This is a genomic window from Streptomyces sp. CA-179760, assembly GCF_050937045.1.
Classification (GTDB): domain Bacteria; phylum Actinomycetota; class Actinomycetes; order Streptomycetales; family Streptomycetaceae; genus Streptomyces.
This window is the reverse complement of record NZ_JBNJLZ010000001.1, coordinates 4,895,620-5,119,914: the sequence shown is the minus strand read 5'-3', so window position 1 is coordinate 5,119,914 and position 224,295 is coordinate 4,895,620. Positions and strand designations below refer to the sequence as shown.

191 protein-coding genes and 17 pseudogenes (2 of these 208 cut by a window edge) are annotated in these 224,295 nt (G+C 71.9%); 95 read left to right on the top strand and 113 right to left on the bottom strand.

Annotated elements, in window-relative coordinates; all coding sequences use genetic code 11:
- A protein-coding gene (locus ACQEV8_RS23135; protein ID WP_432963179.1) for a flavodoxin family protein crosses the window boundary here: on the bottom strand, positions 1 to 378 show its 5' end (the start). The gene continues 378 nt to the left of window position 1, outside the view; the window shows 378 of its 756 coding nt (coding positions 1-378); its start codon is at positions 376 to 378; the stop codon falls past the left edge of the window.
- Between the two features lie 124 nt (positions 379 to 502).
- Between ACQEV8_RS23135 and ACQEV8_RS23130 the strand changes: the two genes are divergently transcribed.
- A complete protein-coding gene (locus ACQEV8_RS23130) occupies positions 503 to 1,504 on the top strand; it encodes an NAD-dependent epimerase/dehydratase family protein (RefSeq protein ID WP_432963176.1) in 1,002 nt (333 codons plus the stop codon).
- A 49-nt stretch (positions 1,505 to 1,553) separates the two neighbouring features.
- On the opposite strand, the gene ACQEV8_RS23125 is transcribed toward ACQEV8_RS23130, so the two are convergent.
- Both ACQEV8_RS23125 and ACQEV8_RS23120 read right to left on the bottom strand, forming a co-directional pair.
- A complete protein-coding gene (locus ACQEV8_RS23125; RefSeq protein ID WP_432963173.1) occupies positions 1,554 to 2,666 on the bottom strand; it encodes a sensor histidine kinase in 1,113 nt (370 codons plus the stop codon).
- A gap of 2 nt (positions 2,667 to 2,668) precedes the next feature.
- Positions 2,669 to 3,388 carry a response regulator transcription factor gene (locus tag ACQEV8_RS23120; RefSeq protein ID WP_432963170.1) on the bottom strand — a complete coding sequence of 240 codons (720 nt, stop codon included), beginning with the start codon at positions 3,386 to 3,388 and terminating at the stop codon, positions 2,669 to 2,671.
- A 122-nt stretch (positions 3,389 to 3,510) separates the two neighbouring features.
- Here ACQEV8_RS23120 and ACQEV8_RS23115 point away from each other — a divergent pair, with 122 nt between their 5' ends.
- From ACQEV8_RS23115 to ACQEV8_RS23105, 3 genes are read left to right on the top strand one after another with little or no spacing between them, the layout of a single operon-like run.
- Entirely contained in the window at positions 3,511 to 4,215 is a 705-nt protein-coding gene (locus tag ACQEV8_RS23115; RefSeq protein ID WP_432963167.1) for a glycosyltransferase family 2 protein, read from the top strand.
- Entirely contained in the window at positions 4,212 to 4,829 is a 618-nt protein-coding gene (locus tag ACQEV8_RS23110; RefSeq protein WP_432963164.1) for a TIGR04282 family arsenosugar biosynthesis glycosyltransferase, read from the top strand. Before ACQEV8_RS23115 ends, ACQEV8_RS23110 begins: the two co-directional genes overlap by 4 nt.
- Complete coding sequence (locus tag ACQEV8_RS23105; protein WP_432963161.1) at positions 4,826 to 5,578, top strand: class I SAM-dependent methyltransferase; 753 nt, start codon at positions 4,826 to 4,828, stop codon at positions 5,576 to 5,578. Before ACQEV8_RS23110 ends, ACQEV8_RS23105 begins: the two co-directional genes overlap by 4 nt.
- Before the next feature lie 316 nt (positions 5,579 to 5,894).
- On the opposite strand, the gene ACQEV8_RS23100 is transcribed toward ACQEV8_RS23105, so the two are convergent.
- On the bottom strand, positions 5,895 to 7,118 hold the full coding sequence (locus ACQEV8_RS23100) for a molybdopterin-dependent oxidoreductase (protein WP_432963158.1): 1,224 nt from the start codon (positions 7,116 to 7,118) through the stop codon (positions 5,895 to 5,897).
- Between the two features lie 113 nt (positions 7,119 to 7,231).
- Here ACQEV8_RS23100 and ACQEV8_RS23095 point away from each other — a divergent pair, with 113 nt between their 5' ends.
- Positions 7,232 to 8,599 (top strand): hypothetical protein, encoded by a 1,368-nt coding sequence (locus ACQEV8_RS23095; RefSeq protein WP_432963155.1) that lies wholly within the window; start codon positions 7,232 to 7,234, stop codon positions 8,597 to 8,599.
- Between the two features lie 141 nt (positions 8,600 to 8,740).
- On the opposite strand, the gene ACQEV8_RS23090 is transcribed toward ACQEV8_RS23095, so the two are convergent.
- Positions 8,741 to 9,583 (bottom strand): RNA polymerase sigma factor SigF, encoded by an 843-nt coding sequence (locus ACQEV8_RS23090; RefSeq protein ID WP_432963152.1) that lies wholly within the window; start codon positions 9,581 to 9,583, stop codon positions 8,741 to 8,743.
- A gap of 344 nt (positions 9,584 to 9,927) precedes the next feature.
- On the opposite strand from ACQEV8_RS23090, the gene ACQEV8_RS23085 reads away from it, so the two are divergent.
- Positions 9,928 to 10,701, top strand: a complete 774-nt coding sequence (locus ACQEV8_RS23085) for a polysaccharide deacetylase family protein (RefSeq protein ID WP_432963149.1) — start codon at positions 9,928 to 9,930, stop codon at positions 10,699 to 10,701.
- Between the two features lie 129 nt (positions 10,702 to 10,830).
- Here the strand turns inward: ACQEV8_RS23085 and ACQEV8_RS23080 are convergent, their stop codons facing one another.
- Positions 10,831 to 11,127, bottom strand: a complete 297-nt coding sequence (locus tag ACQEV8_RS23080; protein WP_432963146.1) for a GYD domain-containing protein — start codon at positions 11,125 to 11,127, stop codon at positions 10,831 to 10,833.
- A gap of 165 nt (positions 11,128 to 11,292) precedes the next feature.
- On the opposite strand from ACQEV8_RS23080, the gene ACQEV8_RS23075 reads away from it, so the two are divergent.
- The 4 genes from ACQEV8_RS23075 to ACQEV8_RS23060 all read left to right on the top strand — a co-directional run bounded on the left by ACQEV8_RS23075 (position 11,293) and on the right by ACQEV8_RS23060 (position 14,634).
- Positions 11,293 to 12,495, top strand: coding sequence for a 4-hydroxybenzoate 3-monooxygenase (locus tag ACQEV8_RS23075; protein ID WP_432963143.1), 1,203 nt, complete (start codon positions 11,293 to 11,295; stop codon positions 12,493 to 12,495).
- A 65-nt stretch (positions 12,496 to 12,560) separates the two neighbouring features.
- Positions 12,561 to 13,520, top strand: coding sequence for a methyltransferase family protein (locus tag ACQEV8_RS23070; protein ID WP_432963140.1), 960 nt, complete (start codon positions 12,561 to 12,563; stop codon positions 13,518 to 13,520).
- Entirely contained in the window at positions 13,502 to 14,269 is a 768-nt protein-coding gene (locus ACQEV8_RS23065) for a methyltransferase (RefSeq protein ID WP_432963137.1), read from the top strand. Before ACQEV8_RS23070 ends, ACQEV8_RS23065 begins: the two co-directional genes overlap by 19 nt.
- Before the next feature lie 161 nt (positions 14,270 to 14,430).
- A complete protein-coding gene (locus tag ACQEV8_RS23060; RefSeq protein WP_432963134.1) occupies positions 14,431 to 14,634 on the top strand; it encodes a hypothetical protein in 204 nt (67 codons plus the stop codon).
- A gap of 279 nt (positions 14,635 to 14,913) precedes the next feature.
- Here the strand turns inward: ACQEV8_RS23060 and ACQEV8_RS23055 are convergent, their stop codons facing one another.
- Together ACQEV8_RS23055 and ACQEV8_RS23050 are read right to left on the bottom strand one after the other, a co-directional pair.
- The gene (locus tag ACQEV8_RS23055; protein ID WP_432963131.1) at positions 14,914 to 15,597 is read right to left on the bottom strand and encodes a DUF4232 domain-containing protein; all 684 of its coding nucleotides are present in this window, start codon (positions 15,595 to 15,597) and stop codon (positions 14,914 to 14,916) included.
- Between the two features lie 145 nt (positions 15,598 to 15,742).
- Positions 15,743 to 16,540, bottom strand: coding sequence for a YihY/virulence factor BrkB family protein (locus ACQEV8_RS23050; RefSeq protein ID WP_432963128.1), 798 nt, complete (start codon positions 16,538 to 16,540; stop codon positions 15,743 to 15,745).
- A gap of 705 nt (positions 16,541 to 17,245) precedes the next feature.
- On the opposite strand from ACQEV8_RS23050, the gene ACQEV8_RS23045 reads away from it, so the two are divergent.
- The 6 genes from ACQEV8_RS23045 (at position 17,246) to ACQEV8_RS23020 (ending at position 23,557) form a co-directional block, all read left to right on the top strand.
- Entirely contained in the window at positions 17,246 to 18,535 is a 1,290-nt protein-coding gene (locus tag ACQEV8_RS23045; RefSeq protein ID WP_432963125.1) for an NAD(P)/FAD-dependent oxidoreductase, read from the top strand.
- A complete protein-coding gene (locus tag ACQEV8_RS23040) occupies positions 18,532 to 19,323 on the top strand; it encodes a DUF1365 domain-containing protein (RefSeq protein ID WP_432963122.1) in 792 nt (263 codons plus the stop codon). Before ACQEV8_RS23045 ends, ACQEV8_RS23040 begins: the two co-directional genes overlap by 4 nt.
- 113 nt (positions 19,324 to 19,436) lie before the next feature.
- Positions 19,437 to 20,690: a class I SAM-dependent methyltransferase gene (locus ACQEV8_RS23035; RefSeq protein WP_432972918.1), complete on the top strand. Its 1,254-nt coding sequence runs from the start codon at positions 19,437 to 19,439 to the stop codon at positions 20,688 to 20,690.
- Positions 20,687 to 22,000, top strand: a complete 1,314-nt coding sequence (locus tag ACQEV8_RS23030) for a class I SAM-dependent methyltransferase (protein ID WP_432963119.1) — start codon at positions 20,687 to 20,689, stop codon at positions 21,998 to 22,000. The genes ACQEV8_RS23035 and ACQEV8_RS23030 overlap by 4 nt, the downstream gene beginning before the upstream one ends.
- A complete protein-coding gene (locus tag ACQEV8_RS23025) occupies positions 21,997 to 22,794 on the top strand; it encodes a DUF1295 domain-containing protein (RefSeq protein ID WP_432963116.1) in 798 nt (265 codons plus the stop codon). The genes ACQEV8_RS23030 and ACQEV8_RS23025 overlap by 4 nt, the downstream gene beginning before the upstream one ends.
- 103 nt (positions 22,795 to 22,897) lie before the next feature.
- Positions 22,898 to 23,557, top strand: coding sequence for an alpha/beta fold hydrolase (locus ACQEV8_RS23020; RefSeq protein ID WP_432963113.1), 660 nt, complete (start codon positions 22,898 to 22,900; stop codon positions 23,555 to 23,557).
- A 58-nt stretch (positions 23,558 to 23,615) separates the two neighbouring features.
- Here the strand turns inward: ACQEV8_RS23020 and ACQEV8_RS23015 are convergent, their stop codons facing one another.
- Together ACQEV8_RS23015 and ACQEV8_RS23010 are read right to left on the bottom strand one after the other, a co-directional pair.
- On the bottom strand, positions 23,616 to 24,896 hold the full coding sequence (locus ACQEV8_RS23015; RefSeq protein WP_432963110.1) for an MFS transporter: 1,281 nt from the start codon (positions 24,894 to 24,896) through the stop codon (positions 23,616 to 23,618).
- 135 nt (positions 24,897 to 25,031) lie between these two features.
- On the bottom strand, positions 25,032 to 26,102 hold the full coding sequence (locus ACQEV8_RS23010; protein WP_432963107.1) for a saccharopine dehydrogenase family protein: 1,071 nt from the start codon (positions 26,100 to 26,102) through the stop codon (positions 25,032 to 25,034).
- Between the two features lie 118 nt (positions 26,103 to 26,220).
- Between ACQEV8_RS23010 and ACQEV8_RS23005 the strand changes: the two genes are divergently transcribed.
- Both ACQEV8_RS23005 and ACQEV8_RS23000 read left to right on the top strand, forming a co-directional pair.
- Positions 26,221 to 27,177, top strand: coding sequence for a helix-turn-helix domain-containing protein (locus ACQEV8_RS23005; protein WP_432963104.1), 957 nt, complete (start codon positions 26,221 to 26,223; stop codon positions 27,175 to 27,177).
- A 77-nt stretch (positions 27,178 to 27,254) separates the two neighbouring features.
- Positions 27,255 to 29,222 carry a protein-arginine deiminase domain-containing protein gene (locus tag ACQEV8_RS23000; RefSeq protein ID WP_432963101.1) on the top strand — a complete coding sequence of 656 codons (1,968 nt, stop codon included), beginning with the start codon at positions 27,255 to 27,257 and terminating at the stop codon, positions 29,220 to 29,222.
- 4 nt (positions 29,223 to 29,226) lie between these two features.
- Here the strand turns inward: ACQEV8_RS23000 and ACQEV8_RS22995 are convergent, their stop codons facing one another.
- The gene (locus ACQEV8_RS22995) at positions 29,227 to 29,688 is read right to left on the bottom strand and encodes an aldo/keto reductase (protein WP_432963098.1); all 462 of its coding nucleotides are present in this window, start codon (positions 29,686 to 29,688) and stop codon (positions 29,227 to 29,229) included.
- Here ACQEV8_RS22995 and ACQEV8_RS22990 point away from each other — a divergent pair.
- Positions 29,682 to 29,984, top strand: coding sequence for a helix-turn-helix domain-containing protein (locus ACQEV8_RS22990; RefSeq protein ID WP_432963095.1), 303 nt, complete (start codon positions 29,682 to 29,684; stop codon positions 29,982 to 29,984). The genes ACQEV8_RS22995 and ACQEV8_RS22990 overlap by 7 nt on opposite strands.
- A pseudogene (locus ACQEV8_RS22985) lies at positions 29,969 to 30,541 on the top strand (hypothetical protein). Before ACQEV8_RS22990 ends, ACQEV8_RS22985 begins: the two are co-directional and overlap by 16 nt.
- Positions 30,542 to 30,565: 24 nt before the next feature.
- Here ACQEV8_RS22985 and ACQEV8_RS22980 read toward each other — a convergent pair.
- The 3 genes from ACQEV8_RS22980 to ACQEV8_RS22970 form a co-directional block, all read right to left on the bottom strand.
- Positions 30,566 to 30,784 (bottom strand): hypothetical protein, encoded by a 219-nt coding sequence (locus ACQEV8_RS22980; RefSeq protein WP_432963092.1) that lies wholly within the window; start codon positions 30,782 to 30,784, stop codon positions 30,566 to 30,568.
- Positions 30,785 to 30,789: 5 nt separating this feature from the next.
- Positions 30,790 to 31,356, bottom strand: coding sequence for a DUF5994 family protein (locus ACQEV8_RS22975; protein ID WP_432963089.1), 567 nt, complete (start codon positions 31,354 to 31,356; stop codon positions 30,790 to 30,792).
- Between the two features lie 149 nt (positions 31,357 to 31,505).
- Positions 31,506 to 31,973, bottom strand: a complete 468-nt coding sequence (locus ACQEV8_RS22970; RefSeq protein WP_432963086.1) for a DUF5994 family protein — start codon at positions 31,971 to 31,973, stop codon at positions 31,506 to 31,508.
- A 180-nt stretch (positions 31,974 to 32,153) separates the two neighbouring features.
- Between ACQEV8_RS22970 and ACQEV8_RS22965 the strand changes: the two genes are divergently transcribed.
- Positions 32,154 to 32,396, top strand: a complete 243-nt coding sequence (locus ACQEV8_RS22965) for a hypothetical protein (protein WP_432963083.1) — start codon at positions 32,154 to 32,156, stop codon at positions 32,394 to 32,396.
- Positions 32,397 to 32,436: 40 nt separating this feature from the next.
- Here the strand turns inward: ACQEV8_RS22965 and ACQEV8_RS22960 are convergent, their stop codons facing one another.
- The 5 genes from ACQEV8_RS22960 to ACQEV8_RS22940 form a co-directional block, all read right to left on the bottom strand.
- Complete coding sequence (locus ACQEV8_RS22960; protein ID WP_432963080.1) at positions 32,437 to 32,844, bottom strand: DUF5994 family protein; 408 nt, start codon at positions 32,842 to 32,844, stop codon at positions 32,437 to 32,439.
- 44 nt (positions 32,845 to 32,888) lie between these two features.
- Positions 32,889 to 33,086, bottom strand: a complete 198-nt coding sequence (locus ACQEV8_RS22955; protein ID WP_432963077.1) for a hypothetical protein — start codon at positions 33,084 to 33,086, stop codon at positions 32,889 to 32,891.
- A 713-nt stretch (positions 33,087 to 33,799) separates the two neighbouring features.
- Positions 33,800 to 34,477 (bottom strand): hypothetical protein, encoded by a 678-nt coding sequence (locus tag ACQEV8_RS22950; protein ID WP_432963074.1) that lies wholly within the window; start codon positions 34,475 to 34,477, stop codon positions 33,800 to 33,802.
- Positions 34,478 to 34,643: 166 nt separating this feature from the next.
- Entirely contained in the window at positions 34,644 to 35,159 is a 516-nt protein-coding gene (locus ACQEV8_RS22945) for an SRPBCC domain-containing protein (RefSeq protein WP_432963071.1), read from the bottom strand.
- A 46-nt stretch (positions 35,160 to 35,205) separates the two neighbouring features.
- Positions 35,206 to 35,901, bottom strand: coding sequence for a type 1 glutamine amidotransferase domain-containing protein (locus ACQEV8_RS22940; protein WP_432963068.1), 696 nt, complete (start codon positions 35,899 to 35,901; stop codon positions 35,206 to 35,208).
- A gap of 154 nt (positions 35,902 to 36,055) precedes the next feature.
- On the opposite strand from ACQEV8_RS22940, the gene ACQEV8_RS22935 reads away from it, so the two are divergent.
- Positions 36,056 to 37,003, top strand: coding sequence for a LysR family transcriptional regulator (locus ACQEV8_RS22935; protein WP_432963065.1), 948 nt, complete (start codon positions 36,056 to 36,058; stop codon positions 37,001 to 37,003).
- Between the two features lie 6 nt (positions 37,004 to 37,009).
- Here ACQEV8_RS22935 and ACQEV8_RS22930 read toward each other — a convergent pair whose 3' ends face one another.
- Positions 37,010 to 37,438 (bottom strand): hypothetical protein, encoded by a 429-nt coding sequence (locus ACQEV8_RS22930; RefSeq protein WP_432963062.1) that lies wholly within the window; start codon positions 37,436 to 37,438, stop codon positions 37,010 to 37,012.
- A 188-nt stretch (positions 37,439 to 37,626) separates the two neighbouring features.
- On the opposite strand from ACQEV8_RS22930, the gene ACQEV8_RS22925 reads away from it, so the two are divergent.
- Together ACQEV8_RS22925 and ACQEV8_RS22920 are read left to right on the top strand one after the other, a co-directional pair.
- A complete protein-coding gene (locus tag ACQEV8_RS22925; protein WP_432963059.1) occupies positions 37,627 to 37,815 on the top strand; it encodes a hypothetical protein in 189 nt (62 codons plus the stop codon).
- 113 nt (positions 37,816 to 37,928) lie between these two features.
- Positions 37,929 to 38,147, top strand: a pseudogene (locus ACQEV8_RS22920) (aldo/keto reductase); the annotation flags it as partial.
- Between the two features lie 15 nt (positions 38,148 to 38,162).
- Here ACQEV8_RS22920 and ACQEV8_RS22915 read toward each other — a convergent pair.
- From ACQEV8_RS22915 to ACQEV8_RS22900, 4 genes are all read right to left on the bottom strand, one after another.
- Positions 38,163 to 38,672, bottom strand: coding sequence for an inclusion body family protein (locus ACQEV8_RS22915; protein WP_432963056.1), 510 nt, complete (start codon positions 38,670 to 38,672; stop codon positions 38,163 to 38,165).
- Positions 38,665 to 40,509, bottom strand: coding sequence for a thiamine pyrophosphate-binding protein (locus tag ACQEV8_RS22910; RefSeq protein ID WP_432963053.1), 1,845 nt, complete (start codon positions 40,507 to 40,509; stop codon positions 38,665 to 38,667). Before ACQEV8_RS22910 ends, ACQEV8_RS22915 begins: the two co-directional genes overlap by 8 nt.
- Entirely contained in the window at positions 40,506 to 42,545 is a 2,040-nt protein-coding gene (locus tag ACQEV8_RS22905; protein WP_432963050.1) for an FAD-dependent oxidoreductase, read from the bottom strand. Before ACQEV8_RS22905 ends, ACQEV8_RS22910 begins: the two co-directional genes overlap by 4 nt.
- A 352-nt stretch (positions 42,546 to 42,897) precedes the next feature.
- A complete protein-coding gene (locus ACQEV8_RS22900; protein ID WP_432963047.1) occupies positions 42,898 to 43,248 on the bottom strand; it encodes a hypothetical protein in 351 nt (116 codons plus the stop codon).
- A 263-nt stretch (positions 43,249 to 43,511) separates the two neighbouring features.
- Here ACQEV8_RS22900 and ACQEV8_RS22895 point away from each other — a divergent pair, with 263 nt between their 5' ends.
- Positions 43,512 to 44,423 carry a hypothetical protein gene (locus ACQEV8_RS22895; protein ID WP_432963044.1) on the top strand — a complete coding sequence of 304 codons (912 nt, stop codon included), beginning with the start codon at positions 43,512 to 43,514 and terminating at the stop codon, positions 44,421 to 44,423.
- A 130-nt stretch (positions 44,424 to 44,553) separates the two neighbouring features.
- Here the strand turns inward: ACQEV8_RS22895 and ACQEV8_RS22890 are convergent, their stop codons facing one another.
- Together ACQEV8_RS22890 and ACQEV8_RS22885 are read right to left on the bottom strand one after the other, a co-directional pair.
- The gene (locus tag ACQEV8_RS22890; protein ID WP_432963041.1) at positions 44,554 to 44,970 is read right to left on the bottom strand and encodes a hypothetical protein; all 417 of its coding nucleotides are present in this window, start codon (positions 44,968 to 44,970) and stop codon (positions 44,554 to 44,556) included.
- Positions 44,971 to 45,336: 366 nt separating this feature from the next.
- Positions 45,337 to 49,137: a WD40 repeat domain-containing protein gene (locus tag ACQEV8_RS22885; RefSeq protein WP_432963038.1), complete on the bottom strand. Its 3,801-nt coding sequence runs from the start codon at positions 49,135 to 49,137 to the stop codon at positions 45,337 to 45,339.
- A gap of 477 nt (positions 49,138 to 49,614) precedes the next feature.
- On the opposite strand from ACQEV8_RS22885, the gene ACQEV8_RS22880 reads away from it, so the two are divergent.
- The gene (locus ACQEV8_RS22880; RefSeq protein WP_432963035.1) at positions 49,615 to 49,875 is read left to right on the top strand and encodes a hypothetical protein; all 261 of its coding nucleotides are present in this window, start codon (positions 49,615 to 49,617) and stop codon (positions 49,873 to 49,875) included.
- A gap of 1,433 nt (positions 49,876 to 51,308) precedes the next feature.
- On the opposite strand, the gene ACQEV8_RS22875 is transcribed toward ACQEV8_RS22880, so the two are convergent.
- Both ACQEV8_RS22875 and ACQEV8_RS22870 read right to left on the bottom strand, forming a co-directional pair.
- The gene (locus ACQEV8_RS22875; RefSeq protein ID WP_432963032.1) at positions 51,309 to 53,690 is read right to left on the bottom strand and encodes an FtsX-like permease family protein; all 2,382 of its coding nucleotides are present in this window, start codon (positions 53,688 to 53,690) and stop codon (positions 51,309 to 51,311) included.
- Entirely contained in the window at positions 53,687 to 54,460 is a 774-nt protein-coding gene (locus tag ACQEV8_RS22870) for an ABC transporter ATP-binding protein (RefSeq protein WP_432963029.1), read from the bottom strand. Before ACQEV8_RS22870 ends, ACQEV8_RS22875 begins: the two co-directional genes overlap by 4 nt.
- 155 nt (positions 54,461 to 54,615) lie before the next feature.
- Between ACQEV8_RS22870 and ACQEV8_RS22865 the strand changes: the two genes are divergently transcribed.
- The 7 genes from ACQEV8_RS22865 to ACQEV8_RS22835 all read left to right on the top strand — a co-directional run bounded on the left by ACQEV8_RS22865 (position 54,616) and on the right by ACQEV8_RS22835 (position 61,617).
- Complete coding sequence (locus ACQEV8_RS22865) at positions 54,616 to 55,743, top strand: histidine kinase (RefSeq protein WP_432963026.1); 1,128 nt, start codon at positions 54,616 to 54,618, stop codon at positions 55,741 to 55,743.
- Entirely contained in the window at positions 55,722 to 56,381 is a 660-nt protein-coding gene (locus ACQEV8_RS22860) for a response regulator (protein ID WP_432963023.1), read from the top strand. Before ACQEV8_RS22865 ends, ACQEV8_RS22860 begins: the two co-directional genes overlap by 22 nt.
- 72 nt (positions 56,382 to 56,453) lie before the next feature.
- Positions 56,454 to 56,774, top strand: coding sequence for a GYD domain-containing protein (locus ACQEV8_RS22855; RefSeq protein ID WP_432963020.1), 321 nt, complete (start codon positions 56,454 to 56,456; stop codon positions 56,772 to 56,774).
- 32 nt (positions 56,775 to 56,806) lie between these two features.
- Positions 56,807 to 57,976, top strand: coding sequence for a sensor histidine kinase (locus ACQEV8_RS22850; protein ID WP_432963017.1), 1,170 nt, complete (start codon positions 56,807 to 56,809; stop codon positions 57,974 to 57,976).
- Positions 57,973 to 58,686 carry a response regulator gene (locus ACQEV8_RS22845; protein WP_432963014.1) on the top strand — a complete coding sequence of 238 codons (714 nt, stop codon included), beginning with the start codon at positions 57,973 to 57,975 and terminating at the stop codon, positions 58,684 to 58,686. The genes ACQEV8_RS22850 and ACQEV8_RS22845 overlap by 4 nt, the downstream gene beginning before the upstream one ends.
- Before the next feature lie 95 nt (positions 58,687 to 58,781).
- Positions 58,782 to 59,966, top strand: coding sequence for a serine hydrolase domain-containing protein (locus ACQEV8_RS22840; RefSeq protein ID WP_432963011.1), 1,185 nt, complete (start codon positions 58,782 to 58,784; stop codon positions 59,964 to 59,966).
- 163 nt (positions 59,967 to 60,129) lie between these two features.
- Positions 60,130 to 61,617, top strand: coding sequence for an alpha/beta hydrolase (locus ACQEV8_RS22835; protein ID WP_432963008.1), 1,488 nt, complete (start codon positions 60,130 to 60,132; stop codon positions 61,615 to 61,617).
- A gap of 37 nt (positions 61,618 to 61,654) precedes the next feature.
- On the opposite strand, the gene ACQEV8_RS22830 is transcribed toward ACQEV8_RS22835, so the two are convergent.
- The 3 genes from ACQEV8_RS22830 to ACQEV8_RS22820 all read right to left on the bottom strand — a co-directional run bounded on the left by ACQEV8_RS22830 (position 61,655) and on the right by ACQEV8_RS22820 (position 65,885).
- Positions 61,655 to 62,335, bottom strand: a complete 681-nt coding sequence (locus ACQEV8_RS22830; protein WP_432963005.1) for a response regulator transcription factor — start codon at positions 62,333 to 62,335, stop codon at positions 61,655 to 61,657.
- Positions 62,332 to 63,567 (bottom strand): sensor histidine kinase, encoded by a 1,236-nt coding sequence (locus ACQEV8_RS22825; RefSeq protein ID WP_432963002.1) that lies wholly within the window; start codon positions 63,565 to 63,567, stop codon positions 62,332 to 62,334. Before ACQEV8_RS22825 ends, ACQEV8_RS22830 begins: the two co-directional genes overlap by 4 nt.
- Before the next feature lie 107 nt (positions 63,568 to 63,674).
- Positions 63,675 to 65,885 carry an MMPL family transporter gene (locus tag ACQEV8_RS22820; RefSeq protein ID WP_432962999.1) on the bottom strand — a complete coding sequence of 737 codons (2,211 nt, stop codon included), beginning with the start codon at positions 65,883 to 65,885 and terminating at the stop codon, positions 63,675 to 63,677.
- Positions 65,886 to 66,234: 349 nt separating this feature from the next.
- On the opposite strand from ACQEV8_RS22820, the gene ACQEV8_RS22815 reads away from it, so the two are divergent.
- Both ACQEV8_RS22815 and ACQEV8_RS22810 read left to right on the top strand, forming a co-directional pair.
- Positions 66,235 to 66,438, top strand: coding sequence for a cold-shock protein (locus ACQEV8_RS22815; RefSeq protein ID WP_003991681.1), 204 nt, complete (start codon positions 66,235 to 66,237; stop codon positions 66,436 to 66,438).
- 353 nt (positions 66,439 to 66,791) lie between these two features.
- The gene (locus ACQEV8_RS22810) at positions 66,792 to 68,228 is read left to right on the top strand and encodes a DEAD/DEAH box helicase (RefSeq protein WP_432962994.1); all 1,437 of its coding nucleotides are present in this window, start codon (positions 66,792 to 66,794) and stop codon (positions 68,226 to 68,228) included.
- An 88-nt stretch (positions 68,229 to 68,316) separates the two neighbouring features.
- Here ACQEV8_RS22810 and ACQEV8_RS22805 read toward each other — a convergent pair whose 3' ends face one another.
- From ACQEV8_RS22805 to ACQEV8_RS22795, 3 genes and pseudogenes are all read right to left on the bottom strand, one after another.
- Positions 68,317 to 69,900 carry a PQQ-binding-like beta-propeller repeat protein gene (locus ACQEV8_RS22805; RefSeq protein ID WP_432972915.1) on the bottom strand — a complete coding sequence of 528 codons (1,584 nt, stop codon included), beginning with the start codon at positions 69,898 to 69,900 and terminating at the stop codon, positions 68,317 to 68,319.
- Positions 69,901 to 69,932: 32 nt separating this feature from the next.
- A pseudogene (locus ACQEV8_RS22800) lies at positions 69,933 to 71,737 on the bottom strand (flavin-containing monooxygenase).
- 49 nt (positions 71,738 to 71,786) lie between these two features.
- Positions 71,787 to 72,557: an SDR family NAD(P)-dependent oxidoreductase gene (locus tag ACQEV8_RS22795; protein WP_432962991.1), complete on the bottom strand. Its 771-nt coding sequence runs from the start codon at positions 72,555 to 72,557 to the stop codon at positions 71,787 to 71,789.
- Positions 72,558 to 72,718: 161 nt separating this feature from the next.
- Here ACQEV8_RS22795 and ACQEV8_RS22790 point away from each other — a divergent pair, with 161 nt between their 5' ends.
- Positions 72,719 to 73,378, top strand: coding sequence for a TetR/AcrR family transcriptional regulator (locus ACQEV8_RS22790; protein ID WP_432962988.1), 660 nt, complete (start codon positions 72,719 to 72,721; stop codon positions 73,376 to 73,378).
- A 21-nt stretch (positions 73,379 to 73,399) separates the two neighbouring features.
- On the opposite strand, the gene ACQEV8_RS22785 is transcribed toward ACQEV8_RS22790, so the two are convergent.
- Together ACQEV8_RS22785 and ACQEV8_RS22780 are read right to left on the bottom strand one after the other, a co-directional pair.
- Positions 73,400 to 74,869, bottom strand: a complete 1,470-nt coding sequence (locus ACQEV8_RS22785) for a cytochrome P450 (RefSeq protein WP_432962985.1) — start codon at positions 74,867 to 74,869, stop codon at positions 73,400 to 73,402.
- Positions 74,866 to 75,825 (bottom strand): SDR family NAD(P)-dependent oxidoreductase, encoded by a 960-nt coding sequence (locus ACQEV8_RS22780; RefSeq protein WP_432962982.1) that lies wholly within the window; start codon positions 75,823 to 75,825, stop codon positions 74,866 to 74,868. Before ACQEV8_RS22780 ends, ACQEV8_RS22785 begins: the two co-directional genes overlap by 4 nt.
- A gap of 39 nt (positions 75,826 to 75,864) precedes the next feature.
- Between ACQEV8_RS22780 and ACQEV8_RS22775 the strand changes: the two genes are divergently transcribed.
- On the top strand, positions 75,865 to 76,344 hold the full coding sequence (locus ACQEV8_RS22775) for a nuclear transport factor 2 family protein (protein ID WP_432962979.1): 480 nt from the start codon (positions 75,865 to 75,867) through the stop codon (positions 76,342 to 76,344).
- A 59-nt stretch (positions 76,345 to 76,403) separates the two neighbouring features.
- Here ACQEV8_RS22775 and ACQEV8_RS22770 read toward each other — a convergent pair whose 3' ends face one another.
- From ACQEV8_RS22770 to ACQEV8_RS22710, 13 genes and pseudogenes are all read right to left on the bottom strand, one after another.
- Complete coding sequence (locus tag ACQEV8_RS22770; RefSeq protein WP_382491709.1) at positions 76,404 to 76,823, bottom strand: ester cyclase; 420 nt, start codon at positions 76,821 to 76,823, stop codon at positions 76,404 to 76,406.
- A 27-nt stretch (positions 76,824 to 76,850) separates the two neighbouring features.
- On the bottom strand, positions 76,851 to 79,295 hold the full coding sequence (locus tag ACQEV8_RS22765) for a KR domain-containing protein (protein WP_432962976.1): 2,445 nt from the start codon (positions 79,293 to 79,295) through the stop codon (positions 76,851 to 76,853).
- A 103-nt stretch (positions 79,296 to 79,398) separates the two neighbouring features.
- Entirely contained in the window at positions 79,399 to 79,644 is a 246-nt protein-coding gene (locus ACQEV8_RS22760; protein ID WP_432962973.1) for a hypothetical protein, read from the bottom strand.
- Complete coding sequence (locus tag ACQEV8_RS22755) at positions 79,587 to 80,903, bottom strand: SDR family NAD(P)-dependent oxidoreductase (protein WP_432962970.1); 1,317 nt, start codon at positions 80,901 to 80,903, stop codon at positions 79,587 to 79,589. Before ACQEV8_RS22755 ends, ACQEV8_RS22760 begins: the two co-directional genes overlap by 58 nt.
- A gap of 1,421 nt (positions 80,904 to 82,324) precedes the next feature.
- A pseudogene (locus ACQEV8_RS22750) lies at positions 82,325 to 84,568 on the bottom strand (beta-ketoacyl synthase N-terminal-like domain-containing protein); the annotation flags it as partial.
- A gap of 131 nt (positions 84,569 to 84,699) precedes the next feature.
- A pseudogene (locus ACQEV8_RS22745) lies at positions 84,700 to 85,389 on the bottom strand (SDR family oxidoreductase); the annotation flags it as partial.
- Between the two features lie 63 nt (positions 85,390 to 85,452).
- Positions 85,453 to 86,970, bottom strand: coding sequence for an acyltransferase domain-containing protein (locus ACQEV8_RS22740; protein WP_432962967.1), 1,518 nt, complete (start codon positions 86,968 to 86,970; stop codon positions 85,453 to 85,455).
- A gap of 62 nt (positions 86,971 to 87,032) precedes the next feature.
- Positions 87,033 to 88,427 carry an NAD(P)/FAD-dependent oxidoreductase gene (locus ACQEV8_RS22735; protein ID WP_432962964.1) on the bottom strand — a complete coding sequence of 465 codons (1,395 nt, stop codon included), beginning with the start codon at positions 88,425 to 88,427 and terminating at the stop codon, positions 87,033 to 87,035.
- Between the two features lie 95 nt (positions 88,428 to 88,522).
- Positions 88,523 to 89,977 (bottom strand): MFS transporter, encoded by a 1,455-nt coding sequence (locus ACQEV8_RS22730; RefSeq protein ID WP_432972911.1) that lies wholly within the window; start codon positions 89,975 to 89,977, stop codon positions 88,523 to 88,525.
- Positions 89,978 to 90,102: 125 nt separating this feature from the next.
- A complete protein-coding gene (locus tag ACQEV8_RS22725) occupies positions 90,103 to 91,395 on the bottom strand; it encodes a wax ester/triacylglycerol synthase domain-containing protein (RefSeq protein WP_432962961.1) in 1,293 nt (430 codons plus the stop codon).
- A gap of 50 nt (positions 91,396 to 91,445) precedes the next feature.
- Entirely contained in the window at positions 91,446 to 93,095 is a 1,650-nt protein-coding gene (locus tag ACQEV8_RS22720; protein ID WP_432962958.1) for an acyl-CoA carboxylase subunit beta, read from the bottom strand.
- A 319-nt stretch (positions 93,096 to 93,414) separates the two neighbouring features.
- On the bottom strand, positions 93,415 to 94,242 hold the full coding sequence (locus tag ACQEV8_RS22715; RefSeq protein WP_432962955.1) for an IclR family transcriptional regulator: 828 nt from the start codon (positions 94,240 to 94,242) through the stop codon (positions 93,415 to 93,417).
- Positions 94,243 to 94,418: 176 nt separating this feature from the next.
- Positions 94,419 to 94,784: a hypothetical protein gene (locus ACQEV8_RS22710; protein ID WP_432962953.1), complete on the bottom strand. Its 366-nt coding sequence runs from the start codon at positions 94,782 to 94,784 to the stop codon at positions 94,419 to 94,421.
- A 42-nt stretch (positions 94,785 to 94,826) separates the two neighbouring features.
- Here ACQEV8_RS22710 and ACQEV8_RS22705 point away from each other — a divergent pair.
- Positions 94,827 to 95,195 (top strand): annotated as a pseudogene (locus ACQEV8_RS22705) (response regulator transcription factor); the annotation flags it as partial.
- A gap of 18 nt (positions 95,196 to 95,213) precedes the next feature.
- Here the strand turns inward: ACQEV8_RS22705 and ACQEV8_RS22700 are convergent.
- Entirely contained in the window at positions 95,214 to 96,080 is an 867-nt protein-coding gene (locus ACQEV8_RS22700) for an LLM class flavin-dependent oxidoreductase (protein WP_432962950.1), read from the bottom strand.
- Between the two features lie 183 nt (positions 96,081 to 96,263).
- Complete coding sequence (locus tag ACQEV8_RS22695) at positions 96,264 to 98,321, bottom strand: glycoside hydrolase (protein WP_432962947.1); 2,058 nt, start codon at positions 98,319 to 98,321, stop codon at positions 96,264 to 96,266.
- A gap of 269 nt (positions 98,322 to 98,590) precedes the next feature.
- Here ACQEV8_RS22695 and ACQEV8_RS22690 point away from each other — a divergent pair, with 269 nt between their 5' ends.
- Positions 98,591 to 99,577 (top strand): LacI family DNA-binding transcriptional regulator, encoded by a 987-nt coding sequence (locus tag ACQEV8_RS22690; RefSeq protein ID WP_432972908.1) that lies wholly within the window; start codon positions 98,591 to 98,593, stop codon positions 99,575 to 99,577.
- Between the two features lie 19 nt (positions 99,578 to 99,596).
- On the opposite strand, the gene ACQEV8_RS22685 is transcribed toward ACQEV8_RS22690, so the two are convergent.
- Positions 99,597 to 99,962 (bottom strand): YybH family protein, encoded by a 366-nt coding sequence (locus ACQEV8_RS22685; protein ID WP_432962944.1) that lies wholly within the window; start codon positions 99,960 to 99,962, stop codon positions 99,597 to 99,599.
- A 103-nt stretch (positions 99,963 to 100,065) separates the two neighbouring features.
- On the opposite strand from ACQEV8_RS22685, the gene ACQEV8_RS22680 reads away from it, so the two are divergent.
- Entirely contained in the window at positions 100,066 to 100,941 is an 876-nt protein-coding gene (locus tag ACQEV8_RS22680; RefSeq protein ID WP_432962941.1) for a LysR family transcriptional regulator, read from the top strand.
- A 31-nt stretch (positions 100,942 to 100,972) separates the two neighbouring features.
- Here the strand turns inward: ACQEV8_RS22680 and ACQEV8_RS22675 are convergent, their stop codons facing one another.
- Both ACQEV8_RS22675 and ACQEV8_RS22670 read right to left on the bottom strand, forming a co-directional pair.
- Positions 100,973 to 101,776: a MerR family transcriptional regulator gene (locus ACQEV8_RS22675; RefSeq protein WP_432962938.1), complete on the bottom strand. Its 804-nt coding sequence runs from the start codon at positions 101,774 to 101,776 to the stop codon at positions 100,973 to 100,975.
- On the bottom strand, positions 101,769 to 102,305 hold the full coding sequence (locus tag ACQEV8_RS22670) for a VOC family protein (protein WP_432962935.1): 537 nt from the start codon (positions 102,303 to 102,305) through the stop codon (positions 101,769 to 101,771). The genes ACQEV8_RS22675 and ACQEV8_RS22670 overlap by 8 nt, the downstream gene beginning before the upstream one ends.
- A gap of 230 nt (positions 102,306 to 102,535) precedes the next feature.
- Here ACQEV8_RS22670 and ACQEV8_RS22665 point away from each other — a divergent pair, with 230 nt between their 5' ends.
- A complete protein-coding gene (locus ACQEV8_RS22665; protein WP_432962932.1) occupies positions 102,536 to 103,084 on the top strand; it encodes a DUF1062 domain-containing protein in 549 nt (182 codons plus the stop codon).
- A 68-nt stretch (positions 103,085 to 103,152) separates the two neighbouring features.
- Here the strand turns inward: ACQEV8_RS22665 and ACQEV8_RS22660 are convergent, their stop codons facing one another.
- Positions 103,153 to 103,659: a hypothetical protein gene (locus ACQEV8_RS22660; protein ID WP_432962929.1), complete on the bottom strand. Its 507-nt coding sequence runs from the start codon at positions 103,657 to 103,659 to the stop codon at positions 103,153 to 103,155.
- A 139-nt stretch (positions 103,660 to 103,798) separates the two neighbouring features.
- Between ACQEV8_RS22660 and ACQEV8_RS22655 the strand changes: the two genes are divergently transcribed.
- Both ACQEV8_RS22655 and ACQEV8_RS22650 read left to right on the top strand, forming a co-directional pair.
- Positions 103,799 to 104,509, top strand: a complete 711-nt coding sequence (locus ACQEV8_RS22655) for an AAA family ATPase (RefSeq protein ID WP_432962926.1) — start codon at positions 103,799 to 103,801, stop codon at positions 104,507 to 104,509.
- 64 nt (positions 104,510 to 104,573) lie between these two features.
- Positions 104,574 to 105,923: a BTAD domain-containing putative transcriptional regulator gene (locus tag ACQEV8_RS22650; RefSeq protein ID WP_432962923.1), complete on the top strand. Its 1,350-nt coding sequence runs from the start codon at positions 104,574 to 104,576 to the stop codon at positions 105,921 to 105,923.
- A gap of 12 nt (positions 105,924 to 105,935) precedes the next feature.
- Here the strand turns inward: ACQEV8_RS22650 and pip are convergent, their stop codons facing one another.
- Together pip and ACQEV8_RS22640 are read right to left on the bottom strand one after the other, a co-directional pair.
- On the bottom strand, positions 105,936 to 106,916 hold the full coding sequence (gene pip / locus ACQEV8_RS22645; RefSeq protein WP_432962920.1) for a prolyl aminopeptidase: 981 nt from the start codon (positions 106,914 to 106,916) through the stop codon (positions 105,936 to 105,938).
- A gap of 136 nt (positions 106,917 to 107,052) precedes the next feature.
- On the bottom strand, positions 107,053 to 108,399 hold the full coding sequence (locus ACQEV8_RS22640; RefSeq protein ID WP_432962917.1) for a hypothetical protein: 1,347 nt from the start codon (positions 108,397 to 108,399) through the stop codon (positions 107,053 to 107,055).
- A gap of 268 nt (positions 108,400 to 108,667) precedes the next feature.
- Between ACQEV8_RS22640 and ACQEV8_RS22635 the strand changes: the two genes are divergently transcribed.
- The 10 genes and pseudogenes from ACQEV8_RS22635 to ACQEV8_RS22590 all read left to right on the top strand — a co-directional run bounded on the left by ACQEV8_RS22635 (position 108,668) and on the right by ACQEV8_RS22590 (position 119,282).
- A complete protein-coding gene (locus ACQEV8_RS22635) occupies positions 108,668 to 109,057 on the top strand; it encodes an ATP-binding protein (protein WP_432962914.1) in 390 nt (129 codons plus the stop codon).
- 174 nt (positions 109,058 to 109,231) lie between these two features.
- Positions 109,232 to 109,492 (top strand): putative ATP-grasp-modified RiPP, encoded by a 261-nt coding sequence (tgmA, locus tag ACQEV8_RS22630; RefSeq protein ID WP_432962911.1) that lies wholly within the window; start codon positions 109,232 to 109,234, stop codon positions 109,490 to 109,492.
- A pseudogene (gene tgmB, locus ACQEV8_RS22625) lies at positions 109,492 to 110,455 on the top strand (ATP-grasp ribosomal peptide maturase). Before tgmA ends, tgmB begins: the two are co-directional and overlap by 1 nt.
- Positions 110,452 to 111,627 carry an ATP-grasp peptide maturase system methyltransferase gene (tgmC, locus tag ACQEV8_RS22620; protein WP_432962909.1) on the top strand — a complete coding sequence of 392 codons (1,176 nt, stop codon included), beginning with the start codon at positions 110,452 to 110,454 and terminating at the stop codon, positions 111,625 to 111,627. Before tgmB ends, tgmC begins: the two are co-directional and overlap by 4 nt.
- Positions 111,628 to 111,863: 236 nt before the next feature.
- Positions 111,864 to 112,760: an amidohydrolase family protein gene (locus ACQEV8_RS22615; protein WP_432962907.1), complete on the top strand. Its 897-nt coding sequence runs from the start codon at positions 111,864 to 111,866 to the stop codon at positions 112,758 to 112,760.
- Between the two features lie 22 nt (positions 112,761 to 112,782).
- Positions 112,783 to 112,950: a hypothetical protein gene (locus ACQEV8_RS22610; RefSeq protein ID WP_432962905.1), complete on the top strand. Its 168-nt coding sequence runs from the start codon at positions 112,783 to 112,785 to the stop codon at positions 112,948 to 112,950.
- A gap of 155 nt (positions 112,951 to 113,105) precedes the next feature.
- Positions 113,106 to 115,070, top strand: a complete 1,965-nt coding sequence (locus ACQEV8_RS22605) for a glycoside hydrolase family 97 catalytic domain-containing protein (protein WP_432962903.1) — start codon at positions 113,106 to 113,108, stop codon at positions 115,068 to 115,070.
- A gap of 104 nt (positions 115,071 to 115,174) precedes the next feature.
- Complete coding sequence (locus tag ACQEV8_RS22600) at positions 115,175 to 117,427, top strand: MMPL family transporter (RefSeq protein WP_432962901.1); 2,253 nt, start codon at positions 115,175 to 115,177, stop codon at positions 117,425 to 117,427.
- 5 nt (positions 117,428 to 117,432) lie between these two features.
- On the top strand, positions 117,433 to 118,647 hold the full coding sequence (locus tag ACQEV8_RS22595) for a sensor histidine kinase (protein ID WP_432962899.1): 1,215 nt from the start codon (positions 117,433 to 117,435) through the stop codon (positions 118,645 to 118,647).
- A complete protein-coding gene (locus tag ACQEV8_RS22590; protein ID WP_432962897.1) occupies positions 118,644 to 119,282 on the top strand; it encodes a response regulator in 639 nt (212 codons plus the stop codon). Before ACQEV8_RS22595 ends, ACQEV8_RS22590 begins: the two co-directional genes overlap by 4 nt.
- Positions 119,283 to 119,285: 3 nt before the next feature.
- Here the strand turns inward: ACQEV8_RS22590 and ACQEV8_RS22585 are convergent, their stop codons facing one another.
- The 4 genes and pseudogenes from ACQEV8_RS22585 to ACQEV8_RS22570 form a co-directional block, all read right to left on the bottom strand.
- Entirely contained in the window at positions 119,286 to 120,545 is a 1,260-nt protein-coding gene (locus tag ACQEV8_RS22585; protein ID WP_432962895.1) for a vWA domain-containing protein, read from the bottom strand.
- Positions 120,542 to 121,794 (bottom strand): annotated as a pseudogene (locus ACQEV8_RS22580) (AAA family ATPase). Before ACQEV8_RS22580 ends, ACQEV8_RS22585 begins: the two are co-directional and overlap by 4 nt.
- A 56-nt stretch (positions 121,795 to 121,850) precedes the next feature.
- A complete protein-coding gene (locus ACQEV8_RS22575) occupies positions 121,851 to 123,197 on the bottom strand; it encodes a hypothetical protein (RefSeq protein ID WP_432962893.1) in 1,347 nt (448 codons plus the stop codon).
- Between the two features lie 108 nt (positions 123,198 to 123,305).
- Positions 123,306 to 124,480: pseudogene (locus ACQEV8_RS22570) on the bottom strand (NAD(P)/FAD-dependent oxidoreductase).
- A gap of 192 nt (positions 124,481 to 124,672) precedes the next feature.
- On the opposite strand from ACQEV8_RS22570, the gene ACQEV8_RS22565 reads away from it, so the two are divergent.
- The 4 genes from ACQEV8_RS22565 to ACQEV8_RS22550 are packed head-to-tail and all read left to right on the top strand — an operon-like array spanning position 124,673 to position 126,711.
- Complete coding sequence (locus tag ACQEV8_RS22565; RefSeq protein WP_432962891.1) at positions 124,673 to 125,065, top strand: sortase-dependent protein; 393 nt, start codon at positions 124,673 to 124,675, stop codon at positions 125,063 to 125,065.
- Positions 125,062 to 125,694, top strand: coding sequence for a class F sortase (locus tag ACQEV8_RS22560; RefSeq protein WP_432962889.1), 633 nt, complete (start codon positions 125,062 to 125,064; stop codon positions 125,692 to 125,694). Before ACQEV8_RS22565 ends, ACQEV8_RS22560 begins: the two co-directional genes overlap by 4 nt.
- Positions 125,691 to 126,182 (top strand): RNA polymerase sigma factor, encoded by a 492-nt coding sequence (locus ACQEV8_RS22555; protein ID WP_031113208.1) that lies wholly within the window; start codon positions 125,691 to 125,693, stop codon positions 126,180 to 126,182. The genes ACQEV8_RS22560 and ACQEV8_RS22555 overlap by 4 nt, the downstream gene beginning before the upstream one ends.
- Positions 126,166 to 126,711, top strand: a complete 546-nt coding sequence (locus tag ACQEV8_RS22550) for a hypothetical protein (RefSeq protein ID WP_432962886.1) — start codon at positions 126,166 to 126,168, stop codon at positions 126,709 to 126,711. Before ACQEV8_RS22555 ends, ACQEV8_RS22550 begins: the two co-directional genes overlap by 17 nt.
- Here ACQEV8_RS22550 and ACQEV8_RS22545 read toward each other — a convergent pair.
- The 8 genes from ACQEV8_RS22545 to ACQEV8_RS22510 form a co-directional block, all read right to left on the bottom strand.
- Entirely contained in the window at positions 126,705 to 127,376 is a 672-nt protein-coding gene (locus tag ACQEV8_RS22545; RefSeq protein WP_432962884.1) for a DUF4328 domain-containing protein, read from the bottom strand. The two genes, ACQEV8_RS22550 and ACQEV8_RS22545, sit on opposite strands and share 7 nt — an antisense overlap.
- A 33-nt stretch (positions 127,377 to 127,409) precedes the next feature.
- Positions 127,410 to 127,784 carry a DUF952 domain-containing protein gene (locus tag ACQEV8_RS22540; protein WP_432962882.1) on the bottom strand — a complete coding sequence of 125 codons (375 nt, stop codon included), beginning with the start codon at positions 127,782 to 127,784 and terminating at the stop codon, positions 127,410 to 127,412.
- 7 nt (positions 127,785 to 127,791) lie between these two features.
- Positions 127,792 to 128,742 carry a class A beta-lactamase gene (gene bla, locus ACQEV8_RS22535; protein WP_432972905.1) on the bottom strand — a complete coding sequence of 317 codons (951 nt, stop codon included), beginning with the start codon at positions 128,740 to 128,742 and terminating at the stop codon, positions 127,792 to 127,794.
- Between the two features lie 29 nt (positions 128,743 to 128,771).
- Positions 128,772 to 130,319, bottom strand: a complete 1,548-nt coding sequence (locus ACQEV8_RS22530) for a penicillin-binding transpeptidase domain-containing protein (protein WP_432962880.1) — start codon at positions 130,317 to 130,319, stop codon at positions 128,772 to 128,774.
- A gap of 307 nt (positions 130,320 to 130,626) precedes the next feature.
- The gene (locus ACQEV8_RS22525; protein ID WP_432962878.1) at positions 130,627 to 131,211 is read right to left on the bottom strand and encodes a tellurite resistance TerB family protein; all 585 of its coding nucleotides are present in this window, start codon (positions 131,209 to 131,211) and stop codon (positions 130,627 to 130,629) included.
- A 107-nt stretch (positions 131,212 to 131,318) separates the two neighbouring features.
- Positions 131,319 to 132,782: an MFS transporter gene (locus ACQEV8_RS22520; RefSeq protein ID WP_432962876.1), complete on the bottom strand. Its 1,464-nt coding sequence runs from the start codon at positions 132,780 to 132,782 to the stop codon at positions 131,319 to 131,321.
- Positions 132,783 to 132,954: 172 nt separating this feature from the next.
- Positions 132,955 to 134,850 carry a hypothetical protein gene (locus tag ACQEV8_RS22515; RefSeq protein WP_432962874.1) on the bottom strand — a complete coding sequence of 632 codons (1,896 nt, stop codon included), beginning with the start codon at positions 134,848 to 134,850 and terminating at the stop codon, positions 132,955 to 132,957.
- 107 nt (positions 134,851 to 134,957) lie between these two features.
- Positions 134,958 to 136,757: an ABC transporter ATP-binding protein gene (locus ACQEV8_RS22510; protein WP_432962872.1), complete on the bottom strand. Its 1,800-nt coding sequence runs from the start codon at positions 136,755 to 136,757 to the stop codon at positions 134,958 to 134,960.
- 74 nt (positions 136,758 to 136,831) lie between these two features.
- Here ACQEV8_RS22510 and ACQEV8_RS22505 point away from each other — a divergent pair, with 74 nt between their 5' ends.
- The 3 genes from ACQEV8_RS22505 (at position 136,832) to ACQEV8_RS22495 (ending at position 139,578) form a co-directional block, all read left to right on the top strand.
- Positions 136,832 to 137,407 carry a TetR/AcrR family transcriptional regulator gene (locus ACQEV8_RS22505; RefSeq protein ID WP_432962871.1) on the top strand — a complete coding sequence of 192 codons (576 nt, stop codon included), beginning with the start codon at positions 136,832 to 136,834 and terminating at the stop codon, positions 137,405 to 137,407.
- A 196-nt stretch (positions 137,408 to 137,603) separates the two neighbouring features.
- Positions 137,604 to 139,001, top strand: coding sequence for a glycoside hydrolase family 43 protein (locus tag ACQEV8_RS22500; RefSeq protein WP_432962869.1), 1,398 nt, complete (start codon positions 137,604 to 137,606; stop codon positions 138,999 to 139,001).
- A 214-nt stretch (positions 139,002 to 139,215) separates the two neighbouring features.
- A complete protein-coding gene (locus ACQEV8_RS22495) occupies positions 139,216 to 139,578 on the top strand; it encodes a DUF1304 domain-containing protein (protein ID WP_432962867.1) in 363 nt (120 codons plus the stop codon).
- Between the two features lie 31 nt (positions 139,579 to 139,609).
- Here ACQEV8_RS22495 and ACQEV8_RS22490 read toward each other — a convergent pair whose 3' ends face one another.
- Both ACQEV8_RS22490 and ACQEV8_RS22485 read right to left on the bottom strand, forming a co-directional pair.
- Positions 139,610 to 140,020 carry a DUF5994 family protein gene (locus ACQEV8_RS22490; RefSeq protein ID WP_432962865.1) on the bottom strand — a complete coding sequence of 137 codons (411 nt, stop codon included), beginning with the start codon at positions 140,018 to 140,020 and terminating at the stop codon, positions 139,610 to 139,612.
- 138 nt (positions 140,021 to 140,158) lie between these two features.
- Complete coding sequence (locus ACQEV8_RS22485) at positions 140,159 to 141,010, bottom strand: hypothetical protein (RefSeq protein WP_432962863.1); 852 nt, start codon at positions 141,008 to 141,010, stop codon at positions 140,159 to 140,161.
- A gap of 127 nt (positions 141,011 to 141,137) precedes the next feature.
- Here ACQEV8_RS22485 and ACQEV8_RS22480 point away from each other — a divergent pair, with 127 nt between their 5' ends.
- Both ACQEV8_RS22480 and ACQEV8_RS22475 read left to right on the top strand, forming a co-directional pair.
- Entirely contained in the window at positions 141,138 to 141,512 is a 375-nt protein-coding gene (locus ACQEV8_RS22480; RefSeq protein ID WP_432962861.1) for a DUF6479 family protein, read from the top strand.
- Between the two features lie 30 nt (positions 141,513 to 141,542).
- Positions 141,543 to 142,034, top strand: coding sequence for a hypothetical protein (locus tag ACQEV8_RS22475; RefSeq protein ID WP_432962859.1), 492 nt, complete (start codon positions 141,543 to 141,545; stop codon positions 142,032 to 142,034).
- Between the two features lie 27 nt (positions 142,035 to 142,061).
- Here the strand turns inward: ACQEV8_RS22475 and ACQEV8_RS22470 are convergent, their stop codons facing one another.
- Together ACQEV8_RS22470 and ACQEV8_RS22465 are read right to left on the bottom strand one after the other, a co-directional pair.
- A complete protein-coding gene (locus ACQEV8_RS22470; protein ID WP_432962857.1) occupies positions 142,062 to 142,793 on the bottom strand; it encodes a carboxypeptidase regulatory-like domain-containing protein in 732 nt (243 codons plus the stop codon).
- A gap of 193 nt (positions 142,794 to 142,986) precedes the next feature.
- A pseudogene (locus ACQEV8_RS22465) lies at positions 142,987 to 143,247 on the bottom strand (DUF3459 domain-containing protein); the annotation flags it as partial.
- A gap of 504 nt (positions 143,248 to 143,751) precedes the next feature.
- Between ACQEV8_RS22465 and ACQEV8_RS22460 the strand changes: the two are divergent.
- Complete coding sequence (locus tag ACQEV8_RS22460) at positions 143,752 to 144,699, top strand: LAETG motif-containing sortase-dependent surface protein (RefSeq protein ID WP_432962855.1); 948 nt, start codon at positions 143,752 to 143,754, stop codon at positions 144,697 to 144,699.
- A 230-nt stretch (positions 144,700 to 144,929) separates the two neighbouring features.
- Here the strand turns inward: ACQEV8_RS22460 and ACQEV8_RS22455 are convergent, their stop codons facing one another.
- Positions 144,930 to 145,754: an AAA family ATPase gene (locus tag ACQEV8_RS22455; protein ID WP_432962853.1), complete on the bottom strand. Its 825-nt coding sequence runs from the start codon at positions 145,752 to 145,754 to the stop codon at positions 144,930 to 144,932.
- A gap of 66 nt (positions 145,755 to 145,820) precedes the next feature.
- Between ACQEV8_RS22455 and pglX the strand changes: the two genes are divergently transcribed.
- Positions 145,821 to 147,791, top strand: coding sequence for a BREX-2 system adenine-specific DNA-methyltransferase PglX (pglX, locus tag ACQEV8_RS22450; protein WP_432962851.1), 1,971 nt, complete (start codon positions 145,821 to 145,823; stop codon positions 147,789 to 147,791).
- Positions 147,792 to 148,050: 259 nt separating this feature from the next.
- On the opposite strand, the gene ACQEV8_RS22445 is transcribed toward pglX, so the two are convergent.
- Both ACQEV8_RS22445 and ACQEV8_RS22440 read right to left on the bottom strand, forming a co-directional pair.
- A complete protein-coding gene (locus tag ACQEV8_RS22445) occupies positions 148,051 to 148,467 on the bottom strand; it encodes an ester cyclase (protein ID WP_432962849.1) in 417 nt (138 codons plus the stop codon).
- A 135-nt stretch (positions 148,468 to 148,602) separates the two neighbouring features.
- Complete coding sequence (locus tag ACQEV8_RS22440; RefSeq protein WP_432962847.1) at positions 148,603 to 149,394, bottom strand: MBL fold metallo-hydrolase; 792 nt, start codon at positions 149,392 to 149,394, stop codon at positions 148,603 to 148,605.
- Positions 149,395 to 149,487: 93 nt separating this feature from the next.
- Between ACQEV8_RS22440 and ACQEV8_RS22435 the strand changes: the two genes are divergently transcribed.
- Positions 149,488 to 150,096: an ABATE domain-containing protein gene (locus ACQEV8_RS22435; RefSeq protein ID WP_432962845.1), complete on the top strand. Its 609-nt coding sequence runs from the start codon at positions 149,488 to 149,490 to the stop codon at positions 150,094 to 150,096.
- 182 nt (positions 150,097 to 150,278) lie between these two features.
- Here the strand turns inward: ACQEV8_RS22435 and ACQEV8_RS22430 are convergent.
- From ACQEV8_RS22430 to ACQEV8_RS22420, 3 genes are all read right to left on the bottom strand, one after another.
- Positions 150,279 to 151,123 (bottom strand): IS5 family transposase gene (locus tag ACQEV8_RS22430; RefSeq protein WP_432962843.1). Its coding sequence is split into 2 segments (ribosomal slippage): positions 150,279 to 150,784 and positions 150,784 to 151,123, totalling 846 coding nucleotides; the frame shifts between segments, so codons are not numbered across the junction.
- A 116-nt stretch (positions 151,124 to 151,239) separates the two neighbouring features.
- Positions 151,240 to 151,737, bottom strand: coding sequence for a DUF2975 domain-containing protein (locus tag ACQEV8_RS22425; protein ID WP_432962841.1), 498 nt, complete (start codon positions 151,735 to 151,737; stop codon positions 151,240 to 151,242).
- An 80-nt stretch (positions 151,738 to 151,817) separates the two neighbouring features.
- Positions 151,818 to 152,774, bottom strand: a complete 957-nt coding sequence (locus tag ACQEV8_RS22420) for a nucleoside hydrolase (RefSeq protein WP_432962839.1) — start codon at positions 152,772 to 152,774, stop codon at positions 151,818 to 151,820.
- Between the two features lie 178 nt (positions 152,775 to 152,952).
- On the opposite strand from ACQEV8_RS22420, the gene ACQEV8_RS22415 reads away from it, so the two are divergent.
- A complete protein-coding gene (locus ACQEV8_RS22415) occupies positions 152,953 to 153,531 on the top strand; it encodes a pyridoxamine 5'-phosphate oxidase family protein (protein ID WP_432962837.1) in 579 nt (192 codons plus the stop codon).
- A 32-nt stretch (positions 153,532 to 153,563) separates the two neighbouring features.
- Positions 153,564 to 154,055, top strand: a pseudogene (locus ACQEV8_RS22410) (nucleotidyltransferase domain-containing protein); the annotation flags it as partial.
- 7 nt (positions 154,056 to 154,062) lie between these two features.
- Here the strand turns inward: ACQEV8_RS22410 and thrS are convergent.
- Positions 154,063 to 155,406: a threonine--tRNA ligase gene (gene thrS / locus ACQEV8_RS22405; RefSeq protein ID WP_432962835.1), complete on the bottom strand. Its 1,344-nt coding sequence runs from the start codon at positions 155,404 to 155,406 to the stop codon at positions 154,063 to 154,065.
- Between the two features lie 299 nt (positions 155,407 to 155,705).
- Here thrS and ACQEV8_RS22400 point away from each other — a divergent pair, with 299 nt between their 5' ends.
- Positions 155,706 to 156,494: a hypothetical protein gene (locus tag ACQEV8_RS22400; protein ID WP_432962833.1), complete on the top strand. Its 789-nt coding sequence runs from the start codon at positions 155,706 to 155,708 to the stop codon at positions 156,492 to 156,494.
- Positions 156,495 to 156,523: 29 nt separating this feature from the next.
- Here ACQEV8_RS22400 and ACQEV8_RS22395 read toward each other — a convergent pair whose 3' ends face one another.
- The 5 genes from ACQEV8_RS22395 to ACQEV8_RS22375 form a co-directional block, all read right to left on the bottom strand.
- Complete coding sequence (locus ACQEV8_RS22395) at positions 156,524 to 157,279, bottom strand: GAF and ANTAR domain-containing protein (RefSeq protein ID WP_432962831.1); 756 nt, start codon at positions 157,277 to 157,279, stop codon at positions 156,524 to 156,526.
- A 117-nt stretch (positions 157,280 to 157,396) separates the two neighbouring features.
- Entirely contained in the window at positions 157,397 to 158,131 is a 735-nt protein-coding gene (locus ACQEV8_RS22390; protein ID WP_432972902.1) for a TIGR03943 family putative permease subunit, read from the bottom strand.
- Positions 158,128 to 159,123, bottom strand: a complete 996-nt coding sequence (locus tag ACQEV8_RS22385) for a permease (protein WP_432972899.1) — start codon at positions 159,121 to 159,123, stop codon at positions 158,128 to 158,130. Before ACQEV8_RS22385 ends, ACQEV8_RS22390 begins: the two co-directional genes overlap by 4 nt.
- Positions 159,124 to 159,489: 366 nt before the next feature.
- Complete coding sequence (locus ACQEV8_RS22380; RefSeq protein ID WP_432962829.1) at positions 159,490 to 160,140, bottom strand: hypothetical protein; 651 nt, start codon at positions 160,138 to 160,140, stop codon at positions 159,490 to 159,492.
- A gap of 155 nt (positions 160,141 to 160,295) precedes the next feature.
- Complete coding sequence (locus ACQEV8_RS22375) at positions 160,296 to 161,639, bottom strand: tetratricopeptide repeat protein (protein WP_432962827.1); 1,344 nt, start codon at positions 161,637 to 161,639, stop codon at positions 160,296 to 160,298.
- Positions 161,640 to 161,767: 128 nt separating this feature from the next.
- Here ACQEV8_RS22375 and ACQEV8_RS22370 point away from each other — a divergent pair, with 128 nt between their 5' ends.
- Positions 161,768 to 161,920, top strand: a complete 153-nt coding sequence (locus tag ACQEV8_RS22370; protein WP_432962825.1) for a hypothetical protein — start codon at positions 161,768 to 161,770, stop codon at positions 161,918 to 161,920.
- A 122-nt stretch (positions 161,921 to 162,042) separates the two neighbouring features.
- Positions 162,043 to 163,092 (top strand): YncE family protein, encoded by a 1,050-nt coding sequence (locus ACQEV8_RS22365; RefSeq protein WP_432962823.1) that lies wholly within the window; start codon positions 162,043 to 162,045, stop codon positions 163,090 to 163,092.
- Here the strand turns inward: ACQEV8_RS22365 and ACQEV8_RS22360 are convergent.
- Positions 163,050 to 163,256 carry a DUF397 domain-containing protein gene (locus ACQEV8_RS22360; RefSeq protein ID WP_432962821.1) on the bottom strand — a complete coding sequence of 69 codons (207 nt, stop codon included), beginning with the start codon at positions 163,254 to 163,256 and terminating at the stop codon, positions 163,050 to 163,052. The two genes, ACQEV8_RS22365 and ACQEV8_RS22360, sit on opposite strands and share 43 nt — an antisense overlap.
- Positions 163,216 to 164,064: a helix-turn-helix domain-containing protein gene (locus ACQEV8_RS22355; RefSeq protein WP_432962819.1), complete on the bottom strand. Its 849-nt coding sequence runs from the start codon at positions 164,062 to 164,064 to the stop codon at positions 163,216 to 163,218. Before ACQEV8_RS22355 ends, ACQEV8_RS22360 begins: the two co-directional genes overlap by 41 nt.
- 85 nt (positions 164,065 to 164,149) lie before the next feature.
- Here ACQEV8_RS22355 and ACQEV8_RS22350 point away from each other — a divergent pair, with 85 nt between their 5' ends.
- On the top strand, positions 164,150 to 164,593 hold the full coding sequence (locus ACQEV8_RS22350; RefSeq protein WP_432962817.1) for an ATP-binding protein: 444 nt from the start codon (positions 164,150 to 164,152) through the stop codon (positions 164,591 to 164,593).
- A gap of 208 nt (positions 164,594 to 164,801) precedes the next feature.
- On the opposite strand, the gene ACQEV8_RS22345 is transcribed toward ACQEV8_RS22350, so the two are convergent.
- The 4 genes from ACQEV8_RS22345 to ACQEV8_RS22330 form a co-directional block, all read right to left on the bottom strand.
- Positions 164,802 to 165,233, bottom strand: a complete 432-nt coding sequence (locus tag ACQEV8_RS22345) for a hypothetical protein (protein WP_432962815.1) — start codon at positions 165,231 to 165,233, stop codon at positions 164,802 to 164,804.
- Between the two features lie 152 nt (positions 165,234 to 165,385).
- Positions 165,386 to 166,789, bottom strand: coding sequence for an extracellular solute-binding protein (locus ACQEV8_RS22340; protein ID WP_432962813.1), 1,404 nt, complete (start codon positions 166,787 to 166,789; stop codon positions 165,386 to 165,388).
- A gap of 2,621 nt (positions 166,790 to 169,410) precedes the next feature.
- On the bottom strand, positions 169,411 to 169,764 hold the full coding sequence (locus ACQEV8_RS22335) for a hypothetical protein (RefSeq protein WP_432962811.1): 354 nt from the start codon (positions 169,762 to 169,764) through the stop codon (positions 169,411 to 169,413).
- A gap of 106 nt (positions 169,765 to 169,870) precedes the next feature.
- Entirely contained in the window at positions 169,871 to 170,932 is a 1,062-nt protein-coding gene (locus ACQEV8_RS22330; RefSeq protein WP_432962809.1) for a hypothetical protein, read from the bottom strand.
- A gap of 187 nt (positions 170,933 to 171,119) precedes the next feature.
- Here ACQEV8_RS22330 and ACQEV8_RS22325 point away from each other — a divergent pair, with 187 nt between their 5' ends.
- Positions 171,120 to 171,560, top strand: coding sequence for a hypothetical protein (locus ACQEV8_RS22325; RefSeq protein WP_432962807.1), 441 nt, complete (start codon positions 171,120 to 171,122; stop codon positions 171,558 to 171,560).
- Between the two features lie 154 nt (positions 171,561 to 171,714).
- A complete protein-coding gene (locus tag ACQEV8_RS22320) occupies positions 171,715 to 172,674 on the top strand; it encodes a hypothetical protein (RefSeq protein ID WP_432962805.1) in 960 nt (319 codons plus the stop codon).
- On the opposite strand, the gene ACQEV8_RS22315 is transcribed toward ACQEV8_RS22320, so the two are convergent.
- The gene (locus tag ACQEV8_RS22315; protein WP_432962803.1) at positions 172,580 to 173,935 is read right to left on the bottom strand and encodes a PLP-dependent aminotransferase family protein; all 1,356 of its coding nucleotides are present in this window, start codon (positions 173,933 to 173,935) and stop codon (positions 172,580 to 172,582) included. The genes ACQEV8_RS22320 and ACQEV8_RS22315 overlap by 95 nt on opposite strands.
- A 79-nt stretch (positions 173,936 to 174,014) precedes the next feature.
- Here ACQEV8_RS22315 and ACQEV8_RS22310 point away from each other — a divergent pair, with 79 nt between their 5' ends.
- Both ACQEV8_RS22310 and ACQEV8_RS22305 read left to right on the top strand, forming a co-directional pair.
- Positions 174,015 to 174,842: an alpha/beta fold hydrolase gene (locus ACQEV8_RS22310; RefSeq protein ID WP_432962801.1), complete on the top strand. Its 828-nt coding sequence runs from the start codon at positions 174,015 to 174,017 to the stop codon at positions 174,840 to 174,842.
- A 43-nt stretch (positions 174,843 to 174,885) separates the two neighbouring features.
- A complete protein-coding gene (locus ACQEV8_RS22305) occupies positions 174,886 to 175,899 on the top strand; it encodes an endonuclease/exonuclease/phosphatase family protein (protein WP_432962799.1) in 1,014 nt (337 codons plus the stop codon).
- Here the strand turns inward: ACQEV8_RS22305 and snpA are convergent.
- Positions 175,875 to 176,563 (bottom strand): annotated as a pseudogene (gene snpA, locus ACQEV8_RS22300) (snapalysin). The gene ACQEV8_RS22305 and the pseudogene snpA sit on opposite strands and share 25 nt — an antisense overlap.
- Positions 176,564 to 176,734: 171 nt before the next feature.
- Here snpA and ACQEV8_RS22295 point away from each other — a divergent pair.
- Positions 176,735 to 177,724 carry a LysR family transcriptional regulator gene (locus ACQEV8_RS22295; protein WP_432962797.1) on the top strand — a complete coding sequence of 330 codons (990 nt, stop codon included), beginning with the start codon at positions 176,735 to 176,737 and terminating at the stop codon, positions 177,722 to 177,724.
- A gap of 31 nt (positions 177,725 to 177,755) precedes the next feature.
- Here the strand turns inward: ACQEV8_RS22295 and ACQEV8_RS22290 are convergent, their stop codons facing one another.
- Positions 177,756 to 179,843, bottom strand: coding sequence for a PhoX family protein (locus ACQEV8_RS22290; RefSeq protein ID WP_432962795.1), 2,088 nt, complete (start codon positions 179,841 to 179,843; stop codon positions 177,756 to 177,758).
- A gap of 278 nt (positions 179,844 to 180,121) precedes the next feature.
- Between ACQEV8_RS22290 and ACQEV8_RS22285 the strand changes: the two genes are divergently transcribed.
- From ACQEV8_RS22285 to ACQEV8_RS22275, 3 genes are all read left to right on the top strand, one after another.
- Complete coding sequence (locus tag ACQEV8_RS22285; RefSeq protein ID WP_432962793.1) at positions 180,122 to 181,795, top strand: VWA domain-containing protein; 1,674 nt, start codon at positions 180,122 to 180,124, stop codon at positions 181,793 to 181,795.
- A gap of 99 nt (positions 181,796 to 181,894) precedes the next feature.
- A complete protein-coding gene (gene metG, locus ACQEV8_RS22280) occupies positions 181,895 to 183,511 on the top strand; it encodes a methionine--tRNA ligase (protein ID WP_432962791.1) in 1,617 nt (538 codons plus the stop codon).
- 125 nt (positions 183,512 to 183,636) lie between these two features.
- Complete coding sequence (locus tag ACQEV8_RS22275; protein WP_382491931.1) at positions 183,637 to 184,002, top strand: PH domain-containing protein; 366 nt, start codon at positions 183,637 to 183,639, stop codon at positions 184,000 to 184,002.
- Here ACQEV8_RS22275 and ACQEV8_RS22270 read toward each other — a convergent pair.
- On the bottom strand, positions 183,999 to 184,211 hold the full coding sequence (locus ACQEV8_RS22270; RefSeq protein ID WP_432962789.1) for a DUF397 domain-containing protein: 213 nt from the start codon (positions 184,209 to 184,211) through the stop codon (positions 183,999 to 184,001). The genes ACQEV8_RS22275 and ACQEV8_RS22270 overlap by 4 nt on opposite strands.
- A pseudogene (locus ACQEV8_RS22265) lies at positions 184,208 to 185,079 on the bottom strand (helix-turn-helix domain-containing protein). Before ACQEV8_RS22265 ends, ACQEV8_RS22270 begins: the two are co-directional and overlap by 4 nt.
- Positions 185,080 to 185,198: 119 nt before the next feature.
- On the opposite strand from ACQEV8_RS22265, the gene ACQEV8_RS22260 reads away from it, so the two are divergent.
- The 3 genes from ACQEV8_RS22260 to ACQEV8_RS22250 all read left to right on the top strand — a co-directional run bounded on the left by ACQEV8_RS22260 (position 185,199) and on the right by ACQEV8_RS22250 (position 187,425).
- Entirely contained in the window at positions 185,199 to 185,630 is a 432-nt protein-coding gene (locus tag ACQEV8_RS22260; protein ID WP_432962787.1) for an ATP-binding protein, read from the top strand.
- A gap of 298 nt (positions 185,631 to 185,928) precedes the next feature.
- Positions 185,929 to 186,822, top strand: coding sequence for a helix-turn-helix domain-containing protein (locus tag ACQEV8_RS22255; RefSeq protein WP_432962785.1), 894 nt, complete (start codon positions 185,929 to 185,931; stop codon positions 186,820 to 186,822).
- A gap of 240 nt (positions 186,823 to 187,062) precedes the next feature.
- Complete coding sequence (locus tag ACQEV8_RS22250; RefSeq protein ID WP_432962783.1) at positions 187,063 to 187,425, top strand: hypothetical protein; 363 nt, start codon at positions 187,063 to 187,065, stop codon at positions 187,423 to 187,425.
- Between the two features lie 87 nt (positions 187,426 to 187,512).
- Here the strand turns inward: ACQEV8_RS22250 and ACQEV8_RS22245 are convergent, their stop codons facing one another.
- The 3 genes from ACQEV8_RS22245 to aspS all read right to left on the bottom strand — a co-directional run bounded on the left by ACQEV8_RS22245 (position 187,513) and on the right by aspS (position 191,847).
- The gene (locus ACQEV8_RS22245) at positions 187,513 to 188,832 is read right to left on the bottom strand and encodes an MFS transporter (protein ID WP_432962781.1); all 1,320 of its coding nucleotides are present in this window, start codon (positions 188,830 to 188,832) and stop codon (positions 187,513 to 187,515) included.
- Positions 188,833 to 188,997: 165 nt separating this feature from the next.
- On the bottom strand, positions 188,998 to 189,966 hold the full coding sequence (locus ACQEV8_RS22240; RefSeq protein ID WP_432962779.1) for an intradiol ring-cleavage dioxygenase: 969 nt from the start codon (positions 189,964 to 189,966) through the stop codon (positions 188,998 to 189,000).
- A gap of 117 nt (positions 189,967 to 190,083) precedes the next feature.
- Positions 190,084 to 191,847, bottom strand: a complete 1,764-nt coding sequence (gene aspS, locus ACQEV8_RS22235) for an aspartate--tRNA ligase (RefSeq protein ID WP_432962777.1) — start codon at positions 191,845 to 191,847, stop codon at positions 190,084 to 190,086.
- Positions 191,848 to 192,014: 167 nt separating this feature from the next.
- Here aspS and ACQEV8_RS22230 point away from each other — a divergent pair.
- Both ACQEV8_RS22230 and ACQEV8_RS22225 read left to right on the top strand, forming a co-directional pair.
- A pseudogene (locus ACQEV8_RS22230) lies at positions 192,015 to 194,151 on the top strand (SpoIIE family protein phosphatase).
- A 166-nt stretch (positions 194,152 to 194,317) separates the two neighbouring features.
- Entirely contained in the window at positions 194,318 to 195,061 is a 744-nt protein-coding gene (locus ACQEV8_RS22225; RefSeq protein ID WP_432962775.1) for a BRO-N domain-containing protein, read from the top strand.
- Between the two features lie 212 nt (positions 195,062 to 195,273).
- On the opposite strand, the gene ACQEV8_RS22220 is transcribed toward ACQEV8_RS22225, so the two are convergent.
- Complete coding sequence (locus tag ACQEV8_RS22220; protein ID WP_432962773.1) at positions 195,274 to 196,245, bottom strand: pirin family protein; 972 nt, start codon at positions 196,243 to 196,245, stop codon at positions 195,274 to 195,276.
- Between the two features lie 172 nt (positions 196,246 to 196,417).
- Positions 196,418 to 197,932: an MFS transporter gene (locus ACQEV8_RS22215; protein ID WP_432962771.1), complete on the bottom strand. Its 1,515-nt coding sequence runs from the start codon at positions 197,930 to 197,932 to the stop codon at positions 196,418 to 196,420.
- A 143-nt stretch (positions 197,933 to 198,075) separates the two neighbouring features.
- Between ACQEV8_RS22215 and ACQEV8_RS22210 the strand changes: the two genes are divergently transcribed.
- Complete coding sequence (locus ACQEV8_RS22210; protein ID WP_432962769.1) at positions 198,076 to 198,816, top strand: TetR/AcrR family transcriptional regulator C-terminal domain-containing protein; 741 nt, start codon at positions 198,076 to 198,078, stop codon at positions 198,814 to 198,816.
- Positions 198,817 to 198,821: 5 nt separating this feature from the next.
- Here ACQEV8_RS22210 and ACQEV8_RS22205 read toward each other — a convergent pair whose 3' ends face one another.
- Positions 198,822 to 199,289 (bottom strand): SseB family protein, encoded by a 468-nt coding sequence (locus ACQEV8_RS22205; protein WP_189727101.1) that lies wholly within the window; start codon positions 199,287 to 199,289, stop codon positions 198,822 to 198,824.
- Positions 199,290 to 199,421: 132 nt separating this feature from the next.
- On the opposite strand from ACQEV8_RS22205, the gene ACQEV8_RS22200 reads away from it, so the two are divergent.
- The 4 genes from ACQEV8_RS22200 to ACQEV8_RS22185 all read left to right on the top strand — a co-directional run bounded on the left by ACQEV8_RS22200 (position 199,422) and on the right by ACQEV8_RS22185 (position 203,925).
- Positions 199,422 to 200,243 (top strand): intradiol ring-cleavage dioxygenase, encoded by an 822-nt coding sequence (locus ACQEV8_RS22200; RefSeq protein WP_432962767.1) that lies wholly within the window; start codon positions 199,422 to 199,424, stop codon positions 200,241 to 200,243.
- 134 nt (positions 200,244 to 200,377) lie between these two features.
- The gene (locus ACQEV8_RS22195) at positions 200,378 to 202,204 is read left to right on the top strand and encodes an acyl-CoA dehydrogenase (protein WP_432962765.1); all 1,827 of its coding nucleotides are present in this window, start codon (positions 200,378 to 200,380) and stop codon (positions 202,202 to 202,204) included.
- Positions 202,205 to 202,290: 86 nt separating this feature from the next.
- Positions 202,291 to 203,589: a M18 family aminopeptidase gene (locus ACQEV8_RS22190; RefSeq protein ID WP_432962763.1), complete on the top strand. Its 1,299-nt coding sequence runs from the start codon at positions 202,291 to 202,293 to the stop codon at positions 203,587 to 203,589.
- 87 nt (positions 203,590 to 203,676) lie between these two features.
- A complete protein-coding gene (locus tag ACQEV8_RS22185) occupies positions 203,677 to 203,925 on the top strand; it encodes a DUF6458 family protein (protein ID WP_399022003.1) in 249 nt (82 codons plus the stop codon).
- A 12-nt stretch (positions 203,926 to 203,937) separates the two neighbouring features.
- Here ACQEV8_RS22185 and ACQEV8_RS22180 read toward each other — a convergent pair.
- Positions 203,938 to 205,754 (bottom strand): annotated as a pseudogene (locus ACQEV8_RS22180) (NHL domain-containing thioredoxin family protein).
- A 29-nt stretch (positions 205,755 to 205,783) separates the two neighbouring features.
- On the bottom strand, positions 205,784 to 206,176 hold the full coding sequence (locus tag ACQEV8_RS22175; RefSeq protein WP_432962761.1) for a cupin domain-containing protein: 393 nt from the start codon (positions 206,174 to 206,176) through the stop codon (positions 205,784 to 205,786).
- A gap of 52 nt (positions 206,177 to 206,228) precedes the next feature.
- Between ACQEV8_RS22175 and ACQEV8_RS22170 the strand changes: the two genes are divergently transcribed.
- Positions 206,229 to 207,227, top strand: a complete 999-nt coding sequence (locus ACQEV8_RS22170; RefSeq protein WP_432962759.1) for a helix-turn-helix domain-containing protein — start codon at positions 206,229 to 206,231, stop codon at positions 207,225 to 207,227.
- Entirely contained in the window at positions 207,224 to 207,715 is a 492-nt protein-coding gene (locus ACQEV8_RS22165; RefSeq protein WP_432962757.1) for an LURP-one-related/scramblase family protein, read from the top strand. The genes ACQEV8_RS22170 and ACQEV8_RS22165 overlap by 4 nt, the downstream gene beginning before the upstream one ends.
- Before the next feature lie 26 nt (positions 207,716 to 207,741).
- Here ACQEV8_RS22165 and ACQEV8_RS22160 read toward each other — a convergent pair whose 3' ends face one another.
- The gene (locus ACQEV8_RS22160; RefSeq protein ID WP_432962755.1) at positions 207,742 to 208,539 is read right to left on the bottom strand and encodes a carbon-nitrogen family hydrolase; all 798 of its coding nucleotides are present in this window, start codon (positions 208,537 to 208,539) and stop codon (positions 207,742 to 207,744) included.
- A 192-nt stretch (positions 208,540 to 208,731) separates the two neighbouring features.
- Between ACQEV8_RS22160 and ACQEV8_RS22155 the strand changes: the two genes are divergently transcribed.
- Together ACQEV8_RS22155 and ACQEV8_RS22150 are read left to right on the top strand one after the other, a co-directional pair.
- Positions 208,732 to 209,556, top strand: a complete 825-nt coding sequence (locus ACQEV8_RS22155; protein WP_432962753.1) for a maleylpyruvate isomerase family mycothiol-dependent enzyme — start codon at positions 208,732 to 208,734, stop codon at positions 209,554 to 209,556.
- A gap of 88 nt (positions 209,557 to 209,644) precedes the next feature.
- A pseudogene (locus ACQEV8_RS22150) lies at positions 209,645 to 210,384 on the top strand (SAM-dependent methyltransferase).
- 6 nt (positions 210,385 to 210,390) lie between these two features.
- Here ACQEV8_RS22150 and ACQEV8_RS22145 read toward each other — a convergent pair.
- Positions 210,391 to 211,686 carry an MFS transporter gene (locus tag ACQEV8_RS22145; protein WP_432962751.1) on the bottom strand — a complete coding sequence of 432 codons (1,296 nt, stop codon included), beginning with the start codon at positions 211,684 to 211,686 and terminating at the stop codon, positions 210,391 to 210,393.
- A gap of 7 nt (positions 211,687 to 211,693) precedes the next feature.
- Positions 211,694 to 212,332 (bottom strand): annotated as a pseudogene (locus tag ACQEV8_RS22140) (GntR family transcriptional regulator); the annotation flags it as partial.
- 228 nt (positions 212,333 to 212,560) lie between these two features.
- Between ACQEV8_RS22140 and ACQEV8_RS22135 the strand changes: the two are divergent.
- Positions 212,561 to 213,460: a D-alanyl-D-alanine carboxypeptidase family protein gene (locus tag ACQEV8_RS22135; RefSeq protein WP_432962749.1), complete on the top strand. Its 900-nt coding sequence runs from the start codon at positions 212,561 to 212,563 to the stop codon at positions 213,458 to 213,460.
- Between the two features lie 55 nt (positions 213,461 to 213,515).
- Here the strand turns inward: ACQEV8_RS22135 and ACQEV8_RS22130 are convergent, their stop codons facing one another.
- The 6 genes from ACQEV8_RS22130 to ACQEV8_RS22105 all read right to left on the bottom strand — a co-directional run bounded on the left by ACQEV8_RS22130 (position 213,516) and on the right by ACQEV8_RS22105 (position 222,379).
- Complete coding sequence (locus ACQEV8_RS22130; RefSeq protein ID WP_432962747.1) at positions 213,516 to 214,217, bottom strand: hypothetical protein; 702 nt, start codon at positions 214,215 to 214,217, stop codon at positions 213,516 to 213,518.
- Positions 214,218 to 214,359: 142 nt separating this feature from the next.
- On the bottom strand, positions 214,360 to 216,594 hold the full coding sequence (locus ACQEV8_RS22125; protein WP_432962745.1) for a glycoside hydrolase domain-containing protein: 2,235 nt from the start codon (positions 216,592 to 216,594) through the stop codon (positions 214,360 to 214,362).
- 155 nt (positions 216,595 to 216,749) lie between these two features.
- Entirely contained in the window at positions 216,750 to 218,183 is a 1,434-nt protein-coding gene (locus ACQEV8_RS22120) for a dihydrolipoamide acetyltransferase family protein (protein ID WP_432962743.1), read from the bottom strand.
- A gap of 10 nt (positions 218,184 to 218,193) precedes the next feature.
- The gene (locus ACQEV8_RS22115; RefSeq protein ID WP_432962741.1) at positions 218,194 to 219,171 is read right to left on the bottom strand and encodes an alpha-ketoacid dehydrogenase subunit beta; all 978 of its coding nucleotides are present in this window, start codon (positions 219,169 to 219,171) and stop codon (positions 218,194 to 218,196) included.
- Position 219,172: 1 nt separating this feature from the next.
- Positions 219,173 to 220,396, bottom strand: coding sequence for a pyruvate dehydrogenase (acetyl-transferring) E1 component subunit alpha (gene pdhA / locus ACQEV8_RS22110; RefSeq protein ID WP_432962739.1), 1,224 nt, complete (start codon positions 220,394 to 220,396; stop codon positions 219,173 to 219,175).
- 396 nt (positions 220,397 to 220,792) lie between these two features.
- The gene (locus tag ACQEV8_RS22105) at positions 220,793 to 222,379 is read right to left on the bottom strand and encodes a protein kinase domain-containing protein (protein WP_432962737.1); all 1,587 of its coding nucleotides are present in this window, start codon (positions 222,377 to 222,379) and stop codon (positions 220,793 to 220,795) included.
- A 357-nt stretch (positions 222,380 to 222,736) separates the two neighbouring features.
- Between ACQEV8_RS22105 and ACQEV8_RS22100 the strand changes: the two genes are divergently transcribed.
- Positions 222,737 to 224,295, top strand: partial view of a protein kinase domain-containing protein gene (locus tag ACQEV8_RS22100; protein WP_432962735.1) — the 5' portion only. Its footprint extends 88 nt past the window's final position; only the first 1,559 of its 1,647 coding nucleotides appear in the window; it begins with the start codon at positions 222,737 to 222,739; the stop codon falls past the right edge of the window.

Here is a 224,295-nt window from a genome sequence, read left to right as displayed (position 1 = left end):
ACAGGCGTAGAGGCGCTCGATCACCTTCTTCGTCACGGAGCTGTTGTCGCCGAGCCAGATCGGCCCCGCGATGACCAGGATGTCCGCGGCCATCACCCGCTCGTACAGTGCGGGCCACTCGTCGGTGACGAAGCCGTGTTCGGTCATGTCCGGTTGGACGCCGGGTGCGATGTCGTGGTCGACGGCGCGGATCTCGGATGTGGTGACCCCGCGCGACATCATGATCGCCGCGCTCTTGTCGATCAGGCCCTGGGTGTGGCTGAGCTGCGAGGAGGGCTTGAGGGTGCAGTTGATGTAGAGGGCGGTCAGGTCGTCGAAGCGGTACGGGGCCTCGGTGCCGGCTTCGGTGGCGGCATCGGGGGACGGTGAGGCTGTCATGGGGGCAGCGTCTCGCGTGGATTCCGTTTTGTCCTGGTCCGACGCACGTCCGCACGCCTTACGGAGTCATGACGTACGGGCGCGCTCCCCTGGTGCGGCGGCGGCGCGGGCCTAGCGTGGCCGTATGCGCGTACTGGTCACCGGCGGTGCCGGGTTCATCGGGTCCCATGTGGTCGCTGCCCTGCGGGAGCGTGGGCACGAGGCGGTCGTGTTCGACGTGCGGGAGGAGCGCGGGGCCGACGTGCGGGATCCGGTGGCCGTACGACGGGCCCTGGCCGGTGTGGACGCCGTGTGTCACCAGGCCGCGATGGTCGGGCTCGGGGACGGGGTCGCCGACGCGGCGGAGTACGTCTCGCACAACGACCTGGGCACCGCCGTGCTGCTCGCCGCCATGGCGGAGACAGGCGTCAGGCGTCTCGTGCTGGCCGGGTCGATGGTGGTCTACGGGGAGGGGCGCTACGCGTGTCCGCGGCACGGGGTCGTGCGGCCCGGGCCGCGTGCCGCCGCCGACCTCGACGCGGGCCGGTTCGAGCCGCCGTGCCCGGAGTGCGGGGCGGACCTCTCCCCCGGGCTGGTCGGCGAGGACGCCCCGGCCGATCCCCGGAACGTGTACGCCACGACCAAGCTCGCCCAGGAGCATCTCGCCGCCGCGTGGGGCCGCTGCACGGGCGGGTCGGCGGTGTCCCTCCGCTACCACAACGTGTACGGGCCCGGCATGCCCCGCGACACCCCGTACGCCGGTGTCGCCTCCTTCTTCCGCTCGGCGCTGGCCAGGGGCGAGGCACCGCGCGTGTTCGAGGACGGCCGGCAGCGGCGGGACTTCGTGCACGTGCGGGACGTGGCGGCGGCGGTCGCGGTGGCTCTGGAGACGGAGTCCGAGCGGGGTGCGCTCACGACCTACAACACCGGCAGCGGCGACCCGCACACCGTCGGCGAGATGGCCCGGGCCCTGGCCGCCGCGTACGGCGGGCCCGAGCCGGTCGTCACCGGCGAGTACCGGCTCGGGGACGTACGGCACATCACCGCGGACTCGTCGAGACTGCGGGACGGGCTGGGGTGGAAGCCGGCGGTCGGCTTCGAGGAGGGCATGGCGGAGTTCGCCCGGGCCGGGATGCGGGACTCGTAGGAGCCGCCCCCGGGACCCGGCTCGCGAAAGACCGGTGGTGCTGCCCGCATCAGGAAGCGGCGGCGGGCAGCACCACCTCGAAACGGCAGCCGCCGGGGATGTTGCGAACGGTGGCCCTGCCCTGGTGCGCCTCCACGATCCCCCGGACGATGGCGAGACCCAGGCCCGCGCCGGCCGGGGGTGTCCGGGCGTGCGTGCCGCGCCAGCCGGTGTCGAAGACGCGCGGCAGGTCCTCCTCGGGGATGCCGCCGCAGGCGTCCGTCACCGACAGCACCACACCCTCGGCCGTGCGTTCGGCGGCGATCGCGACCGTGCCGTCGGCCGGGGTCCGGCGGATTGCGTTGACCAGCAGATTGCCCAGGACCCGGCTCATCTCCTTGCCGTCCACCTCCACCGGCACCTGCTCGACCCGGCCGCCCACCAGCCGCACCCCGTGTTCCCGGGCGAGCGGATCGGCTCCCGCCAGCGCGTCGCCGACCAGGTCGTAGAGGGAGAGCCGGGTGGGGGTGAGAGGGAGGGTGCCGGCATGGATGCGGGAGAGTTCGAAGAGGTCGCCGACCATGTCGTTGAGGCGTTCGACCTCGGTGCGCATCTGCTTCAGATAGCGGTCGGGGTCGGCGGCGACGCCGTCCTCCAGGGCCTCCGACATGGCACGCAGGCCGGCCAGCGGGGTGCGCAGGTCGTGCGAGATCCAGGCGACGAGCTCGCGCCGGGAGGTCTCCAGCGCGCGTTCCCGCTCCCGGGATTCCGCGAGGCGGGCGCTGGTGGCCGCCAACTCGCGGCTCAGCGACTGAAGTTCGGCGGTCGTCGGGCCGTCGGGGGCGGCGAAGCTCCCGCCGTCGCCGAACGACCGTGCCGCGACCACGAGTTCGCGGCTGCGGGCCACGACCCAGCGGCCCAGGAGGAGAGCGGTGGCCATGGAGACCACGGCCGCCATGGCGACGACGGTCGTGACGACGGTCAGGTCGTGCGAGTTCAGGAACATCGCCCATGCCACGGCCAGCGTGCCCGCGAGCATCGCGACGATCCCGACCGCCGAGACCACCGCGAGCGAGGCGGTGAGCGAGCGGCGCCGGATCAGGCGCAGTACGGCCGCCCCGGCCAGCCCGGTGGCGGCGGCACCGGCGAAGGCGTAGACGGCGATGAGAAGGGTGTCCCGCATGCTCACTCACCACCCGGTTCGAAGCGGTAGCCCACGCCCCACACGGTCTGGATCAGACGGGGCCGGGCCGGGTCGTCCTCGACCTTGCCCCGCAGGCGGCGCACGTGGACCGTGACGGTCGACAGGTCGCCGAAGTCCCACCCCCACACCTCGCGCATCAGGTCCTCGCGGCCGAAGGCCCGGCCCGGGTGGCGCAGGAAGAAGGAGAGCAGGTCGAACTCGCGGAGGGTGAGGGCGAGTTCGGTGCCGTCCTTGGTGGCCCGGCGGGCCCCCGGGTCGACGCTCAGGCCGGCCGCCCCCAGCCGGTGCCCGGGGGCGGCGGGCCTGCTGCGGCGCAGCACCGACTCCACGCGCAGGACCAGCTCGCGCGGGCTGAAGGGTTTGGTGACGTAGTCGTCGGCACCGACCTCCAGGCCGAGGATGCGGTCGTCCTCGTCGCCGCGGGCGGTGAGCATGATGACCGGGACCGGCCCCTGCCCCCGCATCCGCCGGCACACCTCCAGGCCGTCCATCCCGGGCAGCATCAGGTCGAGGACGACCAGGTCCGGCCAGTTCGCGGCGGCACGGGTGAGGGCCGCCGGGCCGTCGTCCGCGCGGTCGACGACGTAACCGGCGCGGTCCAGGTACCCGGCGACGACCTCGGCGACGGTCGGGTCGTCGTCGACGACCAGGATCCGCGGGGGCCCGTCGGGGGTCTCCTCGTGCTGATGGGGCTGCTGCATGCCTCCAGCCTGGCACCGGGCGCCCGCCGGTGCCGTGCGTCGGAGGCTCCGGGCCGCTGACGTCCGCGTTTCGTAAGGAGCAGAAGTCCGCTATGCCGGTTTCGCGTTCGTAGGGTGAGACCGTGACGACGATTCCTTCGGACGTCGACGTGGTGCTGCCCTGCCTGAACGAGGCCGAGGCCCTGCCCTGGGTCCTCGAACGGATCCCGCCGGGCTGGCGCGCACTCGTCGTCGACAACGGTTCCACTGACGGCTCGGACCGGGTCGCCCGCGCGTTCGGAGCGACGGTCGTGAGCGAGCCGCGCCGGGGCTTCGGCGCGGCCTGCCACGCCGGGCTGGCCGCCGCCACCGCCGACGTGGTGTGCTTCTGCGACTGCGACGCCTCCCTCGACCCGTCGCTCCTCGTCCCCTTCGTCCGCGAAGTGCGGGACGGCGAGGCCGACCTGGTGCTCGGGCGACGGCGTCCGCAGGGCCGGGGCGCGTGGCCGGCGCACGCCCGGGCCGGCAACCTCGCGCTCGCACGGATGCTGCGCCGCCGCACCGGGCTGCGGCTGCACGACCTCGGTCCGCTGCGCGCCGCCCGCCGCGAACCGCTGCTCGCCCTCGGCCTCACCGACCGGCGCAGCGGCTATCCGCTCCAGATGGTGGTGCGCGCGGCCGACGCCGGCTGGCGGATCGCCGAGCACGACGTGCCCTACCTGCCGCGCACCGGGGCCTCGAAGGTGACGGGCACGTGGCGCGGCACCTGGCAGGCCGTACGGGACATGAGCCGCGTCCTGGCCGAAGCGCCCGGTGAGGCCACGACCGTCGAAGGGTGCGCACGGTGACCACGCTCCTCGTCATCGCCAAGGAACCGCGCCCCGGACGGGTCAAGACCCGGCTCACGCCGCCGTTCACGCCCGGGGAGGCGGCCGAGCTGGCCGAGGCGTCCCTCGCGGACACCCTGCACGCCGTGGCGGCCACGCCCGCCTCCCGGCGCGTCCTCGTTCTCGACGGTGCTCCCGGCCCCTGGCTGCCGCCCGGCTTCGACGTCGTACGGCAGTGCGCGGGCGGGCTGGACGAGCGGCTGGCGGACGCCTTCGCGCGCTGTGACGGCCCGGCGCTGCTCATCGGCATGGACACCCCGCAGGTGACACCGGAGCTGCTCACCGTGGACTTCTCCGACTGCGACGCCCACTTCGGCCCGGCCGAGGACGGCGGCTTCTGGGCCCTCGGCCTGGCGCACCCCGACCCCGCCCTGCTGCGGGGCGTCCCCATGTCCACGTCCATGACGGGCGCGGTTCAACGGAGCCGGCTCGTCACGGCCGGGCTGCGGGTGCATGACCTGCCCCGCTTGCGGGACGTCGACACGGCCGCCGACGCCCACGCCGTCGCCGCGCTGGCCCCGCACGGGACGTTCGCGGCCAGGCTGGCCCGCTACCGGACGGCGAAGCGCCCATGACCACGGCGCCCGCGGCCTGGGCCGCCGCCGACCCCTACGCCACCGCCCTGCGCGCGGGCCGAGGCCCGCTGTTCCTGCGCCGCGCCGACGGCTGGCTGCTGCCGCTCGACGTCGAACGCTGGTGCGCGCACGCCGACCCGGTCGACCGGGACGTACTGGACCGGTGCGAGGGCAGCGTCCTGGACGTCGGCTGCGGGCCCGGCCGTCTGGTCGCGGAACTCGCCGCCCGTGGCCGGACCGTCCTCGGCATCGACGTCAGCGAGACCGCAGTCCACCACGCCGTACGGATCGGGGGCCAGGCACTGCGGCGCTCCGTCTTCGACACCCTGCCCGGCGAGGGCCGGTGGGGCACCGTCCTGCTCATGGACGGCAACATCGGCATCGGCGGCGATCCGCGCGCCCTGCTGGACCGGGCCGCCGAGCTCCTCTCTCCCGGCGGCCTGCTGATCGCCGAGACCGCGCCGGTGGACATCGACGAGTGCGCCGAGGTGCAGGTCGTCGACGTCGTCCACAGCTGTGGACCGGGCGGTGCGTTCCCCTGGGCGCGGCTCGGCACCCCGGCCCTGCTGCGGCACGCCCGCCGGGCGGGGTGGCGTGCCGCCGGTCAGTGGGCGGCCGGCGGGCGCTGCTTCGCCGCCCTGCGCAGCTCCAGCGCCAGCAGCAGCGCCGAGGCGCCGAAGAGTACGGCGGTGATCAGCAGCCAGCGGGCGAGGAAGCCGTCCGGCGAGAGTCCGGTGCCCAGGCGGTAGCGCCGGTCCACCCTCCCGCTGATCAGCGGGAACCACACGAGCAGGAGCAGGCCGGACAGGGCCGCCGGGACGCGGACGTACATCGTCCACTCCCGGCGGCGGACCGCACCGAGCCCTCGTACGACCGCCCGGTCCAGGGCCGCGTACAACGGCAGCAGCACGAGGTCGTGCACCAGTGCCGCGCCCACGAACCACAGGGCCACGCCGAACCAGTCGTCCGCGAGGAGCCGCACCCCCGCGTAGGCGGCGAGCGCGAACGAGCAGGCGAGCAGCAGAAGCTGGAAGGGGCTTCCGAGGGGGATCCGCGGCCGTCGCATCACAGCTCTCCGAACGTCATCCGGGCCACCCACTTGGTGTTGAGCACACCGGGCGCCGCGGGCACGATGATCCGCGCCGGGTATCCGTGGTCGGGGGACAGGTCCTCGCCGTTGACGTACAGGGCGAGCAGGGAGCGCGGGTCGGCCACCTGGTTGGCGCGCAGCGCGGCCTTGCGGAAGGCGCCGCGTGCCTGAAGGGACTCGACGAACACGTCCGGCGGATCGTCGTCGTACCCGACGAGCGCCGCGAGGTCGCGCAGCCGCACCCCGCGCCACCACTGGTCCGACGTCGACCAGCCCTCCACACAGGCGATGGGCAACGCCGAGCTGTGCAGGGCGAGTCCGGCGAGCTGGGCTCGGCTGAGGCGGACGGTGCCCGTCCGTCCTGTCACGACGAGCCGCCACACGTCCTCGCCCGTCCCGGCCGCGTCGATCCCGGCGTACGCGGCGGTCTTGTTGATCTGGAACCCGTTCGGGCCGCTGCCGGGATCGTCGCCGCCGTGGGGCGCGAGGAGGGCGGTGCGCCGCAGCGGACCGTCGAAGCCCTGCCCGGCCGTCGTCGCGAACAGCAGCAGCGAGCCGCCCCCGACGAACCACAGGGCACCCCGCCGGGAGACGGTCGGCTCGGCGGGACGCGGCGTCACGAGGTCGTTCCTCTCCTCCCGCAGCTGCCGCAGATTGCGCAGGGCCGTCGGCATCTTCAGCAGGGCGTGGGCGACGAACGCGGCGAAGAACACCCAGGCCCCGTAGAAATGCAGGGTGTAGAAGGAGCCCGGGAAGACGTAGTCCAGCTGGATGTTGAGGACACCCGTCACGAACTCGAACAGCGCGCCCCCGACCAGGAGCAGCAGCGAGATCCGCTCCAGCGCGTGCGCGAGCGAGCGGACCGGCGGCAGCGCGAACAGCCTCGGGATCACCGACCACAGCTTGGCCAGCAGCACGGGGATCAGCGTGATGCCGAGCGTGACGTGGACGCCCTGGTTGAGCCGGTACAGCCAGTGCGGGTCCGTCGGCCAGGAGAACAGGTAGAAGCCGAGGATCCCCTTGTCGGGGGTCTTGTCGTTCACCGGTGACAGGTTCGGGTTGTAGGCGGCGTAGGACACCAGCCCCGTCACGAACAGCACCGTGATCCCGCCGAGCAGGACGACGCCCAGCACCGAGGTGAACCAGGGGCCGCGCAGGGGGCTGCGCCAGAAACCCGGAGACGAAGGAGACCGTGTCATGGCCCGACCGTAGGCCCGGCCCACCCCCGAAAAGGCCGCGCGACCGATGACGAAACGCTGACATCCGGCCCGGACGGAGGTACTTCCCCCATCACCCGGCCTAGCGTGCGGATGTGACCCGCCCCCTCCTCCGCGATCTGTACGCCGCTCTGGCAGCCGCCCTCCTCGTGACGGTGGCCGTACTGGCCGGCCGGCACATCCAGGACTCCCACCACACCTTGTTCGTCAAGTGGCCTCCGGTGCTGGCCACTTGGTACCCCCATGTCGGCCCCGGCACCCCGGCCGCCCTGCTCGTGGCGGCGGCCGTGGTGGCGTACGGCCCCGCCCTCGCCCTCAGGCTGCCCTGGCGCGCCCTGCTCGCGACGGCATGGGCGACGGCAACGGCCTGGATCGCCTCCCTCGCCCTGGTCGACGGCTGGCAGCGGGGCATCGCGGGCCGGCTCGCCACCCGCCACGAGTACCTCCAGGTCATCGACCGCTTCGACGACATCCCGGCCGGCCTGCGGGACTTCACCCACCACATCCTTCTGGAGTCTCCCGACAACTGGCCCGCCCATGTCGCCGGCCACCCGCCCGCGGCCACGCTCACCTTCGTCCTCCTCGACCGGATCGGGCTGCGGGGCGGCGGCTGGGCCGGGGTGTGGTGCGTCGCCGTCGGTGCCACGGCATGCGTGGCCGTGCTGGTCGCGGTACGGGCACTGGCGGGTGAGAGCCTCGCGCGACGAGCGGCGCCCTTCCTGGTCCTGGCCCCGGCCGCGGTGTGGATGGGCACCTCGGCCGACGCGTACTTCGCGGCGGTCGCGTCATGGGCCGTGGCGCTGCTGGCCCTCGCGGTCAGCGGAAGGCCGGCGACGGGGGTCCCCCCGCTCGAGCGGAGCCGAGAGTGGGGAAGGGCGGCGGCGGCCGGACTCCTCTTCGGGCTCACCTGCTACCTCTCCTACGGCCTCACCCTCGTCGCGCTCATCGGCGCGGCGGTACTGCTGCTCGGCCGGCGGCGGGTCCGGGAACGGCCGGTGCTGCTCGTGGCGCTGCTCGCCGGCCTGGCCGTGGTCCCGGCGGCCTTCACCCTCGCCGGGTTCGACTGGTGGGAGGCGTACCGGCTCCTCGTCACGCGCTACCACCAGGGTGTGGGCGGTATCCGCCCCTACGGCTACTGGGTGTGGGCGAACCTCGCCTGCGCGGTCCTGATCACGGGCCTGGCGACGGCACCGGGGCTGCGGCGGACGGGTGCCGTACTGCTCCGGCGGCGCACCGAACCTCCCGGGCACGTCCGCCTCGCCCTTCTCGTGTCCGCGGCCCTCCTCGCCCTCCTGGTCGCCGATCTGTCCGGCATGAGCAAGGCCGAGACGGAACGCATCTGGCTCCCCTTCGCGGTATGGCTGCTGCCGGCCTGCGCGTTCCTCACCCGTCCCCGCGCCTGGCTCGCGACCCAGGCGGTGCTCGCGCTCCTCCTCAACCATCTGCTGCTCACCGGGTGGTGACCGGGGACGGCCCTTCCCGCACCGCGTGCAACACGGCCGTCGGCCCGGGGCGCGGATCTTCGGCATGACCGGCCGTCCGATGCGCGGCTGGGTCGTGGTGAACGGCGCCGCTGGTCCGCCGCGTCCCCTCCTCGCCGAAACTCAGGCGTTGGTGAGCATGCCTTCGCGCAGGCGGGCCAGAAGGCGGGAGACCAGGCGCGAGACGTGCATCTGGGAGCAGCCGAGGCGTTCGCCGATCTCCTTCTGGGTGAGCTCCTCGACGAAGCGCCAGTGCAGGATCCGCCGGTCGCGTTCGCCGAGTTCGGCGATCATCGGTGCCAGGGCGTGGAAGTCCTCGACCAGTTCGAGGGCGGTGTCCTCGGTGCCGATGAAGTCGGCCAGGACCGTTTCGCCGTCCTGGCCGGTGTTGATGGCCGCGTCCAGGGAGGCGGAGTTGTAGCCGTTGGACGCCAGACGGGCCTCGCGGACCTCCTCTTCCGGCAGGCACATCAGTTCGGCCAGTTCCTTGGTGGTCGGCGTGCGGCCCAGCCTGCTGCGGAGTTCCTCGGTGGCGCGGGTCAGCTGGGCACGCGCCTCCTGCAGGCGCCGGGGCACGTGCACGGCCCAGGAGGTGTCGCGGAAGAACCGCTTGATCTCTCCGACGATGTACGGCACCGCGAAGGAGGTGAACTCGACCTCGCGGGTCAGCTCGAACCGGTCGATGGCCTTGATCAGGCCGATCATGCCGACCTGGACGATGTCCTCCATCTCGCCCGGACCGCGGCTGCGGAACCGGCCGGCCGCGTAGCGGACGAGGGACATGTTCATCTCGATCAGCGTGTTGCGCGCGTACTGGTACTCGGGTGTCCCCTCCTCCAGTACGGCGAGCTGGTCGAAGAACACCTTCGACAACTCCCGTGCGTCCTTGGGCGCCACCTTCGAGGGGTCCGCTATGTCCGGCAGGCCCGTGGTGGTCTCAGCGACAGCGTGCACGGTTGTCGTCATGATCAGTTCTCCCAGTCGGCCGACCCAGCGGTTGTCGGCCCGGGCCGACGAAGCGGCGTGTACCCCGTTCTTCGCCACGCACGCCCGGGGCGGCGGACCTTGCGTTACTGGCACCCGGAGGCCGGAGGATCAGGACAGGCCGCGGAACCGCCGGCGGCCTCGCCTGTGTGCGCACCGCAGCCAGCGGCGGGACCGACGGCCCGCAGCCGTCGAGTTGTCCGCGCTCTCCCCCGAGATTGTCCGTGCTCGGTAACGGACGGATCCCGTGGCCGCCGCTTCTCGTCATGCCAGTTGGTCGCACGGTGACCGGGCATCGGCGAGGAACTGCGGGAAGCGGGGCGGACATGGCGCGGCACGGCGGCGGGCGGGGCTGGTACGGCAAGGTGGTCGGGGCGGCGCTCGGGGTGACGCTGCTCGCCACCGGTGCGTCGGTGTGGACCGCGCAGGCCGGTGCCACGGACGGCTCGTCGCCGAAGGCGAGCGCGTCGGCCACGCCCGGCGGTGACGTCAAGCCGGTCGCGGTGGGCATCGCGCACGCCTCGGACAAGGGAGCGCGCGGCGTCAACATCACCATCGACGACGGCCCCGACCCCGTGTGGACCCCTGAAGTGCTCGACGTGCTGCGGGAGTACGGAGTGAAGGCCACGTTCTGCATGGTGGGGACGCAGGCACAGGCCCACCCGGACCTCGTGAAGAAGGTGGTCGCGGCCGGGCACCGGCTGTGCGACCACTCGGTGTCGCACGACACCACCATGGACAAGAAGTCCGAGGCCTACCAGGCGCGGCAGATCCTCGATGCCGAGCGCATGATCACCAGGGCGTCCGGGGGCGTCCGGCCGATGTACTACCGGGCGCCCGGTGGGGCCTTCACCCCCTACAGCCGCAAGCTGGCCGCCTCCCGGGGGATGCGCCCGCTGGGCTGGAACGTCGATTCCAAGGACTTCGAGCGGCCGGGCACGGAGGCCATGGTCGCCACCGTCGAGCGGGAGCTGCCGAACGGGCCGACGATCCTCTTCCACGACGCGGGCGGCGAACGCTCCCAGACCGTCGAGGCCCTGCGCCGGATCCTTCCCTGGCTCAAGGAGCAGGGCTACTCCTGCGGCTTCCCGGTGCGCTGAGGAACACGGCCCGCTCTCGATGGACACAGAGGGCCTACGCGCCCGAGCGGACGGCGAGAGCACCTTCTGTCGCCATGGGGCGTCGCGGCCGTCCTCCCCGGCGCCCTCGCGTGGCCGGCCTGACACGCCTCAGCCGGCGGCCTTGGCGATGATGCGAGTCATCTCCTCCTGGCCGAAGGCCCGCAGGGTCGTCGTGCGGACGTTGCCCACTCCGCCGAGCTGCAGGAGAGCCGCGGTGGCGGTTTCGTCGTCGGGCGCTTCGACCACGGCCATGAGGTCGTACGGGCCGACGGTCCAGTAGAGGGTCAGAAGCTTTGCCCCGAGCTTCTGGACCCCCGCGGCGAAGGCATCGGCACGCTTCGCGGTGTCCTTGTAGTTCCGGATCCCTTGATCGGTCCAGTTCAGCAACGTGACATATGTCGGCATGATCTTTTCACCTTCGTGAGGAAACGCATCGCGATACCGATTCTGAACAGAAGGCGTGAAACACGCTCAATATGCGCACCCGAAGTGGGTAAGACGAGCGTGACAACCCTCGTTCAGGTGATTTTCGTCAAGTAAGCCCCTTGGCTGGACTTACTATCCCGTCTCGTGACAGACAGGCAGACCCTGAGCACGACCGACGTGGTCGTCCTCGGGGCCGGACCGGCCGGGCTCGTGCTCGGGAATCTTCTTCAGGAGCGGGGGGTCGACTGCGTCGTCCTGGAGCGGGCCGAGCGGGCGTACGTCCAGACGCGGGCGCGAGCCGGGTTCCTGGCGGCCCATACCGTGCGGATCCTGGAGCGGCACGGGCTGGCCGAGGGGCTGCTGCGGCGGGGGCGGGCGCACAGTGTGTGTGAGTTCCGCAGCGCTGACGGCCGGTTCCGGCTGGATTACGGGGCGCTCGGGCAGGGGGAGCGGCATACCGTCTATCCCCAACAGCAGCTCGTCACCGATCTGCTGACGCGGTTCCTCGCCTCCGGCGGACGCGTCGAATTCGGCACGGAGGCCGTCGCCGTCCTGGACGCCGACACCGACCGGCCCGCGGTGACCGTGCGCGGGGCGGACGGGCGGCCCGGCCGGTGGCGGGCGCGGTATGTGGCCGGGTGCGACGGGCGGCACGGCGCGGCCCGGCGGTCGCTGCCGGCCGGCTCGGTGCGCCGGTACCACTGCGACCACGGCGTGACCTGGCTCGGGCTGCTCGCCGAGGCGCCGCCCAGTCTGGACGCGGTCGGGTACGCCGTGCACGAGCGGGGGTTCGCCGGGCACATGGCGCGGACCAGTGAGATCACCCGCTACTACCTGCAGTGCGAGCGCGGTATCCCGGCCGACGCCTGGTCCGAGGAACGGATCTGGGACGAGCTGGAGCTGCGGATGCGGGGAGCGGAGTACGGTCCGCTCAACCGTGGTCGTGTCGTGCGGCGGGGCGTCGTCGACCTGGAGTCCGATGTGCTCGAACCACTGCGGCACGGCTCGCTGTTCCTCGCCGGCGACGCCGCCGGGCTCGTCAGCCCCTCCGCGGCCAAGGGCGCCAACCTCGCCGTCCTCCAGGCCGAGATCCTCGCCGGCGCCCTGGTCGACGACCTTCTGCACGGCGACTCCGCGGGGCTCGACGCCTACTCCGCGCGGTGCCTGGCGTACATCTGGCGTGCGCAGGAGTTCTCGCACTGGATGATCCGGCTGCTGCACGGCTCGTACGGCACGTCCGACGGCCGTTCCCTGTTCCACGACTCCCTGCGGCGCTCCCGCCTCGCTTCGCTGCGTACGTCGCGCAGCCTCCAGGACTGGTTCGCCGAGCACTACGTCGGCGTCTGAGGTCCGGCTTTCCGCGTTCCCCTCCCTCCCCCTCGTCATCCCAGATCTGAATGAGGATCCCCGCAATGATCACGACGTTGTCGGGCGACACGTCCCGCCTGCTCGCGACGGTCGACTTCGTCAGGGAGCAGGACACCGCCGCCCTGCTCCCGCTCCTGTTCCCCGGGCTCGACGGTCCGGAGCTGCGGTCTCTCGTGGAGCACTGCCGTTTCTCCCATGCCGCGCTGCTCGTCTTTCCGTCGGACGAGGCGGAGTTGCGCGCCATGCTGAGCGCATGCGGACTCGTCGCGGGCCCGCCGGCACGGCCGAGTGTCGTCGTACGCGAGCGACTGGCCGTACGGCATCGGCGGCCGGCGGCCGAGCTGGACGTCGGGATCCTGCGCCCCGCGGTGGCCGGCACGGACGGGGAGCACCGTACGGTCGAGGTGTTCGCGCTGACCGTGCCGCCGGGGTCGGGGCTGGAGGAGATCGCAGCGTGCGAGCGTGAGCGGCAGTACGAGGCGCACGTCGCCTTCGAGGTCGTGGCACCCGATCCGCTGGTGCTGCGCGGCCTCGCCTCGGCCTTCGCGCGCCACGGAGCCGTCCCGGACGGCGGCGGCCACAACCCGCACGAGAACGGCACGGTCTTCTACTTCGGCGTGTCCGCCGAGGCCAAGGCCGGGTACCGGCGGGTGGAGCTGTACGTCCCCGGCGACCACCGCGACGTGCTCGCCGACCACCTCGACGGGCATCGCACACGACAGCCCGCCGGAACGCTCCTGCGCCTGCTCACCGGGGCGTGGACGACCCAGGCACTGGCCACGTTCGCTCAGCTACGGGTGCCCGACGCCATGGACGGCGAGCGAGGGATCGCTGTCACGGAGCTGGCGCGGGCTGTCGGCGCGCGGCCGGGGAATCTGGCCACGCTGCTGCGCTATCTCGCGATGCTGGGCGTGGTGGAGGAAGGGCACGCGGGCTTCCGGCTCACCGGGCTGGGCGCGCTGTTGCGGGCCGGGGCCCGGGGTCGATGCGGGCGCTGGCGCTGATGTACGGCGGGCCGTTCTATCGGTCCTTCGCCGGGCTTGAGCACACCGTACGTACGGGACAGGTCGCCTTCGAGCACGTCTTCGGCGAGAACCACTTCGACCATTTCGCCCGCGATCCGCGCCTCGCGGAACTCTTCGACCAGTCCATGGCCGCGGGATCCGCCATGTTCGATCCGGTCCCCGCGCATCCGGCGCTCGCCGCCGCGGCCGAGGCGCCGGCCGGCGGCACGGTGGTCGATGTCGCGGGTGGCAACGGGGAGCTGCTCGGGCGCGTCCTCGCCGCGCACCCGCGTCTGCACGGAGTGCTGCTGGAGCGTCCGCACGCCGTCGAAGCCGCTCGCATGCGGCTGGAGGAGGCGGGTCACGGTGGGAGGTGCGACTTCCTGGCCGGGGACTTCGCGGACGTGCCCGGGGGCGGTGACGTCTACGTCCTGTCCCGCGTCCTGCACGACTGGGACGACGAGCGCTGCCGCGAGATCCTGCGCCACTGTGCCCGTGCGATGCCCGATCACGCCGATCTGCTCGTCGTCGAGCGCGTCCTGCCCTCCGACGGATCGGTCTCGCTGGCGACCGCCTGGGATCTCCACATGATGTGCAACGTCGGCGGGCGGGAACGGCAGGCCGGTCACTACGGCCGCCTTTTCGCCGACGCCGGCCTGGCCCTGGTGAACCGGACTCCGCTGCCCCTGGACGGCAACGTGCTGCACGTCAGGAAGGCCCGGCCGGCCTCGGACCCCAGCCGCCGCTGACACCGAGGTTGGGGGCTTCGACGGGCCGAGTCGCATACAACTCGCCTCCACGATCGCCCGTTCGAGGGACCGTTGACCTTGACCGGGGTGCTCAACGGACGTCCTGGCGGCGGAGACGCCACTATGAGTCCAAGCAGTAACGAGGACCAGGAGGTACCGCAATGACTGTGGCTCCAACTCGCTCTGTAGTCTCCATCGCCCGCCCGAGGAACTGGGCGGCCCTGCTCATCGTCATCGTGATCGTCTATGCGCCGGCGGCGCAGGTCCAGGACATCCTGACCGGCCTGACCGCTCTGTCAGCGGTGCTCGTCTCGGGCTCGGCGGTGCGGGCCATGGCAGAACGGCAGCGGGAGCTGACCGTCTGAGGACGGGCCGGGCTCGATTCTCGGCCAGACCGAAGGGCCGGACCACACGGTGGTCCGGCCCTTGGAGCGTGACGAACGGCGGGCGGCTACCGGCTCAGTGGCCGGCCGCGCCGGCGTCACTGAGGTAGTTCACGATCGATGTCCTCTCGGCGGCCCTCCTCCAAAGGGTGACGGAGGGCGCAGAGGAGCTTGGAAGAGGGTGTGAAGTGAGGGCGAGATCGAGTGGTGAGAAGGGGGAGCGTGATGTGGCTGCGCGCTCCTGGAAGTTGTCCCCGGTGCTCAGCCCGAGAAGGGGACCGCGTCGGCGGCGGACGTGTGCCAGCTGGTGACGACCGGCTTGTCGACGACGTACGAATCGACCTTCAGGGACTCCGGGTTCGGGTCGTCGTCGGCGACGGAGACGATGAGGCTGTCCAGCTCCTTGCCGCCGTCCTCCTTGGTGGTCTTCGGGTTGACTCCGGCGTAGGCGGTGACGCCTGCGCGCAGTGTGATCGGCTGACCCGCCGACTGCTCCGCCGGCCCGGCCTGCGTGCCGTCCGATCCGAAGGCCACGACCGGCAGCTCGGCGGGCAGGACGCAGGTGATGCCGGACTTGGCCGTGGCCTTGATCAGGAAGTAGCCGCCGGCCTGGGACTCGGAACTCACGCTCCAGGAGATGTCGTTGGTACCGCAGCTCTGCCCGTAGCCGCTCTTGTCGCCGGCCGAGTCGCCGTCGGCCGAGTCGCCACCGCCCGTACCGGACTTGTCCGACGAGCCGCTGCCGGCGGCCGCGCCGCCGGAGGACTTCGACGTGTCCGAACCGCTGCTGTCGCCGCCGCTGGACGCCGTCGGGCTCGCCTGGCCGGAGGATGCGGCCGGGGAATCCGACGCCGACGACTCGTCACCGCCCCCGCACGCAGTCATCAGCAGGCCCGAGCCGATCACGGCGGTGACGGCGAGAGCGGTGCGCAGACGACGGTTCATCGCGGAAATCCTCCAAGGAACGACAAATGCGGGACACCAAGTGATTGGTACCGCGCGTTTACGATCATCAAGACGGTCGCTCCCGGGCTCCGGTTCACGCCGTCTCATGTCCCGGACATCGCTGTCACGCGCCTGTGACACAGCCTCAGATGTGGCGGCGTGGGGACTCCGGCTCGCTCAGTTCGGCGGTGAACTGGGCGCCGGCCAGCAGCGCCAGGTTGGACAGCCACAGCCAGACGAGGAAGACCACGACTCCGGCGAGGGAACCGTAGAGCCTGCTGTAGGTGCTCAGTGCGGAGGCGTAGAGGGCGAAGCCCGCGGAGACGGTGAGCCACAGGGCGGCTGCCAGGGCTCCGCCGGGGAGGCTGTGGCCGCGGGTGCGGGCCGCCCGGGGACCGGTGTGGAAGACGATGACGACCAGCAGGGCCACCACGCACAGCAGGAGGGGCCAGCGCAGCAGGCTCCAGGTCCACGCGGCCATCGCGCCGAGGCCGAGATAGCGGCCGACGCTCTCGGCGGCGGGGCCGCTCAGCAGCAGGACGAGGGAACCGAGGACGAGCAGACCGAGCAGGGCGAGCGCGGTGAGCAGGATGCGGTGCGCCTTGCGCCAGGGCGAGCGGCTGTCGGCCACCCGGTGCATACGGTGCAGGGCCCTGCGGAAGACCGCGAGGTAGCTGGAGGCGGACCACAGCGCGCTCACGATGCCGCCGAACAGCAGGGTCCAGACGGCCGAACCGTCGTGCAGGGTGCGGGACAGCACGTCGTGCAGCGGGGCCCCCGACTGGCCGGGCGCGTAGGCGGTGACGTGCGCGATGAAGGCCTCGGCCGTGCCCGGGCTGATCAAGCCGAACGCGATGGCCGTGACGAGCAGGGCGGGCAGCACGGCCAGGATGGCGTAGTAGGTGAGGGCGGCGGCGAAGTCCGACACGTCGTCGTGCCACATCGACACCGGGGTGCGGCGCAGGGCGGCCGCCCAGGGCCGGGCGGGCCGGTCGCCGAGCCCGGGGGTGGTGCCGGTGGCCGGGGGTGGGCTGCCGGGGAGTGCGGTTCAGCGGACATGGGGGGCCTGACGTGCGGACGTGCTGAGGCGGACGGGGGTACGTACGGACACTGTAGGCGGCCGGTGCGACCGGGAGATGTCGTGGATACGCGGCCGGGCTCCGCGGGGAACCTCGGGGGCGACGGGGCAGCGGGGGGCGGGGCGGCGGCGGGGGCGGGGGCGACGGGGGCGGCAGGATCGCCCAGTCCCTGATGCCGGCGGATGCGCGATCGATCGCCGCGCCTCCGACCGCGATGACAGGGCCGGCCTGCGGACGCACACCCACCGACACGAGTCCGGCGACGGCGAGCGCCGGGCAGTCCGCCGGAACGCCGCTGAACGTACCGAGCGCGCCAGGCGCCGGCCGCAGCGGGGATGCGGGAGTGGCGGGGTTTCCTCTCGTCCTGCGTCACGTGGGGAATCCGGGGCCCTGGGAGCGGGGCGGATCCGCTCCGGATTCCCAGGCCGCTCCGGCATCCGTACGGCGTCCGCGCCCGGAAGTACCTGGTGGCGGCCCGGTCCAATCCGCTCGCGCGGCGGCTCCGGATTACGTGCGAGACCCACGTCGGAGTCCGTGTCCGTGCCCAGGTCCGACCAGGAGGAGAGGCGATGTCACAGGTGCCGGGAAACGCCGCGCGCGAGCGGCGCCGCACGGCCGTGATCGGCAGCGGGGTGGCGGGCCTGACCGCCGCGTACGTGCTCGCCCACGCGCATCACGTCACGCTCTTCGAGGCCGACGACCGGCTCGGCGGGCACGCCCACACCCACGAACTGGCCTCGCCCGGCGGCGCGACGTACCGCGTCGACTCCGGCTTCATCGTGCACAACCGCCGCACCTACCCGAACCTCCTGCGCCTCTTCGGCGAGCTCGGCGTCACCACGCAGGAGTCGGAGATGAGCATGTCGGTGCGGTGCGAGGGCTGCGGTCTGGAGTACGCCGGTGCCCGTGGCCCCGCCGGACTGTTCGCCCGGCCCCGCAACGCCCTGCGCGGGGCCTATCTGCGGCTGCTCACCGAGGTGCCCGCCTTCCACCGGGCCGCACGGCGGCACCTCGGGCGAGGGGCGGGGCAGGACCTCACCCTCGGGGAGTTCCTGGACGCCGAGGGCTTCTCGCCCTACTTCCGCACCCACTTCATGACGCCGCTCGTGTCGGCGGTGTGGTCCTGCGACGCCGGCAGCGCGCAGCGCTACCCGGCCGCCCATCTGTTCCGCTTCCTGGAGCACCACGGGCTGCTCTCGGTGAGCGGATCTCCCACGTGGCGCACCGTCACCGGCGGCTCCCGCTCGTACGTCGAGCGGGTGGCGGCCCGGCTGGACGAGGTGTGCCTCGCGGCTCCGGTCCGGGCCCTGCGGCGGCATCCCGACGGCGTCGGCCTCACCACGGCCGACGGCACCACACGGTCGTACGACTCGGTGGTCGTCGCGACGCACCCCGACCAGGCCCTGCGGCTGCTGGCCGATGCCACGCCGCAGGAGAAGGAGGTGCTCGGCACCTTCCGGTACTCCCGCAACAGCACGCTCCTGCACACCGACACCCGGCTGCTGCCGCGTGCGCGCGGGGCGCGGGCGTCGTGGAACTACCTGATGCCGTCGTGCGGGGCAGGCGCCGACCGGGTGCGGGTCAGCTACGACATGAACCGGCTGCAGCGGCTCGACGCCCCCGAGACGTTCGTCGTCACCCTGGGCGGCGAGGACCGTGTCGATCCCGACCTGGTGCGCGCCCGCATGGTCTATGAACACCCCGTCCACACCCCGGAGTCGGTGGCCGCCCAGCAGCGGCTGCCCGAACTGGCGGGGCCCGTCACGGCGTTCGCGGGCGCCTACCACGGCTGGGGTTTCCACGAGGACGGCTGCCGGTCCGGGGTGGCGGCCGCCGCGGCACTGGGGGTGCGCTGGTGACGACTCCCGCACTCATACCCGTACCGGTGCCGGCCCCCGCCCTCTACCGCTGCGCGATCGCCCACGTACGCACCACGCCCCTGCGGTACGCGCTGCGCCACCGCACCTACATGTGGCTCGTCGACCCCGACCGGCTCCCCGAACTCCCCCGCGTACTGAGCCCGTTGGCGCGCTTCGATCCGCGCGACCACTTCTCGGGGGAGCACCCCTCCATCCGCGCGGGGCTGGACGCCTTCCTGGCCGGCCACGGGGTGCGGCTGGACGGCGGCCGGGTCGTGATGCTCACCCACGCACGGGTGTTCGGGTACGTCTTCAACCCGCTCACCGTCTACTGGTGCCACGGCCCCGACGGCACCGTGCGCTGCGTGGTCGCCGAGGTCCACAACACCTACGGCGAGCGTCACTGCTATCTGCTGCGCCCCGACGCCTCGGGGACGGCGGAGGTGGGCAAGGAGTTCTACGTCTCGCCGTTCTTCCCGGTCGACGGCCGCTACCGCATGCGGCTGCCCGCCCCCGGGGCCCGACTCGACCTCACCGTGCACCTGGAGCGGGAGGGCGGCAGGCCGTTCACCGCGACCGTGCGCGGGGCCCGTCACGAAGCCCGTACGGGAACACTGCTGCGGCTGGCGCTGCGCAGGCCCTGGTCCACGCTCGCCGTGTCCGCGGCCATCCGTCTGCACGGCATCCGTCTGTATCTGCGCGGACTGCCCGTCCGGCCCCGACCCGATCGCCCGAGCGCCGACCACCAGGACAGCCCCGACGACCAGAACAGGGAGAACCCCGCATGACGACAGCCGAGCTCCGACCCGGCGACACGGGGCGGACCGAGGCCGTGCCCCCCGGTGCCGACGCCGATGCCGAGACCATGGCCGAGACCGGTGCCGAGGCCGATGCCGAGACCATGGCCGAGACCGGTGCCGAGACCATGGCCGTGGACGCGTCCCGCCGGCCCGACGTGGCCCGGCCGCCGAAGGCCTCCCGGGCCCGGACCGCGATCACGGCAGCCGTCGTACGGCGTGCCCTGCGGGACCTGCCGCTGCACGTCCGGTTCCCCGACGGCACCTCGCTCGGGAAGGGCGGTCCCGTGCTGGACCTCCACGACCCGGGGGCCTTCCACGCCCGCGTGGGCAGCCAGGGCCTGGTCGGTTTCGGCGAGTCGTACATGGCCGGCGAGTGGGACGCGCCCGACCTGGTCGCCGCCCTCACCGTGCTCGCGGCACGCATGGGCGAGCTGGTTCCCGCCCCGCTGCAGCGACTGCGCGGGCTGTGGGCGCAGCGCCGGCCGGACGTCCAGCGCAACACCCCCGGCGGCTCCCGCGCCAACATCAGCCGCCACTACGACCTGTCCAACGACCTCTTCGCCCTGTTCCTCGACGACACCCTCAGCTACTCCTCGGCCCTCTTCCGCGGCTTCCCCGCCGACTGGGACCTGCTCGCCGCCGCCCAGCACCGCAAGATCGACCGGCTGCTGGACCTGGCCGGCGTGCGGGCGGGCAGCCGGGTGCTGGAGATCGGCACCGGGTGGGGCGAGCTGGCGATCCGCGCCGCCGCGCGCGGCGCGCACGTCACCTCGCTCACCCTCTCCCGCGAACAGGCCGCCCTGGCCCGCGAGCGCGCCGCGGCGGCCGGTGTCGCCGACCGGGTCTCGGTGGAGCTGTGCGACTACCGGGAGGCACGCGGCACCTACGACGCCGTCCTGAGCGTGGAGATGGTCGAGGCCGTCGGCGCGGAGTTCTGGCCCGTCTACTTCCGCGTCCTCGACGAGCGGCTGGCCCCGGGCGGACGCGCCGCCCTCCAGGCCATCACCATGCCCCACGAGCGGATGCTCGCCGCCCGGGACACCTTCACCTGGATCTCCAAGTACGTCTTCCCCGGCGGTCTGATCCCCTCCGTCGAGGCCGTCGCCGAGACCGTGCGCGAGCACACCCGGCTGAGCGTCACCCGCCGGGACGCCTACGGCGCCCACTACGCCGAGACCCTGCGTCTGTGGCGCGAGCGCTTCGCCGGGCGCGCGGACGAGGTCGCCGCGCTCGGCTTCGACGACACGTTCCGCCGGCTGTGGACGTTCTACCTCGCCTACTCCGAGGCCGGATTCCGCTCCGGCTACCTGGACGTGCAGCAGTACCTGCTCACCAAGGAGGCCACGCCCCGATGACTCCCCCCGACACCCTCACCCGCCCCGGCGCCGCCCACCGGCTCGTCTCCGCCGCCGAGACCGCGCTCGGCGGCCCCCTCCCGGTGCGGGTCCGCGCCTGGGACGGCAGCGAGGCAGGACCGGACGGCGGCCCGGTGGTCGTCGTACGGTCCCGGCACGCACTGCGCCGCCTGCTCTGGCAGCCCGGCGAACTGGGCCTGGCCCAGGCGTACGTCACGGGAGAGCTCGACATCGAGGGCGACCTCGGCGACGGGCTGCGCGGCCTGTGGGCCGCCGCGCGGGAGCGCGGACGGCAAACATCCCGGCTGAGCGCCGGCGACCGCGCGCGGGCGGTCGGCGCAGCCCTGAGCCTCGGTGCCGTCGGCCCGCCCCCGGCCCCGCCGGCCTCCCAGGCGCGGCTGCGCGGCGGCCTGCACAGCAGGGCTCGCGACCGGGCCGCGATCAGCCACCTCTACGACCTGTCCAACGCCTTCTACCGGCTGCTCGTCGACGAGACCATGGCCTACTCGTGCGGCTACTGGGCGAGCGAGGCCCCCGGCTTCACCCCGGCCGACGCCCAGCGCGCCAAGCTGGAGCTGATCTGCCGCAAGCTCGGCCTGGTGCCCGGCGCCCGGCTGCTCGACGTCGGCTGCGGCTGGGGCTCGCTCACCCTGTACGCCGCCGAGCGGCACGAGGCGCGCGTCACCGCGGTGACCCTGGCCCGGGAGCAGGCGGCGTACGTCCGTGCGCAGGTGTACGAGCGGGGTCTTCAGGACCGGGTGGAGGTGGTGTGCCAGGACTACCGGGACATCACGGGCGGCGGCTACGACGCGGTCGCCACCGTCGAGATGGGCGAGCACGTCGGGGACGCCGAGTACCCGGCCTTCGCCGCCGCCCTGCACCGGCTGGTGCGGCCGCTGGGCCGGGTGCTGGTGCAGCAGATGTCGCGCGGGCGGACGGCGCCCGGGGGCGGTGCCTTCATCGAGGCGTACATCGCGCCCGACATGCACATGCGGCCGGTGGGCGAGACGGTCGGGCTGCTGGAGCGGGCCGGGCTCGAGGTGCGGTCCGTGGAGTCGCTGCGCGAGCACTACGTACGGACGATCAGAGCCTGGCACCGGACCCTGGAGGAACGCTGGGACGACGTCGTGGGACTCGTCGGCGAGGAGTCCGCCCGGGTGTGGCGGCTGTACCTGGCGGGCGGGGCGCAGGCCTTCGAGGAGCGGCGCATGGGAGTGGACCAGCTGCTCTGCGTACGGCCGACGGCTGAGGGGTGCGGTGGGATGCCCTCGACGCCCGAGGACTGGTACACCGGGCTGGAGGGGCCGTGAACGGCTTCGCCTGGGCCGCGTTCGCGACCGGCCTCGCGTGGTCCGCCGGGGCCGCTCTCGCCGTGATGCTGGTGACCTTCGCGGTCGCCGTGCGCAAGGGCGTGCACCGGATCGTCGACGCGGCCTGGGGGCTCGGTTTCACCGCGGTGGCCGTGGCGGCCTTCCTCGCGTCGGCGGGCACCGGTGACCCGGGGCGGCGGATCCTGGTCACCTCGCTGACGGCGGTGTGGGGGCTGCGCCTGGCCCTGCACATCGCCCGGCGCGGGCGCGGGCACGGCGAGGACCCGCGCTACGAGGAGATGCTCGCGAAGGCGCCCGGCAACCGGAACCTGTACGCGCTGCGGATGGTGTATCTGCTCCAGGGCGCCCTGGTGTGGCTGGTGTCGCTGCCGGCGCAGGCCGCGCAGTACATCACCGGACCGATGACGGCGTTCGCCGCGGCGGGCGCCTGTCTGTGGGCGGTCGGAATGTTCTTCGAGGCGGTCGGGGACGCCCAGCTCGCCCGGTTCAAGGCGGATCCGCAGAACAAGGGCCGGATCATGGACCGGGGGCTGTGGCGCTACACCCGCCATCCCAACTACTTCGGGGATTTCTGCGTGTGGTGGGGCCTGTTCCTGATCGCCTGCGACGCGCCCGCCGCGGCGGCGGCCGTCCTGGTGGCGCCGGTGGTGATGAGCCTGCTGCTGACCAAGGGCAGCGGGAAGCGGCTGCTGGAGCGGCACATGGCCGAGCGTCCGGGGTATGCCGAATACGCGGCCCGGACCAGCGGCTTCCTCCCACTGCCACCCAAGTGAGCTGGAGGGACGGAGAGCCGACCGAGTGTCAAGCGGGGAAGGCCATCGCGGCCACCGGGGCCGAGGTGGAGGGCCCCCGGAAGAGGGCGTGTGAGGAGCGCGGATGACGGTTCACGATCGGGAGGGCACCCCCGGGGCGCCCGGCGCGCCGGCCGCGCTGGTGCCGCGTCGCGTCCCCGGGGCGCCGCGTGCCGCCGTGCTGTTCCTGCACGGCGGCCGGTCCGAGGGCCTGGCCCCGTCCCGGCCCTGGCATCTGGCGGCCCTGCGGATGAGGCCCTTCGTGCGGGCCGTCGCCGCCGCGCTCCCGGACGACGGGATCTTCCTGGGCGAGGTGCGCTACCGCGTGCGCGGCTGGAACGGGGAGGACGGCGACGCCCTGCGGGACGTCCGGCGGGCGCTCGACGAGCTCGCCCGCCGCGCCGGTGACGTCCCGGTGGTCCTCGTGGGTCACTCGATGGGGGGTCGCGCGGCCCTGCGCGCCGCGGGCGCGCCGCAGGTCCGGGCGGTGCTGGCGCTGGCGCCCTGGTGCCCGGACGGCGACCCGGTGAGCCAGTTGCGGGACAAGGACGTCGTCGTGATCCACGGGGACCGGGACCGCGTCACCGACCCGAGCGCGTCGGTGGCCTTCGTGGACCGGGCCCGCGCGGCCGGGGCCCGGGCGGACGTACGCCTCGTACCGGGCGGTGACCACGCGATGCTCCGGGGCGACACGAACTGGCACCGCCTCGCGGCCTCGACCGCCGTGGGCATGCTCCCGCCCTGACCGATCGCTTCCCCCCGAAGGGTGAACGGGCGCAGCGGCGGCGACACTGCGGGCCCCCTCAGGGCCGTCGCCCCGCCTCGCCCCGCTGCTCGTGCCGTCCGAAGCCGTGGATCAGGGCCACCGCCAGCGCGCTCATCAGCAGCAGCACGCTCATGTACAGGACCACCGGCCAGGGCTCTCCCCCGGCCGCCTCCAGCAGCGCGGCCGCGATGAGGGGTGCGGTGCCGCCCGCCAGCGCCGCAGCGACCTCGCGGCTGAGGGCGACTCCGCTGAACCGGGTCCTGGTCGTGAACAGATCCGCCAGGAACCCCGCCTGGGCGCCGAGCTGGGCCCCCAGCAGCAGCCCGCTCAGGCCGAACGCGAACCACACGTAGCCGGCCTCCCCGGTGTCCAGCAGCCAGAAGAAGGGGAACGCGAACGCCGCTGCGGCGACCATGGCCCAGCCGAGCACCGTCCGGCGGCCGATCGCGTCGCCCAGCGCCCCCGCCACCGGCGTCGCCGCCGCGCTGCACGCGAAGTAGACCAGTGCGCCGACGAGGGTGACGGTGCGGGAGACGCCGAGCTGCTCGGTGAGGTAGGCGAGCGCGAACACCACGGGGATGTAGGCGGCGACGTTCGGCCCGATGCTGCTGACCACCCCGAGGACGAGGGTGCGCGGAGCCCCGCGGGCCAGCTCCACGGCAGGTGCCCGGGCGACTCCCCGCTCCCGCCTGGCCTCCTCGAACATCGGGCTCTCGGCCACGCTCACGCGGATGTAGAAGCCGGTCGCCGTGACGAGGAGGGTGACCAGGAAGGGGATGCGCCAGCCCCAGTCGAGGAAGTCGTCCGGGGGCAGGGCCGCCACGGCGGCGACGGCCCCGGCCGAGAGCAGCGCGCCGACCGCCGCACCCGCCGGGGGGATGGCGGCGTACCGTCCGCGACGTTCCGGCGTCGCGAACTCGGCCAGGGTGAGGGAGGCGCCCGCGTACTCGGCGCCCGCGCCGAACCCCTGGATCATCCGCAGCACGACGAGCAGCGCGGGAGCCCACGCCCCGGCGGTCGCGTACGTCGGCAGCGCACCCATCAGGGCGCTGGCCAGGCCGACGGTGACCAACGTGATCACCAGCATCCGCCTGCGGCCCAGCCGGTCCCCGTAGTGCCCGATGACCAGCGCGCCGAGCGGCCGGACGGCGAACCCCACCGCGAAGGTGGCGAAGGACGCCAGGGTCGCCGCGACCGGGTCACCGGGCGGGAAGAACAGCCGGTTCAGGACGAGCGCGCTCATGGTGCTGAACAGGATGAAGCCGTACCACTCCAGCGCGGTGCCGATGGTCGTCGCCAGCACCACGCGCGTCAGCATGGACGGTCCCGCACCGGCCATACGCCGCATATACCGCATACGGACACTCTCGTCGAGGGTCCCCGCGCACCCGCAGAACCTCGCCGGTGCCGGGAGCACATACCCGTCGGACGGACGCAGCCCCCGCTCCGGCCGTCAGGACCCCGTCTGCCCCGGGAGCGGGTCGAGGGTGATGTGCGGGGACAGGGCGCGCAGGAAGTCGGGGGCGTCGAAGATCCGGCCGGCGGAGGCGACGCCACGGGTGCGGGTGCGGCCGGTGAGGATGCGGTGGACGGCCTCCACCGCGAGAGGTGCGGTGACGGCGTAGATGTCCCGGCCGCGAGCCACGGCGCGCCGTTCGCTGTCGCCGCGGCGTACGACCACGTCGACCAGGAAGGTCTGGTCGGACCGGCCGTTCTCGTCGGCGGCGGTCGGCGCCGGGGTGCCGGGGGCCGAGAGGTCGCCCGCCGCCTCGGTCGCCATATGGGTGCGCACCTCCGGGACGGCGAGGTGGCTGGGGACGGTGACCACGTCGGCCATCGTGAACTCCCCGACGACTTCCCGGGTGCCCATCGGTCCGGGGAAGGGCCACTTGAGGAGGGTCGTCTCGTCGTCGTGGTACTCCAGCCGTCCGTCCGTGTAGCGGACGCGCCGGCCGGCCCGGCGCTCCCGGGAGACCGTGCCCGCGATACGGGTCCCGGGAGTGGGGTGCCACCCGCTCAGCCCGTAAGCGATGGTCACCTCGTCGGCGGCCGTCCAGTCCCCCATCGCGGCGGTGGCCAGCAGGTCGCCGAGACCGCCGTAGAACGCCATCGCGGGGACGACCACGGCTCCCGCCTCGCGGGCGCGGTCCGCGAAGTGCGTGAAGGTGTCCAGGTTGGCCTCGATCTCGGCCGCCACGTCGACGTACGGGATCCCGGCGCGCAGGGCCGCCTCGATCACGGGAGCGGCGGTCACGGCGAAGGGCCCGGCGCAGTTGATCACGGCGTCGGCGCCTTCCAGGGCACGGTCGAGCGAGGCGGGGTCGTCGACCGAGGCCGGACGGATCTCAAGGGCGCCGGGGCCGCCGGGAAGGGATGCTGCCAGCGCCCGGAGCTTGCCGGCGTCACGGCCCGAGAGGACCGGGACGAACCCGCGTTCCCGCAGTTCGGCCACCACGAAGCGCCCGGTGTGCCCGTACGCGCCGAACACCGCCACCGTCTGCCCCGGTCTCCTTGCCGACCCCATGACATCTCCCCCTGCTCGAACGATCCGCCGGATCCGCTTGACCCGGCGTGACCATCCTGGCGAGGGCGGGCGCACCGCCGTGAGTGTCCGGAACGACACGCCCCGTACAGTTTCGGACATGACCACTGTCGCGCTCGCCGTCACCGAGGGCATGCTGCACTTCGAACTGTCCCTGGCGTACGAGGTGTTCGGCCCGCCCCCGGCGGCGGTGACCGTCCCCTGGTACGACGTCGAGGTCTGCGGTCCGGACGCCGTGCGCGTCGGCCGGTTCCGGCTGGAGCCCGACCACGGGCTCGACGGGCTCCGGCACGCCGGCACCGTGATCGTGCCCGGCTGGGCGGACGTCGACGTGGACCCGCCCGCCGAACTCGTGGACGCGGTCCGCGCGGCCCATGAGGCGGGTGCGCGGGTCGCTTCCCTGTGCACGGGCGCGTTCGTCCTGGCGGCGGCCGGGCTGCTGGACGGAAGGCGCGCGACCACGCACTGGGCCCACACGGAGGCTCTGGCCGGTCTCCATCCGCTCGTCGAGGTCGATCCGGACGTGCTCTACGTGGACAACGGCAGCGTGCTCACCTCCGCCGGCAAGGCCGCCGCCATGGATCTGTGCCTGCACCTCGTCCGCCTCGACCACGGCTCGTCCGTCGCCAACGCGGTCGCCCGCCGCCTGGTCGTGCCGCCGCACCGGGCCGGTGGCCAGGCCCAGTTCGTCGCCGCCCCGGTACCCACGCGGGACGACCATCCGCTCGCCGCGCTGCTCCCCTGGGCGATCGAGCGCCTCGACCGGCCGCTCACGGTGGAGGATCTGGCGCGCCGGTCCCGGATGAGCTCGCGCAATCTGGCCCGCCACTTCAGGGCGGCGACCGGCACCACACCTCTGCGCTGGCTGCTGACCCAACGGATCCGTCGCGCCCAGGAGTTGCTGGAGACCACCGACGACACGGTCGACGCCATCGCGACGGCCACCGGCATGGGCACCGCCACGACGCTGCGCCGGCACTTCAACCGGACGGTGGGTGTTCCCCCGGACTCCTACCGCCGGACGTTCCGCGCACGGCACGCCACACTCGAGCGGTAACCACCCCCTCACAAGCAACGCACAGGCCCTCTTCCGCCTCTTGCACAGCGTCGCCCCCCAACTGAGAGGACCGCACTGTGCGTTCACGTACTCACATACGTCCACGTCTGTTTCCGGCCGGGTCGCTGGTCCTGGCTCTCGCAGCGGCCGGATCCGTACTGGCCGGGCCGGCCGGCTCCGCCTCCGCCGCCGAGACGGCCGGCCGCGCCGACCTGCGCGCGGACGTGAACCGCGACGGCCGGGTCGATGTCACCGGCGGCAGCGACAAGAGCGGCGAGGACGGCTGGTCCATCGGCGGGCGCGGAGCGGTCTACCTGCCCAACATCGACGACGACACCAAGCGGTGTCCCGTCACCGGGCCGGGCGGCAGACCCCTGTCCGACGCCAAGCTGGCCGCGTGCAACGACGGCTCCGACACGAAGGTCAACGGCAGCGCGGACGCAGCCGACCTCGCCCGGGTCCGCTCCGTGCCCATGCCCGGCCTGTCCGCGAACGCCGAGGGCAGCCTGAGAATCACCACGGGCGGCAAGCACACGCACCTCTTCCTCAAGCGCGCCGGGGCGTGGGTCCTGGTGACACCGGCGACCCGGCTGACCGCCGCCGAACTGCGTTCCGGCGTGGAGTTCGGCGTCGAGGCCACCGACATCGTCCGGGACACCGCGAAGCGGGACGGCCGTGCGGTGGTCCGGCTGACGGTGACCTCCGGGCAGAAGACCACCTCCGACGCCGTGACCCTGCGCGTGGCGCCGCTGCTGACTCACCATCAACTGCAGAACACCCAGCAGGTGATGGTGACCGAGGTCCAGGGCGAGGGCGAGTACAGCCGCCTCCAGCAGAAGTTCGTCGCCGAACTCGGCAAGGAGGTCAAGAAGGCCGGGATCACCACACCGCTGGTCAAGTTCACGAAGTACGCCGACCCCTGGGCCCAGGACTTCGTCGAACCGGCCTACGTCAACATGACCGGGCCGGGCGGCAAACCGCAGGTGATGCGCGTGATGCTGCGCTCCGCCCAGCCGGACCGGGACGCGGGCCGCGAGTTGTTCGAGAAGATCCGCGGCCGGGACATCGGCGTCGTGCAGGTGACCGACCCGGCGGAGCCCGACGACTGGTCGCTCAACTCCTTCGGGAACCTGGAGACCATCCCGCCCTACGCGCACAACGGGCGCTCCTTCCCGGCAGGGCGCATCATCATGGGCGAGCGCAAGGACAGCGGGGCACGCCCGTCGAAGGTGATGCGGACGATGCTCAAGTCGCAGGGCATGCAGGACCCGCTGCTGCTGGACACCTCCTGGCTGGGCGTCGGGCACGTCGACGAGTTCGTGCAGTTCCTGCCCGCCGACACCCCGCGCGGCTGGCGCATCGGCGTCGCCGACCCGGAGGCGGGGCTGCGGCTGCTGCGCGATGCCAAGCGCGACGGCCACGGCGGGACGAAGATGTTCTCCGTCCCGGGCCGCAGCGACAGCCCCGCGCCCAAGGAGACAATCGACCAGGCGCTCGCCTCCCGGCACCTGGTGTCCGACAACGAGATGGCGGCCCGGCGCATCGCCGCCAACCTGGAGATCCTCAAGCGCGAGACGGGTGTCACCGACGAGGAGATCGTGCGGGTGCCCGCGCTGTACACCCGTGATTCGGAGGCATTCTCCGCCGAGGGGCAGGACGTGCCCGTGCCGCGGCTGACGCGCATGGGCGCCGCGTCCGACCTCGTGGACAGCCTCCGGGACCGCGGCCAGCAGAAGTGGCTCGCCGAGAACCCGGCGGCCCCGGCGCCGGCTCCGGCGGTGCGGACCAGCGCGTACGTGCCCGGCGCGGTCAACGGCGTGCTCCTGGGCCGCGACCGCTACCTCGCCCCGCGCCAGTGGGGGCCCGTCATCGCCGGCAAGGACATCTTCACGGAGGCCGTCGACGCCGCCTACACGAAGGTCGGCATGAAGGTGTCGTACATCGACGACTGGTACACGTACCACCTCGGCATGGGCGAGGTGCACTGCGGCACCAACACCCTGCGCGACGCGTCCGCCGCGTGGTGGCGGCAGCCGGCGCGGTAGCGGGTCAGTCCTCGACGCGGACCCGTCCGAGCCTGCTGACCATCGCGGGATCGCGGTGGCCGAAGAACTGGGACGTGCCCGCGTCGAGGGCGGCGATGCCGGCCATCTCCTCCTCGGAGAGGGTGAAGCCGAAGACGTCGAGGTTCTCCGCCATGCGGTTCGGGCGGACCGACTTGGGAATGACGACGGCCTCACGCTGGATGAGCCGGCGCAGCACGACCTGGGCGACGGACCTGCCGTGGGCCTCGGCGACGGAGGTCAGGGCGGGGGGCGACCGGTGCGCCGGGGGTGGCCGAGTGCGTGCCGGCTCCTGCGAGTTCCCGCCGGGCGCTTCCGGTCGGCTACGGAGATCGAGCCTCGCGCGATTCCGGTCGCGGTGGCAGTCCGGGCCGTTTCGGGGGGAGTGACAGGGCCCCCACTTCTCCGCCGGGTCGGTCAGCGTGGTGTGACACTGGCCGTATGGCATCCGAGCAGAGCGGCGGCGCCGGTGGCGGGACGGAGCTGGGGCAGTTCCTGCGTGCCCGTCGCACCCAGACCCTCCCCGGCCAGGTCGGCCTCACCGTGGGGCCCGGACTGCGCCGTACCCCCGGACTGCGCCGCGAGGAGCCGGCGACGCTCGCCGGGATGAGCATCGACTACTACGTCCGCCTGGAACGCGGCAAGGAGACCCGCCCCAGCCCCGCCGTGCTCGACGCCCCCGGGCCGCCCGGTACGCCCCCGAGCCCCCGCCGCCGCCCAGCCGGACCGTGCGCCCGCACCTGAGGCTGATCCTGGAGACGCTCCGCCCGGGCCCGGCGTACGTGATCAGCCGGAGCATGGACCTGCTCGCCTGGAACCCCGGCGGCCTCGCCCTGTACGCGGGGATCGCCGACTGGCCCGCCGGGCAGCGCAACCTCGCCCGCTATCTGTTCCTGCACCCCACCGCCCGCGGTCTCTTCCCCGACTGGGACGAACAGGTCCGCGGCTGTGTGGCCCGGCTCCGCGGCCTGGCCGGCACCGCCCGGACGCGCCCGACCTCACCCGGCTGAAGGGGTGAACTCGCCCTCAAGAGCCCGGACTTCGCCAGGCTGTGGGAGCGCTACGACGTCATCGGGCGCAAGAAGCTCCAGAAGACCTTCCACAACCCCGAGGTCGGCGTCCTCACCCTGACCCGTCAGAGCATGCGGCTGGAGGGCACCCCCGGCCAGCGCCTCGGCGTCTACACCGCCGATCCCGGCACCCCCGACCACGACGCCATGCTCCTCCTCGACCTCACCGCCCCCGGACCGGCCGGGGCCCCGGAGACGCAGGCCGGGCGGGGACGGCGCTCGCGGTCCTGACGGCCTTCGCGACCTGATCGGCTGTCAGCCGTACCGTGCCTGCTCACGGTCGCGGCGCCTGAGACGGAGTCGCCCGCGTGCCTTGCGCCGGGCCGACGGATCCGGTCCCGCGACCGGCATCCCGGAGCGGCCGTAGTGGATGGCGGTCATGCGGTCGCCGTGCTGTGAGTTCAGCAGGCGGATGAGCAGGACCCCGACCACGATCAATCCCAGGATCACGGCCACGGTCACGAACGTCTCCACGGTCCTCACCTTCCCGTCGCTGCCCGCGGACGTGCGGCCACGTCGCGGGCCTGATGCCCGCCTTCGGAGTCCCAGACCGCCTCCACGGCCCGGTCGGCGTCGCGCAGTGTCCGCAGACGCGCCGCCTCCTCCAGCAACCGGCTCGCGGTCAGCACGCCGCGTGGGTCACTCGCGGCGGCCATCAGCCAGGCGGCCGAGTCGGGCGTGGTCTGCGGCGGTACGACCAGGAGGTTCCAGCGGCCCACGTGGCAGGAGAGCAACAGCAGTTCATGCGGGTCCTGCTCGGCCAGGAACCAGCCCACGTTCACCACATGCCCGGCGACGGGCACCTTGCGTGGAACGACCGGCCACTGGGTGGGATTCACCGTGATCCGGGTGATCCGCCCCCACAGCGGATCCAGTACGGCGGTCAGGGACGGGAGTTCCGCCCCGAGATCGCGGGACCGGGGCCACCAGGCGCCGTCCAGCAGAGCCGGGGCGGAGCCGGCGGGAGCCAGCGACAGACGCGGGGAGGCCGGGGAGAACCGGTCTTCGGCTTCGGTCGTCGGCGGGTGGGAAATGGTCGCAGTCATGACGCGAACCCTGCCCCGGGCCGGTCGGGACCGGCCCGTATATTCAATCGCCGAAAACGACACGAGCCTGGCAGCCGGTGTTCGAAATATCCTCGGTGACTCCAACGTACTCCTCGAACAGGCCCGGCGGACCGTACGGAGGGCCCGGCCTATGCGCTGCCGGTATCGAGGAGGATCCGTTCGGCCCGCGTCTCGCTGCCGGCGCGGACGGCCTCGGCCATGGCGGCGCGCGCGGCGTCGGGCGTCGCGTGCGACGGGACCACGAGGAGGGAGAAGAGATCCTGCTCGCCCCGGGTGATGAGGACGGTGTCGTCGGCGGCCGCGAAGGAATCGATGTGGACGACACGGTCGTCGATGGTCATCCGCGTCGGCAGTCCTTCCCAGGCGCCGGCGTCCAGGCCGACGCGCGTGATGGGCCCGAGGTGCTCGGTCAGTGCGCTGATCAGGCCGGGGAGCTCGGCGGCGATGTCGCGGGAACGAGGCCACCACGCCCCGTCGAGCACGCCCTGCCGGTCATGTGTCGTCTCCAGCCGTACGACAGCCGTCCCGGGCCGCACGGCCGGGTGGACTGCGTCCGGCAGGAGCCTGGTCACGCGCGGGGAGGAGGGGTCGGCCATCGCACTCGCCTGCTTCCCTGCCGAGGACGAGGAAACCGAGTGGCTTCCTCGTTTCACGGTACTCCCGGGCCGACGGCGCCCGGGGAGCCCGCCGGTCACCCGCGGGGGCCGCGGGGCGCTCCGGAGTAGAGTGAGAGATCCGGGCCGTCTCCCGCCGGGACATCGAACTTCGAGGTCGCCATGCAGTCCATGGAAACACCCTGGGACGGGCACGCCGAGGTCCGCATCGTCGCCGCCTCGCCCGACGCCGCCCGTCAGGTCGCGGAGGTTCTTCGCCATTGCTTCGCCGCCTCCGAGCAGCGCAGCTATCCCGCGGGCGCCGACGGGGGAACCCGCCTCGACCTCACCGTGGACACCAGCCGCACGGCAGAACCCGCACGGTCGTGGCTGGAGACCAGCCGGTCCACGCAGGACGCGCGCTGACGGAGGCTGTCAGCGGCGGGGAGCGGCGGGTGCCCTCTCGTCACCCTTGATCGCCCGCAGCGGCCGCAGCGGCCGCCATGAGCGGTTCCGCCGCCTTCTCGGCCGTATCCGGAGGCACGACCAGCAGGTCCCAGCGTCCCCGGCCGGGGGTGAGCAGGACGATGGTGTGCGGGGCGGACGCGGCGAGGGCCCTGTGCAGTCGTACGACCTGGTTGAAGACGAGCATCCGGCCGGGCGCCTCGGACCACACCGCCCCGTTGACGGTGACGCTGGTGATCTGGCCCCACGCGCGCGGCAACCCCGCGAGCAGCGAGGGGAGTTCCGCGAGCAGGTCGTACGAACGGGGCCACCATGCTCCGTCGATGGGCCGGGGCATGCCGCTGCGAGGTGCCAGGCGCATCCGGAGGACGGGCTGGGAGGGAAGCTGGGGCTGCAGTGCGGTGGTCATGAGAAGGCTCCTGCCAACTGCCGTACGAAATCGGATGGTTGATGTCAGGCGCGCCGGGCGGCGACCCGCTCGGTGGTCGGCCGGCGCACGTCGTGCACCCAGCTGGCCCAGCCCGGCGCGAAGGGCAGGGCGAGCGTGAGGAGGCACAGCGCGGGGAAGGCGCGGACGACGGCGCGGATGTCGCGGTCGGCGAGGAGGTCGGGGGCGTAACGCTCCGGCGGCGTCCGGTCGTTGCGGAACATCCGGCCGACGTGTGCGTGCGGCAGGCCGCGCCGACTGGCCTCGCAGATGCGTGCCGTAGCGGTACGGGGAATGCGGGTCCCCCGGCCGGTCGGTGAAGGCGTGGTGGCGGCGGTGGGTGGCGACCCAGCCGATGACGTCGCCCTGGAAACTCATCGAGCCGGCGACCGCGAGCGCGATCCGCACGGGACGGACGGCCCGGTAGCCGCCGTGGGTGAGGCCGCGGTGGAAGCCGACGGTGACGCCGAGACCGGTGACCGTGCAGAGGACGAGGGCGAGCACGATGTCGACGGGGTGGATGCGGCTCCCCCACAGCAGCCGGCCGGCGAGACCGATCGCCACGAACGGCAGGACGACGATCACCCCCGTCACCGCGACGTACAGCCGTTCACCGCCGTCGCGGGCGGGTGCCGGGCCGTCCGCCGGGAAGGGGGACGTCCCGGCGTAGATCTGGGGCGGCGGGGCCGGGCCCGACGGTGTGACCGTCGTGGGCGTGTCCGGAATGGACAGCATGCGTGACTCCTCGGCCTGGATGCGGATGGCGCGGCCGGGGTCACGGGCTGCTGCCCCAGTGAGAACGGTGACGTGCTCTGCAGGGAAGGTGCTCGGGTGGACTCGCCGGAGACGAGGCGACGGTCCGGGGCCGGTGGATTCCGGCATACGAAAGTGCTCGTGTTCTCCACCGTACTCCCGCCCGTGTAACAACCGGGACCGTTCAGGGCCCGAGGACCAGGACGCGGAACAGGCCCGGCGGCGTGGTCCTCGGAGTGTCGCCCTCGAGAGACCGCCACCCCCAGGACCGCAGCGCCTCGACGTTCCTGTCGTCGGAGCGGTTCACCAGCGTCACGCCGACCGTGGCGCCGTGGTCGGTGAGCAGCCGCCTCTGGAAGCGCCGGGCGAGGTTCCAGGCACGGTCCTGGTTCTGTCGGCACACCCAGGGCTGGACGAGGATCACGCAGACCACGAAGAGGCGCCCGGAGCCCGCGAGACGGAGCAGACTCCCCGGGAGGTATCCGTCGAAGCCCTCCCACCAGGGCCCGTCACCGCGTACCGGGAAGCCGTAGGCGCATCCGGTCAGCGCGGTAGTCTCCGCGATCAGCAGCGAGAACCCCGGTCGCCTCGCATCGGCCGCCAGCCTTCGCAGGAAGGCGCCGCGGGCCTCGTTCCACGCCCACGGGCCGCCGCCGGAGGTGTCCGCGTACAGATCGCCCAGCTCCCCCAGCCGGTCCTCGACCTGGCGTCGGGTCAGTTCGCGGACGCGGGCGCCTTCACGTGGGGAGGAGCCCCGCTCCGGCCTCGGCCGGGGCTGCCTCCGCGTGCCGCGCCGGTCCGGGACGGCCTGCCGCCCGGGAAGCGCTGTGGTCGTCGGCGCGACCGGAACGTGCACCGTCATGAGGCAAGCCCTGCTCCGGGCACGGGAGACCCGTCCCGGGGTCGTCGGTCGCCGAGGGCGGCACCGGTGTCGGGGCCGGTGCGCGAAGGGCTCTCGGTACCTTTACGGTACTCCCGGCCGCGCACCCGTCCGCCGGGACCACGGCCGGGAACCCCGGGGTGTGCGGCTACCTGGAGGCTGCGCCGACGAGGCCGTCCAGCCAGGCCTGGTGGCCGTTGAGCATCGGGTTCGGACGCTCGGCCGCCAGGGCCGCGGCGGGCCGGCCGATCTGGGTCTCCTGGGTCAGGATCCGCACCCGCCCGCCGGGCAGGTCCTCCACCAGCCAGGCGTGCAGCACGTCGAGCCGCTCCTCGGGCGTGCCGTCCTGCTTCGCCGTCCAGGACAGCCGGCCGGGGACACCCTCGGCCGGGGCCTGGAACCGGACCACACGCGCGTCCAGGGGCGGGAAGCCGAACGTGCCGAAGCCGAAGTCGAGGCCGTCCTTCAGCCCGGGGCCGTCACCGTTCGGGAAGGAGATGTCCGCGACGTTGTCGTAGTAGCCCTCCCAGGTCGAGGTGTCGGTGAGGAAGTGCCAGACCTGAGCGGCCGTCAGGCCCTCGACGATCACCTCGTTGGAGACGAAGTTGTCGCCGGTGCCGGGCAGGTACTCCCGCGGCCAGTCGATCGCGTTCTGCGTGGTCATGGTGCGGGGCGTCCTTCTGGTGAGCGCGCTGCTCGTCAGCGCGTGGTCAGGGGAGCTTCTTGAGCAGCTCGGCGGCGAGCGGGGCGGAGGAGGCCGGGTTCTGGCCGGTGACGACATTGCGGTCGACGCGGACGTGCGGCGCCCACGGCTCCCCGGTCTCGACCGTCAGACCGGCCTCGGTCAGCCGGTCCTCCAGCAGCCACTTCGCCTTGTCCGCGCTGCCGGCCAGCCGCTCCTCGGCGTTGGTGAAGGCGGTGATCCGGTAGCCGGCGTAGGCGTTGGCGCCGTCCTCCTTCACCGCGGCCAGCAGCGCGGCCGGGCCGTGGCAGACGACGCCCACCGGCAGCCCGGACTCCACCGCCCGGGCGAGGAGGCGGCCGGAGTCGGTGTCGACGGCCAGGTCCTCCATCGGACCGTGGCCCCCGGGGACGTACACCGCGTCGAAGTCGTCGAGGCGTACGTCGGTCAGCGCCAGCGGGGCGCGGAACTCCGGGGCGCCCTCCACCACCGCCTTGATCTTCGCGGCGTTCTCCTCGCCGCCGGCGGCCTGGGGAGCCAGGCTGCCCGGGTCGACCGGCGGGACGACGCCGCCCGGGGTGGCCACGGTGATCTCGTGGCCGGCGGCCTTGAACGCCTCGTAGGGGGCGACCGCCTCTTCGGCCCAGAAGCCGGTGCGGTGCTTGCTGCCGTCGGCCAGCGTCCAGTGGTCGGCGCCGGTCATCAGGAAAAGGATCTTCGCCATGGGGTGCTCCTACGGGTTGTGAGGGGGTGGTGGGTCCGCATGGTCCGGCCGCGTCGTCGCTACGACGCTAGAACCGATGTCCATCGGAGTACCAATAGGAGAGCCGATATCGGCTATCGACACTCCGATGTGTCCCGGCGGCTACGCTGACGTCATGAAGAACCGGACGCCCGAGGCCGCCGGTACCGGCAGGCAGCTACCCGCCCATGCCGACCTGAACCTGCTGCGCACCTTCCTGGCCGTCTACCGTGCCGGTACGTTCACCGCCGCCGCCCCCGCGCTCGGGCTGTCCCAGCCCACCGTGACCGCTCAGATCCGCACCCTGGAGCAGCAGACGGGCCGCGAGCTGTTCACGCGGCTGCCGCGCGGCGTGGAACCCACGCCCGTCGCCCACGAGCTGGCCGCGCGGATCGAGGGCCCGCTCGACACCCTCGCGGCCCTGGAGGGCGGTGGCCGGGAGGGCGGCCCCACCCTGCCCGTGCATCTCGCCGGACCATCGGAACTGCTCTGCGTGCGCGTCCTGCCCGCCCTCGTCCCCCTCGTCGCCGACGGCGTCCGGTTGCGCGTCACGCAGGGCCTGCCCGAACCCCTGCTGGAGGAGACGCGCTCGGGCCGCCACGACCTCGTCATCACGACCCGGCGCCCCCGCGGGCGGGCCCTGGAGTCCGTCCCGCTCGCCGACGAGGAGTACCTGCTCGTGGCCTCCCCCGACTGGGCCCGGCGCATCGCCGCGGGCCCTCGGGCCGACGGCGGCCTGTGTGCCGCCCTGCGCGAGGTCCCGATGGTCACATACGCCGAGGACCTGCCCATCGTGCGGCGCTACTGGCGGACCGTCTTCGGCCGACAGCTCACCGCCCGCGCCGCGGTGACCGTGCCCAACCTGTACGCCGTCCTGTCCGCGGTCAACGCGGGAGCGGGCGTCAGCGTGCTGCCGCGTTCGCTGTGCCAGGAGTACCTCGACTCCGGCCGTCTCGCCCTCCTCCACGACCCGGAGGAACCGCCGTTGAACACCCTGTTCCTCGTCCAGCGGCCCGGCGCCGAGGCCAACCCCGACGTGCTCCGCGTCCGCGACCGGCTCCGGGCGGCGGCCCGGGGCTGGTAGCCGCCGTCAGGATTCGTTCGGTCCGTCGCCGGGGCCGACCCTCGGGCCGAGGCGGCGGTAGGCGGCGCGGGCGTGGACCAGGCGGGCCAGGGCCGTGCCCAGCAGGGTGGCGGCGAGCAGACAGGTGAGCCAGGTGGTGTCGCGGTGTCCGGCCCAGGTGAGGGTGCCTGCGGGCGGGATGACGAAGCCGTTGAGGAACAGCCAGCACAGCAGGGCCGTGCCGGGGGCGGCCGTGAAGCGCGCGCCCAGTCCGAGCAGGGCGGCCAGCAGGGAGAGCGCGGGCAGGGCCAGTTCCGGACGGCCGGGCCCCACCACGGTGTTGAGACCCGCCACCAGCGCGGGCGCACCCGCGAAGGCCCCGGCCCAGACCAACGGGGTCGCCACCGGCCGGGGAACGGGCCTGGCTCCGGTGCCCAGAGGCATCCACTTGATCATGCTGCCGCTTCCGCTCTGCCGGCCGGTTCCGAAGTGCTCGCCAGGGTGCCATCAACACCGCTGTGGAGAAACACCGAATCCGGACAGTCGGGCAGGGGGGAGTCGCGAGCGCGGCACCCGATATCGCCTCGCCCCGCGGCCCCGGGGTGCGTACTGTCTCGTCGCAGACGACGCGAGGGCTGGGGGCCGTGGCCAGGAGACGTTACGTTGCCAGGGGTGTGCCCGGGGGCTATCGCATCTGGGACAACCGGGGACAGCGCTGGTGGGGTGACCTCTACGAACTGTGCCCCGACGATCTGCTGACCGAGCTCAACGGGCAGGCGGACCAGGCGCGGATCACCGCGCTGATGAGGCACTACAGGGCGCGGAAGCGCTAGTCGCCCGACCCGGGGGCAGGTTGCCCACGCCACGCATGAGCTCGTACGCCTCGATGCCGGAGTCGATCTCGTCCGCGTCGGCCCGGCGGCCAGCAACTCGGCGCAGACCGGTGTGGAGCCCGCTCGCCTCGGGCCGGCTGACGGGCGCCATACGCGAGGGCCGGGACATCACCACGAACCGCTCGGCGTTCATGCCCGAGCGGTTCGACACCTCCCTCCCCGCCGACCGGGGCAGGCTCGACGCGATCATCGCGCCCGGCACCGACCTGGCCCCGCACGAGAAGCACGACACTCCGCCCGCGCTGCTCGACCCGTCACTGCGGCGCCGCTGACCGGCCGGGGACGCGTCAGTCGTCCTCGATGGTGATGAAGGGGTCCCACTGGAAGTACCCCTTCACCTGGCGGTGGCGGTCCAGGATCTGGAAGTAGAAGTGATAGGTGACCTTGCCGGACTTCTTGACGGTCGCCCTCCAGTAGTGGTCCTGGTAACGCTGCGTCTCGAACTCCGGCCGGCCCTCGCTGCCCTCCTTCGGCAGGGGGTAGATGCCGTCGATCACCTCGATCTCCGGTGTGGAGATGAGCCGGTGCTGGCTGTCGCTGCTGACGTAGCGGTACAGCAGGGCCTTGTAGTCGCTGCCCAGGGAGACGGTCGTCTCGCGCCACTTGACGGTGTCGCCGAGTTCGGCGCGGAGGTTCAGCTCGGCGCCCGACGTGCCGACGATGTGGTCGTGGCGGGTCGTCATGTAGATCAGGCTCTGGTCGACCTGGGTCGGTGCGTCGGGGTTGCGGGACGCGTTGGGGTTGCGTTCGACGATCGTGGCCGCGTCGAACGCGATCAGGACGTTGAGATCAGCCATTTTCCTTCTCCTTCGGAACCTTGTAGGCCATCGCTCGCGGGTAGTCGTGGCGGTGCAGGCGGACACGGACCAGGAGGGGACCCGCGTTGAGCGGGTCGGCCGGGTCGGTGAGTCGGTCCAGGAGGTCGTCCAGCTCCGCGGTGTGCGTGACGCTGACGCCGTCGGCCGGGGTCTTCCCGCCGGCGAAGACGGCCGGGAGGCGGTCGTAGTGCCAGGGGTGGAGGACGTTGTAGAAGTCGGGGTCGGCGGCGTCCCGGTCCGCGTAGTACGACGGGTGCACCAGCATCTGCTCGATGCCGTAGAAGTGGCCGTTGTCCATCACGAACACCACCGAGCGCAGGCCGAGCCTGGTGTGGGTGGAGAGCTCCTGGCAGGTCTCCTGGAAGGCGCCGTCGCCCACGAACACCATCGGGCGGGCGTACTCGCGCTCGGGGGCGAGCGCGGCGCCGGTGGCCGCCCCGACCGACCAGCCGATGGACAGCCAGCTGACCTGGGACAGGAACCCGCCGGCGGGCAGGGACAGGTTCATCGAGCCGATGAGGGAGAACGCGGCGTCCGAGACGACCGTCCAGTCCTCCCCGGTGTCGTGGTTCAGGAAGTGGTTGATCCGGTCGAAGACGCCGTCGTAGGTGAGGCGTTGCCCCTCCGCGTGGCGGGCTCGTGAGGCGCCGGCGCGGAGTGAGGCGCGGTGGTGTTCGAGGGCCGACGGGCGGTCGCCCGGCGCGCCGTGGTGGGCGTAGGACTCGGCGTAGTAGTCGGCGGCCAGGCCCTCGGTGCCATAGGCCTTCACCAGGGCGTCCTGGAGGGCGGGCAGCAGGTGGCGGAGCTGGACGTCGGGGAAGTAGGAGGTGCCGACGCTGACGCCGCCGAGCGCGGCCATCACCCAGTCCTGGCCGACGGACTGCTCGCCGCCGAGATTCTTCGACGTGGACCAGGCGCCGAGCCCGATCCGGCAGGTGGCCCAGTCCTTGAAGACACGGTGCACGTCGGGGTGGCTGGCCGGTCCGTTGTAGACGCCGTGGAACCGCGGCAGGTCCTCGTCGACGACGGCCTTGGCGCCGACGGTGGTGCAGAACGGCACGCCCGTGGCCTCCACCAGGCCGGTGAGTTGCTCGCCCAGGCGGAACCGGTCGATCTCCTCACCGGCCCACACGATCGGGCGGGGCCTGCCGTCCGGGCCGGGGTGCTCCTCGACCAGGGTCAGGATCGCCTGCACGGCGTGGTCCAGCATCTGCTGGTTGCGTTCGCTGAACGGCCGCTCACGGGGGACGATCGGTATCTCGGGTGCGGGGCAGGGCTCGTCCCAGAGGTCCTCCATGATCTCCAGGTAGACCGGCCGGCGCTCGGAGAGGCACGCGGTGAGCGCGGCGTCGATCTGGCCGGGGGCGAGGCCCGGGTGGGAGACGACCTGGGCGTCCACGGTGACCTGCCGGTAGACGTCCAGGTTGCTCTCCGCGCGGGGGCTCATGTGTGAGGTGAGCAGGCCGACGGCACGGTAGTTCTGCCACTGCTCGTAGGGCGGCGAGGCGTTGACGGCGACCAGCGGGACCTGTTCGACGTAGGCGCCCCCGCAGGCGTTGAGCAGATTGAACGCGCCCACGCTGTAGGTGACGGCGACCGCTCCCACGCCGTGGATACGGGCGTAGGCGTCTGCGGCCTGGCCCGCGCCGCCCTCGGTGGGGGTGCCGACCCACTCGATGTCGTCCTCCGCCCGCAGGGTGGTCAGGAACGGGCCGAGGTGGTTGCCGGGGACGCCGAACAGGTGGGTGATGCCCAACTCGGCCAGCCTCAGGGCGAGATAGCGGGCGACCGTGCACCCGCGGTCGATCGCGGTCATGTCCCCTCCCCCGGGACGGTGACCGGCGGGGCCTGGTGGACGGCGAGCGCGGCCCGCACGGCGCTCTCCAGGGCGCCCTCGATCCAGGCGTGCTTGAGGGAGGTGTGCTCCCCGGCGAAGTGCACCGGGCCCTCGGGCCGGGAGACGTCCAGGTGGAAGCTGGTCATCTGGTGCGCGGTGTAGATGGCCGCCTCGCCGAAGGCGTACGGGTCGCGGGCCCAGCTCTTGGTGGCGCCCCGCCCGGTGAAGAACACCTCGATGCGGCGGCCGTGCAGGGCCTGGAGGTTGCGCAGGGCGTAGACGTAGCGCTCGGCGCTCCGCATGGAGTCCCAGCGCGCGGCGTCGTCGGACCAGCAGTAGGAGGCGAGGACGACGCCACCGGTGCTGCCCTCGACCCGGTGCGAGGGGTAGTACATGAACCGGTTGGGGTTGTCGGCGGCGGAGCCCCCGCCGAAGCAGTGGGTGGCGGGGCGGACGGCGGGGCCGCGCAGCGGCAGGGTGCTGTCGAGCTGCCGCATCTCCTCGGTGACGCCGCTGTCCTTGACGGCGGCCCCGAGCAGTCCGGCGAAGGTCAGGCCGGCCCCGGAGTCCGTGGAGACGACCGTCAGACCGGTGCCGTCCTGGCCGCCCTGCCGGTACTGCTCGTACAGCCCCGGCGATATGCGGTCCAGCTCCTCGCGCCAGTCGTCCTCGGTGAACTCCCACCAGCGGTGGCTGAACTCCAGCAGCACCTTGGTGGCCTGGTCGTAGTGGGTCTCGATGATCGCGCGGCGCTTCTTGTACGACATCGAGGGGACGATCTCCACGAAGCGCAGGGCGGAGAACGGGACGGTGACGATCGCCAGGTCCGCGGTCCACAGGCGCGGCGGGGCCTGTGGATCGTCCTCGGCGACGGTCTGCACGGCCACACCCCAGCCGTCGGGTCCCACGGCGCCGGTGCCCTCGGGGTCGGTGTCGCGGCTGGGGTCGTGATATTCGAGGCGGATCATGCGGTGGCCGAGCCGCACCTCGTCGCGCAGGCCCTGGTGGAGGGCGTGCGGCAGGCGCCAGCTGCCGCCGGGTATCTCCCAGTAGCGCACGCCCGGGTTGATGTCGCTGCGGCTCAGGAAGCTGTGGAAGAAGGAGAGATGCAGCCGCGAGGACATGTTCTCCAGGGTGCCGACGGCCTCGATGGCCTCGTCGCTGAGCCCGGCGTGGTCGCGCAGGAAGCCGCCCATCGAGTAGCCGTCGAAGTCGCGGATCACCCGGGCCCAGCCCTCGACCCACTCCTCGAACGGCTTGTTCACGCGCCGTCCGTCGACGACGTCGGAGTAGTAGTCGCGCACACATTCCAGCGCGTCGTCGACCATCTTCACTACGGGGGAGCGGACTTCGTCACCCGTGAGGTGGAAGCCCTCGTTGACGCGTTCCGGCCCGGCGGCGTAGTCGGAGCGCCGCACCTGGACGCGGTTGACGCGGATCCAGGAGTTGCCGCGCTTGTCGGGCTCACGGAAGTCGGGGCTGTCGTCGCCGTAGGACCAGGTCCGGCCGGTGAAGGAGGAGTACGACACCGGGGGCGCGGGGACGTCGGGGCCGCTGCCCGTGCCGGGGTCCACGTCCACGTTGTAGAACTGGCGGCGGCCGAGGCCGAGTTTGTCGACCAGGGCGAGGACGAGCGGATGGAAGTCGGGCAGCCGCATGGCACCGGCCTCGGCGTACTGGGCCGGGTCGTCGAAGGGCTGGTGGTGCTTGGTGGCCCGGAACGTCTTGACGCGCCCGCCGACCCGGCTGGCATTGGCCTCCAGAATGGTGACGTCGTGGCCGGCGTCCTTGAGTAATCGCCCGGCGACGAGGCCGGTGATTCCGGCGCCGATGACGAGGATCTTCTTTTGCGGGTGGTGGGTGGGGCCGAGGCGGCCCGTGTCTATCAGGGTGTGCAGATAGTCGAGTTTGAGGTCCTTGCCGTCCGGCCCGACGAGCAGAAGTTCACGGGCGAGCTGGAGACAGGTCTGCCAGCGCGCACGGGTGGCGGAGCTGTCCCGAGAAGTGTCGGTCATAGCCAGCGATCGTAGATATGCCGGAACGATTTCCCGGTTCACCCGGTGCACAACGTCCGGAAATCACCGATCGCACACAATGACAGAAATTCGACACGTCCAGCCGCCCTCTGCGAGAACAGATGATTCAGAGGAGGCGGAGGGGCAGGAAAAGCGAAGCCGGTTCGAAAACCCGTTCGCGGAATGTGGACGTCCTGAAAACCCCGGCGGTCACCCTCACGCCGGCGCGATCGACACGGAGCGCGGCCCAGAAATCGTTTCGGCCGGTTCCCGCCGTCGCGGCCCGGGCCAAGAACGCGGCAGGGGGCCCGCCCCACGGGTGAGGCGTGCCCCCTGCCGGTCGGTCACGTCACTAGGCGGTCACGATGCAGGTGGTGGGAACCCAGCCCTTGGTCCCCTTGTAGGAGATGTAGTCCCACTGGTCACTGCCCTGACCGCACCAGTCGTCGTACCACTTCGACGCCTTCTCGTTCTTGAGGCTGCAGGCGGTCTTCCCCTTCGGGAAGAGACCCAGAGCGGTCGACGAGACGCTCTTGCTCTTGCGGATCTTGACGCTTTCACGCGCCTTGACCTTTCCGTTGCCCGTGCCCGCCTCGCACGCGGCGAGCACGGAAGCCTCACCGGACGACGCGGTGGCCGTCGGAGCGGCTACCGCCGGGTTCGCGGTGAAGGCGACACCGGCCAGCGCCACGGCACCCAACACGCTCATCATTTTCCTGCGCACGAAAACCCCGTTTCCCCGAAGTGGATCAGTCAATTGACAACTTATCACTCCGGAAATGGCACGTGATCAGGATGCGCATCGAGATCGGAAAGACCTTGTGCGAACCCGGTGAAAGTGAACGCAGATCGGGGCGAACCCAGCGGATGGGTCGTTGTTCAGACCGTGGAAACGGGTCGCCGAACAATTCGCTGCCCGGTTGAACTGGGCCGGTGGGACCGGACGTAGCGGGAGAGGGGTGTCGGATGCGCGGGAGCGCGGGTGTCGGGATCGTGGTCGCCGGGCTGGTGCTGGCCGTCGGTGGCTGCGCGGTCGGTACGGACGGCAAGGGCGGCGCGGACCAGGACGGCACGTCCGGTCGGGACACGGCCCCGGCGACGCCGTCGCAGCCGCCGTCCAAGGAGTTGGTGCGGTGGGTCGGCGCGATGTGCGAGTCGACGGTCGCCCTCAAGGATCTGCGGGCGGGGAGCGCCGAGGATCTGAAGGAGATCCGGGGTGCGGGCGAGGAGGATCTCGTCGCCCGGGCCACCGCCTTGGGCTATCTCTCCAGCACACCGTCCGCGGTGGACAGTGTGCAGAGCAGCCTGGAGGACATCGGCCGGTCGGGCGTACCCGCGGCCGACCGGATGCTCGACGCCCTGCGGAAGAAGGTGAACGGGGTCGCGGCGAAGCTCGAGGGGGTGTCACCGGTGGGTCTCGAGTACGCCGAGGACGAGGCCGCGGACGTCGACAAGCTCGTCCAGTCCCTCACCCCGCCGAAGCCGGACCTGCCCGAGCTCACCGAGAAGATCCCGCGGCTCGCGGCCGCGTACCGGAAGGCCGCCCCGTGCGCCCCGGGCTGGAAGCCCGCCGAGGGGACCGGCGATCCGGCCGCGCCCGACCCCACGGGCCCGTTGCCCAAGGCGGCGAACGGCAAGAACTACGCCGCCTGCTCGGACGGCGGGTGCGAGGTCCTGGTGACCTCCACGGCGGAGATCACGGCGAACGGCACGACGGTGCATGTCACCGTGTCGGACGACAACGTCACCTTCCAGACGGACGGCACCGTGATGCAACTCGGCGGCGCGGGCGGCGAGGCCGGGTTCGGCGACGCGCTGAAGGCGAACGTCGTCGCGCACAACGAGGACGGAGCCGTGCTGAAGTTCAGCACTCCCTGAGCCCTGAGGGGCCCTTGCCCGATGAGCGCCCGATCCGGTCGGGCATCGTGCGAGGACAGACCGCAGGCCACCGCCGGCGCCTCGGCCCCCGCTGAAACCGAGGGCTGCGAACGCGGCTGGGGCCGTGAGGTCAGGACGCGGTGGTGTCCACGACGAAGCGGCGACTGAGACTGATCTCGCCCGAGAGCAGACCCGGGTCGGCCGTCACCGTCAGCTCGTGCTCCCCGTCCCGCAACGCCCCCACTTCGAGCACCCTGTGGTCTCCGACCCATGACGTGGGGACGATCTCGTCGTTCAGCCTGACCTCGACAGTGCGCAGCGCCTCGATGGCCAGCGCCTCCTCGTCGGCGCGGTCGATCACGTGCACGGTGAGCCGGGCCTCGGAGAGCGCGGCGGCGTTCAGCACGCCGCTGCTGGGGATGCCTCGTACACCCAGCTTCGGATGGTTCACCGCGTTGGACACCGCGATGAAGCCGATCACCAGGGCGGCGGCGACAGCGGCAACCAGAGTGGTGATGAGGACCTTCCGCAGGGACCGGGTTCGCACAGGGTCCGACGTCATCCTGGCCAGCCGCATAAGCACATCCTTCGAAGAGTCACCGCCTGGGCCGTGGGCTCCGCCTCTTCGTCCCGCCCGTGGCCTCGCGTCGCCCCTTGTACCGGCTTGAGGACAGAAGCGCCCGAGGGCACGGACCGAGACTCGGACTCGGGGGTGCCCGGCGCCCCTGATGCTGCCACCTCAACCGTCCGTAAGCCAGTTCGTCCCTGCCCCCGGCGACCGGGTGGGCATGCCCTCCTGGGCCCCCGGCAGGCGCGAACGTGCCCGCCAGTCACCATCGTTGACGCCTTCCTCCAGATCGCCCACTGCGTGGTCCTCGCCCGCTGGAACCCAGCATGCTGAAGGAACCCTGAATTACCCCTGATTCTCCTCGCACACCTCCCGGTACCCGAGTCGCGGCAGGCGTTCCGCCCAGTCGGCCCGGGTGAGGACGCCGGCCGTGCGGGCGCAGGCGTAGGCCGCCGCGCGGGCCGGGTCCAGGGTCCAGATCCGGGCCGTCAGGTCGTAGCCCGCGGAGGCGAGGGCGTCACCCCGGGGGCTGAAGGCGACGGTGGTGACGGTGTCGAGGTGGCCGGTGAGCTCCTGGCCGAGGGGCTCGGCGCGGGCCGGGTCGGCCACGTCCCACAGCCGGACCGCGTGGTCGCCGCCGCCGGTCGCCAGGGTCTTCCCGTCCGGGGCGAACGCCAGGGCCCGGACCTCCCCGCGGTGTCCGGTCAGCGCTTCGCCCAGCGGGCGCGCCCGGCCGCCCTGTCCGACGCCCCACAGCCGCACCGTACGGTCGTCGCCGCCCGTCGCCAGGGTCTTCCCGTCCGGGGCGAAGGCCACCGCGTTGACCTCCTCGTCGTGCCCGCCGAGGGCGGCGCCCGCGGGGCGGGCCGGTCTTCCGTCGCCCACGTGCCACAGCCGGGTCGTCGAGTCCTCGGAGGCCGTGGCCAGGAGACGGCCGCCGCGTGCGAAGGCCACGGAGGTGACGGTGTCCTGGTGGCCGCGCAGCGATGCGCCGAGCGGCCGGACGCGGTCCGCTCGGCGGACGTCCCACAGCCGCACCGTGTCGTCCTCGCCGCCGGTGGCCAGTGTGCGGCCGTCCGGCGCGAAGGCCACGGCGTCGGTACCGCCGTCGTGTGCGGGGAGAGGTGATCCGAGGGGCGTGGGCCGGTCGGGCGTGGAGACGTCCCACAGGCGTACGGTGCCGTCCGCGCAGCCGCTGACCACCGTTCGGCCGTCCGGGGCGAACGCCAGGGCCAGCACCCGGTCCTCGTGGCCGAGCGGCCGGGGCAGCCGGAGCGGGCGGTCCGGGCGGCGTACGTCCCACAGCCGGATCAGCCCGTCGTCGGTGCTCGCGGCGGCGAGCAGCCGGCGGTCGGGGCTGAAGGCGAGGGCGGTCACCGGGTTGGTGAAGTCGGTGAGGACGCTCGGCGGCCGGTGCCAGAGCAGGACGCTCCCGTCTGCGCCGGTACTGGCGAGGGTGCGGCCGTCGCGGCTGAAGGCCACCTCCCACACGGCCTCGGTGTGGCCGGTCAGCGGCTCCCCGAGCTGCTGCGGGTAGGCGGGGTTGGTCACGTTCCACAGGACGGGCGCGTCGTCCTCGCCCGCGCTCGCCAGGGTCTCGCCGTCGGGGCTGAACGCGACCGACATGACGGGCGCGGTGTGCGCGGTGAGCGGTTCGCCCAGGGGCTCGGGGCGGCCCGGTCCTGACGCGTCCCACAGACGTACGGTCTCGTCGAAGCCGGCGGTGGCCAATGTCCGGCCGTCGGGTGAGAAGGCCAGCGTCCAGACGGGGGCGGTGTGGGCGCGCAGGGGCTTGCCCAGCGGTGCGAGGCCGTCGTCCTCGCCGTAGCGCCACATCCGTACGGTGCCGTCGTAGCCGGCCGTGGCCAGCGTCCGGCCCTCCGGCGCGAAGGCGACCGCGCGGACGCTGCCGTCGTCCGACGCGTCGGCCTCGGCGGGCTTGCCGAGCGGTGTGGGGCGGGCCGGGTCGGTCAGGTTCCACAGCCGTACGGCCCCGTCGTCGCCGGCGGTGGCCAGTGTCCGGCCGTCGGGGGCCAAGGCGGTGGAGACGACGTTCTCCTCGTCGTGGCTCACCAGTTGGCGGCCGAGGGCGCGGGGCCGCTTCCGGTCGCTCACGTCCCACAGGCGGACGGCGCCGCCTTCCCCGGTGGCCGCCAGCAGGTTCCCGCCGGCCGGGGCGAAGGCGACCGAGCTGACCCGGGCCGTGCCGAGGCGCAGGGGTTCGCCCAGCGCCTTTCCGGTGGTGGCGTCCCACAGCCGGACCGTGCCGTCGTGGCCGCCGCTCGCCAGGGTGCGGCCGTCGGGCGCGTACGCCACGGAGCTGCCGACCCCGTCGTGCCCGCCGGGCAGCCGGGTGGGCAGCACCCGGCCCGCGTCGGAGGCCAGCCGGGTCCTGAGGTCCGGGGTGGAGCGCATGCGGTACGCGGCGACATCGAGCCGGGCCGCCGGCCCGGCCTGGGTCTCGCGGACCCGGTCGGCCTCGGCGGTGAGCCGGCCGAAGACCGCTTCGTCCCGTTCGGCCTGTGCGGTCTCGCGGGCCTGGAGGGCGACGACGGCGGTGCCGGTGGCGAGCAGGGCGAGCGCGGCGAGGACGGCCACGACGGTGCGGCGCAGCAGCGCGGCGCGGTGCCGGCGGCCCAGTGAGGTGGTGAGGAACCGCCGCTCCAGCGGGGTGAGTTCGTCCGTCGCGGTGTCGTGCGGGAAGGCGTCGCGGGCGGCGCTCAGCCGGGAGCCGGCGTAGAGCGCGGCGTTCTCCTGCCCGAGTCCCTGCCAGGTGCGGGCGGCCTCGGAGAGCGCGCGGTGGACGCGCAGCCGGTCGCGCTCGGCGTCGATCCAGCCGCGCAGCCGGGGCCAGGCGGTGATCAGGGCCTCGTGGGCGAGGTCGACGGTGCCGTCGTCGAAGGTGACGAGACGGGCCCGGGCCAGGCGCTCCAGGACCACCCGGGTGTCGGCCGGACTGCCGAAGTCGAGCTCCGCGCGGTCGGTGGGGCGGCGCGTGTCGGGTGTCCCGTCGCCGGGGGCGACCAGCCGGAGCAGGACGCGGCGGGCCAACTCTGCCTGCTTCGAGGTGAGTTCGCCGTACACCTGCTCCGCCGTCCGTACGACGGCGCCGCGCAGTCCGCCGGCCGCCTCGTACGCGGTCTCGGTCAGGGCACGGCCACTGCGGTGGCGCCAGGTCTCCAGCAGGGCGTGCGACATCAGGGGCAGCCCGCCCGGGGCGTCCTCGACCTCGTCCAGGAGGCGGTCCGTCAGGGCGCGTTCGACGATCAGGCCGGCCGCGGCGGCCGGGCGGACGATGGCCTCCCGCAGTTCCGCCCGGCTCATCGGCCCGGCGAGCAGCGTGGCGTCCTGCAACGCGGCGGTCAGCCCGGGATGTTCGGCGCAGCGGCCGAGGAAGTCGGCCCGCACCGCGATGACGACGCGCAGCCTGCTGTCGGTGTCGGTGGCGGCGACGAGGCGGTCGATGAAGGCGTCCCGGCCGGCCGGGTCGGCGCCGAGGGTGTACAGCTCCTCGAACTGGTCGACGATCAGCCAGGTGTCGGCGTCCGTGCCGGGGACGGGCTCCAGCCGGCCGGCGTGCGTGTGCCCCGGATCCGCGCCGGGGGTGAGGATCCGTACGGCCGCGGGCGGAACGCCGTCGTCGGAGGCCGCCCGCAGCCGGGGGATGAGACCGGCGCGCAGGAGGGAGGACTTGCCGCTGCCGGAGGGTCCGAAGACGGCGGTGAAGCGGTGCTTGCGGTTCAGCTCGGTGAGCCGCTCGACGAGCTGGTCGCGGCCGAAGAACAGCTCGGCGTCGCCCGGTTCGAACCGGGTCAGGCCCCGGTAGGGCGGCCGGGCGGTCTCGTCGGCGGCGGCCTCGGCCGCCAGCTCGTCCGACGCCTCGCGCCAGCGCCGCTCCCACTCGGCGAGGTCGCCGCCGCAGGCCTTCACATAGGCGAGCGTCACCGCCCGGGTGGGCAGCTGTCTGCCCGCCGCCGCCTGCGACAGGGTGGTCACTCCGTACCGCGCCCGCCTGGCCATCTCCCGGTACGTGGGTCTGCCCGCGGACTCCCGCAGCGCGCGCAGCCCGGCGGCGAACCGCGGCACCGGCCCGGCCGCCGGATCCAGCTCGCCCTCGGCGCGGCCCGGTCCCGTTTGTCCCGGCACGTGCCCTCCCCCTCCCCCTCGTACGCCCTTCCTCGACCTTCGGCCGGATCGGCGGGCGGGACACCGCCGTTCACCACTTCCACACGTTTCCTCCAGGCCACTCGGCGCGGCGTGCGCCCCCGGGCTTGTTCGGTGCGGGGCGAGGGCCTGCCGAACAACCCCGTACGGCGGTCGGCTTCTCGTGGGCCACGGCGCGGTCCGAGCCCTGCGAGGGGAGGGCTCGGGCCCGCCGCGCACATCCACGGGAAGGAGAGTCATGTACGGACGAAGGCATGAGGTGATCACGGTGCGGGACGCTTCGAGGGCGCGGATGCCCGGGTCGGTGGTCCTGGCCCTGGTGATGGTCGCCGGGCACGCGGTGGGCTACGTCCTCGGCGGCTGGGCGATGCTCGAGGAGAACCGGAGCAAGCAGAACCACGGCCAGGACCTGCTGCTGCCGTGGGCCCTGGCCTGGTTCGTGGCGCTGTTCCTCTGGGGGTGGCGGCGCTCCAGGTCTCCTGCGTCGTACTGGCGCGCAAACGGCGCCACTGGGTCCGGGTGGTGCTCATCGTGTGCCTGTCGTTCGTGGCCCTGTCGATGGTCATCGCCTTCCTCGGTTCGCTGGCCGGCGGGGCGCCGAGTCTCCCCGCGTTCGGGATCGCGTGCCTGGACGTGGCGGCCCTGTGGATGGTGAGCGGCGAGAAGGGCCGCGACTGGTTCTCCGCACGCGGCCCGGCCCCGGAGGTGACCACCTCATGACCGGCCCGGCGTACGAACCGCCGCGCCCGAAGGCCACCCCCGCCGACCCGCTCGCGGTGGCCCTCGGCAACGCCACGCTGCTCGGCGTCGGCTATCTGCTGCTGCGCCGACGGCGGTTGACGGCGATCGCCGTGATCGGCACGGCCGTCCTCCTCGACCTCACCGCGAAGACCGCCGAGACCTGGTGCGAGGTCCTGCTGCTCCTGTGGTGGGCGGCCGGCATCGCCCACGGCTGGTTCCTGGCCCGGCGCCTCCCGGAGCGTGGAGTACGGCGCGGGCAGCGCGCGGGCACACTCACCCTCGCGCTCGCGGTCGTCCTGACCGCCTCCCTGCTCCGTATCGACGCGTACGGCATCGAGAACCGCGTGACCGAGGCCCGCGAGGGCGGCGACTGCGAGTCGGCCGTGGCCGCGCAGGGCGAGGTCGAGTGGGGCCACCGCCTCGCGGGCGGGCCGGTGGTGGAACCCGGGGACGCGGTCGTGGAGGCGTGCCGCCGGCTCGACGGGGCGGCGGCCGCCCTGGCCCGCGCCGCACGCAGGGGCAGCACCGAGGACCTGGGGCGGGGCTTCGGCACGCTCGCCGGTGTCCTGAACGAACCCGGCAACGAACAGACGGTCGAGTCGGCCCTGGACGCCTTCCTCGGCGCCCTGCCCACCGACGACTCCTGCGACACCGCCGCCCTCACCGCCTGGCTCCGCGACCGCGGCCCCAGCCACGACGTCCTGGACCGCTCCGCGGGCGCGGCGGCCCGCACGGAGCCCACCGCCCTGGTGGGCTGCGCCGACCACCTGATGACCGAGGACGCCTGGCAGCAGGCACGCACGCACTACCAGCGGCTCCTCGACACCTACCCGGACGACGCCCGCAAAGGCGAGGCCCGCGACGGCGTGCGCGAGGCCACCCTCGCCATCCAACTGGACCAGGTGCGCGGCCTGGTCGAGGACGCGTCCGACGCTCGGTCCGGCTACTGCGCGGAGCCCGCGAAGTACGGCGGAGCCCCGCCGTTCCGCAAGGGCTCCGGCCGCGCGCTGTTCCTCGGCGACACCGAGTACACCGGCAAGCTCCCCGGCTCCTGGCGCACCGGCGATCCGGCCAAGGCCTCGCTCGTGGTCTGCGCGGGCGAGGCGGAGAACGGGGATGCCGTGCAGACCTGCCCCTACGAGAACAAGAAGTCCGCGTACCTCCCCCACCAAGTGACCTTCTACAAGGTCAAGATCCCCCTGAAGATCTACGAACTCCGCAGCGGCAAGCGCCTCGACCCCGCTCGGTCCAGATCAGCGGCGGAAGCTGCCCGAGCGTCCTGCGCTACACGTCCTACGGCACCTACGACCTGGGGCCGGGTGACCAGTTCGTCTCGACGTCCGAGCCGGGCGTACGCGCTGCCTTCCGCCCGGCCGTCGGCCGCTGACCCCGCCCTCCGGACTCCCGGCCGGTCAGGCCCGCCGCATCCGCCGCAGCGCGGCCCCGGCCGGGAGCACGGTGGCCGTCGTGGCGACCAGCAGACAGCCGGTCACCACGCCCACGAGCCAGGGCCAGGCCACCGCCAACTCGACCGGCAGGCCCAGTTCCTCGCGGAGCCCGTGGGCCGTGCCGAACAGGGCGGGGGCGGCCGCCGCCAGTCCCAGGGCGGCACCCAGGGTGACGACGCAGCAGGTCTCGGCCGCGAGCGTCAGCAGCACCTGGCGCGGTGTCGCACCGGACAGGCGCAGGACACGCACGTCCCGTGTCCGGCCGGCGGTGGCCGCCAGCAGGGTGGAGGCCACGGAGATCATGGTGTAGCCCGCCGTGATGGTGACGAGGATCAGGGTGAAGCGCCACACCAGCCGGTCCTCCTCGGCGTCGTCCGAGGCCGCGTACGCCGCCACCGACACCTCCTCGGCGCCGAGTCCGGCGGGCAGCCGGGCCGGGGTGGGACCGGTGCGGTAGGCGACGTCCGCCAGCGCCGACGGGTCGTGGGCGCGTACCAGTTCGCGCGGCAGGAAGACCTGGTACGGCATCGCGTCGTCCACCACGGCGGTCACCCGCAGGCGTCCGACACGGCCGTCCTCGAAGGTGAGTACAGCGGTACGGCCCTCCCGCCAGCCGTGCGCGGCGGCCACGGCGGCGGTGACGACGACGGTGTTCCCGCGAGGTGCCCGCACGGTGTACGCCTGCTCGAAACCAGGCGACACCCCGGCCGCCGACAGGGGCGCCCTGCCCTCGCCGCCGTAGACCGTCGTCGACAGCGGTGCCGTGCCCTCGACCTGGGCGACCGCCGCCTCCGACAGGCCCGGTGTCCCCCGGGACACGACCGCCGCCTCGGCCCGTACGGCCGCGGCCTGCCGCGTGGTGTCGGCACTCTGGGTGGTCTGCACGGCACTGGTGATCAGCACGGCGAAGGCGACGGTCGCCAGCACCGGGGCGATCGTGGCGGACGTGCGGCGCACGGCTGTGACCATGTTCTCGCGTACGAGCACGGCGGTCGCACCGGGGCGCCGGGCGAGCGGCCGGGTCAGCGCCCCGGTCAGGGGCCCGGCCAACGCCGGCAGGAGGAGGGTCGGTCCGGCCGTCAGGCCCATGGCCGCGCCCAGGGCCAGCAGCACCATGGCATCGGCCCCCGCGAAGGCCGTACCCGCCGAGCAGACCGCGCCCAGGCCCGTGGCCACCAGTCCGGTGATCCACCGGCGCCGGGTCATCGGCCGGCTGTCCACCGCCGCCTCCCGCATCGCCTCCAGCGGCTTCACCCGGGACGCCCGCCGCGAGGCCGCCCCGGCCCCGGCGAGTGCCACCGCCACGCCCAGGGCCCAGGCGGCCGCCGGCACCCACCAGCGGATGATCACCTCGAACCCCGCCGGCTGGAAACCCGCGTCGATCAGCAGCCCGGTCATCGCGGGCGCGAGCCCCGCTCCCACGACCGCGCCCGCCCCGGCGCCGACGACGCCCACCACCAAAGCCTCCCCGTACACCAGCCGCCGCACCTGCCGCGGTGTGGCGCCGATCGTGCGCAGCAGGCCGAACTCGCGGCGCCGCTGGGCGACGGCGAACGCGAACGTCGAGGACACGTTGAACACGGTGACGAACGCGGACAGCAGTGCCATGGCGGTGAGCACCTGGCCGCCGATCCAGCGCGTCATCTCGTCCTGCCGCGGCGCGAGCGCGTCCCGGGCGGCACCGGTCAGGACCGTGCCGTCGCCGCCGGTGACGCGCCGCGCGGCGTCCGCGACCCGGGTGGGGTCGGTGCCGGGTTCGAGGACCAGGCCGATGGTCCTTACTCCGCCCGCCAGTTCGGCGGCTTTCCCGTCGGTGACGTAGTAGCCGGGGCCGTTCAGCGTCCCGGACACCGAGAAGCGCCGGGGCCCGCGCGCCGTCAGCACCGTGAGCGGCTCGCCCGGGCGGTGCCCGAGGGACGCGTCCACGACGATCTCAGCCGCCGTGGCCGGCGGCCTGCCCGCGCTCAGGCCGTACGAGGCGAGCGCCGCGGTCGACCAGGGGTGGCCCTGCCGCTCCCCCGTGCGCTGCTCGCTGCCCGGTACCTGCGCGTAGAAGGACCTGTCGGCCACGGCGGCAGCCACTCCCGGCAGTCCGGCGAGCCTCCGTCGCAGCTCCTCGGCGCGCTCCGGCGCCCACGGCGGGTTCTCCGTGAACACCCCGCCGCTCCGCTCCCCCGCCGGGCTCTGCACCAGCACCGGCGCCCCCGCGAGCCGCCCCGGCACACCCGTACCGTCCGACAGCAGGACCAGCGCGCTCATGGTGACGACCGCGACGCCCAGCGCCACGGCCACGAAGGACCCCAGGAAGGAGGTCCACCTCTCCCTCGCCGTCGCCAGACCGATCACGGCCGCACCTCCAGGGCGGCCGTCCGCGCCGCGATCGCCTCGGCGCCCTCCGCGCCCGGCAGTTCGTCCGCGAGCCGGCCGTCGGCCAGCAGCAGCACCCGGTCCGCGTACGCCGCCGCGGCCGGGTCGTGCGTCACCATCACGACCGTCTGGCCACGGCTGTCCACCAGGTCGCGCAGCAGCCGCAGCACGACCCTCGAGGCACCGCTGTCCAGCGCGCCGGTCGGCTCGTCGGCGAAGAGGACGGCGGGCCGCGCGATCATCGCCCGCGCGATCGCGACGCGCTGCTGCTGGCCCCCGGACAGTTCGCTCGGCCGGTGCCCCTGACGCTCCGCGAGCCCGACCGCGTCGAGTGCCGCCCGCACCTCGTCCGCCGCCGGGCGTGACCCCGCCAGTCTCAGGGGCAGTTCGACGTTCTGCGCGGCGGTCAGTGCCGACACCAGGTTGAACGCCTGGAAGACGAACCCGACCCGCTCCCGGCGCAGCACCGTCAGCGCGTTCTCGTCCAGCCCGCCCAGTTCCGTGCCGCCGATCAGCACCTCCCCCGCGCTCGGCCGGTCGATGCCCGCCGCGCAGTGCAGCAAGGTGGACTTGCCGGAACCGGAGGGGCCCATGACGGCCGTCATCGTCCCGGCCGCGAAGTCGAGGGTCACGTCGTCGAGCGCGGTGACGGCACGCTCGCCGGAGCCGTAGCGCTTGGTCAGCGACCGGAGCCGGACGGGCGGCACGGTCGAAGTGCCGTGCCGCGTACTTGTGTTGGTCGTGGTCATGTCTTCAAGGCAACGACAGCGGCACCGTCCGGCACATTGCCGCCCGGGCGAGAGCCGATACTCCACCTGGCACTACTGCCCTGGCCGCCCCGCGCCGCTACGGTCGACCGCGTGACCACCCCCGAACCGTCCTGGAGGCCCTCAACCGCAGCCCGTTGGGGTTTCTCCGCACCGCCTGGCCGTGGCGCGCGCTGGCATACCTGCTGTCCGGCGGATCGTTCGCGACCGGCGTGTACATCGGTGTCGGCGGACTGTTCGGCGCGCCCGTCGGCACGGTCGCCAGGGTGCTCTGCGCGGGTGCCGTCCTGGTCTTCGCCGCCGCCCTCTCCGGTCCCCTGGAGCGGCGCCGACTCGCTCTCGTGGACACCGGCGAACGCCCGGGGTCGCCGGGCGGTCCACGGGCCGTCGGCTACGGCGTCGTGTCGGTCCTGGCGGTCGGCTGGATGGACCTCGGCGTCGTCCTGGTCTCGCTCGGCATCCCGGGTTTCCTCCTCCTCGCGCCCTTCCAGCCCACCGCATCGACCTGGCAGGCGGTGGCCGGTCCCGTCGCGGGCGCGCTGCTGCTGCCCGTGGCCGCGTACCCCGTCACCGCGTGGGCCGGGGTGCGCGCCGCCGTGACCCGTGCCGTGCTCTGCCCGAAGGACCGCGAACTGCGTGAGGTCGTACGGTCCCGGGCCCGCCTCGTCGACGCCTTCGAGACCGAACGCCGCCGCATCGAACGCGACCTGCACGACGGCGCCCAGCAACGCCTCGTCGCCCTCACCATGAAACTGGGCCTCGCCGGGCTCGATCTGCCGCCCGGCAGCGCGGCGGCGCGGCAGGTCGGCGAGGCCCACACGCTCGCCAAGGAGGCGCTCACCGAGCTGCGTGAACTGATCCGGGGCATCCATCCGCAGATCCTCACGGAACGCGGACTGCCCGCCGCCGCACGGGACATCGCCGGACGCTGCCCGGTCCCCGCCGACCTCGACCTCGACCTCCCCGGCCGCCTGCCGGCCACCGTCGAGCAGACGGCGTACTACGTGACCGTCGAGGCCCTCACCAACATCGCCCGGCACAGCGGCGCCGACCGCTGCCGTGTCACCGCCCGGTGCGAGGGTGGTGTGCTCCGCCTCGACATCGAGGACAACGGCTCCGGTGACGCCGACCCCGCTCGCGGTACGGGCCTGACCGGCCTCGCCGACCGCATCGCCGCGGCCGACGGCAGAATGCTCCTGTCCAGCCCGCCGGGCGGGCCCACACTCCTCAGGGCGGAGATCCCGTGCGGCAGTCCCTCCGCCTAGTCATCGCGGAGGACGCCGTCCTCCTGCGCGAAGGTCTCGTCCATCTGCTGGAGCGCTTCGGCCACCGGGTCCTCGCCGCCGTGGGCGACGGCCCCGCGCTGCTCGGCGCCGCCCGGCAGCACCGGCCCGACCTGGTGATCACCGACGTCCGGATGCCACCCGGCCAGACCGACGAAGGGCTGCGCACGGCCCGCCTGCTCCAGGCCGAGCAGCCCGGGCTCGCGGTCCTCGTCCTCAGCCAGTACGTGGAGCAGACCTTCGCCGACGAGCTCCTCGACGACCGCCGCGGCAGCGTCGGCACGGGCTACCTCCTCAAGGAACGCGTCGGCGACGTCGAGGAGTTCGCCGATGCCGTCACCCGCGTGGCCGCCGGGGCGACCGTCGTCGACCCCGAGGTCGTACGGCAGCTCCTCGCCCGCCGCCGCGACCCGCTGGACCGGCTCACGCCCAGGGAACGCGAGGTCCTCGCCCTGATGGCCGAGGGCCGCTCCAACGCGGCGATCGCCCGCCGACTCGTCGTCACGGACGCCGCCGTCGCGAAGCACATCGCGAGCATCCTCCAGAAGCTCGACCTCCCCCCGTCAGCCCCCGACGACCACCGCCGGGTGCTGGCGGTACTGGCCTATCTCCGGGCCTGAACCGTATGGCGCCAACGGGTGAATGCGGGCGTCGCGCGTAGCGGCCGGCGCGGTCCCGGGAAGGCATCCACCATGCCGAAGTTCCTGATCCAGGCCACGTACACGCCCGAAGGCACCAAGGGGCTGCTCAAGGAAGGTGCCAGCGGGCGGCGGGCTGTCGTCGATCAAGTCGTCACCGGCCTCGGGGGGCGGGTCGAGGCCATGTACTACGCCTTCGGGGCGGACGACCTCGTGATGATCGTGGACATTCCCGACACCGTCTCCATGGCCGCCGTCAGCCTCACCGTCAAGGCCAGCGGCGCCATCCGGTCGCGGGCGACCCCGCTGCTCACCGTCGACGAGATCGACGAGGCCACCCGCCGGCAGGTCGCGTTTCGCGCTCCTGGAGCGTAGGCGGCCCTCAGGGCGCATTACTTTGTGGAGGCATGGGGGGCATACGCAGGGATCCGCGAGGGTGGTGGGAGCACGGGCGGGCGCTGACGGCCGCCAACCCGCTCCTCGTCGACATCGGCGTCGCGCTGCTCGTGCAGTGCGCGATGACCATGCCGTTCGTCGTGCCGCGTGCGGCCGGGGCGCCGCCCGCGACCTGGGGCGCGTACGGGCTGAGCACGCTCACGGTGCTGCCTCTGGTCTGGCGGCGGCACGCTCCCGTCGCGGTGCTGTTCGCGGTGCTGGCCACCACCGCGCTGTACGGACTGGCCGTGGACGGGCCCGGGCAGCCGCTGCCGTACACCGGGCTCGTGATCACGTACACGGTCGCCGCGCTGTCGCCCGCGTGGAATCGGCTCGTCACCGCGGGTGTGCTGCTGGTCGCCGTTCCGGTGGGGGTGTGGCTCAACACGCGGTCCGCGCGTGAACTGACCTTCTCCCTCATCGTGTTCACGGCCGCCTATGTCTTCGGGCGGCTCACCGATGCCCGTCAGCGGGCGAACCGCGTCGAGGCCGAGCAGGCCGCCGCACGCGAACGGGCCCGGATCGCACGGGAGATGCACGACATCCTCTCCCACGCCGTGAGCCTGATGATCGTGCAGGCGGAGGCCGGACCGGTGGCGGTGCGTGCCGCGCCCGAGCGGGCGGAGGCCGCCTTCGACGCGATCTCCGCGACCGGGCGGGACGCCATGACACAGCTGCGCCGGATGCTGGGTGTGCTGCGGGAGGGGGCCGACGACGGCGCCGCCCCGCGTGAACCGCAGCCGGGGCTCGCGGAGCTGCCCGCACTCCTCGACGGGGTGCGGGCCGGGGGCCTCGACGTCACGTTCGGGACGGCGGGAGACGTCCGGCCCGTACCGGAGGCGGTGGCCGCCACCGTCTTCCGGATCGTCCAGGAGTCCCTGACCAATACCGTCCGGCACGCCGGAGCACGTACCGTCGCCGTACAACTCACCTACGGGAGCGGCGACTTGGATGTCAGGGTGACCGATGACGGGCGCGGTCCGCGACCCGGCCGCGGCGGGCACGGGCACGGGCTCGCCGGGATACGGGAGCGGGCCACGGCACACGGAGGGAGCGCGGTGACGGGGCGGGGAGCGGACGGCCGGGGGTTCGAGGTGCGCGTGACGATCCCCGTACCGGCCGCGGCGGAGGTGGGGCCGTGACGATCCGGGTCGTGGTGGCCGACGACCAGGAGCTGGTGCGCAGCGGCTTCGCGATGATCCTGGACGTCCAGCCGGACATCGAGGTCGTCGCGGAGGCGGGCGACGGGGCCGAGGCGGTCGAGGCGGTGCGGCGGCACGCGCCCGATGTGGTGCTGCTCGACATCCGGATGCCACGCGTGGACGGGATCGAGGCCTGCCGCGCGATCAGCGCCCTCGGCGACTGCCGGACCGTGATGCTCACGACCTTCGACTCCGACGAGTACGTCTACGAGGCACTGCACGCGGGCGCGAGCGGCTTCCTGCTCAAGGACGTACGCCGGGACGATCTCGTGCACGCCGTACGGGTCGTCGCCCGGGGCGACTCGCTGCTCGCGCCGTCCGTGGCCCGGCGTCTGGTCGAGCAGTACACACGGCCCGCCGCCGCCCGGCCCCGCCGTCCCGATCCTCACCTCGATGTGCTGACCGGGCGGGAGCGGGAGACGCTGCTGCTGCTCGCGCGGGGCCTGTCGAACGCCGAGATCGCCGCCGAGCTGGTGGTCAGCGACCACACGGTGAAGACGCATGTCGGCAACGTGCTGGCGAAGCTGGGGCTGCGGGACCGGATCCAGGCCGTGATCTGCGCGTACGAGACGGGGCTGATCGCGGCGGGTGATCCCCCGCCCGGGGGATCCGGCCGGGACGGTTCCTCCCCCGCGTCGGCGAGGAACTGACCCGCCGGAACCGCCCGCGGGGGCGATCCGTGAGAAGGGGCCGGTCCGGAGGATGGGGCTGTTGACAACATCGCCCCGCACCCACGGAGTTGACCATGCCACGTACCCGTTTGCTGACCGCCGCCGTGCTCGTCGTGGGAGTCGTGGCGGGGCCCTCGGCCCTCCCGGCCGCCGCCTCCGCCCCGGCCGCCCCGTCCCCCGCGGTGTCCGCCGTGTCCGCGCAGGTCCCGAACCCGGCGCTCGAAGCCGCCATCGCGAACCTCCCCAGCGCCGACGCGACAGCCGCCCTGGTACGGGTCGGCGGCAAGGGGGGTGTGTGGCGGGGCAGTTCAGGTGTGCACGACCTGCGGAGCGACCGGCCCGCCGACCCGGCCGCCCGCTTCCGCGCCGGTTCCGTGACCAAGGTCTTCACTGCGGCCGTCGCCCTGCAACTGGCCGCGGAAGACCGGCTGGACCTGGACCGCACCGCCCGCTCCTACCTCCCGGAGCTGATCCCGGCGTCGTACAAGAACGTCACCGTCCGGCAGCTCCTCAACCACACGCACGGCATCCCGGCCCCCGACTTCCCCGGCACCACCGTCGAGGAGGCGTACGAGAACCGCTTCAAGGTGTACGACCCGCGCGCCATGGTCCGCTCGGCGACGTCGAAGCCGCCGGAGTTCGCGCCGGGCGAGCGGCAGCACTACCTCAACATCGGGTACACGATCACCGGTCTGCTCATCGAGCGCGTCACCCACGACTCGTACGAGGATCAGGTCGCCCTACGGGTGCTCGAGCCACTGGGGCTGTGCGACACCTACTCGCCGGGGCCGAACCCGCGCATCGCCGGTCCGCACAACCACGGCTACCAGACGATGCGGCTCGACGACGGCACCGTCGGACTCCGCGACGTGTCCGTGTGGGGGTCGACGGACGGCTGGGCGGCCGGGGACATCATCTCGACCACCGCGGACCTCGAACGGTTCACCGAGGCCCTGTTCCAGGGCCGAATCGTGCGCGGGCCGCTCCTGGAGGAGATGTTCACCCTGCCGAAGGTGACCGACTTCAAGACCGGGGAGCCGGCCGCGTACGCCTCGGGCCTGTCGATGAAGGTGCTGGGCGGCCGCGAGGTGTGGGGCAAGACGGGAGGCCGCTGGGGCTACAACGCGGCCATCGCGGGCACCCGCGAGGGCTCCCGCTCCCGCACCCTCGTCTACAGCGTCAACTCCACCGACGCCAAGGGCCAGGACATGAACAAGGTGGCCCAGAACATCATGGTGGCGACCTACGGCAGGCCGTAGGCCGCGTGTCGAGTCGTGCTCCGACCGCCCCTGAGCAGCCCCCGACCCGACCCGGAAAAGCCCCTGAGACGGACACCGCACGGTCGGCAGCGCACCTAACGTGACGACGGGGCCCCGGCCGGTCCGCCCGCCCGACACAACCGCTCTCTCCCGAGGAGGACTCATGCCGTTACGGGGCAGATCCGCACTGCGGCGCGTCGCCGCGCGGGGCACGACCATGGCCGTGGGAGCCGTCATGGCCGTCACCACCACCGGCCTCGCCGCCGCTCCCGCGGTCCACGCGTTGTCGTCTGCCACCGGGACCCTGCGGTGGTCACCGTGTGACGACCCGGAGAAGCCCGGAGCCGAGTGCGCCACTCTTTCGGTGCCGGTCGACTGGGCCCACCCGGACGGGCCGAGACTCGACCTGGCCGTGGCCCGCCGCCAGGCCACCGACCCCGGCGCGCGCGTCGGCTCGATGGTGTTCGGCCCCGGAGGGCCGGGCGACTCGGGTGTGGAGAGGGTGGTGCGCGGCATCAGCCGGTTCAGTCCCGAGGTCCGCCGCAGGTTCGACATCGTCAGCTTCGACCCGCGCGGCGTGGGCGGCAGCAACCCGGTGACCTGCTCCGGCGACCTGCTCGCGAAGCGGCCGTCACCGGAGCTGAGGAGCCAGGCGGATTTCGACGCCACGCTGGCCTACAACAGGCGGCTCCGTGCCGACTGCGGGGACCGTACCGGCCCCGTGTTCGACCACCTCGACACCGCCCAGACGGTCCGGGACGTGGACGCCCTCCGGGCCGCCCTCGGCGAGCGGAAACTGACGTTCCACGGCAGCTCCTACGGCACGCTGCTCGGCGCTCAGTACGCCGAGACCTACCCGCGCCGCGTGCGCGCGATGGTGCTGGAGAGCGTCATGGACCACAGTGTCCCGACCACCCGTGACTTCCTGAGGTCCGAAGCGGCCACGGCACAGGATTCGTTCCGCGAGTTCGTGAAGTGGTGCGACGGCGCCCCGGGCTGCGCGCTGCACGGCCGCGGCGTCCGCGCCGTCTGGCAGGGCCTGTTGGCCCGTGCCGGGCGCGGCGAACTGGAGGACCCGGCGAAGCCGGGCACCGCACTGTCGTCCTCGGACCTGGTCAACACGGTCGCGTTCCGGAAGTTCTACCAGGCCGACTACGCCGGCCTGGCCACCGCGATCGCGGGGATGGACGCGAGCAAGCCGCTGCCCGCGTCGCCCACCTCGACAGCGCCGCTGCCTCCGGCCACCCCGGTCTTCTGCTCGGACTGGCACCTGCCCGTGCGCGACTACCGGGAGTACGCCTCGCTCGTCGCCCTGATGAACAGGACCGCGCCCGACCTGCCTCACCTGCTGCCGCTCCACGTGGCAGCGGCGTGTCTGGGCGCGCCGACCGCCAACCCGCAGCACCGCCTGGACGCACACGGCGCCCCGCCGATCCTGGTGTCCAACGCGCTGCACGACCCCGCCACCGGCTACCCGTGGGCGGTCTCGGTGGCCCGGCAGCTCGGCCGCAGCGGCGTGCTCCTCACCTACGAAGGCCACGGCCACGGCAGCGTCACCAGCGGCCCGTGCATGCGGGACGCCGTGGACGGCTACCTCACCGACCTGGCAGTCCCACCACGGGGCACCAGTTGCCCCGCCGTGCCGTCCTGACAGCTTGCCGTCACACAGGCCCTGGCCGTCACCGGCCTCACCCGGCCGACGGCGTCGCCCGTACCAGGCCCGTCTGGTAGGCGATGACGACCAGTTGCGCCCGGTCGCGGGCGTCCAGCTTCGTCATGGCCCGGTGGATGTGGGTGCGTACGGTCAGCGGGCTGAGTGTCAGGTCCTCGGCGATCTCCGTGTTGGACAGGCCCTCCGCGGCCAGGGCCATCACCTCGCGTTCGCGGACCGTGAGGTCGGCGAGGCGCTCCGGCGGTGCCAGAGGGGTGCCGGGGGCGGGGGCCAGCAGGAAGCGGGTGATGAGGGAGCGGGTCGCGGAGGGCGAGAGGAGGGAGTCACCGCAGGCCACCGTGCGCAGACCGGTGAGCAGGGTGTCGGCGGTGACGTCCTTGCCGAGGAAGCCGCTGGCACCGGCGCGCAGGGCCTCGGCGACGTAGTCCTCGGTCTCGAAGGTGGTCAGGATGAGGACGCGGGTGGCGGACAGCTCCGGGTCGGCGCAGAGCGTCGCGGTGGCGGCGAGGCCGTCGGTGCCGGGCATGCGGATGTCCATGAGGACGATGTCGGGGCGGTGGACGCGGGTCAGCTCCACCGCCTCCGCGCCGTCGGAGGCCTCGGCGACCACCTCCATGTCCGCGCAGGAGTCGATGAGGATCCGGAACGTGGCCCGCAGCAGGGCCTGGTCGTCGGCGAGCAGCACCCTGATGCTCATGGCGTGGTTCCTTCCGGGAGGCCGGGGGAGGGTTGCAGCGGCAGCGCGGTGGTGACCTCGAAACCGCCCTGGGGGCGGGGACCCGCGCACAGCTCGCCGCCGATGGAGTGGGCGCGTTCGCGCATGCCCATGACGCCGAAGCCGCGTCCCCGGTCGGGCTCCGGTTTGCTGGGGCCCTCGTTGAGGACCGTGATCAGCAGACGGGAGTGGGTGTATTCGAGGCGGACGTGGGCGGCCTCGGCGGCGGCGTGCTTGGTGACGTTGGTGAGGGCCTCCTGCACGATCCGGAACGCCGTCAGATCCACGCCCGGTGAGAGCGGCTTCGGCTCCCCTTCCGTCGCGACGGTGACCTGAAGGCCCGCCGACTCGCACGCCGCGACCAGCTCGGGCAGCCGGGCCAGGCCCGGGGACGGTTCCAGCCCGGGAGAGCCGGGGGTGTCGTCGTTGTGACGCAGCAGGCCCAGCGTGGCCTTCAGTTCCCGCAGCGCGGAGGACGTGGTGCCGGTCAGGTCGGTGAGGATCTTCTGGGTCTGCTCGGGGTTGGTGAGGGCGAGGTGCGCCGCCGTGCCGGCCTGGGCGTTGGCCAGGGCCATGTGGTGGGCGACCACGTCGTGGAGCTCCCGGGCGATGCGCATCCGCTCCTCGGTGACGCGCAGCCGGGCCTCCTCCTCCCGGGTGCGCTCGGCGTGTTCGGCACGGGCCTGCACCGACCGGAGGTAGGCGCGCCGCAGCTGGGTCGTCTTCCCGGCGGCGAGCGGCAGCATCAGCCAGAAGATCGGGCCGATCGTCCTGAGCAGCAGCGAGAGGTGGTTCATGGAGTCGGCGAACACGGCCGCGAGCGTCACCGCGACCAGGGTGGTGAGGCCGTAGGCGCGGGTGGACCTGCGGTCGGTCAGCGCGGCCAGCCAGTAGAGCGCCGCCATGACCGGTGCCAGCAGCAGGGGCGTGACCAGGTAGCCGAGCGCGACCGCCACCACCGTGCAGGTCCCGGCGACGACGACGGCGGTGCGCGGGTGCGTGCGGTGCTTGAGCAGGGCGAGGCAGGCCACCCCCATGAGGGCGGTGGCGGCCTTGTCCTGGTCCGGTGGATCGGCGCCGGGCAGGGTGAGCGAACCGCCGAGGGTCGCGCAGCCCATCAGCGCCAGGACCAGCACCAGGTCGACGAGGAACGCGTGGCGGGCAGAGAACTCCTCGAGGCGGTCCGCGTAGCGCCGCTCCAGGCTGATACTCATCGGGCTCTCCGGTCGGTGGGGCTGGGACCATCGTGGTCGACTTCGGGCCCAAACGCCCGAGGGGCCGCCCGTGTCCTTCGCCACGGGCGGCCCTGGTGGGGGCGGGGTCAGGTGCGCGCCGGCTCCAGGTCGGGCGCGGTGTCCGGGGCCGGTTCCGTCTCGGCCCGTCGGCTGAGCGCCTCTCCCTCCACGTCCACCCGGGGCAGCGCCCGGTCCAGCCACTTCGGCAGCCACCACGCCTTGTCGCCGAGCAGGGCGAGCACGGCGGGCACGATCGCCATCCGTACGACGAAGGCGTCGAAGAGGACGGCGGTGGCGAGACCGAAGCCGATCATCTTGATCATGGAGTCGCTCTCGCCGATGAACCCGGCGAAGACCGCGATCATGATGAGGGCCGCCGCAGCGACCACACGGGCGCTGTGCCGGAAGCCGGACGTGACCGCCTGCGCGGGCGACTCTCCGTGGACGTAGGCCTCCCGCATCCGGGAGACGAGGAACACCTCGTAGTCCATCGCGAGGCCGAAGACGATGCCCACCAGGAAGATCGGCATCAGGCTCATGATCGGACCGGTCTGCTCCACACCGAGGAGTTCCGCGCCGTGGCCCTGCTGGAAGACCACGACGACCGCGCCGAGCGAGGCCAGCACCGACAGCAGGAAGCCGAGGGCCGCCTTGAGCGGGACGAGCAGCGACCGGAAGACCACCAGCAGCAGCACGATCGCCAGACCGACCACGACGATCAGATACGGGATCAGCGCGGCCTGCACCTTCTCGGCGATGTCGATGTTCATCGCGGTGCTGCCGGTGACCTCGTAGCTCGCGCCGGTGCCGGACTCGATGCCGGGCCGCTCGTCCCGGATGGTCGTCACCAGGTTCTTGGTCTTCTCGTCGGTGGGCGCGGTGGACGGCACCACGGAGAAGACGGCGGTGTCACCGGCGTCGTTGAAACGCGCCGGGGAGACGGACACGACGCCCTTCGTGGCGCCGATCTCCTGGGCGATCGAGTCCGCGGCCTTCTGGGGGTCGGCGGCGCCCTTGCCGTCCACGACGACGGTCAGCGGCCCGTTGAAGCCCGGCCCGAAGCCCTCGGCGAGGGCGTCGTAGGCCCGGCGCTCGGTGGTGGAGGTGGGCTTGGCCTCGTCGCCGGGCATGCCCAGCTGGAGGTCGGCCGCGGGCAGCGCGAGGGCGCCGAGACCGACGACGCCGAGCAGCAGGACGGGTATGGGGCGGCGCAGCACGAGCCCGGCCCAGCGGGCTCCGCCGTTGGTCTCGGTGCTCTGCTCGATCCGGCCGCTCTTGCGGGCCCCCCGCGGGAGCACCGCGTTCGGCCAGAAGCCGAGGAACGCCGGGACGAGGGTCAGTGCGATCAGTACGGCGACGACGACCGCGCCCGCCGCGGCCAGGCCCATCTTGGTGAGCATCGGGATACCGACCACGGCGAGCCCGGCCAGCGCGATGACGACGGTGAGCCCGGCGAAGACCACCGCGGACCCGGCCGTGCCCACGGCCATGCCGACCGCCTCCTGCGGCGTACTGCCCTTGGCGCGTTCCTCCCGGTAGCGGGACACCACGAACAGGGCGTAGTCGATGCCGACGGCCAGGCCCAGCATCATCGCCAGGGTGCCGGTGGTGGTGGACAGGCCGAGGGCGGAGGACAGGGCGAGGATCGTGGCCATGCTGACGCCGACGCCGACGACGGCGGTCAGCAGGGGCAGCCCGGCGGCGGCCAGCGAGCCGAAGGTGACGAGCAGCACGACGGCGGCGATCGCGACACCGATCACTTCGGCCATGCCGCCCGGCCCGCCTTCGTCGGCCAGCGCGGTGCCGCCCGCCTCGACGGTCAGCCCGGCGTCCCGGGCTCCCTCGAGGGTGTGCTCCAGGTGGGTCCGGCCGGCGTCGGTGAGGTCGGTGGCCTTGACCTTGTAGGTGACGGTCGCGAAGGCGGTCGAGCCGTCCTTGCTGATCGTCTTCGCCTGGAACGGGTCGACCGCGCTCGCGACCTGCGCACCGTCGCCCAGGCCGGACACGGCCTTCTCGATGGCCTCCTTGTTCTCGGCGGCGGTCACCTTCTCGCCGCCCGGCGCGATGAAGACGACCCGGGCCGTCGCCCCGTCGGCCGTGGCGCCCGGGAAGCGCTGTTCCATGAGGTCGAACGCCTTCTGGGACTCGATGCCGGGCATCGAGAACTCCTCGTCGACGGCCCCCGGCGCCTTGAGGGCGCCGAGCCCCACGGCGGCCAGGACGGCCGCCCAGACCAGGGCGACGTACCAGCGTCGCCGGAAGGCCAGTCGGCCCACTCGATACAGGAAAGTTGCCACGGCAGCAGGTCTCCACATCCGGTGTCGATCGTCCGCCCAGCGTGTCCGTGAGGGGGCCCCCGCGTCGTCGTGCGGCTGCCGACAATCCGGACTACTGAGAACGCAGTACGACCGGGCCACCGGGTCCGCCTCGGGTACGACAATCCCGGGCCTTGCCAGGCGACCTGTGGTAGCTTGGCTGGCGTTGCAGTTTTGGTTCCCAGAGACTTCGAGTGCTCTATCGACCTTTGTCGACGAGCACTCTTTTTAGTTCTCCGAGGGTTTTCGGATCTCTCCGAGGGTGATCATTTCGGCGACTCCGAGTCCGTAAAGTGCGGATCTCGGTTACTGCCCTCAAGGGAGATTCATTATGGCTACCGGCACCGTGAAGTGGTTCAACTCGGAAAAGGGCTTCGGCTTCATCGAGCAGGAGGGTGGCGGCCCGGACGTCTTCGCCCACTACTCGAACATCGCCACCTCCGGCTTCCGTGAGCTTCAGGAAGGCCAGAAGGTCACCTTCGATGTCACGCAGGGCCAGAAGGGCCCGCAGGCCGAGAACATCGTTCCCGCCTGACGCTGACGCCTGACGCTGACGCGTTCGACGTGACCGGGGCCCGCACCCATGTGGTGCGGGCCCTTGGGCCTGTCTGACGAATCCCCGTCTGCTCCGCGACGCCTGGCACGCACGCTCGCCGCGTTGCCGAACCGCCCACGTGGCTCCGCCGCGAGGGCGCTCCGGCGCCTTGCGATCGCACGCGCCAGACGCCGCGGAGCCCGCCCTTCGGGCGGACGACGGGGATCCATCAGACAGGCCCTAGCACGTTTCATTCCCTACCCGGCTCATTCTTGCGAATCCTGGTGCGGCCCCCAGAGGCTGTCTGACCTCCCGGAATTCCCCGATACGTGCCGCATCGAGGAAGGATCCCCTTGGATCGCACCGCTCGCAAGAACAACGGCTCGTCCCACTCCCGCAGGGCGGGGGGTGGCCGGAACAGCTCCTCTCGTTCGGCCGGATCTGGACGGGGCAACCCGCGGCGCCGTCCCGCGCCCGGCGGCGAGTTCGCGCCGCCCGCCACCATCACCCCGGCACTGCCCGCCGTCGAGGCGTTCGCCGACCTCGACCTGCCCGAGCGGCTGCTGACCGCGCTGCGGGGCGAGGGCGTGGTGGAGCCGTTCCCCATCCAGGCGGCGACGCTGCCGAACTCGCTGGCCGGGCGTGACGTCCTGGGCCGCGGGCGCACGGGGTCGGGCAAGACCCTCGCCTTCGGTCTCGCCGTGCTGGCCCGTATCGACGGGCAGCGGGCCGAGCCCAAGCAGCCGGTGGCGCTCGTCCTCACGCCCACCAGGGAACTGGCCCAGCAGGTCACCGACGCGCTCACGCCCTACGCCCGCGCGCTGCGTCTGCGGCTCGCGACGGTGGTCGGCGGGATGTCGATCGGCCGCCAGGCGAGCGCGCTGCGCGGCGGTGCCGAGGTCGTCGTCGCGACGCCCGGCCGGCTCAAGGACCTCATAGACCGCGGCGACTGCCGGCTGGACCGGGTCTCGGTCACCGTCCTGGACGAGGCCGACCAGATGACCGACATGGGCTTCATGCCGCAGGTGACGGCCCTTCTCGACCAGGTGCGCCCCGATGGGCAGCGGCTGCTGTTCTCGGCCACGCTGGACCGCAACGTCGACCGTCTGGTCCGCACCTACCTCCACGACCCGGTGGTCCACTCGGTCGACCCGTCCGCGGGCGCGGTCACCACGATGGAGCATCACCTGCTGCACGTGGAGGACGACGACAAGCACGCCACCACGACGGAGATCGCCGCCCGCGACGGACGCGTGATCATGTTCCTGGACACCAAGCACGCCGCCGACCGGCTGGCCAAGAAGCTGCTCGCCGTCGGGGTGCGCGCCTCGGCCCTGCACGGCGGGAAGTCCCAGTCCCAGCGCACCCGGACCCTGGCCCGGTTCAAGGACGGCGAGGTCACGGTCCTGGTGGCCACCAACGTCGCCGCCCGCGGCATCCACGTCGACAACCTCGACCTCGTCGTCAACGTGGACCCGCCCGGCGACCACAAGGACTATCTGCACCGGGGCGGCCGTACCGCCCGGGCCGGCGAGTCGGGCACCGTCGTCACGCTGGTCCTGCCGCACCAGCGGCGCGAGACGGCCCGGCTGATGGCCGACGCCGGCATCACGCCGCGGATCACCCGGGTCCGCTCGGGCGAGGCGGAGCTGGGCCGTATCACCGGCGCCCAGGCGCCGTCGGGTGTGCCCGTCGTCCTCACCCCGCCGCCCGCCGAGAACCGCCCGGCGCGCACGGGTGCCGCCCCGCGCCCCCGGCGCAACAGGCCCTCCCGGGGCCGCCGCCGCTGAACCGCCGCACGGGGCGGCACGTAGCGCGATCCGCGCCACGTGCCGCCCCGTTCACGTCGCCACGTGCCGCTGCGTGTCGCCACGTGCCCTACGTGTCGCTCCGCGCCGGAGACAGCCGCACCACCGTGCCCTCCCCGTTCGCGGACAGCAGCAGGGAACCGTCCGGGGCCGCGGTGAGGCCCGCGAACCGGTGGGCCAGGCCGGGGACCTGGTGAGTGAAGAGCGCGGGAGCCGGGCGGGGGCCGGTGCCCGGGGGGATGCCGACCGCCAGTGATTCGGCCTCGACACGGGTGGCACCCGTCGCCGGGGAGACCGACCACAGTCGGCGGTGTTCGGTGTCCACGGTGAAGAGTTCGCCGTCGTGGAAGGCGAGTCCCTGGGGTGCGCCGAGGTCCTCCGCGACCGGCACCGCCCCGCCGTCGTCTTCGACGCGCAGGACCGCTCCGCGCCGGTCGTCGCTGACGTAGCACCGCTGCTCGGCGTCGAAGGCCACGTCCACGGGGTGGTCCAGGCCCTCGGCGAGGACGGTGACCGTGTCGGTCCCGTCGATGGCGACGACCCGGCCGGCGCCCGTCTCGGCGACGACCAGGGCGCCGTCGGCCCGGGTCGCGATGCCCAGGGGCTGGTTCAGGCCGGTCGCCCTGAGCCGGGTCGTCCCGGCGGCGGGGTCGTAGGTCTGGACGGTGCCGAACTGCGAGGTGGTGTGCAGGAGCCCGCCGTCGGCCGTGATGCCGTGGAAGAAGGGCTGGAGGATCTCCGTCGCGACGTCGCCCGAGCCGCCCTCGTCGGGTTGGTCCGGGCGGGCCAGCCGGTAGTGGTCGGCCGCGTACACCGTGCCGCCCAGGTCGATCGTCACGCCGTAAGGGCCGTCCAGGCCGCGGGGCACGACCGGGCGGGTGCGGCCGTCGGCGTGCAGTTCCGTGATGCCGCCGCTGGCGAAGCTGGAGACGAACATGCGGTTCTCCGCGTCGAACGCGGCGTTGTCCAGGCCCGTGACCCCGCTGGTGACCAGCGTGCGCGAGCCCGTGCCGTGCAGGTCGACGCGGGTGACGATGCCCTCGGGGCCGCGGGAGAGGACGTGGAGGACGCCGCCCAGGTCGAAGCGGACCGCGACCGGGTCGTGCACGTCCTCGGCGACCATCTCGGGCACCCCGCCGTCGGGCGGGATGCGCCAGACCTGCCCGCTGATCATGTGCGGGTAGTAGAGGCAGCCGTCCGGGCCCAGCTGCATCGCGTTGCCGAAGGCCAGCCCGTCGGTGAGGACGGCCGGGTCGCCGCCTTCGGGGAAGAGTTCCAGCAGCCGGCCGTTCATCTTCATCTCGTTGACGAAGAGCCGGTCGCCGACGCAGGTGATGCCGTTGGGGACCTTCACCTCCTCGGAGACGAGGGTGTACTCGCCCTCGGGGCCGCGGCGCCACACCCGGCCCGGGACCAGGTCGGCGATGTACATCGAGCCGTCCGCCCCGAAGGCCAGGTCGTCGGGCGACTCGACGGGGCTGTCCATCGGGACGACGACCTCGACGTCCCCGGTGGCCGGGTCCACGGCGCTGATCTTCCCGGCGAGGAACTGGGCGACGTACAGCCGCCCGTCCGGACCGAACGCCACGCCGTTGGAACCCCACAGCGGGTTCGGCGGGTTGAGGCGCGTGGCCCGCCGGCCGGGGCTGCGCATCTCACTCGCGTCGTACCTGCTCGAACCGCCTGTCACGACCCCAGCACCTCGTCCATCCCGCCCTCCGCGCGCCAGCGTCTGATCAGCTCGTAGAACGCGACCGGGCCGTCGCCGTAGGACTCGCTGCGGGGCCTGGGCATGCCCTCGGCGTTGTAGTAGCCGGGGGTGCACTCGGACTGGAACGCGTACAGGTCCGCCGACTTCTGACGGATCGTGTCCCCCAGGCGGCCTCCGCCTTTGCCGTCGGCTCCACACAGGGGGCCTGGCGCCGGTGCGCCTCGGCGATCACCTCGGCGACATGGGTGGCCTGTTCGTCGAGGACGTGCACGTAGTTCACGGAGCTGGCGCTCTGCACGGAGCCGAGCATGAACAGGTTGGGGAAACCCCGGCTGTAGAAGCCGTGCAGGGTCCTCGGGCCGGTCTTCCGCCAGGAGTCCAGCAGGGCGGTGCCGTCCCTGCCGTACGCGGGGAGCTGCCCGGACAGCAGCCCGGAGACGCCGACCTCGAAGCCGGTGCCGAAGACGACGCAGTCCACCTCGTACTCCACCCCGCCGACCACGACGGCGTGCTCGGTGACGCGCTCGACGCCCCCGTGGTCGGCCGTGTCCACGAGGGTGACGTTCGGCCGGTTGAAGGTCTCCAGGTACAGGTCGCTGAAGGTGGGCCGCTTGCACATGTAGCGGTACCAGGGCTTGAGCTTCCCGGCCGTCGCCGGGTCCTCGACGACGCTGTCCACCCGGGCCCGGAGCTCGTTCATCTTCTGGAAGTCGGCGATCTCCTCCAGGCGTTCGCGCTCCTCGGGCGTGAGGGCGTCGTAGTTGTTGGTCGGGATGAGCTTCTGCTGGAGGCGGGCGCTGCTGGTCCAGCCGTCGGCGACCAGGTCCTCCTCGGCCCGGCCGCCCGTGACGACCGCGAGGAAGTTGTCCCGGCGCTCCCGGGTCCAGCCGGGCTTCAGCGAGCGGGCCCAGTCGGGGTCCGTGGGGCGCTGTCCCCGTACGTCCACGGAGGACGGTGTGCGCTGGAACACGTAGAGGTGCCGCGCGTCCCGGCCTAGGTGCGGGACGACCTGGATGGCCGTGGCGCCCGTGCCGATGAGGGCCACGCGCTTGTCGGCGAGCCCCGTCAGGCCGCCGTTCGCGTCGCCGCCGGTGTAGTCGTAGTCCCAGCGGCTGGTGTGGAACATGTGCCCCTTGAAGGTCTCGATGCCTTCGATCCCGGGCAGTTTGGGCTGGCTGAGCAGGCCGGTCGCCACGACGACGTGCCGGGCGGTCATCCGGTCGCCGCGGTCGGTGCCGATCACCCACACGGACTCGGCGTCGTCCCAGCGCAGTTCGCTCACCTGCGTCCGCAGGCAGGCGTCGCGGTAGAGGTCGAAGTGCCGTGCGATCGCCTCGGCGTGCTCCCTGATCTCCTCGCCCGGCGCGTACTTCCACTTGGGGACGTAGCCGAGCTCCTCCAGCAGGGGCAGGTAGACGTACGACTCGATGTCGCAGTGGATCCCCGGGTACCGGTTCCAGTACCAGGTGCCGCCGAAGTCGGCGCCCTTCTCGATGATCCGGATGTCCCGCAGGCCCGCCTGGCGCAGCCGGGCGGCGGCGAGCAGACCGCCGAATCCGCCGCCGACGACCACCACCTCGACGTGGTCGTGCAGGGGCTCCCGGGTGAAGCCGGGCTCGGCGTGCGGGTCCTCGTCGAAGTGGCCGAACTCGCCCGCGGTACGGCGGTACTGGCGGTTGCCGTCCGGGCGGATCCGCCGGTCGCGCTCGGCGCGGTAGCGCTCGCGCAGGGCGTCCGGGTCGAAGTCCAGGTCTGACACGGGGGTGTGGGGGGTGGACATGGGGTCCTCTTCCTCTCGAGGTATGCCGTGGGTGAGGGATCGGGTGGGGTCAGACGGCTGCCCAGGCGTTGTCCACCGGCAGGATGACGCCGTTGACACCGCTCGCCGCGTCGGAGGCGAGGTAGACGATGGCGGCGGCCTGCTCCTCCGGTGCGCAGATGCGGCCCATGTTGACGAAGTGCCTGCCGACGACGGACGGGCCGTGGGCCTCCGGGTCGATGTGGACATCGGCCGTGATGTCGGTGGCCGTGCCGCCCGGGGCTATGGCGTTGGCGCGGATGCCCTGGTCCCGGTACATCACGGCGAGGGAGCGGGTGAGGCCGAGGACCCCGTGCTTGGAGACGGTGTAGGCCGTCCCGGCCGCGCTGCCCCGCAGCGACGCCTCTGACGCGGTGTTGACGATGGCGCCGCCGCCCGCGGCGATCATGTGCGGCAGGGCGGCCCTGGTCAGCAGGAACGGGGCGGTGAGATTGATCCGCAGCGTCCGCTCCCACTCGGCGTCGGTGACGTCCGCCGCGGCGGACATGCTGTCCATGACGCCGGCGTTGTTGACCAGGACGTCGATGCCGCCGAAGGTGCCGGTCGCGGCGGCCACGACCGCGTCGGCCACCGCGGCGTCGCTGAGGTCGCCCGTGACGGCGACGGCCGTTCCGCCCGCGGACTCGATGGCTTCGACGACGCTCTTGACGCCCTCCGCGTTCAGGTCGGCGGCCACGACCTTCGCTCCCTCCTCGGCGAACCGCAGGGCGGTGGCGCGGCCGATGCCGGAGGCGGCTCCGGTGACGATGACGCTCTTGCCCGACAGACCCGTGACTCCCATGTGGCTCCTCTGCTCGTCGCGTTGCCCGGTGCGGCGTGAGGCACGGTACTTGTTTTTGTCTCAGTGCGACATAAAGGCTCGGTGTGCCACTAGGTCGTTTCACGCCAGTAAGACATGGCGCGACGTAAAATAGGGTGAGCACGGCAAGTCGAGGAGGGCGCATGGCCGGACGAGCAGCTGCCGCCACCGGGCGGCCACCGCTGACGGAGCGGCGGCGCGCCGAGACACGTATGGAGATCGCCGAGGAGGCGGTCCGGCTCTTCGCCGCCCAGGGCGTGGCGGCGGTGACGGCGGAGGACATCGCCTCCGCGTCGGGGGTGTCGACGCGCACCTTGTGGCGGTACTTCCGCTCCAAGGAGGAGTGTGTACGCCCCCTGCTCACCACCGGCCTGGAGGTGCTGGCGGAGCATCTGCGGGACTGGCGCGGCGAGGGCTCACTCGCCGAGGCGATCCTGGCCCTCAAGCCCGCCGACGGCTCCGGCCCGCGCGCGCCGGAGCTGCGCGATCTCGTACGGCTGTGCCGGGACGAGCCGGGGCTGCGGGCCGTCTGGCTGGAGGCGCACTACGACGCGGAGGCCGCGTTCGCCGCGCTGATCGCCGACCGCACCGACCGGCCCGCCGACGACCTCGCCGTCCGAATGGAGGCGGGCCTTCTGAACACCGCGCTGCGCGTCGGCGTGGAGGACTGGGCCCTGCGCGCCGACCCCGCCGATGCCCGCTCCCTCGGGAGGACCATCACCGGCGTCCTGCGCATGGCCGCCCATGTCATCGAGGCGCAGCCCCCGCTGCCGGCCGGAACGGCGCGCCGCGCCGGCCGCTGAGGCGCCCGCCGCCCCGGGCGGCTAGGCACCCCCCGCGCCGTGGGGGCACGTCGGGCCCCCGGTGGGTGACGCGGTGGTGGCGTCGGATGTCACCGGGGTCACGGTGTGCGGCTTGTGCTCGCGTGAGCGCAGACGGACCATCACGTCCCGCAGGGGCCGCAGGGAGATGACGGGAGAGCCGTAGCCCAGGGCGGCGCCGGGCACGAGGTTGAGCTTGAAGCGCTGGTTGATCATCGCCACGATGATCCGCAGTTCGAGCAGCGCCATGGCGTTGCCGACGCACTGCCGCGGGCCCGCCCCGAAGGGGAAGTACGCCATGCGCGGGCGCTCCCGCACGGCCTGCGGGGTGAAGCGGTAGGGGTCGAAGGCCACCGGGTTGTCCCAGTGGCGCGGGTTGTGGTGCGAGGCGAGCGGCGAGAGCAGGATCGACGAGCCGGCCTCGATCTCGTAGCCGTCGAGGGTGTCGGCGCCGACGGCCGCCCGCGGGAAGATCCAGATCGGCGGGTACATCCGCAGGCTCTCGTCCACCACCATGCGCGTGTACGTCAGCCCGGCCGCGCTGTCCGCGTCGGGGGTGGCGCCGCCCAGTTCGCGGCCGATCTCCTCGTCCAGCTCCTCCTGCACCTGCGGGTGGTTGGCGATCGACAGCAGCGTCCAGCAGAGGGAGACGGCCGTGGTCTCGTGGCCCGCCAGATAGATGGTGAGCAGTTCGTCCCGCAGCTGCCGGTCGGTCCACGGCTCCCCGGTCGCCGGGTCCTCGGCCTGCTCCATCAGGGCGATCAGCGGACCCTCTCCGGTGCGCGCGTAGTTCTCCCGGACGTCCGCGACGACCTTGTCGAAGACCTGGTGGATGTTCGCGATCTTGCGGTTGCGTGCGGTCGGCAGCCAGGACGGCAGCATCTCGGACGGGGTGCCCCGCCGGAACATCACCTCCACCACGTCGTCGACGATCCGCTTCAGCGCGGGCGAGTCGGGCTTGATGTCGTAGGCGAACAGCGAGCGGCTGAGGGTTACCAGGGTGAGCCGCAGCATCTCGGCCATCAGGTCCACCGGTTCGTCGCGCGCGGCCCTCGCCTCCCACTCGTCGAGCATCTCGTTCGTCGCCTCGACGATGTTGGGGACGATGTCGGTGACCGCGTTCTTCAGGAACACCGGCTGCACCGCCCGGCGGTGCCCGCGCCAGAACTCGCCGTCCGTGGTCAGCAGACCCTTGCCCATGACCACGCCGAACTGCTCGTACAGCGGCCCGCGCACATAGTTGGCGTTGTTCTCCACCAGCACCCTGCGGACCGAGTCGGGGCTGGTGGCCTGGTGGACCGTCATCGGCCCGAGCCGCATGCGGACCAGCTCGCCGTGGTCGCGCTGCAGGCCCAGCAGGAACTCGGCGGTGTTGCGGCGCCAGGGGCCGAGACTGCCGAGGACGGGCGCGCCCTTCGGGCCGGGGGCGGTGCGGGTGGTGGCAGGGGTACGGGTGGCGGTGAGGGTGTTCATCGGACGTCCTTGGCTGCGGGAGCGGTTCGGGTCAGGGGCGCCGTGCGCCGGGGGCCGCCGCGCGGCACCGGGAACGCGCGCCGTACGAAGAGGTGGTCGAAGACCATGTCCGGGGCCAGGCGGCGCAGCGCGATGGTGCTCCGGGCGAGGAAGCCGACGGTGTAGCGGGCGCGGGGGCGCCGGGTGCGGGCCGCGCGGGTCACGACGCGGGCGACGTCGTCGGCCTGGACGGCGAAGGTGCCCGCCAGGGTGCGGCGGCTGCCGGTGTAGATGGCCTCGAAGTACTCGGCGGTGCGCTGCCGGAAATCGTCGTAGACCGGGCTGACGGAGGGCAGGTTGTCCACGTACGTCGCCCCGAAGCCGGTGGTGCGCACCGGCCCCGGCTCGATGACGACGACCTTGACGCCGAAGCCGGCCGTCTCCAGCCGCAGCGCGTCGCTCAGCGCCTCGACGGCGTGCTTGGACGCCTGGTAGAAGCCGCCGCCGGGGACCGCGTAACGGCCGAAGATCGAGGAGATGTTGACGACGGTGCCCCGCCCGGCGGCCCGCATCCCGGGCAGGACCAGCTGGCTGAGGCGGGCCAGTCCGAACACGTTCGTCTCGAACTGCCGCCGCATCTCGGGCAGTCCGACCTCCTCCACGACACCGGAGGCGGCGAACCCCGCGCTGTTCACGAGCGTGCCCACCGACCCGTGCTCGGCCTCGACGGCGTCGACGGCCGCGCGCATGCCGTCCTCGTCGGTGACGTCGAGCCGCAGGGTGCGGATGCCCTCGGCGGCCAGCGGGACGAGCATCTCGGGCCTGCGTGCGGTGGCGTACACGGTCATTCCCGCGCGGTGCATCCTGAGGGCGCAGGCACGGCCGATCCCGGATGAGCAGCCCGTGATCAGTACCGGGCTCGGTTCGGTGGGCGAGGTATCGGTGGGCAAGGTCTCGGTGGGCAAGGTCTCCCTCATCTTTCGTTTCGGGCGGGGCATTTCGGAAAGGAGGCGGATATGTATCACCGGATCGTGGCAGCGAAGCTGCGCAAGGCGTTTTCCGACATCAACTCCGGCAATTGGCAGTCCATGGTGGACACGCTCGCACCGGAATTCACTTATGTTTTCTACGGGGAGCACGCGCTCTCCGGTGAGCGGCATACCGTCGAATCCATGAGCCTGTGGTGGCAGCGGGTCTTCCGCCTCATTCCCGACGCGGAGTTCGAGCCTCTGGAGATCATCATTTCCGGCGGCCCCTGGCTGACGAAGGTCGCCACCCGCGTCCGGATCGGCGGCCCGCTGCCGGACGGCTCCCGCTACGACAACGTGATGACGCAGTTCATGTATCTCAAGTGGGGGCGCATCACAGAGATCCACACCTTGGAGGACACCGTCGTCCTGCAGCGGGCCCTGGACCGCATCGCCGCCTCCGGCAACGCCGAGGCCCATGCCGAGCCCATCACGGACGCGTCCGCGCGGGCGGCCCGAGCCGTGTGACGACGGCCCCGGCCGGCCCCCGGCGCCCCTCGCCCGGGGCGCCGGGGGCCGCCGCGTGGTCAGCCGAAGGCGCCCAGCTGCTTCGCGAGGTCGAACGCGTCGAGCGAGAACCAGCTTTCCACGATCACCCCGTCCCGGAACGCGTCGATGACGATTCCCGGAACGGCGAATTCACGCCCCTGCGCCGGAATCCCCTCGTACGGTTCACCGGTATGGGTTCCCCGCGCGGTGAACCGGCTGACGACCTTGTCGCCCTCCAGGATCCAGTCGTCCACCGTGACATGCAGATCGGGGAAGGATGCGCGCTGGATCCGCACCCATTCCTTCAGGTGCTCCACGCCCTCCTCGCTGTTCGGGGCGGTGCCGTGACTGATGTGGTCGGGGGCCGCGCCCTCGTAGATGACGTCGAGGTTTCCCTTGTTGAGGCACTCCTCGTAGTAGCGCTCCAGAACGGCCTTGTTCTTCAGGGTGTCGGACATTTTCTCGCGCTCCTTTTCTGCGGGAATTCAGCCGGCCGGGACCGGGCCCTCGAATCCGGTCAGCGTCATGACTCGGGCGCCGGTCGAGGCGTTCTTCACTTTCCAGGTGCCGAGGACGGGGTCCCCCTCGATGAGGGAGTCGCCGTCCTCGGGGTCGTGCGGGGTGACGCGGCCGACGGTCAGCGGGTCCACCGCGACCGAGAGCCCCGGTCCCTGCCGCGCGCACAGCCGCACCACGTTCTCCAGCGCGGACACCGCGAGGGCGGTGCGCGGGGCGGCGGGTGTCGCCCACAGGTCGCCGGGCGCGCAGGGGCGTACCCGGCCCTCCCAGCGGCCCCGCTCGCCCCGGGTCCAGCGCGCGCGGGGCACCACCGAGGACCGCCAGCGCAACCGCTCGGGCCCCGAACGCCAGGTCGTCATCGGGGTGATGCCGCTGCGCGGCGGGGCGGGCGAGCGGGTCTCCCCGGACGCGTAGCGGAGGCGGACCCTCGCCTCGGTGGCCGGGGCCTCCGGTCCGCCCGGGGCTTCCGGTCCGCCCGGGGTCTCCGGTCCGCCCGGCCGCCGGAAGCGGACCTCCACGGTCCAGGAACGCCCCTCATAGGCGCCCCGGACCTCGCGCTCCAGGACCGTCGCCGGGCCGTGGAGCTTCATCAGGTCCCAGGGGACGACGATGTCCTCCAGGCAGTCGGCCTCCAGCTCCGGGAAGTCCGGGGGCACGATCCACTCCGCGCCCCGCAGCGCGCTCTCCAGGAGCAGGCTCACCGGGACCGCCTCGGCGCCGTCCACCAGGAAGTCCGTCAGGACCGGCGTGGTGTCCCGGTCGAACCGGACCCTCGACACCAGGCGGGTGTGCGGCTCGTAGGAGGTCACCTCTCCGAGGTGGTGGATCTTCGGGTAGACCTCGGGGTGTCCCGGCAGGTCGGGCACGACCGGGTAACCGGTGGCCTGGCCGGGGTCGATCGCGTCGCCGAGCGGCCCCACGAAGGTGATCTCGCCGGTGGAGCCGGCCAGCAGCTCGTCCTGCCACTTGGCGAGTCCGTCGGCGACGCCGAGCGGGGCCATGTAGCGGCGGGTCGCCGCGAAGTTGGCGATGAGGCCGATACGGTCCCAGGTCGGCCAGGCGAGCGTCATCACCGGGAAGTCCGCCCGGCGCTCGGCCCACCGGCCGAGCCGGGCCAGGCCCTCGTTCGCCGCCGCGTACTCCAGCTGTCCGACCATGCCGCCCAGCCGCCCGGTGAGCGAGCCCACGTTGCAGAAGAACTTGAGCCCGCTGCCCTCGAGTTCGCCGAAGAGGTGGAGGAAACTGCCGATCTTCGTCCCCACCGTCCGCAGGATGTCGTCGTCGGACTTCTTGGGCAGCCGGGCCGCGTGGTCCACGCCCGCGTTGTGCACGACGCCGGTGAGCGCGTCGCCCTCCCGCCGCACCAGGTCCCGCACCTGCTCCGGGTCGGTGAAGTCGCAGCGCACGTACTCGATGCGCAGTCCGCGCTTCTGTGCGGCGGTGACGTTGCGGGCGAGTTCCCACAGGCGGCGGACGCGGGCGATGTCCCGGCGGATCTCGGGCAGCGGGCGTCCCCGGCCACTGCCCGACCACAGCCGCTTCTCGTACTCCTTCAGCTCCGCCTCGTCCACGCCGAACCAGGGTTCGCCCTCGGAGGGGAAGGGCTCCCGGCCGGTCACCAGGACCCGCGTGCCGTGCCGTTCGGCGAGCGTACGGGCCAGTTCCCAGCCGATGCCCCGGCCGCCGCCCGAGATCAGGACGCAGTCGCCCTCGCCCAGGTCCAGCGCGGGCGGGCCGACGGGCCGGGCGGCGGGCGACAGGGTCAGCCGCCGGCCCTCGCGGTGGCCGACCTCGATCTCCCCCGGCCGGCCCAGCTCGCTCGCGACGACGCCGGGCAGGTCGTCGAGGGAGGACGGCCCGACGTCGACGACCCGGGCGTTGCAGTTGGGGAACTCCCGGTGCAGCGTCTTGGCCAGGCCCGCCCAGATGCCGCCCAGCGGCTGCGCCAGGTCGTCGTCGGGGTGATGGCCCATGCCCCCGCCGAGACAGGTGACGGCCAGGTAGAACAACCGCCGGGCGGAGGTCTCCCCCGACCAGTCGTCGTACTGCCCGCGCAGCGCGCCGACGGTCCGCAACAGGGGCTCACGCCAGGCGTGGGCCAGATCGGCCACGCCGTCCTCGGGCGAGACGCCGGTCACCGTGAGATCGACGATCGCGTCGAGGGGACCGTCACCACCGAGGGCCGGCCGGGTGGTGGGGGTGTGGCGGTGTACGTGGGCGCCGTGTGTGGTCAGTTCGTGTGCGACCCGGTCGGCGGTCGGATCGTCGCAGGCGAGCAGCAGGACCCGCATGCCGGACAGGCCGGGTGCCACGCCGGTGAGGGGTGGCAGGGCGGCCGGGCGCCACACCATCCGGGTGGTCGGCTGCACCGACGGGTCCTCGGGCTCCGCCCCGGGCGGGGACGTCTGCATGGGTGGGTGTTCCTTCCTGGTCGGGCCGGTCAGGCCGCGTCGGCGGGGACGGACTCGCCCGTGCGGGCATCGACGTAGCCGATCAGGGCCGCGCGCAGGTCCTTCATCTGCAGGACCATCCGGCCGTCGGGCCGGGCCGCGACGAACCGGTTCTCGGCCCGCTCGGCGGCCAGGCCGAACCCGGGGGTGTGGCGTACAGGCCGATGCGGTCGGGGCCGCTGGACAGGGTGTGGTCGTTCGCCTCCTCGTAGAGGTCGATACGGCGGATCGACAGGGGCGCGGCGACCGGGATCAGCCGGTCGTCCACCAGGTCCAGCACCCCGACCCGGGCCAGTCCGTCCAGCAGCACGCACGGCACGGAGAACCCCTGCCAGTGCGGTTCGTCCGGGGGAGGGAGAGGTCGTAGCGGGCCCGCTTGCCCCGGGGGTGGACGGCGGTGCCGCTCGTCGAGACGAACGGTCCGCTCAGCCGGACCGGGGAGCCCGGCTGGTGGTACGGGTCGGGGACGGGGGAGTCGTCCGCGTGGTCCCAGGCGTCCCAGCGCGGGGCGTGCGGATACGCGTCCGCCAGGAGCACGCGGGCCGTGAAGTGCGGCCTGTCCTTGACGAGTACGACGCCGCTGGGCGCCACCACGTCCTCCAGGACCCGGACCTGGACGACGGTGGTCTCCCCCTCCTCCTCGACGACCTCGGCCGTGATGCGCTTCGGTGCCGTGGGGAGGTCGCGGTACACCCGCAGGAAGTGCTCGAACGTCACGTCCTCGAAGGCGACCACGTGCCGGCCCGGCACGAGGCGACGGGCCGCCTCGGCCGCCAGCTCGGTCACGAACGTGCCGGGCAGCGTGGGTTCGCCGCGCACGGTGTGGTGTTCCAGATAGCCGTCCGTGCGCAGGTCGAAGGGGCACTCGAACTCCGCCGAGCGACCGTCCGAGGACACCTCGCGTCGCAGGAAGAACCCGCCGTGCTCCCTGGGCTCCCCAGGCTCCCCGGGCCGCTCCGCCGGCGCCTGGGCGAGATAACCGGGGTAGAACTTCTCCACCGTGGCCTTCTCCGCTTCGCCGAGGTGCACGACCGAGGGGCGCCGGACGGGCGCGTGCAGTTCCTGCACGAAGTGGTGGACGCCCTCGGGCACCGGCATGCTGCTGTAGGAGCCGGCCCGTTCGTAGTACGCCTTCGTCAACTCCCCGGCGCCCATGCCGACGCCCGCCCACAGCGTCCAGCCGATGGTGACCTCCGGGTGGTCCGAGGTGGCCGCCGCGTGACCGGCCGCCGTGCCCAGGAAGTCGTTGGCGGCGGCGTAGTCCGCCTCGCCGAGCTGCCCGAACCAGCCCAGCAGCGAACCGAAGTTGCACCACAGCCGCGGCGGGGCGTCGCGCAGCGCGTACTTCAGGTTCCGGTACGACGCCACCTTCAGATCCCGGATGGCGGTGAACTCCGCGAAGTCCTTGTCCTTGATGAGCGCCGAACGCTGGAGCCCGGCGGCGTTGACGAGCAGATCGACCCGTCCGTCCGCCCGAAGGATCTCGCCGAGGGCCTTCTCGACGTCGGCGCCGTCGCGCATGTCACAGGCGCGGTAGGTGACGCGCTCGGTGCCGCTGTGCTCCGCCATCTCGCGCAGGTTCCCGCGGGCCTCGCGGGCGTTGAGCATCCGGTCGAAGTCCTTGGTGATGCTCGCGACGCTACGGCCGCCGCCCTCGCGGAGTTCGGCGGTGATGTACTTCGCCCGGCCCGCGGCGAACTCCTCGTCGGTGCCCTCGAAGACGGACGCCGGGTAGGCGTCGAGGTCGTTGCTGCCGAGGACGTGGATGCGCGGGCCGAACTCCCTGGCGAGGGCCTTGGCCACCTCCGCGGTGATGCCCCGGGTCCCCCGGCCACCACGATCACCGAGTCCCTGTCCAGCGCGGCGGGCGTCTCCTGCGCGACCTCGACCGGTTCCTCGCGCAGCCGGTGGACATGGCGTGCTCCGCCGCTCTCCACGACCACGGGGAAGTCCCGCTCGGCCCGGCTCTCCTCCTCGACGCCGCGGACCGCCGCCGTCACGTCCGTCCCGGAGGTGAGGTACGCGAGGCTGCCGGCCTCGGTCAGCTCCAGGCCCGCACTCTTCAGCAGGCCGGTGAAGAGGCCCGAGCAGGGGTGCGGGACACCGTCCCGTACGGCGCCGAGCAGCAGCATCGTCAGATCGGCACCGGACCGGGCCAGATCGTCGTAGGCCTGCTGGACGGCCAGGTACACGGCGTCGTGCAGGGCCGTCAGGGGCGATGTGGCGTCCGAGGCGAGGGCGGCGTCGGCGTACGGCGATACCGCGCGGGCGAGGTCGCTCAGCACCCGCAGACGCGTGACCGGCCCGGTGCCCGACAGTGCCTCGCGGACCGTTTCCTGAGTGACCCGGGGCAGGTGGTGCCAGCCGGGGCGGCCCTGGGCGTCGAACGGCGTGGTGGACAGCACCGTGAGCCGGGTCTCCGGACCGGCGGCCCGGGCCACCAGATCGGGGGCGTCCGTGACGACCACGGCCCCGTCCGGCAGGAACGGCACCTTCTCCCGCACCGCCTTCGCGGGCGTCTCCTCCAGCACCGGCACGAAGCGGCTCACGCTCAGCGGGTCGCCGGCCTCGGTGTGGGTGGTGGAGCGGAAGGGCGCGCGCAGGAGGGCGGGCGGAGTGCCGGGGGTGACGTCCGTGGTGCCCGGGATCGTCAGGCGGAGGCTCGCTCCCGGCCTGTCGGCGTCACCGGTGCCGGACACGGTCGCCCGGCCCGCCGGTCCGTGCAGGGCACGCAGGACGGCCAGACCGCCGGACGCGCCCAGGTAGCGGGCGTTCTCCGGGGCGTCGGGGCCGCACCGGACGGGATCGCGCGCGGGCGTCTCCTCCACGGTCTCGTCGACGTAGGCGAGCACGGTCAGTCCGGCGCTGCGGGCCCGCTCCTCCGTCGTCAGGGCGAACAGGAAGGCACCCTCGGCGAGTTCCGTCCCCTCGTCGGGGAGCAGGTCGCCGATGAGGGAGCGGTACTCGGGCAGGCTGTTGCCGTTGATGCCGCCGGCCAGGGCGAAGTCCAGCTCCCCGGTGCGCAGATAGCGGCTCGCCAGGGTGAGGGACGACAGAGCGGAGGCGAATCCCGAGTCCACGGTCATGTTGGCGCCGTTGAGGTCGAAGTAGTTCGCGACCCGGGCGGAGATGATGTTGGGCATCTGGCCGGGGAAGGAGTCCTCGTTGGACTCCGGGATCATCGACCGCACCTGTTCGCGCAGCCGCTCCAGCACGCGCGGCACCTCGGCGGACCCGGCCGGGGGCGACGCGGCGAGGGCTTCCCCGACGTCGTCCAGGTAGCAGCGGTCGGCGTAGTGCATCGCCGCCCTCGTCGGCCCCATGTGCCCGACGAACACCCCGGTCTTCGCGGCCCGTTCCGACCAGAAGTCCGGCATCAGGTCGCGCAGTTCGTGCGCGCACTCCAGGATCATCAGCTGGCACCGGTCCAGCGCGCGGATCGTCTTCGGGGGCAGCCGGACCCGGTTGAACGGCGGTACCGGATAGTCCGCCCCGAAGCTGTCGAGCGGCCCGTCGCCGCCCTCCAGCCAGCGCGTCACGTCCCCCCGTCCCTCCAGTCCGGGCAGATGCGCCGACCATCCCACGAGGGCCACCCGGCTGTCGGCCGCCGGTGCCTTGGTCGTGGGGGTCCGCGCCTGCTCGGGTTCGGCGGCGGCACGGTCCTCGGAGACGATGAGATGGGCGTTCGTACCGCCGAAGCCGAACCCGGACACCGCCGCCAGCCGGGGCCGCTCCCCGTCGGCCGTCCAGGGCCTCGGCCGCGAGGTGACCTCCAGGCCGGTGTCGTCCAGCCGGAAGTCGGCCCGGGGCGTGTCGAGACGGTACTGCCCCGGGATGGTGTCCTGCTCCAGGCCCTTCAGGTTCTCGATGAGCGAGACGACGCCCGCGGCCCAGCCGGTGTGGCCGAGCAGCGACTTGTTGGAGGTGACGGCCGTCGGCACGGAGGTGCCGAAGTGCTCCCGCAGCGTGGTGAACTCCTCCAGGTCACCGGCGGGCGTACCGGTCGCGTGCGCGTTGATCCACCGCACGTCGGCGCTGTCGACCTCGCCGCCCTCCAGGGCCCGCTGCACGGCGAGGCCCTGCCCGGCGGCGTTCGGGGCGTAGATCGCCTTGCCCTTGCCATCGGAGGACGAGCCGAAGGCCCTCAGCACCCCGAGCACCTCGTCGCCGTCCTGGCGGGCCCTGCTCAGCCGCTTGAGGACGACCAGGGCCGCGCCGTCCGCGAAGATCACGCCGTCGGCGCTCTCGTCGAGGGCGTTGACGGTGCCCCGCTTCGACAGGCCCTGGAGCTTGGAGAACAGCACGGTGCCGCGCGGCGCCAGCGCGAACGCCCCGCCGCACACGGCGATGTCCTGCTTGCCCATGAGCAGGCCCTTGGCCGCGATGTCGACGGCGTACAGGGACGAGGAGCACGCGGTGTCGACCATGTGGAGTTCGGTGGACGCCGGCAGGACGCCGTCCATGGCCACCTCGCCGACCCGGTGGGGCAGGAAGCGGGACGGGGAGTCCGCGCCGCGCCAGTACCGCTCGGTGAGGGTGCGGTCGATGCCGTCGCGCAGCTTGTCCCGCTCCTCGTCGGGCAGGCCGAGGTCGTCGACGATGCCGTGCGTCAGGCGGGTCGCGCTCTGCAGGACGCCGGCCTCTTCCAGGTGCTGGCTGCCGTCCGGGGTGTAGCCGATCACGAAGGAGCACCGGTCGTCGTCCCGGCGGCTGACGCCGTCGAGCGCCTGCACCAGGCTGTGGCGCAGCCACTGGGTGGTGTGTTCCTGCTCACCGGGTCCGCCGGGCATGCCCGCGAGGGCGCCGTCGGCGGCCTCGAAGTCGGTGATGAACACGCACTGTTCGGCGTACGCCTTGTCCTCGGCGGCCAGGTCCGCCGAATGGAAGCTGTCGTGCCGCCAGCGGTCCCGGGGGACCTTGACGAACAGCTCGTCCCCGGTCGTCCGCAGCTTCCAGAACTCCTCGGGGCTGTTGGCACCGGCGACGGCCATGCCCATGCCGACGACGGCGATGGCGTCGTCACCGGACTCGGCGAATTCCCCGGACTCGGCGAGTTCCCCGGGCTCGGCGGATTCCCCGGGCTCGGCGGATTCCCCGGACTCGGCGGATTCCCCGGACTCGGCGAGTTCCCCGGACTCGGCGGATTCCCCGGACTCGGCGGATTCCCCGGACTCGGCGAGTTCCCCGGACTCGGCGGATTCCCCGGACTCGGCGGATTCCCCGGGCTCCGCCACCGAGTGCTCCGCGGGCTGCTCCACCGGCTGCTCCGCGGGTTGCCGCGGCGGCGAGAGCAGGGCCGCCCCAGCGTGAGGCCGCCGTCCGCGAGGACGACCTGCCCCGTGATCCAGCGGGCGTCGTCGGAGGCCAGGAAGGAGACGAGCGCGGCGAACTCCTCGGGGCTGCCGAGCCGTCCCCACGGTGTGGCCCGTTCGATGACGTCCCGCATCGGTCCGGCGTCGGGGAACTTGTCCGCCACCTCGCTGCTCAGCATGGCGGCGGAGGCGATGTTGACGCGGATGCCCGACGGCGCCAGCTCCACGGCGAGATACCGGGAGGCGGCCTCCGCGGCGGCCTTCGCCGGGGCGCACGCCGAGTAGTTGGCCATCACCATCTGGGAGCCGCCGAGCGCGGAGACGGTGACGATGGAGCCGCCGCCGCCCCGCGCCATGAGCGGCGCGGCGGCCCGGGCACAGCGCAGCCCGCCCTTGTAGTTGGTCTCGATCGCCTTGTCCAGGTGCGTCTCGGTGACCTCGTCCGGCGGCAGCAGGGCGCCGTTCGCCGCGTTGTTGACGAGGATGTCGAGCCGTCCGTGCAGCTCGTCGATCTCCTGGAACATCCGGTCGACCTGTTCCTGCCGGGCCACCGAGGCCCGTACGAGGTCGACCCGGGCGCCTTCCGCTACGAGCTCGTCGCGGGTCTGCTTGGCCTGGTCGTGCGAGTGGAAGTAGTTGAGGACGATGTCGGCGCCGCGCGTGGCGAGATCCCGCGCGATGGCCTTTCCTATCCCCCTCGACCCGCCGGTTACCAGCGCCACCTTGCCGGTGAGGTCGCTCATGAAGTACGTGTCCTTCTTCCAGAGGTGCGTCGGGCGGTGATCGGGACCGTGGCCGGGTCCGGTTCAGCCGACCGGCTGGCGCTCGGCGAGCCGGTCCAGCTCCGCGATCACGAAGTCGGCGATGGTGTCGAGCGTGTTGTAGGGGTCCAGCCGGAAGTCGGCCTCGCGCGGCGGCAGTCCGTAGCGCTGCGACACCCGCGACAGCAGCTCCACCTGCTTGACGGAGTCGACGCCGAGTTCCGCCTCCAGCTGCACCCCGGCCTCGAAAACCTCCTCCGGGTACTCCAGCGCCTGTGCGTACAGGGTCCGCAGTTCGGCGAACACCTCGTCCCGGTCGAGGGCGGCGTTCGCGGGCGCGGAGGCGGCGGGGGCCGGGGCCCGCTCGGGCTCGGACTCGGGCTTCTCGGCCTGCTCCGGCTCCCGCCGCTGCTCCGGCTGCGGCTGCTCCTCCCCGCCCCCGAAGGCCCGCAGATCCGTCCGGATCCGCTCCCTGACCTCGTGCCCGTGCGCCTTCCAGTACGCGTCGAAGACGTCGGACGGGACGGACGGGGCGAGCAGTTCGGCGAGGCCCGAGCCCTCCGGCCCCGGGTCGGCCAGGCCCGCCGCGCGCAGGTCGCGGAGCGTGCTGTCCAGGGCGAGCCGATCGCCGTCGTCGAGGGCGAGGGTCGCCAGGGAGCGGACGTCCGAGCCGCGTGTCAGCCGTGCCACCAGCTTGGACAGCGCGGGGCGTCCGCCCGCCTCGACGAACGTGGTGACACCGTCGCCGTGCAGCCGGCGCACCGCCGCCCCGAACCGCACCGGCTGGACGAAGTGGTCCGCGAGGCGGCCCGCGAGCGGCTCGCCGGGCTCGTAGTGGCGCTGAAGGATCGGCGAGTACACGCGCCCGCGCAGCGGGTGCTGCTCCAGCGTGCGGACGTACGCCTCGAACTCGGGTGCGGCGGGGGCGAGGGCCGGGGTGTGGAAGGGGAAGGGCGCGTCGATCTCGATCGCGCCGATGCCGAGTTGCGCCGCGATGGCCGTCACCTGGTCCAGGACGGCGTCGGGTCCGCTGACCACGGTCTGCTCGTCGTGGTTCTCGGTGGCGACCGCCAGCAGCGGCTCGTCCAGCAGCCCCAGCAGCATCCGCACCCGGTCCGCCCCGGCGGACAGGGCTACCATGCGGCCGTCGATCCCGTCGTGGCGTTCGATGACCGCGACGCGCTGCGCGACGATCCGCACCCCGTCCTCCACCGAGAAGGCACCGGCCGCGACGAGAGCGGTGATCTCGCCGAGGCTGTGTCCCGCGAGCACGTCCGGGCGGACGCCGTGGTCGGTGAGGATCTCGTGGGCGGCGAGGCCGGCGCCGTAGATGGCGACCTGGGACATCCAGGAGTCCCGGGCGAGCAGGTCGCGCAGGTCGGACTCACCGGGGCCGAGGACGAGGTCGCTGATACGGCGGGAGAACAGCTTCTCGGTCTCGGCGTCGAGGCGTTCGAAGACTCGCCGGACCTGGGGGTGGGTGGCGTCGGCCCGCCGCAGCGCGGCGCCGTCGAAGCCGCCCTGGCCGGGCAGGAGGAAGGCGGTGGAGGTGTTTTCGGGCATGACTGACTTCCCTTTCTCGCACGTGTGTTGAAGGAGGTGGCCGGTCGACCGCTACGGGCCCGCTAGACGGGCGCGGGCTCGGCCGGCCGCTGCCGGGTGCTGTCCAGCAGGTACTGGCCCATGGAGCCGAGGTTCCCGGCGATCAGCCGGTCGCCGGCCCGGCGGGCCGGGGGGATGTGCCGTGGTGCCCCGCGCACCAGCCAGCGCACCATGCGCACCTTCCAGCTGGTGTCCGGGCCGGGGGCCACATGGTCCAGCAGGGCGTGCATGTTGGCTGCGGAGTAGAACCGCGCGGGGTCCACGATGGTGGCGAAGACACCGACCATGTCGCGGCCGTGTGTGGCGCTGCGGCTCATCGCCTCGATGAACTCGACCTCCTCGGGGCTGTGATCGGCGATCGCGGCGTGGTCGCAGGTGTACCGGTAGTGGCCCCTGACCAGGTCGTCCCGCCGCCTGCCGTAGCGGGCGAGCGCCTCGGGCAGTCCGGCGCCGCCCTGCCGCGACCACGCGGTGTCGACGGCGTCCGCCAGGAGTTCGGCGCCGCGCAGGCTGTCGCTGATGCCGGCGGCGGTGATGGGGTCGCGGGTGTAGCCGGCGTCGCCGACCAGGGCCCAGCCGGGGCCGTGGGAGCGGCGCAGGAAGTTGGGCACGGATCCGGTCATCCAGCGGCCGGTGCGCCGGGTGTCGCGCAGGGCGGCGGCCCACTCGGGGTCGACGGCCTCGAAGGCATCGATGACCGTCCGGTCGCGTTCTTCCTGGGCACCGGCCTTGAAGTCCCCGGTGGGCTGGGCGACTCCGACGATCGTCAGGCCGTCGTGGGTGGGCCAGGTGAAGGTGTGCTTGCGGGCGTGCCGGTGGGTGCGGACCCGGCCGTCGTGCGGCAGGCCCTCCCAGTACGCCCAGTGGCTCTTGTTGAGGACGGGCCGGGCGCCGTACTTCTCGGCGCCGGTCAGGCGGGCGACGGTGGAGTTGGAGCCGTCGCCGCCCACCACGAGCCGGGCGTGCTCGGTCACCGCGGTGCCGTCCTCGGTCTGTCCCCGGACGCCGGTGACGGTGCCGGCCTCGTCGGTGCACAGGTCCCGCACGGAGAAGCCCTCGCGGAACTCCGCGCCGGACGCGATCGCGGCGTCCAGCAGGATCCGGTCCAGGGCGGCCCGGTCCGGGGAGTACGCCTCGTCGACCTCGTCGGCGGCGGGCAGCGGGGCCATCAGCCGGGCCCGGCCGCTCTGCAGACCGTACTCGCGGATCGGCGGGCAGCCCGTGGCCTTCAGCTGCTCCAGCAGCCCCCAGCGCTTGAGCCGGAGGATGCCGGGCGGGTGCACCAGGTTGGTCGCGGCGGCCTTCCCGCCGGGGAAGACGGCGCGGTCGAGGAGGAGGACCTTGTGTCCGGCCCTCGACAGGAGCATGGCCGTGGCGGCTCCGCTGATGCGTGCCCCGACCACGATGACGTCGTACATCTCAGGTCCCCAGTCGCCGTGTCGTCCGAATCGCTCGGATCGCTCGGATCGCTCGGATCGGCCCAATCACTCGGATCGGCCGAATCACTCGTACGTCATCGCCGCCGCGTGGCGCTGCCGGCCCCGCTCTTCTCCCGCTCGTGCGACCCGCCGGCCTCGGAAGACCCGCCGGCCTCGCCGGACGCGTTCGCGTCGGTTCCGCGGGCGGAGGAGCCCGGGGCCGCCTCGACCGGCCGGCTCTGCTGGGAGCGGCGCGGCGCGGCGAGCATCGCCAGCACGCCCAGCGCGGCGAATCCGGCCCCGGCCCAGGTCGCGGGCACCAGCCCGTCGACGAACTGCTGCGGGGTGCCGTAGCCGCCGTAGGAGGTGAAGATCGAGGTGAGGACCGCGACGCCGAGGACACCGCCGAGTTCGCGGAAGGTGTTGTTGGCGCCGGAGGCGATGCCCTGCTCGCGCGGCTTGACGACGTTCATCGCCATCTCGGCGGTCGGCGCGAAGAACAGTCCGAGCCCGATGCCGCCCAGCACCAGGCCGGGCACCTGGTCGGTGTACTCGGTGTGCACCTCGGTCACCGAAGCGAGCCAGCCGAGCGCGACGGCCTCGGCCAGCAGCCCCAGCGCCACCACGAGCCGGTTGCCGATCCAGGCGGTCAGGAAGGACGCGAGCGGGGCGATCACCACGGGCATCGCCGTCCACGCGAGCATCCGCACACCCGCCTCCAGCGGCGAGAAGCCCTGGATGTTCTGCATGAACTGGGTGAGCAGGAAGACCAGTCCGAACATGGCCGCGAACATCAGCATGCTGGTGACGTTGACGGCGCTGAAGGCCCGGTTGGCGAACAGCCGCATCGGCAACATCGGCGTGCGGGCGCGCAGTTCCCACAGCACGAACGCCACGAGCAGCACGAGCCCGGCGATCAGGGAGCCGAGCACCTTGGCGCTGGTCCAGCCGTCGTTGGTGGTGCTCACCAGCCCGAAGACCACGCCGAGCATGCCGAGGCTGACCAGGACGGTGCCGACGATGTCGAGCCGGGCTCCGGCCTGCTTGCTCTCGGCCAGCTGCCACACGCCGAGCAGCAGCACGGCGGCGCCGATCGGCACATTGACCCAGAAGATCCACTCCCAGGAGATCTTCTCCACGACGGCCCCGCCGATCAGCGGGCCGAGCGCCACGGCCAGTCCGCTGAGCGCGCCCCACACTCCGAGGGCGATGCCGCGCCGCCGCTCGGAGACCGCCTCGGTCAGCAGCGTCAGGGTCAGCGGCATGACGATGGCCGCGCCGAAGCCCTGCACGGCCCGGGCGGCGATCAGCTCCCCGGGCGAGCCGGCCAGCGCACAGCCCGCCGACGCGGCCGTGAACACCGTGAGACCGATCAGGAACATCCGCCGGCGTCCGAAGCGGTCGCCCGCGGCGGAGCCGCCCATCAGAAAGACGGCGAAGGACAGGGTGTAGGCGTTCACCGTCCATTCCAGTTCCTGGAGATCGGTTCCCAGGGACTTCTGGATGGCGGGCAGCGCGGTGATCACCACGAGGTTGTCCAACGCGGCCATGAACACCGCGAGGGCGCTCACGATCAGCGTCGACACTGCGTTTCCACGGGAAGGGGGCCAACCGGGCACAGGAGATCCTTCGTCGGACGTACGGGACGTGTTTTCGGGTGATGGGGGCAGATCAGTCAGGCGGAGACGGACAGGGTGTCCAGCGCCTCGCGCCACAGGCCGGCCAGCCGCCACGCGTCGGGCAGGGCGCGGTCGTACAGGAAGCCGACCCGGACCCTTTGCCCGTAGGAGAGCAGCGTCACGGACAGGGCGTTGCCCGGCAGCAGGACGCCGATCGGGGTCGCGTCGACGGCGGGGGCGCCGCCGAAGGACAGCGCCGTGGGCAGGCTGAAGTTGGAGGCGTACAGCGGGGAGGCGTGCGGGCTGAGCAGGCGCCGTACCGTCCACCGGGTCACCGGCGCGGGCAGGATCCCGACCAGGACCCTGCTGGCCGGTCGCAGGCCGTGGGCGCGCATCCGCCGGGTCCGCTCGGCGAGTTGCCCGAAGGCGACGTCGAACGGCGTGCCCGGCTCGGGCAGGTTGACGACCGCGGTGGTGAGGTGGTTGCCGACGAGGGCGTCCTCGCCGGGCACGCGGGTGCTGAGCGGCATCCGGACCGGGACCGGTGCCGTGCGAAAGCGCGCCCGGATCTCCTCGTCGCCGCCGGCCGCCCAGTCGTCGACCGCCTTCCACAGGGTCATCAGGAACGCGTCGTTGAGGGTGGCGCCGAACCGGTGGCTCAGCTCCCGCAGTTCGTTCCAGGTCGCATCGGCCGAGGCCACGCCGAGGCGTTCCGCGCAGGGCCTGGGCACCCTCGGCCAGGGCTGGGCGGGCAGCAGGGCGCGGGCCAGTCCGCTGCCCACGCTCACCGTGCCCCGGGCCAGTTCGCCGGCGGAACCGCTGAGGAGCGGCCGCACACCCGACGAACGCCGCTTGCCGTCCTCCAGGCCGGGGTCGCCGAACAGCGAGGAGACGATGTGGGAGGCGCCCATGCCGTCCTCGGCGCTGTGGTGGACCCGGAAGCAGACCGCGAACTCGCCGTCGGCCCATCCGTGCACGAGGTGCATCGACCACAGCGGGGCGCTGTCCGGCAGCGGCTCCCGGGCCAGGGCGGTCAGGACCGTGTCGAGGGGCGTTCCCGGCAGGAACTCCTCCTCGCGCAGATGCGCCGCCGGATCGAAGCCCGGATCCGGCTCGCGCCGGGGGCCTCCGGGGCCCGGTGTCATGCGGTGGGTCAGCCCCGGGAGCACCGGCAACCGAAGCTTGAGAAGGTCGTACAGGTCGCTCAGGGGCGGCGGGCTGCCCTGGAACCGGAGGAACTGTCCGTGGGTCAGGCCGGCTTCCTCCGCCACGGATGCGCGGGATCCCCTGGATCCCCTGGATCCCATGGCGAGGAAGACCTCGTCGATCGGGTTGAGTCGGTGGTTCATGCGCTCGGCTCCCCTGCCGGTCGCGGCGTACATCGTCCCCGGGCGGTCGGTCAGGTGGGTGGGTTGCCGTGCTTGCGGGACGGCAGGTCGGCGTGTTTGGCCCGCAGCGCGCGCAGCGTCTCGATCAGCGTGGCCCGGGTCTCCGCCGGGTCGATGACATCGTCGACGAGGCCCCGCTCGGCGGCGTGGTAGGGATGCATCAGCTCGGCCTTGTACTCCTTGACGAGCCGCTCGCGGGTCGCCTCGGGATCGTCGGACGCGGCGATCTCCCGCCGGAACACCACACCCGCGGCGCCCTCCGCGCCCATCACCGCGATCTCGTTCGTGGGCCAGGCGTACGTGGCGTCGGCGCCGATCGACTGGGAGTCCATGACGATGTACGCGCCCCCGTACGCCTTGCGCAGCACCACCGAGACCCTCGGGACGGTGGCGTTGCAGTACGCGTACAGCAGCTTGGCGCCGTGCCGGATGATGCCGCCGTGCTCCTGGTCGACCCCCGGCAGGAAACCCGGCACGTCGACCAGGGTGACCAGGGGGATGCTGAAGGCGTCGCAGACGGAGACGAAACGGGCGGCCTTCTCGGAGGCGTGGATGTCCAGCACGCCCGCGAGGCTGGTCGGCTGACTGGCGACGACACCGACGGTCCGCCCGTCCAGCCGGGCCAGTCCGCACAGCACGCTGGTCGCCCAGCCCGCGTGCGTCTCCAGCCAGTCGCCCTCGTCGACCACCTCCTCGATGACCGCGCGCATGTCGTAGGGGCGGTTTCCGTCGGCCGGCACCAGGTCGGCGAGCGCGTCGTTGGCGCGCCCGGCGGGGTCGGCGCAGTCGTAGGACGGCGGCGTCTCGCGGTTGTTGGGCGGCAGCAGGGAGAGCAGGTGGCGGACGTCCTCCAGACACTCGGTCTCGTCGTCGTGGACGAAGCCGGCGACGCCGGACACCGCGCCGTGGACATCGGCGCCGCCCAGTCCCTCGTGGGAGATCTCCTCGCCCGTCACCGACTGCACCACATCGGGACCGGTGATGAACATCTGGGAGGTGCCGCGCACCATGAAGACGAAGTCGTTGAGAGCCGGAGAATAGGCGGCCCCGCCCGCGCACGGGCCGAGCATCACCGCGATCTGCGGTATCACCCCGGACGCTTTGGTATTGCGCTGGAATATGCCCCCGTATCCGGCGAGCGCCGATACTCCCTCCTGGATACGGGCGCCCGCGCCGTCGTTGAGGGAGACCAGGGGCGCTCCCGCCGAAAGGGCCATGTCCATGATCTTGTGGATCTTGGCGGCGTGCGCCTCGCCCAGGGACCCGCCGAAGACACGGAAGTCATGGGCGTAGGCGAAGACGGTCCGGCCGTGCACGGTGCCCCAGCCGGTGACGACGCCATCGGTGTGGGGCCTGCGGTGCTCCAGTCCGAAGCCGGTGGCCCGGTGCCGTCGCAGCCGCTCCACCTCCTGGAAGGAGCCCTCGTCGAAGAGCAGGTCGAGCCGTTCCCGCGCGGTCAGTTTGCCGCGGGCGTGCTGTTGTTCGGTGGCGCGCTCGCTCGGCCCTTGCTCCGCTTCGCGCCGGGTGGCGTGCAGGAGGGCGACACTGTCGCGCAGGGCGGAGGGGGTGCCGGTGGGAGTGTCGGTGGGGATGTCGGCATGGGTCGCTAAGCCTGACGCCGGGGCGGGGCTCTCGACCGGAGCCGCGGATCGGACCGTCATCCTCGGGTCTCTCTCCGTCTGTTGGAGGCGGGAATCCTCTCCTTTGAGGCTCTCCCTTTCCCTTCGATTATTCGAGGATCGCCGCACCGCATGTCAAGCGAAATCGGGACTCTCCCGCAGGGCGGGATATCAAGGAATCCAGGAATCCCGTCTCGCGAGAACCGGGAGATTCGGTGAACACAACTGCTCTGCACGGACACTTTCATTTAACGGGGAACTCACCGGTAACCCGCAATGACCGTGGAAATCGACTCCCGGTGCGCGCATGAAAAACCCCCGGCTGGGAACCGCCGGGGGCTCAGGAATCTCTCGGCGTCGCTCAGTACGACCCCGGGGCCTCCTCGGACCACGGGCCGTGATCGTCGTCGCCGGGCGTGAAGCAGGACGCGGCTCGCCGTACCGCCCGCACCGCGGACACCGAGCAGGCCGACATGTCGTGACCGGGCTTCAACACCGCCACGGACCCCATGATCAGCCCGTCCCAGCGCACGGGCGCCGCGCAGCCGACCCAGCCCTCCGCCCACTCCTCGACATCGAGCGCGAGCCCTTCCTTGCGCACGGATTCCAGGGAGGCGAGCAGCCGGGCGTTGTCGCGGAACGCCCCCGGCCCGGCGCCGTCGGGCACGGGCTCGGCCAGTACACCGTCCTGGATCACCTTCGGCAGGAACGCGAGGATGGCCCGCCCCGCCGCCCCCGTCCGCAGCGACCGGCACAGCTCCACCAACGCCCGGGGGGAGACGCCGATCTCGGACAGGTCCGACGCGCCGACAGCCATGTCCAGGCACTGTTTCCCGGCACCCCCGAAGGGTGCCAGGGCGAAGAGGAACGCCAGTCCGCCGTCGGTCGCCGTGTGCAGATCCTCCAGAACGGCGTGCGCGACACGGGCGTTGGGCGCGTGGGCGAGGGATTTCAGCCCCAGCCGCGCGGCCCCCGCCCCCAGCCGGTACAGACCGTGCCCCTCCCGGGCGAAGATGCCGTCGTACACACCGGACTGGAGGATCCGGTGCACCGTCGAGTCGTCCAGCCCTGTCGCCTCTGCCAGCTCGCCGGGCCCGTGCATCTGCCCTTCGACCTCGGTGAAGGCCCGCTGGACCCGGAAGACCCGGTCGGCGTGCGCACTGCCGCCGAGAGTGCTGCGCTTGCTCATTGCCTGCTCCCCGTTGCTCCCCGTTGCTCCCCGTCAGGCGGCGTCGCCCCACCCATGGTGTGACGGCCTGTCCCTTGCCCACCACGGTAGTTGCCCCGGCCACCGACCACAGGAGGGCGCCTGATCCGGCTTCAGGCCCCTCGGACCGGCGCCCCTCGCCCCTCGCCCTTGACTCCTCACCCCTCGCCCTGCGCCCTTCGCCAGGAGCCGTGAGCCGTGAGCCGGAACCACCCCACCAACACCAGCGGGTAGACGACGTACCCGAACCGCGTGGCCGGGATCAGGCACATGGCGATGCCGAGCCCCAGGGCGAGCCGGTCGGCGGCGGCGAGGGTGGTGCGGGGCGGGCGCGTGACGAGCGACGTGGCCACCGCGACCGCGCCCGACACCAGCGCCGCCACCGCGAGGACGAACCCGCCGGGTACGTGGGTCACCAGGAGATACCCGGGCAGGGGACTGGCCGCCGGCGACCCGGTGCCGCCTGAGCCCAGGGGAAAGAGCAGCACATGCTCGGTGAACGCCCCCGGGTCGGCTGATGCCACCGGCAGCACGGCGAGTATCTGGCCTGCGGGCCGGCCGGTCCCGGGGGCGGCTTCCTGGTCGAGGACGCCACCTTCCCCGAACTCCTGTACGCCGTACGGGTGGTGGCCGCGGGCGACGCCATGCTCGCCCCCGGCATCACCCGCCGCCTCATCTCCGAGTTCGCCCCGCGCCGCCCGGCCACCACCCCGGGGCCCCTCCTGGACCGCCTCACCGCCCGAGAGATCGAGGTCCTCCTCCTCATCGCCCAGGGCCACTCCAACGCGGACATCGCCGGCCGCCTCACCATCACCGACCACACGGTCAAGACCCACATCAACCGCCTCTTCACCAAGCTGGGGGTCCGAGACCGGGCGCAGGCGGTGATCGTGGCGTACGAGGCGGGGCTGGTGACGCCGGGGAACACGCCGTGATCACTCCCGGCCGGCGCGTCACACTTGCGGCGGACCCTGCTCGATACGGCGCAGCACGGGTTCGAGCCGGTCGATCGCCTCGCTGGTCTGGATCTGCCGCTCGTCCCACCAGGTGGCCCCCGCCTCGGCCAGAGGGCCGATGACGTCACGTGTCCTGGCCGGGTCGCCGCCCGGGGTGGCGCCGCCGAGGACGATCTCGAACGGAGTGTCCGGCCGGTCCTCGCGCTGCTCGCGGAGGTAGGAGACCAGGTCCCGGACCTGCTCGACAGGGGGCACATGACCGTGCCGGGCATCGTGGAACAGCGGAACCGCTCCGTCCCAGCGGGCCGCCCGGCGCATGGGCGGACGGCTCGGCCAGAAACCGGCGACCCAGACGGGTGGCCGGGGACGTTGCACCGTGGCGGGCAGCAGCGTCACGTCCCGTACCCGGTAGTGCCGCCCTTCGTGGTTCACCGGCTCACCCGACCAGTAGCGCTGCAGCAGGTCCAGGCCCTCGTCCAGCCGCTCGGCCAGCGCCTTCGGGTCCGTGACGTCACCGAAACTCGCGTACTCGTCCTCGATGGGCCCGCCCAGCCCGGCGGCGAACGTGACCCGCCCCCCACTCACCGCGTCCAGCGTCGCCACCTGCCGGGCAAGCTGCTGTGGGCGCCGCCGGGCGACCGGGGTGACCAGGGTGCCCAGCCTGATCCGGGAGGTCGCCAGCGCGGCGGCGGTCAGGAGCATCCAGGGATCCCCGAAGGGCCTGCCCGCGTGCGTGCGATGCAGCACGTGATCCCAGACGAACAGTCCGTCCCACCCCGCCTGTTCCACGGCCGCGGCGACCTTCGCCACGGTCCGGGGATCGGCGAAGTCACCGAAGTTCGGGATGTTGATTGAGCAACGCATCCCCGCATCCTGCTGCGGGGCGGCGGGGTGGGCAAGCGATCAACCGGCCATGTGACACGGCCTCGTGGCGGCCGGGGCGGGGCGGGGGCAGGTCTGTGCCCCCGTCCGGCACGACGCCCCCGACCCGGCCACCGAAACGGTGGCGGCGGGCGGGGGCGTCGGCGGCGGATGTGCGGGGCGGGGCTAGTCGGCCGTCACATCCGTCAGCTTCCACCGCTGGTTGGACCCGGAGTTCGGCTGCCACACGCCGACGGACGCGCCGTCGTTCGTGGACTGGCCGGAGACGTCCGGGAGCTGTCCCGTGGCGGCGTTGACGAGGGTCCAGGTGCCGTCGCCGGTGGTCGACATGATCCACTCGGTGGCCTTGTCACGACGGCCCTCGTCCGGCTCGGCGACCAGGGCGCCGTTCCGGATGGCCAGGCGCTTGTCGGACCCGGTCTCGGTGAAGACGTACCGCTTGCGGTTGTCGCTCCCGCGGATCTGCTCCACCTTCCACTCCTGGCCGCTCGGGTCGGACGCGTTCGCGCTCCGGATGACCAGACCCGTGCCGTTGCCGGCGATGCTGAGGTCCTTGCCGCTCTGGGCACCGGTCAGGCGGTAGGTGTGGCCCTTGCGAAGCTCCGCCGCGTCCTTGGCGGTGCCGGAGACTCCCTTGACGAGGAAGGACGTCACGGACTGGGCGGGCACGGTGAGCGTGGCCTGCTTGCCGGTGACACGGACGGCCTTCTGCTTGTCGAGCTTGCCGTCGGCGCTGGTCACCACGGGGGTGACGGTGGCGCGGGAGGAGACACGGCCGAACTTCGACAGGTCGAGGGTGACCTCACGGGCCTCCGCCGTGCTGTTGACGTGGACGACCGTCGCCGCGTCGCCCTTGCGGGAGACCGCCGCCGTGCTGGAGGTGTCGTCCGTCTTGACCAGCCGGTCGCCGGGCTTGATGTAGTGCGTGAAGTTGCGGGCCGTGTCGAACTTGGTGTTCGTGTAGACCGGGCAGGACTTCAGCGTGTCCGTCTTGGTGCAGCTGAACGGCAGCTGGATCTCGCCCCAGTTGCCGCCCTTCGCGGACTCGCCGCCCGGCTTCATGTTGTCGTAGTCCTCGACCGGCTGCCAGAACACCCAGGCCTTGGGCTCCAGTTCGCGCAGGTCGTCGACCATGCGCTGGGCGAGTCCCAGGCCGGGCCGCATGTCCGTGAAGCTCTGGCCGTCGCCCCAGTCGCCCTCGACCTCGCTCATCCACAGCGGCTTGTCGGCGGCCTTGGCCAGGTCGCGGACGGTGGTGCGCTGGCCCGTGCCGTAGGTGTGGACGTTCATCTGGTCGACGAGGTCGCGCACCTCCTGGGGGTAGGAGTTCCAGTTGGTGGCGAAGGTGCCGGGGTTGGTCTCGTCCATCGCGGATATGTCCGCGTCCGACCTGGACTTCCTCAGGACCGGGGCCAGCGCGCGGATCACCTTCTGCTGCATCTCGGGGCCGATGTGGGCGCCCTCCTGGCGCCCGCCCGTCGGCTCGCCGTCCGGGCCGAGCTTGGTGCCCCAGTAGTCGGTGTTCGGCTCGTTGAACGGGTCCAGCGTGTCGACCTTGATGCCGTGCGCCTTCTCGAGGCGCTCGGTCGCGCCCACCAGGTACTTGGCGAAGTCGTCGACCGAGCCGGGCTTGAGCTGGTCCTTGCCCGCGTCGAAGTTGCCGGAGACGTAGCCGCTCTCGGTCATGAACCAGGGCGGGGAGTTGCTGAAGGTCTCCCAGTGGGTGATGTCCTTCTTGATGCGGTCGACCCACCAGCGCTGCGTCTTGTCGGCGTTCTTGTTCCAGTCGCCGGGGTCCTCGGCGTCCCACCAGTCGACGTCCTCGCGGGTCGTGCCCGCCGGCGCCTTCCACCAGCCCTCGACGGCCCCGCCGGCCCGCAGGTAGTCCTTGACGTCCGGGGCGTTGCCGCCGCCGATGTTGTACCGGGCGATGTTCAGGTTGAGACCGTCGTCGCCGAAGAGGAGCTTGTAGAGCTTCTCGCGTACCGCGGGCGGGTAGTCGCCGGTGGCGTTGGCGAACCAGACCAGGCTGGTGCCCCAGCCCTCGAACTTGTCCCCCGAGTAGGAGGGGTCGGGCCGGACGGTGACCCCGGCCGCGGCCGTCTGCGACGTCGTCTCGGCGTGCGCGGCGGGCAGGGTGGTCGTGGCCAGGACGGTTCCGGTCGCCAGGGCGGTGACGCCGATGGCCCCGAGGAGCCTTCTCTTACGGGTGCGGTGTGCCATCTCGAGTACTCCAGCTCTGGTGCGGACTTCTGGACTGGTTCGACGCCTTCTCATACGATTTCGACTAGGCAATGTTTACGTAAACATCCACTGGCGGGATGTCTACACTGTCCGAATCTCAGGGGTCAAGGAGTCGTTCCGGACCGAAATTTGCGCCGGCTGTGCGGCAAGGAGAGTGAGGGCAGGTGGGCACCGTGGACGGGGAGAGAGAATCGACGGGCACGAGCCGTACGAGAAGGCGTGCGGGCCGCCCCCGCCAGGGCGCGTCCATGGCGGACGTCGCCCAGCTCGCCGGTGTCTCCTCCCAGACCGTCTCCCGCGTCTCCAACGGCTTCCCGGGCGTCACCGAGGACACCCGCCGGCAGGTCCTGGCCGCCATGCGGGAGCTGGGCTACCGCCCCAACAGCGCGGCCCGGGCGCTGCGCCGGGGCGAGTTCCGCACCCTCGGCGTGATCACGTTCTCCCTCTCCACCATGGGCAACATCCGCACCCTGGAGGCCATCGCCACCTCCGCGGCCCGGCACGGCTACGCCGTCACGCTGCTGCCCGTCGCCGTCCCCACCCAGGACGAGGTGAACGGCGCCTTCTCCCGCCTGGGTGAACTCGCCGTGGACGCCGTCATCGTCATCATGGAGATCCACCTCCTGGACGCGGCGACGGTCTCGCTCCCGCCCGGCGTGCAGGTAGTGGTGGCCGACTCCGACGCCGGCGACCGCTACACCGTGGTCGACACCGACCAGGCGGGCGGCGCGCGGGACGCCGTACGGCACCTCCTGGACCTCGGCCACGACACGGTCTGGCACCTCGCCGGCCCCGAGGGCTCCTTCGCCGCCCAGCGCCGCGCCAACGCCTGGCGCGACACGCTGACGGCCGCGGGCCGGACGACGCCACCCCTGGTCCGCGGCGACTGGTCCGCCGAGTCCGGCCACCGGGCCGGTCTGCGACTGGCCGACGAGCCGGACTGCACGGCGGTGTTCGCCGCCAACGACCAGATGGCCCTCGGCCTGCTGCGCGCCCTCCACGAACGCGGCCGCCGGGTCCCCGACGACATCAGCGTCATCGGCTTCGACGACATCCCCGAGTCGGCGTCCTTCCTCCCGCCCCTCACCACCATCCACCAGGACTTCGCGGAGGTGGGGCGGCTGTGTGTGGAGGGGGTCCTGGACAAGATGCGCCAGGACGGGGCGGAGCACGGCACGACGTTGGTGCCTACGCGGTTGGTGCGGCGGGAGAGTACCGGAGTCCGGCGGCGGTGAGGCGGCGCCGACCCGGGCGTCAGCCGGTGGGCGGTGTGAACTCGGGCTGGTCGAGGACGCGCAGCCAGCTGCCGTCGGGCTGGCGCCGGACCACCTGCGCGCGGGCACCCGCCCCGTCCTTCGGCGGGGTCGACGTCAGGGCGATGTCACCGCTGACCAGCGTCGGCAGGGGCGCTTCCGGCTCGAAGCGGGGGCGGTCGGCCAGCACCTTCTCCCACAGCGCGCGGATCGCTTCCCACCCCACCGTCCGCTCACCGGGCGGATAGGCCAGCACCGCGTCCTCTTCGTAGAGCGCGGCGACCCCGGCCGCGTCACCGGCGTTGGACCGCTCGACGAACAAGCGGGTGAGGTCCTCGGGGCGCAGGGCCTTCTCGTGCTCCGGCATGGCGGGTCTCCTGAACATCGGGCTTCGATGGGTGCTTCCAGCCTCATCGCCCGGAAATCAGAAGTCCAACAGATGGATCTACTGGAAACTAGAATTACCGCTCATGGAACTGAGGCAGCTCGAATACTTCGTCGCGGTCGCCGAGGAACAGAACTTCACGCGGGCGGCCGAGCGGGTGCACATCAGCCAGTCCGGTGTCAGCGCTCAGATCCGCCGGCTGGAACGGGAACTCGGTGCCGAGCTGTTCGACCGCTCGGCGCGCACCGCCACCCTCACCGCGGCGGGCAGGGCGGCGCTCGACCACGCCCGCGCGACCCTCGCGGCGGCCGGGGCGGTGGCTCAGGCGGTCGACGAGATCACCGACGTGATCCGGGGGCGGCTCGTGGTCGGGATGGTCATCGGCTGCACCCTCACACCGCTGTTCGACGCGCTCTCCGCGTTCCACCGGGCACATCCAGGGGTGGAGATCTCCCTGCTGGAGGACAACTCCGACCGCCTCGTCGAGGCGGTGCGCGCCGGCACCGTCGACCTGGCCCTCATCGGAACCGCGACGGCCGCCCCCGAGGGGCTCCAGGCTCTGACACTCATCAGCGAGCGGCTCGTCGTAGCGGTGGCGGCCGGACACCCCTTGGCGGCGCAACGGCGGGTCGTGCTGCGCGACCTGGTCGCCCACCCGATCATCTGCATGCCCCCGGGCACCGGCCTGCGCACCCTCTTCGACCGCGCCTGCGCCGCCCAGGACCTCCACCCCACGATCGCCCTGCAGGCCAGCGCCGCCGACGCCATCGCGGACCTCGCGGCCCGCGGCCTCGGCGTCGCCGTCCTCAGCGAGTCGATGGCCGCGAGCTATGGCGACCGGGTCGTCGCCCGCGTCATCGACGACGTGACAGCACCGGCCCTGCTGGCTCTGGTCTGGAAGGGGACGCACGGGCCTGCGGTGCGGGAGCTGCTGGGGCATTCCGGGCGGGCGTTTATGTGAGTCGGCTCCGGGTTCATGAAGGACCCGCGCTCTACTGCCAAGCCGCGGTGTCGGGATCGATGCCATGGGCGCGTGCGCTCGCGTCGACGATGCGGCGGAACCACGTGGCGAGGCCGGGGCGGATGCCGTCGTAGTGGGCGGCGAATCCTGGATCGGCCTCATACATGCGGCCGAGGCAGACCTGCATCTGCCTGGTGAGGGGAAAGTACGAGGCGAACACCTCGCGGTGCCGCTCGACGAGTTGATTCGCCTCCGGGCTGCCCGGTGCGAGGCCCGCGTCCATCGCGTCCCCGAGCGCCCGCTCGAAGCCGGCGACGGTGTCGGCGATGCCCTGCCATTCCTCCGGGCCGCGAGAGGCCGAGCGTTCGGCGTACTGCTGCCATTGCGTCGTGTCCCCGTAGCGCTTTCGGGCCTGGGCGGGCCCGTCCGGGTCCCACTGCGGGCCGAAGATCGCGGTCTGCTGCTCGACGGTCAGCAGCAGGCCGCGCTCGTGGGCGTCGATCATCCGGTCCAGTCCGGCGCTGAGCTGCTGGAGGCGGTCGATCCGTTCCGCGACCTGGGTGCGCTGTGCGCGCAGGGCGCCGGGCACGTCCGTGGTCGAGTCGTCGAGGACGGCCCGGATCCTGTCCAGGCCGAGACCGAGCTCACGGTAGACGACGATGCGGTGCAGACGTTCCAGGTCAGCAGCGGTGTAGAGCCGGTATCCGCCGCCCGTGCGCAGCGACGGTCGCGCCAGACCGATCTCGTCCCAGTGGTGCAGCGCTCGGACCGTCACGCCGAGCCGCGCCGAGGCCTGACCGACGGTCAGGCCATCGGCGTCAGCGGTATCAGACATGCCGCCCATTGTCGCCGCGCACGGCGTCCGGCGCGGTGATCCCGACGGCTGCGAGGTTCCGCGCCTCCTCACTGTCCGGATCAAAGGGCTTCGCCGCGGTGAAGACGATCCGTGCGTTCTCGGGGGTGATCACCTCCACATCGCGGGTGTTCCAGGGAGTGTCCCGTGGACCGTCGACCGAATCCGGGCGCAGCGCACGGCAGGCCGCGACCAGGGGATCGACCTGGTCGAGCACGCAGGCGAAACTGAAGCCGACCGCCGGTGCCCGCTCCGGAACGCCCGCCGCCGGGACGAGGAGTACGTCCTGGAACGCCCACCGGCGCAGATGCACCACCTTGCCGGGGATGCCGAACAGTTCGAAGAACCCGAGCCCGCGAGTCCAGAAGTCCACCGACGCCGCCAGGTCGCCCGTGGGGATCGTCACGAACGCGGGCATCCCGTAGATGCCACGGAACGGCTCCGGGGGAACGGCATCCGGGCCGGGGGTGGGCACAGGACTCATCTCGAACGCGTCGTAGTAGTCGCTCATGCACACCACCCTTCAGCCTCACGTCACGTGAGGGTCAAGCGACGAGGCCCCGAAATCCAGTGGAGCTGCGCCACTGTGCGCCCTTACCGTGCTGCTGACCCGAGTCGGCTGAGCAAGGACGTGCCGTTGTACACCGTGTGAGACCTCCCGAGAGCTGATCTGTCGCGCGTCGCGCATGTGCGCCGCGCTGCTTTTTGCTGTGGACTTCTCACTGAGACCGGTGAACTCCTTTGCTCGAGAACTGGGTCGTCATGCCCACCTGCCTGCCGCTCGTCCTCCGCCGTTGCCACACGTGCGCGTCCGAACGCTTCCGGGCGAACGGCAAGTTCCGTGTCAACGCCCACCACAAACTGCTCGACGCCTGGCTCCTCGTGCTCTGCACCGCCTGCGGGGAGACGGCAAAGCTCACGGTCCTGGAGCGGATGAATGTGCGCTCCGTACGGCCTGAGCTGCTGGACCGGCTGCACGACAACGATCCTGGCCTGGCAGCCGAACTGCTCCAGGATCCGCTCGTACGGCGCCGCAATCGCATCGCCCTCGACTGGGACGACGCCTGGCGTCTCGACACCGGCGGATCAGATCACCTGGAGCGCGAGGTGATCGACGTAGCGGTCCGCTTCGCGGCGCGGATCCCGGTCCGGCCGGTGCGGCTGATCGCTGAAGGGTGCGGTCTTTCCCGGGCCGAGGTCGAGAGGCTGGTCGCGGAGGGGAAGGTCGTTTCGGCAGTTCGGCTGAGCGGCAGGCTCTCCGACGACTTCACCTTCACGCTCAAGCGCTGAGCCCTCGCAGGGACCAGGGCCTTTCCGGCAAGACCCGTCGGGCAGGACCTGGTCCTCAGATCTCCGTGTCAGTCGATGCGGGCGCACAGGTCGTCCGCAGAGCCCCGGACGAGATGCACCGCCTTGTAGCCGGTGGCGCTGATCTCCATCGTGTAGACGCCGTCGACGATGTACAGGCCGCGCGGCAGGGTGCCCTGGTCCTTCCCGACGCCGACGAACACCGGGCCGTGCACGGCCCAGAGTTGTGAGCCGTCGGGTCGGTACTCGACGAGGGCCGAGCCGCTCGCGTCGGCGTCGTGGGCGGCGCCGGTCTCGGTGTTCGTGACGCGGACGACCAGGTCGCCCTTGTAGGCGACCCGGCGCGCGGAACCGTCGGGGTGGGTGCTCAGCACGCGCCGCACCACCTCGTCGACGACCGGCTCGCCGTGCACGGGGAAGTCGCAGCGCACGCCGGCGGCGACGTCCCAGGGTGTGGAGGGCGCCGGTTCCCAGCCCTCGCCTGTCGCTGCCGTCGCGGGCTGCGTGCCGAGGAGCGCGGTGGCGAGTGTGAGGGTCGCGAGGGCGGTTCGTCGCATGGTTCTCCCTGGTCAGAGGGGTGGAAGAAGGGCTTGCCGGAAGGGCGCCCGCCAGTCTGGCCCGGGCTTCTGACCAAAGCCTCACCATCCTCGGCGTGGACACGGCGACGCCTACCGCCTCCCGGGCGACACTGGTCGAGTGATTGTCGAACGCGCGTACGCCCATCTTTCCTCGTACGACGAGGACGCCTGGCCCTGGTCGGTGCCCTGCGTCCGGCAGCTGCTCGACGAGGGCCTGCGCTTCACCGCACCGGTGACCTTTCTGGTCGGTGAGAACGGCTCGGGGAAGTCGACGCTGGTCGAGGCGCTGGCGGAGGGTTTCGGACTGGACTCCTACGGCGGCTCCCACGACTGGCGCTACGCCTCTCCGCGCGGCAAGTCGGAGCTGGGCGAGCGGATCAAGTTCGACGCGGCCTCGCGCGGACGCCGCATGGTCACAAGCTGGTCGGCCCGCAAGGGCTTCTTCCTGAGGGCCGAGACCGCGCTGGACGCGCTGAACAGGGAGGGGCTCGCGCCGGACTCGGTCAGCCATGGCGAGGGCTTCCTCGCGGCGTTCAGAGGGAAGTTCCTGCACGCCGGGCTCTACGTCCTCGACGAGCCGGAGGCGGCGCTCTCCTTCTCCTCCTGCCTCGAACTGATCGGGCACCTCGACCGGTTGGCCAAGGAGGGCGGCCAGGTCATCTGCGCCACGCACTCCCCGCTGCTGACCGCCCTGCCGGGCGCGGACATCGTCGAGGTCGGCGAACACGGTCTGCGCAGAGTCGCCTGGCAGGAGCTCGGCGTCGTGGACCACTGGCGCCGCTATCTCGCCGACCCGCACGCCTATCTGCGGCACATCGTCGAATCGTAGGCGGCACCCTCGGCGGCCTTGCCCGCGCCCCCGTGCGGATCAGCCCTTAGGCTGCCCGGTAGCCATGGAGTTCCAACTGCTCGGTCCGTTCGCCGCCCGCCACGAGGGACGGCGAGTCCTGGTGGGCAGCCGTCGTCAGGAGCGGTGTCTGCTGGCGGTTCTGCTGATGCACGCGGGCCGTGTCGTCGCGACCGAACGCCTCATCGACCTGCTGTGGGACGGCGGCCCGCCCGCTTCCGCCCGCGCCACCGTCCACACCTACGTCGGCCGGTTGCGGGCCGCGCTCAAGCCGTACGAGGTGCCCGTCGAGACCCGCCACGACGGCTACGTCGTTGAGCAGGGCCGACATCGGATCGACACAGTGGAGTTCACGTCTCTTGTCGGGCAGGCGGCCGCGGCCGCCGCCGGGGACCCCGACGAGCGGATCCGCCGCTACGACGACGCCCTCGCACTCTGGCGCGGCGAGCCGCTCGCGGACGTGGCCGACGAGCGGCTGCGGACGCGGCTGGGCGGGGGGCTCGCCGAACTGCGGCTGTCCGCCGTGGAACAGCGGTCCGAGGCACAGCTCGCCATGGGGCTGTACGACCGGGTCGCGGCGGACCTGACACCCCTCCTCGACGAGCACCCGACGCGCGAACGGCTGGTCGCCGCCCGGATGACCGCCCTGTACCGGTCCGGCCGCCGGGCCGAGGCGCTCCGGCTGTACGACAGCACGCGCACCCTGCTGTCGGCCGAACTCGCCATCGAACCGAACCGCGAACTGCGCACCCTGCACGCACGCATGCTGCGCGGCGACCCCCGGCTGGACCGGCCCCCCGGGCCCGTCTACGCGGTACGGGTCGACGACCAGTGGCTGCCGTGGAGTACGAGCGGACACCCCGCGCTGGAGTTCTGCAACACCTACGCCGGGTGGGGCGGAGACCCGCTGCCCGGGTCGGACTGGCTGCGGGGCTATGCCGCGCTCGCCGTATGGGCCGGGCACCTGGACCTGATCGAGGAGCGGACGGTCACCCGGCTGCGGGAACAGGCCCTACGGGAGCCCGCCGAGGCCGCCGCCGCGCTCGGCGAGGCCCGGCGGTTCCGTACGGACCTGTACGCCTGCCTGACCGATCCGCAGGACGGCCGGGCCTTCAAGGCGGTGGCCGGGGTGGTGGAGGACGCCGCGCGGCTCTCGGTGTTCTCCCGGGGCGAGGACGGCCTGGCTCGCTGGCGGCCGTCCTCCTCCGCCGGTCTGCGCCTGCCCCTGTGCGCGGTGGCTCGCGACGCGGCCGAACTGCTCGCCGACGCCCGCCGCTTCACCGTCCGCGCCTGCCCCAGCCCGGACTGCGGCTGGCTGTTCCTCGACGGGAGCGGACGGCGGAGGTGGTGCAGCCTGGCGACGTGCGGTGCCAAGCGGACCTCGGACGTCCGTTGACCGTCGTCGGCGTCAGCGCATGCGCGCGTCCCCGGCCGGGCGGAACCGGTCCGTGGCCGCCAGCACGGCATCCGTCGTGGCATCCCCGGACAGCCCGTGCCCCTCCCCGCCGTGCAGCACGAGCTCCGCTTCCGGCCACACCTGCGCCAGCCGCCACGCGATGTCCGGGGGCCCGCTGATGTCCATCCGCCCGTGGACCATCACACCCGGGATGCCGGCCAGCTTCCCGGCGTCGCGCAGCAGGGCCCCGTCCTCCAGGAAGCCCGCGTGCCGCCAGTAGTGCGTGACGAGGCGGGCGAAGCGCATCCTGAAGTGCGGGTCGTCGTACCGGGGATCGGGCTTGTGCCCGGGGTGCGTGGACACATGCACGTCCTCCCAACGGCACCACTCCCGCGCGGCCCGCTCCCGCACGGCCGGATCGGGGTCGGCGAGCATCCGGGCGTACGCCTCCACCAGCCTGCCGTCGCGCTCCCGCTCGGGGACGGTGTCCCGGAACCGGGCCCATTCCTCGGGGAAGATCCGCCCCATGTCCCGGGTGACCCACTCCACCTCGCGGCGGGTGGTGTTGGTGACGCTGAAGAGGACCAGCTCGGACACGTGACCCGGGTGCTGCTCGGCGTAGGCCAGCGCGAGGGTCACGCCCCAGGAGCCGCCGAGAACCAGCCACTTCTCGATGCCGAGGTGCCGTCGCAACCGCTCGATGTCGGCGATCAGATGGTGGGTGGTGTTGGCCGCGAGCGAGGTCCGCGGATCGGCGGCGTCGGGCGTGCTCCGCCCGCACCCGCGCTGGTCGAGAAGCACGATGCGGTACGCCGCCGGGTCGAACAGCCGACGCCAGAACGGCCCCGCCCCGGCCCCCGGCCCGCCGTGCAGCACGAGGGCGGGCTTGCCCGCGGGATTTCCGCAGGTCTCCCAGTAGACGCGGTTGCCGTCGCCGACGTCGAGCATGCCGTGCTCGTACGGTTCGATACCCGCCGGATGGAGCCCGGTCATATGAGACGTCCTCTCCGATCTGCTTGCCTGCCGGGCCCGCGCCCGTGCTGCTCCGTCCTGGACCGCGCGGGCCCTGGCCATGTCATGTCGAGGTCTCCGGCTCGTCGAGGTGCCTCCGGTGGTCATGGTGCTGGAATCAGGCCGCTTTGAGGCGAGCGACCTCGCGCGCTCGCTCGGACAGCGCCTGTACCGCCGGGAGCGTCTTGTGCGCGGGCAGGCTCTTGCGAAGCGTCTTCAGGTGCTCGTCGCCACGCGCTGAGCTGATCGTCACGTACTCGTCGAGGAACTGGCCCCACGTGTCGCAGGCGGCTTCCACGTGCCGCATGCGGAACTGCCGCTCGGCGATCACCCCAAGGCAGTGCAAGCGGCCCTGCCGCTCCAGAGGGGAGCGCGCCGCGTTGGACCGGCGCAGGGCCTTGACGGACCCCTCACGGTCCTTCAGGTGCCACCTGACGTGGGCTTCGTGGAAGTAGTAGGCAGCCTCGTCGTAGCCGCCCACGGCGTCACGCCGGTTGTCGGCCTGCGCCAGCGCCGTCTCGGTCTCGGTGAGCCGTGTCAGGGCGGTGTGCCGGTCGCCGGTCATGGCCGCGGCCGCAGCTTGCTGGCCCCGCAGGAACGCCACCAGGCGCGGCCCCGAGTCCGGGGCGGCCCCTGCCGCCGAGTCGGCGAGTTCAAGCGAGAGCGGCCCGTAGCCCAGGTGACTCGCTTGCAGACTCATTCCGCGCAGCGTGCGGCAGTAGGTGACGTGGTCCTCAGCGGCGCCCGCGAGATCGAGCGCGCGCAGGTAGTAGCGCTGTCCAAGTCCCTGCGCGTTCTCGTACATCGCCATCCACCCGGTGAGGTACACGAAGTCCGCGGCGGCGGCCCGCATGTCGCGCTTCACACGCTCGGTGCCCGATGCCCGCAGATAGGTCCCGATGGTGTTGACCAGGAAGGCGGCAGCCATCGGGCGGGCGTGGCCTGCCCCGACCTGGTCCAGGATGTCCGCGACCTTGTCCGTCATAGTGCGCACGGTCTCGACATCGGACCGGCCGATGTGCACCGTCCGCCCGGCCGTGGCGTGTTCGATCCGCTCAGAGGTCTCGGAGACGTCCTCGTACGACGGCACAGCAAGTGTCGCCGCGTACATCCCGACCCGCAACACGCCGCGGCGGGACGGGTCCATGTCTGCTCGGCTCAGGTCCATCACCCCTGCTACCGGATCACGTACGTCGACCGGTCCGGCAGCGGGCCAGCCGATCTCAGCGCACGTCACGGGGCGGCCGAGCAGCCGTGAGAGGGCTTCGAGGACAGCAGGCCGGGCGGGTGGCTTGGGTACCGATCCGGCGAGCCAGTGAGACACGGTCGTCTTGTCGTAGTGCAGCGTGACGCCGAGTTCGCGACCGGCCGCGTTCACCCGCCGCGCCAGCTGCGCGTTCCCGATCCCTCCCGCTTGCATGAGGCCCGCAAGGGCGGTGTTCGGTGTGCGTGGTTGCCGTGGCATGTGAACCCCCGAGTCGTGTTCAACCAGTTCAACCGCTCCTCCACTGTCCTCCCTTACCCGCAGCGGCGCAGCGGGGTTGGGTGATTACGAGCCGTTCGCACCCCCAGCGGCCGGCAGTTGACGGCCTGGCGTCTTCTCCCGCCCCGGAGGGAGATGCAGGCACCGACACGGACGAAGAGGCTGCATGGCGACGATCACAGAAAGGCCCCCCGCACGACCGGCGTTCCCCCGGCTGACGCCTCGACCCACCGGCCATCCGGGGTACAGCATGACCCTGGAACGCACGGAGGAGTCCGCGTCCGTCGCCAGGCGCGCGACGCGCACAACGATGCAGTGCTGGGGCCTGCCCGAGGAGACGACCGATGCGGCCGTGGCGATCGTCTCGGAGCTGGCGACGAACGTGATCCTCCACGCGCGTACCGGCGGCATGCGGCTGATCTACGAACTCCCCGCCCGTGACCGTGTCCTCATCGCCGTAGTGGACAGAGACGTCCACCGGCTGCCGAGGATCCGCACCCCGGACCCCGAGGCGGATCAAACGGGGCGAGGGCTGGCCCTGGTCGACGCGCTGAGCGACCGGTGGGGGTACGACCGGATGGGTTCGAAACCGTGGGGGAAACGCGTCTGGGCCGAGTTACGCGCGGACTGCGAACAGTGAGCCCGTTCCTCACGGCGCTCCCTGACGCCCGCTGAGACTCTCGCCCCCGGCATCCAGACGCGCGGATACATGTCCTGGCAAGACGACCACGCGGCCGGAGGCGAGCCCCTCGCCGTCCTGACAGCCACAAGCGGCGAGTGCCACCGTAAGAGCGACCGAGAGACGAGGAGACTCATGCAGGCCACAGCGCCCACCCGCAGCGTCCGCCCGTGGGGCATCAGCCGGATGCGCCCGTATCCGAGCGCCTACCAGCCCGGCTACACCACCACCGAGCTGGACCCCGCCACACAGACCACGGTCTTCCGCGACGAACACGGCGGCGTCGTCGAAATGGGCAAGCACGGCACCAGCAAGGGAACCGAGACCAACCCCCAGTCCACCAACCAGGACAGCCGCAACGACACCGACCACGACCAGGACAGCGAGCAGGACTGATGCCCGGGCCCGGACCGGTCGCAGTCGTCACCGAAGTCGACGACGTCACCTCCGACATGGTGATCACCGCACTCAACGAGCGGGGCGTGCCCGTCATACGGTTCGACCCCTCCGACATCGGCGATCACCTGTCGTTCTCGGCCCGGTTCGGCGCCGGCACCGCCACCCTGGCGGGACACCTCCGTACCCCTTCCAGGGCCGCCGTCCTGGAAGGAATTCGGGCTGTGTACTGGCGCCGTCCGACCTGGCCCCACTTCGAGCATCTGGACGGCGCCGACGCCCGGTTTGCCACAGCCCAAGTCCGCCACGGCCTCGGCGGCACCTTGTACGCGCTACCGGACTGCCGCTATGTCAACCATCCGCTTCGCAACCACACGGCCGAACACAAGCCGCTGCAACTCGCCGCCGCCGAACGGTTCGGATTCACGGTGCCGCCCACGCTGATCTCCAACGACCTGGGCGACGTCCGCGCGTTCATCGCCGACCACGGTCAGGTGATCTACAAGGCACTGCGGTGGACCCCGTACCCGGAGGGCGGACGGCGTGGGGCTGACCACATGGACCGAGCCGGTCACCGCCGACGAGGTCGACGAGAGCGTGAGCGTGGTCCCGCACCTGTTCCAGGCCCGTGTGAGCAAGGTCGCCGATCTGCGCGTCGTGGTGGCCGGCGAGCAGGTGTTCCCGGTCCGTATCGACTCGGGCCTGCTGGACTGGCGCGCCGACTACGAAACGCTCACCTACCAGGTCACCACGCTGCCCAACGGCATGGACAAGGCGCTGATCGCCTATCTGGAACGCTTCGGACTCGCCTCTGGCAGCTTCGACCTGGCCGTAGACCGTGACGGGCGCCTCCACTGGCTTGAGCTGAACCCCAACGGCCAATGGGGGTGGCTCGAGGACAAGACCGGCCTGCCGATCACCGCCGCGTTCGCCGACCTCCTGGAGCAAGGACCCACACCGTGACCCTCCCCGACACCGCACCTCAGCGGAAGGTCCTCGCCGACCGCCTCACCGAGCAAGGACATCTGAGCAGTCCGGCATGGAAAGCAGCCGTCGAAGCCGTTCCCCGGGAACTCTTCCTCTCCTCCGGGGTATTCCTCGCCGACGACACCGGCCTGTGGCAGCCGGTCACACCCGATGATGTCGGTCCGCGTGAGTGGGTGGAGGTCGTCTACAGCGATGGTTCGTTGGTCACCCAGCTCGACGGCCACCTGGCCCCCGACAAGGCCACCGCGCCCGTACACGGCTTCCCCACCTCCTCATCCACCATGCCCGCGACCGTCGTCTGCATGCTCGAAGCCCTCGACGTCGAGGACGGCCACAACGTGGCAGAGATCGGCACCGGCACCGGTTACTCAACGGCCCTCATGTGTCACCGGCTCGGCGAGGACAACGTCACCACCGTCGAGGTAGACCCCGAAGTCGCGGCAGCGGCGGATGCCGCACTGGAGGAAGCCGGATACTCCACCTGGACCGTGACCGGAGACGGTCTCCTCGGCAACCCGCGCCGGGCTCCCTATGACCGGCTCATCGCCACCTGTGCGGTGCGCCGTATCCCGTACACGTGGGTGAGGCAGACCAAGCCCGGCGGGATCATCCTCGCCACCGTCGGCCCCGGCGCCTGGTCGTACGGAACCGGCCTGGCGAAGCTCACCGTACGGAAGGACGGCACCGCCGAGGGCCGCATCATCGGCCGCTCATCGTTCATGCCCGCCCGCGCCGAAGCCGCGGTACCCCTCTCCGGAGATCTGGCGGCCCGCGCCGCCTACGCCGACACCGAGCGGAAGACGACCCTGTCGCCTGTGGTCCTCGACCAGTGGATGCCCGCGTTCCTCGCCCAGCTCGCCGCTCCCGGCGCCCAGCTCGTGCGCGCGGTCAGCAGCGACGGCCGAGAGACGGTGTACTTGTTCGACACCGGCCGCGAATCCTTCGCAGCCCTCACGCAGGACGGCGAGGAGTGGACGGTACGCCAGGGCGGCCCCTTCGGAATCTGGGACGCCATCGAAGGTGCCGTGACGGCATGGCAGGAGGCCGGAGAGCCCGACATCAGCGCGGTTCGCCTGGAAGTCACTCCTTACGCGCATTCCTACTGGATCCGCGACAAGACGGCCCGTTGGGAACACCGGGTCGGCTGACAGGTGGCCCCGGGGAGTCCGAGACCTTCTGGCTGTGCGACGAGTGCGACACGATAGAAGGCCCCGCGGGACTGGAAGGTCCTGGAGCAGGAGCTGTTCGCGGCCGGTGTGGATCCCGCCGAGGCGGAAGCCGGCTCGTGCCGTCTGCTGATGGAGGCCCCAGGTGACGGATCCCTCACGGATCCTTCGCACAAGGCCCTGGCCCCGCCACCCCGCCCGCCCCGATCGTGGGCAGCATGAACGATCACGGCAACCAGCCCGACGAGTCCGACCAGATCCGCCGTTTCTGGGGCCGGCTCGGCCTCCCCGGCCTCGTCGACGTGCACACGCACTTCATGCCCGAGCGGGTCCTGCGCAAGGTCTGGGAGTACTTCGACGGGCTCGGGCTGCTCACCGGTGGGCTGGAGTGGCCGATCACCTACCGCGAAGAGGAGGCCGAACGGGCGCGGATACTGCGGGAGTTCGGCGTGCGGGCCTTCACCTCGATGCTGTACCCGCACAAGCCCGGCATGGCCCCCTGGCTGAACGGCTGGGCCGTGGACTTCGCGCGTCGCACGCCCGACTGTCTGCACACCGCGACCCTCTTCCCCGAGCCGGGGGTGGAGGCGTATGTCCGGGAGGCCGTGGCGGCGGGGGCGCGGGTGTTCAAGGCACATGTGCAGGTGGGGGCGTACGACCCGGCCGACGAACTGCTGCAGCCGGCGTGGGGCGTGCTGGCCGAGGCCGGGATCCCCGTGGTGATCCACTGCGGCTCCGGACCGGCGCCCGGCAAGCACACCGGGCCCGAGCCGATCGCCCGGGTGCTGGCGAACCACCCCCGGCTTCGGCTGATCGTCGCGCACCTGGGGATGCCCGAGTACGAGGAGTTCCTCGACCTCGCCGAGCGGTACGGGGAGGTGCGGCTGGACACGACGATGGCGTTCACCGACTTCAGCGAGGGCTTCATGCCGTTCCCCCGCCGGGCCCTGCCCCGGCTGGCCGCTCTCGGCGACCGCATTCTGCTCGGCTCCGACTTCCCCAACATTCCCTATCCGTACGTGCACCAGCTCCACGCACTGGAGCGGCTGGGCCTCGGGGACGACTGGCTGCGGGCGGTGTGCCACGACAACGGGGCGCGGCTGTTCGGCCTGTGAGGCCGGTGCCCGAGTAGGTGCCGTGACCAGCTACCTGTTGGACCTGAAGGTCCCGGCGCGCGGCACGACCTGCGCGGACGAGACCCAGCCGCCGTCCTCCACACCGAAGGTGGCCCCGCCCGGCACGACCCTCGGTGAACTCCGCAACGGCGTCAACGAGCGGCTCGACCGCCTCGGCGCCCTGCGCTGACCGACCCCGCACGACGGCCACCGGGGTGTTCACGCATCCCGTGCATCCCGGTGGCGCCGACCCCTTGACCCGCCTTCGCGGCGGCGCGTAGAACTGCACTCGCCACCGGCAGAAAACGGTTACTACCGCATTACCGCGAGGGAAGGTCACCCACGATGAGAGCTTCGGGAGAACGGGCCCGACGGGACGTGCTCAAGGGCGCGGCCGTCGGCGCCGGGCTGGCCGTGTCGGGCATCGTCACCACGCGCCCCGCGTACGCCGCCGAGAGCCGTAAGGAGGGTTCGGGCCGCCCCCGCCACCCGGAGAGCGTGACCGCCCGCCTGGGAGGCACCTCCATCACCCTGTCGGTCAGCACCCACGGGACCCTCCACTGGTCCACCCGGCGCGACGGCCGGACCGTGATCGGCACCTCCGCCCTCGGTATCCGGCTCGCCGACGGCACCGTGCTGGGCAGCGACGTCCGGGTGACCGGACAGCGGCACCGCACCCACCGCTCCACCTGGACCCCGGTCTACGGGCGCGACGCGACCGTCACCGACCACTACCAGGAGCACCGCTGGGACCTGAAGGACACAAGCACGGGCATCCGCTTCGGCGTGCAGGTCCGCGCGTACAGGACCGGGGTCGCCCTGCGGTACCTCCTCCTCGACCAGGGCACCGCCACCGTCACCGACGAACTGACGGCCTTCGCCTTCCCGGACGGCACCACCGTCTACAGCGCCCGCGACGAGAACGCCTACGAGCCGGTGGCCCCGGGCTCCATACCCGTCACCGGCACCGCCACCACCGACAACGGCCCGCTCACCGACCTCCCCCTGACCGCCACGCTCTCCAACGGCCTCATCGCCTGCGTCTGCGAGTCCGCGCGTGTCGACTACCCCCGCCTGATGCTCGGTTCGGTCGACGACGAGCCGAACACCCTCTCCGCCTTCCTCATGGAGCACACCGCCCGGGGCACCGGCCCCGTGGAGACGGCCTCCACCGTCACCACCCCGTTCGCCACACCGTGGCGGGCCGTCGTCATCGGCGCCACCCACGCCGAACTCGTCGACAACGCCGAGCTGGTGCTGAACCTGGCCCCGCCGAACGCCCTCCCCGACCCCTCCTGGATCAAGCCCGGCAAGGTCTTCCGCTGCGAGCTCAGCACCGCCGCCGGACTCACGGGCGTCGACTTCGCCGTGGCCCGGGGGCTGGAGTACATCGAGTACGACGCCGGCTGGTACGGCCCGGAGTTCACGACGCCCGACGCGACGGCGCCGATCGCCGCGATCGACCTGCCGTCGGTCATCTCGTACGCCACGGGCAAGGGCATCGGGGTCTTCCTCTACGTCAACCGGCTGGCGCTGACCGACGCGGACTCCCTCTTCGGCCTCTACAAGAGCTGGGGTGTGCAAGGCATCAAGCTCGGGTTCATCAACGACGGCACCCAGTCGATGACCGGCCAGATCATCGACTGGGCGAAGACAGCCGCGAAGTACGAGCTGCTGATCGACATGCACGACGACGTCCGGCCGTTCGGCTACGAGCGGACCCTCCCGAACTGGATCAGCCTGGAGGGCGTGCGCGGCAACGAGCAGTTCCCGACCGCCACGCACAATGTGACGCTGCCGTTCGCCCGCAACATCGGCGGCCCGATGGACTACACGATCTGCTACGGCCAGTCCCGCGACAAGACGACCAACGCCCATCAGATGGCCATGGCCGCCGTGTACTACCAGCCCCTCAACTTCCTCTTCTGGTACGACAAGCCGTCCAAGTACGGCAACCCGGCGAACTGGCCCGGCCTGCCCTGGTTCAACGCCGTCCCCACCACCTGGGACGAGAGCCGCACCCTGGCCGGCTCCATCGGCGAGTACGTCGCCGTGGCCCGGCGCAGCGGCTCCGACTGGTACCTCGGCGCCATGACCGACGAGTCGTCCAGGACGCTCACCCTCCCGCTGTCGTTCCTCGGGCGCGGTTCGTACACGGCGACGGTCTACGCCGACGGCACCCCGGGCGCGAGCCCGTACCAGACCCCGGTCGTGGTCGGCACCCGGACCGTGACCCGGGCCGACACCCTCGACGTGGCGATGGCACCGGCGGGCGGACAGGCGATCGTGCTGAAGCCCAGTCGAGGCTGAGGGGCGGGGGTTTTCCCCAGGATTCGGGTCCACCGACCGGTGGACGGCAGGTTCAACCGAGTGCCTCTGTCCGTCAACTGCCCTGCTCAGCAACCCTTTTGGGTATGAACTCATTAACTGTGCACGTGGCGCGCTGGAGCGCGAGACACCCCTGGCGGGCGATCGTCGGGTGGCTGGTGTTCGTGGTGCTGTGCCTGGGTGTCGGCGGTGCCGTCGGCACGAACAGTGCCAGGACGGCGGACTACCGGGTCGGTGAGGCAGGGCGGGCCGAGGCCCTCGCCGCCGAGGCCGGGCTGGAGCGCAGGGCCGCCGAGCAGGTACTGATCTCCTCCCGTTCGGGCGGTGCCCTGGATCAGGGCGCCGCCCGGGCCGCCGCGGAGGATCTCACCGAGCGGATGCGGAGGCTGCCCGAAGTGGCGGGCGTGGCCGACCCGTCGCTGTCCAAGGACCGCCGGACCCTGATGGTCGAGGTGACGCTGAAGGGCGAGGAGCGGGACGCCAAGGACAAGGTCGACGCGCTCGTGGCGCAGACCGGGGTGGTGCAGAAGAGCCACCCCGGGCTGCTGCTGGAGGAGACCGGAAGTCCGTCCGTCAGCAAGGGCGTCGACCAGCAGCGCAGTGACGATCTGGCGCTGTCCGAGGCGATCACCCTGCCCGTCACCCTGCTGACGCTGCTGGTGGTGTTCGGGTCGGTGACCATGGCCGGGGTGCCGTTGCTGCTGGCTCTGTCGTCGATCGCGGCCGCGGTCGGGCTCTCGATGGTCGTCTCGCATGTGTCGCCCGACGCGGGGGTCGGTACGAACGTCATCCTGATGATCGGCCTCGCGGTCGGCGTCGACTACACCCTCTTCTATCTCAAGCGCGAGCGGGAGGAACGGGCCCGCTCCGGCGGACGGCTGTCCTCCGAGGCGCTGGTGGAACTGGCCGCCGCGACCTCGGGCCGGGCGGTCGTGGTCTCCGGGATGGCGGTGGTCGCCTCCACGGCCACGCTGTATCTCGCCTCCGACGTGATCTTCTCCTCCCTCGCGACGGGCACGATCGTGGTCGTCCTGGTGGCGGTGGCGAGTTCGCTGACGGCCCTGCCCGCGCTGCTGGTCAAGCTCGGACAGCGGGCGGAGCGGCGGGCGCGGCGGCGGGCCGAGCGCGGCAAGCCCGTACGCCGGGCGCGCAGTGAGCGGGGCGGCGGCCGGGTGTGGAGTGCCCTGCTGCGGCCCGCCGCCCGGCATCCCCTGGCCACCCTGTGTGTCTCTGTTCTCGCCCTGCTCGCCCTCGTCGTCCCGCTGGCCGGGCTGAAGATCACCGAGATGAGCCGGGACACCCACTCCCGCGACATCCCGGCGATGCGGGTCTACGACCGGCTCAACGAGGCGTTCCCGGAGCAGCGGGTGACCCATCAGGTCGTCGTGCGGGCCGATGCCGCGCGGTCGGCGGAGGTCGTCGCCGCGCTGCGGGAGGTGGCCGGGCGGGCGGAGGACGACCGGCTGTTCACCGGAGTGTCGCGGATCCGGACCTCGGCCGACGACCGCACCAGCACCCTCGAACTGAAGGTGCCGTACCTCGGCAACTCCGACGAGGCCTACGACTCCCTCGACCGGCTCCGGGACGACTTCCTGCCCGCGACCGTGGGGCGGATCGGCGGCGCCGAGTACGGCGTGAGCGGCGACGTCGCCCGCTACGCCGACTATCCCGCCCACCAGAACGGCAAACTGCCCCTCGTCCTCGGCGCGTTGCTGCTCGTGACGTTCGCGATGACCGTGTACGCCTTCCGCTCGGTCGTGCTCGGAGTGCTCGGCGTCCTCCTGAACCTGCTGTCCGCGGCGGCGGCGCTCGGGCTGCTGGTGCTGGTCTTCCAGGGGAGGTGGGCCGAGGGCCTGCTGGACTTCGACTCCACCGGGTCGATCGGGTCGCGGGTGCCGCTGTTCCTGTTCGTGATCCTCTTCGGACTGTCGATGGACTACCAGGTGTTCGTGGTCAGCCGGATCAGGGAGGCCGCGCTCGCCGGCGTGCCCACGCGGCAGGCGGTGCTGGACGGGATCCGCTCCTCGGCGAGCGTGGTGACCAGCGCGGCGGTCGTGATGACGACGGTGTTCGCCAGCTTCGTCTTCCTCCACATCATCGAGATGAAGCAGATCGGCTTCGTCCTGGCGGCGGCCGTGCTGATCGACGCGTTCGTGGTCCGGGTGATGGTCCTGCCCGCGGCGATGCTGCTGCTGGGCGAGGCGAGCTGGTGGCCCTCGCGGGCGGTACGGCGGGCGCTCGCCGTACCGGAGAACGTCCGGGAGAACGTCCGGGAGAACGTCCGGGAGAACGTCCGGGAGAAAAGGTCCTCCTCCCGTCCGGAGGCCGACGTACGTTGATCGGCATGACCGCATCCGCCGGCTCCACGGCCGGCACCGCCGACGCCTTCTGGACCACGTCGCTGCGCCGCTGGAACGCGGTGTGCTGGCTGCTGTTCGCCGTGATGGCCGTCGGTCTCGCCGCCATCGACCGGCCCGGCGGGAGCAAGTACGTCGCCCTGGCCCTGCTGGGCGCGGTGGTGGTGTCCTACGCGGTCCTCTACCGCTTCCCGGCCAACCCCGTCATTCGTCCGCACGGGTATCTGTCGGTGCTGGTGGTCGCGCTGGGCGGGCTGGCGTATCTGCGGGGCAACTACGCGGGGCTGTTCATGGTGACGCTGCCGCACTACTGGCTGTTCGGGCGGACGCCGAGGGCGTCGGTGGTGTTCCTGGGGCTCGCCACGGCCGCGACCCTGGCCGCGAGCGTGCTGCGGCAGGACGGCTGGACGGTGGAGTTCTTCACCGAGACGCTCGTCTCCACGGTGCTCGTCGTCGGCGTGGGAGTGCTGATCGGGCTGTGGGCGCACTCGGTGGTCGGGCAGAGCGCCGAGCGGGCCCGGCTCATCACCGAACTGGAGGAGACCCAGGCCCGGTTGGCCGAGGCGCACCAGCGGCAGGGCGCGGCGGACGAGCGGGAGCGGCTGGCACGGGAGATCCACGACACCCTCGCCCAGGGCTTCGCCTCGATCATCGTGCTCGCCGAGGCGGCCCGGGCCGGGATCGACTCCGAACCGGCCCGCAGCGCCCAGCAGTTGCGGTCGATCGAGTCCACCGCCCGGGAGAACCTCGCCGAGGCGCGGGAGCTGGTCGGCTCGCCCCAGCGTCCCGGCCAGGCGGCGGCGGGATCGGTGGCCCAGACCCTGCGCCGCACCCTGGACCGCTTCGCCGAGGACACCGGCCTCACCGTGGACGCCGAACTGGAGGACCTGGAGTGCGACCAGCAGACCCGGATCGCCCTGCTGCGCTGCACCCAGGAGTCGTTGGCCAACGTACGCAAGCACGCCCGGGCCTCCACGGTCGGCGTGGTCCTGGTCCGGCAGCCGGACGGCGTGGAGCTCGAGATCACCGATGACGGGACCGGGTTCGTGGTGGCGGAGTCGTCGGGCTTCGGCCTGGACGGCATGCGCAAACGGCTCGCGGAGCTGGGCGGGAGGCTGACGGTGACGAGTTCGCTGGGGGACGGCACGCGGGTGCTGGCACTGCTCCCCCTGACGGCCGGAGTGAAAGAGGCCTCCGCATGACCGACGAACCGCTGCGGATCATCGTGGTCGACGACCACACCGTCATGCGGGCGGGGGTGGTGGCCCTGCTCGCCTCCGAGTCCGGAATCGAGATCGTCGGCGAGGCGGGCGAGGGCCGTACGGCCCTCGGACTTGTCGAGCGCCACGCCCCGGACGTCGCCCTGGTCGACCTGCGCATGCCCGTACTGGACGGAGTGGCCACGACCACCGAGATCGTCTCGCGCTTCCCCCGCACCCGCGTGCTGATCCTCACGACGTACGACACGGACGCGGAGATCGAGCGCGCGGTGGAGGCCGGGGCCATCGGCTACCTCCTCAAGGACACCACCCGTGAGCAGCTGGCCGACGCCATCCGCGCGGCGGCGCGCGGCGAGACCGTGCTGGCGCCCCGCGTCGCCGAACGCCTCGTCGCCCGTATGCGCCAGCCCGCCCAGATCCCGCTCACGGCCCGTGAGGCGGACGTCCTGAACGCGGTCGCGGACGGCCTCACCAACGCCGAGATCGGCCGCCGTCTCGTCATCGCCGAGGCCACGGTGAAGACGCACCTGTTGCGGCTGTTCGCCAAACTCGACGTCAACGACCGCACGCGGGCGGTGGTGGTGGCGATGGAACGGGGGCTGCTGCGGCGGCCCTGACCGTCACGACCCGATGTCCACGACCCGGGCCCAGTCCGGCGGCGAGTCCGGGACGTACTCGGGGTCGGACTCGTCGTCGTGGTGGTCGTCGTAGGGCTGGTCCGCCTGGCGGCGGGGGAAGAGGCCCACCACCGTGCGGCACGGAGGCCGGGTGACGGGCCAGGGCGTCTGGCCGTCGGTGAGGGCCACGATGACGTCCGGGGCCGGGCGGGAGTGCAGGGCTCGGGTGAAGCCGGCACGGAGGTCCGTGCCGCCGCCGCCCGTCAGGGGGATGCCCTCGGCGTGGCAGAGGCGGTGGGCGAGACCGGCCGAGGCGTCGCAGGGGACGACGGTGACGAGGTCACGGCGTCCGCCCACGGCCCGGGCGATCTCGGCGACCTCCAGGAGCGCGCTGCCGAGTTCGGCGTCGCTGACCGAGCCGGACGTGTCGATGACGACCGATACCCGGGGCGGGCGGCGGCGGAGGCTCGGCAGGACGATGCCGGGAATCGCGGTCGAGCGCCGGGCGGGCCGGCCGTAGGTGTAGTCCTCGCCAGCGCCGGGGCCGGACGCGGCCGAGCGGACCGCCGCGCCCAGCAGCTCCCGCCAGGGCTGGGGCGGGTGGAAAGCGTCCTCGGCCCACCGCCGCCAGCCCTGCGGGGCGTTGCCGGGGCGGCCGGTGATGCCCTGCGCCACCCGGAAGCGGACGGCGTCCCGTTCCTGTTCGCTCAGGCCGTGCGCGCCGTCCGGGCCGAACTCCCACTCCCGGCCCAGTCCGTCGGCGCCGCTGCCGCAGTCCAGCCAGGCCAGGTCCTGCATGCGTGGGCCGATGCTGAACTGCCGGAGGTACTCCTCCATCAACTCGCCCTCCGCCAGTCCCAGATCACCCGGCTCGACGACTCCCTCGGGGCGGGCCAGGCCGTCGCCGTAGACGTCGTCGTTGATCTCGAAGTCCGCGGCGATGTTCATCCGCAGCCGCTCCCCGGGGCCGCTCAGCCCCCGTTCCCGGGCGACCCGGTCGCTGCGGCCGTGGTGGTCGCGCAGCAGGTGCGACACCTCGTGCACCCATACTCCGGCCAGTTCCTCGACGGGCGTACGGTCCACGAACACCGGTGAGACGTAGCACCGCCAGTGCCGGTCGACGCCCATCGTCGGCACCCGGCGCGACTCCACGACATGCAGGGCGAACAGGGCCGTCGCGAGGTAGGGGCGGACCCGGGCGGCGTGCAGGCGGGCGGCGAAGAGCTTGCCCCGGTCGAGAGATCCCGTCTCCGTGGCCGTCATCGGCCCGCCTTCGCCACGGCCCCTGCCGCGGCCGCCGTCCGGGCCGCCGCGCGGTCCGCCCGCCCCGACAGGGACACGACCCCGGCGAGGCGCTCGATCGCCGCCGGTACGTCCCAGTCCTCCCGGCGCAGCGCGGCGAGCGTGGTCGCGGGGACGACCACGACGTCCGGGGGCCCGCTCTCCACCGCTTTGACCAGCAGGGCCCACGCCGCGTCCCAGCGGGACCGCTCCGGGCGACCGCGGACCGCGGCGACGACGGCGTCCAGCGCGGCCTGGCGCAGATCGCCCCGCTCGGGCAGGACCGCCCCGGCAGGATCGGCCAGCAGGGTCTCCGGTCCGGGAGGTCCATCCGGTCCAGGCTCGCCAGCAGTTCGAGGCCCGGACCGTCCCCGACGGTGCCCCGGACCAGCAGGGAGAGCACATCGCGGGAGGAGCCGGCCGCGGTGGCGAAGGCGATCAGGTGCAGCGTCATCTCCCAGCTGCGGGGCGACGGCCAGGCCCCGCCCCGCCGGGTCTCTCCGCTGGGCAGCCGGTGCACGAGGGCGGGGCGTGCGGTGAGCAGCTCGCACACGGCACGGCGGGCGAAGGCCACGGCGTCCGGCAGCTTCCCGGGGTCGAGCCGGGGCAGGGTCGCCCGGGGCCAGGTGCCGCCGAGGCCCCGGACGACGACGTCGGTGTCGTGCGCCCACTGGAGGTGGACGAAGCGGTTGGCGAGCGGCGGGCTCAGCTCCCAGCCGTCGGCGGCCGAGGAACGCGGGTTGGCGGCGGCCACGATCCGCACGCCGGGCGGCAGCCGCAGCGCGCCGATCCGCCGCTCCAGCACGAGCCGGAGCAGGGCGGCCTGGACGGCGGGCGGCGCGGTGGAGAGTTCGTCGAGGAACAGCAGTCCCCGGCCGGCCCGCACCAGGCGCACCGCCCAGTCCGGCGGGGCCAGGGGCACACCCTGTTCGGCGGGGTCGTCGCCGACGATCGGCAGCCCCGAGAAGTCGGACGGCTCGTGCACGCTGGCGATCACCGTGGTCAGCGGCAGGTCCAGGGCATCGGCGAGCTGGTTCAGGGCGGCCGTCTTGCCGATGCCCGGCTCTCCCCACAGCAGCACGGGCAGGTCCGCGGCCACGGCCAGGGTGAGGGCTTCCAGTTGGGTGTCGGGGCGGGGCTCGGTGGTGGTGTCGCGCAGGAGGGTCAGCAGGTCGGCGGCGATGTCGAGCCGGGCGGTGGTGCCGTCCAGGGGCGTGCTGCGTGTGGGCATGTGTGATCACCTGTGGGTCTGGGAGGAGTGGAAGCGCGGGACAGAAGGGCTCTGGGTCACATGTGGCGGGGGTGCGGGCCCCGGCCCCGGGAGCGGCGAAGGTCCCAGGGGCGCAGGCTGCCGGGCGAGGGCCCCTCCAGGCCCGCCCGGAACAGACCGTGGGCGATCCGCCGCCGCGCGGCCGTCTCCAGCGCGTCCCGCAGCGGGCCGTCGCGCAGCACCGCCTCGGGGCCCAGCAGACTCTCCACGGCGGCCAGCGCCCCGGTGACATCGCCGTGCCGGAGGCGTTCCCGCACGCCGGTGAGGCAGTCGGGGCGGCGGTGTGCCCGGTCGATCGCCTGGAGACAGGGCAGGGGTGGCCCGCCCAGGGCGGCCAGCAGTCCCTCGCGCCGGATCTCGTCCGGCTCGTGGTCCAGCGCGGCCAGGGCGCCGTCGACCAGGCCGATGGTGTGGCGGGCTCCCCGGCAGTCCACCAGCCGTGGGTCACCCGCCCGTTCCGGTGCCCGCCAGGTGCCCGTCCGCTCCACCCCCAGTGCCTGGGCGACCAGCGGATGCAGCCTCCCGGGATCGATCGCCCCGGTCCGGAGCAGCTCCAGGTCGGGCAGCACCCAGGTCGCCGCGTCGGGCAGGACGGGCAGCGCGGGGTCGGGGGCGTGCGACGTCACCACCGGGGTGCCGTCGGACACGTCCAGGACCAGACGGTCGCGCGCCCCGAGGCGGACACCGATCCTGCCGGTCGACCGGCCCTCGGCACGCAGCAGGATCTGCGCCTCGGCCGCCCACCGGTCGACGGCACAGCGATGGCCGTACGGCGGCGGCCCGGACGCCGAACGGCCGTCCGTGGCGGGAAGATCCGCCCCGGCCCGCACCCGCAGCTCCCCCACCCGGCGCGCATCCCACAGATGCCGGTGCAGGTCGAGACGGAACCGTCTGCTGGGGCGGGGATGCGGATGGCGGGGATGCGGATGGCGCCGGCCGGTCGCGTCGGAGGCGTCCCACAGGGCGAGGCTGAGCCGCTGACCGGCGTCGGCCCAGGCCGGTGGTGTCCGCGCCACGAGGTGCAGCGGTGCGGTGCCCGTGGTGTCGTACCGGGCCAGGCCGATCGTCAGCCCCGGCCGCAGCAGCCCGTCGGGGGCGATCCTCGGCAGGTGCCAGCGCAGCAGGTCGGGAGCCAGGTGACGCAGGTCGGCCCGGAGCAGGGCGGCGAGTTCGCGGCCGTGGGCCCGGGCCACGGCACGTGGCTGGAGGTCGACGTCGACGCCGGCGGCCGCACACGCACCGGCCCAGTCGCCGGCCCGGCGGCGCGCGGTCGCGGTCTCGATCATGGAGGGCGGCACGGCGAACTCGCGCACGCGCGGCCAGAAGGAAGTCGGGGTGTCCCCGTTCGCGGTGTGGGTGAGCATCAGCACTCACCTGGCGCGGACGGGACCCCCATTCTGTCAAGGGAGGAGGTCGTCATCGCGGCGATGCTAACGGCCCCCGCGCCCTCGCGCAGCCGAATATCCGGTGGCTCAGACGACATGCGACTCGGGCCGGATCCCCGACCCCGCCCGGAAGCGGTCGGCGGTGAGGGGACCTACGTCGACGCAGGGGGGCCGGTCCAGGTAGAGGTCGCGCACGATCTCCCCCACCGCCGGGGCCTGGAGGAAGCCGTGGCCGGAGAAGCCGGTGGCGTAGAGGAAGTTGACGATCTCGCGGGAGCGGCCGATGAGGGCGTTGTGGTCGGGGGTGACCTCGTAGAGCCCGGCCCAGCCGCCCGCCGTCTGCATGGCGGCGAGGTCGGGGGCGCGATGGCGTACGACGTCGCGGAAGAGCTCCAGCCACCCGGGGGTCCAGGTGGTGTCGAAGCCGTCCGGCTCGGCGGGGTCGGCCAGGCCGAGGAGGAGGCCGTCGTCGCTGTTGTGGAAGTAGGCCGAGGACGAGAAGTCGATCGTGAAGGGGATGCGCGGGGCGGGGGTGTGAGCGGGACGGTGAAGGCCAGTTGGCGGCGGACCGGCCGGACGGGGAGGGGGACGCCGGCCAGGTCGCCGATCCGGGCCGACCAGGCTCCGGCCGCGCAGACGACCGTGGCGCAGTCGATCCGGCCGCGGTCGGTGTGGACGGCCGTGACCCGGTCGCCTCGGGTGTCGAGGCCGGTGACGGTGGTGCGGGTCGCGAGGACGGCCCCGGCCCGGGCCGCCGCACGCGCGTAGCCCTGGACGACCAGGGCGGGCCGGGCGTGGCCGTCGGCGGGTGAATGGGCGGCGGCCAGCAGGCCTTCGGTGCTGACGTAGGGGCAGAGGCGGCGGGCTTCGGCCGGGCCGGTCATGCGGCTGGGGACGCCGAGGGAGTTCTGCAGCCGGACGGCGGCCTCGAAGCCGGCGGCCTGGCGCTCGGTGGTGAGCAGGAAGAGGTAGCCGACGGTGTCGAGGCGGATGTCGGCGCCGGGGCGGTCCGGGAAGTCCCGGAAGGCGCGCAGACTCCGGTCGCCCAGTTCGATGTTGAGCGGGTCGGAGAAGTGCGCCCGTACACCGCCGATCGGCTTGCCGGAGCTGCCGCTTCCCAGTTCGCCGCGTTCCACGACGACGATGTTCCGCACCCCGGCCTCGGCCAGGTGGAAGGCGATGCTCGTGCCCATCACACCGCCGCCGATGATCACGACGTCGGCGGTGCGGGGGACGGTGGGGAGGACGGGAGAGGAGGTCAACGGGCCATCCCTTCACGGTTCTGCCAGTCCACTACGAGGCACCTGCGAGGTCAACCACCAGCGCTCGCACACTCCCACCGGACTTTGCCATCTCTTTACAACCTGTCCCGGGCCTGCCTCGTCTCTCCGCACGACCCGTCACCCACCCCGCCGACCGACCATCGGGCGGGACCGACGAAGGAGAGCGATTCCATGCGCCGAACCGTCCTGAGCGCCCTGGCCCTCGCGGGCACCGCCGTACTGCTGGGCACCGGGCCCGCGTTCGCCGACGGGGGCAATTCCCCGAGCCCGGTCCCCTCGGCCACCCCGGCCACGACCCCCCAGCCGGAAGCCAGTGCCGAACCGACCCGGGCCCCGGCCGATACGGACAGCACCCCCACCGCCCCGAAGCCCGAACCGACCCGGGCACCGGCCGAGGACCAGGTCTCCGTCCGGCCGGGCGGCGCCCCCGACACCGGTGTGACGCCCGGGTCCTCGTCCTCCGGGAGCGACGGCACGGCGATCGGCGCGGGCGCCGCCGCGGCGTTCGCGCTGGGCGGCACAGCGGTCTTCGTCGTACGCCGCCGCCGGGCGACCGGGGCATGACCGCGTTCTCCAGGCGCGCGTTCACGACCGCGGCACTGGCGTCGCTGCCGACGGCCCTGCTGACGGCGTGCGGAAGCCACGGCACCACCACCGGACGACGGCCGAGGCCCCGGGCGGTGCCGGTCAAGGGGGCCCGTCCCCTTGACCGTTCGGTTCCCGTCCGGCTGCTCGTCCCGGCCATCGGCGTCGACACGCCGGTCATCCGGCTGGGCCTGGCACCGGACGGCACGGTGGAGGTACCGCCGGTCACGGCGGACGACCGGGCGGGCTGGTACCGGCACTCGCCGACGCCGGGGCAGACCGGGCCGTCGGTGATCCTCGGTCATGTCACGGTCGGGCCGTACGGCGACGGCGTCTTCCGCCGGCTCGGCCGGCTGCGCCGGGGCGAGAGGATCGTGGCGCGCCTGGAGAACGGCACGACGGCGGAGTTCGCCGTCACGGCCGTACGGACCACCCCGAAAACCGAATTCCCGGCGGACGACGTCTACGGGAACGTGGACCGCCCGGAGCTGCGGCTGATCACGTGTGGCGGAGCGCGTACCGGCGACGGATACGCGGACAACGTGATCGTCTTCGCCGCGCTGAGCGGAACCGAGTCCCCCACCTCCGGCAGCTCTGGAGAGCGTTGAAACGATCCCGTGAGAAGGCCGCGTCCGAACTGTTCGCCGCCCTCTACCCGCGCCTCGCCGGCTGGTGCCGCCGGCTCGTCGACGACGACGGTACGGCCCACGAGATCGCCTCGGAGGCGTTCACCCGGCTCTGGGCCCGCTGGACGTCCGTGGAGGAGCCCCGCGGCTTCCTCTACGTCACCGCGGCCAACCTCGTCCGGGACCACTGGCGCAAACTGGAGCGCGAGCGCCGGGCCATGCACCGCGTCACCTCGGAAGCCGCCGTACGGCCCCACCCCGAGCAGGCCGACCCCTCGGTGCGGCTGCTCGTCCAGTCGCTCCCGGAGCGACTCCGCGTGCCGATCCTCCTCCACTACTACGCTGACATGCCGATCCGGGAGGTGTCCGCACTGACCGGACGCAAGGAAGGAACCGTCAAGGCCGACCTGCACGCGGCCCGGGAACTGCTCCGCGTCCACCTGAGGAGAAGCCTTGACCACACGCCTTGACGACGTCCCGGGCGACCCGGAGCCGGGCCCCGACGACCCCCTCGCCGTGATCCTGCGCCCCTCCTCCCCCGACTACCTGGGCGCACCGCCCGGCCAGTACGAGACGATCCGCCGCAGGGCGACCCGCCGCCGCCTCCTGCGCACCGCGGCCGGCGCCGGCGTGTGCTGCGCCGTGGCGGCCCTCATCGCCCTCCCCCTGCGCTTCACGGCCCCGGACCGCCCCGCGTCCCCGACGGTCCCGATGGCCCCGCCGCCCGCGACGACGCCCGGTCCCACCCCGCCGTCGTCCCCCTCCCCCTCCGCGTCGTCCTCGGCACCGTCTCCAGCACCGACCGGCGCCCCGCCCTCCGCGCGGTCTTCCGCACCGTCTTCCGTGCCGACCTCCGCATCCGACGCCCCGGCCCCCGGCACGACCGGCGCGGGCACGGACAACTCCCGCACCGTCCAACCGACGTCCGCGTCCCGCACCCCGTCGGCCACACCGATCCCGGCGCGGGACCTGCCGTCGGACGGACAGACGGGTCAGTAGCGCGCGACCTCGTCGATGCGTTCCTGCTGTGCCGCGGTGAGGGTGCGGACCATGAGGGCGGCGGCCGCGGCCGCTGCGACGATCACCAGGTCGGCGGCGAGCAGGGGCCAGACGCCGTGGTAGGCGCGGACGATGACCTCGTCGGTGGAGTCGGCGTAGATCAGGCCGACTCCGGAGGCCAGGGCCGCCAGCCACAGGCCCCACCACCAGTTCACGACGGCGGGCAGCCGCCGTTCGGGGAAGACCGACCCGTGGACGTCCGCGACCATGCCCCGGGGTATCCACAGGTTCACCACGGGCACGATCCAGCCCAGGAAGAGCCACAGGTACTGGTACCGGGCGTCCTGGCCCGAGAGAGCGCGGGCGTTGTCCCGTACGCGGTCCAGCCAGAGCAGGAACACGATCGCGCAGACCGCTGTGACGGCGCCGCCCGCGGAGTCGACCAAGTGGTAGGAGTTCTCCAGGGCGTTCAGGGGACGGTGGAAGCCGTTGCCCTGGTCGGGTGGGCCGGACGCCGGCTCGCCCGCCATGGCGAGCCGGACGTGCCAGACCGCCCGGGCCGCCCAGGCGACTCCGGCGAGGGCGAGAGCGACGACGGCGAGGCGGGCCGCGCCCCGGATCGGGCGCGGGGCGGAGACCGGGACGGGAGATTCCATTTCGTTCATCCGGTCATCCTGTCGCACTGGATCACCCGGGCTTCATGGCCCCACTCGGTCCCGCCGGCTCAGTCCCGCCGCCCGGCCGTCCTCGTCCCACCGCACCTCGAGAAAGTGGTCGACGGCGTCCCGGTCGAGGGGGCCGAACACGTGGGGGAACAGGACGTCTTCGGCGACGCCGGGCGGCGGGGCCGGGTCCGCCGCCTCCAACTCCACCCGCGCGGTGAGGCGCGCCTCGTCCAGGGCGAGCACCAGCAGAGGCCTGTGCGCGTCCCGGTAGAAGGCGTTGACGACGGCCAGCGTGGTCGGCTCGTCCGGGGAGCAGTGCACGAAGCCCTCCTCGGCGAGGGAGTCGGGCGCGTACGTCCGCCCGGGGGCGGTGTTCCAGACGGTGAGCGGTACGACGTGATAGATCATGGCCCCGTTATAGCCCCAGGGCGCCCACGGTCCGTGCGGTGGCTTCGGCGATCAGGGCGTCCGAGGGCTCGGCCGCGTGACCGGGCCGGTCGGTCATGACGGCCAGGACGAGCGGCTCGGTGCGGGGCGGACGGACGACGGCGATGTCGTTGGCCCTGCCGTAGTTGCCCGTGCCGGTCTTGTCGGCCACCTCCCAGCCCTTGGGAAGCCCGGCCCGGATGCGCCGGGCGCCGACGGGGGTGGCGTTGCGCGAGAGCCAGTCCGTGAGCAGGGCGCGTTCGCCGGCGGGCAGGGCGGTGCCCAGGAGCAGCGCGCGGAAGTCGGTGGCGATCGCCCGGGGGGTGGTGGTGTCGCTGGGGTCGTCGGGTCGTACGTCGTGCAGTTCGGGCTCGTAGTGGTCCATGCGGCTGACCTCGTCGCCGAGTCCGCGCAGATAGGCGGTGAGCCTCGCCGGGCCGCCGAGGTCGCGCAGCAGCAGGTTCCCGGCCGTGCCGTCGCTGTACCGCACGGCGGCGTCGCAGAGTTGGCGGAGGGTCATGCCGGTCGCGACGTGCTTCCCGGTGATCGGCGACGTGGACTTGAGGTCGGCCCGGGTGTAGGTGACGCGCCGGTCCAGGCCCTTCAGGGAGCGGTGGTGCAGGACCGCCGCCGCGGCCAGTGCCTTGAAGGTCGAGCAGAAGGCGAAGCGCTCGTCGGCGCGGTGGATCACGGTGGCGCCGGTGCCGGTGGCGAGGGCGTAGACGCCGAGGCGGGCGCCGTACTCGCGCTCCAGGTCCGCCCAGCGGGGGCGGTGGACCGGCGGGGCGGAGGGGCGAGGGCCGGCCCGTCCGGCCGTGGGCGTTCCGCCTGCCCGGCCGGTGTCCCGGTCGTCGTCCGAGGCGCAGCCGGCCAGGGGGAGGAGGGCCGCGGCGGCCAGGAAGGCGCGGCGGGACGCCGGAGGGGGCCCGTCGGGGGACATACGGGGTGCGACTTTCACGGGGGTCTCCTTCACTCGGGGTCCTCGGAGGCGGCGGCCAGCAGGCTGTGGACGACGGGCCCGGCGGAGCCGCCGCCGGTGCCGCCCTCCTCCACGACGCAGGCCACGGCGACGTTGCCGCGGTGGGCGACGAGCCAGCCGTTGTTGTCCTGTGCGTCGGAGACCTCGGCGGTGCCGGTCTTGGCGCCGATCTCGCCGGGCAGATCGGCGAGGACCTTCGCGGTGCCGCCGGTGACGGTGGCCCGCAGCAGCGCGCGCAGCTCGGTGACGACGTCCCGGGGGAGCGGGGTCGTGGTCGTCCTGTCCTCGTTGCCGTCGGTGAGCGAGGGCTGGTGGAAGGTGCCGGACACGGCCGTCGCGATCACGGACGCCATGAGCAGCGGATTGGCCTGCACCCGGCCCTGCCCGATCATCGAGGCGGCCTTCTCGGTCTCGTCCTTCGGCGCCGGCACCGAGCCGTCGTACGTGGGAGCCCCGACGTGCCATTCCTGGCCCACGCCGAAGTACTTACGGGCGACATCCCCGAGTTCCCCGTCGTAGAGCCGGTCGCGCAGGCTGATGAACGCGGTGTTGCACGACTCGGTGAAGTCCTTGCGGAAGGTGGCGCCCGGGTGCCGGGAGAGTTCCACGTTCTGGAACCGCTTCCCCACCATGACGTACTGGGGGCAGTCGACCACGTCGTCCGGCTCGACGGCGTCCTTGAGCAGCAGGGCGCTGCTGGTGACGATCTTCCAGGTGGAGCCGGGCGCGTAGGTGCCGGAGAGGGCGCGGTTGAAGCCGGAGGCCGGGGAGTTCGCCACGGCCAGGATCTCGCCGTCGTCGACGCGCAGGGCGACGAGCGCGGCGCTCCTGCCCTCGGCGTGGGTGGCGAGGGCCTGCTCGGCGGCGGACTGCCAGCCGGCGTGCAGGGTCGTGCGGACGGGGCCCTTGTCCCGGACCGTCCGCGCGCCGAAGGTGACCTCCGTGCGCTCGACGTCCCCGGTGACCCGGTCGACCAGGTGGATCGCCCCGCGCGCGCCGGTCTCCGTGCCGTGGGTGCCGAGCCGGGTCATGAGGGGCGCGAGGGAGGGGAGTTCGTCGCCGGACAGGGCCGTGCCCTGACGGTCGATGACCTCGGGGGGCTCGGTCTCCTCCCGTTCGAGGCGGAATTTGTCGGTGCCGCTCAGGCGCGGGTGGACGACGGACAGCGCCCAGTCCACCTTCCAGGTGCCGTCGCTCCGCTGCCGCAGGGGCAGCTTCGACTCGTAGGTCCAGGTGCCCAGGCCGGTGACGGGCATCCGGGCGGTGAACGGGACGGTGACCGTGCCGTCCTCCGCCTCGGTCGCCGCCCTGGCCTCGAGCGCCGGCTTCGTGATCTCCAGTCCGGCGGTGAAGCTGTCCAGCACGCGTTGTGCCGCACCGGGGCTGGTCGTACGGGCGGCGGCGCTCGGCAGCCGGCCTGCGGCCCAGTCGGCGAGGAACGCGCGGGCCTGTTTCCGGGCGGCGGGGTCCGGCCCGGTGTCCCGTGCGAAGGGCCCGAGACCGGCCGCGTACGCCCCGCCCCCGGCGACGGCCAGCACCACCACTCCCGCGGCGACGGCCCGTACGGCGTTCCGGCGCGGTCCACGATCCCGATTGAATCCGGAGTATCCGGCGTATCCGGCGCGGCCGGTACGTCCGGTGTGTCCGATGCGTCTGGTCTTTTCGGAATGTTCGGTGTTTTCGGGAAAGGAGTCCATGCGCCGAGAACAGCAGCGGTATGGGCGGCCTGTCCAAGACCTCGGTCGGTCCCACGTCGATCCGTACCGGATGTGGTGACGGTTCCTGATCGGTACGGCGGCCCGGAGGCCGCCGTACCGATGAGCCGGTTCGCCCATGCCGCAGGGGTCAGAGCTGGAACTCTGCGGGAGACACCCCCAGCGCCGCGCAGGCCTCGCGCAGGACCGTCGCCTCGGCCTGGGAGAAGTGGCCGTCGGCCCCGGCGATGACCATGCCGGTCTGGATCACGGCCCTGGCCTCGGTGGGCTTCTTGGCGGCCTTGGCGATCTCCTGCATCGCCTCGGTCTTGCCGTGCTGGAAGTTCATCGTCAGCTGGTCGACATGCTTGTTGAAGCGCTGGCGCAGCTGCTCCGGCGGGAAGTTCTGCAGCACGTCATTGCTGAGGATCATCGACTCGACCTGCTGCCGCTCCGAGGGATCCACCTGCCCGTCGGCCGCCGCGACCAGGGCACACATCGCCATGCTCGCGTCCCGGTACGCACCGCTCTTCAGCTCGTTCTTCAGCGACCCGAGCTGTGTCTTGAACAGCCCGACCAGCTGGGCCTTGCTGCCTCCGCCGGACCGCGAACCCGAGCCGTGCCCGCCGGCCGCGCCGTGGCCGCCGGACGTGCCGTGCCCGCCGGACGTGCCGTGCCCGCTCTGGCCCTGCTGGAAGGCCTTGGCCTGGTCCTTGAGCTTGTCCCACACTGCCATTGAGTCACCTCGGTATTAGTCGGAGTCATCTCGCGAACCCGCTCCCGCGCGCTCACCGGGTCAACGCCCGGCCCCCGGGCAAAGGTTCCGCAAAACGCTTCCCTCTCTCACCTCCTGTTCTCTCTGTTCTCCTTGTTCTCCCGAGCGGCGCGGGTCGCGATCAGCGGTCCGGCGACGCATGCGGCGGCCACCAGGATGCCGAAGGCGACGGTGAGGGCCGTGGTGTAGCCGTGGACGGATGCCTCGGCCGGACTGGTGCGCCCGGCTCCCGCCACGTAGGACGCCGTGGCACTGGCCGCGACGGTGTTGAGCAGCGCGGTGCCGAGTGCGGCTCCCAGTTGCTGGGAGGCGTTGTAGGCGGCCGACGCGGCTCCGATGTCGCGCGGTGGTACGTCCGCGGTGGCCAGCCCGGCCGTCGGGGGCAGGACGCAGCCGAGGCCGAGCCCGGTGAGGATCAGGGCGGGGGTCAGGTACAGCGGCAGGACGTCCGTACTCCGCGCTGTCAGGCCGGTCAGGACCAGCACTCCGGCGGCCGCGGCGACCAGGCCGGGCACGATGAGCGCCGCGGGCGGGACGCGTCCGTGCAGCCGCCCGGCGATGAGGGTGGAGCCGAGCAGGGCGGCCAGGGCGTTGATGATCAGGACCAGGCCCGCCTGGACCGGTGAATAGCCGAGGACGGTCTGGGTGTAGTAGCTCATGAACAGGTAGAAGCCGAACATCGCGACGAACATCAGGGTGATCGACAGGAGCGCTCCCGCGCGGGCGCGGTGCAGCAGCACGGGCATCGGCAGCAGCGGGTGCGGGACGCGGAACTCGACCACGGCGAACGCGGCCAGCAGCAGGACTCCGGCGGCCAGCAGCGTGAGCACCTTCGCCGAACCCCAGCCGTACGGTTCGGCCTCGTTGAAGGCGTACACCACGGCGGCGAAGCCCCCGGCGCTGAGCAGCGCGCCCGCTACATCGAGCCGCCCCTCGTCCCGGACCGGGCGGTCCGCCGGCACGAGAGCCGTACCGAGCACGGCCAACAGCGCGACCGGGACGTTGATGTACAGGCACCACCGCCAGCCGGCGTACTCGGTCAGCAGCCCGCCCGCGATCAGCCCGAGCGCCGATCCGGCGGCACCGACGGCGGCGAACACGCCGAACGCCCGGCCGCGTTCGCCCGGCTCCGTGAAGGTCGTGGACAGCAGCGACAGCCCCGCGGGCGCGAGCACGGCGGCGAAGACGCCCTGTAAGGCCCGGGCCGCGAAGAGGGTCTCCGGGTTCCCGGCGGCCCCGCCGAGGGCGGAGGCGACGGCGAAGCCGGTCAGGCCGATGGCGAACGCGCGCCGGTGGCCGAGCGCGCCGCTGACTCTGCCGCCGATCAGCAGCAGCCCGCCGAAGGCGAGCGCGTACGCGGTGATCACCCACTGCCTGCTGCCGTCGGACATGCCGAGCGCGCTCTGTGCGGAGGGCAGTGCGATGTTGACGATGGTCCCGTCCAGGACCACGAGGAGCTGGGCCGCGCTCACGGCCGCCAGCGTCCACCGTCGTCGGGTCCCGGGGGCGGATTCGATGACTCGGGTATCCATGACTTCCATCGTTTCGTTGAAGGAACCCCGGAGACTTTTCCCGCTGCCCTGGCCGTCCTCCCGAGGCACAGTGCGCGGCCCGCGTCCAGCAACCCTCAACTCCGCGGTGGAAACGGCGACTGCCCGCACCCCGTGATCGGGTGCGGGCAGTCGTGACGGCCTGGTGTCAGGCTCAGTCGCGGGAGCGGAGCCTCAGACGCGGGGCGAGGCGGAAGGCCGCGAAGCCGACCGTGGCCAGGGCCGCGGCCGCCGCGAGGAGGAGGCCGACGCCGCCCGCGCCGGTGGAGGCGAGGCTGCCGCCGTCGAGGTTCGTCGAGGTGCCGCCACCCGTGGTGGTGCCGCTGCCGCCGGTCGTCCCGGTCTCGCTCGCGCTGGGCGAGGGGCTCGGGTCGGTCGTGGGGCTCGGGGAGGGCGAGCCGGATCCGTCGCCGGGGCCGGGCTCGTCCGGGCCGTCGCCGGGGACGACCTCGACCGCGAACTGGGTCATGGCGTCACCGACCGACGCGGCGACGGTGTACGTGCCCGTGCCCTGGCCTGCGGTCAGGTCCGGGGCGGCGGCCCTGCCCGCCGCGTCGGTCTTGACGCGGACGACCTGGTCCTCGCCGCCGAAGCGGGGAGCGTCCGCGCTGCCGTCCTCGACCCGGAACTCCACCTCCGTGCCGGCCGGTGCCGCCTTGCCCGACCTGACCACCATGGCGCGCAGGGCCTCGGCGAAGTCCTGCCCCTGCTCGGCCTGCTGCTCGTCGCCGCCGGCGACGCTCACGGCGTAGGGCGACTCCTTGACCCGCACGGTGAAGTCCGTCGACGCGCCCTGGGTCTTCGCCCGGACGGTGAACTCACCCTCCTTCTTGGTGCCGAGCCCGATATAGGGGGACTGCGCACGCCCCTGGGCGTCGGTCGAGACGACGGTCTGGTCGGCGTCCGGGCCGCTGGTGAGGTAGAAGAGCGGCTTCAGGCCGTCCGGGTCCTCGATCGTGAAGGTCACCGGGGCGTCGGCGACCGGCTTGCCGTCCTTGTCCCGGGCCGCCACGGCCAGCGGGTCGACGTCGTGGCCCGGCTGGGTCGTCTGGCCGGTGCCGGACACCTGCGTCAGCCGGTCGACCGTGGGGGACGCCTGCCACTGGAGGACGATGCGGCCGGGGCCGCCGGGGGCGTCGGCGCCGCCCATGGCCACGCCCGGCTCGACCGGGTTGTCGGAGGAGGCCCAGAACGGGTCGGTCTTCTCCGGCGCCGTGGTGCCCTTGCCGACGACGAGACGGGCGTCGTCCACCCGGGCCGGCTCGGCGTAGCTGGAGCCGCCGCCACCGCTGCCGGTGGTGCCGTCCTTGCCGGGGGGACCGCTCGTCTCGGCGCCCGTGCCGCCACCGCCGCCCGCGTAGCCGGCACCGCCGCCGCCACCGCCGTACTTGCCCGCGCCGCCGGCACCACCGGCGCCGCCCTTGGCCTGGTCCGCGCCCGCGACGCCGTTGCCGGTGCCCGCGCCGCCCTTCGCACCGGTGGCGCCCTTGCCGCCGCGGCCCTGCTCGGAGGCGTCCTGGCCCGACTCGCCGCCGGCGACACCCGCCTGAGCGGGGGCCGCGTCGCCGCCCCCGCCGCCCCCGCCGCCGGCGACGACCAGCGGCGAGCCGCCGCTCGTACGGATGGCGCTGCTGTTGCCGCCCCGCTCGGCGCCGCGGGAGCCCGCCTTGCCGCCGAGGGCGTCACCGGAGCCCGGCCCGGCGACGGCGAGGCTCAGTGCCTCCCCGGGCGTGACCTTCAGGGTGCCGCCGACGAAGCCGCCCGCACCGCCGCTCGCCGTGTGATTGCCGGTACCGCCCTCACCCCAGACCCGCACGTTCAGCTGTGTCACACCCGACGGCACCCTGAACTCCCGCGCGCCCTGCGTCGGGACGAACAGGCGGCAGCCGGAGAAACCCTCCGTCGGCGCGCACGTCTTCCCGGCGGGCACGGCGGCACCGGCGGCCGAAACCCCCGTCAGAGCCGTTCCGCCGGTCAACGCCAGCAGGGTCAACGCGGCCGCGCCGCGCCGTAATCCGGCGTGGCGCGGCACAGCGGGATCGCGATGCATCAAGAACACTCCCTAACTCGTCACAAGCTCCCCCCTGGGAGCCATGAAATGCTCGATCAGAATCGAACAAGACCAGTGGGACAGCTGATCAAACCTGGGACTGTCGGTCAACCGAGAATGGTCGATTCCGGACGGTCGGCGGGGGCCGCGATACGCAGGGCTTCCACCAGCTCCCGGTACAGCGTGTCCGTGGCGAGCAGCTCCCCGTGGCTGCCCCGGGCACGGACCCGGCCCGCCTCCATCACCACGATGGTGTCCGCGTCGATCACGGTCGACAGCCGGTGGGCGATCGTGACCACGGCACCCGTGGCCGCGCGGGCGCGCACGCACTCCTGGACGGCGGCCTCGGTCAGCCCGTCGAGCTGGGCCGTCGCCTCGTCCAGGAGCAGCACGTCCGGTGTGCGCAGCAGGGCCCGGGCCAGGGCGATGCGCTGCCGCTCGCCGCCCGACACGGCCGCGCCGGACAGCGGCGTGTCGAGTCCTTCGTCCAGGGCGTCGACCTTCTCGGCCAGCCGTACCTCGCGCAGGACCCGGCGCAGCTCCGCGTCCGTCGCGTCGGGGCGGGACAGCAACAGGTTGTCGCGGATCGTCCCAGGCACGACCGGGGTGTCCTGTTCGACGTACGCCAGCCGCGACCGGATCGCGTCGTGGCTGTGGTCGCGGTAGGGGCGGCCGTCCAGCAGCAGTTCGCCGCCGGTCGGCTCCAGGAAGCGCAGCACCAGGGAGAACAGGGTCGTCTTGCCCGCGCCCGAGGGCCCGACGATCGCGGTGTGCCCGTGTCGCGGGATGACCAGATCGACGCCGCGCACCGCCGGTTTCGCGTCGGGGCCGTAGGCCGCGGTGACGTCCCTCAGTTCGAGTACGGGGGTGTCCTGTACGACCGCCTCCCGTATCGGGCCCTTGTGCACGGCGTGCACCGCCCCCTCCTCCGAATCCAGGTCGTCCGTCTCCCGGATCCGCTCCGCCGCAGCGATCCCCGACTGGAGCGTGGTGATGTTCTGGCTGAGTTCGCTGATCGGGTCCATCAGCCCGAACGCGTAGAGCAGGAACGCGATGAGACTGGAGACCTCCAGGTCCCCCTCGGCGACCCGCCAGGCGCCCACGCCCAGGACCAGGATGATCGCCAGCTGGATGCCGGCCAGCGCGATCGTCCAGGCCAGGGCCTCGCGGCGGTTCGCGCGGACGCCGTGCTCGGCGGAGACGCGCGCGTCGGCCACGATGCGCTCGGCCGTGCGCTCCTCGGCCCGGCCGGCCTTCACCGTGCGGATCGCGCGCAGCGCGCCCTCGAGATTGCCGCCGAGCCGTCCGAGGTGGTCCTGGGCGCGCTGCTGCGCGGTCGCGATCCCGGGCATGAGGACGCCGAACAGGACGGCGACCACCGCCACCGCCGCCGCGACCGTGCCCAGCAGCACCAGGTCGAGGACGCCCATGAGGACCAGGGTCCCGAGGAGCATGACGACGGCGTTGATCAGGCCGACCGGGGCGCCGGTGGCGGCCTGGTGCAGCAGGACCGTGTCGGAGGTGACGCGGGTGACGAGTTCGCCGGGCGCGCGCCGGGTGACGGCGGGGACGGTGGCCCGCAGGAAACGCCGCACCATCGACTCACGGGCCCGGAGCACCACCCGCTCCCCGAGCGCGCCGAGCAGCGTCCACTGCCAGTACATGACGGCACTGCCGACCACCAGCAGGACGAGCAGGGCCACCAGCGGCCCCCGCAGCGAGTCCGAGCCGCCGAGCGCGTCGAGCACGCCCTTCGTGACCATCGGGGTGGCCAGCCCCATCCCGGACCCCACCAGCGCGAGGACGAGGGCCAGGGCCAGGGAGCGCCGGTGCGGCCGGGCGAACGACCAGAGGATCCGCAGCCGGGGAACGGACACCTTGCGAGACGTGCCTTCCGGAACAGTCATGCCGCCGAGTGGAACATCAGTGTTCCATTACGGTCAAGGGATTTTCATCCTGGAAGACGCGCTACCGTATGCGCATGGTTGAGGAGCGGAGCGGAGCGGCCGAGAGCGGAACCCGGGCACGCACGCGGCGCGCCATCATCGACGCCGCCGTCGGCCTGCTGGCCGGCGACTCGACCGCGTCGCTCGGCGACGTCGCCGCGGCGGCGGGGGTGGGGCGTACGACCGTCCACCGCTACTTCCCCGAGCGCTCCGACCTGCTCGCGGCCATCGGTGCGGACGTCCTGGAGAAGGTCGCGGTGGCGACCGGGCGGGCCCGGCTCGACGACGGCCCGGCCGCCAAGGCCCTGGAGCGGCTCTGCCAGGAGTACTTCGAACTCGGCGACGGCCTCACGCTGATGTTCGAGACGCCGCAGCTGGTGACCTGGTCCGGCTGGGACGAGGAGACCGCCGCCGACCGGCACTTCCTGCAGACGGTCCGGCGCGGGCACACGGACGGCAGCATCGACTCCGAGCTGGACGAGGAGTGGGTCCGCAACCTGGTCTGGTCCCTGCTGTACTCGGCCTGGGCGCACACCCGCACCGCCGGCGCCTCGAAGCACTCCGCCATGACGCTGTGCCTGCACACCCTGCGCAAGGCCATCGCCCCGTAACTCCGGCCCTGTCGGGGATGCCTCCGTCGCGTCCGAGTCATTGACGGCACACGGCCCCCAGCTCTACCGTCTGGCCGAATTGCCGAACTGCGTTCGTAATTTCGAACACCTGATGCGCTGACGCGCTGCCGCGCTGACGCACCCGAACGCGCCGCACCCGCTGCACTCCGTACCCCCCGACGGAAGGCCGAGCCCCATGACCACCACCCCCCGCAGTCCCTCCCGCCGCCATGTCCTCGGCATGGCCGCCACCCTGCCGCTCGCCCTGACCACCGATCTGGCCCTGGGCGCCGGTGGGGCCCGCGCGGCGACCGGACCCGCGTACGTGATGGCCTCCTTCACCGAGTCCCCGAACGGACTCGGCACCGACTACGGCCTGCATCTGGCCGTCAGTGTCGACGGCCTGGAGTGGACGCCGCTGAACCAGAACAGGCCGGTGGTAACGCCCACCCAGGGCGCCGGCGGCCTGCGCGACCCGTTCGTGCTGCGCAAGCAGGACGGCACGTTCGTCGTACTGGCCACCGACCTCAAGGGCACCGACTGGAGCCGCAACAGCCAGTACATCCACGTCTGGGACTCCGCCGACCTGCGCTCCCTGTCCGGCTACCGCCTGCTGAAGCTGCACGACATGACCACGCACAGCTGGGCCCCGGAGGCCTTCTGGGACGCCTCGCGCGGGCAGTACGGGATCGTCTACTCGTCGGTCAACGCGAGCGGCCACAACGTGCTGATGGTCAACCACACGACCGACTTCCGTACGGTGTCCGCGCCCCAGGTCTTCTTCGACCCGGGCTACGACGTGATCGACGGCAGCTTCGCCCTCGGCGTCGGCGGCACCAACTACATGTACTTCAAGGACAGTTCGAAGCAGACCCTGGTCGGCGCCCGGTCCGCGACCCTCGCCCCGGGCAGCTGGCAGGTCTTCAGCACGCCGGTGGCCCACGGCGGCACCGAGGCGCCGATCCTGACGCGGTCGCAGTCGACGGGCACCTGGTACCTCTGGGGCGACACCTACACGCCCAACGGCGTCTTCTACGTCTGGCAGACCACCGACCTGGCCTCGGGCACCTGGACGCCGGTCGACCAGCGCCGCTACACCCAGCCGCTGAACTCCAAACACGGCAGCATCGCGCCGCTCACGGGCACGCAGTACGACAACCTCCTCGCGCACTGGGGGGCTCCGGCCTGGAACCGGCTGAAGTCCTACAACCACCCGGACCGCTACGTTCGCCATGCCGGTTTCGCGGGCCGGATCGACCCCTATCCCTTCGACCCGTACACCGACTCCCAGTGGAAGCTCGTCCCCGGCCTCGCCGATGCGTCGGGGGTGTCCTTCCAGTCGGTCAACCACCCGGACCGGTATCTGCGGCACTACGACTACGCGCTGCGGCTCGACGTCAACGACGGCACCTCGGTGTTCGCCGGGGACGCCACGTTCCACAAGGTCGCCGGGCTCGCGGACGCCGGCTGGACGTCGTTCCGCTCGCACAACAACCCGACGCGCTACCTCCGCCACTCCGGCTACGCCCTGCGCGTCGACCCCGTCTCCACCGCGACGGACCGGGCGGACGCGACGTTCCGCGTCGGCTACTGACGTCCAGCCGCGCGGGAGGGCGGGAAGGCCGGCCCGGGCTCCCGAGCGGCACACGCGGGGACGCGACGGCCCGGACCGGCCTTCCACTGCCCGAAATCTGCCACCCGGCACCGCCCACCGCCTCCCGGGGAGGCCCGAACGAGGACGGCGGGGCGAGGGGCAGGGGGAGGACGGCGGGGTGAGGACTCCGGATCGCGCCTGGGATGATGCGTGCATGTCGACCCTCGCCACCCTCGCGGTGCTGGCTCTCGCCGCCCTCCACGCCTACATCCTGGTGCTGGAGATGTTCCTGTGGACCACTCCACGGGCCCGCGCCGCCTTCGGCACCACCGCCGAGTTCGCGGCGGAGACGAAGGCCCTGGCCGCCAACCAGGGCCTCTACAACGGCTTCCTCGCGGCCGGACTGCTGTGGGGCGCGCTGGCGTCCGGCACGGTGGGCTTCCAGGTCTCGGTGTTCTTCCTGGTGTGCGTGGCGGTCGCGGGGGTCTACGGCGCGGCCACCGCCAGCCGGAAGATCCTCTTCGTGCAGACCGTCCCGGCGCTGATCGCCCTCGCCCTGGTACTGCTGGCGCACTGAGCGGCGGGGCCGGGCGTCACGCGCCCCGGCCTCACGCGCCCTGCGTGGCGGCCCGCTCCATGAGCAGGTCCGCCTCCGCCCGGGCCGTCGCGGGCGGCACCACCAACAGGTCGTAGCGGCCTCGGCCGGGCGCGATCAGGCAGACCGTGTGGGGGGCGGTGGGCGAGTCGGTGTGACCGACGTGCACCGTCTGCCCGGCGATGACCATCTGCTCCGGGCAGTTGGGCCAGGTGTCCCCGTTGACCAGGACACTGCTGATGCGCCCCCAGGCGCGCGGCAGCACGCCCAGCAGCCCGGACAGCTCCTCCGCGAGGTCGTACGAGCGGGGCCACCACGCCCCGTCGATACGGCGGGCCGTACGGCCGTAGCGCGTCTGCTCGGCGAGCCGTAGCCGGACTTCCCGCGGTGCGGGGAGCGGCGGGGACGAGGAGGCGGACGTCATCGGGGCTCCTGCTGCGAACGGGGGACATGGCCGGGAGACCGGTTCGGCCACCGGTTGCGGCATACCCCCGGTCTCTCCACCGTACGCCGCAGGGCGGTGCGGGGGCCCGGGCCGCCCGCACCGCCCGCCGGGTTCCGGTCAGAGGCCGTAGCGGTTCTTCAGATGGCGCCAGAAGTCACGCGCCATCCACTTGTCGAACTCGGTGATCTGCGTGGCGCTGCCCGCCTTCATCAGGAAGCAGCACTGGCCGGTCGGCGACCAGTCGTAGAAGTCGTCGAGGCCGAAGGTGTGGCCGACCTCGTGCAGGTAGATGTGGATGTTCTCCTGGTTGAGGGCACCGGTGAAGTACTCCTGGCCCATGCGCTGGCCCCAGTCGCCGCCCGCGCCGCCGCCGAAGCCCTTGGTCAGCCACAGGGACTGGTCGTAGTGGCGGGCGGCGCCGCCCGGACACTTCGAGTAGTTGCCGTCCTGGTGGAAGAAGCGGCCGCAGTCGGGGGCGCACTGCGGGGCACCGCCGCCGTCGAGATTGCCGGTGTAGATGTCGACGGAGTTGTCGGTCCACTGGAGCGTGGAGCGGTTCTTCACGGCCCAGCCGACGATGTTGACCGGGACATTGGTGTACGGCCAGGCGTTGTGCCCCTTGCCGTTCTCGGTCATGGCCGTCATCCACTTGCCGAACTGCTTCTTCAGCGCCGCGTGGATCCGGTCGCGCAGGGCGGCGCTGACCGGGGCGTCGGACTCCCAGCGGACGCAGTAGTTGACGCTTCCCCGGTTGGCCATGACCTGGTCCCAGCCGTAGTTCCGGAAGCCGTACAGGTTCGGGTAGGTCGTCTCGACGTGGCGCCAGACCTCGTTCAGGGGCTGGACGAGGTTCGCGGGCGGGTTCCACTCGTCGGCGGCCTGCGCCTTGCCGTTCGCCATGCCGGGCGTCGCGAAGACCGCCGCCAGTACGGCGAGCACGGTGATCAGTCGCGCGAGATGTCTGCGCATGGTGATCTCCCTCGTGTGGGGGACGGGGTATCACCGTGAGGTCGTCACCGGCGCGCCAGAGGTTGCCCAGATTCCGCCGACGGACATTCCGGGCGCTTTATGGCAATCCGTCGGCGATACTCGGAGTATGAACACGGCCACGAATGAACTGCTGGCGGCGTCGCCGGATCACGCGATCGCCGTGGCCATCGCCTTCGTCTGCGGGCTGATCGTGGCCTGCGCGCTGATCTGGGGCGTACGGGTCGGGATGCGGGTCATGGACAAGGACACCCATCACCCCGGCCCGGAGGAACAGCCACACGTCCCGGACGGCGGGCCGGTCCACGAGATGCGCGAGCGGCGGGAGCCCGACGACGTGCCGATCATGACGCCCGACGGCAAGCGGATCCTGCCCCATGAGCTCCACCACGCGAGCACCAGGACGGGCAAGGACCAGAAACCGCGCCGTTGGTCGCCCGGATCCAGCGGATCATTCGGCGGCGGCGGCCTCGGACGCACGTGACGCCGTAGACGAGGCCCTTCGGGAGGCTCCATGGCTGCCCGCCACGGGACACGCTGGGCGACGGGCGGGGCGGCGCTGACGCTCGCCCTGGCCGCCGTGCTCACCGGCTGCAACGGCGGCTACGACAACCCCTCGGACACCGCGAGCAAGGCGGAGTCGGCGGTCGGGTCGATCGCCTCGGGGGCCTCCGAGGCGGTGGAGTCGGCCACGGCGGAGGCCGGACGCCGGCTCGACGACATCCAGGACGGCATCGACGTCAAGGGCGACGTGAAGGTCGGTCCGCCCACCGTCGGCTCCGACGGCCGGGCCCGGACCGAGGTCACCGTCGACAACACCGACGACGCGGCCCGGTCCTTCGCCGTCCAGGTCAACTTCACCGACGCCGAGAAACAGCTGATCGACACGGTCATCGTCACGGTGAGCAATGTGCAGGCGGGCCACTCCGCCACGGCCACCGCCCGCGGCACGCACGACGTGTCCGGCGACGTCCGGGCCGAGGTGGCCCGGGCGGTGCGCTACTGACCCGCGCCGGACTCCGCCACCCCTCTGTCACCCCTCCGTCACCGCGATGTCGATCTGCTCGCTCATGGCGCTGACCCCGTTCAGGGTGGCGACCGCCTGGAGACGGTTGGCGCCCGCCGGAAGGGCCGGGGCCGGGGTGCAGGCCCAGGTGCCGTCACGGGCGGCGGTGGTCGCGCAGGCCTCGCGGTCGTCCTTGTCACGGACGGTGACCTGGGCGCCCGGGTGTGCCTGGCCGGCGATCTCCGGCGTGGCGTGCAGCGGCACGCCGGACAGCGGGCGGGTCAGCGTCGGCCCGGCCAGGCCCACGGTGACGGCACACCGGCCGGCGGCCCGCCGTGCGCCGCGCGCGTCGGTGATCCGCAGGGCGCAGTCCCGCAGCCGCGTGCCGGGCACGGCGCCCGCGGGCACCGCCAGCACGAAGGGGAACGTACGGCCCCGCCAGGCCTGCCCCGCCGCGGCGCCCGTGACGGTGTACCTCCCGCTGCGGCCGTCGGCGGCGACCGAGCCCCGGAAGCCGGACGCGTCGAGCGGCGTGCCCGTCACCCGGGCCCCCCGAGGCGCGGTCAGCGTCAGCGTGGCCCCCGCACCCGGCGCCGACCCCAGGTACCCGGCGACCTCGACGATGCCCTCCCGCCCGGGCGCGATGACCGCCGCACCCCACAGCCCGCCCCCCTCGGCGACCGCGGACGCCCCCGGCCCCACGAGCACCCCCACGACCACAACCCCCGCCACGGCTGCTGTCCTGCTGTACCTGTTCATCGCGGGCGGCACTCCCTGTACGGACGTAGACGGCCCTCCGCCACCGATCCTCGCGAGCTTTCCCCCAGGCGGCACACACTGCTCCCCCACACGGGTGGCCCCACACCCCAAAGGGGCGCGGGGAACTGCGCAACCAGCCACGACGCGGCCGCAGACGAACCACGACCCACACCCGCTCCACCCAGCGGAGCGCTCAGCGTCCAAGCCACACCGTCGTGTCCGGCCCGACCCGCCCGTCCTCCAGCGGCGCACTGCTCAACAACACCTCACCGGCCGGCAGCGCCACCGCCGCACCGGACAGGTTCGTCACACACCGCCAGCCCTCGCCGCGGTCGAACCCGAGCACACCGTCGACCGCGTCCGGCGCCCAGGTCAGCTCCTCTCCGGCGAGGAGCTTGCGGCGCAGCCTGAGGGCCGTGCGGTACAGCTCCCGGGTGGACCCCTCCACCCCGTCCCCACGCCCAGGGCGGCGAGGTGACCGAGGCGGCGGGTGACGCCACGCAGATCACCGAGTCCGTCACCGTCGGCGTCGGCGAAGCTGCGGGGATAGACCTGGTAGACGACGGCCTGCCGCCACCAGTCGGGATCCCGGGACGACAGGTCGAGAGCGGAGCGATCGGTCACGCGGTCTCCTTCGCGGGGCATCCGGGCGTGCGCAGACGGGCGACAGCATTGAATCTGTCCAGAATGCCGGAAAGAGGAACCATCGGGAAGGTATGGCCCAGGCGGCCGGAGGGACCCGTTCCCGCTGTGATGAAAGTGTGATGGAGGGGTAACTTCCTTTGCATAGCCGCAGGTTGACAGCGTGCTGCGGCGCCGCCACGATGAGGTCGCACTGTGGCGCATGTGACCAATGAGCCCAGTGTTTTCTCAGACCACTCACCCCGGTACGGCCGGCCGCCGCGTGCTGCCCTGCTGCCGTCCCCCGGTTCCGGCACCCGCCAAGAAATGGGATCGCATGTCCATAGCGAGACGTGTCACCGCGCGACGCCTGCTGGGGGCGGGCGCCGCGGCCCTCGCCCTCTGCGCCGCCTCCGCCACCACCGCGTTCGCGCACGGTACGCCCGGCGGCGACGGCTGGTCGTCCGGCGGCAGCTACAAGCCCGGGACGGGCGCGGGGACGGAGACCGGCACCGACCGCTGCCAGTTCTCGCTCGACGGCACGAACTTCCACGACTCGGTGAAGGTCGACGACCAGAACCTGAAGCCGACCGAGGACGGCAAGGTCCACATCAAGGTCCGCGCCGCCGGTGACGCGGCCACCTGCACGGCCTCCCTCGCCTCCTACCTCGCCCACGGCGCGACCTTCGGGACGTCGGGCGAGCAGGTGTTCGTCGACTTCGACACCGTGACGGTCAAGGCGGGGGCCACCGACTCGCTCGACATCGCCATCCCGGACAAGGGCTGCTTCGGGCAGATCGACCTCTACCGGGGCGCGGTGAAGTTCGACGGCGAGCTGGACGCGAAGGACGGCTTCGAGCACGGCGAGCTGCCCAAGGGCCCGGACCGCCCGGTCATCAAGGACAAGCTGATCGCGGCCTGGAACGGCGGCTCGGAGGACTGCACGAAGACGCCTCCGCCGTCTCAGACTCCGCCCCCGTCCAGCCCGCCCGCCGGCCCCTCGGAGCCGCCGACCGAGCAGTCGACGCCCCCGGCCTCCCCGTCCGAGCCCGCGGAGCCCTCGACCCCGCCGTCCTCCGACACGGACACGCCCACCCCGTCCGCCTCCGAGTCGACGCCCACCGCCCCCAAGCCCAACGGCGGCGGCGGCGACCTCGCCGAGACCGGCGCCAACAGCAGTACCGGCCCGATCGCCTTCGGCGCGGCAGCCCTGCTGGCGGGCGGCGCGGCCATGATGATCGTCACCCGCCGCCGCACGGCCAAGCGCAACGCCTCCGGCGCCTGATCCGGACGGCTCCCGTGAGGCCCCGCCCTGCCGTCACCCCACCCGGGACCACGGCAGGGCAGGGCCCCGCCCCTGAGCCGGACCGCCCCGTACCCCCGCCCTGCCGTCACCCCTCCAAGCCTGCGGCAGGGCGGGTTCAACCTGAGCCGTCGGACGACCGGCGCCACCTCGGCGCATGACACTCCTCGTGCAGCGCGGCCGTGCCCGGACAGCACGCCCAGGGCCACCTTCTAGGGCAGAACAGCCGTCGGCATCGTGCGGCCGTAGAGCTCGTCGAGGCCGATCAACAGGACACCGCCCCGCTCGGCCTCACGGCGCAGGGCATCGCTGAAGCCGGCAGCGCTGAAACACGCCAGCCCGCAGCGCGTCGTGTCCATCCCCCGGCCGGCAAGAAGTTCCCTTGCCCGCTCCAGACGTTCCAGATGGTTCGTTCCCATGACGGTCCCCCACTTCGCCTCGCCGAGCAGCGCGACCGCCGACCTGCCTCCACCGGAGCCCGACTCCACCACGGCTACATCGATCTGGATCTGCCGACGCTGCGTCGAGTCGGTCACCACGCCGCATCCGACCTCGCCCATTGACGTGTCGAGCAGCGAGCGGCCCGGCCCAAGCACGTACTCCCGGCACAGCGCCTCAAAATGCGGACCGGCCACCTGCGCGGCGAAGCGCTCCGTCGACCGCGCCCAGACCTCTGCGGCCTGACCGCCCTCGAGGCGGGCCCAGGCCGGACGCATGATGGCCTCGTAGAAGGTGATCAGCGGCTCGGTGATGCGGTACTGCGACTTGCCCGCCCGGAAGACGTCCGCCTCCCGCACCAGCAGGTGGCTGTCCTCCAAGACGTTGAGCGGATGCGAGATGTCGACAGACTTGCGGCCGATGTAACCGGCGATGCCTCCTCGCGTCGCGTTGCCCTGCGCCACGGCCGCGAGTACCGAGTGGTACAGCGCGGTGTCACGGATGTCCGCCTCCTCGGCAAGCAGATACCGAGCCTCCCGAAAGAGCGGACTGAACGGCGCCAGCACGGTGCGACACACCCAGTCGTCGAAGTCACCCATACTCGGGCGGAGTCCTATCTGCAGGACCACGAGCAGCTGAGTGTGTTCCCCTGGAGCCTCACGCCGTTGGCAGCCCGCGACGTGCTGAGTCGTATGGAGAGCGGAGAGCGGCTCGGCGACCGTGTCGTGCGCATCGGATACGCCGCCAACACCGGCTCGGACGACCTCTTCTGTGCCACTGCCCGTTCCTTTGAGCGCCAGCGCGCCGAGGAGTCCGCCACCGTGCCGGTGCTCACCGGTTCCGAGGTGCGGGACTGGTCCACGTCCCCGGCACTCATGGCGTTCTTGCCTCGCACGCCCCACCCCTTCGAATCCGGCATCGGCCTCGGAAGCGTTCCCGGCCACCACCGACGGCTGTGGCCGTTTCGGACCCTTCTGCGGGAGCGGAAGGGCGCGAAGAAGACCTCACCCTGGTACGACTGGCACCACATCGCGTCCACCGGGGGCGCGCATCCGTGGTCCCTGGTCTTTCCCTGGGTGGCGACCCACCCTCATTTCAGCCTGCTCCGGGGTTCCGCCGTCCCCCTCAATTCGGCACCGGTGATCAAGCTGTCGACGAGCGACTCCGCGGAGTCCCATTTCGGGCTCCTCGGCATCCTCAACAGCTCTGCCGTGAGTTTCTGGCTCAAGCAGATGAGCCAGAGCAAGGGCCAGTCGCGTGTCGACCAGCTGCGAGGCGCGGAAGCAGGTGGTGAAGCGTGGGCGAAAATCTACGAGTTCACCTCGACCAGGCTGCTCGACCTGCCCCTTCCCGCCGCGCTCCCCGTCGCGAGGGCCGAAGAACTGGACTCTCTGGCGACCATGTCGCAGGACGTCCTGCGGGAGATCTCGGCCCCGGAGACCCAGATCACCGGTCGGCTCCTCGAGTCCGCCCGGCACCGATGGACATCCCTCAGATCACGAATGATCGCCCTCCAGGAGGAACTCGACTGGCAGGTGTACGCCCTCTACGGCCTGATCCCCGACGACGGGGAGCTGAGCAGCCCGATCAAGGACGTACCCGACCTCGCAATGGGGGAGCGGGCCTTCGAGATCGTGCTCGCCCGGCGGGCTGCAGCGGGAGACGTGGAGACGCAGTGGTTCACCAACCACTCGGCGACGCCTGTGACTGATCTTCCTCGGCACTGGCCTCAGGCGTACAGAGAACTGGTGCGACGCCGGGTGCACGCCATCGAGCAGAACGCTTCACTGAGGTTGCTGGAGCAGCCCGAATACAAGCGCCGCTGGGCGGTCGAGCCCTGGGAATCCAGGATCGGCCCCATGCTCCGGCAGCGCCTGCTCGATCACTGCGAAGCGTCTCACTTGTGGTACGAGTCTTCCCCGGAAGGAAGCCGGCCTGTCGCCCGGACGGTCCGCCATCTGGCCGAACTGCTGTGTGAAAACGAGGACTTCGTCACGCTGGCAGGGCTGTACGCTCCCGCTGCCGGGGCATCTGACGTGCTCCTCGACCTGCTCGCCGACGAACACGTGCCACAGGCTGGGCCTCTCCGGTACAAGGCGTCGGGCATGGCCAAGCGGAGGGCCTGGGAAGAGGTATGGGAAGCCCAACGCAAAGAAGACGACCAGGAGTCGGTCATCGACGTACGCCGTACGGACTCGGTCCTGCCGCGCTATACATCCGGGGACTTCCTCAAGCCGTCCTACTGGCGGCACCGCGGCAAGTACGACGTCCCGAACGAACGGTTCGTCTCGTTCGCGTCTTCCACCTCACCCCTGTCACCCACCACTCCGATCGGCTGGGCGGGCTGGTCCACCGGTGAGCGGGCTTCGGTAATACGCGACCTCCTCGAAGCCGATTCCCACGCCCATGCACAGCGACCGGAGTCAGCCCTGCCCTTGCTCAAGGCGCTCGCGGAGCTTCTGCCCTGGACACCGGCCCTCGGCGACGCATCCGGCGCGAGCCCGACGCGGAACGGAGAGAACCTCAAGCGCGTTTACGACGAACACGTCACCCGCCTCGGCCTGTCGGCCGAAGACGTGGACTCCTGGCGTCCACCCGCCCCGAGACGGGGCAGGCCCCGTAAGGACGCTTACTGATTGTTTCAGAATGAGACGCCTGGTCAGAGAGTTGCGCGACGCGATCTCGGCCCCGTCTCGTATATCTGCGGCGAACGGACATGTAGCGCTGTCCTGGTGCTCGTTACGGCCAGGGCGGTACCCGGCCCGCGCAGCCCGCAGGGTGATGCGGCATCAGCCAGAAGGTGACGTTCCAGGTGTCGGCAGTCGGAGCGTTTCGCTCCAGGCACGCGCAGTCGGTGGAGGGGTGCAGGGCGTGGCCCCTGTGAAGCGGGTGTCGTCAGGCGGCGGAGCCAGCAGTGAGCTGGTCCTTGATGTCGGCCAGGTTGTAGTGGGCCCGCTTCTCGGTGATCTTCCCGTCCTTGAACGTGAACAGGTTGAACATGGAAAAGCGTACGTGCGCTCCGCGTGGGGGGATGCCGTAGTAGTCGCCGCCCTGGTCTCCTTCGACCACGACGTAGGCGCCGACCTTGTCGCCTTCGGCGACGGTGTCGAGGACCGTCAGGCGGATGCCGGAAAAGGCGTCGACGTGCTTCTTCTCCGCGTCGATGAACCCTGCGGCGCCGGGCCGAGGGCTGTCGATCTGGGGGTAGAAGACGAAGTCCGGGTGGAACATGCCGGTGAGCGTGTCGTAGTCGCCCTGCTGAAGTGCCTGGTAGAAGCGGCGCACGAGGTCGGCGTTGATTCCGGTGGACATGTGATCGGGTCCTTCTCCGTGGTTCTGGCACGGCGCAGGGGACGCCGCGAAGGGGCGTGCCGGGGTCGGGACTCGGTTTGCTGTCGGCCCCGCCCCCGGCACGAGCTCTCGGTTCCTTGAGTGGCCGGTCCAGGCTCAGGCGCGCTGCGCCCAGTCCTGGTCCAGGCGGTCGGTCAGGCCCGCGGCGGCGAAGGCTGCCTCCAGCTCGTCGCGGCCCTCGGTGAAGTGGGACCAGCTGTCGTGGTGGACCGGGACGACACGGCGGGCGTCAAGAATCCGGGTGGCCTCGGCCGCCTGCGCACTGTTCAGGACGATCAGGTTGCCGTCGAAGACCATGGGGAAGCGGGGGGCGCCAGCGAACAGCAGGGCGGTGTCGATCGGGGCGAAGCGTTCGGCGATCTCCCTGACCGCGTCGAGCGAGGCGTTGTCGCCGCTGACGTAGACCGTCGGCAGGCCCTCGCCCGTCAGGACGAAGCCGACGACCTGGCCGGCGAAGGGCTCGACCTCCTCACGCGCGCCGGGGCCGTGGATGGCAGGGACCCCGGTCACCGTGATGGTGCCGCCTCCCGGACGCTCCAGTTCGACCGTCTCCCAGTCGGCCAGGCCCTTGGCCTTCTCCCCGAGGCGCTCGCCGCCGCCGGGGGTGGTGAGGGTGAGGGGGACGTCGGCGAGCAGGGCGCGGCCGGAGGTGTCGAGGTTGTCGGCGTGCTCGTCGTGGGAGAGCAGGACCACATCGACGGGGCCGACGTCGGCGGGCGTAGCGGCGGAGGGCGCCGTCTTGACCAGGGTCGGGCCACCGGGCGCGGGGTAGTCGCCGGGGCCGTCGAAGGTCGGGTCGGTCAGGAAGCGCAGGCCGCCGTACTCGAACAGGGCGGTCGGACCGCCGAACGTGCGGACCGGGAACTGGTTGGCGTCGAGCTGGGACATCACATCTCCGTTTCTCACGAAAAAAACATGCGGTTAACGTGACACCAGGCTAGGCAGGTGTCACGGAAAAACGCAAGCGCTACCATGAGAGGCATGGACGACACCCTGGCCACCGACGTGGCATCGACCGCTCTGCCCCCGGCCCCGGGTGCCGACCGGTACCGTTCCCTGGACTTCGCCGACACCGCCGCCACCCTGCCCGCCGGCCAGAGCTACGACCTGCTCGCGGCGCCCGAGTCGGCCATGCGCTGGCTCGCCGCACACGACCTGACCACTCCGGACGTGCAGCTGTACGAGGTGTGCGCAGAGCGGATGCGCACCCTGCGCGGACACATCCGCGCCCTGTTCACTGCACGCATCGACACCACCACCCCACCCGAGGAATCCCTACGCGCGGTCAACGAGGCGCTCACAGCCGTACCCACCGCCCCCCTCCTCGCCTGGGACGGGGCCCAAGGGCTGCGCCGCGTCCAGGCGCACCCCACCGACCAGGCCGTCAACCACGCACTGGCGACCCTCGCCGCCGACGCCGCCGACCTGCTCACCGGCCCCGACGCCGGCATCCTCGCCGCCTGCGGATCAGCCCCCTGCGACCGGTTCCTCCTGCGCACTCACGGCCGGCGCCACTGGTGCTCCACCCGCTGCGGCGACCGTGTCCGTGCCGCCCGCGCCTACGCCCGGCGCAGCGGCACCTCGGACTGACGCGCCACCCCCAGGGCCCTCCTGTGGACCGCCCAATGGCCACGCGAAACGCCTTCAGCAGGCTTCTTCCGGTCGCCAACCGGCAGCCGGGCACTTGATCACTACTTTGACTCCGCCGCCGCACGGGCGGCGAGCCCGTCGAGCAGATCCAGGAGCGCCACTTCAAGGACTGCATCGTGCTATCAACGGGGCCGGGGCCCGTCTCCGCTACTGGCGCGCTTGGCCGCCTGCTGGAGCCGACGCAGACATATAAGGCTGCAGCCCAGGTCGAGCAGACCCTGGTGGAGATCGGCGCGTCGTTCGTAGCGGGTGCGGAGTCGTTTGAACTGGTGCAGCCAGGCGAAGGTGCGCTCGACGACCCAGCGCACCTTGCCCAGTCCGGAACCGTGGGCGACGCCGCGTCGGGCGATCAGCGGTTTGATGCCGCGTTTCCACAGCAGACGGCGGTACTTGTTGAAGTCGTAGCCCCGGTCAGCGTACAGACGCCGTGGCTTACGGCGGGGACGTCCGCGCAATCCCCGGATCGACGGAATGGCGTCCAGCAGCGGCAGGAGCTGGGTAACGTCGTGCCGGTTGCCGCCGGTGAGCGTGACGGCGAGCGGGGTTCCGTGCCGGTCGACGATCAGGTGGTGCTTCGAGCCCGGGCGGGCGCGATCGACGGGCGAGGGGCCGACGTGATCCCCCCTTTGAGCCCCCGGACATGAGAGCCGTCCACGGCGCAGTCGTCCAGGTCTAGCGAGTCCGCGCGGCGGAGTTCGGTCAGCAGAACGGCGTGCAGGCGTGCCCAGACGCCAGCCTCGGTCCAGTCTCGCAGTCGACGCCAGGCCGTCACCCCTGAGCAGCCCACCGTCTCGGCCGGGACATCGCGCCACGCGACACCGGTGCGGAGCACGAACAGAATTCCGGCGAGCGCCACACGGTCGGGAACACGCAGTCGTCCGGGATACCGGCGGCGCCGTTCGGGGGCGGGCGGCAGCACCGGAGCCACCCGCTCCCACAGGTCGTCAGGAACAAGATCAGCACGCACCCGGACACCCTGCCGACCAAGATCGTCGGACGCAAGACCGCAGCCAAACTCATTCTGAAACGATCAGTTAGGAGTCCTCGCACTCACCCCTCCAAGCCCGCGGCAGGGGGCCCGCGTCAGACGACCTCTGCCATCTCGCTCTGCAGACTGGTCGCCTTGCGCAGCAGACTCCGCATGACGGCCATCAGCATCGCGAACGCCGCCCCCACGGCGACGCCCGCCGTCGCGGCGACCAGGGCGCTCTCGACGTCCATGCCGTCGTCCGGGGAGGGGATCTCGGCGACGGCCAGATGCCCGGCGACCCCGAGGGCCAGGGCGGTCGCCACGGCCGAGGCGGCGATGATGACGTCGACCCACCGGAAGGCCCGGGGCGTGAAGATCGCGTCCCGTTGCACCATCGTCAGCAGCATCCACACGGCGACGAGCGCGACCTGCACGCAGACGACCCCCACGATCGCCACGGCCGAATAGGGCGTGGCGAACGGCGCGTAGGGCGGGAAACGGTCGACCTCGTCGGCCGCCGTCGTCGGTATGACCACGAACTGCCCGAAGAACCCGACCAGGACGGCGAAGGCGATGCCGGCCCGGAGCGCGGCGATGAGGAAGCCATTCATATATCGATCCTCGATCGGTATCGATCGAAAGTCAATCGATTTCGTAGCTCGGTGCGCCCTGCTTCAGCCCGAGGAGCAAGTCAAAGCGTCTCCAGGTACAGGTTGACGTACCGCTCCACGTCCACATCCAACGCCACGTCCACCAGGGGCTGTTCGCGCGTGCCCTCGTGGATCTCGGACTCGCCGGGGCGCGGACGGCGGTCGACGATCGTCTGGCCGCGGGCGGGGCCGGGGGCGAGGACGACCTCGACGGGCAGGGCCTCGGTGGTGATGCCCTTGGGGTCGACGACCGCGCAGATCGCGCCCGCGTCGCCGAGACCGCCCATCGGCGTGGGGTCGCCGGAGGTCGCCGGGTCGCGGTGGGCGAGCAGCTCGCCGGCCAGCCGCAGAGTCGGTTCCGCGCTCGACCGCAGCCGCTGCACCTCCCCCGCCGGCACCAGGACCCGCTTGAAGACGTCCAGGCCGTACATCGTGATCGGCACCCCCGCCGTGAGCAGCACCGCCGCGGCCTCCGGGTCGTGCCACACGTTGAACTCCGCGACCGGCGTGGCGTTCCCGGTCGCCACCGCGCCACCCATGAACACGATGCGCTCGATGTTGCGGGTCACCTCGGGGTGTGTCCGCAGCAGCAGCGCGATGTTCGTCAGGGGCGCGGTGGGGATGAGCGTGACCGGCCTCGGCGAGGCGAGGATCTCGCGGCGCAGCAGCGTCACCGCGTCCACGTCGACCGGCACCCGGGTCGGCGCGGGCAGCCCCAGGTCCCCCATGCCGTCCTGCCCGTGCACATGCCGCGCGGTCCGCACGGGCTCGATCAGCGGCCGCTCGGCGCCCCGGGCCACGGGGATGTCCCCGGCACCGGCCACCTCCAGCACGGTCAGCGTGTTGCGGACGACGCCGTCCACGTCCGTGTTCCCGGCCACGCAGGTGATCGCGCGCACGTCGAGCGCCGGGTGCCGTACGGCGAACAGCAGGGCGAGGGCGTCGTCGACACCGGTGTCACAGTCGATGATCACCGGGATGGGCTGACCGTCCGTCACGGCGAGGGCTCCTTCCACTGGTCCCGGGCTGGGCTCCGTAGCAGCGACCCTACGCGCCCCTCGAACGGGCGAACCGACGCCGGGGCGCACACGGGAAGGACATAGGGAGACCGCAGGGAATACGACAACCGAAGCAGCAGAGACAGCAGAGACAGCAAACGACGACAGGAGAGACGCCATGCCGGCACCAGGTCCCGCGCAGCAGCCCACCACCGAGCTCGACCACCGTTACAGCTCCGCGCTCACCCCCCGCCCGGGCGCCTCGGGCGTCACCGCCACCGGGTGGGACGAGGCGCAGCGGCGGCTGGGGGCCGCCGAGATCTTCTGGGTGTCCACGGTCCGGCCCGACGGCAGGCTGCACGTCACGCCCGTCATCGCCGCCTGGCACGACGGGACGCTGTACTTCTCCACCGGCCGGCAGGAGCAGAAGGCGAAGAACCTCGCGCGGGACGCGCACTGCGCGCTGACCACGGGGGCGAACTCCCTCACCGAGGGCTTCGACCTCGTGGTCGAGGGCAGGGCCCGGCCGGTCACCGACCCGGCGCTGCTGGAGGAGGTCATCGCGGCGTTCGAGGAGCAGTACGGGCCGCACATCACCTCCCCCGAGGGCACCTTCCACGGCATCGACGACGCGTTCCGCAGCGGCGAGGACGTCGTGTACGCGGTGTCCCCGGACACCGCGTACGGCTTCGGGCGGGACAACGGGGTCTACTCCCACACCCGCTGGTCGTTCGGCGACCCCGGGAAAACGAGCTGAAGTCCTGAAGCGCCCCGCCTACGATCGCCGCCATGGTCTCCGCATCTCCCGCCCTGGACGATCGCATCGCCCGCCTGCGGCAGCTCGCGCACGCCGACACCCGCCTGGAGGGCGTACTGCTCTACGGCTCCTGGACGACGGGCGAGGCGGACGCGCACTCCGACATCGAGGCGTATCTCTACATCAAGGACGAGCACCTCGCCCACTTCGACGGCACCGCCTTCCTGGAACAACTCGCCCCGCTCGAGCTCGCGTACACCAACATGCACGGCATCCTCGCCGTCGTGTTCGACGACCTGATGCGTGGTGAGTTCCACCTCTCGGCGGCCGGATCCGGCATCGACGAAGTCCCCACCTGGCAGGGGATGGTGCACCTTCCGCGCCCCGACGACGCCGTCCTGCTCGACCGCACCGGGCGGCTGACACGGGCGGCCCGGCAGCTGGCCAACTTCCGTCCGCCCGAGCCCACGGCCACCGCCCGGCAGCTCACCGACGAGCTGGCCAACTGGACGCTCATGGCCGCCCAGCGGATCAGCGGCCTGCTGGACGGCCCTCGCTGACGCCGTCCGCCGGGCGGTCCTCCCACAGGCCGGTGCCCCGGGACGCCACCCGGTCGGCGATCCGCCGCAGCAGGTCGGCGGTGGGGAGGGCGGGAGGCTGGTGGCCGTCCCGCAGACGCGGGGACGCGAGGTCCGCCGCGGCCTCCCGCACGCCGATCACCGCCTGGTACGGGACCAGCCGGGCCGCCCGGATCCGGGCGCCGAGGGTGCCCTGCTCCGGGCCCGCCACCTCGGCGCGCAGGCCCAGTTCGCGGGCCCGGCAGGCGAGGGCGTGGGCGTGGTCCGCCTGGTCCTCCGCGACCGGCAGCACGACCAGCTGCACCGGCGCCAGCCACGCCGGGAACGCGCCACCGTGGGTCTCCAGGAGGTGCGCCACCGCACGCTCCACGCTGCCGATGATGCTGCGGTGCACCATCACCGGGCGATGCTTCGCCCCGTCCGCGCCGATGTAGTGCAGGTCGAAGCGTTCGGGCTGGTGGAAGTCGATCTGGACGGTGGACAGGGTGGTCTCACGGCCGGCCGGGTCGGTGATCTGCACGTCGATCTTGGGGCCGTAGAACGCCGCTTCGCCCTCGGCGGCCTCGTAGGGGATGCCGGAGCCGTCCAGGACCTCCCGGAGCAGGGCGGTGGCCCGCCGCCACAGGTCCGGGTCGGCCACGTACTTGCCGCCCTCGCCGGGCAGCGAGAGACGGTGGCGGGACGCACGGATGCCCAAGTCCTCGTAGGCGCGGCCGATCAGCTCCAGCGCGGCCCGCGCCTCCTCGACGGCCTGCTCCAGGGTGCAGAAGATGTGCGCGTCGTTGAGGGTGATGGCCCGGACCCGGGTCAGTCCGCCGAGGACGCCGGACAGCTCCGAGCGGTACATGCCGCCCAACTCGGCCATGCGAAGGGGGAGTTCACGGTAGCTGTGGGGGCGGGAGCGGTAGATGAGGGCGTGGTGGGGGCAGAGGCTGGGGCGCAGCAGGACCTGTTCCGCGCCCAGGTCCATCGGCGGGAACATGTCGTCGCCGTAGTGGTCCCAGTGCCCGGAGATCTCGTACAGCTCGCGTTTGCCGAGGGCGGGCGAGTACACGTGCCGGTAGCCGGCCCGCCGCTCCGCGTCCCGGATGTACTCCTCCAGGGTGTGCCGCACGATCGCCCCGTCGGGCAGCCAGTACGGCAGCCCGGCGCCCATCAGCGGGTCGGTGTCGAAGAGGTTCAGTTCGCGGCCGAGGCGGCGGTGGTCGTGCATGGCGGTCTCCTTCTGGATCTGAGGCGATCCGAGACGAGCACCGCGCGACGAAGCCCGGGGCACTCGCCCCGGGGCTTCGGACATCTGGGTCAGCTGTCAGCGCGCCGGGACACTCTCCGGCGTCGTCGTGAGAGACGGGAACGGCTTGGCGCGCTGCATGGGCGTGACGGTAACAGGGGCGCCGGCGCCCGGGCGACGGATTTTCCGCGTCGGCGCCCACGTCCGCGCCCACGTCCGCCCCGGGCCGTCCTCACCCGAACAGCCCGTCGCGCTGGTGTGCCGCTCGTCGCGGTGGTGCCGTAGCCGTAGAGCACAGACACGATCCCGGAGAGCCCGCCCGCCAGAAGGCGCCTCCATGAGCCCCGCGCAGGAGGCACCCCCCGATGACGCACTCTCCGGGCACCGCCCGTGTCCTCCTCGTCTCCGCGCTGTCCGTGACCGGACTGCTGACAACGGCCGGGTGTTCCCTCGACAACGAGCCGCGGCCGAGGTGGTTCAACGCCTCCGCCCCCGCCACGGCCGTATCGCCCGCCGGTGAGCAGCCCGCCGGGTCCGGGGCCGCGCTCACCGAGGCCCAGGCCCGGGCCGCGCTGATCACCGAGGCCGATCTCGGCGAGCCGTGGGGCCCGACGCGAGGTGCCAGGACCTGGCGGGACGGGCTGCTCAAGGCGACCACGGAGAAGCGGGACTGCCAGCGGCTGCTCGACGCCCTCTACGCCGAGGACCTCTTCGGCCCCCCGACGGGCCCGCACGCGGTGTCCGCGCTCGACGACGCCGACACCGACGCCCAGTTGCGCTACCAGGTCGCCGCCCACCGCCCGGCGGACGTCGACCGCGCCCTCGACTGGATGAAGTCGCTGCCGGGCACGTGCGGGCAGTTCATGGCCGCGACCACGCGCGGCGGCGTCCAGACCGTGGAGGTCACCAGGATGCCGCTGCCCCCGGTGGGGAACGCGCGCCAGGCCCTGCGGGTGACGCTGGCCGGCGAGACGGAGGAGGGGGAGCTGACGTACCTCACCATGGACCTCGCCGCCGCGCGAGTCGGCGAGGAGGCCGTCACCGTCACCAACGCCGGTCTCGACGAGGTGCACGCGGAGGTCACGCAGCAGACCGTGCAGCTCGGGGTACAGCGGCTGACGGATCTCAGGAAGCAGGGCCGGGTGCAGATCTGACCACCGCCACTGGTCCTGCGCTGGTCCTGTCAGTCCCGTTCGAAGCGCGTGCGGTGGGCGAGCACGTCACGTGCCACGTCGAGGGCCGTGCACCCGCGCGCGAAGGCGTCCGCCCGCAGTCGCGCGAGCGCGTCGTCGGCGCCGACGCCGAGCTGCGCCATGATCATGCCGACGGCCTGGTGGACCTCGTCGTGGTCCGCGGCCAGCCCGTTCAGCCAGGCCTGCCCGTCCCGCCGCTCGGGCTCGTCCCCGCGCGCCAGGGCCGTCAGGGCCACCGTCATGACACCGGCCACGAGCCGGGCCACGTGCAGTTCGCGGGCGGAGAGTCCGCCCGGGCTGTCGCGGTACAGATCGAGGGTGCCCACGTACGCCGCGTCGCTGCCCAGCGGCACCGCGTACACCGCGCGCACCCCGGCCGCCGTCGCCTCCTGGGCGAAGACCGGCCAGCGTCCGGCGTCACGGCCCGTCGCCAGGTCGCAGGCGAGCACGGGCGCGCCCGCCTCCACCGCGCTCTGGCAGGGTCCGTCGCCCAGCGTCGCCTGGAGCTGCGCCAGGTGCGCGGCCCGCGCGTTGCTCGCGCTGAGTTGTACGGGCATGCCGTCGCTGCGCAGCGACACGCTCGCGCCGGCCACCGGCAGCAGCTCGACCGCGACCTCGCACAACCGCCCCGGAACCTCACCGGGCTCGGCACCCCGCACGCCCTTGGCGATCACATCCGCGGCCCGGATCCCGTCCGGGTCCAGGTCACCACCGGGTGCGCCACCGGGGTCGTCCCTGGACGGCACGGCAACCGCCTCCTCCTTCGATCACCCCGGACGTCTGACGGCCGACACCCGCGTGCTCCGGAGACCTCCCGGAATCGTGCCTCGACTACCCGTCACAGATGGGGTGAAACCCACCGCTCAGCGCTTCTCGTACGGATTGTCCGGCTGCGGCACCCGCCGTACGGAGCGTTCGGAGATGACGTCGAGGACCGGCGGCCATGCGGAGTCCGAGCCCAGCTCACCCCTGGGGTGCCAGGTGCCGGTGACCGTGACCCAGGTGTCCACGGGCGGGGCGCCGGCGCCGCGCACCTCGGCCTTGGCGGTCGTGGCGTCGGCGGCGCAGCAGGAGACGAGGAGGCGGGTGACGTACCAGGTGCCGTCGTCGTCGCGGGTGACGAAGCCGGTGAGCCGGAGCGTACGTCCCTTCAGTGAGCGGCTGCTGTCGTAGACCGCCCGGGAGCCGAACTCTCCGAGGGTGAGGTCGAGGGGGTTCCCGGACGGCGGCGCGGGGAAGGCGCCGACGCCCTGGGCCGCCCGCTGGGCCGCCTCGCGCTCCGCGCTGTAGGAGCCGAGGGCGGGCGGCGGGAACAGCAGCAGGGCCAGGGCGGGGAGAGCGAGCAGCCAGGCGACACGGGGGCCGGCGGGGCCGTGGGTGTGCCCGTCGTTCCCCTCCTCGTGCTCGTCATGCTCCCCCGAGGTCCGCACCACCACCCCCACCACCACACCCAGCAACACCAGCCCCACCCCCGACACCACCAGACAGGGCCGCAACCCCGCCTGGACGTACCGCAGGTACAGCTCGCTGAAAAGGGACACCCGCAGGATCGCCGAGCCGACGAGGGCGAGCAGGACGGCCGGTCCGTAGCGCCTCACAGCAGCCACCACCCCACCAGCACGCTGCTCACCACGGCCACCAGCCACGTCGCGGAGGAGAACCGCAGCGCGAAGGCCCGGCCGAAGGTGCCCGTCTGGAGGGCGATCAGCTTCAGGTCGACCATCGGCCCGACCACCATGAACGCCAGCCGCGCGGTGGGCGAGAAGCCGCTCAGCGACGCCGCCACGAACGCGTCGGCCTCACTGCACACACACAGCACGACCGCCAGTACGGCGAGCAGCAGCACGGACAGCCAGACCGACCCCGTGAACACCTCCAGCAGCGACCTCGGCACGACGATGTTGAAGGTCGCCGCAGCAGCAGCCCCGAGCACCAGGAATCCGCCCGCGTGCAGGAAGTCGTGCTGCAGCCCGGAGACGAAGGCGCGCGGTCCGCCACCCGGTGCGGGACCGCCGCCACTCCGCTTCGGCGGCCGCAGCCACTCCTCCCGCCCGAACCGCGCCCACAGCCAGCCCATCACCACGGCCGTGGCGAGCGAGGCGATCAGCCGCCCGAGGACCATCTCGGGCTGTCCCGGGAAGGCGATCGAGGTCGCCACCAGCACGACGGGATTGATCGCGGGCGCCGACAACAGGAACGCGAGGGCAGCCGCCGGGACGACACCCCGCCGCATCAGACTGCTCGCCACCGGCACGGACGCGCACTCGCAGCCGGGCAGGACGACCCCCGCCGCGCCCGCGACCGGCACGGCGAGAGCCGTACGGCGGGGCAGAAGACGAGTGAAGACCCGCTCGGGCACGAACGCGCCGATCGCCGCCGACACCACCGTGCCGAGCAGCAGAAAGGGCACGCCCTGGACGGCGATCGCGGTGAACACCGTCCACCAGGCCGCGACCGGCGGCGTGTAGAGATCGAGCGCGAGCAGCGGCCCGAGCACCGACCCCACCGTCACGATGGCGACCAGCGCGGCACCGCCGAGGACGGTGTACACGAGCCCGCGCAGGCCCAGCCGTATGCCGTCGGCCACCATCCGTTGGTTCTCCACGCGCCCGCCCGTCGTTCACATCCCGGGAGGGAGGCTAACCCGCACGGCTGTGCGAGGTCCGTGGTTCTCCGAAGAGGAGGCTGTGCACCGGGCGCAAACACAGGGGCCGGCCGACGACGTTAGGAGCCAGCGCCCGTGGCGACTTGCCCGAGCCACCGCCGCCGGCCTGGGTGACCTTGATGCTCGTGGTTCCGGCCGCGGCGGTGAGCGTGCCACCGGAAGCTCCGGCGGATGTACTCGAAGAAGGCGGCTCGAAGTCGTCCTCGCCGATCGCGTATGCCGTCGTGGACGAAAGGACAAGACTGCAGGCCGAGGCGGCGAGGAGGAGGCCCGCCTTCCTTGCGAGGGGCATCAGCTGCATCCCCCGGGAACCACGGTCACCGACGTGGTCTGCCATACCCCCTCGGACGTCTTGTCCAGTCTGGTGCGGTACTGCAGTACTGACTCAGGCTTGTCCGGTGTCTTGACGACCTTGGCGGTCTCACGGTTCTTGGTGGACGCCCTGCGCTCATCGACACAGTAGAAGAGCGCCCCCGACCCCGTGTCGTTGATCTTGACCTGGGCGTCGAAGACCCTGACCTCACCGATGATGCTGTCGCCGTCGTCGACGAACTGCTTGATCCACTTGCGCGCGGTCGCCAATGTGGCTTCCGAGCTGTAGAAGGCGACCGCTTCGGAGTCCGGATTCGCCTCGATGACGGCAGCGTACTTCGCCCTCAACTGCTCGCGACCGTCGTTGAGGATCGCCTGGAGCTTGGGATCGCTGTTGGTCCAGTTCTCGAAGTTCGCCTCGAACTCCTTGGAGAGCTTGATCTCGGGCCGGCCGGTGCCACTCGGCGATGCCGAACCCGTGGGGCTGGCCGGAGCCGAGCCATTGCCGGAACCCGCACCCTTGATCTTGTCCGAGGGCGACTCGTCGCCTCCTCCCGAACCACAGGAGGTCAGCAACAAGGCGGCGGCCACAACGAGCACGGCCGTTGCGCGCCGGGCAGGGCGGATCACTCTGAGCTCCTGACGAGGTGGGGGGAAAGCACGAGCAAGGCAAAGCTATCTGTGGGTGGGGCACCCGCCGGAGTAGGGGTGCGGTACGCGAACAGGCAGTGGAGCGCTTGCTCGATGCCGCGGAGTCGAGCCGCCTTCACAGCGGGCCACCCTCCTCACAGAGGAGGCTGTGCGGGCGCGGGCCCGAGGGTCGTCGTGCCGGGGGCCGTACGGTGTCCGAGCCCGGTGCGGTAGGCGTCGAGGGCCGCCTCCACCCGCCCGGTGCGCCGCAGCAGATCGCCCAGCAGCCGGCACAGGTCGGCCAGATCGCCGGCCGCGCCCGCCCGCTCCAGCAGGCTCAGGGCGCGGACGTAGTGCTCCTCCGCGTCCTCGGTGCGGCGGGCGTCCTCGGCGATGATGCCGAGGAGGCGGTGCGCGGCGGCGGAGTGGACGGCGCCGCGCTCGGGGGAGAGGTCGTCGAGGACCCCGTGCAGCAGGGCGGCGGCCTCCTCGGACTCGCCGCGCCGGTGCAGTACGTCGGCCAGTTCCACGGCGACCTGGCTGCTGTAGAGGGCAGCGCGCCTGGCCGTCAGCATGCCGAGTGCCTCCCTCAACTCGGCTTCCGCACGCTCAAGTTGCCCGTCCTGGGCGTACACGTAGCCGCGCATCCAGTGACAGTTGGCTAGTTCGGTGCGTATCTGCAGGCCCCGGTACAGCTCGGCGGCCTTGGCCAGTGAGGCGTCGGCCTCGGCGAGACGACCCTCGGCGACCAGGGTGCGGGCGACGGACCGGTGCATCCGGGCGACCAGGGCCGGATCGCCGGACTGCGGGGCGAGCGCAAGGGCGAACTCGGCCGCCTGGGCGGCGCGGGCATGCGCGCCCATGTCCATGTACGGCCCGATGACGCTCGCGTAGAGCAGCAGCAGGGCGTCCGGGTCGTGCAGGCCGCCGCGGTTCAGCTCGTCGAGGGCGGACTCCAGCAGGTAGACGGCGTACCGGAGCTCACCGGCGAGATAGTGCGCGACGGCACGGCCGCGCAGGGCCGGGACCCGGGCGGGCAGCGGCGCCGCGGCGAGGCAGGCCTCGGCCCGCTCGAAGTACTGCCGCCCGGCCACCAGCTCACCCGTCTCCACCGCGCACTCACCGAGCCCGAGCAGCGCGGCGGCCTGTTCCCCCAGCAGTCCGTGAGCCTCGGCCTCGCCGAGCAGCTCGGCGTACTGCTCAGCCGCCGCCTCGGCCTCGCCGACGGCGAAGGTGCGCTGCGCCTCGGTCAGCCGCAGCCGCAGCTCGGTCTCGAGCCTGGCCGAACGCCCGGTGGCGAGCTCGTCGAAGGTGACGCCGAGCCGCTCGGAGAGATGCCGCAGGGCGTCGTCGGAGGGGCGCACCCGGCCCGACTCCAGGGTGGAGACATAGGCCGGTGTGTACACGGGTTCCGCCAATTGCCGCTGCGTGAGTCCGCGTTCGACACGCAACCGCTGCACCCGGCGTCCGATCGTCCCCGGATCATCACGCTCCCCCACGCCAACTCCCCCTGGTCCTCTTGCCGTTCCCCCGGAACAGCCCCTAGGTTAAACGGAGTGTTAAGCCGAATTGTCGTACACGCTTAACACACTGCCGCCGTAGCCACCGCCCCCGTTGCGAGGTCGCCGTGCTGAGCCGCACACGCACCGCCGAGCGCTACACCAGAGGCCTCACCGCGGCCGTCGTCGCCGTCGCGACACTGCTGCTGGCGGCGAACGCGGGGCCGGCGAGAGCGGACGAACCCCGGCAGGACCAGCGGGCCGTCGCCGACGCCCGCTGACGGACCCACCGCTGTCACAGCACTTTCGCGCCACCGTCCCGCTTCCCGGCCCACGTCTGTCGGTGGGGTGCTCTAGCCTGCGCAGGCTGATCACTTCTTTCGTTCCGGGAGGTTCGAAAACCGTGCACAGACGTATTCTCACGGCCGCGACGGCGCTCGCGGTCCTCTTAGGCACCGGGTCGGCGGCGGCAGCCGACTCCAGCGCGATCCTGCCCCTGAAGTCGACCGGCGACATGGTCGTCGACGGGGTCCACCATCGCGTCTTCATCAGCGATCCGACGGCCGGCCAGGTCGTCGTCACGGACTACGCGGGCACGGTCCTCGACACCATGGGCTCGCTGCCCGGCGTCCACGGCCTGGAGCTGTCGCCCGACTCCGACACCCTGTACGCGGCCGTGCACGACGCGGACTCCGTCGTGGCGATCGACACGGCGACCGCGACCGAGTCCCGCCGCTACGCCACGGGCGCGGGCGCCGGACCGGCCTACGTCGCCCTGGCCGGGGGCAAGCTGTGGTTCAGCTACGGCTCCTCCGGCGACGGCAACATAGGCTCGCTCGACCCGAGCGCCACCGACCCGGCCGTGACCCTGGGCCAGGACCCCGACCGCACCTTCTACAGCGCCCCGATCCTGGACGCCTCCGCGGGCGCCCCGGACACGCTCGTCGCGGGTTCCCCAGGTCAGAGCCCGGTCGAGCTCGCCGTGTACGACGTCTCCTCCGGCACGGCGAGCCGTACGGCGTACGCCTTCGACCCGGGCGACACCGGCAGCGCAAACCTCCAGGATCTCGCGGTCACCCCGGACGGCCAGGACGTCGTCACGGCCAGCGGCGCCCCGTACTACCAGGCGGTCTACAAGGTCACGGACCTGTCCGCGAACGGCAAGTACGAGACCAACACCTACCCGAACGCGGTGGACATAGCCCCGAGCGGCGACGTCGCGGCGGGCACGGACTCCTCGTACGACCCGGACGTGCACGTCTTCGAGCGGGGCGTTCCGACACCGGTGAAGCAGTACGAGCTCCCCAACACGGGCACCAGCGGCGACTCCGACCTCCTGGCACCGGCGGGCCTCGCCTGGGCACCGGACGAGAGCAGGCTGTTCGCCATCTCGGAGAACGGCAGCGACGTCTACTCGCTGCGCGTCTTCGACGCCGCGACGAAGGCGGAGTAGGTCTCCGGAGAGACGGTGAGTACACCGGCCTCGGGATTCTTGGAGTCGCGCATGGCGACACCGGGCAGACCGAGGTCGGCGACCTCGACGCAATCGCCTCCGGTGTTGCCGCTGTACGACGACCTACGCCACCGCGCGTTGCTCAGCTTCTGGCTGCTCCCCATAGCGCTCCTCCATCACACGCGCGATCAGTGCCGCCGAGTCCCTCACGGAGAGGGCAGCGGCCTGCAAGGAAGCGTAACGGCGGGCGGCCTCCCTGACAGTGTCGGGGTTGGCCGTCATGTGGCCGGAGATCATGTCCTCGGTGTAGACGATCTCGGGGTCGTCGTCGAAGCGGAGGGCGTTGAACGACCCGACGAGACTGGCGTGTTCGCCGGCCTTGAAAGGCAGCACCTGGATGTTCACCCAGCGCTGGTCCCGGAAACTCAACAGGTGCGCGAGTTGGTTACGCATGATTTCGTCGCTGCCGATGGGGCGGTGCAACGCCGCCTCGTCCAGCACCACGAGCGTCAGCGGCGGCTGCTTGCCCTTCAGGATGCGCTGGCGCTCCATGCGAGCCGCCACCAGGTCGTCGAGGTTGTCCGGCATGCCGGTTGCCAGCACCGCCCTCGCGTACTCCGGCGTCTGCAGCAGCCCGTACACCAACTGACCCTGATACGTGGAGATGTAGGTCGCCCTCGCCTCCATCTCCGCATACGCCTGAAACCACGCCGGGAGTTGGCTCCGCAACACCAACCCCACGAGCCTCGAAAAGCTCCCGTCCGTCATCAGCGCCGCATCCGCCCGCTCCGCGAACTCCCTGGTCGGGACCTTGTGGGCCGTCTCGATCTGGCCGACCAGCGAGCCCGTGCAGAAGATGCAGTCCCCGAGCTCCTTCTGGGACAGCCCCGCGCTCTCGCGGTAGCGGCGGAGCTCGGAGCCGAAGTAGTCCAGCGGTGAGGCGGTGGGGTCGAGGCGGCGGATGTTGGGCATGGGCGGTCACCCCCAGGTCAGAACGCGGCACGGCGTTCATTTCGATCCGTTGCCGAGCGTAGTCACCCGACTCCACCCTGGTGGCATGGATCACGCAACCCACCAGCCCTGGCCAGGACTTGACGCCCCAGGTTCCCGATTCGGCACCGGCTTCACGCTGCGTGAGCACTCCGCCCGGCATCTGCGCCGGATCCTGAGGGTGTACCTCACGGCCTGGGAGATGGCCGAACTCTGCGACCCGGCCTGCCTGGCCCTCACCGAACTCGTCGCCAACGTCGTGCGCCACACGCCCGACCGGTGCGCCGCGGTGCTGATGACGCGGTGGCCGGACGGGCGTGGGGTGCGGGTGGAGGTGACGGACACCTGCCCGCGACCGCCGGTGTCCCCAGCCGTGGACGAACTCGCCGAGGGCGGACGTGGCGTGCTGATCGTCGACGCGGTCACGGACCGGTGGGGGTGGGATCCATTGCCCGACCGTCCCGGAAAAACCGTCTGGTTCGAATGTGACGTGAAGCCGAAAGGCGAATAACGCGACTAGCGGGAATTCCCGTGTGCTCGGGAATAGCGAATATAGCGCCACCCGAAGTAGATAACTCCGAGAGCCCCTGCCGCCGCCCCGACGCCGCACGTCACAGTCGCCCACACGGCCATCTCCCGTGTGCCCCACAGCAGGCTCACCACGACCAGTGCCATGGAGAACAGGAGCCGTTCTCCATAGCCCGGGCCGCGACGGCCGGTCAGTCCCCGGTCGCCGTGCACTTGTACGTCACACCCTTCATCCTGATGTCGCGGTACCCCACCTTCACGGTCGGATTGGTGGGAGCGACGTCCGTACCGCCACCACCGCCACCGCTCTTCTTGCGGCAGTAGTAGCCGAGCGCATCGAGCTTCTTGATGTCACTCATGGCCTGGTACTTCTTGTAGGACGCGATCATGGCCGCACGCTTTTCCGCAGGCGTGGCCTCCTTCGCCTTCGTGTACAGGTAGCACCCGACACTGGCCCCGATCCCGACCCACGAGGCGCCCTTGGCCAGGGCCTTGGTGAGGCCCGCCGCGCCGCTGCCGATCCCCAGGACCGCGCAGATCTCGTCCGCCCCGGCACGAAGTTCCGGCTGTGCCGGAGCCGCTTGTGCCGTCTGCGCCCCGGCGGCACACAGCGCGCCGGTCATGGCGAAGGCGATTACGGAAGAAATTCCCTTGCTTCGTACGCTCACGAAGTCCATCCCCGTTTACTTCAATTGCATGGTCAGTGCGAAATTGAGGTTACCCACGGGGACACACGTACGCAATGGAGGAGTTGTGAACATCGCCGGGAGGAGATTCACCCGGGCAAAAATTCCCTCAACGCCTCGTCAAGGCTTTTCGCTATCTCCGCGTCACCGGGCCGGCTTCCCCCCGGGCCCCGCGAAGGGCCGTACAGCGCGTCGAGTTCGGTGATGAGGGTGCGGTTCACCGCGCCGTACAGGGGCGTGACCGGGCGGTGCACGGCCTCTTCGAGGGCCGGGTACAGGATGTGGTGGGAGTAGCTGGTGCCGTCGGTGAAACGGTCGGGGGGCGTACGGACCGTGCTCTCGCCGGTGGGGGACGCCGAGGGCGTCTCGGCGTACGCGGGGACGTGGCGGCAGTCGGGGGCGGTGCCGGACTCCTGGTAGGCGGAGGCACGGGTCGCGGCGAACCCGGCGCGCAGCAGGCAGCGTTCGCTGTCCGGGTCGGTCAGGAACGCGATGAGTTCCTCGGCCTTCGCGGCCCGTTGCCCGGTCATGGACGAGGTGACGGCGAGGTTCTGGCCGCCGAGCACCGCCTTGCCGGGCAGCCGGGTCACACCGAGCTTGCCCTTGAAGGTCTCGTAGAGGGTGGGATAGACGTACGGCCAGTGCCGCAGGAAGGTGGTGCGGCCCTCCGCGAAGGCGCTCAGCGACTCGGCCTCGCGGGACTCGTAGGCCTCCTCCAGCGTGTAGGGCTTCGCCGTGCGCCCACGCAGTTCGGTCACGCCCGCCGTCAACTGCTGCTCGGTCGCGACGTACTTGCCGTCGCGGTCGGTCAGTTCGAAGTCCGGTACGGCTGAGGCGAACGCCTCGATCGCGTTGACGGTACGGCCCTCGTACGCGGCGAGCTGGGTGGTCCAGCCCGCGTTCTTGTCCTCGGGGTCGACGGCGTCGATCAGTTCCCGCAGTTCGTCCCAGGTGACCCCGTCACTGAGCTCGGTCCGGGAGGCACTGGCTTTCCGCAGGTGGTCCTTGCGGTAGTACAGCAGGCCGACGTCGCTGTTGAAGGGGACCGCGTACCGCTCGCCGTCCCAGTACGACGTGCTGTTCACGGACGGGATCAGGTCCTCGGGGGATTCGACGGCCGCGTCCGTCAGCGGACGGATCATGCCGGATTCCGCGAACTCCGGGACCCAGGTCACGTCGAGGTTCACCACGTCGTAGTCGGCACTGCCGGACTGGAGGGCGCCGAGCAGCTGGCTGCGCTGCTGGTCGGCGGAGCCGGGCAGTTCCACCAGGCGGGCCTGGTAACCGTGTCTGCCCTCCTTGGTGTTCCAGGCGTCGATGAGCTGCTGGCGGACGCCGTTCTTGCCGGTGACGTCCTGGCCGCTGGCCACCACGATCCGGGTGGAGGCATCGGCGGCCGACGGCTGTTCCTGCCCCCCACCGGCCGTGCAGGAGGCGAGGGCGAGCAGCGACAGCAGGGACAGCACGGCGGCGGGCAGGCGGCGGGCTCTCATTCCTCCCCGTTCCGACGCGGGCGACCTCGTCGTGCAGGGCGGGGACCAGGTCGTCTCCGGCGTCCAGGCAGCGGCCCCGGCTCGCCTCGGCGACGCGCGTGCCGGGGCGGCCGCTGTCGCAGGCCCCACTGTTCAGGGTCACCATCGCCACGGGCACACCCGCGGCCCCCGCCCGGTCGAGCACCTGGTCGAGCCGGTCGCCGGTCAGTCGGGTGTCGTCCTCGCCGTCGGTGAGGTACACGATCAGCTGCGGCCTCTCGTCTTTGGCGCCGCGCTCCCGCATGAACGCCAGGGCGTCCAGCAGGGCGGCGGGCGGATCGGCCTCCGCGTCCCGCACCTTTGCGGTGTCGAGGGCCCGCTCGGCGTCCTTGCGGGGGTGTGTGCCGAAGGGCAGCAGCTCGGTGTGCGTGCGGCCCTCGGGGCCGTGCACCGCCCACATCCCGTACTGGTCCTCCCCGCCGAGCCCGGGCAGGGTCCGCTTCAGGATGCCGGGGCCACCGCTGGGGCCGTCCCACAGACCGGCCATCGAGCCGGAGCTGTCGAGCAGGAAGAGGACCCGGCCGGGTCCGTGCGCGTTGCCGTACTGCTCCAGAGCCTCGTCCAGTCGCGACGGGTCGGCGGAGTCCGCCGGGCGGACGGTGTCGGTCAGCCCGGCGGGGGCCGACTCGGCGTCGAGGAGAGCGTGTTCACCGCTCGCGGACCTGAAGCCCTGCTCGCCGAGCGCCGCCCGGCCTTCCGCACCGGTCAGCCAGGTGCGGAAGCGGTTCGCCTCGTCGTCGCGCGCGTTCGCGTCCAGGTCGCCGTGATCCCAGCGCACCCGCACGAACGTCGGTTCCAGACCAGGGACGTCGTCGGGGTAGGCGGCGGTGCGCCGGGCACGGGTGGCCGGGTGGCAGTCGACTCCGCTCCTGAGCAGGAACTCCGGGACCAGGGCCGCGCCACGGTCGTCCGCGTCGTCGTCGTCGGGCAGCGTGCACAGCAGTTTGACGGCCGAGGGCTCGGGCCGCTCGGGCCGGGTGATGAGCCGCTCGGCACCGCGCGCGTCGTCCCCGTCGCCGTACAGGCCCACGGTCGCCAGCAGTGCCGAGCCCGTGAAGCCGGGGTCGGGGCGGTGCACTTCGGCGGCCCCGGGTGCTCCCTCCAGGGCTTCGACCAGCTCTGACAGCGACCGCCCGGTGGGCTTCCCGAGGGTGCGGGCGAGGTCCTTCGGGACGGCCAGCACGACCGGCGAGAACGCGAACGGCTCGGCGTCCGGTTCCAGTCGGGTGAAGACCCGGTCCTTCTGCGCGGCGGTGACCCGGCCGACATCGGCGCCGGTCGCGGGGATCCACACGTCCGGCTGCGGGCCGATGTCCCGCTGCGGGTTGTCGTCCTCGCGCGGCTGCTGCCAGGCGTCGGTCCGCTCGCCGAGCGCCTTCACCACGGCGGCGGCACCGGCGCTGTAGACGGTGACGCCGCTGCGCCGGCAGCCGTCGTCCGTGGTGTTCGCGTCCGAGGCGAAGTAGGCGTCCGCGGCCGCCTGTATCGCCGCCTCCATGTCGGGGTCGGTCAGCACGCGCAGCTCCGGGGACGGCGCGCAGATCGCGGAATCGCCGATGACGGCGAAGATCCCGTAGCCGCCGGCGCCGGTGGCAAGCAGGGCCAGCAGGAAGGTGAGCAGGGTACGGCCGAGCCGGTCGGCGACGGCCCGGATGCTGTGGACCGCCGCCCGCCTGACCTGCCGTAAACGGCGTAGGAGGACCTGGGGCGCGGGCCCGGCCGGAGCGGGAGGTGGCGGTGGCGGTGGCGGCGGATCCGGTGCCGGAGACACCGGCACAGACACCGGCTCCGGCGGAGGCTCGGGCGCCAGCGAGGGCACCGGCCGTGCCGCCAGCAGGACGTCCGCGTCCGGGTCCCACGGAGGAGCCAGTGCCTGCGGTATCTGCGGGTCGTTCTCCTCCGCCCTGTAACCCGCCTCGTGCATCCGCTGCTTCAGCGTGGGATACAGCTCGGAGAGCCACACCTCCCCGCCCTCGTCGAGAACCTCCGCCAGCTCACGGGTGAACGGCGTCGCGAGGTCGGCGTCCCCGCCCAGGATGCAGCGGTTGGGCTGGACGCTCATCAGGAGCAGGACCTTCTCCTTGTTCCCCTCCGGATCGGGGAAGCGGTGCCAGATCCCCGCGGCGTGGCCCGCGTAGCAGCAGTCCAGGATCACCAGCACCTTCTCGGCACGGCCCTCGGCGACGCAGACCTCGCTCAGCACCTCGGCGAAACTCACCGCGCCGGGCAACTCGCCCGCGAGCACCCGCGCGGTGCGCATCTGGAGGTACAACTCGCCGCCGGACGTGTTCACGACGGCGTGCCCGGCGAAGTAGAGCAGCAGCAGGCCCTCGGCCTCGCTCACGGCGCGGCGCAGCGCGCCGGTGAAGTCGTGCTGGGACGGCGAGGGCAGCACCGTGACCTCACCCGCGCCGAACACCCCGCCCCGGTAAAGGGCGTCCTCGAGTGTCGTCCGGTTGTGCCGCACGGCGGGAAGCTGGCCGGTCACGCCATACGCGGCCGGCGCCGTGTGGTCGTATTCGGACACCCCGACGAGCAGCGCGCGGTTCACTCGGCCGCGCGGGTCGAAGCGGCTCACCGGTCTACGACCTGTCGGAGCCCAGCGGACGGATCTCCGAATCGGGTTCGCCGCCCTGGAGCCTGCGGCGGTTGTTCTTCCAGGTCTTCACCGCGCGGGCGGTGTATTCGGTCAGCGCGGCGATCGTCGCGACGTCACCGAGCAGCTGGAGGACGAGCTCGATGTCGGGCCCCAGACGCCCCTTGGGCCCTTCCGTGCTGGTCCGCTCCTCTATGCGCAGCTGCTCGGCGGAGAGCAGCTGCTCCAGCGGTTCGTCCCGCTCCAGCCACGCCCGCAGGGCTCTGACATCGTCCACGGTCGCGCCGTCACCCAGCCGGACGCGTACGCCTAAGACAGCCACTTCGTCCCCCTCTGTCATACCCGACATCATGACACCGGGTCAGGCCCCGAGGGCAGACCTTTGACGCGAATCCCGCAAGCGATTGCACACCCTTTCACGCCACCCGCCCCCGGCGCGCGGGTGCTCAGCCCTGAGTCTGGAGCTGGCGCAGCTGCCGCTGTACATGGTCGAGCGCCCCCTCGCGCCGCCCGGGCACCCGGCCGCGCAACTCGGCGAGTCCGAACCCCAGTTCACGTGCCTGCGCGGAGTCGGATATCTGGCCCCACTGGTGGTGGGCCCGGTCGACGGCCGACTCGACGGCGGGCGCGTCCACCGCCTGCCCGGCGTTCAGCCGGGCGGTGGCCACTGACAGCCAGGTGCGGCAGCTGCGGGCCGCGTCCCCGGCGAACATCGCCAGGTCGGCCCGGACCTCGGCCCAGTGCAGGGCCTCTTCGGAGGCGCGTCCGTGCGCGGCCACGGCGGCCTGCTCGTGCCGGGCGGCGAGCGCGTCCGCGTCCTGGTGCCGGCCGGACTGGACGGCGGCGGTGATGGCGGTGTGCGGATCGCCGCTCACCGGGCCGGCCGCGCTGACCACGATGTCCCGGCCGGCGCTCTCCTGCGCGATCCGGGCCAGCGCCTGCTGGTGCAACTGCTCCGGCGGCGGGCGGAAACCGCTGCGCAGGATCGTCGCCACGGCCTTCATGTACGCCGGTGCCGCCACCGAGCGCCGGGACGGCGGTGGTGCGATGCGCCCGTGGACGGCGGTGCCGCGGCCCGAGTCCAGCGGGGTGCTCCGCAGCAGCTCCCAGGCCTCGGCGTCCGCGTGCAGGTCGAGCACGAGTGTGGTCGCCCCGGCGGGTCTGAGGCGCAGCTCCTCCCGGAACCAGTGCCAGGGGAAGGCCGTGTAGCGCACGGTCGGGGCGGTGGTGCGGGCCAGCGCGAGATGCGGCAGGCGCTGCTTGCGGTCGAGCTGGAGCTGTCCGGTGACGTACACGGTCAGCGGGCCGGGGGCCGTGGCGGCGGCGCGCAGCCGGGTGAGGACGGCCTGCGGCTCCAGCGGGTCGGCGAGTTCGACGACGTTCGCGGTGTCCGTGCCGGACAGCACGTGGGGTGGCACGGCGGCCAGGACGGGGAGCACGGAGGCGGCGTCCACCAGGCGCCCCTTGCCCAGCGGCGAGGCCGCCAGCAGCAGCACGGTTCCGGGCATCTCTTCCCCTCCCCCGGTCGATCACGTACGGCAGCACCGTAACCTCTGCGGCTGCAAAGAGGGCCCTCAGGACCGCAAACGTCCGCCTTCGGGTGGTTCGCCCCCGGCTCCGGACGTCCACCGACTTGCCAGCGGCCCCCCGCAGGTGTGCCCTGGTAGGCAGGGGCAGGGAGAGAGGAGCACTCTCATGGCTCATGCGGCACCCGCCTCACGCGAGGTGGCCCTGCGGCACCGCACGCCCGATGTCTTCAGCCCACGCGTCCACATGATGGCGAAGGTCGTGACGCCCATCGCCCTCGGGCTCGTCTACGGCTACTGGGCCGCGGCCAACCGGCGCTACGGCGGGCCCATCACGGGCTGGAACCTGCTGTTCGGCTTCGTCACCGCGCTCGTGTTCGCCGTGCTGTTCGCCGCCGTGTGGCAATTCGGCCCGAGGCTGCGACGCGAACTGCACGCGGCGCTCTGGTTCGCCTTCACGGGCTGTGCGACCGGCTTCCTCATCAGCCAGTCCGGCCTGTCCGTGCTGTGGTCCATGTGGCTGGGCCTGGCGGCCGGGGCGGGCGTCCTGCTGACCATGTTCTACCGCTACTACACGCACGAGGACGCCACGGGCCACCGCATCGGCTGACCGGGACCGGCCCGGCCCGCGCGTGCGTGCGTGCGCCCGTAGGGATCGACTCGTACGGCTCGACATGTACGGCTCGACTCGTTCGGCTCGACATGTGCGGCCGATTGCAGTCACTCCGCGCGCGGAGCGGGCCCGGGGCGGCTTGCCTGGAAGGGTGCCCGAGCGCGACCGGGCGCCCGTACCCGAGAAGGCGCCCCTACGACCGCGGAACGCCCTGTCGGCCGTTCTGCTGGCCCTCGCGTGCCTGCTCGTGCCGTTCGGGGCGCTCGCGTCCTGGGCGGCGCACGGGCTGACCGACACCGGCCGCTACGTCCGTACCATGGCGCCGCTCGCCGCCGATCCGGACGTGCGGCTCGCGGTCGCGGACGCCGTCGGGGACGGCATCATGCGGGAGGCCGGGCACGAGCTCGACACCGGCTCCCTGCGCGGCGCGGTCGGGCCCTTCGTGCACGACGCGACGCGCTCCTTCACCCGCACCGAGGCGTTCCGCGCCGCCTGGGACGCGGCGAACCAGGCCGTCCACACCGCCGTGCTGCACGCCCTGCGCGACGACGGGGAGCGGACGGCCCCGGTCACCGTCGACCTCGCCCCGGTCGTCGCCCGGGTCAAACGCCAACTCGAAGACGACCACGTGTCGTTCGCCCACCGCATCCCGGTCACGCACGCCCGGGTCCCGGTGCTCCCGGCGGGGGACGTGGACCGACTGCGCAGGGGATACCACGTGCTGGACACCGCCGCCTTCTGGCTGCCGCTCACCGCCGCCGTGCTGGCCGTCGCCTCGATCGCCGTCGCCGCCTGCCGCCGCCGCGCGGTCACCGCCCTCGGCCTCGGCACGGCGCTGGGCGGCGGGCTGCTGGTCCTCGCCGTGGCGATCGGCCGCCGCCTCACCCTCGCCGACCTTCCCGACGCACCCCACCGCCCGGCGGCGGGCGCGGTCTACGACGCCCTGACGACCACCCTGCGCACCGTGTCCTGGCTGCTGCTCGTCCTCGGCCTGGCCGTGGCGCTCGGCTCATGGCTCACTGGCCGGTGCCTCGCCGCGCGGCGACGCGGGCGAGCGTCCGCAGCGCCCGCCGCAGATCCCCCTCCGGAGCCGACGCGAGCCCGAGCCTGACGGCGTCGGGCGTGTGGCCGGGGGAGACGGCGAAGGCCCGCCCGGGCGTGACGGCGATGCCGTGCGCGGCCGCGGCGGCCGTGAAGGTGTCGGCCCGCCACGGGGCCGGCAGCTCCCACCAGGCGAAATAGGCGCGCGGATCGGACCGCACGGCGAAGCCGGCGAGTTCCTCGGCGAGGATCCGCTGCCGCCGCGCCGCGTCCGCCCGCTTGGCCTCCACCAGCCGCGCCACCGTCCCCTCCGACGCCCAGCGCACGGCCGCCTCCAGCGCGAACCGCGCCGCGCTCCATCCGCCCGACCGCACGGCGTCGGCCACGGCGGCGACCCGCTGCGGCGGCACGACGAGGAACCCGACGGTGAGCCCGGGGGCGACCCGCTTGGAGAGCCCGTCGACGACATGGGCGAGGGCCGGGGCGTGGGCGGCGAGGGGATCACCGGCCCCGTGCCGCTCACTCGAGCCGTGCAGGAAGGACCAGATGCGGTCCTCGACGATCGGGAGGTCCAAGTGGTGGATCAGCTGGGCGAGTTGCAGCCGCCGTGTCCGGCTCGTCGTCAGGGACGTCGGATTGTGCAGCGTCGGCTGCACGTAGAGGGCGGACAGGGGTGCCGTGCGGTGCGCGGCCGCGACGGCCTCCGGGAGCAGCCCGGCCCGGTCACCGGCCAGCGGCACCAGGGTGATGCCCAGCCGGGCCGCGATCTCCTTGACCAGCGGATACGTCAGCTGCTCCACGCCGACCCGGCCGCCCGGCCGGACCAGGGAGGCCAGGACGGCGGCGATGGCCTGGCGGGCGTTGCCGGTGAACAGCAGCCGGTCCGGGGCAGGGCGCCAGCCGGGCGTGGTGAGGAGGGCTGCCGCGGCCTCCCGGGCTTCCGGGGTGCCGGTGGCGGCGGCCGGCAGCAGGGCCTCGGCCAGCACGTCGGGGCGCAGGAGGGGCGCGAGCACGGGGGCGAGCAGCTCCGGCTGGCCGGGCGCGGTGGGGTAGTTGAGCTCCAGGTTGACGGGGACGCCGGCCGGCCCGGGCTCGGCGAGCGCCTGCCCCGCGGGGCCCGCCGGGCCCGCCCGTACGAAGGTGCCGCGCCCCACCTCGCCGACGACCAGCCCGCGCCGTACGAGTTCGCTGTAGACCCGGCCGGCCGTCGACGGGGCGATCCCGCGGCGCCGCGCGAACGCCCGCTGCGGCGGCAGCCGTTGACCGGGCCGGAGCCGTCCGGTGGCGATGTCGTCGGCGATCAGATCGGCGATGCGCCGGTAGTCACCCATCGGTCGGCCTCCCCCTTGGATTGCACCGAGAGCAAAGATCTTATTGCACCGAGTAGTTGGGCGGCCTAGGGTCGTCCTCATGGCACCCTTCCTCGCATACGAGGACAAAGGCCCCGTCTCTTCCCGGCAGCCCCTTGTCCCCAAGGTCCCCCTGGTTCTCGTCCACGGCCACCCCTTCGACCGCACGATGTGGGCCCCGCAGCTCGGGACGTTCTCGGCGGACCGCCGGGTCATCGCCCCCGACCTGCGCGGTTACGGCGCCTCTCCGGTCACCCCGGCCGTCATGGACTTCTCCGGGTTCGCCCGGGACATCGAGGCCCTGCTGGACGAGCTGAAGGTGGAGTCGTTCGTCCTCGCGGGCCTGTCGATGGGCGGCCAGATCGCGATGGACTGCTACCGCCTGTTCCCCGAGCGGGTGAGCGGCCTGGTCCTCGCGGACACCTTCCCGTCGGCGGAGACCCCTGAGGGCGTCCGCACCCGCGACGCCATGGCGGACCGCCTCCTGGCGCAGGGCATGCGTGGCTACGCCGACGAGGTCCTGGAGCGCATGGTCGCCCCCTACGCCCCCGACGGGGTCAAGGCCCACGTCCACGGCATGATGACCGCGACCGCACCCGAGGGCGCCGCCGCGGCCCTGCGCGCCCGCGCCCGCCGCCCCGGCTACGACGACCTGCTGCCCCGCGTCTCCGTCCCGTCCCTGGTCGTCGTGGGAGCGGACGACACCTTCACACCGGTCTCCGACGCCCTGGCCATGCACACGGCCCTCCCGGACTCGGCGCTGCACATCATCGACGGCGCGGCCCACATGCCGAACCTGGAACGCCCGGACGTCTTCGACCAGGCGCTGGCGGAGCTCCTGGCCCGGGTCGACGCTCGGCAACCTTCCTCCGCCCCACCCCGTCCTTGAGGGAGGATGCGGGCGTACCACCGCGCGAACGGAAGGCCGGCCTGTGAACACCGCCGCTGCCGAATGGACCGCCACGGACGACGGGCCGGAGCACGGCCCGCCCGGGCGGAGATTCGGCGCGGGGTTCGCCTTCCTGCTGCTCGCGGGCGTGAGCGTGGTCGTCGGCTTCCGGACCGCCGACAGCGACGGCGTCACACCCGTCCCGCAGCTCCTCGCCTTCCTCCCCTGGCTGCTCGCGCCCACCGGCCTGGCGCTGCTGCTCACCCTGCGCTCCCACTGGTGGCTGGGAACAGCCTGGGGAGTCGCCGTGCTCGGCCTGCTGGCGTGGTTCATCGAGCCGTACGGCAAGGTCGACGACCCCGCCGGCCGCCCGGTCGCCGACCTGCGCGTGCTGACGTCGAACGTCGAGTTCGGGCAGGGCACCGGCTCCCTGGTCGCCGCCGCGCGCCGCGAGAAACCGGACATCATCTTCGTACAGGAGTGCGACTACGAGTGTGACGAGCGGCTGCGGAAGGACCTCTCCCAGGACTACCCGCACCGCAGTGCCGTCGAGGGCGGCGGCTCCGAGGGCTCCGTGATCCTCAGCCGCTTCACGCTCCGGCCCACCGGCGGGGTCCCCGCCACCATGGGCATGCCCGGGGCTGTCGCCGACGTGGACGGGCACACCGTACGGCTCCAGCTCGCCCACCCCATGCCCCCGCTGCCCGGGCAGGTCGGCCTCTGGAAGCGGGAGCTCGGCGCCCTGCGCGCCGCGGCCGTCACCGACCGCGGCACCCCGCTCGTCCTGGCCGGCGACTTCAACGCCTCCCAGGACCACGCCGCCTTCCGCCGCATCCTCGACACCGGCCTGCGCGACGCCGCCCGCCTGGACGGCTCCGACCGCACGGCCACCTGGCCGGCCCGGACCGCCCCGACGCTCGGCGCCCAGATCGACCATGTGCTGGTGTCGCGGGACTTCGCGGCCCGCGACACCCGCGTGCTGGACCTGTCGGACACGGACCACCGGTCGGTGATCACCGACCTGACGCTCCATCAGCGTCCTGAGGGTGAGTCCTGACGGCCGGACTTCTCCAGGGCCTTGTCCATCGCCGCCGCGAAACCGTTGGCCCAGAGCTGGTTCACCCGGGACCGCTCGTTGGTGTTCGGAATGGCGTTGGTGCAGGACGTGCCGGGCCCGCCACCGGACATCAGCTCGCTGCACGGCCCTGGTAGTGGTCGGGCAGGCCGAGGACGTGACCGGTCTCGTGGGCGGTGACCCGCGTGGAGTCGTACTGCTGGTTCTGCCGGTAGTCGAGGAAGATGTAGCCGCTGCCGTGCCCGTCGGTGGAGGCGTACGAGCCGCGGGAGTCGTTGCCCTCCCGATAGCTGAAGTCGGCGGAGGACGCGGACCCCGACTGGAGTCTCACGTTCGACACCGAGCTGTTCCATATCTGCGTGCTGCGCGCTATCTGGGAGCTGAACGTGGGCGCGCGGGACGCGTCGTAGACGACGGTGACGGCCGCGGTGGCACTCGGGTTGGCGGCACGCTTCTCGGCGACCGACTTCAGGACGGCCTGGAAGAAGGCCTTACTGGCGTCGGACTCGGCGGAGCCGGCGGACTGGGCGACGTACCCGGCGTGCGGGGCGGCCGCCGGAGCAGCCGCGGCGGGAACCGTGGTACCGAAGCCGACCGTCGCGAGGCCGAGGCCGAGAACCGCCAGGGCGGACGTGGACTTTCGCATGGAGACTCCTTGGTGGGGGTGAGTCGTCACCGGTGAGTCTCGATGCCTGTGCGGCGCCTGTGATGATGGCAACCGGGGATAGGACGGGACTATTGGCTGCCCAATTCACATGCTTTAGCGATGAATTATGTGGCTGGTTAGAGACGCGATTCCGCTTTAGCCTCACGGAGCATGGAGCTCGAGGTGAGGCACCTCCGCGCGCTGTGCGCCATAGCCGACACCGGCAGTCTGCACCGCGCCGCCCGGCACCTGGGCGTTGCCCAGCCGTCGTTGAGCACACAACTGCGCCGCATCGAGCAGGAGCTGGGCGGCCCGCTGTTCCTGCGCGCCCACACCGGCTGCCGCCCCACCCCGCTGGGCCGCCTGGTCCTCAGCCGCGCGCGTCCGCTGCTGGCCGAGATGCAGCTGCTGGTGGTCGAGGCGAGGGCGGCGGCGGGCGGCGGCACCGAGCTCCGTATCGGCTCGACCGCGAGCAAGGCCCTGGCGGGCTGGCTGCGCCGCCTGCGCGCCCACGGCCAGAATCCCACCCTCCATATGAACGTCTCCGCGAACGCCCTGCTCCGCATGGTCGTGGACGGCCAGCTCGACGTCGCCTTCGTGCACGAGGTCGAGGGCTGCCCGCTCCGTATCCCCGCGGAACTCCGGCTGCGTGTCCTGGTCGAGCGCGAGCCGCAGTTCGTGTCCCTGCCCGTCGACCACCCGGCGGCCGGAAACCCCGAGGTCGACCTGAGCGACCTGGCCGGCGACCGCTGGATGATCGACCCCACGGTCGACGGCGAATGGGACGCCGTCCAGCGGATGTTCCGCGCCGCCGACGTCAGCCCGCACGTGCTGCACGGCGACTACCACACGGCCGACGCCCTGGTCGCGACCGGCGAGGTGGTCACCGTGTGCCAGCCGACCCGCACCCCCCGCCCCGACATGGCGGTACGCCGCCTCAAGGGCGACCCGCTCGGCGTACGGCTGCTCGTCGCGGCGCGTACGGAGCCGGCCCTGCACGGCGTCTACCCCGCACTGGAGGAGGCGTACGGGGAGGTGGCCCGGCAGGCACCGGCGTACCGGGAATGGCTGGAACGAGCACCGCAGGGCACCGCGCCGCTGCTCGGGGCACGGCCGGCGCCCGACGGCCCCCACAGACCGCCGAGCCCGGCCCTCCCCTGATCCCCTCGAAGGATCTCGAAGGTGCGGCGGGTCAGACGCCGATGTCGCTGCCGTCCGCGCGCCACACGGCCACGACCGCCGGACGGACGTGCTTCCCGGGCCCGTCGGGCCAGGTGCTGGCCGGCTTCTCCACGGACGCGCCGTCGATCTCGCCCGGGTGCTGCACCGAGACGAGGACGCGCCGGTCCTGGATGATCGGACCGCAGGTCTCGGCACCCTTCGGCACGGTCAGGAACTGCTTGAGCTCACCGCGCCGCTCACCCCGGGTCGCCACGCCGAACAGACCGTCGTGCGAGCCGAGCTGGGCGCCGTCGGTGGACATCCACAGGTTGCCGTAGGGGTCGAACGCGACGTTGTCCGGGCAGGAGATCGGGCTGACGCCATCCTTCGGGAACCCGGCGAAGTACGTCGCCGGGTCGTCCGGGTCACCCGCGACCAGGAACAGCGACCAGGCGAACTTCGTGCTCTCCGGCCGGTTCCAGCGCTCGGTGAGCTCCAGCACGTGCCCGTGCTTGTTGGCGCGACGCGGGTTGGCCTCGTCCGCCTTGGCGTTGGACCCGACACCGCGGTTGACGTTGTTGGTCAGGGCGACGTACACCTTGCCGGTCACCGGGCTGGGCTCGATGTCCTCGGGCCGGTCCATCTTGGTGGCGCCCACCTTGTCACCGGCGATCCGGGTGAAGACGAACACCTCCTCCGCGGTCATCCCGTCCACGTGCGAGACGGCACCCTTCGCGGTGGCGGTGGCCAGCGGAATCCACTGCCCGCTTCCGTCGAACTCCCCGTCCTTCGGCAGCTTGCCCGTGCCGTCGGTCTCGAGGTCGGGGGAGTCACCGGTGAGCTTGGCGACGTACAGCGTCCCCTCGTCGAGCAGCGAGAGGTTGTGCTCTCGGACGGCCCGGGAGGTCCCGTGCCTCATCCGCTTGCTGCCGACGAACTTGTAGAAGTAGTCGAACCGCTCGTCGTCACCGGTGTACACGACGGGCCGCCCGTCGCCCGTGAGCCGCACGGTCGCGGCCTCGTGCTTGAACCGGCCCAGCGCGGTGTGCTTGCGGGGCGTCGACTCCGGATCGTACGGATCGAACTCGACGACATACCCGAACCGGTGCACCTCGTTCGGCTCCTGGGCGACATCGAACCGCTTGTCGAACCTCTCCCACTTACGCTCGGTGGCCCCGGTCTCGATGCCGTACCGCTTGTCGGTGTCCCGGCTCGCGTTGCCGAAGTACTGGTTGATGTTCTCCTCGCCGTGCAGGGTCGTGCCCCACGGGGTGACACCACCCGAGCAGTTGTTGAGGGTGCCGAACACCTTGGTGCCGGTCGGGTCCGCGGAGGTCCGCACGAGCTTCGACCCGGCGACGGGCCCGGTCAGCCGGAACTCGCTGGTGACGGTGACGCGGCGGTTGAGCCGATGCCGCGAGACGGCGGTCAGCTTCCCCGTCTCGCGGTCCTCCTCCACCACCACGGCGGACAGCCCGTGCGCGGCCCAGGCGATCTCGGCCTGCTCACGGGTGGGGTTGGCGGCGTCGTACCCCCGGAACATCAGGATCTCGTCGGTGTACTCGTGATTGGCGACGAGCAACTGCCTGCCCCGCTCACCCGGCAGCGGGAGGAGGGCGAGAAAGTCGCAGTTGTACCCGAACTGCCCGGCCTGCGCCTTGGCGGTCTGCTTCTCCGGGTCGAAGGCGGGCGCCCCGCGCAGAATGGGCTCGCCCCAGCGGATGACGACGTTCTGCCGGTACCCCTCCGGCACGGTCACGGCATCGGTGGTGTTGGGCGCGACGGGCGCGAAGCGCAGCCCCCGCGCGCCCTTGTGTTTACGCCGGGCGGCCGCGGCGGCGGTGTCGGCTGCCGTGGCCGGTGCCGCACCCGCTGACGGAGCCTGCCCGATGGCCACGGCCCCCGCCCCCGCGACGGCCACGGTCACCACGGCCGCGGCCCGCATCATCGACCGGCGGCCGATCGCACCGGCGATCACGTCACCGACGTACTCGTTGGAGCTGGTGTTGGGCACCTCGTGGAAGCAGGCGTCACCACACCGGAACCGGCAGGTCATGGCGGACCGCCCGCCAGGGTGCGATCCGGACGGCGTTCCGATCAACGGCAGCAGCTTGCGCACTTTGCTCTCTCCTTGGATGCCCTTGGTGTCAGCGTGACCGTAGGAGCGCATATGTGCGGGAGCCGGGCGTCTGAATGAACTGCGGGTGAACCTGCGGCATCTGTGCGGCAGTTGTGCCGATTCAGCGGGGCGTCACCTTCGCAGACCGGATGTCCCCTTGACAGAAAGGACCTCGCACACCCGACCCTGCCCAAGATCACACAGGAGGGCCGCTAACCTTACGTGTCCGTCCTGGCCAGGGATTGACGGCTCCACCTCACGCGAAGGGTTGCGCGCACATGGGCATTCTCACTCTCTTGCGGAACGCGTTCGGACGGTCACGCAAGTCACGGACCGCCGAGGCGGAGGGTGCGGCGCGGTCGACCACGACCACGGAGGAACCGACGGCGACGCCGCCGGCCGACACATCGACGCCCCGGGCCCAGGTACCCGCCCAGGAGCCCCCGACCGCCTCCGGCGAACGCCAGACCCCCTCCCCCACGGCAAGCGTCCCCGAACCCCGCACGTCCTCCTCCTCCTCCTCCGACGAACACGACCTGGTCTCAGCGGCCTTCGACAAGGTGACGTCGGTCCCCAGGCCGACCCGCTCTTCGGAGACCGACGAGGCGGAGGCGGCTGCGGCGGAGGCGACGGTTGCCGAGGAGCCGACGGCGGCTGTCGAGGAGCCGACGGTCGCGGAGAAGGCTGGGGTCGTGGAGGAACCGGCGGTCGTCGAGGAACCGGCGGTCGCCGAGGATCCCAAGGGCGCCGAGGAGCCGGTGGCTGCGGAGGCCGCGGAAAAGGCGGCTGCCGCCGAGGAGCCCGCAGTCGCCGAGAAGCCCGAGGGCACCGAGAAGCAGACGGCCACGGAGCCCGCGGAGGAGCCGGCTGCCGTCGAGGAGCCGGCTGCCGTCGAGGAGCAGCCGCCTGCTGCCGATGAGCCGGAAGCCGTAGCGCCGACCGCTGCCGAGAAGGCGACGGCTGCCGAGCCCGAGGCAGCTCCGGAAGAAGCGAAGCCGGAGGCGCGCCAGGAGGCCGAGGCGAAGCCCGAGGCCGACGCTGACACCCAGGTCGCCGTCGAGCCCGAGCCCGCCACGGCACAGCCGGAGCCCGAGCCGGAAGCGGAGCCGAAGGCGGAAGCGACCCCGCAGCCGGAGGCTGAGGCACCCGCACCCGCACCCGCACCCGCACCCGCACCCGCACCCGCACCCGCACCCGCACCCGGCAACGATGGCGGCACGGGTGGTGCGGGTGGGAACGACTCGGCCGAAGGCGAAGCCGAGGCCGAGGCCGAGCCCGGTTCCGAAGGGCCCGCCCTCCCCCTCACCCGCGTAAAGTCCCACGCCCCCGGCCTCACCACCGCCTACAAGGCCGCTGCCACCACCCTCAAGACCCACAACCTCACCGGCACCCGGGCCAAGGTCTACCTCGTCCTCGACCGCTCCGCCTCCATGCGCGCGTACTACAAGGACGGCTCCGCCCAGGCCCTCGCCGAACAGACCCTCGCCCTCGCCGCACACCTCGACCCCGAGGCCACGGTCCAGGTCGTCTTCTTCTCCACCGAACTCGACGGCACCGGCGAGATCACCCTCACCGACCACGAGAACAAGATCGACACCCTGCACGCGGGCCTCGGCCGCATGGGCCGCACCAGCTACCACGCGGCAGTCGAAGCGGTCCTCGCCCACCACGGCAAGGAAGCGGCAACCGGCACCCCGGCCCTGGTGATCTTCCAGACGGACGGCGCCCCCGACGCCAAGACCCCCGCCACCCAGGCCCTCACCGCCGCCGCCGAGTCCCACCCCACCGTCTTCTTCTCCTTCGTCGCCTTCGGCGACCCGGAGAACAAGGCCTTCGACTACCTCCGCAAGCTCAAGACTCCCAACACGTCCCACTTCCTCGCCGGCGAAACCCCCCGCGAGCTCACGGACAACGAGCTCTTCGAGGGCGTACTGGCGAACTGGCGCCCGTAGCCACGGCACGCCCCTCGGGGGGTGGACAGGAGAGAACCTCCTGTCCACCCCCCGAAACGCGTGTGAGTCGATCTCCGACGGGCCAGTAGGATTTCGACCATGGCGGCCACTGGATCCGAGAAGCAGGGGGCGAAGGCGTACTACGTCTCGACCCCCATTTACTACGTCAACGACGCTCCTCACCTGGGCCACGCCTATACGACCGTCGCAGGCGACGTGCTCACCCGCTGGCACCGTCAGCGCGGCGAGAAGGTGTGGTACCTCACCGGCACGGACGAGCACGGTCAGAAGATCATGCGCACCGCGGACGCGAACGGCGTCAGCCCGCAGCAGTGGGCCGACAAGCTGGTCGAGGAGGCGTGGAAACCTCTCTGGGAGCACCTGGAGATCGCGAACGACGACTTCATCCGCACCACGCAGCAGCGGCACACGGCCCGTGTCCAGGAGTTCGTCCAGGACCTGTACGACAAGGACGAGATCTACAAGGGCGGCTACGAGGGCCCGTACTGCGTCGGCTGCGAGGAGTACAAGCTCCCCGGCGAGCTCCTCGACGGCGAGGGCGAGTACGCGGGCCAGAAGCTCTGCCCGATCCACAAGAAGCCCGTGGAGAGCCTCAGCGAGGAGAACTACTTCTTCAAGCTGAGCGAGTACGGCGACAAGCTCCTCGCCCACTACGAGGCGAACCCCGGCTTCATCCAGCCCGAGTCCGCGCGCAACGAGGTCGTGAACTTCGTACGGCAGGGCCTGCAGGACCTCTCCATCTCCCGTTCCACGTTCGACTGGGGCATCCCGATCCCGTGGGACGACAAGCACGTGATCTACGTGTGGGTCGACGCCCTGCTGAACTACGCCACGGCGGTCGGCTACAACGAGAACCAGGCGAAGTTCGAGGAGACCTTCCCGGCCGACGTCCACCTGGTCGGCAAGGACATCCTCCGCTTCCACGCGGTGATCTGGCCGGCGATGCTGATGGCACAGGGGCTCCCCCTGCCCGGCAAGATCGCGGCCAACGGCTGGCTGATGGTCGGCGGCGAGAAGATGTCGAAGTCGAACCTGACCGGCATCAAGCCGCAGGACCTGACCTCGCACTTCGGCGTGGACGCGTACCGCTGGTACTTCCTGCGCGCGATCGCGTTCGGCCAGGACGGCTCCTTCTCGTGGGAGGACTTCTCGGCCCGCTACACCAGCGAGCTGGCGAACGACTACGGCAACCTGGCGTCCCGTGTCGCGGCGATGGTCGGCAAGTACTTCGGCGGTGAGCTGCCGGAAGCGACGGCCGACGGCGAGGCGGAGAAGGCGGTCCACGAGGGCCTGACGAAGGCCGTCACGGAGGCCGACCGGAAGATCGGCGAGGAGCTGGACTTCCAGGGCGGCATCCTGGCGATCTTCGACTTCGTCAAGCAGGTCAACGGCTACATCACGGAGCAGGAGCCGTGGAAGGTGGCCAAGGACACCTCTGACGAGGGCAGGGCCCGTCTGGCCACGATCCTCTACACGGCCGCCGAATCGCTCCGCGCGCTCGCGGTCCTGCTCAACCCGGTCATGCCGGAGACGTCGCAGAAGCTCTGGGACTCGCTCGGCGCCGAAGCCTCCCTCGGGGCGCTCGCGGACCAGAAGGTCCAGGAGTCCGGCGAGTGGGGCAAGCTTGCGCCCGGCGCGACGGTCACGAAGGGCGCGGTGCTCTTCCCCCGCCTGGAGGAGAAGCCGACGGCGTAACGGTCGTAACGCGCTCGCTACAGCGCGGGGCCCGGGAGGACGAGCATCTTCTCCCGGGCCCCGCGCTTTGCGAAGATCGCACCAGGACGGCCGCCCGGCCGCCGCCACTCACCACGGGGGTTTCCATGGCACTCTTCGGCAACGCGCACACCGTAGACCCGGCATCGGCCCAGCAGGACTACGCCCGTCTCCTGGGCCACGGCGAGCAGGTCCACGCCGCGTTCCTCCTCATCCGCGACACCATCCTCTTCACCGACCGCCGCCTGATCCTGATCGACAAGCAGGGCATCACCGGCAAGAAGGTCGAGTACCACTCCGTGCCCTACCGCAGCATCACCCACTTCGCGGTGGAAACGGCCGGCACCTTCGACCTCGACGCGGAACTGAAGATCTGGCTCTCCGGCTCCCAGCTCCCGATCCAGAAGACCTTCACCAAGGGCGTCGACATCTACGAGGTCCAGGCGATCCTGACCCAGTTCGTGGCGCGCTAACGGCCTTCCACGGCGTACGGCACGAAGTCCGCCCAGGCGCCGGGCGTGATCGCCAGACGGGGGCCTTCGACGTTCTTGGAGTCGCGAACATGCACGGTGCCGGGGGTGACGGCAAGTTCAACGCAGGAGTTGCCGTCATTGCCGCCGCTGTAGCTGCTCTTGAACCACGCCAGCCCGGAGGTATCCCCGACAGTGCTCTTGCGGATCATGTCTCTCCCAGCAGTTGCTCGATGAAGGCCAGCGACTCCCGCGGAGAGAGCGCCTGAGCCCGGTGCCATACCGCAGCTCAAGGATGCGCAAGTGTTTGGGTTCGTGGGTCGGCCGACCATTGAATGCGCCGTCGGAGCGGCCCACCGCCGTGCCGTCCGGGAACTTCAGCAGCTCGATCCGGCCGTCCAGCCCGGAATGGGTGTCACAGTTCATCGGCATCACCTGAAGCACGACATTGCGCAACCGCCCGACCACCAGCAGACGTTCAAGCTGCTGACGCCACGCCATTGTGCCCCCGATGGGGCGCCGCAGGACCCCCTCTTCCAGGACGAAGCTGAGTGCTGGCGCGGGCGAGCGCTCGAAGACCGACTGACGGGCCAGACGAGCAGCCACCATGCGCTCCACGTCATCCGGCGAGTACGGCGGCTGTGCCGCCCCGATCACTGATCGTGCGTGCTCCGGCGTCTGCAGCAGCCCAGGGATGATGTGGCACTCGTACAGCGCGATCTCAACCGCCTTGCCCTCCAGCTTTCCCAGTTCCCGAACCTTCTTCGGATACCGGACCCTCTTCACGTCCTCCCAAGCCGCCGCAACGAGCCCACCCGCTCCCAGCACCTCGTCGGCCTTGTCCAGGTACTCCTGCCGAGGAATCCGCTTCCCGCCCTCGACCTTGTAGACAAGGTCCTCTCCATAGCCCACCGCTACCGCGAACTCGGCGGCCCGCATCCCCACCGCCTCACGCCGCAGCCTCAACTGCCGCCCCACCGTGGTGATGACGGCCACTCCCCACTCGTCGTCCGGGTCGACCTCCCACCCCGGCTCGGCCGCTTCCCCACTGAGCCGACGCACCTCGCCGTCCACCGTCATGCCGCACCCTCCTTCGTACCGCCGACAGCCCGGACACCAGCCGACAAGCCCCGGACAGTCACCCTACGTATCAGCGCTGTCACTGTTCACGGTAGGCGCGCACCGCCACGCTCAGTGACGTGAATCAGGAAAAGTCCACCCAACTTCTCTCGTCCACCGAGCACTTCAGCGTCCTGCTGTCGTCCACACCGCGCGGCGCCCGCCTCGCCCGGCTCCTCGCCATGAACTGGATGCGCGCCCGGGACCTGCCGTACCGCGTCACCGAGGCCACCGAACACCTCGTCGCCGAACTCGCCGCGAACGCCGCCACCCACGGGCGACTCCCCGGACGCGACTTCCGCCTCGTACTCGAGGCCCGATGCGAAACCCTGCGCATCGAGGTCACGGACACCCGCGGCGAAGACCTCCCGCGCCACCGCCCACCCGCCCTCACCGCCGAGTCCGGACGCGGCCTCCTCCTCGTCGAGGCCCTCGCCGACCGCTGGGGCGTGCGGCTCGGTCCGGTCCCCCGCAAGACGGTATGGGCAGAACTCGATCTACCGAACCCCTGACCAGCGAAAACGACACACGCACCGTGACCCGACCGCGTGCGCTCCGGTGCCGTCGGCGCTCTTCCCCAAGAAACACGAGAGGGAAAGAAACCCCACCAAGCCCCACCCCTCCCGCCCACGGCGCACGCTCACTCCCCGAGTGAACATCACCAACTGAGCTGGATCTCGCACCGGTTGCCTGCCCTACGCTCAGCGCAACACCAAGCACCACGGCACAACCCCCAGACATACAACGGCCCTCGCCGGGACTGGCATCCCAATGCGAGGGCCTGACCACCAAGGAAGTCGACCCTTCCCGATGGACACTCAAAACCCTAGCGTGCGCCCGCACGCCCAGTCCCGTAACAGCGGCAAAAACCACCCGCACCGGCGCACCAGCGGGCGGGCCCGCCCCGGCGGTGGCGTCATCCACGACAACACCCGCCACACCACCCGCTTCACGGTGATCGGCAACCACCTCACGCAGCACCCCGACCTGTCGCTCCTCGCGATCGGACTGGCCTGCCACATCCAGTCGCTGCCCACCGGCGCGGGCATCGACATCAAGTCCCTCGCCGCCCGCTTCCCCGAGGGCCCCACCCGGATCGCCGCCGCCCTGCGCGAGCTGGAGACCCACGGCTACCTGAGCCGCACCCGCGAACGCACGCCGACCGGCCGCATCGTCACCCGCACCGTCTCCTGCAACCAGCCGGGCCGCCGACGCGACGACGACACGTCCGAAACGGCACCGCCCAAGCGCCCGACGCCCCGAACGGCCGCCGCCCCACAGCGCAAACCCGCCCGCCCCAAGGCCCTCCCCGCTGTACCGAAACCCGCGTACAGCTCCCCCACCCTCCTCCAGACAGCCACCGAGGTCCTCGCCGGCCTCCGCCGCACGGACCCCCGCCTGCTGCTCTCCGCCACCGACACCGAACACCTCGCCCCCGGCGTCGCCGCCTGGCTGGAACGCGACCTCACCCCCACCGCCGTACGCCACGCCCTGACCAGCGGCCTGCCGAACGAGCCTCTGCACCGCCCGGCAGCCCTCCTCGCCCACCGTCTGACCGCCCAGCTGCCACCCCTGCCGCCGTTCCGCGTCCCCAACCCCCCTCCCGTCGTCAGGCTTCCTCTTCGGAACTGCGAAACCTGCGACCGCGGCTACCGCGGTCCCGACCCTCGCAACTGCCAGGGATGCGCGTCTGGCACCGGGTAGGCGCCTCCGCCTCCTCAGGAACCGGCCCGCTCGAGACCCCTCTGGAGCACGGCGAAACAGAACGCTTCTTCTGCTCTCGAAAGAGTGAACGCCACCTGATCGCCGAGTCCGGCGATCCTCGATGGACCTAGCTTGCGCCCATGGTCACATCAACCCATGAGACCTCCCACCGGATCTTCCAGGACCATCCGGAGGTTCTCACTCCCGCCTTCGAAGCACTGGGGCATGGTGGCCCGCGGCATGCGGTCGTTCGACAAGGCAACAGCTAAATACTGGTGCGAATGGCTTGAAGTAGGGCTGGAGAACACTCCGGCCCAGGAGACCTGGAGAGAGCTGGAGAAAATGGTCGGCACTTACTTCCCGGGCAGGGGAACCCTCTTCGAGGAGACGTACCTGGAGGGCATGGCTCAGGGCAGGGCAGAAGATCGCACGGCGCTCATCCTCCGTGTCCTGGAGAAGCGCGGCATCGACGTCCCCGAGACGGCCAGGGAACGCGTCACCTCCTGCACCGACCTCGACACCCTCACCCTGTGGTTCGACCGGTCTCTGACGGCCACCTCGGCGGAGGAGTTGTTCGCGGACGGCCCGGCCGACCCGGCCTGACCAACGGACGGACACAAGGAGGCGCCCGGGGTACCCGTACCCCGGGCGCCTCCACGTCCCGCGCTCAGCTCACAGCCGCCTCGCCCTTCACCCCCGTACGACCACCCGAGCCCACCTGCGGCCCCGATGGGTGTGCCGTACGAACGCCACCCCCAGCACCGCCAGGATCGATGCCGCCGAGAGCGTGTAGAGGCCGCCGTTCGTGCTGCCGGTCGTGTCCTTCAGGTAGCCGAACAACGTCGGCGAGACGAAACCGCCCAGGTTTCCGAGCGAGTTGACCAGCGCCAGACCCGGCGCGGCGATCTTCAGGTCGAGGCCCGACTGGGCCATCGGCCAGAACAGCGTGGCCGCGCACTTGCCGCCGACCGCGGCCAGGGTGAGGGCGACGAGGCCGAACCAGGGCGAGCCGAGGGTGGCGAGGAAGGTGCCCAAGGCGGAGAGGACCAGGGCGATCGCCAGGTAAGGGCGGCGGTCCGGGGCCCGGTCGGTGAAGTGGCTCATCGTGTACATCGCGATCACCGCACAGATCCACGGGATCGCCGACAGCAGGCCGATCTGGAAGGGCGACAGTCCGCCGATCTCCTCCACCAGGCTCGGCAGCCAGAAGGTGATCGCGTAACCGGTGAGGGCCATCGCGAAGAAGACCGAGGTCAGGACAGCGACCTGCGGGTGGAAGATCAGCTTCCAGCGCGACACCGACGGCGCACGGTCCCGCGCCTCCTTGTCCCGGGCCACCGCATCGCTCAGCGCGTCCTTCTCCTCCTGCGTGAGCCACTTGGCGTCCTGGATCCGGGAGACGAGGAAGAACCCGGCGATGAAGCCGACCAGGATGGAGAAGGCTCCTTCGAGGGCGAACATCCAGCGCCAGCCCGCGATGCCGCCCGCGCCGTGCAGCTCCAGCAGCGCACCGGTGATCGGGCCCGTCACGATGTACGCCGTGGCCGAGCCGCCCAGGAAGATCGCACTGGCCCGGCCCCGGCTGGAGTCCGGCAGCCACTGGGTGAAGTAGAGGAGCACACCGGGGAAGAAGCCGGCCTCCGCGACACCGAGCAGGAAGCGCAGACCGTAGAACATCCACACGTTGTGGATGAAGCACATCGCCACGATCACCAGACCCCAGGTGATCATGATCCGGGTCAGCCAGACCCGCGCGCCGAACCGCTCCAGCCACATGTTGCTGGGCACCTCGAACAGCGCGTAGCCGATGAAGAACAGGCCCGCCCCGAGCCCGTACGCCGTGGCGCTGACCCCGACGTCGGCCCGCAACTCGTCCTGGACGAAGCCCACGTTCGTCCGGTCCATCTGGTTGACCAGCAGCATCAGCACCAGGATCGGCAGCATGCGGCGCAGGAACTTGCTCACCGCTCGCTGCTCGACCTCCGGTATGGCGGTCGCGGCTTCTGACATCGTTGTCTCCCTCGATGTGCACATACGTGAACAGCAATCACGTACGCGTTCTCGAAGGGACCTTATGGAGGCACGCCTTCCGGGTCAACGGGTTGAGCAGAAGTACATGTATGTGAATGTGGGGCGGACAATCCGTAGACGTCCGCCCCACATCGACTACGTCCGTCAGCTCGCCGATGCCGATGCGCCCGGCTGCACCGCGTCATCCGTACCGTCGTGTGTCACCTCGGGGTCGACGCCCATCGTGAGGGTGGCGACGACACCCTTGGCGATGGCGTTCTTCCGGTACTTGAGCTTCAGCAGCCCGCCCTCGGTCCCGTTGCCCGGGTAGATGGTGTCCTCGTCGAGGGTGGTGCGGGTCGCGGCGTTGGTGGAGTACGGCTCGACCTTCGCGGACGCCAGCACGGACTCCTCGTCGAAGAAGAGCTGGCCCGTGTGGCAGGTGGTGCCGCCCTCGTAACCGGCCTTGGTCCAGGCGCCGTTGACGTGCACCTTGGTGTGGATGTGCACACAGCGGCCCTGGTACCAGCCGGGGAAGACCGTACGGAACTCGACGAAGCCCCGCTTGTCCGTGCGCCAGGTGCCACGCAGATAGCGCTCGTCGTCGGTGGGCTCCTGGTGGCCCCCGCCTCCGCCGCCCCCGTCCGGAGGCGGACCCGTGGGCGTACCGGTCGGCGTACCGGAGGGTGTACCGGAAGGCGGCGTACCGCCACCGCCGCCCCCGCCGCCGCTGCCCATGTCCTCGTAACCCGAGTAGACGCCCAGCGCGTTGCAGTGCCAGATGTCGACGGCGGCGTTCGCGAGGGGCTTGCAGGTCTCGGAGTCGATCACCTTGAGGCGCAGGGTGAGCGGGATGCCCTCCTGGTCCTCGGTGACGTCCTGGCGGAGCTTGTCCGCGTCGATGTAGTAGGGGCCCTCGGTGGTCTCGGAGGTCAGCTCGTAGCAGGCCTCACCGGAGCTCGCGGCGGCCTTCCCCGGAGTGGCGGCCTTCGGCTCCTCCCCGGCGAACGCGCCCGCCGCGAACGTACCGCCGACGCCCGCAGCCACCGCCGCACCGGCGCCCGCCACCACGACCTTGCGGCGTGTCAGATCCCTTTTGTGTTTCGGCCCTTGAGCCGTTTCCTGTCCCGTCATGGGAAGGGAAGTTAGGGAGCGCGGCTGTCAGGAGCCTGGGTAAGAGCTGGGTGAGAGCCCTGCGTACGAAAGCGACTCGGAACCGACCTCGGTTCCGAGCCACTCACATCCGTACGCCTACTTCGGCTGCGGCTTGCGCACCGACAGGTGCAGCTCCTTCAGCCGTGCCTCCTCCAGCTCCGTCGGCGCGCCCATCATCAGGTCCTGGGCGTTGCCGTTGAGCGGGAAGGAGATGGTCTCGCGGATGTTGGGCTCGTCGGCGAGCAGCATGACGATGCGGTCGACGCCCGGGGCGATGCCGCCGTGCGGCGGGGCGCCGAAGCGGAAGGCGCGCAGCATGCCGGCGAACTTCTCCTCGACCGTGTCCCGGTCGTACCCGGCGATCTCGAAGGCCTTGAGCATGATCTCCGGCTCGTGGTTCCGGATCGCGCCGGAGGACAGCTCGACGCCGTTGCAGACGATGTCGTACTGCCAGCCCAGGATGTCCAGCGGGTCCTGGGTCTCCAGGGCCTCCAGACCGCCCTGCGGCATGGAGAAGGGGTTGTGCGAGAAGTCGATCGCGCCGGACTCCTCGTCCTTCTCGTACATCGGGAAGTCGACGATCCAGCAGAAGCGGAAGACGCCCTCCTCGAAGTGCCCGGCGCGCTTGGCGGCCTCGACCCGCACCGCGCCCATGATCTTCGAGACCTCGTCGAACTCGCCCGCGCCGAAGAACACGGCGTGACCGGCGGCGAGGGACAGGCGCTTGGTCAGCTCGGCGACGTTCTCCTCGGTGAGGAACTTCGCGATCGGGCCGGACAGCGAGCCGTCCTCGGCGACGCGGACCCAGGCCAGGCCCTTGGCGCCCTGCGTGACGGCGTAGTCCCCGAGCTGGTCGAAGAACTTGCGGGGCTGCGCCGAGACGTCCGGCACCGCCAGGGCACGCACGTGCTTGCCGGCGAACGCCTTGAACTCCGAGCCCTCGAAGATGTCGGTGATGTCGACGAGTTCGAGCTGGGCGCGCAGGTCCGGCTTGTCGGAGCCGTACTTGAGCATCGCCTCGCGGAACGGGATCCGCGGGAACGGCGAGGTGACGTGGCGTCCGCCGCCGAACTCCTCGAACAGCTCGGTCATCAGCTTCTCGACGGGCTGGAAGACGTCCTCCTGCTCGACGAAGCTCATCTCCACGTCGAGCTGGTAGAACTCGCCGGGCGAGCGGTCGGCGCGGGCGTCCTCGTCGCGGAAGCAGGGCGCGATCTGGAAGTAACGGTCGAAGCCGGAGATCATCAGCAGCTGCTTGAACTGCTGGGGCGCCTGCGGCAGGGCGTAGAACTTGCCCGGGTGCAGACGGGACGGGACGACGAAGTCGCGGGCGCCCTCGGGGGAGGTCGCGGACAGGATCGGCGTCGCCATCTCGTTGAAGCCCAGCGCCGTCATCTTGTGCCGGATCGCCGAGATGACGGCCGTGCGCAGCATGATGTTGCGGTGCATGCGTTCGCGGCGCAGGTCCAGGAAGCGGTACTCCAGGCGCCGCTCCTCGTTGACCCCGTCCTCGGCGTTGATGGTGAAGGGCAGCGGGGCGGCCGCGCCGAGCAGCTCGACGTCGCCGACCTCGACCTCGATCTCACCGGTCGGCAGCTCGGGGTTGATGTTCTCGGCGCCGCGGGAGACGACCTTGCCGTCGATGCGGACGGTCGACTCCTTGGAGAGCTTGTCGAGGGCCTCGTAGGAGGGGGTGCCGGGACGGGCGACGAGCTGCGTGATGCCGTAGTGGTCGCGCAGATCGATGAAGAGGATGCCGCCCAGGTCGCGCCGATTGTGCAGCCAGCCACTCAGCCGGACGTCGCTGCCGACGTCAGAGGAGCGGAGCTCGCCGCAGGTGTGGGACCTGTACCGATGCATCGTCGTTCATCCAGTCTTCGCTGATCGGGGTCTGTGTTTCACGTGAAACTGGTCCCCAGCGTACCGGGCAGGGCAAGATCGACTCTCCAGAGTTCTCCACCGGTAACGATCGAGCACACTTCAGCCTTCGGTGGCAGTCTTCGATCCCCTCTTCTTAAAGTAGGGCAATGCGCACTGGCGAGCCCCTGCCCGCCGTGGGGGAGGCCCTCGCCGCCCTCGCGACCGGCCTCTGGCACTGGGACACCGCTACCGGGCTGGTCACGGTCGACGCCGAGGCGGCACGGCTGCTCGGGCTGCCCGCCGAGCAGGTCAGCCTCACCGAGGCTCAGGCCCGGGCGCGGCTGCACCCGGTCGACTGGAACGAGATCACCGGCGTGGTCCAGCTCGCCGTCGCCGAGGGCACCCTCGCCGAGGTGCGGATCCGCGTCATGGACGAGCAGGGCCGGATCGTCCGCGTCGTCCGCAGCCGCTCCAAGCCGTCCTTCGACCGGGTCCACAAGGCGTACCGGCTGATCGGCACCCTCCAGGAGGTCACGGAGCCGACGCCGGGCACCCCGGCCGGGCGCAGTGCGGTCACCGGCGACTGGCGGCGCTCCCGGGAGGCGTTCCTGCTGGACGCGGGCCGGGCGCTGGCCGAGGCCCGCTCCACGCAGGAAGTGCTGCGGGTCACGGCCAATCTGTCGATGCCGGGGTTCTCGCCGGACGGACTCGCGGTGTTCGGCGTGGCGGGCGACCGCCTGACGATCATCGGCCACCACGGGCAACAGATGGGCGACGAGAGCCCGTTCTCGGACATGCCACTGGACACGGACTACCCGGCCGCCGAGGCGGCGCGCACCGGCCGGGCCGTGTATCTGTCCTCCCCGAGCAGTACAAGGCCCGCTATCCGCTGACCTGGCCGCTCGCCGAGCGTTTCGGCCGCCGTTCCTGGGCGTTCCTGCCGCTGACCGTGGCCGGCCGCACGATGGGCGCGTGGATGGCCGCCTTCACCTACCCGGTCGCCTTCACACCGGACGAGCGGTCCGTGCTGGCGACGGTTGCGCGGATGCTGGCGCAGGCCCTGACGCGGGCGGGGCTGGCCGAGAGCGAGCGGGCCCTGACCGACGGGCTCCAGCGGACGATGCTGCCGAGGCTCGGTTCGCAGCGCATCCCGGGCATGAGCCTCGCCGCCCGCTATGTCCCCACCGGTGGCGGACTCCAGGTCGGCGGCGACTGGTACGACGTGATCCCGCTGCCGAGCGGCCGGTTCGCGCTGGTCATCGGCGACGTCCAGGGGCATGACGTACACGCGGCCGGCTTGATGGGCCAGCTGCGGATCGCCCTGCGGGCCTACGCCTCGGAGGGCCACCGCCCGGACGCGGTGCTCTCCCGCGCCTCCCGCTTCCTGCACGGCATCAGCGACGAGGACCCGTCCGACCCGCGCTTCGCGACCTGCGTGTACGTGGAGGTCGACCCGACGACGGGGGTGCTGGACATCGCCCGGGCCGGGCATCCGGACCCGGCGTTCCGGATGGCCGACGGCACGGTCCTGACCCGGCCGACGTCGGGCGGCCTGCCCCTGGGCATCGACCCGGACGCCGACTACCCCACCACCCGGCTCGCGCTGGAGCCCGGCGAGACCATGCTGATCTGCACGGACGGCCTGATCGAGACCGGCGGCCACGACCTGGACACCGGCTGGCGGCGGCTGCGCGTGATCCTGGAGGAGCACAAGGGCGATCTGGAGGAACTCGCCGACACCCTGGTGCAGGCCGTGCACGGGCCGTCCTCGCACCACACCATCGGCCCACTGGCCGACCGCCGCGAGGACGACATCGCCGTGCTGCTGCTCAGCCGGGAGGGCGACGGATGCGGTTGCGGCGACGCCATGACCGCGGTGCGCCCGGTGCGGCGTACGGTGCTGACGGTCGCGCAGGCCGAGCCCGAGCGGGTCGCGGCGGCCCGGCAGCAACTGCGCGAACTGCTGCACGACTGGGCCTCGCCGGACCAGGTCGACTCGGCGGTGCTGCTGTTGTCCGAGCTGCTGACGAACGTCCTCGTGCACACCGACTCCGACGCGCTGCTCGTCGCCGAGATCACCGGCGACGTGGGGGAGCGGCGGCTGCGCATCGAAGTCACGGACGGCGGCGACGACCTGCCCCACAAGCGCAGACCCGGCGAGCTGGCCTCCTCCGGCCGCGGCCTGATCCTGATCGAACTGCTCGCACACGCCTGGGGGTGGACCCCCGGGGCCAGGGCAAGAGCATCTGGTTCGAGCTCTACGAGTCCGTGGACGGCTCGGGCGACGGCTCCTGGTCGCCGTAGCCACCGGTCTCTGATGTTCGAAGTGGCGGCGGTGGTTCGTCGAGGGCGTGACGGGCTGACGCGGTCGACAGAATCGATGCTTCTGTCCACGTTCGGGTGAACATCCTTGCTATCGAGGCGAGTTGCACCTCTGCGGACCTACGTTCCGACGCGGAGGTGATGCTCGATGAACGAGCAGAACAACACGCGCAATGACGCGATCGAGATCAGTGACTTCGTGTTCGCCGCGACAGGCGCACGAGTCCGAAGGCTGACCCTGCCGGACGGGACGTATTGGTTCCCGGCCGTCGACGTGTGTCGACACCTGGGCTACACACACGTCGGATCGACACTGCGGAACGTCGCCGACACAGCCAACTTTTCCAGTGTTGAGAGTGTGCTTCAGAGGCACGCTCTCGACGTTCCCGCAGGTCGGGAGTGGCGGCGAGACATGAATCTCGTGAATCTCCAGGGCCTGATCCGCTTGGTGAACGCCTGCACCAAACCCTCGGCCCAGCCCTTCAAGACCTGGGTCTCCGAAGTCATCGCCACCATCCAGCGCGACGGCTCCTACTCCCTGGAACCGGCCCCCGTACAGCCCGCCGCCCCCACCGGCGCCACCGCGTACGCCGTACCCTCGCAGCTCGCCGACGTCCTCGTCCGGCTCGAAGAGCGCGGCACCCGGACGGACGCGGCGCTACGGCAGATCGACGACAAGCAGAACGCGATCGTCGAGATGCTCCGCGACATCACCAAGACGCTGCGCCGCACCGACGACCGCACCCGCCCCGTCCAGGCCCCGGAGCTGACACCCCAGCAGCTTCTGGCCAACTGGAAGGCCAGGAACCTCGTCGTCACCGAGGACGTCCACGCGGTGGCCGCCCACCTGGCGCCGGCGCTGCTGCACGGCGGCGCCGGTTACAGCGTGTAGGAGATCTCTGTCTGCACCGGGCTGTCGACCGACCGTGTCCACGACAGCCTTGAGCTGCTGTCCGAGCAGGAATGCGTACGGCAGGTGGGTCGCGCCCCGAACGGCGCCCCGTTCTATGTGATCCCGTAACAACACCTACGAGAAAGGCCCGAAATCGCAACTCGAACTTGCGACTTCGGGCCTTGTCGTACCGTACCCGGCTCGGCGAGGTCCTAGAGGCCGCCCTCCGACATTCCATGCACGGCCGGGATGGTTCCCAGCCGTCCCTTCTGGAAGTCGTCGAACGCCTGCTGGAGTTCCTCACGGGTGTTCATGACGAACGGGCCGTAGTGCGCCATGGGCTCACGGATCGGCCGGCCGCCGAGCAGGACGATCTCCATGTCCGGCGTGTTGGAGTCCTGCTCCTCGTCCGCGCGGACGGTCAGCGAGGAGCCCGCGCCGAAGACGGCCGTCTGGCCCGTGTGGACCGGGCGGCGGTCGACGCCGACGCTGCCGCGCCCGGCCAGGACGTACGCCAGGCCGTTGAAGTCCTCGCGCCACGGCAGGGTCAGCTCCGCGCCCGGCGCCAGCGTCGCGTGGACCATCGTGATCGGGGTGTGCGTGATGCCCGGGCCCGCGTGCCCGTCCAGCTCACCGGCGATGACCCGCAGCAGCGCGCCGCCGTCGGGGGTGGTGAGCAGCTGGACGTTTCCACCCCTGATGTCCTGGTACCTCGGCGCCATCATCTTGTCCTTGGCCGGGAGGTTCACCCACAGCTGGAGGCCGTGGAAGAGACCGCCCGACATGACCAGGTGCTCCGGCGGCGCCTCGATGTGGAGGAGACCCGAGCCCGCGGTCATCCACTGGGTGTCGCCGTTGGTGATGGTGCCGCCACCGCCCTGGCTGTCCTGGTGGTCGAAGATCCCGTCGATGATGTACGTGACGGTCTCGAAGCCGCGGTGCGGGTGCCAGGGCGTGCCCTTCGGCTCACCCGGCGCGTACTCCACCTCGCCCATCTGGTCCATCATGATGAACGGGTCGAGATGACGGTAGTTGATCCCCGCGAAAGCCCGGCGCACCGGGAAGCCCTCGCCCTCGAAACCGCTCGGAGCGGTCGTGACGGCGAGCACGGGACGTGCCACGGCGTCGGTCGGCGCGGTCACGCGGGGCAGCGTCAACGGGTTCTCGACGGTCACTGCAGGCATGTCGGTTCCTCCTCGTGTTCGCCCAGTTTAGTTGAGCGTTGAACTTTCTGCCACCCCGAACACAGAAAACCGGGAGGGCATTCCCAGCGGAGGGCGGCCCGAACCACAGGAGTGCGACATCGACGAAGGCCGGCACCCCTCACACCGGGGTGCCGGCCTTCGTCCGCCGAGGTCAGGCAGCCAGCCGGTGCCCCTCATTCTCGGCGCCGGCGGACTCGGCCCCGGCGGGCTCCGCCTTGCGGTCCCGCATCACGAGTGTGGCCACCACGGCCGCCGCCAGGACACCGATCGCGCTGATCGTGAAGGTCGTCGACATCGAGTCGGTGAAGGCCTCGCGAGCCGCCCGGACCAGGCCCGTGTCGCCACCGGCGACCGCCAGGGCCCCGCCGATCGACTCCCTCGCCTGCTCGGAAGCGCCGGCCGGCATCGCGTCGGCGTAGCCGCTGGAGAGCAGGGAGCCGAGGATCGCGATACCGAGGGCGGTGCCCGACTGCTGGATGGTGTCGTTGAGGGCCGAGCCGACGCCCGCCTTGTCCTCCGGGATGGTGCCCATCAGCGCGGCCACCGCGGCCGGCATCGCGAGGCCCGCACCGAGGCCGAGGACCCCGAGCGCCACGGCCGGGACCGTGAACCCGCTGTCGGCGTCGAGCGTGGCCAGCAGCCCGAAGGAGGCGGCCAGCAGCAGCATCCCGGCGAGGATGACGATCCGGTTCCCGGCCTTCACGGCGAACTGGGCCCCGGCGGCGTTACCGGCCAGCGCGGCCACGGCCAGCGGGAGGAAGGCCAGGCCGGCCTTGACGGCGGAGTAGCCGAGCACGAACTGGAGGTACTGGGTCAGGACCAGCAGCAGCCCGGCGTTGCCGATCTGGACGAGCGACAGGGAGAGCGAGCCCCCGCTGAAGTTGCGGTTCTTGAAGAGGACCAGCGGGACCATCGGCGAGGCGGTGACGTTCTCCCAGATCACGAAGCCCGCGAGGGCGGCCACCGCGAGGGCCAGGACGAGCAGGGAACGGCCTTCGAAGGCACCGTGCTGCGGAATCTCGATGATCCACCACACCAGGGCCGTCATGCCCACCGCCGACAGCACCGCGCCCAGCGGGTCCGGCTTCTGCCACGGCGCCTTGGACTCCGGCATCAGCAGCACACCGGCCAGCAGCGCCGCTGCGACGATCGGCACGTTGATCAGGAAGATCGCCTGCCAGGCGAAGTGGTCGATCAGCACACCGCCGAGGACCGGGCTGCCGACCAGCCCCAGCATCGACACCGAGCCCCATGCCGCCATCGCCTTGGGCCGCTCGTCCTCGTCGAAGACGGTGATCAGGATCGACAGCGTCGACGGCATGATCAGCGCCCCGCCGACCCCCATCGCGATCCGCACCGCGATCAGCTCACCCGGAGTGGAGCAGAACACCGCCCCCAGCGAGGCCGCCCCGAAGAGCATCAGGCCGATCAGCATCACCTTCCGGCGCCCGAAGCGGTCCCCCAGGCTTCCCGAGGTCAGCAGCAGCCCGGCGAAGACCAGGATGTAGGAGTCGAGGATCCACTGCATGCCCTGTGCGCTCGCCCCGATGTCCTCGGTCAGCGTGGGCACCGCCACCGTCAGCGCCATGTTGTCGACGACCAGCACGAGCGTGCTCAGGCAGAGCACCACCAGGATCCACCAGCGGCGTGGATTACGAGCGTCCATGTCAGTTTCCCCTCCCGCGAACACCGTTCCTTCGATGCGCACACTGTACGCACAGCGGAACAGTGTGCGCAACCCTTGAGTTCTGTACGCTGAATGCGCACGCTGTTCGCACAGGTCAGCGCCGAGCGCCAGGAGGAGTGTCGATGCCCAAGAGCACGAAGACGACGGAGAAGAACCCGATCCCGTCCGTATGGACCCGTGAGCAGCGCCGCCCCGACCAGCCCGCGCTCAGCAGGGACGCGATCGTGCGGGAGGCGATCGCGATGCTCGACGCCGACGGCATCGAGGCGCTCAGCATGCGCAAGCTCGGCGCCCGCCTGAACGCCGGCGCGACGTCCCTGTACCGGCACGTCGCCACGAAGGACGAGCTGATGGAGCTCGCGGTGGACGAGGTCGCCGCCGAGATCCACGTCCCGCCGGCCGGCGGGACGGACTGGCGCGCGGCGGTGGCCGAGGCCGCGGGGTCCTTCCGCACGACGGCGCTACGGCACCCCTGGCTGACCCTGGTCCTGGGCCAGGCCGGACTCGCCTACCTCGGACCCAACTACATGACCTTCTCCGAGCGGCTCGCGGCACTGTTCACGGCGGCGGGGTTCCCCGAGCCGAGCCGCGCGATCGACGCGGTGTTCTCGTACGTCATCGGCATGTCCACCACGGAGGCCGCCTGGCTCACCACGGTCGCCCGCTCCGGCGAGACCGAGTCGGAGTTCGTCGCCCGGCTGCTGCCGGCGGCCCGGGAGGCCTCCGCCGCCTACGACCACCTGGCGGCCGCCGATGCCGGGACCGCGGACCAGACCGTGGACCCCGCCCGGATCCGGGACGACAAGTTCACCTACGGCCTGGAGGTCGTCCTGGACGGCCTGGCGCTGCGGCTGCCGAAATAGGCAGGTCAGCCGCCATACATCCGGCGCATCGCGAACTCGACCATCTGCTCGACGGCCTTCGCGTCGAACACCATCCGGTGCTCGCCCTCCATGTCGAGGACGAACCCGTAACCGGTCGGCAGCAGGTCCAGCACCTCGGAACCGGTGATCACGAAGTACTTGGACTCCTTGCCCGCGTACCGGCGCAGCTCCTTGAGGGTGCTGAACATGGGGATCACCGGCTGCTGGGTGTTGTGCAGCGCGAGGAAACCGGGATTGTCGCCGCGCGGGCAGTAGACCTTCGACGTCGCGAAGGCCTGCTGGAAGTCCTCGGCGGCCATCTGCCCGGTCGTGAACGCGCGCACCGCGTCCGTGAGGGAGGGCGGGGACGGCTCGGGGTACAGCGGCGGCTGCTGCCCGTATCCGCCGGACATCGGCTGCTGCGGAGGGGCGTACTGCGCTTGCGGGCCCGCTGTCTGGTCGTAGCCGTACATGGGCGCAAGAGTACCGAGAGCGGCCGGGCACACGGACCGGGACGGCAGTCGTAGCGAACCGACAGTGACTCGACAGCGACTTGACAGCCGCGGCTATGGATCGCCGCGGCCGTCGCTCATAGCGTCTCTGCCATGAACGGACGCCATGCCGAGGGCCCGCACGAACACGACCGAGGCCTCTCCCACGACCTCCCCGTCCTCGCCCGCCGCCGGATGATCCGGCTGGTGGCGGGCGCGGGCCTGATCCCGCTGGCGGGCTGCACGTCGGAGCGGGAGACCTCCGCGCCGCCCTCCTCGTCACCCTCCGCCGCGCCGTCGGCCGGGTGCGCGACGATCCCGGAGGAGACGGCCGGCCCGTTCCCCGGCGACGGCTCGAACGGTGTGAACGTCCTGAAGGAGAGCGGGGTCGTCCGCAGCGACATCACGCGCAGCTTCGGCGACTCCGCGGGCGGCACGGCCGAGGGCATACCCCTGACGATCACGCTGACCGTGGTGGACGCGGCCTCCGGCTGCGACGCCCCGAAGCGGGGCGCTGCCGTCTACCTGTGGCACTGCGACCGGGACGGCGCCTACTCCCTGTACTCCGACGGCGTCACCGAGGAGAACTACCTGCGCGGAGTCCAGGAGACCGACGACGAGGGCCGGGTCACCTTCAAGAGTGTCTTCCCCGGCTGCTACCCGGGCCGCTGGCCGCACCTCCACTTCGAGGTCTACGACAGCCTGGCCGATGCCACGGCGGCCACGTCGATCACGAACACCTCGCAGCTCGCCTTCCCGAAGGACGTCTGCGACGCGGTGTACGCCACGGACGGCTACGGCGAGAGCGTGCGGAACCTGAGCACTCTCTCCCTGGAGAGCGACGGAATCTTCAGCGACGGTCACGACCGTCAGCTGGCCACGGTGACGGGCAGTACCGGGGACGGCTACACCGCGACACTGACCGTTCCGGTGTGACCTGTCACAGATGACAGGTTGGGGTTGCTTCTTATTACCGACGGGTAGCATCATCGTAGCTACTTGTTGGTACGTGAACTAGCGCGAGGATCCAGTGCCTCGCCGATCTCTCTACGGAGCCGGGAGCCGTCGCCATGGGGCACTACAAGTCGAATCTCCGCGACATCGAGTTCAACCTCTTCGAGGTACTCGGGCGCGACAAGGTGTACGGCACCGGTCCGTTCGAGGAGATGGACGTCGAGACCGCGAAGAGCATCCTGGAGGAGCTGACCCGCCTCTCGGAGAACGAGCTGGCGGAGTCCTTCATCGACGCCGACCGCAACCCGCCGGTCTTCGACCCGGAGACCAACACCGCGCCGGTCCCCGCGTCCTTCAAGAAGAGCTACCAGGCCTTCATGGACTCCGAGTACTGGCGCCTGGGCCTCCCCGAGGAGATCGGCGGCACCACCTCGCCCCGCTCCCTGATCTGGGCCTACGCCGAGCTGATCCTGGGCGCCAACCCGGCCGTGTGGATGTACTCCTCGGGCCCCGCCTTCGCGGGCATCCTCTTCGAGGAGGGCAACGAGGTCCAGAAGCACATAGCCACGTTCGCCACGGAGAAGCAGTGGGGCTCCACGATGGTGCTCACCGAGCCCGACGCGGGCTCCGACGTGGGCGCCGGCCGCACCAAGGCCGTGCAGCAGGAGGACGGCTCCTGGCACATCGAGGGCGTGAAGCGCTTCATCACGTCCGGTGAGCACGACATGTCGGAGAACATCCTCCACTACGTGCTGGCCCGCCCCGAGGGCGCCGGCCCCGGCACCAAGGGCCTCTCCCTCTTCCTCGTCCCGAAGTACCTCTTCGACTTCGAGACCGGCGAGCTGGGCGAGCGCAACGGCGCCTACGCGACGAACGTCGAGCACAAGATGGGCCTGAAGGCCTCCAACACCTGCGAGATGACCTTCGGCGACCAGCACCCCGCCAAGGGCTGGCTGATCGGCGACAAGCACGACGGCATCCGCCAGATGTTCCGCATCATCGAGTTCGCCCGCATGATGGTCGGCACGAAGGCGATCTCCACGCTCTCCACGGGCTACCTGAACGCGCTGGAGTACGCCAAGGAGCGCGTCCAGGGCCCCGACCTGGCGAACTTCATGGACAAGACCGCGCCCAAGGTCACCGTCACCCACCACCCCGACGTGCGCCGCTCGCTCATGACGCAGAAGGCGTACGCGGAGGGCATGCGGGCCCTGGTCCTCTACACGGCCTCCATCCAGGACGAGATCCAGGTCAAGGAGACCGCGGGCGAGGACATCTCCGCCCTGGAGGCCCTGAACGACCTGCTGCTGCCGATCGTCAAGGGCTACGGCTCCGAGAAGGGCTACGAGCAGCTCGCCCAGTCGCTGCAGACCTTCGGCGGCTCCGGCTTCCTGCAGGAGTACCCGATCGAGCAGTACATCCGCGACGCCAAGATCGACACCCTGTACGAGGGCACGACCGCGATTCAGGGCCAGGACTTCTTCTTCCGGAAGATCGTCCGCAACCAGGGCGCCGCGCTGAACTCCCTCGCCGAGGACATCAAGAAGTTCCTGGCGCTCGGTGAGGGCGGCGAGGAGCTGGCCGGTGCCCGCGAACACCTCGCGAAGGCCGCCGTCGAGCTGGAGGCCATCGTCGGCCTGATGCTGACCGACCTCGCGGCCACCGAGCAGGACGTCAAGAACATCTACAAGGTCGGGCTCAACACGACCCGCCTGCTGATGGCCTCCGGTGACGTCGTCGTCGGCTACCTGCTGCTCAAGGGCGCTGCGGTCGCCGCCGAGAAGCTGGAGACGGCCTCCTCCAAGGACGTGGCCTTCTACACCGGCAAGATCGCGGCGGCGAAGTTCTTCGCGGCCAACGTCCTGCCGGGCGTCACCCTGGCCCGCAAGGTCGCCGAGGGCGTCGAGCTGGACCTGATGGAGCTGGACGAGGCCGCGTTCTAGCCCCCCGCCACCTCTGTCCGTCTCTCTGTTCGAGGGCCTGTTCCCTTACCCGGGAACGGGCCCTCGTCCGTAGTTAAAGTGAACCCATGAGCGAACCAGCCCGCTTCGACCGCGGCCACACCGACGACCTCATGACCTTCCTGGCGGCGAGCCCCTCGCCGTACCACGCCGTGGCCACGGCCGCCGAGCGACTGGAGAAGGCGGGCTTCCGGCAGGTCGCGGAGACGGACGCCTGGGAGGGGACGAGCGGCGGCAAGTACGTGCTGCGCGGCGGCGCGATCGTCGCCTGGTACGTGCCGGAGGGCGCCGCGCCCCACACGCCGTTCCGGATCGTCGGCGCCCACACCGACTCCCCCAACCTGCGCGTCAAGCCGCTGCCCGACAGCGGGGCGCACGGCTGGCGGCAGGTGGCCGTGGAGATCTACGGCGGACCGCTGCTCAACTCCTGGCTGGACCGCGACCTGGGCCTCGCCGGCCGGCTGACCCTGCGCGACGGCTCGACGCGCCTGGTCAACGTGGACCGGCCGCTGCTGCGCGTCCCGCAGCTCGCCATCCACCTGGACCGCTCGGTGACGGCGGACGGCCTCAAGCTCGACAAGCAGCGGCACCTGCAGCCCATCTGGGGCCTCGGCCACGACGTCCGCGACGGCGACCTGATCGCCTTCCTGGAGGAGGCGGCCGGCCTCCCCGCGGGCGTGGTCACCGGCTGGGACCTGATGACCCACTCCGTGGAACCGCCCGCCTACCTGGGCCGCGACCGCGAACTGCTGGCGGGCCCGCGCATGGACAACCTGCTCTCGGTGCACGCCGGCACGGCGGCGCTCGCGGCCGTCGCCTCGTCGTCGTCGAAGCCGGCCTCCATCCCGGTCCTCGCCGCCTTCGACCACGAGGAGAACGGCTCCCAGTCGGACACGGGCGCGGACGGGCCGCTGCTCGGCAACGTGCTGGAGCGTTCGGTGTACGCGCGCGGCGGTTCCTTCGAGGACCGGTCCCGCGCCTTCGCCGGCACGGTCTGCCTGTCCTCCGACACGGGCCACGCCGTCCACCCCAACTACGCGGAGCGGCACGACCCGACGCACCATCCGCGCGTCAACGGCGGCCCGATCCTCAAGGTCAACGTCAACAACCGCTACGCCACGGACGGTTCGGGCCGCGCCGAGTTCGCGGGGGCCTGCGAGCAGGCGGGCGTGCCCTTCCAGTCCTTCGTCTCCAACAACTCCATGCCCTGCGGCACCACGATCGGCCCGATCACCGCCGCCCGGCACGGCATCAGGACCGTCGACATCGGCGTGGCCATTCTGTCGATGCACAGCGCCCGCGAACTGTGCGGCGCCGACGACCCGTTCCTCCTGGCGAACGCGCTGACGGCGTTTCTGGAGCGATAGAACGAGCCGCCACCGCATGGGTGTTCCCCACCGGGGTACCCGGGGTGCGGACCGGAAGGACCGGACCGTACAGGGAGGCGACACAACATGGGCCTCGGCGGATGCATCATCCTCATCGCCGTGGGAGCCATCCTCACGTTCGCGACCGACTGGGACATGCAGGGGGTCAACCTCGACCTGGTCGGCATCATCCTGATGATCGTCGGACTGATCGGCGTCACGACGTTCAGCAGCATCGCCAGGCGCCGGCGCGTGGTGGTGCCCCCCACGACGCCGGTCGTGAACGACGGACGGCCCCACACACGCGACGGCTACAGCGACGGCTACGGGGTGTGATGCCCTGCCAGTTCAGGCGTCCATCCCGGCCAGCACCAGCGGAAGCCGGTCCGTCCCCGCCCCGGTGAGGCGGACGGGCACACCCCAGTCCTGCTGGTGGACGTGACAGGCGGGGTACTCGTTGTCCGGGTCGTCGTCGCAGGACGCGGCCATCGCGGAGACATGCAGCACGCCCTCCGACACGGCAGGGTCGAGTTCGAGGGCGCGGGAGAGGTCTGTTCCCGCGCCCTCGCCGCTGCGCAGCAGCTCCGGCGGGGTGGAGGAGACGAGCAGGCGGGTGGAAGGGCCGTAGCGCTCGTCCAGCTTCTGACCTGCCGGGGCCTGGAAGATCACGTCCAACCGGAGCTGCCCGGGGCGACTTCGGTGGCCTCCCGCCGCGTACGGTGGGCCACGTCCGGCACCCGCACCGCCTCCTCGGGCAGCCGCAGCCGGGTCAGCCGGTGCCGGGCCGACTCCACGACCACGATGTCGTCGCCGGCGAGCACGGCGTCGCTGGGCTCGCGCAGGTCCGTGGCCAGGGTCGTCACCTCACCGGTCGCCGGGTCATAGCGGCGCAGGGCGTGGTTGTAGGTGTCGCTGACCGCGACCGAGCCGTCCGGCAGGGCGGTGACGCCCAACGGGTGCTGCAGCAGGGCCTGTTCTGCCGCGCCGTCCCGGTGGCCGAAGTCGAACAGGCCGGTTCCGACAGCCGTGTGGACGGAACCGTCCGGCTCCACCCAGCGCAGAGCCGACGTCTCGGAGTCGGCGAGCCAGAGCCGCTCCGGTGTCGCGGCCAGCCCGGACGGCTGCGCGAACCAGGCCTCGCCGCCCGGCCCGTCGACGAGCCCCTCGTTGGTGGTCCCGGCCGCCACCGCGACCGACCCGTCCTCCGGGTCGTACGCCCACAGCTGATGCACACCGGCCATGGCGATCCAGACCTTGTCCTGCCACCAGGCGACGTCCCACGGGGAGGAGAGGTCGACCTCACGGGCCGGGCCCGAGGTGGGTGAGCCCTGCCACCACTGCCGGCCCGTGCCGGCGAGGGTGGTCACCTCGCCGGTGGTGAGGTCCAGCCGCCGCAGCGCGTGATTGACGGTGTCGGCGACGACCACGGAGCCGTCGTCGAGGAGAGCGAGCCCCTGCGGCTCGTTGAAGGCGGCCTCCTCGGCGAATCCGTCGGCGAGCCCGCGCGTACCCGACCCGAACCTCCGCACTACCCTCTCGCCGTCCTGGGCCAGCTCCACCAGCTGATGCCGAGTGGTGTCGCTCACCAGGAAGTTCCCTGACGGCAGCAGAACGGCCTTCCCCGGGAACCGCAACGCCGTCGGCTCCGGCTCAGGCGCCACATACGGCCCGTCCCCGCGCCGCAGCGTGCCCTTGGCGGCGTGCTCGGTCTCCAGCTCCGTCACGAGCCGCTCGATCGCGTGCACATGCCCCTCACCGGCGTGCTGGGCGACCACGTACCCCTCGGGGTCGATCACGACGAGCGTCGGCCAGGCCCGCACGGCGTACTGCTTCCAGGTCGCGAGCTCCGGGTCGTCGAGCACCGGATGCTCCACCCCGTACCGCTCCACGGCATCGACGACCGCCTGATGCTCGGCCTCATGCACGAACTTCGGCGAGTGCACCCCGATGACGACGACCGTGTCCCGGTGCTTCTCCTCGAGCTCCCGGAGCTCGTCCAGGACGTGCAGGCAGTTCACGCAGCAGAAGGTCCAGAAATCCAGGACGACGATGCGTCCCCGCAGGTCGGCGAGGGTGTACTGCTGCCCGCCCGTGTTCAGCCAGCCGCCCTTGCCGGTCAGCTCGGGGGCGCGGACGCGGGCGCGTCGGGGTGCGGAGTGGTCCATGCCCCCAGGGTGCCATCCGTCACTGACAGTCAGCTCAGCGCGTGCCCCGTCGTGGCGTCCACGTGGGCCGGGACGTCGTCGTGACGGTCGCCGACCGTGAGGGTGCCGGTGGGTTCGAACATGAGGATCGCGGTCGGGGCGGGCGCGTACGGCTTGTGCTCGGTGCCGCGCGGGACGGTGAAGACGCTGCCCTTGCGGAGCACGACCGTGCGCTCTCCGGCCGCCTCGCGCAGGCCGATGTGCAGTTCGCCGTCGAGCACGAGGAAGAACTCGTCGGTGTGCTCGTGGGCGTGCCAGACGTGCTCGCCCTCGACCTTCGCGACGCGGACGTCGTAGTCGTTGACGGCGGAGACGATGCGGGGACTCCACTGCTCGGAGAAGGAGGCCAGGGCGTGGGCGAGGGAGACGGGTTCCTGAGTCATGAGGGGATCTTCCGGGGTGCCCTACGTCTCGCACGAGTGCTAGGAATCGCACATGTCGCAAGGATCCTCGCACCGTCCGCACCGGGTCGCCGTGATCGTCGACGAGGGCACCAACCCATTCGAGGTCGGGGTGGCCACCGAGCTGTTCGGGCTGCCACGGCCCGAGCTGGGGCTGCCGGAGCCGCTGTACGAGGTGACCCTGTGCGCGCCCACGCCGGCGATCCGGATGAACCACGGCTTCTTCGCGCTCACCGGTGTCCCGGGCCTGGACGCCGTGGACCGGGCGGACACGCTGGTCGTACCCGGGCGGCCGGACAATGTCGTACCGCGCGTCCCCGCCGTCCTCGACGCCATCCGGCGCGCACACACGCGTGGCACCCGGGTCATGAGCTTCTGCACCGGGACCTTCGCACTCGCCGAGGCCGGTCTGCTGGACGGGCGGAGGGCGACGACCCACTGGCGGTGGGCGGACTCCTTCCGCGGACTGCACCCGACGGTGCTGCTGGAGCCGGACGTGCTGTTCGTGGACGACGGAGACCTTCTCACCGCGGCCGGAAGCGCGGCCGCGCTCGACCTCGGGCTGCACATCTGGCGGCGTGACCACGGCGCCGAGATCGCCAACCACGTCTCCCGGCGGCTGGTGTTCGCCGCGCACCGGGACGGCGGACAGCGGCAGTTCGTGGAGCGGCCGGTGCCCGAGATGCGGGACGAGTCCCTGGCGCCACTGCTGGCGTGGGCACAGGAGCGGCTGGGCGAGCCGCTGACGGTCTCGGACCTGGCCGCACGCGCGCGTGTCAGCCCGGCCACGCTCCACCGCCGCTTCCGCGCCCAGCTCGGCACGACCCCGCTCGCGTGGCTCACCGGCGAGCGCGTGGCCCTCGCCTGCCGAATGATCGAGCGGGGCGAGGAGCGGCTGGACGTGGTGGCGGCCCGGTGCGGGCTCGGTAGCGCCGCCAACCTGCGCACGCGCGTGCGTCGGGCGACGGGACTCAGCCCGTCGGCCTATCGGCGGCGTTTCGGAACGGGTCATGGGGAAGCCCTGGTCTCATGAGATTCCTCGTGTACGACCGGCTCCTCGGCTTCGGTGACGACTACTGGATCGAGGACGAGCGTGGCAGCAAGGTGTTCCTCGTCGACGGCAAGGCGCTGCGGCTGCGGGACACCTGGGAGCTGAAGGACGCCCAGGGGCGTGTCCTCGTCGACATCCACCAGAAGATGCTCGCCCTGCGCGACACGATGGTGCTCCAGCGGGCCGGGGAGCCGCTGGCCACGATCCGCAGGAAACGGCTGTCCCTGCTGCGCAACCACTACCGGGTGTCCCTGGCCGACGGCAACGAACTGGATGTCAGCGGCAAGATCCTCGATCGGGAGTTCGCCGTCGAGTACGACGGTGAGCTGCTGGCGGTGATCTCCCGGCGCTGGCTGACCCTGCGGGACACCTACGGCGTGGACGTTGTCCGCGAGGACGCCGATCCGGCGCTGCTGATCGCGGTGGCCGTGTGTGTCATCCACCTGGCGGAGAAGGAGCGGGAGGACTGAGGTCCTAGGGCGGCCCTGAGGCGGTCCTACGGCCGGCGCGGGGGCTCCAGGCCCAGCAGCCGGTCCTTCAGCGCCGGGAACTGCTCCCGTGTCGTCGCGACCTTCCCCGGGTCGAACTCCACCGTGAGGACCTCCTCGTCGGTGCCGGCCTCGGCCAGCACCTCGCCCCATGGATCGACCACGATCGAGTGAGCGGCCTGGGGAACTCCGGCGTGCGTCCCTGCCGTTCCACATGCGACGACGAACGACTGGTTCTCGACGGCCCGTGCCTGGGCCAGCAGCGTCCAGTGGGACCGGCGGCGCTCCGGCCAGCCCGCCGACACCACGAGCGTCTCGGCACCGGCGCCGACGAGACCGCGGAAGAGTTCGGGGAAACGGAGGTCGTAACAGGTGCTCAGCCCCAGGACGGTCTCCGGCAGACGCACCGTCACCAGCTCGGCACCCGCGCCCATCAGCACGGCCTCGCCCTTGTCGAAGCCGAAGCGGTGGATCTTGCGGTAGGCGGCGGCCAGGTCGCCCGAGGGGGAGAAGACGAGGGAGGTGTTGTAGAGCGGTCCATCGGGGTCCCGCTCCGGGATGGATCCCGCGTGCAGCCACACGCCCGCGTCGCTCGCGGCCTTCGCCATCGCCTCGTACGTCGGACCTTCGAGCGGCTCGGCCTCGCGCCCGAACTCCTCGTAGGCGAACGCACCCGTGGTCCACAGCTCCGGCAGGACGACGAGATCGGCACCGGCCTGCTCCCGGACGAGCGACGCCACCCGCCGTCGACGGGATTCGACCGATTCGCCCTCGTCTACGGCGATCTGGATCACAGAGGCGCGCACACTACCACCGTCCTGGCATTCGACCCGTCCACATGGGCTTCCCCCGGGCCTACGATCGTCACACGAAAGCACTGCCGGGGTGCCTCACAGCAGCGTAACTTAGCTGCCAAGACACCCGCCGACAGCCGCCACCTCCCACTGGCAACGCCGCCACCACCTGCCCGTGCACCGACCGCCGAGGGGTCCCGTTCCGTGAGTCTGCATCCCGCCCTCCAGCCCTACGCCGACGCCTGGACCCACTCCATCGATGCGATATCCGAGCTGCTCCAGCCGCTCGCGGAGGCCGAGTGGAACCGGCGGACGCCGTGCCCCGGGTGGTCGGTGCGGGACGTGGTCTCCCACGTCATCGGCCTGGACTGCGAGATGCTCGGCGACCCGCGCCCCATCCACTCCCTCCCGCGCGACCTCTTCCACGTCACCAACGACCACCAGCGCTACATGGAGATGCAGGTCGACGTCCGCCGTCACCACACCTCGCCGGAGATGACCTCCGAGCTGGAGTACGTGATCATCCGCCGCAACCGCCAGCTGCGGAACGAGTCGCGCGACCCGGGCACGAAGGTGCGCGGCCCGCTGGGTACGGAGCTGACCCTCGAGGAGTCCATGCGCCGGCACGCCTTCGACGTGTGGACGCACGAGCAGGACCTGCGCACGGCCCTCGGCCGGCCCGGCAACCTCGACTCCCCCGGCGCGCACGTCGCCCGTGACGTGCTGCTCTCCGAACTCCCGCGCGTGGTCGCCGAGAACGCCGAGGCACCGCGCAGCTCGGCCGTCGTCTTCGACGTGCACGGCCCCATCGAGTTCCTGCGCACGATCCGCGTCGACATCCAGGGCCGCGGCACCCTCGAAACGGCCCCCGCCCTCGGCCCCGCCGCGACCCTCACCCTCGACTGGGAGACCTACGTCCGCCTGGCCTGCGGCCGCGTGACGCCGGAGGCGGTCTCCGACAGGCTGAAGACGGAGGGCGACCCGGATCTGACGGCGGCGATCCTGAGGAACTTCACGGTGACGCAGTAGCCCGCTGCGCACCCACCCGGCCCCGGCACCAACCCCCGGGCCGGAAAACCCCGTGCCACCGTTCCACCACCCCCGTAGCGTCCCGCCCATGACCACCACCCCGCCCCGCCACACCCGACTCACCTTCCACGGCCCGCTGTCGGAGGCCCGGGCAGACCGCCTCATTAGCCGGCTCACCCGCAACACCCCACCACCGTCCTGGACATCGGCTGCGGCTGGGCCGAACTCATGCTCCGCGTCCTGACCACCGTTCCCGAAGCCACCGGCACCGGCATGGACATCGACGCGGAGGCACTGGCCCGGGGCCGCCGGGCCGCCACGGAACGCGGCCTGGCCGACCGGGTCCGTCTCGTCGAGGGGTCCGCCACCGAGACCACCTACGAGCCCGCCGACCTGGTCCTGTGCCTGGGCGCGAGCCAGGCTCTCGGCGACCGGCTCCCCGAGGCCCTGAAGGAACTCCGCCTACGCGTCGCCGACGGCGGCCGGGTCCTGCTCGGTGAGGGGTTCTGGCAGCGCACCCCGACCCCGGCCGAGCTGTCCGGCATGTGGCCGGACGCCGCCGTCACCGACCACCACGACCTCGCGGCCCTCGTGGACCTGGCGATCGAGGCCGGGTTCAGGCCGGAGTGGACGGAGACCGCGAGCCTGGACGAGTGGGAGGAGTTCGAGTCGGCGTATCTCGCGGACGTCGAGGTGTGGCTCGCCGAGCACCCCGCGCACCCGCTGGCAGCCGAGACCAGGGAGCGCGCGGACCGGCACCGTGCCCGGTGGCTGACGTACCGCGGCGTCCTGGGTCTGGCCTACCTCACCCTCGTACCGGTCGCCTGACGTGCGTCACGCCGGGACGTGCACCGTCTCGACCCGGCTCGCCACGAGCCGTTCCCGCTCGCGCCGGATGGCACGCTTGCGCAGGCGCAGGATCTGGGTGACCCCGAGGGCCTGGAGCAGGAACACCACCGAGAAGGCCACGGTGTAGTCGCCGCCGGTGGCGTCCAGCAGGACACCGACGGCGAACAGCGTGGTCATGGAGGCCACGAAGCCGCCCATGTTGGTGATGCCGGACGCCGTGCCCTGGCGCTCGGGCGGGTTCGCCGGGCGGGCGAAGTCGAAGCCGATCATCGACGCGGGCCCGCACGCCCCGAGGACCGTGCACAGCGCGATCAGCAGCCACATCGGGGCGTGCTCGCCGGGCCAGGCCAGCGTCACCGCCCACAGGGCCGCCGTCGTGCCGACCGTGCCGAGCGCGATGGGCAGCCGCGCCTCGTGATGCCGGGCGACGACCTGGCCGTAGACCATGCCGACGCCCATGTTCGACAGCACGACGAGCGTGAGGAGTTCACCGGCGGTGGCGCGGGACAGCCCTTGCGCCTCGACCAGGAAGGGCAGACCCCACAGCAGCAGGAAGACCATCGCCGGGAACTGGGTCGTGAAGTGCACCCACATCCCGAGCCGGGTCCCCGGCTCCCGCCAGGAGGCGGCGATCTGGCGCCGTACGTAGGCCGCGCCCTGGTGCGGGAGCGGCTCCGGCTCGTGGCCCTCCGGGTGGTCCTTCAGGAACAGCAGCACCAGCACGAGCACCACGGCCCCGGCGACCGCGCTGCCCGCGAACGCCGCCGTCCAGCCGATGCCGTGCAGCAGCCGGGCCAGGACGAGCGTGGAGACGAGGTTGCCGGCCATGCCCACCAGGCCCGCGAACTGGGCGACGAGCGGCCCGCGCCGGGCCGGGAACCACCGGGTGCCCAGCCGCAGCACGCTGATGAAGGTCAGCGCGTCACCGCAGCCCAGCAGCGCCCGGGAGGCGAGCGCCGTGCCGTACGACGGGGAGAACGCGAAGCCCAGCTGCCCGGCCGTGAACAGCACCGCCCCGAGGGCCAGCACCTTCTTGGTGCCGAGCCGGTCGACGAGCAGGCCGACGGGTATCTGCATGCCCGCGTAGACCAGCAGCTGGAGGATGGAGAAGGTGGACAGGGCCGAGGCGTTGACGTGGAAGCGGTCGGCGGCGTCGAGGCCGGCCACGCCCAGGGATGTGCGGAAGATGACCGCGACGAAGTAGACCGAGACGCCCGTGCCCCAGACGGCCAGGGCCCGGCGGCCACCGGGTGGATCGCCCGGCAGTGTGCCGGCGCTCATCGGACCTCCCCCGGGCCAGGTGCGAGAACCAGCTGACGTGGCGGTGGACGAGTCCGACGGCCGCCTCGGCGTCCCCGGAGCGCAGCGCTTCGAGGATCTCCTCGTGTTCGGTGAGGGTCTTGGCGATCCGGTCGGGGTGGGAGTGCAGGACGGCTACGCCCATGCGGAGCTGGCGGTCGCGCAGCTGGTCGTAGAGGCGGGAGAGGATCTCGTTGCCGCCGCTGCGGACGATCTCGGCGTGGAAGCAGCGGTCGGTGACGGCGGCCGCGGCCAGGTCTCCGGCGGCGGCCTGCTCCTTCTGCCGGGTGAGGAGCGCTTCGAGGCGCTCGATGAGCCCGGGGGGCGCGGGCACGGCCTTGCGCGCCGCGTGCTCCTCGACGAGCAGCCGGGTCTCCACCACGTCGGCGATCTCCTGCGCGGAGACGGGCAGCACGAGGGCGCCCTTCTTCGGGTAGAGCCTGATCAGCCCCTCGACCTCCAGCCGGAGCAGCGCCTCGCGCACCGGTGTGCGGGAGACGCCGACGGCCTCGGCGAGTTCGCCCTCCGTGAGCAGGGTCCCGCCCTCGTAGCGGCGCTCCAGGACGCCCTGCTTGACGTGGGTGTACACGCGGTCGGCGGCGGGAGGGTGCTTCACGGCCAGGGTCATGCGGACAGCATAGATACAACAGGTACGCATGGATGCATCCGTCCATGATGCGGACTCACGCGGACTCACACGGCCTCGAATGTCACACGTCTGTGGCAAAGGGCGGGTCCCCCTCGGCAACAGCACAACCAACTGTGCTAGTTACAAGTCAGACACGTGCGGCTCCTTTCCCCTCGTCCTCAATTCGGCCGCACGCCTGGGGCATTCAACGCAATCGGGGTAATTCACTTGATAACCGGCATTAAGGGCACCCGTCTCCGTAGAGCCGCGGCCGTCGCCGTCACCACCGGCGCCATGCTCGCGACCGGAGCCCTCACCGTTGCGCCGGCGCAGGCCGCCACGGCGCCCACGATCGCCGCCAAGGGCGGCTACGTGATGAACAACGCGACCGGCAAGTCGCTCTACACCAAGGCTGCCGACACGCGTCGCTCCACCGGCTCGACCACCAAGATCATGACGGCCCTGGTGGTGCTGAAGCAGTCGAACCTCAACCTGGACAGCAAGGTCACGATCCAGAAGGCGTACAGCGACTACATCGTCGACAACAACTGGGCGTCCAACGCCAAGTTGATCGTCGGCGACAAGGTCACCGTCCGCCAGCTGCTGTACGGGCTGATGCTGCCGTCCGGCTGCGACGCGGCGTACGCGCTCGCCGACAAGTTCGGCTCGGGCTCGACGCGGGCGGCGCGCGTGAAGTCGTTCATCGGCAAGATGAACACCACGGCCAAGAACCTGGGTCTGAAGAACACCCACTTCGACTCGTTCGACGGCATCGGCAAGGGCAGCAACTACTCCACGCCGCGCGACCTGACGAAGATCGCCAGCAGCGCCATGAAGAACTCCACGTTCCGCACGGTCGTCAAGACGAAGAAGTACACGGCGAAGACGACCACGAAGTCCGGCGGCACGCGGACGATGGCCGCGTGGGAGAACACCAACCCGCTGCTCGCGAGCTACACCGGCGCGATCGGCGTGAAGACCGGTTCCGGCCCGGAGGCCAAGTACTGCCTGGTCTTCGCGGCCACGCGGAACGGCAAGACGGTCATCGGCACGGTCCTCACCTCGACCGACTTGACCACGCGCAAGACGGACGCGACGAAGCTGCTCAACTACGGCTTCGCCAAGTAGGACGGGATCGAACGAAGGGGGCTCACCGCCATCGGCGGTGAGCCCCCTTCCGATGTCAAACGGCGCTCCGCTGACGGCGCTCCAGCGCCCGGGCCGCCTTCCGCCGCCCCCCGGCCAGCACGTTCACGGGCGAGCCCGCCCCGGCTCCCGGCTCCAGCTGCCAGCCGCGGACCCGTGCCGCGACGCGGGCCAGCCGCTGGTCGCCGGGCCGTACGTCGACGGAGAACAGCGACTCGTCGGGCGTACGGTCGTCGCCGCCCCAGCGGACGACACCGTCGAGTTCGGCGAGGATGTCGCGGATCACGACCTCCTGCTGCGGGAAGAAGCCGCCCCGGACGCCGCGCGGGTGGAAGCCCGGCCGGATCCGTACCGCCGTGCCCGACGCCAGATTGGACTCCGGCCGGCCCCTGCCGACCCCGGACGGGTCCTGCCAGCCGACGACGTCGCCCCGGCGCAGGGCGTCGACCTCGTAGTGGAACCGGCGCACCAGGTGGACGAGGACGGTCTCCACGTCGCCCATCCGTACGGCGACCCCCTTGAGCGGGGTGCCGGGGACGGGCCGGGTGTAGACGGTGCCGCCGTCGTCGGCGACGTTCTCCATCTCCCAGCCGTTGTGGGAGCGCGAACCGGCCCGCACGCGCCGGGTCCGATCCTGCGCGCTGCGCAGGGCGTCCCGTACGCGGGCCGGAATGGGGTTGTGCGCGTCGGCGTACGCCTGGGACAGGAACTGCGAGACGGGCAGGGCGGCGACGCCCACGGCACCGCCGAGGGCGGCGACACGGCCGAGCAGGGCACGGCGGGACAGTCCGCGGCGGTGCGCGGCGGCCGGGCGGGGCCCTCTGCGGGTGATGCGGGGGAACTGGGGAGGTTGAGGTTCAACGGTCTCTCATTCCGGCGGTTCACGCGTGACGAGCGATGCTGTTGTACTTCTCGAAGATCTGGTAGACGGCCAGGCTCCGGTGCGTCTGGGCCTCGACGTCGGGGTCCCAGGCCCGGTAACGGCGCAGGAGTTCGGTGATCTCGAACTCGGCGAGGTCCAGGCGCATGGACCGCGGGGTGGTGACACGGTCACCGGGCGGCAGTCGGCCGCCGGGCCTGCCCCGGGTGCCCCACAGATGGATCAGGGCCGCGGTGCGCACGCTGAACGCGTTGTCCTTGTTCAGCCGCTGCCACACGGCCCAGAGGTCGGCGTCCTTGCCCGGGTCGCGGTGGTCGCCGGTGGTGTAGCCCCAGCCGACGCAGTGGTTCCAGGCCTGGATGGCGTCGGTCGCGCTGATCTCGCCGATGCCGGTGGGCGAGTCCCTGACGGAGCCGGAGCCGGTGAGGTGGTGGTCGGCGACCTGCTGGTCGGTGGCCTGGTCGGACAGGCCGTAGTCGCGCATGGCCCAGTAGACGACCGTCTGGATCAGGGCCTTGCGCATCGAGTACGTGTGCGACAGCCCGGTGATCAGCTCGTCCTGGTCCTGGATCGCGCCGACGGCCTGGGCGTTGGTCCAGAGCCGCGCGTCACTCCCGATGCCGCCCAGGTCCGGCCGCCCGATCGACCGCATGTACCGCGAGAGGTCGGACCGCAGCGCGGGCACCTGGCGGGTGTCGAAGGCGACGTCCGGGACGGCGGGCCGCGGCCGGTCGAACACGCCCTGCCCGGTGTCCCGTCCGGAGGCGATGTCGACGTCCACCTCGAGCTGCCCGTCGCCCGAGCCGAGGGTGCGGACGACGAACTGGTCGTAGGCCCAGTCGCCGGGCAGCGGGCGCCCGGCGTTGCCGTCGAAGCCCGGGGACATGTCGGCCACGAAGCTCGCCGTGGAGCTGCCGGCCGCGCCGACCCGCGCGCAGACGTTGCGGGAGCCGTAGACGCCGATCTCGTACGGGTGGCCGGAGTCCGCCATCGCCTCCTTGACGCCCTTGAAGTGAGGCAGGACGTGCGCGGTGATCTCGGCGTCGATGGCGTCGAAGTCGACCGCGAAGAAGATCCGCGTGCCCTTCCTGAAACCGTGGTCCAGGGCGGCGTTGACCGCCGCGTACCCGGCCGTCCGCCCGGCGACGTAGTCGAAGTCCGAGGCGTCGTTGTTCACCGTCTGGTAGATCGGGAAGCAGCGCAGGCCGTGCTCGGCGATGGTCGTGAGCTCGCCCGGCTGTATCGCCTTCTCCGGCAGGGACGTGGCGCTCGGGTTGGTGAGGTAGCGGCCGACGTACGTGATGCCGGCCGCCTTGAGCGTCGCCGCCCGCTCCGGGGTGACCTTCGCGACCGTGTCGCAGGCCTTCCCCTGGCGTGACTGGTCACCGTAGGACGCCAGCAGGGAGGCTGAGGTGGCGAAGTCGCCCTCGCCCGTGACCGGGAGCGCGACGAAGCTCTGGAAGGCCCGGACGGCGGCGGCGAGGTAGGAGTCGAAGCTGTCCGTGAGGGCGACGGGCCGCCGGTTGACGACCATCCCGGCGGAGAACATCCGGACCCAGACGCCCTGGTCGCCCTGGAGCACGGCGTGCGCCTTCAGGGCCGACTGGGTGCCGGGGCCGAAGTTCCCGTTGGCGGTGCCGTCCGCCATGCCGAGCTCGTACTGCACGCCCAGGACCAGCGCCCTGGCCGTGTCCCGGGACACCCGCCCGTCACAGGCCACGGCGAAGAAGTCCTGCCGGGCGAGGTAGCGGCCGTTGAGCCAGCGCTGCACATCACGGACCTGCCGGGTTCCGGAGTCACCGAGGACGTACGAGTCCATCGTCAGCAGTGCCTTGAACACCTTGGGCGTCAGACCGGCGCCGGGCAGGGCCTGTTCGACGCCCATGTCCGTCTTCAGCTTCGTGACGGCCGCCCGGGTCCGCTCCCCGTACGTGCCGTCCAGGTCGCCGCCGTCGTACCCCTTGCAGTACAGACCGGACTGGATGACGCGGCAGAAATCGGGAGAGGGGACCGTGTCCGCGTCGAGCTCGGGGTACTTGGCGGTCAGCGTGGACAGCGTCGTGGGACCGAAGCTGTCGGACAGCGCCGTGATGCCCAGCTCGTACTGCAACGCACGGGTCAGGGCGTACAGGGTCGCCCAGTCGGCCTCGCCGGTCTCCTCCACGGTCGTGCCGATACGGCTGCCGTAGACGGAGTTCACGAATCTCTGGGCCTTGAGCACCATGGCGTTGCGCATGGAGAGTGATCGTATGTCCGGCTAAACCGCTTACTGTGCGGTATTTGGGAGAGATCTGGGGAGCTTCATAAGCGGTTCGGCATACGGTCGGCGAACTCTCCGGACAGACGCCGGCGGCCCCCCGCCCGAGGGCAGGGGGCCGCCGGCGTTTCGGCTCACGCCCAGGTGATCAGACGCTTCGGCTGCTCCAGGATCGCCGCCACGTCCGCCAGGACCTTCGAACCCAGCTCGCCGTCGACCAGACGGTGGTCGAAGGACAGGGCCAGGGTGGTGACCTGGCGGGGCTTCACCTTGCCCTTGTGGACCCACGGCTGGAGCTTGATCGCGCCGACCGCGAGGATCGCGGACTCGCCGGGGTTGAGGATCGGCGTGCCCGTGTCGACGCCGAAGACGCCGACGTTGGTGATCGTCACCGTGCCGCCCTGCATGGCCGCCGGGGACGTCTTGCCGTCCCGGGCCGTCGACACCAGTTCGCCCAGCGACTCGGCGAGCCGCGGCAGCGTCTTGGCGTGGGCGTCCTTGATGTTCGGGACGATCAGGCCGCGCGGGGTCGCGGCCGCGATGCCCAGGTTCACGTAGTGCTTGACCACGATCTCCTGGGCGGCCTCGTCCCAGGACGCGTTGACGTCCGGGTTGCGCCTGATCGCGACGAGCAGTGCCTTGGAGATCAGCAGGAGGGGGTTCACGCGCAGGCCCGCGAACTCCTTGTCCTCCTTCAGCTCCTCGACCAGCTTCATCGTGCGCGTCACGTCGACCGTCACGAACTCCGTGACATGCGGCGCCGTGAACGCCGAGCCGACCATCGCCGCCGCCGTCGCCTTGCGGACGCCCTTGACCGGGATGCGGGTCTCGCGGGTCGTGTCGTACGACACGACGGCCGGCGCGGGTGCCGGGGCGGCGGTCGCGGGGACGGCGGGGACCTCCGGCCGCGGTGCCTGCGGCTGGGCCACCGCCGCGTGCACGTCATCGCGGGTGATGATGCCGTCCGGGCCGGTCGGGGCGACCGTCGTCAGGTCGACGCCCAGGTCCTTGGCCAGCTTGCGGACCGGGGGCTTGGCCAGCGGGCGTTCCTTGACGGCGGGGGCTGCGGTGGCGGCGGCCGAGGGCGCCCCTCCATGGCCGTTCAGCTCCGTCTGGATCGCCGTCGAGACCTGCTGGACGGGGACCTCCGGGCCCTTGCGGGGGCGACGGCGGGTGGACGAGGCCGCCACGCCGTAGCCGACGAGGACCGGCTGGCGGCCCGAGCCCTCCGCCTTGGGCTCCTCCGCGGGCCGGGGCGCCGCGGGCTGCTCGGCGGCGGGCGCGGTCCCGGCCTCGGGCGCGGCCCCTCCGCTCACGTCGACCGCGATGATCGACGTGCCCACGTCGACCGTGGTGCCCTCGGGGAAGTGCAGATCCCTGACCACGCCGTCGTACGGGATGGGCAGCTCGACGGCGGCCTTCGCCGTCTCGACCTCGCACACCACCTGGCCGTCGGTGACCGTGTCGCCGGGCTGGACGAACCACTTGAGGATCTCGGCCTCGGTGAGCCCCTCACCCACGTCCGGCATCTTGAACTCGCGTACGGACGCTTCCGTCATCGTCGTCACGACCCTCTCCTCAGTACGCCAGCGAGCGGTCGACGGCATCCAGCACCCGGTCCAGGTTCGGCAGGTACTCCTCCTCCAGGCGGGCAGGCGGGTACGGCGCGTGGTAGCCGCCGACGCGGAGCACCGGGGCCTCCAGGTGGTAGAAGCAGCGCTCCGTGATCCGCGCGGCGATCTCCGCGCCCGAACCGAAGAACACCGGGGCCTCATGGACGACGACCAGGCGGCGGGTCTTCTCCACCGACGTCTGGATCGAGTCGAAGTCGAGCGGGGAGACCGAGCGCAGGTCCAGGACCTCCAGGTTCCTGCCCTCCTCGGCGGCCGCGTTCGCGACCTCCATGCAGAGCTTCACCATCGGGCCGTAGGCGGCGAGGGTGAGGTCGGTGCCCTCGCGGACCACCTGGGCCTTGTGCAGCGGGCCCGGGATCGCCTCGGTGTTGACCTCGGCCTTGTCCCAGTAGCGGCGCTTGGGCTCGAAGAAGATCACCGGGTCGTCGCTCTGGATGGCCTGCTGCATCATCCAGTACGCGTCCGAGGAGTTGGACGGGCTGACGATCTTCAGTCCCGAGACGTGCGCGAAGAGCGCCTCGGGGGACTCCGAGTGGTGCTCCACCGCGCCGATGCCGCCGCCGTAGGGGATGCGCACGACGACCGGGAGCTTGACCTTGCCCAGGGAGCGGGCGTGCATCTTCGCGAGCTGTGTGACGATCTGGTCGTACGCCGGGAAGACGAAGCCGTCGAACTGGATCTCCACCACCGGGCGGTAGCCGCGCAGGGCCAGGCCGATCGCCGTGCCGACGATGCCCGACTCGGCCAGCGGGGTGTCGATGACGCGGCTCTCGCCGAAGTCCTTCTGCAGGCCGTCCGTCACCCGGAAGACGCCGCCGAGCTTTCCGACGTCCTCGCCCATGATCAGGACCTTGGGGTCGGCCTCCAGGGCGTGGCGCAGCGACTCGTTGATCGCTTTGGCGAGTGCCATCTTGTCGGCCATGTCAGTTGCCCCCCTCATCCGCGAACGACGCCTGGTACGCGGCGAACTGGGCGCGCTCCTCGTCGACGAGCGCGTGTCCGTCCGCGTAGACGTTCTCGAAGATCGCGAAGTGGTCCGGGTCCGGCATGGCACGGACCGCCTCGCGCACTCGTTTTCCCAACGCCTCGGACTCGGTCTCCAGTTCCTCGAAGAATCCCTCGTCCGCGTGGTTTGAGGTCTCCAGGAACCGGCGAAGGCGCAGGATCGGGTCCTTGGCCTCCCAGGCCTGGCGCTCCTCGTCGCCCCGGTAGCGGCTCGGGTCGTCGGAGGTGGTGTGGGCGCCCATGCGGTAGGTGAACGCCTCGACGAGGGTCGGGCCCTCGCCGGCACGGGCCCGCTCCAGGGCCCAGCGGGTGACCGCGAGGCAGGCGAGCACGTCGTTGCCGTCGACCCGTACGCCCGGGAAGCCGAAGCCCTGCGCGCGCTGGTAGATCGGGACGCGGGACTGCTTCTCGGTGGGCTCGGAGATGGCCCACTGGTTGTTCTGGCAGAAGAACACGACCGGGGCGTTGTAGACCGCGGAGAAGGTGAACGACTCGGCCACGTCGCCCTGGCTGGAGGCGCCGTCGCCGAAGTAGGCGATCACCGCGCTGTCGGCACCGTCCTTGGCCACGCCCATCGCGTAGCCGGTGGCGTGCAGCGTCTGGGAGCCGATGACGATCGTGTAGAGCTGGAAGTTGTTGCTGTTCGGGTCCCAGCCGCCGTTGTTCACACCCCGGAACATGCCGAGCAGGTTGGTCGGGTCCACCCCGCGGCACCAGGCGACGCCGTGCTCGCGGTAGGTCGGGAAGACGTAGTCGTCCTCGCGGGTGGCGCGGCCGGAGCCGATCTGGGCGGCCTCCTGGCCGAGCAGCGAGGCCCACAGGCCCAGCTCGCCCTGGCGCTGCAGGGCGGTGGCCTCGGCGTCGAAGCGGCGGGTGAGCACCATGTCGCGGTACAGGCCGCGGAGCTCTTCCGGGGTGACCCCGGCGACGTACTTGTCGTACTCGGCGTTCTTGACGCGCTTACCCTCGGGCGTCAGCAGCTGCACGAGCTGGGGCTCGGCGGCCTTCTTCGCGGCTGCGGGCTTCTTCGCGGCCGCGGCCTTCTTGGCAGGCGCGCGGGTGGTGCCCTTGGTGCCGGTGGTGCCGGCCTTGCTTCCGGCGCTGCGTCGCGATGTGCGCGCGGCAGTGCTCTCCACGGTCACGTGTGCTCCTCCGTCGGTCCGGCCCCCGGGGTTGCCGGTAGGCCAGTGCGGCTCACCTGTTCTCGACCACCGGGGCACGGGGTGGGTGCCACTCGGCCGGGAACAGGCGTGACAGGTGCCCCGGCGAGCGCCCTGCAACAAGCACGTTACCCAGTGCTCCACATTTCTGTGAAACCCCATCTGACCTGCGATTTTGCTTGGATTTCCAAGTAAATCGGAAAGGTGGTGAAGGGGCCCTGGTCACAGCCTTGCAGGAGGCCGGAGCTACCGCACGTTAACCCGGTGACCCAGGTCACGGGAAGAGTTGACTTGTGGGCGCGCCGAAACGGCACGCGCGCGTGGGCCCCGTTTCCGGGTCCCACGCGCGCGTGGATCGTGCGTCGTTCGTTGTCCGGGTCAGCCCTCCGCGCCGGCGACGACGCCGCCGCCCGTGGCGCCCGCGTCCGTGCCGCCCGTGTCGTCCGGCGGCGTCTCCGGGTCCGAGGGCTCCTCGTCCGTCGGCTCGCCGGTCGGCTCCGCGGTGGTCGGCTGGTCCGTCGGCTGGTCCGTCGGCGTCTCGGGAGTGGTCGGGGACGGCGTGTAGGACGGGGTGTACGACGGGGTCCATCCGCCGCCGCCGGAGCTCGTGCCGGTGCCGTCGTCCGTCGACGTGTCGGTCGGCTCATCCGTCGTCTCGTCGCTCGGCGTCTCGCTCGGAGTCTTCTTCTCCTCCGTCTGCGAGGTGGTGGGCGACTTCTTGTTGTCGGTGGGATCCTTCGTGTCGCCGCCCATGTTCTGCAGCGCCAGGGCGACACCCGCCGCCACGGCGATCACCGCGAGCACGGCGAGGATCCACATCTTGCCGCGGCCGCTGCCCTTGTTGCCGCGGCCCTCGAAGCCGCCGTCGTCCCCGCCGCCGTAGCCGGCGGGGAGTATCGGCGAGGGGATCTGAGCGGTGCCGGAGACATCACCGGGGTGGCCCATCACGGCCGTGTGGGCGAAGCCGCCCGACGGGGTGTGCCGGCCGTCGTGCATGTCGACCGGGCCGGTGTTCCAGGTGCCGGTGTGGCCGCCCTGGTCGTAGAGCATCTGGAGCGCGTACTGGACCAGCCCGCGCATCTCCTCGGCCGTCTGGAAACGGTCGTCGGGCTCCTTGGCGAGGGAGCGCATGACCATGCCGTCCAGCTCCGGCGGGCAGACGTCGGAGGCCTCGGACGGCGGCGTCGGGATGTCCTGGACGTGCTGGTAGACCACCGACAGCGGGGTCTCGCCGGTGAACGGCGGGCGCAGCGAGAGGAGTTCGTAGAGCAGGCAGCCCGTGGCGTACAGGTCGGAGCGGTGGTCGACGGCCTTGCCGAGCGCCTGCTCCGGGGACAGGTACTGCGGGGTGCCCATGACCATGCCGGTCTGCGTCATCGTGGACTGCGCGCCGTGCAGGGCGCGGGCGATGCCGAAGTCCATCACCTTCACGGCGCCGTTGTGCGTGATGATGACGTTGGCAGGCTTGATGTCGCGGTGCACGATGCCGTGCTGGTGCGAGTAGGCCAGCGCCTCCAGGACGCCCGAGACGATGATCAGGGCCTGCTCGGGGCCCGGCGCCTCCGCGTTCAGCAGCAGGTCGCGGATGGTGCGGCCCTCGACCAGCTCCATGACGATATAGGGGAGCGGCTGACCGCCCACGATGTCCTCGCCGGAGTCGTACACGGCGACGATCGCGTGGTGGTTGAGGCCCGCCACCGACTGGGCCTCACGTGTGAAGCGCGCCTTGGACACCGGGTCCTCGGCGAGGTCGGAACGGAGCAGCTTGACAGCGACGGTGCGCCCGAGGCGGACGTCCTCGGCGGCGAACACCTCGGCCATGCCGCCCCGGCCGAGTCTGTGGGTCAGCCGGTACCGGCCGTCCCCGACCAACCCGCCGTTACCCCAGACCTCCGGCGCGTCCGACATGCCGCCGCCAGTCGCCTCGGGTTCGGACGGGCCCTGAGCGCGCTGCTGCTGTGCCATCAGTCCTCGCCGTCGTTTCTGCCCGCGGTGCGCGCGGTGTTGTTACGGTCTCCGTCGGCCACGCTACAGCCTCCGCGCAAGCCGCCGGTCCGAGACGGGTGCCGGGACCGGCACGGGACGGACGCGCCATGAAACCTTTACTCAGCACTCTCGTGCAAATTCTGTGTACCGGCCGCACGTCCCCGGTAACGCTTCCGCGACGCTTCTTTCGCGTACGGTCACGGAACGGGCACCGAGCTTGACGTGTCCGTGCCCTGGGGCAGACTTGGCCGGGAATGGCGGTTTGGATCAACGACGGATCTGACGGATCAGACGGATCGGCAGCAGCTCCTCAAGGAGCTACGGGGGACACGGAACATGAGCCAGGACGGCGCACAGGGGCAGTACACGGGGCGGGCGCTCGCCAGTGGCCGCTATCAGCTGCGTGACCTCCTCGGCCAGGGCGGCATGGCCTCGGTGCACCTCGCGTACGACAGCGTGCTCGACCGGCAGGTCGCGATCAAGACACTTCACACCGAGCTCGGCAGGGAGCAGGCCTTCCGCGAGCGGTTCCGCCGCGAGGCCCAGTCCGTGGCCAAGCTCACGCACACCAACATCGTCTCGGTCTTCGACACCGGCGAGGACACCCTCGACTCCATGACGACGCCGTACATCGTCATGGAGTACGTCGAGGGCCGCCCGCTCGGCTCGGTCCTCGACGAGGACGTGGCGCGGCAGGGCGCGATGCCCGCCGACAAGGCGCTGAAGATCACGGCGGATGTGCTGGCCGCGCTGGAGATCAGCCACGAGATGGGCCTGGTCCACCGCGACATCAAGCCGGGCAACGTGATGATGACCAAGCGCGGTGTGGTCAAGGTCATGGACTTCGGCATCGCCCGCGCCATGCAGTCCGGCGTGACGTCCATGACGCAGACCGGGATGGTCGTCGGCACCCCGCAGTACCTCTCGCCGGAACAGGCCCTCGGCCGCGGTGTGGACGCCCGCTCCGACCTGTACTCGGTCGGCATCATGCTGTTCCAGCTGGTCACCGGGCGGCTGCCGTTCGAGGCGGACTCGCCGCTGGCCATCGCGTATGCACACGTCCAGGAGGAGCCGCCGGTTCCGTCCACGATCAACCGCGCGCTGCCGCCGGCCGTGGACGCGCTGATCGCCCGGGCGCTGAAGAAGAATCCCAACGAGCGTTTCCCCAGCTCCGAGGCGATGCGCGACGAGTGCCTGCGGGTGGCGGCGTCGTTCCAGGCCGCCCCGCCGAGCATCGTCCCGGGCACCCAGGCACCGAGCGGCGCGGGCGTCGGCTCGGCCGTGTTCCCGCCGGTCGACCAGGCGCCCCCGGCCGCCTCGGGCCAGGTCCAGACGCCGTACCAGCCGACCCCGCCGCCGAACCCGTACGGCACCCCCGCCCCGTCGGCGCCGTCCCCGGCGTACGGCTATCCGCAGCAGGGCGGCTACCAGACGCCGAACCCGGCCGCGTACTCCCCGCAGCCGGGCCCGTCGACCCCGCCGCCGTACAACCTCACGCCCCAGACCGCGCCCGCCCCGCAGGGCGGCGGCAAGACCAACAAGCCGGTGATCATCGGCTCCGTCATCGTGTCCGTGCTCGCGGTCGGCGGACTGGTCACGGCCCTGCTGATGAACGGCGGCGGCAAGGACGACAAGGGCGGCGGGGGCAGCGGCGCGAGCGCCTCGGCCTCGGCCTCCAAGAAGGCCGGTTACCGCGGGCCGGACACGTCGAGGACGATCGACACCGAGGAGTGCACGGAGCCGGAGGAGTCGTACAACGACCCCGAGAAGATCCAGATCCCGGACTTCAAGTTCATGAACATCGCGTCGGTCAAGTCCTGTGCCCAGGCGGCCGGCTGGCAGGTCAGCACCAAGAACGTGGACGAGAACACCTACGGCGAGGGCACGGTCATGAA

What these genes read in the sequence shown, in the direction of transcription:
- ACQEV8_RS23130 (WP_432963176.1), top strand. Translation starts at nt 503, where the DNA reads ATGCGCGTACTGGTCACCGGCGGTGCCGGGTTCATCGGGTCCCATGTG.
- ACQEV8_RS23125 (WP_432963173.1), bottom strand. Translation starts at nt 2,666, where the DNA reads ATGCGGGACACCCTTCTCATCGCCGTCTACGCCTTCGCCGGTGCCGCC.
- ACQEV8_RS23120 (WP_432963170.1), bottom strand. Translation starts at nt 3,388, where the DNA reads ATGCAGCAGCCCCATCAGCACGAGGAGACCCCCGACGGGCCCCCGCGG.
- ACQEV8_RS23105 (WP_432963161.1), top strand. Translation starts at nt 4,826, where the DNA reads ATGACCACGGCGCCCGCGGCCTGGGCCGCCGCCGACCCCTACGCCACC.
- ACQEV8_RS23100 (WP_432963158.1), bottom strand. Translation starts at nt 7,118, where the DNA reads ATGACACGGTCTCCTTCGTCTCCGGGTTTCTGGCGCAGCCCCCTGCGC.
- ACQEV8_RS23090 (WP_432963152.1), bottom strand. Translation starts at nt 9,583, where the DNA reads ATGACGACAACCGTGCACGCTGTCGCTGAGACCACCACGGGCCTGCCG.
- ACQEV8_RS23085 (WP_432963149.1), top strand. Translation starts at nt 9,928, where the DNA reads ATGGCGCGGCACGGCGGCGGGCGGGGCTGGTACGGCAAGGTGGTCGGG.
- ACQEV8_RS23080 (WP_432963146.1), bottom strand. Translation starts at nt 11,127, where the DNA reads ATGCCGACATATGTCACGTTGCTGAACTGGACCGATCAAGGGATCCGG.
- ACQEV8_RS23070 (WP_432963140.1), top strand. Translation starts at nt 12,561, where the DNA reads ATGATCACGACGTTGTCGGGCGACACGTCCCGCCTGCTCGCGACGGTC.
- ACQEV8_RS23065 (WP_432963137.1), top strand. Translation starts at nt 13,502, where the DNA reads ATGCGGGCGCTGGCGCTGATGTACGGCGGGCCGTTCTATCGGTCCTTC.
- ACQEV8_RS23060 (WP_432963134.1), top strand. Translation starts at nt 14,431, where the DNA reads ATGACTGTGGCTCCAACTCGCTCTGTAGTCTCCATCGCCCGCCCGAGG.
- ACQEV8_RS23055 (WP_432963131.1), bottom strand. Translation starts at nt 15,597, where the DNA reads ATGAACCGTCGTCTGCGCACCGCTCTCGCCGTCACCGCCGTGATCGGC.
- ACQEV8_RS23050 (WP_432963128.1), bottom strand. Translation starts at nt 16,540, where the DNA reads ATGTGGCACGACGACGTGTCGGACTTCGCCGCCGCCCTCACCTACTAC.
- ACQEV8_RS23045 (WP_432963125.1), top strand. Translation starts at nt 17,246, where the DNA reads ATGTCACAGGTGCCGGGAAACGCCGCGCGCGAGCGGCGCCGCACGGCC.
- ACQEV8_RS23035 (WP_432972918.1), top strand. Translation starts at nt 19,437, where the DNA reads ATGGCCGAGACCGGTGCCGAGACCATGGCCGTGGACGCGTCCCGCCGG.
- ACQEV8_RS23030 (WP_432963119.1), top strand. Translation starts at nt 20,687, where the DNA reads ATGACTCCCCCCGACACCCTCACCCGCCCCGGCGCCGCCCACCGGCTC.
- ACQEV8_RS23020 (WP_432963113.1), top strand. Translation starts at nt 22,898, where the DNA reads ATGACGGTTCACGATCGGGAGGGCACCCCCGGGGCGCCCGGCGCGCCG.
- ACQEV8_RS23015 (WP_432963110.1), bottom strand. Translation starts at nt 24,896, where the DNA reads ATGCTGACGCGCGTGGTGCTGGCGACGACCATCGGCACCGCGCTGGAG.
- ACQEV8_RS23010 (WP_432963107.1), bottom strand. Translation starts at nt 26,102, where the DNA reads ATGGGGTCGGCAAGGAGACCGGGGCAGACGGTGGCGGTGTTCGGCGCG.
- ACQEV8_RS23005 (WP_432963104.1), top strand. Translation starts at nt 26,221, where the DNA reads ATGACCACTGTCGCGCTCGCCGTCACCGAGGGCATGCTGCACTTCGAA.
- ACQEV8_RS22990 (WP_432963095.1), top strand. Translation starts at nt 29,682, where the DNA reads ATGGCATCCGAGCAGAGCGGCGGCGCCGGTGGCGGGACGGAGCTGGGG.
- ACQEV8_RS22995 (WP_432963098.1), bottom strand. Translation starts at nt 29,688, where the DNA reads ATGCCATACGGCCAGTGTCACACCACGCTGACCGACCCGGCGGAGAAG.
- ACQEV8_RS22975 (WP_432963089.1), bottom strand. Translation starts at nt 31,356, where the DNA reads ATGACTGCGACCATTTCCCACCCGCCGACGACCGAAGCCGAAGACCGG.
- ACQEV8_RS22970 (WP_432963086.1), bottom strand. Translation starts at nt 31,973, where the DNA reads ATGGCCGACCCCTCCTCCCCGCGCGTGACCAGGCTCCTGCCGGACGCA.
- ACQEV8_RS22965 (WP_432963083.1), top strand. Translation starts at nt 32,154, where the DNA reads ATGCAGTCCATGGAAACACCCTGGGACGGGCACGCCGAGGTCCGCATC.
- ACQEV8_RS22960 (WP_432963080.1), bottom strand. Translation starts at nt 32,844, where the DNA reads ATGACCACCGCACTGCAGCCCCAGCTTCCCTCCCAGCCCGTCCTCCGG.
- ACQEV8_RS22955 (WP_432963077.1), bottom strand. Translation starts at nt 33,086, where the DNA reads ATGTTCCGCAACGACCGGACGCCGCCGGAGCGTTACGCCCCCGACCTC.
- ACQEV8_RS22950 (WP_432963074.1), bottom strand. Translation starts at nt 34,477, where the DNA reads ATGACGGTGCACGTTCCGGTCGCGCCGACGACCACAGCGCTTCCCGGG.
- ACQEV8_RS22945 (WP_432963071.1), bottom strand. Translation starts at nt 35,159, where the DNA reads ATGACCACGCAGAACGCGATCGACTGGCCGCGGGAGTACCTGCCCGGC.
- ACQEV8_RS22940 (WP_432963068.1), bottom strand. Translation starts at nt 35,901, where the DNA reads ATGGCGAAGATCCTTTTCCTGATGACCGGCGCCGACCACTGGACGCTG.
- ACQEV8_RS22935 (WP_432963065.1), top strand. Translation starts at nt 36,056, where the DNA reads ATGAAGAACCGGACGCCCGAGGCCGCCGGTACCGGCAGGCAGCTACCC.
- ACQEV8_RS22930 (WP_432963062.1), bottom strand. Translation starts at nt 37,438, where the DNA reads ATGATCAAGTGGATGCCTCTGGGCACCGGAGCCAGGCCCGTTCCCCGG.
- ACQEV8_RS22915 (WP_432963056.1), bottom strand. Translation starts at nt 38,672, where the DNA reads ATGGCTGATCTCAACGTCCTGATCGCGTTCGACGCGGCCACGATCGTC.
- ACQEV8_RS22910 (WP_432963053.1), bottom strand. Translation starts at nt 40,509, where the DNA reads ATGACCGCGATCGACCGCGGGTGCACGGTCGCCCGCTATCTCGCCCTG.
- ACQEV8_RS22905 (WP_432963050.1), bottom strand. Translation starts at nt 42,545, where the DNA reads ATGACCGACACTTCTCGGGACAGCTCCGCCACCCGTGCGCGCTGGCAG.
- ACQEV8_RS22895 (WP_432963044.1), top strand. Translation starts at nt 43,512, where the DNA reads ATGCGCGGGAGCGCGGGTGTCGGGATCGTGGTCGCCGGGCTGGTGCTG.
- ACQEV8_RS22870 (WP_432963029.1), bottom strand. Translation starts at nt 54,460, where the DNA reads ATGACCACGACCAACACAAGTACGCGGCACGGCACTTCGACCGTGCCG.
- ACQEV8_RS22855 (WP_432963020.1), top strand. Translation starts at nt 56,454, where the DNA reads ATGCCGAAGTTCCTGATCCAGGCCACGTACACGCCCGAAGGCACCAAG.
- ACQEV8_RS22850 (WP_432963017.1), top strand. Translation starts at nt 56,807, where the DNA reads ATGGGGGGCATACGCAGGGATCCGCGAGGGTGGTGGGAGCACGGGCGG.
- ACQEV8_RS22840 (WP_432963011.1), top strand. Translation starts at nt 58,782, where the DNA reads ATGCCACGTACCCGTTTGCTGACCGCCGCCGTGCTCGTCGTGGGAGTC.
- ACQEV8_RS22835 (WP_432963008.1), top strand. Translation starts at nt 60,130, where the DNA reads ATGCCGTTACGGGGCAGATCCGCACTGCGGCGCGTCGCCGCGCGGGGC.
- ACQEV8_RS22830 (WP_432963005.1), bottom strand. Translation starts at nt 62,335, where the DNA reads ATGAGCATCAGGGTGCTGCTCGCCGACGACCAGGCCCTGCTGCGGGCC.
- ACQEV8_RS22825 (WP_432963002.1), bottom strand. Translation starts at nt 63,567, where the DNA reads ATGAGTATCAGCCTGGAGCGGCGCTACGCGGACCGCCTCGAGGAGTTC.
- ACQEV8_RS22815 (WP_003991681.1), top strand. Translation starts at nt 66,235, where the DNA reads ATGGCTACCGGCACCGTGAAGTGGTTCAACTCGGAAAAGGGCTTCGGC.
- ACQEV8_RS22805 (WP_432972915.1), bottom strand. Translation starts at nt 69,900, where the DNA reads ATGCGCAGCCCCGGCCGGCGGGCCACGCGCCTCAACCCGCCGAACCCG.
- ACQEV8_RS22795 (WP_432962991.1), bottom strand. Translation starts at nt 72,557, where the DNA reads ATGGGAGTCACGGGTCTGTCGGGCAAGAGCGTCATCGTCACCGGAGCC.
- ACQEV8_RS22790 (WP_432962988.1), top strand. Translation starts at nt 72,719, where the DNA reads ATGGCCGGACGAGCAGCTGCCGCCACCGGGCGGCCACCGCTGACGGAG.
- ACQEV8_RS22785 (WP_432962985.1), bottom strand. Translation starts at nt 74,869, where the DNA reads ATGAACACCCTCACCGCCACCCGTACCCCTGCCACCACCCGCACCGCC.
- ACQEV8_RS22780 (WP_432962982.1), bottom strand. Translation starts at nt 75,825, where the DNA reads ATGAGGGAGACCTTGCCCACCGAGACCTTGCCCACCGATACCTCGCCC.
- ACQEV8_RS22775 (WP_432962979.1), top strand. Translation starts at nt 75,865, where the DNA reads ATGTATCACCGGATCGTGGCAGCGAAGCTGCGCAAGGCGTTTTCCGAC.
- ACQEV8_RS22770 (WP_382491709.1), bottom strand. Translation starts at nt 76,823, where the DNA reads ATGTCCGACACCCTGAAGAACAAGGCCGTTCTGGAGCGCTACTACGAG.
- ACQEV8_RS22765 (WP_432962976.1), bottom strand. Translation starts at nt 79,295, where the DNA reads ATGCAGACGTCCCCGCCCGGGGCGGAGCCCGAGGACCCGTCGGTGCAG.
- ACQEV8_RS22755 (WP_432962970.1), bottom strand. Translation starts at nt 80,903, where the DNA reads ATGGCGGAGCACAGCGGCACCGAGCGCGTCACCTACCGCGCCTGTGAC.
- ACQEV8_RS22740 (WP_432962967.1), bottom strand. Translation starts at nt 86,970, where the DNA reads ATGCCCGAAAACACCTCCACCGCCTTCCTCCTGCCCGGCCAGGGCGGC.
- ACQEV8_RS22735 (WP_432962964.1), bottom strand. Translation starts at nt 88,427, where the DNA reads ATGTACGACGTCATCGTGGTCGGGGCACGCATCAGCGGAGCCGCCACG.
- ACQEV8_RS22730 (WP_432972911.1), bottom strand. Translation starts at nt 89,977, where the DNA reads ATGGCCGCGTTGGACAACCTCGTGGTGATCACCGCGCTGCCCGCCATC.
- ACQEV8_RS22725 (WP_432962961.1), bottom strand. Translation starts at nt 91,395, where the DNA reads ATGAACCACCGACTCAACCCGATCGACGAGGTCTTCCTCGCCATGGGA.
- ACQEV8_RS22720 (WP_432962958.1), bottom strand. Translation starts at nt 93,095, where the DNA reads ATGACGGTCCGATCCGCGGCTCCGGTCGAGAGCCCCGCCCCGGCGTCA.
- ACQEV8_RS22715 (WP_432962955.1), bottom strand. Translation starts at nt 94,242, where the DNA reads ATGAGCAAGCGCAGCACTCTCGGCGGCAGTGCGCACGCCGACCGGGTC.
- ACQEV8_RS22700 (WP_432962950.1), bottom strand. Translation starts at nt 96,080, where the DNA reads ATGCGTTGCTCAATCAACATCCCGAACTTCGGTGACTTCGCCGATCCC.
- ACQEV8_RS22695 (WP_432962947.1), bottom strand. Translation starts at nt 98,321, where the DNA reads ATGGCACACCGCACCCGTAAGAGAAGGCTCCTCGGGGCCATCGGCGTC.
- ACQEV8_RS22690 (WP_432972908.1), top strand. Translation starts at nt 98,591, where the DNA reads ATGGCGGACGTCGCCCAGCTCGCCGGTGTCTCCTCCCAGACCGTCTCC.
- ACQEV8_RS22685 (WP_432962944.1), bottom strand. Translation starts at nt 99,962, where the DNA reads ATGCCGGAGCACGAGAAGGCCCTGCGCCCCGAGGACCTCACCCGCTTG.
- ACQEV8_RS22680 (WP_432962941.1), top strand. Translation starts at nt 100,066, where the DNA reads ATGGAACTGAGGCAGCTCGAATACTTCGTCGCGGTCGCCGAGGAACAG.
- ACQEV8_RS22675 (WP_432962938.1), bottom strand. Translation starts at nt 101,776, where the DNA reads ATGTCTGATACCGCTGACGCCGATGGCCTGACCGTCGGTCAGGCCTCG.
- ACQEV8_RS22670 (WP_432962935.1), bottom strand. Translation starts at nt 102,305, where the DNA reads ATGAGCGACTACTACGACGCGTTCGAGATGAGTCCTGTGCCCACCCCC.
- ACQEV8_RS22660 (WP_432962929.1), bottom strand. Translation starts at nt 103,659, where the DNA reads ATGCGACGAACCGCCCTCGCGACCCTCACACTCGCCACCGCGCTCCTC.
- ACQEV8_RS22650 (WP_432962923.1), top strand. Translation starts at nt 104,574, where the DNA reads ATGGAGTTCCAACTGCTCGGTCCGTTCGCCGCCCGCCACGAGGGACGG.
- pip (WP_432962920.1), bottom strand. Translation starts at nt 106,916, where the DNA reads ATGACCGGGCTCCATCCGGCGGGTATCGAACCGTACGAGCACGGCATG.
- ACQEV8_RS22640 (WP_432962917.1), bottom strand. Translation starts at nt 108,399, where the DNA reads ATGCCACGGCAACCACGCACACCGAACACCGCCCTTGCGGGCCTCATG.
- ACQEV8_RS22635 (WP_432962914.1), top strand. Translation starts at nt 108,668, where the DNA reads ATGACCCTGGAACGCACGGAGGAGTCCGCGTCCGTCGCCAGGCGCGCG.
- tgmA (WP_432962911.1), top strand. Translation starts at nt 109,232, where the DNA reads ATGCAGGCCACAGCGCCCACCCGCAGCGTCCGCCCGTGGGGCATCAGC.
- ACQEV8_RS22615 (WP_432962907.1), top strand. Translation starts at nt 111,864, where the DNA reads ATGAACGATCACGGCAACCAGCCCGACGAGTCCGACCAGATCCGCCGT.
- ACQEV8_RS22605 (WP_432962903.1), top strand. Translation starts at nt 113,106, where the DNA reads ATGAGAGCTTCGGGAGAACGGGCCCGACGGGACGTGCTCAAGGGCGCG.
- ACQEV8_RS22600 (WP_432962901.1), top strand. Translation starts at nt 115,175, where the DNA reads ATGAACTCATTAACTGTGCACGTGGCGCGCTGGAGCGCGAGACACCCC.
- ACQEV8_RS22595 (WP_432962899.1), top strand. Translation starts at nt 117,433, where the DNA reads ATGACCGCATCCGCCGGCTCCACGGCCGGCACCGCCGACGCCTTCTGG.
- ACQEV8_RS22590 (WP_432962897.1), top strand. Translation starts at nt 118,644, where the DNA reads ATGACCGACGAACCGCTGCGGATCATCGTGGTCGACGACCACACCGTC.
- ACQEV8_RS22585 (WP_432962895.1), bottom strand. Translation starts at nt 120,545, where the DNA reads ATGACGGCCACGGAGACGGGATCTCTCGACCGGGGCAAGCTCTTCGCC.
- ACQEV8_RS22575 (WP_432962893.1), bottom strand. Translation starts at nt 123,197, where the DNA reads ATGCTCACCCACACCGCGAACGGGGACACCCCGACTTCCTTCTGGCCG.
- ACQEV8_RS22565 (WP_432962891.1), top strand. Translation starts at nt 124,673, where the DNA reads ATGCGCCGAACCGTCCTGAGCGCCCTGGCCCTCGCGGGCACCGCCGTA.
- ACQEV8_RS22560 (WP_432962889.1), top strand. Translation starts at nt 125,062, where the DNA reads ATGACCGCGTTCTCCAGGCGCGCGTTCACGACCGCGGCACTGGCGTCG.
- ACQEV8_RS22545 (WP_432962884.1), bottom strand. Translation starts at nt 127,376, where the DNA reads ATGAACGAAATGGAATCTCCCGTCCCGGTCTCCGCCCCGCGCCCGATC.
- ACQEV8_RS22540 (WP_432962882.1), bottom strand. Translation starts at nt 127,784, where the DNA reads ATGATCTATCACGTCGTACCGCTCACCGTCTGGAACACCGCCCCCGGG.
- bla (WP_432972905.1), bottom strand. Translation starts at nt 128,742, where the DNA reads ATGTCCCCCGACGGGCCCCCTCCGGCGTCCCGCCGCGCCTTCCTGGCC.
- ACQEV8_RS22525 (WP_432962878.1), bottom strand. Translation starts at nt 131,211, where the DNA reads ATGGCAGTGTGGGACAAGCTCAAGGACCAGGCCAAGGCCTTCCAGCAG.
- ACQEV8_RS22520 (WP_432962876.1), bottom strand. Translation starts at nt 132,782, where the DNA reads ATGGATACCCGAGTCATCGAATCCGCCCCCGGGACCCGACGACGGTGG.
- ACQEV8_RS22515 (WP_432962874.1), bottom strand. Translation starts at nt 134,850, where the DNA reads ATGCATCGCGATCCCGCTGTGCCGCGCCACGCCGGATTACGGCGCGGC.
- ACQEV8_RS22510 (WP_432962872.1), bottom strand. Translation starts at nt 136,757, where the DNA reads ATGACTGTTCCGGAAGGCACGTCTCGCAAGGTGTCCGTTCCCCGGCTG.
- ACQEV8_RS22505 (WP_432962871.1), top strand. Translation starts at nt 136,832, where the DNA reads ATGGTTGAGGAGCGGAGCGGAGCGGCCGAGAGCGGAACCCGGGCACGC.
- ACQEV8_RS22500 (WP_432962869.1), top strand. Translation starts at nt 137,604, where the DNA reads ATGACCACCACCCCCCGCAGTCCCTCCCGCCGCCATGTCCTCGGCATG.
- ACQEV8_RS22495 (WP_432962867.1), top strand. Translation starts at nt 139,216, where the DNA reads ATGTCGACCCTCGCCACCCTCGCGGTGCTGGCTCTCGCCGCCCTCCAC.
- ACQEV8_RS22490 (WP_432962865.1), bottom strand. Translation starts at nt 140,020, where the DNA reads ATGACGTCCGCCTCCTCGTCCCCGCCGCTCCCCGCACCGCGGGAAGTC.
- ACQEV8_RS22485 (WP_432962863.1), bottom strand. Translation starts at nt 141,010, where the DNA reads ATGCGCAGACATCTCGCGCGACTGATCACCGTGCTCGCCGTACTGGCG.
- ACQEV8_RS22480 (WP_432962861.1), top strand. Translation starts at nt 141,138, where the DNA reads ATGAACACGGCCACGAATGAACTGCTGGCGGCGTCGCCGGATCACGCG.
- ACQEV8_RS22475 (WP_432962859.1), top strand. Translation starts at nt 141,543, where the DNA reads ATGGCTGCCCGCCACGGGACACGCTGGGCGACGGGCGGGGCGGCGCTG.
- ACQEV8_RS22470 (WP_432962857.1), bottom strand. Translation starts at nt 142,793, where the DNA reads ATGAACAGGTACAGCAGGACAGCAGCCGTGGCGGGGGTTGTGGTCGTG.
- ACQEV8_RS22460 (WP_432962855.1), top strand. Translation starts at nt 143,752, where the DNA reads ATGTCCATAGCGAGACGTGTCACCGCGCGACGCCTGCTGGGGGCGGGC.
- ACQEV8_RS22455 (WP_432962853.1), bottom strand. Translation starts at nt 145,754, where the DNA reads ATGGGTGACTTCGACGACTGGGTGTGTCGCACCGTGCTGGCGCCGTTC.
- ACQEV8_RS22445 (WP_432962849.1), bottom strand. Translation starts at nt 148,467, where the DNA reads ATGTCCACCGGAATCAACGCCGACCTCGTGCGCCGCTTCTACCAGGCA.
- ACQEV8_RS22440 (WP_432962847.1), bottom strand. Translation starts at nt 149,394, where the DNA reads ATGTCCCAGCTCGACGCCAACCAGTTCCCGGTCCGCACGTTCGGCGGT.
- ACQEV8_RS22435 (WP_432962845.1), top strand. Translation starts at nt 149,488, where the DNA reads ATGGACGACACCCTGGCCACCGACGTGGCATCGACCGCTCTGCCCCCG.
- ACQEV8_RS22425 (WP_432962841.1), bottom strand. Translation starts at nt 151,737, where the DNA reads ATGAATGGCTTCCTCATCGCCGCGCTCCGGGCCGGCATCGCCTTCGCC.
- ACQEV8_RS22415 (WP_432962837.1), top strand. Translation starts at nt 152,953, where the DNA reads ATGCCGGCACCAGGTCCCGCGCAGCAGCCCACCACCGAGCTCGACCAC.
- thrS (WP_432962835.1), bottom strand. Translation starts at nt 155,406, where the DNA reads ATGTCCGAAGCCCCGGGGCGAGTGCCCCGGGCTTCGTCGCGCGGTGCT.
- ACQEV8_RS22400 (WP_432962833.1), top strand. Translation starts at nt 155,706, where the DNA reads ATGACGCACTCTCCGGGCACCGCCCGTGTCCTCCTCGTCTCCGCGCTG.
- ACQEV8_RS22385 (WP_432972899.1), bottom strand. Translation starts at nt 159,123, where the DNA reads ATGGTGGCCGACGGCATACGGCTGGGCCTGCGCGGGCTCGTGTACACC.
- ACQEV8_RS22360 (WP_432962821.1), bottom strand. Translation starts at nt 163,256, where the DNA reads ATGGGGAGCAGCCAGAAGCTGAGCAACGCGCGGTGGCGTAGGTCGTCG.
- ACQEV8_RS22355 (WP_432962819.1), bottom strand. Translation starts at nt 164,064, where the DNA reads ATGCCCAACATCCGCCGCCTCGACCCCACCGCCTCACCGCTGGACTAC.
- ACQEV8_RS22350 (WP_432962817.1), top strand. Translation starts at nt 164,150, where the DNA reads ATGGATCACGCAACCCACCAGCCCTGGCCAGGACTTGACGCCCCAGGT.
- ACQEV8_RS22345 (WP_432962815.1), bottom strand. Translation starts at nt 165,233, where the DNA reads ATGACCGGCGCGCTGTGTGCCGCCGGGGCGCAGACGGCACAAGCGGCT.
- ACQEV8_RS22340 (WP_432962813.1), bottom strand. Translation starts at nt 166,789, where the DNA reads ATGAGAGCCCGCCGCCTGCCCGCCGCCGTGCTGTCCCTGCTGTCGCTG.
- ACQEV8_RS22335 (WP_432962811.1), bottom strand. Translation starts at nt 169,764, where the DNA reads ATGACAGAGGGGGACGAAGTGGCTGTCTTAGGCGTACGCGTCCGGCTG.
- ACQEV8_RS22330 (WP_432962809.1), bottom strand. Translation starts at nt 170,932, where the DNA reads ATGCCCGGAACCGTGCTGCTGCTGGCGGCCTCGCCGCTGGGCAAGGGG.
- ACQEV8_RS22325 (WP_432962807.1), top strand. Translation starts at nt 171,120, where the DNA reads ATGGCTCATGCGGCACCCGCCTCACGCGAGGTGGCCCTGCGGCACCGC.
- ACQEV8_RS22315 (WP_432962803.1), bottom strand. Translation starts at nt 173,935, where the DNA reads ATGGGTGACTACCGGCGCATCGCCGATCTGATCGCCGACGACATCGCC.
- ACQEV8_RS22310 (WP_432962801.1), top strand. Translation starts at nt 174,015, where the DNA reads ATGGCACCCTTCCTCGCATACGAGGACAAAGGCCCCGTCTCTTCCCGG.
- ACQEV8_RS22295 (WP_432962797.1), top strand. Translation starts at nt 176,735, where the DNA reads ATGGAGCTCGAGGTGAGGCACCTCCGCGCGCTGTGCGCCATAGCCGAC.
- ACQEV8_RS22285 (WP_432962793.1), top strand. Translation starts at nt 180,122, where the DNA reads ATGGGCATTCTCACTCTCTTGCGGAACGCGTTCGGACGGTCACGCAAG.
- metG (WP_432962791.1), top strand. Translation starts at nt 181,895, where the DNA reads ATGGCGGCCACTGGATCCGAGAAGCAGGGGGCGAAGGCGTACTACGTC.
- ACQEV8_RS22275 (WP_382491931.1), top strand. Translation starts at nt 183,637, where the DNA reads ATGGCACTCTTCGGCAACGCGCACACCGTAGACCCGGCATCGGCCCAG.
- ACQEV8_RS22270 (WP_432962789.1), bottom strand. Translation starts at nt 184,211, where the DNA reads ATGATCCGCAAGAGCACTGTCGGGGATACCTCCGGGCTGGCGTGGTTC.
- ACQEV8_RS22255 (WP_432962785.1), top strand. Translation starts at nt 185,929, where the DNA reads ATGGACACTCAAAACCCTAGCGTGCGCCCGCACGCCCAGTCCCGTAAC.
- ACQEV8_RS22250 (WP_432962783.1), top strand. Translation starts at nt 187,063, where the DNA reads ATGCGGTCGTTCGACAAGGCAACAGCTAAATACTGGTGCGAATGGCTT.
- ACQEV8_RS22245 (WP_432962781.1), bottom strand. Translation starts at nt 188,832, where the DNA reads ATGTCAGAAGCCGCGACCGCCATACCGGAGGTCGAGCAGCGAGCGGTG.
- ACQEV8_RS22240 (WP_432962779.1), bottom strand. Translation starts at nt 189,966, where the DNA reads ATGACGGGACAGGAAACGGCTCAAGGGCCGAAACACAAAAGGGATCTG.
- aspS (WP_432962777.1), bottom strand. Translation starts at nt 191,847, where the DNA reads ATGCATCGGTACAGGTCCCACACCTGCGGCGAGCTCCGCTCCTCTGAC.
- ACQEV8_RS22225 (WP_432962775.1), top strand. Translation starts at nt 194,318, where the DNA reads ATGAACGAGCAGAACAACACGCGCAATGACGCGATCGAGATCAGTGAC.
- ACQEV8_RS22220 (WP_432962773.1), bottom strand. Translation starts at nt 196,245, where the DNA reads ATGCCTGCAGTGACCGTCGAGAACCCGTTGACGCTGCCCCGCGTGACC.
- ACQEV8_RS22215 (WP_432962771.1), bottom strand. Translation starts at nt 197,932, where the DNA reads ATGGACGCTCGTAATCCACGCCGCTGGTGGATCCTGGTGGTGCTCTGC.
- ACQEV8_RS22210 (WP_432962769.1), top strand. Translation starts at nt 198,076, where the DNA reads ATGCCCAAGAGCACGAAGACGACGGAGAAGAACCCGATCCCGTCCGTA.
- ACQEV8_RS22205 (WP_189727101.1), bottom strand. Translation starts at nt 199,289, where the DNA reads ATGTACGGCTACGACCAGACAGCGGGCCCGCAAGCGCAGTACGCCCCT.
- ACQEV8_RS22200 (WP_432962767.1), top strand. Translation starts at nt 199,422, where the DNA reads ATGAACGGACGCCATGCCGAGGGCCCGCACGAACACGACCGAGGCCTC.
- ACQEV8_RS22195 (WP_432962765.1), top strand. Translation starts at nt 200,378, where the DNA reads ATGGGGCACTACAAGTCGAATCTCCGCGACATCGAGTTCAACCTCTTC.
- ACQEV8_RS22190 (WP_432962763.1), top strand. Translation starts at nt 202,291, where the DNA reads ATGAGCGAACCAGCCCGCTTCGACCGCGGCCACACCGACGACCTCATG.
- ACQEV8_RS22185 (WP_399022003.1), top strand. Translation starts at nt 203,677, where the DNA reads ATGGGCCTCGGCGGATGCATCATCCTCATCGCCGTGGGAGCCATCCTC.
- ACQEV8_RS22175 (WP_432962761.1), bottom strand. Translation starts at nt 206,176, where the DNA reads ATGACTCAGGAACCCGTCTCCCTCGCCCACGCCCTGGCCTCCTTCTCC.
- ACQEV8_RS22170 (WP_432962759.1), top strand. Translation starts at nt 206,229, where the DNA reads ATGTCGCAAGGATCCTCGCACCGTCCGCACCGGGTCGCCGTGATCGTC.
- ACQEV8_RS22165 (WP_432962757.1), top strand. Translation starts at nt 207,224, where the DNA reads ATGAGATTCCTCGTGTACGACCGGCTCCTCGGCTTCGGTGACGACTAC.
- ACQEV8_RS22145 (WP_432962751.1), bottom strand. Translation starts at nt 211,686, where the DNA reads ATGAGCGCCGGCACACTGCCGGGCGATCCACCCGGTGGCCGCCGGGCC.
- ACQEV8_RS22125 (WP_432962745.1), bottom strand. Translation starts at nt 216,594, where the DNA reads ATGCGCAACGCCATGGTGCTCAAGGCCCAGAGATTCGTGAACTCCGTC.
- ACQEV8_RS22115 (WP_432962741.1), bottom strand. Translation starts at nt 219,171, where the DNA reads ATGGCCGACAAGATGGCACTCGCCAAAGCGATCAACGAGTCGCTGCGC.
- ACQEV8_RS22105 (WP_432962737.1), bottom strand. Translation starts at nt 222,379, where the DNA reads ATGGCACAGCAGCAGCGCGCTCAGGGCCCGTCCGAACCCGAGGCGACT.